The sequence below is a fragment of the Paenibacillus sp. FSL R10-2748 genome, assembly GCF_038005565.1.
In the GTDB taxonomy this organism is placed as follows: Bacteria; Bacillota; Bacilli; order Paenibacillales; family Paenibacillaceae; genus Paenibacillus; species Paenibacillus polymyxa_B.
This window is the reverse complement of the sequence record NZ_JBBOTK010000002.1, coordinates 115344-346029: the sequence shown is the minus strand read 5'-3', so window position 1 is coordinate 346029 and position 230686 is coordinate 115344. Positions and strand designations below refer to the sequence as shown.

At 43.1% G+C, this 230686-nt stretch carries 239 protein-coding genes, 9 pseudogenes and 3 riboswitches (2 of these 251 only partly in view); of the genes and pseudogenes, 209 read left to right on the top strand and 39 right to left on the bottom strand.

The features are described 5' to 3' along the window. Positions 1-150, top strand: partial view of a helix-turn-helix domain-containing protein gene (locus NSS66_RS08095; RefSeq protein ID WP_028540680.1) — the end only. 1269 nt of this gene lie to the left of the window's left edge; the window shows 150 of its 1419 coding nt (coding positions 1270-1419); its start codon lies beyond the left edge, outside the window; its stop codon occupies positions 148-150. A 453-nt stretch (positions 151-603) separates the two neighbouring features. Further along, positions 604-776, top strand: a riboswitch (M-box (ykoK) riboswitch). 311 nt (positions 777-1087) lie between these two features. Next, positions 1088-1642, top strand: a complete 555-nt coding sequence (locus NSS66_RS08090) for a DUF1003 domain-containing protein (RefSeq protein WP_049828342.1) — start codon at positions 1088-1090, stop codon at positions 1640-1642. Between the two features lie 153 nt (positions 1643-1795). Here the strand turns inward: NSS66_RS08090 and NSS66_RS08085 are convergent. Beyond that, a pseudogene (locus NSS66_RS08085) lies at positions 1796-2057 on the bottom strand (hypothetical protein); the annotation flags it as partial. 837 nt (positions 2058-2894) lie between these two features. On the opposite strand from NSS66_RS08085, the pseudogene NSS66_RS08080 reads away from it, so the two are divergent. Further along, positions 2895-3333 (top strand): annotated as a pseudogene (locus tag NSS66_RS08080) (NucA/NucB deoxyribonuclease domain-containing protein). A 234-nt stretch (positions 3334-3567) separates the two neighbouring features. After that, a complete protein-coding gene (locus NSS66_RS08075; RefSeq protein WP_226887760.1) occupies positions 3568-4302 on the top strand; it encodes a fibronectin type III domain-containing protein in 735 nt (244 codons plus the stop codon). A 476-nt stretch (positions 4303-4778) separates the two neighbouring features. Here the strand turns inward: NSS66_RS08075 and NSS66_RS08065 are convergent, their stop codons facing one another. Then, positions 4779-6257 (bottom strand): FAD-binding protein, encoded by a 1479-nt coding sequence (locus NSS66_RS08065; RefSeq protein ID WP_226887761.1) that lies wholly within the window; start codon positions 6255-6257, stop codon positions 4779-4781. Between the two features lie 605 nt (positions 6258-6862). Here NSS66_RS08065 and leuC point away from each other — a divergent pair. The 22 genes from leuC to NSS66_RS07955 all read left to right on the top strand — a co-directional run bounded on the left by leuC (position 6863) and on the right by NSS66_RS07955 (position 36807). Next, the gene (gene leuC / locus NSS66_RS08060) at positions 6863-8287 is read left to right on the top strand and encodes a 3-isopropylmalate dehydratase large subunit (protein WP_013310634.1); all 1425 of its coding nucleotides are present in this window, start codon (positions 6863-6865) and stop codon (positions 8285-8287) included. Between the two features lie 20 nt (positions 8288-8307). Beyond that, on the top strand, positions 8308-8910 hold the full coding sequence (gene leuD, locus NSS66_RS08055; protein WP_013310633.1) for a 3-isopropylmalate dehydratase small subunit: 603 nt from the start codon (positions 8308-8310) through the stop codon (positions 8908-8910). Positions 8911-9142: 232 nt separating this feature from the next. Beyond that, a complete protein-coding gene (locus NSS66_RS08050) occupies positions 9143-10717 on the top strand; it encodes an N-acetylmuramoyl-L-alanine amidase (protein ID WP_075154373.1) in 1575 nt (524 codons plus the stop codon). Positions 10718-11010: 293 nt separating this feature from the next. Further along, the gene (locus NSS66_RS08045) at positions 11011-12510 is read left to right on the top strand and encodes an N-acetylmuramoyl-L-alanine amidase family protein (protein WP_023989083.1); all 1500 of its coding nucleotides are present in this window, start codon (positions 11011-11013) and stop codon (positions 12508-12510) included. A gap of 45 nt (positions 12511-12555) precedes the next feature. Further along, positions 12556-13206: a GerMN domain-containing protein gene (locus NSS66_RS08040; protein WP_023989082.1), complete on the top strand. Its 651-nt coding sequence runs from the start codon at positions 12556-12558 to the stop codon at positions 13204-13206. Positions 13207-13419: 213 nt separating this feature from the next. After that, positions 13420-14094 (top strand): endonuclease III, encoded by a 675-nt coding sequence (gene nth, locus NSS66_RS08035; protein WP_023989081.1) that lies wholly within the window; start codon positions 13420-13422, stop codon positions 14092-14094. Positions 14095-14150: 56 nt separating this feature from the next. Next, positions 14151-14423 (top strand): hypothetical protein, encoded by a 273-nt coding sequence (locus NSS66_RS08030; RefSeq protein WP_013310628.1) that lies wholly within the window; start codon positions 14151-14153, stop codon positions 14421-14423. Positions 14424-14904: 481 nt separating this feature from the next. Continuing rightward, positions 14905-18564: a dynamin family protein gene (locus NSS66_RS08025; RefSeq protein WP_340958734.1), complete on the top strand. Its 3660-nt coding sequence runs from the start codon at positions 14905-14907 to the stop codon at positions 18562-18564. Positions 18565-18827: 263 nt separating this feature from the next. After that, entirely contained in the window at positions 18828-20603 is a 1776-nt protein-coding gene (locus NSS66_RS08020) for an ABC transporter ATP-binding protein (RefSeq protein ID WP_340958733.1), read from the top strand. Next, positions 20600-22438 carry an ABC transporter ATP-binding protein gene (locus NSS66_RS08015; RefSeq protein ID WP_068942685.1) on the top strand — a complete coding sequence of 613 codons (1839 nt, stop codon included), beginning with the start codon at positions 20600-20602 and terminating at the stop codon, positions 22436-22438. The genes NSS66_RS08020 and NSS66_RS08015 overlap by 4 nt, the downstream gene beginning before the upstream one ends. 129 nt (positions 22439-22567) lie before the next feature. Further along, positions 22568-23752 carry a formate-dependent phosphoribosylglycinamide formyltransferase gene (gene purT, locus NSS66_RS08010; RefSeq protein WP_071558575.1) on the top strand — a complete coding sequence of 395 codons (1185 nt, stop codon included), beginning with the start codon at positions 22568-22570 and terminating at the stop codon, positions 23750-23752. Next, the gene (locus tag NSS66_RS08005) at positions 23745-24206 is read left to right on the top strand and encodes a GNAT family N-acetyltransferase (protein ID WP_013310623.1); all 462 of its coding nucleotides are present in this window, start codon (positions 23745-23747) and stop codon (positions 24204-24206) included. Before purT ends, NSS66_RS08005 begins: the two co-directional genes overlap by 8 nt. Positions 24207-24414: 208 nt before the next feature. Continuing rightward, positions 24415-25155 carry a CAP domain-containing protein gene (locus NSS66_RS08000; protein WP_028540689.1) on the top strand — a complete coding sequence of 247 codons (741 nt, stop codon included), beginning with the start codon at positions 24415-24417 and terminating at the stop codon, positions 25153-25155. A gap of 227 nt (positions 25156-25382) precedes the next feature. Further along, positions 25383-26063, top strand: coding sequence for a TIGR00266 family protein (locus tag NSS66_RS07995; protein WP_023989075.1), 681 nt, complete (start codon positions 25383-25385; stop codon positions 26061-26063). Positions 26064-26238: 175 nt separating this feature from the next. Further along, positions 26239-27186 (top strand): GDSL-type esterase/lipase family protein, encoded by a 948-nt coding sequence (locus tag NSS66_RS07990; protein ID WP_338532495.1) that lies wholly within the window; start codon positions 26239-26241, stop codon positions 27184-27186. Beyond that, positions 27186-28262 carry an ABC transporter ATP-binding protein gene (locus NSS66_RS07985; protein WP_028540691.1) on the top strand — a complete coding sequence of 359 codons (1077 nt, stop codon included), beginning with the start codon at positions 27186-27188 and terminating at the stop codon, positions 28260-28262. Before NSS66_RS07990 ends, NSS66_RS07985 begins: the two co-directional genes overlap by 1 nt. After that, positions 28255-29244 (top strand): ABC transporter permease, encoded by a 990-nt coding sequence (locus tag NSS66_RS07980; RefSeq protein WP_076295306.1) that lies wholly within the window; start codon positions 28255-28257, stop codon positions 29242-29244. Before NSS66_RS07985 ends, NSS66_RS07980 begins: the two co-directional genes overlap by 8 nt. Positions 29245-29342: 98 nt before the next feature. Beyond that, on the top strand, positions 29343-31322 hold the full coding sequence (gene parE / locus NSS66_RS07975) for a DNA topoisomerase IV subunit B (protein WP_028540692.1): 1980 nt from the start codon (positions 29343-29345) through the stop codon (positions 31320-31322). Positions 31323-31344: 22 nt separating this feature from the next. After that, positions 31345-33807, top strand: a complete 2463-nt coding sequence (gene gyrA / locus NSS66_RS07970; protein WP_023989071.1) for a DNA gyrase subunit A — start codon at positions 31345-31347, stop codon at positions 33805-33807. A 275-nt stretch (positions 33808-34082) separates the two neighbouring features. Then, positions 34083-34553, top strand: a complete 471-nt coding sequence (locus tag NSS66_RS07965; protein WP_013310615.1) for a MarR family winged helix-turn-helix transcriptional regulator — start codon at positions 34083-34085, stop codon at positions 34551-34553. 282 nt (positions 34554-34835) lie between these two features. Continuing rightward, positions 34836-35321 (top strand): MarR family winged helix-turn-helix transcriptional regulator, encoded by a 486-nt coding sequence (locus NSS66_RS07960; protein WP_023989070.1) that lies wholly within the window; start codon positions 34836-34838, stop codon positions 35319-35321. After that, the gene (locus NSS66_RS07955; RefSeq protein WP_028540693.1) at positions 35305-36807 is read left to right on the top strand and encodes a DHA2 family efflux MFS transporter permease subunit; all 1503 of its coding nucleotides are present in this window, start codon (positions 35305-35307) and stop codon (positions 36805-36807) included. The genes NSS66_RS07960 and NSS66_RS07955 overlap by 17 nt, the downstream gene beginning before the upstream one ends. Positions 36808-36944: 137 nt before the next feature. Here the strand turns inward: NSS66_RS07955 and NSS66_RS07950 are convergent, their stop codons facing one another. Both NSS66_RS07950 and NSS66_RS07945 read right to left on the bottom strand, forming a co-directional pair. After that, positions 36945-37691 (bottom strand): RluA family pseudouridine synthase, encoded by a 747-nt coding sequence (locus NSS66_RS07950; RefSeq protein ID WP_023989069.1) that lies wholly within the window; start codon positions 37689-37691, stop codon positions 36945-36947. A gap of 9 nt (positions 37692-37700) precedes the next feature. Beyond that, the gene (locus tag NSS66_RS07945) at positions 37701-38564 is read right to left on the bottom strand and encodes a class I SAM-dependent methyltransferase (protein WP_028540694.1); all 864 of its coding nucleotides are present in this window, start codon (positions 38562-38564) and stop codon (positions 37701-37703) included. 364 nt (positions 38565-38928) lie between these two features. On the opposite strand from NSS66_RS07945, the pseudogene NSS66_RS07940 reads away from it, so the two are divergent. The 11 genes and pseudogenes from NSS66_RS07940 to NSS66_RS07890 form a co-directional block, all read left to right on the top strand. Further along, positions 38929-39072 (top strand): annotated as a pseudogene (locus NSS66_RS07940) (hypothetical protein); the annotation flags it as partial. Positions 39073-39179: 107 nt separating this feature from the next. Next, complete coding sequence (locus NSS66_RS07935; RefSeq protein ID WP_034095047.1) at positions 39180-39638, top strand: flavodoxin; 459 nt, start codon at positions 39180-39182, stop codon at positions 39636-39638. A gap of 20 nt (positions 39639-39658) precedes the next feature. After that, a pseudogene (locus NSS66_RS07930) lies at positions 39659-40472 on the top strand (hypothetical protein). A 357-nt stretch (positions 40473-40829) separates the two neighbouring features. After that, positions 40830-41483, top strand: a complete 654-nt coding sequence (locus NSS66_RS07925; RefSeq protein WP_023989065.1) for an HlyD family secretion protein — start codon at positions 40830-40832, stop codon at positions 41481-41483. A 15-nt stretch (positions 41484-41498) separates the two neighbouring features. Then, positions 41499-43016: a DHA2 family efflux MFS transporter permease subunit gene (locus NSS66_RS07920; protein WP_023989064.1), complete on the top strand. Its 1518-nt coding sequence runs from the start codon at positions 41499-41501 to the stop codon at positions 43014-43016. A gap of 68 nt (positions 43017-43084) precedes the next feature. Beyond that, the gene (locus NSS66_RS07915; protein WP_023989063.1) at positions 43085-44551 is read left to right on the top strand and encodes an efflux RND transporter periplasmic adaptor subunit; all 1467 of its coding nucleotides are present in this window, start codon (positions 43085-43087) and stop codon (positions 44549-44551) included. A 222-nt stretch (positions 44552-44773) separates the two neighbouring features. Next, positions 44774-45616: an STM4015 family protein gene (locus NSS66_RS07910; protein WP_028540697.1), complete on the top strand. Its 843-nt coding sequence runs from the start codon at positions 44774-44776 to the stop codon at positions 45614-45616. 66 nt (positions 45617-45682) lie between these two features. Beyond that, positions 45683-47023 carry an STM4014 family protein gene (locus NSS66_RS07905; protein ID WP_069079738.1) on the top strand — a complete coding sequence of 447 codons (1341 nt, stop codon included), beginning with the start codon at positions 45683-45685 and terminating at the stop codon, positions 47021-47023. Next, positions 47016-47798 carry an STM4013/SEN3800 family hydrolase gene (locus NSS66_RS07900; RefSeq protein ID WP_069079737.1) on the top strand — a complete coding sequence of 261 codons (783 nt, stop codon included), beginning with the start codon at positions 47016-47018 and terminating at the stop codon, positions 47796-47798. The genes NSS66_RS07905 and NSS66_RS07900 overlap by 8 nt, the downstream gene beginning before the upstream one ends. 69 nt (positions 47799-47867) lie before the next feature. Then, on the top strand, positions 47868-49286 hold the full coding sequence (locus NSS66_RS07895; RefSeq protein WP_340958728.1) for an STM4012 family radical SAM protein: 1419 nt from the start codon (positions 47868-47870) through the stop codon (positions 49284-49286). After that, the gene (locus tag NSS66_RS07890) at positions 49283-50137 is read left to right on the top strand and encodes an STM4011 family radical SAM protein (protein WP_340858442.1); all 855 of its coding nucleotides are present in this window, start codon (positions 49283-49285) and stop codon (positions 50135-50137) included. The genes NSS66_RS07895 and NSS66_RS07890 overlap by 4 nt, the downstream gene beginning before the upstream one ends. A gap of 156 nt (positions 50138-50293) precedes the next feature. Here NSS66_RS07890 and NSS66_RS07885 read toward each other — a convergent pair whose 3' ends face one another. The 6 genes from NSS66_RS07885 to NSS66_RS07860 all read right to left on the bottom strand — a co-directional run bounded on the left by NSS66_RS07885 (position 50294) and on the right by NSS66_RS07860 (position 54382). After that, positions 50294-51115: an N-acyl homoserine lactonase family protein gene (locus tag NSS66_RS07885; protein WP_044647803.1), complete on the bottom strand. Its 822-nt coding sequence runs from the start codon at positions 51113-51115 to the stop codon at positions 50294-50296. A gap of 84 nt (positions 51116-51199) precedes the next feature. Next, on the bottom strand, positions 51200-51829 hold the full coding sequence (locus NSS66_RS07880; RefSeq protein ID WP_340958727.1) for a TetR/AcrR family transcriptional regulator: 630 nt from the start codon (positions 51827-51829) through the stop codon (positions 51200-51202). 275 nt (positions 51830-52104) lie between these two features. Next, complete coding sequence (locus NSS66_RS07875) at positions 52105-52383, bottom strand: YxcD family protein (RefSeq protein ID WP_044647775.1); 279 nt, start codon at positions 52381-52383, stop codon at positions 52105-52107. A gap of 3 nt (positions 52384-52386) precedes the next feature. Continuing rightward, positions 52387-52842, bottom strand: coding sequence for a hypothetical protein (locus NSS66_RS07870; RefSeq protein ID WP_076159232.1), 456 nt, complete (start codon positions 52840-52842; stop codon positions 52387-52389). Between the two features lie 152 nt (positions 52843-52994). Next, positions 52995-53567, bottom strand: coding sequence for a PadR family transcriptional regulator (locus NSS66_RS07865; RefSeq protein ID WP_076159229.1), 573 nt, complete (start codon positions 53565-53567; stop codon positions 52995-52997). A gap of 251 nt (positions 53568-53818) precedes the next feature. Next, a complete protein-coding gene (locus NSS66_RS07860; protein WP_023989055.1) occupies positions 53819-54382 on the bottom strand; it encodes a beta-class carbonic anhydrase in 564 nt (187 codons plus the stop codon). Positions 54383-54555: 173 nt separating this feature from the next. Between NSS66_RS07860 and NSS66_RS07855 the strand changes: the two genes are divergently transcribed. From NSS66_RS07855 to NSS66_RS07835, 5 genes are all read left to right on the top strand, one after another. After that, positions 54556-56073, top strand: coding sequence for a carboxypeptidase M32 (locus NSS66_RS07855; RefSeq protein WP_068942662.1), 1518 nt, complete (start codon positions 54556-54558; stop codon positions 56071-56073). A gap of 146 nt (positions 56074-56219) precedes the next feature. Further along, the gene (locus tag NSS66_RS07850) at positions 56220-57311 is read left to right on the top strand and encodes an ABC transporter substrate-binding protein (RefSeq protein WP_053325624.1); all 1092 of its coding nucleotides are present in this window, start codon (positions 56220-56222) and stop codon (positions 57309-57311) included. Further along, positions 57308-58120 carry an ABC transporter ATP-binding protein gene (locus tag NSS66_RS07845; protein ID WP_023989052.1) on the top strand — a complete coding sequence of 271 codons (813 nt, stop codon included), beginning with the start codon at positions 57308-57310 and terminating at the stop codon, positions 58118-58120. Before NSS66_RS07850 ends, NSS66_RS07845 begins: the two co-directional genes overlap by 4 nt. An 8-nt stretch (positions 58121-58128) precedes the next feature. Further along, the gene (locus NSS66_RS07840; protein WP_023989051.1) at positions 58129-58962 is read left to right on the top strand and encodes an ABC transporter permease; all 834 of its coding nucleotides are present in this window, start codon (positions 58129-58131) and stop codon (positions 58960-58962) included. 117 nt (positions 58963-59079) lie between these two features. Beyond that, positions 59080-60036 (top strand): aromatic acid exporter family protein, encoded by a 957-nt coding sequence (locus NSS66_RS07835; RefSeq protein WP_023989050.1) that lies wholly within the window; start codon positions 59080-59082, stop codon positions 60034-60036. A 21-nt stretch (positions 60037-60057) separates the two neighbouring features. Here NSS66_RS07835 and NSS66_RS07830 read toward each other — a convergent pair whose 3' ends face one another. Next, positions 60058-61374, bottom strand: a complete 1317-nt coding sequence (locus NSS66_RS07830; RefSeq protein ID WP_069080287.1) for an amino acid permease — start codon at positions 61372-61374, stop codon at positions 60058-60060. A gap of 115 nt (positions 61375-61489) precedes the next feature. Here NSS66_RS07830 and NSS66_RS07825 point away from each other — a divergent pair, with 115 nt between their 5' ends. The 16 genes from NSS66_RS07825 (at position 61490) to glnA (ending at position 81772) form a co-directional block, all read left to right on the top strand. Then, positions 61490-62386 (top strand): LysR family transcriptional regulator, encoded by an 897-nt coding sequence (locus tag NSS66_RS07825; protein ID WP_069080296.1) that lies wholly within the window; start codon positions 61490-61492, stop codon positions 62384-62386. Positions 62387-62512: 126 nt separating this feature from the next. Next, entirely contained in the window at positions 62513-63070 is a 558-nt protein-coding gene (locus tag NSS66_RS07820; RefSeq protein ID WP_013310588.1) for an outer spore coat protein CotE, read from the top strand. A gap of 132 nt (positions 63071-63202) precedes the next feature. Next, on the top strand, positions 63203-64438 hold the full coding sequence (locus tag NSS66_RS07815; protein WP_075154364.1) for a putative amidoligase domain-containing protein: 1236 nt from the start codon (positions 63203-63205) through the stop codon (positions 64436-64438). A 110-nt stretch (positions 64439-64548) separates the two neighbouring features. Continuing rightward, positions 64549-67368: a DNA mismatch repair protein MutS gene (gene mutS, locus NSS66_RS07810; RefSeq protein ID WP_340958725.1), complete on the top strand. Its 2820-nt coding sequence runs from the start codon at positions 64549-64551 to the stop codon at positions 67366-67368. Positions 67369-67431: 63 nt separating this feature from the next. Continuing rightward, positions 67432-69606, top strand: coding sequence for a DNA mismatch repair endonuclease MutL (gene mutL / locus NSS66_RS07805; protein ID WP_340958724.1), 2175 nt, complete (start codon positions 67432-67434; stop codon positions 69604-69606). A gap of 12 nt (positions 69607-69618) precedes the next feature. Continuing rightward, entirely contained in the window at positions 69619-70470 is an 852-nt protein-coding gene (locus tag NSS66_RS07800; protein WP_028540709.1) for a class I SAM-dependent methyltransferase, read from the top strand. After that, complete coding sequence (miaA, locus tag NSS66_RS07795; RefSeq protein ID WP_340958723.1) at positions 70454-71434, top strand: tRNA (adenosine(37)-N6)-dimethylallyltransferase MiaA; 981 nt, start codon at positions 70454-70456, stop codon at positions 71432-71434. The genes NSS66_RS07800 and miaA overlap by 17 nt, the downstream gene beginning before the upstream one ends. 20 nt (positions 71435-71454) lie before the next feature. Further along, complete coding sequence (gene hfq, locus NSS66_RS07790) at positions 71455-71700, top strand: RNA chaperone Hfq (RefSeq protein ID WP_023989043.1); 246 nt, start codon at positions 71455-71457, stop codon at positions 71698-71700. A 191-nt stretch (positions 71701-71891) separates the two neighbouring features. Beyond that, the gene (locus NSS66_RS07785; RefSeq protein ID WP_340958722.1) at positions 71892-74552 is read left to right on the top strand and encodes a PBP1A family penicillin-binding protein; all 2661 of its coding nucleotides are present in this window, start codon (positions 71892-71894) and stop codon (positions 74550-74552) included. 163 nt (positions 74553-74715) lie between these two features. Further along, on the top strand, positions 74716-75273 hold the full coding sequence (locus tag NSS66_RS07780; protein ID WP_013310580.1) for a DUF402 domain-containing protein: 558 nt from the start codon (positions 74716-74718) through the stop codon (positions 75271-75273). Further along, on the top strand, positions 75270-75965 hold the full coding sequence (locus NSS66_RS07775; protein ID WP_023989041.1) for a YdcF family protein: 696 nt from the start codon (positions 75270-75272) through the stop codon (positions 75963-75965). Before NSS66_RS07780 ends, NSS66_RS07775 begins: the two co-directional genes overlap by 4 nt. Positions 75966-76080: 115 nt before the next feature. After that, complete coding sequence (locus NSS66_RS07770; RefSeq protein WP_071558585.1) at positions 76081-77064, top strand: AAA family ATPase; 984 nt, start codon at positions 76081-76083, stop codon at positions 77062-77064. A 113-nt stretch (positions 77065-77177) separates the two neighbouring features. Beyond that, on the top strand, positions 77178-78464 hold the full coding sequence (hflX, locus tag NSS66_RS07765) for a GTPase HflX (RefSeq protein WP_279832930.1): 1287 nt from the start codon (positions 77178-77180) through the stop codon (positions 78462-78464). Between the two features lie 111 nt (positions 78465-78575). After that, a complete protein-coding gene (locus NSS66_RS07760) occupies positions 78576-79829 on the top strand; it encodes a methionine gamma-lyase family protein (protein ID WP_279832932.1) in 1254 nt (417 codons plus the stop codon). Positions 79830-79912: 83 nt separating this feature from the next. Then, the gene (locus NSS66_RS07755; protein WP_007430683.1) at positions 79913-80326 is read left to right on the top strand and encodes a MerR family transcriptional regulator; all 414 of its coding nucleotides are present in this window, start codon (positions 79913-79915) and stop codon (positions 80324-80326) included. A 117-nt stretch (positions 80327-80443) separates the two neighbouring features. Further along, entirely contained in the window at positions 80444-81772 is a 1329-nt protein-coding gene (gene glnA, locus NSS66_RS07750; protein WP_013310575.1) for a type I glutamate--ammonia ligase, read from the top strand. Between the two features lie 105 nt (positions 81773-81877). Here glnA and NSS66_RS07745 read toward each other — a convergent pair whose 3' ends face one another. Together NSS66_RS07745 and NSS66_RS07740 are read right to left on the bottom strand one after the other, a co-directional pair. Next, a complete protein-coding gene (locus tag NSS66_RS07745; RefSeq protein WP_340958721.1) occupies positions 81878-83056 on the bottom strand; it encodes a site-specific integrase in 1179 nt (392 codons plus the stop codon). Positions 83057-83192: 136 nt separating this feature from the next. Beyond that, a complete protein-coding gene (locus tag NSS66_RS07740) occupies positions 83193-83981 on the bottom strand; it encodes a helix-turn-helix domain-containing protein (RefSeq protein WP_340958719.1) in 789 nt (262 codons plus the stop codon). A gap of 199 nt (positions 83982-84180) precedes the next feature. On the opposite strand from NSS66_RS07740, the gene NSS66_RS07735 reads away from it, so the two are divergent. The 15 genes from NSS66_RS07735 to NSS66_RS07665 all read left to right on the top strand — a co-directional run bounded on the left by NSS66_RS07735 (position 84181) and on the right by NSS66_RS07665 (position 92993). Next, on the top strand, positions 84181-84405 hold the full coding sequence (locus NSS66_RS07735; RefSeq protein WP_103048823.1) for a helix-turn-helix domain-containing protein: 225 nt from the start codon (positions 84181-84183) through the stop codon (positions 84403-84405). Between the two features lie 17 nt (positions 84406-84422). After that, on the top strand, positions 84423-84740 hold the full coding sequence (locus NSS66_RS07730; RefSeq protein ID WP_103048824.1) for a hypothetical protein: 318 nt from the start codon (positions 84423-84425) through the stop codon (positions 84738-84740). After that, positions 84731-85852 carry a ParB N-terminal domain-containing protein gene (locus NSS66_RS07725; protein WP_340958717.1) on the top strand — a complete coding sequence of 374 codons (1122 nt, stop codon included), beginning with the start codon at positions 84731-84733 and terminating at the stop codon, positions 85850-85852. The genes NSS66_RS07730 and NSS66_RS07725 overlap by 10 nt, the downstream gene beginning before the upstream one ends. Continuing rightward, a complete protein-coding gene (locus NSS66_RS07720) occupies positions 85849-86280 on the top strand; it encodes an ORF6C domain-containing protein (protein ID WP_076264689.1) in 432 nt (143 codons plus the stop codon). The genes NSS66_RS07725 and NSS66_RS07720 overlap by 4 nt, the downstream gene beginning before the upstream one ends. Positions 86281-86385: 105 nt before the next feature. Continuing rightward, the gene (locus NSS66_RS07715; protein ID WP_340958716.1) at positions 86386-86745 is read left to right on the top strand and encodes a hypothetical protein; all 360 of its coding nucleotides are present in this window, start codon (positions 86386-86388) and stop codon (positions 86743-86745) included. A 5-nt stretch (positions 86746-86750) separates the two neighbouring features. After that, the gene (locus NSS66_RS07710; RefSeq protein WP_340958714.1) at positions 86751-87134 is read left to right on the top strand and encodes a hypothetical protein; all 384 of its coding nucleotides are present in this window, start codon (positions 86751-86753) and stop codon (positions 87132-87134) included. 60 nt (positions 87135-87194) lie between these two features. Then, complete coding sequence (locus NSS66_RS07705; protein WP_076295322.1) at positions 87195-87866, top strand: hypothetical protein; 672 nt, start codon at positions 87195-87197, stop codon at positions 87864-87866. A gap of 32 nt (positions 87867-87898) precedes the next feature. Next, the gene (locus NSS66_RS07700; protein WP_256704495.1) at positions 87899-88306 is read left to right on the top strand and encodes a hypothetical protein; all 408 of its coding nucleotides are present in this window, start codon (positions 87899-87901) and stop codon (positions 88304-88306) included. 161 nt (positions 88307-88467) lie between these two features. Next, complete coding sequence (locus NSS66_RS07695; RefSeq protein WP_076295324.1) at positions 88468-88764, top strand: HNH endonuclease; 297 nt, start codon at positions 88468-88470, stop codon at positions 88762-88764. Then, on the top strand, positions 88757-89767 hold the full coding sequence (locus NSS66_RS07690) for a phage replisome organizer N-terminal domain-containing protein (RefSeq protein ID WP_076295325.1): 1011 nt from the start codon (positions 88757-88759) through the stop codon (positions 89765-89767). The genes NSS66_RS07695 and NSS66_RS07690 overlap by 8 nt, the downstream gene beginning before the upstream one ends. Positions 89768-89773: 6 nt before the next feature. After that, positions 89774-90724 (top strand): primosomal protein DnaI, encoded by a 951-nt coding sequence (gene dnaI / locus NSS66_RS07685; protein WP_340958713.1) that lies wholly within the window; start codon positions 89774-89776, stop codon positions 90722-90724. Between the two features lie 131 nt (positions 90725-90855). Beyond that, positions 90856-91986: a DNA polymerase III subunit beta gene (dnaN, locus tag NSS66_RS07680; protein WP_076295327.1), complete on the top strand. Its 1131-nt coding sequence runs from the start codon at positions 90856-90858 to the stop codon at positions 91984-91986. Then, the gene (locus tag NSS66_RS07675; protein ID WP_076295328.1) at positions 91986-92504 is read left to right on the top strand and encodes a DUF1064 domain-containing protein; all 519 of its coding nucleotides are present in this window, start codon (positions 91986-91988) and stop codon (positions 92502-92504) included. The genes dnaN and NSS66_RS07675 overlap by 1 nt, the downstream gene beginning before the upstream one ends. Beyond that, entirely contained in the window at positions 92455-92769 is a 315-nt protein-coding gene (locus NSS66_RS07670) for a hypothetical protein (RefSeq protein ID WP_340958711.1), read from the top strand. Before NSS66_RS07675 ends, NSS66_RS07670 begins: the two co-directional genes overlap by 50 nt. Beyond that, complete coding sequence (locus NSS66_RS07665) at positions 92766-92993, top strand: hypothetical protein (protein ID WP_264453491.1); 228 nt, start codon at positions 92766-92768, stop codon at positions 92991-92993. Before NSS66_RS07670 ends, NSS66_RS07665 begins: the two co-directional genes overlap by 4 nt. Positions 92994-93025: 32 nt before the next feature. Here NSS66_RS07665 and NSS66_RS07660 read toward each other — a convergent pair whose 3' ends face one another. Then, on the bottom strand, positions 93026-93235 hold the full coding sequence (locus NSS66_RS07660) for a helix-turn-helix domain-containing protein (protein WP_061829347.1): 210 nt from the start codon (positions 93233-93235) through the stop codon (positions 93026-93028). A 272-nt stretch (positions 93236-93507) separates the two neighbouring features. On the opposite strand from NSS66_RS07660, the gene NSS66_RS07655 reads away from it, so the two are divergent. From NSS66_RS07655 to NSS66_RS07605, 11 genes are all read left to right on the top strand, one after another. Continuing rightward, the gene (locus tag NSS66_RS07655; protein ID WP_264453493.1) at positions 93508-93696 is read left to right on the top strand and encodes a hypothetical protein; all 189 of its coding nucleotides are present in this window, start codon (positions 93508-93510) and stop codon (positions 93694-93696) included. After that, a complete protein-coding gene (locus NSS66_RS07650) occupies positions 93693-93875 on the top strand; it encodes a hypothetical protein (protein WP_340958708.1) in 183 nt (60 codons plus the stop codon). The genes NSS66_RS07655 and NSS66_RS07650 overlap by 4 nt, the downstream gene beginning before the upstream one ends. 72 nt (positions 93876-93947) lie before the next feature. Next, positions 93948-94619, top strand: coding sequence for an HNH endonuclease (locus NSS66_RS07645; protein ID WP_340958707.1), 672 nt, complete (start codon positions 93948-93950; stop codon positions 94617-94619). A gap of 36 nt (positions 94620-94655) precedes the next feature. Further along, positions 94656-94778, top strand: a complete 123-nt coding sequence (locus tag NSS66_RS07640; protein WP_340958706.1) for a hypothetical protein — start codon at positions 94656-94658, stop codon at positions 94776-94778. A gap of 29 nt (positions 94779-94807) precedes the next feature. Continuing rightward, complete coding sequence (locus NSS66_RS07635; protein ID WP_340958704.1) at positions 94808-95485, top strand: DNA cytosine methyltransferase; 678 nt, start codon at positions 94808-94810, stop codon at positions 95483-95485. A 440-nt stretch (positions 95486-95925) separates the two neighbouring features. After that, entirely contained in the window at positions 95926-96399 is a 474-nt protein-coding gene (locus tag NSS66_RS07630) for a class I SAM-dependent methyltransferase (RefSeq protein WP_340958703.1), read from the top strand. Positions 96400-96439: 40 nt separating this feature from the next. Further along, positions 96440-96817 (top strand): hypothetical protein, encoded by a 378-nt coding sequence (locus NSS66_RS07625; RefSeq protein WP_340958702.1) that lies wholly within the window; start codon positions 96440-96442, stop codon positions 96815-96817. A gap of 54 nt (positions 96818-96871) precedes the next feature. Continuing rightward, positions 96872-97228 (top strand): hypothetical protein, encoded by a 357-nt coding sequence (locus tag NSS66_RS07620; RefSeq protein WP_340958701.1) that lies wholly within the window; start codon positions 96872-96874, stop codon positions 97226-97228. Positions 97229-97230: 2 nt separating this feature from the next. Further along, positions 97231-97392, top strand: a complete 162-nt coding sequence (locus NSS66_RS07615) for a hypothetical protein (protein WP_340958700.1) — start codon at positions 97231-97233, stop codon at positions 97390-97392. Between the two features lie 21 nt (positions 97393-97413). After that, positions 97414-97719, top strand: coding sequence for a hypothetical protein (locus tag NSS66_RS07610; protein ID WP_164964745.1), 306 nt, complete (start codon positions 97414-97416; stop codon positions 97717-97719). After that, entirely contained in the window at positions 97716-98297 is a 582-nt protein-coding gene (locus NSS66_RS07605) for a hypothetical protein (RefSeq protein WP_340958699.1), read from the top strand. Before NSS66_RS07610 ends, NSS66_RS07605 begins: the two co-directional genes overlap by 4 nt. A 172-nt stretch (positions 98298-98469) precedes the next feature. Here the strand turns inward: NSS66_RS07605 and NSS66_RS07600 are convergent, their stop codons facing one another. After that, on the bottom strand, positions 98470-98814 hold the full coding sequence (locus tag NSS66_RS07600; RefSeq protein WP_071558592.1) for a hypothetical protein: 345 nt from the start codon (positions 98812-98814) through the stop codon (positions 98470-98472). A gap of 136 nt (positions 98815-98950) precedes the next feature. On the opposite strand from NSS66_RS07600, the gene NSS66_RS07595 reads away from it, so the two are divergent. From NSS66_RS07595 to NSS66_RS07540, 12 genes are all read left to right on the top strand, one after another. Continuing rightward, positions 98951-99589: a hypothetical protein gene (locus NSS66_RS07595; protein ID WP_340958862.1), complete on the top strand. Its 639-nt coding sequence runs from the start codon at positions 98951-98953 to the stop codon at positions 99587-99589. Positions 99590-99840: 251 nt separating this feature from the next. After that, entirely contained in the window at positions 99841-100311 is a 471-nt protein-coding gene (locus tag NSS66_RS07590) for a hypothetical protein (protein WP_310166012.1), read from the top strand. Positions 100312-100508: 197 nt separating this feature from the next. Beyond that, complete coding sequence (locus tag NSS66_RS07585; protein ID WP_310166010.1) at positions 100509-100772, top strand: hypothetical protein; 264 nt, start codon at positions 100509-100511, stop codon at positions 100770-100772. Positions 100773-101269: 497 nt separating this feature from the next. Continuing rightward, the gene (locus NSS66_RS07580) at positions 101270-102091 is read left to right on the top strand and encodes a DUF2785 domain-containing protein (RefSeq protein WP_310166008.1); all 822 of its coding nucleotides are present in this window, start codon (positions 101270-101272) and stop codon (positions 102089-102091) included. 410 nt (positions 102092-102501) lie between these two features. After that, positions 102502-103074, top strand: a complete 573-nt coding sequence (locus NSS66_RS07575; protein ID WP_340958696.1) for a hypothetical protein — start codon at positions 102502-102504, stop codon at positions 103072-103074. A 344-nt stretch (positions 103075-103418) separates the two neighbouring features. After that, positions 103419-103676: a hypothetical protein gene (locus NSS66_RS07570; protein ID WP_279832261.1), complete on the top strand. Its 258-nt coding sequence runs from the start codon at positions 103419-103421 to the stop codon at positions 103674-103676. A 374-nt stretch (positions 103677-104050) separates the two neighbouring features. Next, entirely contained in the window at positions 104051-104290 is a 240-nt protein-coding gene (locus NSS66_RS07565; RefSeq protein WP_279832263.1) for a hypothetical protein, read from the top strand. 72 nt (positions 104291-104362) lie between these two features. Further along, the gene (locus NSS66_RS07560) at positions 104363-105652 is read left to right on the top strand and encodes a terminase small subunit (protein WP_340958694.1); all 1290 of its coding nucleotides are present in this window, start codon (positions 104363-104365) and stop codon (positions 105650-105652) included. Then, positions 105588-107045, top strand: a complete 1458-nt coding sequence (locus NSS66_RS07555) for a DEAD/DEAH box helicase family protein (RefSeq protein ID WP_340958692.1) — start codon at positions 105588-105590, stop codon at positions 107043-107045. The genes NSS66_RS07560 and NSS66_RS07555 overlap by 65 nt, the downstream gene beginning before the upstream one ends. Positions 107046-107250: 205 nt before the next feature. Continuing rightward, a complete protein-coding gene (locus NSS66_RS07550) occupies positions 107251-108465 on the top strand; it encodes an SIR2 family protein (protein ID WP_340958691.1) in 1215 nt (404 codons plus the stop codon). Positions 108466-108864: 399 nt separating this feature from the next. Then, on the top strand, positions 108865-109539 hold the full coding sequence (locus tag NSS66_RS07545; RefSeq protein ID WP_340958690.1) for an RES family NAD+ phosphorylase: 675 nt from the start codon (positions 108865-108867) through the stop codon (positions 109537-109539). Positions 109540-109801: 262 nt separating this feature from the next. Then, positions 109802-110317, top strand: a complete 516-nt coding sequence (locus tag NSS66_RS07540; RefSeq protein WP_340958689.1) for a hypothetical protein — start codon at positions 109802-109804, stop codon at positions 110315-110317. Between the two features lie 239 nt (positions 110318-110556). On the opposite strand, the gene NSS66_RS07535 is transcribed toward NSS66_RS07540, so the two are convergent. After that, positions 110557-111138: a hypothetical protein gene (locus NSS66_RS07535; RefSeq protein WP_340958688.1), complete on the bottom strand. Its 582-nt coding sequence runs from the start codon at positions 111136-111138 to the stop codon at positions 110557-110559. A gap of 310 nt (positions 111139-111448) precedes the next feature. Between NSS66_RS07535 and NSS66_RS07530 the strand changes: the two genes are divergently transcribed. The 21 genes from NSS66_RS07530 to NSS66_RS07430 all read left to right on the top strand — a co-directional run bounded on the left by NSS66_RS07530 (position 111449) and on the right by NSS66_RS07430 (position 131860). After that, on the top strand, positions 111449-111763 hold the full coding sequence (locus NSS66_RS07530) for a hypothetical protein (RefSeq protein WP_340958686.1): 315 nt from the start codon (positions 111449-111451) through the stop codon (positions 111761-111763). A gap of 221 nt (positions 111764-111984) precedes the next feature. Further along, the gene (locus NSS66_RS07525; RefSeq protein ID WP_340958685.1) at positions 111985-113445 is read left to right on the top strand and encodes a hypothetical protein; all 1461 of its coding nucleotides are present in this window, start codon (positions 111985-111987) and stop codon (positions 113443-113445) included. 6 nt (positions 113446-113451) lie between these two features. After that, entirely contained in the window at positions 113452-114756 is a 1305-nt protein-coding gene (locus tag NSS66_RS07520) for a hypothetical protein (RefSeq protein ID WP_340958684.1), read from the top strand. 2 nt (positions 114757-114758) lie between these two features. Next, on the top strand, positions 114759-115139 hold the full coding sequence (locus NSS66_RS07515; protein ID WP_340958683.1) for a head decoration protein: 381 nt from the start codon (positions 114759-114761) through the stop codon (positions 115137-115139). Positions 115140-115154: 15 nt separating this feature from the next. Next, positions 115155-116168: a major capsid protein gene (locus NSS66_RS07510; protein WP_016822040.1), complete on the top strand. Its 1014-nt coding sequence runs from the start codon at positions 115155-115157 to the stop codon at positions 116166-116168. Positions 116169-116185: 17 nt separating this feature from the next. Then, on the top strand, positions 116186-116575 hold the full coding sequence (locus NSS66_RS07505; RefSeq protein WP_340958681.1) for a hypothetical protein: 390 nt from the start codon (positions 116186-116188) through the stop codon (positions 116573-116575). Then, positions 116565-117002, top strand: a complete 438-nt coding sequence (locus NSS66_RS07500) for a hypothetical protein (protein ID WP_076158386.1) — start codon at positions 116565-116567, stop codon at positions 117000-117002. The genes NSS66_RS07505 and NSS66_RS07500 overlap by 11 nt, the downstream gene beginning before the upstream one ends. Beyond that, entirely contained in the window at positions 117002-117577 is a 576-nt protein-coding gene (locus NSS66_RS07495; protein ID WP_340958680.1) for a hypothetical protein, read from the top strand. The genes NSS66_RS07500 and NSS66_RS07495 overlap by 1 nt, the downstream gene beginning before the upstream one ends. Then, on the top strand, positions 117574-118155 hold the full coding sequence (locus NSS66_RS07490) for a hypothetical protein (protein ID WP_340958679.1): 582 nt from the start codon (positions 117574-117576) through the stop codon (positions 118153-118155). The genes NSS66_RS07495 and NSS66_RS07490 overlap by 4 nt, the downstream gene beginning before the upstream one ends. Further along, positions 118152-118586 carry a hypothetical protein gene (locus tag NSS66_RS07485; RefSeq protein ID WP_340958677.1) on the top strand — a complete coding sequence of 145 codons (435 nt, stop codon included), beginning with the start codon at positions 118152-118154 and terminating at the stop codon, positions 118584-118586. The genes NSS66_RS07490 and NSS66_RS07485 overlap by 4 nt, the downstream gene beginning before the upstream one ends. Before the next feature lie 11 nt (positions 118587-118597). Continuing rightward, complete coding sequence (locus NSS66_RS07480; protein WP_076264654.1) at positions 118598-119044, top strand: hypothetical protein; 447 nt, start codon at positions 118598-118600, stop codon at positions 119042-119044. A gap of 45 nt (positions 119045-119089) precedes the next feature. Further along, positions 119090-119878, top strand: coding sequence for a hypothetical protein (locus NSS66_RS07475; RefSeq protein WP_340958675.1), 789 nt, complete (start codon positions 119090-119092; stop codon positions 119876-119878). Between the two features lie 64 nt (positions 119879-119942). After that, a complete protein-coding gene (locus NSS66_RS07470; RefSeq protein WP_340958672.1) occupies positions 119943-120281 on the top strand; it encodes a hypothetical protein in 339 nt (112 codons plus the stop codon). Positions 120282-120423: 142 nt separating this feature from the next. Next, positions 120424-120567, top strand: coding sequence for a hypothetical protein (locus NSS66_RS07465; protein WP_167518779.1), 144 nt, complete (start codon positions 120424-120426; stop codon positions 120565-120567). An 89-nt stretch (positions 120568-120656) separates the two neighbouring features. Next, positions 120657-126059, top strand: coding sequence for a phage tail tape measure protein (locus tag NSS66_RS07460; RefSeq protein ID WP_340958671.1), 5403 nt, complete (start codon positions 120657-120659; stop codon positions 126057-126059). Next, positions 126060-126614, top strand: a complete 555-nt coding sequence (locus NSS66_RS07455; protein WP_340958670.1) for a phage tail domain-containing protein — start codon at positions 126060-126062, stop codon at positions 126612-126614. It begins immediately after the preceding gene. Positions 126615-126626: 12 nt separating this feature from the next. After that, on the top strand, positions 126627-127037 hold the full coding sequence (locus tag NSS66_RS07450) for a phage tail fiber protein (RefSeq protein ID WP_061829304.1): 411 nt from the start codon (positions 126627-126629) through the stop codon (positions 127035-127037). Positions 127038-127046: 9 nt separating this feature from the next. Next, the gene (locus tag NSS66_RS07445; RefSeq protein ID WP_340958668.1) at positions 127047-128414 is read left to right on the top strand and encodes a right-handed parallel beta-helix repeat-containing protein; all 1368 of its coding nucleotides are present in this window, start codon (positions 127047-127049) and stop codon (positions 128412-128414) included. A gap of 16 nt (positions 128415-128430) precedes the next feature. Then, positions 128431-129069: a phage distal tail protein gene (locus NSS66_RS07440; RefSeq protein WP_340958667.1), complete on the top strand. Its 639-nt coding sequence runs from the start codon at positions 128431-128433 to the stop codon at positions 129067-129069. Between the two features lie 12 nt (positions 129070-129081). After that, complete coding sequence (locus tag NSS66_RS07435; protein ID WP_340958665.1) at positions 129082-131226, top strand: phage tail protein; 2145 nt, start codon at positions 129082-129084, stop codon at positions 131224-131226. A gap of 64 nt (positions 131227-131290) precedes the next feature. After that, the gene (locus NSS66_RS07430; protein ID WP_340958663.1) at positions 131291-131860 is read left to right on the top strand and encodes a 2,' 3'-cyclic nucleotide 2'-phosphodiesterase; all 570 of its coding nucleotides are present in this window, start codon (positions 131291-131293) and stop codon (positions 131858-131860) included. A gap of 224 nt (positions 131861-132084) precedes the next feature. Here NSS66_RS07430 and NSS66_RS07425 read toward each other — a convergent pair whose 3' ends face one another. Next, positions 132085-133083, bottom strand: coding sequence for a hypothetical protein (locus tag NSS66_RS07425; RefSeq protein ID WP_340958662.1), 999 nt, complete (start codon positions 133081-133083; stop codon positions 132085-132087). A 293-nt stretch (positions 133084-133376) separates the two neighbouring features. Here NSS66_RS07425 and NSS66_RS07420 point away from each other — a divergent pair, with 293 nt between their 5' ends. The 9 genes from NSS66_RS07420 to NSS66_RS07380 all read left to right on the top strand — a co-directional run bounded on the left by NSS66_RS07420 (position 133377) and on the right by NSS66_RS07380 (position 139173). Further along, positions 133377-134102: a phage antirepressor KilAC domain-containing protein gene (locus NSS66_RS07420; RefSeq protein ID WP_340958659.1), complete on the top strand. Its 726-nt coding sequence runs from the start codon at positions 133377-133379 to the stop codon at positions 134100-134102. A gap of 40 nt (positions 134103-134142) precedes the next feature. Next, positions 134143-134358 carry a hypothetical protein gene (locus tag NSS66_RS07415; protein ID WP_340958657.1) on the top strand — a complete coding sequence of 72 codons (216 nt, stop codon included), beginning with the start codon at positions 134143-134145 and terminating at the stop codon, positions 134356-134358. 23 nt (positions 134359-134381) lie between these two features. Further along, positions 134382-134837 (top strand): phage holin family protein, encoded by a 456-nt coding sequence (locus NSS66_RS07410; RefSeq protein ID WP_340958656.1) that lies wholly within the window; start codon positions 134382-134384, stop codon positions 134835-134837. Further along, the gene (locus tag NSS66_RS07405; RefSeq protein ID WP_340958655.1) at positions 134815-135810 is read left to right on the top strand and encodes a GH25 family lysozyme; all 996 of its coding nucleotides are present in this window, start codon (positions 134815-134817) and stop codon (positions 135808-135810) included. Before NSS66_RS07410 ends, NSS66_RS07405 begins: the two co-directional genes overlap by 23 nt. A gap of 2 nt (positions 135811-135812) precedes the next feature. Then, positions 135813-136121 (top strand): hypothetical protein, encoded by a 309-nt coding sequence (locus NSS66_RS07400; RefSeq protein ID WP_340958654.1) that lies wholly within the window; start codon positions 135813-135815, stop codon positions 136119-136121. Positions 136122-136243: 122 nt separating this feature from the next. Further along, positions 136244-136492, top strand: coding sequence for a hypothetical protein (locus tag NSS66_RS07395; RefSeq protein WP_340958652.1), 249 nt, complete (start codon positions 136244-136246; stop codon positions 136490-136492). Positions 136493-136509: 17 nt separating this feature from the next. Then, a complete protein-coding gene (locus NSS66_RS07390) occupies positions 136510-137289 on the top strand; it encodes a hypothetical protein (RefSeq protein WP_340958650.1) in 780 nt (259 codons plus the stop codon). A gap of 2 nt (positions 137290-137291) precedes the next feature. After that, on the top strand, positions 137292-137987 hold the full coding sequence (locus NSS66_RS07385) for a hypothetical protein (RefSeq protein WP_250268523.1): 696 nt from the start codon (positions 137292-137294) through the stop codon (positions 137985-137987). 94 nt (positions 137988-138081) lie between these two features. Further along, a complete protein-coding gene (locus tag NSS66_RS07380; RefSeq protein ID WP_340958649.1) occupies positions 138082-139173 on the top strand; it encodes a hypothetical protein in 1092 nt (363 codons plus the stop codon). A gap of 151 nt (positions 139174-139324) precedes the next feature. On the opposite strand, the gene NSS66_RS07375 is transcribed toward NSS66_RS07380, so the two are convergent. Further along, positions 139325-139534 carry a YqaE/Pmp3 family membrane protein gene (locus NSS66_RS07375; protein ID WP_044788354.1) on the bottom strand — a complete coding sequence of 70 codons (210 nt, stop codon included), beginning with the start codon at positions 139532-139534 and terminating at the stop codon, positions 139325-139327. Positions 139535-140118: 584 nt separating this feature from the next. Here NSS66_RS07375 and NSS66_RS07365 point away from each other — a divergent pair. Next, positions 140119-140352 (top strand): hypothetical protein, encoded by a 234-nt coding sequence (locus tag NSS66_RS07365; RefSeq protein WP_340958647.1) that lies wholly within the window; start codon positions 140119-140121, stop codon positions 140350-140352. A gap of 110 nt (positions 140353-140462) precedes the next feature. On the opposite strand, the gene NSS66_RS07360 is transcribed toward NSS66_RS07365, so the two are convergent. Then, positions 140463-140786, bottom strand: a complete 324-nt coding sequence (locus tag NSS66_RS07360) for a hypothetical protein (protein WP_076264635.1) — start codon at positions 140784-140786, stop codon at positions 140463-140465. A 245-nt stretch (positions 140787-141031) separates the two neighbouring features. Here NSS66_RS07360 and NSS66_RS07355 point away from each other — a divergent pair, with 245 nt between their 5' ends. The 4 genes from NSS66_RS07355 to NSS66_RS07340 all read left to right on the top strand — a co-directional run bounded on the left by NSS66_RS07355 (position 141032) and on the right by NSS66_RS07340 (position 143819). After that, positions 141032-141460 (top strand): NucA/NucB deoxyribonuclease domain-containing protein, encoded by a 429-nt coding sequence (locus tag NSS66_RS07355; protein ID WP_076264634.1) that lies wholly within the window; start codon positions 141032-141034, stop codon positions 141458-141460. Positions 141461-141590: 130 nt separating this feature from the next. Further along, entirely contained in the window at positions 141591-142241 is a 651-nt protein-coding gene (locus NSS66_RS07350) for a hypothetical protein (protein ID WP_076264633.1), read from the top strand. Beyond that, on the top strand, positions 142238-142408 hold the full coding sequence (locus NSS66_RS07345) for a hypothetical protein (protein WP_179085444.1): 171 nt from the start codon (positions 142238-142240) through the stop codon (positions 142406-142408). Before NSS66_RS07350 ends, NSS66_RS07345 begins: the two co-directional genes overlap by 4 nt. Positions 142409-142778: 370 nt before the next feature. Continuing rightward, positions 142779-142951: riboswitch (M-box (ykoK) riboswitch) on the top strand. A gap of 313 nt (positions 142952-143264) precedes the next feature. Then, complete coding sequence (locus tag NSS66_RS07340) at positions 143265-143819, top strand: DUF1003 domain-containing protein (protein ID WP_220029856.1); 555 nt, start codon at positions 143265-143267, stop codon at positions 143817-143819. Positions 143820-143971: 152 nt separating this feature from the next. Here NSS66_RS07340 and NSS66_RS07335 read toward each other — a convergent pair whose 3' ends face one another. Further along, a complete protein-coding gene (locus NSS66_RS07335; RefSeq protein ID WP_340958643.1) occupies positions 143972-144820 on the bottom strand; it encodes a discoidin domain-containing protein in 849 nt (282 codons plus the stop codon). Between the two features lie 243 nt (positions 144821-145063). On the opposite strand from NSS66_RS07335, the gene NSS66_RS07330 reads away from it, so the two are divergent. The 7 genes and pseudogenes from NSS66_RS07330 to NSS66_RS26840 all read left to right on the top strand — a co-directional run bounded on the left by NSS66_RS07330 (position 145064) and on the right by NSS66_RS26840 (position 150984). Further along, positions 145064-145492: a NucA/NucB deoxyribonuclease domain-containing protein gene (locus NSS66_RS07330; RefSeq protein ID WP_340958642.1), complete on the top strand. Its 429-nt coding sequence runs from the start codon at positions 145064-145066 to the stop codon at positions 145490-145492. 72 nt (positions 145493-145564) lie between these two features. Next, positions 145565-145709, top strand: a pseudogene (locus NSS66_RS07325) (fibronectin type III domain-containing protein); the annotation flags it as partial. A 361-nt stretch (positions 145710-146070) separates the two neighbouring features. After that, on the top strand, positions 146071-147780 hold the full coding sequence (locus tag NSS66_RS07320) for a DNA/RNA helicase domain-containing protein (RefSeq protein ID WP_340958641.1): 1710 nt from the start codon (positions 146071-146073) through the stop codon (positions 147778-147780). A gap of 165 nt (positions 147781-147945) precedes the next feature. Further along, complete coding sequence (locus NSS66_RS07315) at positions 147946-148677, top strand: hypothetical protein (protein ID WP_272638255.1); 732 nt, start codon at positions 147946-147948, stop codon at positions 148675-148677. A gap of 311 nt (positions 148678-148988) precedes the next feature. Further along, positions 148989-150131: a hypothetical protein gene (locus tag NSS66_RS07310; RefSeq protein ID WP_076264629.1), complete on the top strand. Its 1143-nt coding sequence runs from the start codon at positions 148989-148991 to the stop codon at positions 150129-150131. Positions 150132-150145: 14 nt separating this feature from the next. Beyond that, positions 150146-150535 carry a hypothetical protein gene (locus tag NSS66_RS07305; RefSeq protein ID WP_340958640.1) on the top strand — a complete coding sequence of 130 codons (390 nt, stop codon included), beginning with the start codon at positions 150146-150148 and terminating at the stop codon, positions 150533-150535. A 365-nt stretch (positions 150536-150900) separates the two neighbouring features. Further along, positions 150901-150984 carry a putative holin-like toxin gene (locus NSS66_RS26840; protein WP_223822117.1) on the top strand — a complete coding sequence of 28 codons (84 nt, stop codon included), beginning with the start codon at positions 150901-150903 and terminating at the stop codon, positions 150982-150984. Between the two features lie 1155 nt (positions 150985-152139). Here the strand turns inward: NSS66_RS26840 and NSS66_RS07300 are convergent. Continuing rightward, positions 152140-153030 (bottom strand): hypothetical protein, encoded by an 891-nt coding sequence (locus tag NSS66_RS07300; protein ID WP_233903730.1) that lies wholly within the window; start codon positions 153028-153030, stop codon positions 152140-152142. 161 nt (positions 153031-153191) lie between these two features. Between NSS66_RS07300 and NSS66_RS07295 the strand changes: the two genes are divergently transcribed. From NSS66_RS07295 to NSS66_RS07255, 9 genes and pseudogenes are all read left to right on the top strand, one after another. After that, positions 153192-153527 carry a YolD-like family protein gene (locus NSS66_RS07295; RefSeq protein ID WP_071558633.1) on the top strand — a complete coding sequence of 112 codons (336 nt, stop codon included), beginning with the start codon at positions 153192-153194 and terminating at the stop codon, positions 153525-153527. A gap of 113 nt (positions 153528-153640) precedes the next feature. Beyond that, positions 153641-154708 carry a thermonuclease family protein gene (locus NSS66_RS07290; protein WP_340958639.1) on the top strand — a complete coding sequence of 356 codons (1068 nt, stop codon included), beginning with the start codon at positions 153641-153643 and terminating at the stop codon, positions 154706-154708. Positions 154709-154802: 94 nt separating this feature from the next. Continuing rightward, positions 154803-155064, top strand: a pseudogene (locus tag NSS66_RS07285) (group-specific protein). Positions 155065-155249: 185 nt separating this feature from the next. Further along, the gene (locus tag NSS66_RS07280) at positions 155250-155882 is read left to right on the top strand and encodes a hypothetical protein (RefSeq protein WP_071558636.1); all 633 of its coding nucleotides are present in this window, start codon (positions 155250-155252) and stop codon (positions 155880-155882) included. After that, positions 155860-156414: an accessory gene regulator B family protein gene (locus NSS66_RS07275; RefSeq protein ID WP_071558637.1), complete on the top strand. Its 555-nt coding sequence runs from the start codon at positions 155860-155862 to the stop codon at positions 156412-156414. The genes NSS66_RS07280 and NSS66_RS07275 overlap by 23 nt, the downstream gene beginning before the upstream one ends. Beyond that, complete coding sequence (locus tag NSS66_RS07270) at positions 156392-156538, top strand: cyclic lactone autoinducer peptide (RefSeq protein WP_071558638.1); 147 nt, start codon at positions 156392-156394, stop codon at positions 156536-156538. The genes NSS66_RS07275 and NSS66_RS07270 overlap by 23 nt, the downstream gene beginning before the upstream one ends. Positions 156539-156553: 15 nt before the next feature. Continuing rightward, positions 156554-156949 (top strand): LytTR family transcriptional regulator DNA-binding domain-containing protein, encoded by a 396-nt coding sequence (locus NSS66_RS07265; protein WP_071558639.1) that lies wholly within the window; start codon positions 156554-156556, stop codon positions 156947-156949. Between the two features lie 436 nt (positions 156950-157385). Beyond that, positions 157386-157589, top strand: coding sequence for a hypothetical protein (locus NSS66_RS07260; RefSeq protein ID WP_071558640.1), 204 nt, complete (start codon positions 157386-157388; stop codon positions 157587-157589). 592 nt (positions 157590-158181) lie between these two features. Continuing rightward, positions 158182-158367, top strand: a complete 186-nt coding sequence (locus NSS66_RS07255) for a hypothetical protein (RefSeq protein WP_068942649.1) — start codon at positions 158182-158184, stop codon at positions 158365-158367. Between the two features lie 28 nt (positions 158368-158395). Here the strand turns inward: NSS66_RS07255 and NSS66_RS07250 are convergent, their stop codons facing one another. Both NSS66_RS07250 and NSS66_RS07245 read right to left on the bottom strand, forming a co-directional pair. Beyond that, the gene (locus NSS66_RS07250; protein WP_340958638.1) at positions 158396-158752 is read right to left on the bottom strand and encodes a DUF6199 family natural product biosynthesis protein; all 357 of its coding nucleotides are present in this window, start codon (positions 158750-158752) and stop codon (positions 158396-158398) included. Beyond that, positions 158736-159170 (bottom strand): hypothetical protein, encoded by a 435-nt coding sequence (locus NSS66_RS07245; RefSeq protein ID WP_023989036.1) that lies wholly within the window; start codon positions 159168-159170, stop codon positions 158736-158738. The genes NSS66_RS07250 and NSS66_RS07245 overlap by 17 nt, the downstream gene beginning before the upstream one ends. 472 nt (positions 159171-159642) lie before the next feature. On the opposite strand from NSS66_RS07245, the gene NSS66_RS07240 reads away from it, so the two are divergent. The 4 genes from NSS66_RS07240 (at position 159643) to NSS66_RS07225 (ending at position 161124) form a co-directional block, all read left to right on the top strand. After that, positions 159643-159840 carry a hypothetical protein gene (locus NSS66_RS07240; protein WP_023989035.1) on the top strand — a complete coding sequence of 66 codons (198 nt, stop codon included), beginning with the start codon at positions 159643-159645 and terminating at the stop codon, positions 159838-159840. 123 nt (positions 159841-159963) lie between these two features. Next, a complete protein-coding gene (locus NSS66_RS07235) occupies positions 159964-160239 on the top strand; it encodes a hypothetical protein (RefSeq protein WP_023989034.1) in 276 nt (91 codons plus the stop codon). Between the two features lie 418 nt (positions 160240-160657). Continuing rightward, positions 160658-160828, top strand: a complete 171-nt coding sequence (locus tag NSS66_RS07230; protein ID WP_023989032.1) for a hypothetical protein — start codon at positions 160658-160660, stop codon at positions 160826-160828. 170 nt (positions 160829-160998) lie between these two features. Further along, complete coding sequence (locus tag NSS66_RS07225; RefSeq protein WP_023989030.1) at positions 160999-161124, top strand: hypothetical protein; 126 nt, start codon at positions 160999-161001, stop codon at positions 161122-161124. Between the two features lie 61 nt (positions 161125-161185). Here the strand turns inward: NSS66_RS07225 and NSS66_RS07220 are convergent, their stop codons facing one another. Then, positions 161186-161512 carry a hypothetical protein gene (locus tag NSS66_RS07220; protein ID WP_023989029.1) on the bottom strand — a complete coding sequence of 109 codons (327 nt, stop codon included), beginning with the start codon at positions 161510-161512 and terminating at the stop codon, positions 161186-161188. A gap of 135 nt (positions 161513-161647) precedes the next feature. Here NSS66_RS07220 and NSS66_RS07215 point away from each other — a divergent pair. From NSS66_RS07215 to NSS66_RS26830, 5 genes and pseudogenes are all read left to right on the top strand, one after another. Then, positions 161648-162285, top strand: a pseudogene (locus NSS66_RS07215) (hypothetical protein). 320 nt (positions 162286-162605) lie between these two features. Beyond that, positions 162606-162845 carry a YdcF family protein gene (locus NSS66_RS07210; protein ID WP_049828347.1) on the top strand — a complete coding sequence of 80 codons (240 nt, stop codon included), beginning with the start codon at positions 162606-162608 and terminating at the stop codon, positions 162843-162845. A gap of 56 nt (positions 162846-162901) precedes the next feature. Further along, positions 162902-163357 carry a DinB family protein gene (locus NSS66_RS07205; RefSeq protein ID WP_071558644.1) on the top strand — a complete coding sequence of 152 codons (456 nt, stop codon included), beginning with the start codon at positions 162902-162904 and terminating at the stop codon, positions 163355-163357. A gap of 404 nt (positions 163358-163761) precedes the next feature. Beyond that, positions 163762-163980, top strand: a complete 219-nt coding sequence (locus tag NSS66_RS26835) for a hypothetical protein (protein WP_425325627.1) — start codon at positions 163762-163764, stop codon at positions 163978-163980. Continuing rightward, on the top strand, positions 163934-164158 hold the full coding sequence (locus NSS66_RS26830) for a DNA methyltransferase (protein ID WP_370671133.1): 225 nt from the start codon (positions 163934-163936) through the stop codon (positions 164156-164158). The genes NSS66_RS26835 and NSS66_RS26830 overlap by 47 nt, the downstream gene beginning before the upstream one ends. A gap of 116 nt (positions 164159-164274) precedes the next feature. Here NSS66_RS26830 and NSS66_RS07195 read toward each other — a convergent pair whose 3' ends face one another. Next, positions 164275-164832 (bottom strand): MepB family protein, encoded by a 558-nt coding sequence (locus tag NSS66_RS07195; protein WP_076264861.1) that lies wholly within the window; start codon positions 164830-164832, stop codon positions 164275-164277. A gap of 482 nt (positions 164833-165314) precedes the next feature. Between NSS66_RS07195 and NSS66_RS07190 the strand changes: the two genes are divergently transcribed. Continuing rightward, positions 165315-166085 (top strand): collagen-like protein, encoded by a 771-nt coding sequence (locus NSS66_RS07190; RefSeq protein WP_075154282.1) that lies wholly within the window; start codon positions 165315-165317, stop codon positions 166083-166085. A gap of 587 nt (positions 166086-166672) precedes the next feature. Then, positions 166673-166828: a hypothetical protein gene (locus NSS66_RS07185; RefSeq protein WP_338532483.1), complete on the top strand. Its 156-nt coding sequence runs from the start codon at positions 166673-166675 to the stop codon at positions 166826-166828. A 35-nt stretch (positions 166829-166863) separates the two neighbouring features. Here the strand turns inward: NSS66_RS07185 and NSS66_RS26825 are convergent, their stop codons facing one another. Both NSS66_RS26825 and NSS66_RS07180 read right to left on the bottom strand, forming a co-directional pair. Further along, entirely contained in the window at positions 166864-167106 is a 243-nt protein-coding gene (locus NSS66_RS26825) for an IS3 family transposase (protein ID WP_091002005.1), read from the bottom strand. Between the two features lie 977 nt (positions 167107-168083). After that, positions 168084-168989: pseudogene (locus tag NSS66_RS07180) on the bottom strand (EamA family transporter). A 185-nt stretch (positions 168990-169174) separates the two neighbouring features. On the opposite strand from NSS66_RS07180, the gene NSS66_RS07175 reads away from it, so the two are divergent. Together NSS66_RS07175 and NSS66_RS07170 are read left to right on the top strand one after the other, a co-directional pair. Continuing rightward, positions 169175-169582, top strand: coding sequence for a Kelch repeat-containing protein (locus NSS66_RS07175; RefSeq protein ID WP_338532482.1), 408 nt, complete (start codon positions 169175-169177; stop codon positions 169580-169582). 25 nt (positions 169583-169607) lie between these two features. Then, positions 169608-170411 (top strand): Kelch repeat-containing protein, encoded by an 804-nt coding sequence (locus NSS66_RS07170; RefSeq protein WP_338532481.1) that lies wholly within the window; start codon positions 169608-169610, stop codon positions 170409-170411. A gap of 57 nt (positions 170412-170468) precedes the next feature. On the opposite strand, the gene NSS66_RS07165 is transcribed toward NSS66_RS07170, so the two are convergent. After that, a complete protein-coding gene (locus NSS66_RS07165; RefSeq protein ID WP_023989013.1) occupies positions 170469-170801 on the bottom strand; it encodes a hypothetical protein in 333 nt (110 codons plus the stop codon). An 887-nt stretch (positions 170802-171688) separates the two neighbouring features. Between NSS66_RS07165 and NSS66_RS07160 the strand changes: the two are divergent. The 6 genes and pseudogenes from NSS66_RS07160 to NSS66_RS07130 all read left to right on the top strand — a co-directional run bounded on the left by NSS66_RS07160 (position 171689) and on the right by NSS66_RS07130 (position 175401). Beyond that, positions 171689-171935: pseudogene (locus tag NSS66_RS07160) on the top strand (YolD-like family protein). A gap of 152 nt (positions 171936-172087) precedes the next feature. Then, a complete protein-coding gene (locus NSS66_RS07155) occupies positions 172088-172873 on the top strand; it encodes a hypothetical protein (protein WP_279834087.1) in 786 nt (261 codons plus the stop codon). Positions 172874-172891: 18 nt separating this feature from the next. Then, positions 172892-173239: a hypothetical protein gene (locus tag NSS66_RS07150; RefSeq protein ID WP_279834054.1), complete on the top strand. Its 348-nt coding sequence runs from the start codon at positions 172892-172894 to the stop codon at positions 173237-173239. A 7-nt stretch (positions 173240-173246) separates the two neighbouring features. Then, positions 173247-173633, top strand: coding sequence for a hypothetical protein (locus tag NSS66_RS07145; protein ID WP_340958637.1), 387 nt, complete (start codon positions 173247-173249; stop codon positions 173631-173633). 505 nt (positions 173634-174138) lie between these two features. Then, the gene (locus NSS66_RS07140) at positions 174139-174408 is read left to right on the top strand and encodes a CPCC family cysteine-rich protein (RefSeq protein ID WP_023989009.1); all 270 of its coding nucleotides are present in this window, start codon (positions 174139-174141) and stop codon (positions 174406-174408) included. Positions 174409-175293: 885 nt separating this feature from the next. Then, a complete protein-coding gene (locus NSS66_RS07130; RefSeq protein WP_023989007.1) occupies positions 175294-175401 on the top strand; it encodes a hypothetical protein in 108 nt (35 codons plus the stop codon). Positions 175402-175933: 532 nt separating this feature from the next. Here NSS66_RS07130 and NSS66_RS07125 read toward each other — a convergent pair. The 5 genes from NSS66_RS07125 to lexA form a co-directional block, all read right to left on the bottom strand. Further along, positions 175934-176425 carry a PLAT/LH2 domain-containing protein gene (locus NSS66_RS07125; protein ID WP_013310548.1) on the bottom strand — a complete coding sequence of 164 codons (492 nt, stop codon included), beginning with the start codon at positions 176423-176425 and terminating at the stop codon, positions 175934-175936. 698 nt (positions 176426-177123) lie between these two features. Next, positions 177124-177264: a hypothetical protein gene (locus tag NSS66_RS07120; protein WP_167348633.1), complete on the bottom strand. Its 141-nt coding sequence runs from the start codon at positions 177262-177264 to the stop codon at positions 177124-177126. Positions 177265-177304: 40 nt separating this feature from the next. After that, complete coding sequence (locus NSS66_RS07115; protein WP_013310546.1) at positions 177305-177469, bottom strand: hypothetical protein; 165 nt, start codon at positions 177467-177469, stop codon at positions 177305-177307. 237 nt (positions 177470-177706) lie between these two features. Continuing rightward, entirely contained in the window at positions 177707-178009 is a 303-nt protein-coding gene (locus NSS66_RS07110; protein WP_028541732.1) for a hypothetical protein, read from the bottom strand. A gap of 282 nt (positions 178010-178291) precedes the next feature. Then, complete coding sequence (gene lexA / locus NSS66_RS07105) at positions 178292-178918, bottom strand: transcriptional repressor LexA (RefSeq protein WP_013310545.1); 627 nt, start codon at positions 178916-178918, stop codon at positions 178292-178294. A 188-nt stretch (positions 178919-179106) separates the two neighbouring features. On the opposite strand from lexA, the gene NSS66_RS07100 reads away from it, so the two are divergent. From NSS66_RS07100 to NSS66_RS07085, 4 genes are all read left to right on the top strand, one after another. After that, positions 179107-179475 carry a LysM peptidoglycan-binding domain-containing protein gene (locus NSS66_RS07100; RefSeq protein ID WP_071559624.1) on the top strand — a complete coding sequence of 123 codons (369 nt, stop codon included), beginning with the start codon at positions 179107-179109 and terminating at the stop codon, positions 179473-179475. A 108-nt stretch (positions 179476-179583) separates the two neighbouring features. Continuing rightward, complete coding sequence (locus NSS66_RS07095) at positions 179584-179790, top strand: DUF896 domain-containing protein (protein WP_013310543.1); 207 nt, start codon at positions 179584-179586, stop codon at positions 179788-179790. Between the two features lie 120 nt (positions 179791-179910). Continuing rightward, on the top strand, positions 179911-180420 hold the full coding sequence (locus tag NSS66_RS07090; protein ID WP_023989003.1) for a hypothetical protein: 510 nt from the start codon (positions 179911-179913) through the stop codon (positions 180418-180420). A 154-nt stretch (positions 180421-180574) separates the two neighbouring features. Continuing rightward, a complete protein-coding gene (locus tag NSS66_RS07085; protein WP_023989002.1) occupies positions 180575-181369 on the top strand; it encodes an HAD family hydrolase in 795 nt (264 codons plus the stop codon). A gap of 99 nt (positions 181370-181468) precedes the next feature. Here NSS66_RS07085 and NSS66_RS07080 read toward each other — a convergent pair whose 3' ends face one another. Further along, positions 181469-182011, bottom strand: coding sequence for a 1,2-dihydroxy-3-keto-5-methylthiopentene dioxygenase (locus NSS66_RS07080; protein ID WP_023989001.1), 543 nt, complete (start codon positions 182009-182011; stop codon positions 181469-181471). Between the two features lie 283 nt (positions 182012-182294). Here NSS66_RS07080 and metH point away from each other — a divergent pair, with 283 nt between their 5' ends. The 26 genes from metH to NSS66_RS06950 all read left to right on the top strand — a co-directional run bounded on the left by metH (position 182295) and on the right by NSS66_RS06950 (position 209924). Beyond that, a complete protein-coding gene (gene metH, locus NSS66_RS07075) occupies positions 182295-185735 on the top strand; it encodes a methionine synthase (protein WP_028541730.1) in 3441 nt (1146 codons plus the stop codon). Between the two features lie 79 nt (positions 185736-185814). Next, positions 185815-186744 carry a ribonuclease Z gene (rnz, locus tag NSS66_RS07070; RefSeq protein WP_028541729.1) on the top strand — a complete coding sequence of 310 codons (930 nt, stop codon included), beginning with the start codon at positions 185815-185817 and terminating at the stop codon, positions 186742-186744. Positions 186745-187208: 464 nt separating this feature from the next. Further along, the gene (locus NSS66_RS07065) at positions 187209-188057 is read left to right on the top strand and encodes a TIGR01457 family HAD-type hydrolase (RefSeq protein WP_081326439.1); all 849 of its coding nucleotides are present in this window, start codon (positions 187209-187211) and stop codon (positions 188055-188057) included. A 70-nt stretch (positions 188058-188127) separates the two neighbouring features. Then, positions 188128-188946 carry an Fpg/Nei family DNA glycosylase gene (locus NSS66_RS07060; RefSeq protein ID WP_028541727.1) on the top strand — a complete coding sequence of 273 codons (819 nt, stop codon included), beginning with the start codon at positions 188128-188130 and terminating at the stop codon, positions 188944-188946. After that, on the top strand, positions 188936-189784 hold the full coding sequence (locus NSS66_RS07055) for a deoxyribonuclease IV (RefSeq protein WP_181016555.1): 849 nt from the start codon (positions 188936-188938) through the stop codon (positions 189782-189784). The genes NSS66_RS07060 and NSS66_RS07055 overlap by 11 nt, the downstream gene beginning before the upstream one ends. A gap of 72 nt (positions 189785-189856) precedes the next feature. Further along, on the top strand, positions 189857-190195 hold the full coding sequence (locus tag NSS66_RS07050; protein ID WP_025724126.1) for a cyclic-phosphate processing receiver domain-containing protein: 339 nt from the start codon (positions 189857-189859) through the stop codon (positions 190193-190195). Further along, positions 190192-190506 (top strand): thioredoxin family protein, encoded by a 315-nt coding sequence (locus NSS66_RS07045; RefSeq protein ID WP_023988994.1) that lies wholly within the window; start codon positions 190192-190194, stop codon positions 190504-190506. Before NSS66_RS07050 ends, NSS66_RS07045 begins: the two co-directional genes overlap by 4 nt. Beyond that, positions 190503-191276 (top strand): ABC transporter ATP-binding protein, encoded by a 774-nt coding sequence (locus NSS66_RS07040; protein ID WP_023988993.1) that lies wholly within the window; start codon positions 190503-190505, stop codon positions 191274-191276. Before NSS66_RS07045 ends, NSS66_RS07040 begins: the two co-directional genes overlap by 4 nt. Positions 191277-191298: 22 nt before the next feature. Then, complete coding sequence (locus tag NSS66_RS07035; RefSeq protein WP_053326575.1) at positions 191299-192357, top strand: SAM-dependent methyltransferase; 1059 nt, start codon at positions 191299-191301, stop codon at positions 192355-192357. 181 nt (positions 192358-192538) lie between these two features. Continuing rightward, on the top strand, positions 192539-194032 hold the full coding sequence (locus tag NSS66_RS07030) for a serine/threonine-protein kinase (protein ID WP_081047519.1): 1494 nt from the start codon (positions 192539-192541) through the stop codon (positions 194030-194032). A 39-nt stretch (positions 194033-194071) separates the two neighbouring features. Further along, on the top strand, positions 194072-195058 hold the full coding sequence (locus NSS66_RS07025) for an SAF domain-containing protein (protein ID WP_053325608.1): 987 nt from the start codon (positions 194072-194074) through the stop codon (positions 195056-195058). A 22-nt stretch (positions 195059-195080) separates the two neighbouring features. Continuing rightward, positions 195081-195794, top strand: a complete 714-nt coding sequence (locus NSS66_RS07020; protein WP_028541721.1) for a hypothetical protein — start codon at positions 195081-195083, stop codon at positions 195792-195794. Continuing rightward, positions 195791-196648: a hypothetical protein gene (locus tag NSS66_RS07015; RefSeq protein WP_023988988.1), complete on the top strand. Its 858-nt coding sequence runs from the start codon at positions 195791-195793 to the stop codon at positions 196646-196648. The genes NSS66_RS07020 and NSS66_RS07015 overlap by 4 nt, the downstream gene beginning before the upstream one ends. Beyond that, positions 196649-198484, top strand: a complete 1836-nt coding sequence (locus NSS66_RS07010) for an ATPase, T2SS/T4P/T4SS family (RefSeq protein ID WP_053325607.1) — start codon at positions 196649-196651, stop codon at positions 198482-198484. After that, positions 198474-200558 carry a hypothetical protein gene (locus tag NSS66_RS07005; protein WP_340958636.1) on the top strand — a complete coding sequence of 695 codons (2085 nt, stop codon included), beginning with the start codon at positions 198474-198476 and terminating at the stop codon, positions 200556-200558. Before NSS66_RS07010 ends, NSS66_RS07005 begins: the two co-directional genes overlap by 11 nt. Before the next feature lie 50 nt (positions 200559-200608). Then, positions 200609-201088: a hypothetical protein gene (locus NSS66_RS07000; protein WP_023988985.1), complete on the top strand. Its 480-nt coding sequence runs from the start codon at positions 200609-200611 to the stop codon at positions 201086-201088. 40 nt (positions 201089-201128) lie between these two features. Further along, positions 201129-201524 (top strand): hypothetical protein, encoded by a 396-nt coding sequence (locus NSS66_RS06995; RefSeq protein WP_053325605.1) that lies wholly within the window; start codon positions 201129-201131, stop codon positions 201522-201524. 1 nt (position 201525) lies between these two features. Beyond that, the gene (locus tag NSS66_RS06990; RefSeq protein WP_053325604.1) at positions 201526-202080 is read left to right on the top strand and encodes a hypothetical protein; all 555 of its coding nucleotides are present in this window, start codon (positions 201526-201528) and stop codon (positions 202078-202080) included. After that, entirely contained in the window at positions 202067-203056 is a 990-nt protein-coding gene (locus NSS66_RS06985) for a hypothetical protein (RefSeq protein ID WP_053325603.1), read from the top strand. Before NSS66_RS06990 ends, NSS66_RS06985 begins: the two co-directional genes overlap by 14 nt. Positions 203057-203239: 183 nt before the next feature. Next, complete coding sequence (locus NSS66_RS06980) at positions 203240-204793, top strand: ABC-F family ATP-binding cassette domain-containing protein (RefSeq protein ID WP_340958635.1); 1554 nt, start codon at positions 203240-203242, stop codon at positions 204791-204793. Between the two features lie 93 nt (positions 204794-204886). After that, a riboswitch (TPP riboswitch) is annotated at positions 204887-204995 on the top strand. A gap of 263 nt (positions 204996-205258) precedes the next feature. Next, the gene (locus tag NSS66_RS06975) at positions 205259-205852 is read left to right on the top strand and encodes a thiamine phosphate synthase (RefSeq protein ID WP_053325602.1); all 594 of its coding nucleotides are present in this window, start codon (positions 205259-205261) and stop codon (positions 205850-205852) included. A 64-nt stretch (positions 205853-205916) separates the two neighbouring features. After that, the gene (gene thiO / locus NSS66_RS06970) at positions 205917-207065 is read left to right on the top strand and encodes a glycine oxidase ThiO (protein WP_340958634.1); all 1149 of its coding nucleotides are present in this window, start codon (positions 205917-205919) and stop codon (positions 207063-207065) included. After that, positions 207062-207265, top strand: coding sequence for a sulfur carrier protein ThiS (thiS, locus tag NSS66_RS06965; protein WP_013310519.1), 204 nt, complete (start codon positions 207062-207064; stop codon positions 207263-207265). The genes thiO and thiS overlap by 4 nt, the downstream gene beginning before the upstream one ends. A gap of 2 nt (positions 207266-207267) precedes the next feature. Beyond that, entirely contained in the window at positions 207268-208035 is a 768-nt protein-coding gene (locus NSS66_RS06960) for a thiazole synthase (RefSeq protein WP_023988978.1), read from the top strand. Then, the gene (locus NSS66_RS06955) at positions 208032-209093 is read left to right on the top strand and encodes a ThiF family adenylyltransferase (RefSeq protein ID WP_340958633.1); all 1062 of its coding nucleotides are present in this window, start codon (positions 208032-208034) and stop codon (positions 209091-209093) included. Before NSS66_RS06960 ends, NSS66_RS06955 begins: the two co-directional genes overlap by 4 nt. A gap of 138 nt (positions 209094-209231) precedes the next feature. Then, positions 209232-209924: a response regulator transcription factor gene (locus NSS66_RS06950; protein ID WP_023988976.1), complete on the top strand. Its 693-nt coding sequence runs from the start codon at positions 209232-209234 to the stop codon at positions 209922-209924. A gap of 65 nt (positions 209925-209989) precedes the next feature. Here the strand turns inward: NSS66_RS06950 and NSS66_RS06945 are convergent, their stop codons facing one another. Next, a complete protein-coding gene (locus NSS66_RS06945; RefSeq protein ID WP_071558662.1) occupies positions 209990-210487 on the bottom strand; it encodes a C40 family peptidase in 498 nt (165 codons plus the stop codon). 280 nt (positions 210488-210767) lie between these two features. Then, a complete protein-coding gene (locus NSS66_RS06940) occupies positions 210768-211409 on the bottom strand; it encodes a thiamine diphosphokinase (protein ID WP_069080597.1) in 642 nt (213 codons plus the stop codon). 148 nt (positions 211410-211557) lie between these two features. Here NSS66_RS06940 and NSS66_RS06935 point away from each other — a divergent pair, with 148 nt between their 5' ends. After that, positions 211558-212022, top strand: coding sequence for a low molecular weight protein-tyrosine-phosphatase (locus NSS66_RS06935; protein WP_053326574.1), 465 nt, complete (start codon positions 211558-211560; stop codon positions 212020-212022). 144 nt (positions 212023-212166) lie between these two features. Here the strand turns inward: NSS66_RS06935 and NSS66_RS06930 are convergent, their stop codons facing one another. After that, the gene (locus tag NSS66_RS06930; RefSeq protein ID WP_025724149.1) at positions 212167-212901 is read right to left on the bottom strand and encodes an alpha/beta hydrolase; all 735 of its coding nucleotides are present in this window, start codon (positions 212899-212901) and stop codon (positions 212167-212169) included. A gap of 255 nt (positions 212902-213156) precedes the next feature. Between NSS66_RS06930 and pdhA the strand changes: the two genes are divergently transcribed. The 8 genes from pdhA to NSS66_RS06890 all read left to right on the top strand — a co-directional run bounded on the left by pdhA (position 213157) and on the right by NSS66_RS06890 (position 224580). Then, positions 213157-214224 carry a pyruvate dehydrogenase (acetyl-transferring) E1 component subunit alpha gene (gene pdhA, locus NSS66_RS06925; RefSeq protein WP_013310511.1) on the top strand — a complete coding sequence of 356 codons (1068 nt, stop codon included), beginning with the start codon at positions 213157-213159 and terminating at the stop codon, positions 214222-214224. Between the two features lie 100 nt (positions 214225-214324). Then, positions 214325-215305: an alpha-ketoacid dehydrogenase subunit beta gene (locus NSS66_RS06920; RefSeq protein WP_013310510.1), complete on the top strand. Its 981-nt coding sequence runs from the start codon at positions 214325-214327 to the stop codon at positions 215303-215305. A gap of 34 nt (positions 215306-215339) precedes the next feature. Beyond that, positions 215340-216953 (top strand): 2-oxo acid dehydrogenase subunit E2, encoded by a 1614-nt coding sequence (locus tag NSS66_RS06915; RefSeq protein WP_028541707.1) that lies wholly within the window; start codon positions 215340-215342, stop codon positions 216951-216953. A 3-nt stretch (positions 216954-216956) separates the two neighbouring features. Next, on the top strand, positions 216957-218378 hold the full coding sequence (gene lpdA / locus NSS66_RS06910; protein WP_023988970.1) for a dihydrolipoyl dehydrogenase: 1422 nt from the start codon (positions 216957-216959) through the stop codon (positions 218376-218378). Positions 218379-218632: 254 nt separating this feature from the next. Beyond that, positions 218633-219427, top strand: a complete 795-nt coding sequence (gene thyA, locus NSS66_RS06905) for a thymidylate synthase (RefSeq protein WP_338532474.1) — start codon at positions 218633-218635, stop codon at positions 219425-219427. Between the two features lie 17 nt (positions 219428-219444). After that, complete coding sequence (locus NSS66_RS06900) at positions 219445-219933, top strand: dihydrofolate reductase (protein WP_053325596.1); 489 nt, start codon at positions 219445-219447, stop codon at positions 219931-219933. 238 nt (positions 219934-220171) lie between these two features. Continuing rightward, the gene (locus NSS66_RS06895; RefSeq protein WP_061831490.1) at positions 220172-221659 is read left to right on the top strand and encodes a glutamate synthase subunit beta; all 1488 of its coding nucleotides are present in this window, start codon (positions 220172-220174) and stop codon (positions 221657-221659) included. 563 nt (positions 221660-222222) lie between these two features. Then, entirely contained in the window at positions 222223-224580 is a 2358-nt protein-coding gene (locus NSS66_RS06890) for a type IA DNA topoisomerase (protein WP_338532472.1), read from the top strand. A 68-nt stretch (positions 224581-224648) separates the two neighbouring features. Here NSS66_RS06890 and NSS66_RS06885 read toward each other — a convergent pair whose 3' ends face one another. Further along, complete coding sequence (locus tag NSS66_RS06885; RefSeq protein ID WP_028541704.1) at positions 224649-225413, bottom strand: HAD family hydrolase; 765 nt, start codon at positions 225411-225413, stop codon at positions 224649-224651. 66 nt (positions 225414-225479) lie between these two features. Then, positions 225480-226397, bottom strand: coding sequence for a hypothetical protein (locus NSS66_RS06880; protein WP_023988964.1), 918 nt, complete (start codon positions 226395-226397; stop codon positions 225480-225482). Positions 226398-226834: 437 nt separating this feature from the next. Between NSS66_RS06880 and NSS66_RS06875 the strand changes: the two genes are divergently transcribed. The 4 genes from NSS66_RS06875 to NSS66_RS06860 form a co-directional block, all read left to right on the top strand. Then, entirely contained in the window at positions 226835-227992 is a 1158-nt protein-coding gene (locus tag NSS66_RS06875) for an MFS transporter (RefSeq protein WP_071558664.1), read from the top strand. A gap of 82 nt (positions 227993-228074) precedes the next feature. After that, positions 228075-228800, top strand: a complete 726-nt coding sequence (locus NSS66_RS06870) for a phosphonate ABC transporter ATP-binding protein (protein WP_023988962.1) — start codon at positions 228075-228077, stop codon at positions 228798-228800. Continuing rightward, the gene (locus NSS66_RS06865; protein WP_023988961.1) at positions 228797-230131 is read left to right on the top strand and encodes a hypothetical protein; all 1335 of its coding nucleotides are present in this window, start codon (positions 228797-228799) and stop codon (positions 230129-230131) included. Before NSS66_RS06870 ends, NSS66_RS06865 begins: the two co-directional genes overlap by 4 nt. Before the next feature lies 1 nt (position 230132). Further along, positions 230133-230686, top strand: partial view of a response regulator transcription factor gene (locus NSS66_RS06860; RefSeq protein WP_023988960.1) — the 5' portion only. Its footprint extends 145 nt past the window's final position; 554 of the gene's 699 nt are visible here — the first part of the coding sequence; its start codon is at positions 230133-230135; its stop codon lies off the right edge, out of view.

Here is a 230686-nt window from a genome sequence, read left to right as displayed (position 1 = left end):
AATGAAACTTACTTTATAAACTGTATGGGGTTGTTTGTTCGTTTTCAAGCCCATGCAGTTCCTGAAACTAAAGCTGAGTATTTCAATTTTATTGAAAGGGTGTGGGAAAACAATGTTCAAAAAAATGGTATTTTTAGTCATCGCGGCTAGCTTTTTGTTTATTGTTACTATGCCGGACCAAGCCTTTAACCACCACCATAGTATTCAGCCTAACGTTACCATTGGAGGATTTTAAAGAAAAAGCTCTGCTAACCTGATGGTCGGCAGAGCTTTCTTTAGTGCAGGAATTACCACACACGGCAGAATAACTATCTGAGGTGATCAGCTTGAACCATACATATAAAGTGTTAAAGTCGGATATAGAACTATTTGCTGCTGCATTAAGCCAGGTAAGAGTATATGTAGTAAAACCGTTGGGTGATGATATGATGTAAGTTTTAGACCATCTGTTTGCCGCAACTGCGGCCCCACGACTTATTATTTTTGCGTTATAAGGGGGAGTGCCAGCGTGGCTGTCACCAGGCACAAACACATGTGGAATATAGCAAATATATTTGGGTTTGACAGCACATTTAGACAGCAGTATGCTTGCTAAGGAAATATTGATGTCCTCGTTAGGTGAGGCTCCTATATGAACATAAGCCACTGCCCGGAAACATCGAAAGATGCCAATGGGTATAACAGGAATTGCCGGATTAAGGCTCTTCTTAATGTGGCTAAAGAACTTTGGTTCTTTTACGTCGTATAGTGCTAAAGCTCGACTTGGGGGAATCGGATATTTGTATGCTTTATCCTGCATGCAGAACGACGCCCTTCAGTTAGCTGAGGGGCGTTTTTATTTCAATGTTGTAGTATTGGCAATGATTTGGTTCCAGTGTGATCAGTAAAATATGGAGCCCACAACATGTTAAGGGGAGAGGGGTTGAACCATTCAATGAGTAGTCGAAGTTCGTCTGAACCGGATCCAGAACCAGGGAGTCTATTGGCAGTCGGGTTAAAACTAGATACCATAATTGAGTATGGTTGCTATTCCTCCCCTACGGGTTAGTATTGGGCCCGACTGCCTTAAAACAAGGAGGCAGTTGACATGTCAAAAATGAATTTTTTTCAAAAAAAACAGCAAAATAAAAGTGCTGCTCATATTCAAGGCTTTGATATTGAATTGAATCAGGAAAATACCCGTCGTATTGATCGGCTAGTCGATAGTTACGAGAATAGCATTCTTTCTCATTTAGATGAAGCGTACCAAAGAACGACAAGCTGGCAAGATCGTCTTGCAGATCGGATTGCATCATTCGGCGGTAGCTGGAGATTTATTACTTATTTCGCTATCTTTCTGACCCTCTGGATACTCTTGAACAGCTTGCCGTTTACTCGCTTTCATTTCGATGAACCTCCATTTATCTTGTTGAACTTGTGTTTGTCCTTTATTGCAGCATTTCAGGCTCCGGTCATTATGATGAGTCAGAACCGCCAAGCTGCAAGGGATAAGCATGAATCGATCATTGACTTCGCGATCAACTACAAAGCCGAACAAGAGATTGACGATATGCAGAGCCACCTTCATCGGATCGAAGGCGAACTGATTGAGATTAAAAAACTCTTACTTGTTCTAAAACAACCGAATGAAGAACATAAATGACACTTTAGATTATATAGAGGCCCCGTAGAGAAGTTTTTACCTGAATCGATTCCGATTAACGAATCTTATTTCTTCCGAATCAATTTGAATTTAGAGTAGATGTGAAAAAGGACTCCGCTGGTATGTAACCAGTATGAAGTCCTTTGTTGTTTATTATTTTGTTGAATACTCGCTTACTTCAAATGTGAGTATTTTATTGAATATTACATAGTCCTTACGGTTGCTGAATGGACCTTTGTTGTTATTGTGTTTATCGATAGCAAAGAATGAAGGGCCTCTACCAGCATCTTTAGCGTCATACCAAGCAATGAATGCACTGAGTTCTTTTTTACTTAGATCGAATTCCTTATCAAATCCATTGTCCATTGTCCATTGTTACAGTCAGAATAGCTCGGTCGCCAGTTGGTTGTGCTGGTTCGGTCGGCTCAGTAGGTTCAGACGGATTAGGCTCAGGACTTGGTGTTGGATTTGGCGTCGGTGTTGGTTCAGGTGTCGGTTTAGGATCTGGTGTTGGAGAAGGTTCCGGTGCTGGTACTGTATCTTTACTGTTGAAAAAGTCAAGTTCGCTTATATTTATGTCTTCACCACTAAGTGAATAAAGAGTGACGAATCTAACGCGTTCTACTTTTTTTTCATTTGGAAGCTTCTTCAGTTCTCCATTTCCTACGTTGGTTTCAAATATGCCTATATAACCTGTGTCTCGGTCGTAGAAACTAATTCTTAAATTTTTAGAATCACTTTTAAGCTTGTAAGAATCAATAGTTCTATCTGTACCTAAATCAATCATAACCATCTTATCTTTAGGAAGTAAATAGTTTGTTTCTTCATTGTTATCTGTTATAAGTGTTGTACTTGCTTTGCTTGCATGGGGTCTTCCTATAAAATATATGTCAGGTATCATTGCATCAACACTTTTTCCGTTGGCATAACCTCCCGTATAGGCACTCACTGATGACAATGGGAGGAAAATAGTAATAAGTAAAGTGAAGCATAAAATTAAATTGAGCTTTCTTTTCATGTATAAATCCCCTTTTTGTTTATTTGCTCAGTAATCATACAAAATTGAAAAAGGGAGTCTAAACATTAATGTCTATATATTCAAAAATAAGTTTAAATGTGGTTTTTAATTTCTGGAGTAATGAGCTCTGCCCGAAAACTGGTATGAGTCCTTTTTATTATGTGACAATATACGCGATACTTCGACATGTCTCCCAATATAGTATTGAGAAGATTAAATACTATGGAGGGTCGTATGATAAAAGGAATCGCAAAAGGATTAATCGTATTGTTACTGGCAGCTATCTTTTCCGTACAGGGTGTTTATGCTGAACCGGCAGCAATCAACCAACAAGCAGCAGTTGGGTATACGCTGGAGTTCCCAAGCTCACGTTATCCAGAAACAGGGGATGCAATAGCAGCCGGACATTCTGCGGTGTGTACAATTGATCGGGATGGAGCCGAAGAAAACAGGAAGGAATCGCTCAAGGGCTATCCGACGAAAAAGGGATATGATCGCGATGAATCGCCAATGGCAATGTGTGCAGAAGGTGGCGCAGGTGCTGATATCAGATACATAAAGCCTAGTGATAACCGGGGAGCAGGATCATGGGTAAGTCATCAGTTAGATGAGTATGAAGATCGGGACTAAAGTGAGGTTTATTGTAAAAAAAACAAGGACTCAACCAGTATAGAAGCTGGCATGAGTCCTTTTTAATACCCAATAAAAAATAAATATGCAAATATATTGATTATATTTATAGATTAGCAAGTTTATGTTTAGACACATTCTAAAGAATGTATTACCGTAGTATCTGTTATACAGCACTTCAAAATATACGACCCAATCGGGAGCGCAGATTAAGTTCTCATTCTATGGAACAAAACTGAGACTGATTGGTACAAGATACCTAGATAGACCAACTAATGTGCAAATTACAATAGATAATATTGATGAAGTATTTTCTCAAAATGGAACGCTTTTAAGACAAAATCTATCATATGAAAAAACAGGACTACCAGAAGGAAGACATAATGTAACAATTACTGTACCACAGCTTACCGGGGGTCACTATGATTTGGATGCAATTGATATTGATAAAAATGGTAAATTAGTAGATGTTAATACTGCCGCTAATCTTACAGCAAAAGCTGGAGACGGCAAGGTTACTTTAAAATGGGATCAAATAGAGAATGCAGAAAGCTATACAGTTAAATACGGAACGGAGTCAGGTAAATACACTGAAACTGCTACAGCAACAAAAGATGCCTATGGAAACTTCATCATTCCAAGTCTGACCAATGGAACGAAATACTACTTTGTTGTGAGTGCTAAAGTAAATGGTGTGGATTCAGAATACTCCAATGAAGCTTCAGCAACTCCACTAGGAGGAGGAGGCAGTCAACCTGATCCAGAGCCAACTACTGGAGATCGTGCAATATTGGTGGTCACTATGACAACAGGCTTGGAAAAAGAGTTTGACCTAAGCATGAAAGAGGTTAATGACTTTATCTCGTGGTACGAAAACAAACAGGCTGGTTCTGGATCAGCTTCATACGCAATCAATAAGCACGATAACAATAAAGGCCCATTCAGCAGCCGCAAGGACTACATGCTGTTTGATCGTATCCTTACGTTCGATGTAAGTGAATACTCTAAATAAATCAAAAAGCTCAGCTGACCTTAATTGGTCGGCGGAGCTTTTTTTTGTTAAGAAGCCCTTCCTTTAACCAAGACCTCGCATAGCCTATGGAGTATAGTACCCTAAAGTAAAGGAGGCGTTACGTGTGGGGGAAATGAAAAGAGACTACGAGGGAATCACCGGAAGAGTTTGGACATCGATAGCTGCTGTATTGGCATTGTTCATTTTGCTGGTAATCATCTTAAAATTAATTCATTTATAAAGATTCTTAAGCTCCCACCGGCATTTTTTCGAATTGCTGTTTAGCCCTGTGCTTTTTATCCTTTTGGTCATAATGACTAAAGCGTGTTGAATTTAATTTCTTGAGCATAGCCACATTAGTTCCCGAGGAATCTATAAGGTTCGCCGTTCGGCCCTAGGCTAATCCATGAGGGTCGCCTCTTTTTGGAATGGTTGGGTGGTACTTTCCATTAGCCAAAAAGGCGACTCTTTTTATCCTATTTTTGGATACTCAACAAGCCTGACTTTGCTTCAAGATCTTCTATAATTTCCATTGCAACAAAATATCCAAAAGACAATGTTAAAATATCCTCGTATCGTTTTCCTGATCCTCTTGCTCTACTTAATATGATGTTTTGACTTTCTTGTATTTTTTTTCTAAGGAATGAAAGAGAAACCACAGGTGGATTGGAAGCGATCAAATCCATCATCAGAGTTGACAACTTTTTCTGAAACTCTTCAATCGGAAAGTCATTATTTTCTTTTGAATACAGATGCATCGTTTCAGGTGGATCTTTAAATGAAGTTTGATATTGAGTATTGAAAACACCTTCATTAGCTATTTTGTCCGCAATTAATTTACCAAAAACGATCCCCGATGCGAATGCTTGCCCAGGGATTCTTCCTATACCAAGATCACCATTAAATTGAGCTTCTCCAGTAGCAAAAACACGATTCAAGTTTATAGCCTCAGCATTAGCATTGATTTCGATTCCTCCTGAAGAATAGTGCATCGTTGGTGTAATTTTAATTCTTTTATTTTTAACTACCTTAGGACTAAATCCATATTTTTTGAATTTTTCATTTAAAACATTTTCATCAGCATGGCTCATATCCAAGTACATGTCTTTTTTTTGTTTGATACATTCAAGTTGGAATTTTAAAATCTCATCAATCATTTCGTGGTAATCATCTCGAGCAATTGCATCACAAATATACTTATCTTTTAATAATTGAACTCCATCCTCATCTATTATTTTCCCTTGACTCAAAGATACAACCCCGCCCAATAAAATTTGCCTTCCGTTATATATAGACCAAGGATGACACATTACTGTAGACATTCCCTTTAATCTTGCACCTATTTTTTTAGCTAAGATAAGCGTTTCACCAGTTGAACCCGGCGAATTATCATTGAAACAGAATTGTCCTGCATATCCTCCCGTAGCTAATACCAAATAATTTGTAAATATTCTGATAAATTGATCTGATTGTGTGTCATAAAATATTGCGATAATTCCTTGATCGTACTTTTCCAAATGAATCAAAATTTTATTACACATCGGTTGTTCAATATGTTGTAACAAACAATTGATTAATTTCTTTCCCCCATGTGATTTAATCAAACATTCAGGCATGATACCAAAGGATGTTTTCTCATAAGGAATTCCTAATTCTTTGAAGAAATTTATAATTATGTTGGAATTCCTATATAGCGCTTCAATTACTGATCGATCTGCTCCACATTTATCAATAGTAAGATTAATAATATTGTTAACTTCATTCTCTGATGGAACCCGAGTATTTGCGGCTGAAAGAAAGGAGTTGCTTTGTTTGGGTGCATTCTTTTTTGTTACAATCGTGTACTTAATATTATTTTTCGACAAATAATAAGCAGCAGTAAGCCCTGAGATCCCCGTACCGACAATCAAAATTGGAGTGTAGTTTTCAACGGATATTCCATTTTGTTTCATCATTCCAACTCCCTTTTAGGATGTGAATGTTATCTTCGGCTGAATCTCGTAGTCAGTTTTCTATTTGTTGCAACAAAACGCATCATGATGATATTCATAAAATTCTTGCTCCGTTGTTAATTGCCTGTAATTTATATCAAATTATATAACTATATTTCGTTTTATACTTTATATAGTTATTGAGAGCTAACAAAATCAAATACGAACAGTTTTGCAAAAGTAGAGGAAAAAAAGAACCATTATAGCAATCGCTAAGATGATTCTTATTACGATTTCCAATATCCTTGTTACCAACGAAGAATGGAATCCAAACAAAATATTTTCCTAATTGTACAAGTTTATTCCTTATATTGTCAACATTATCTGAGAATATATAATTGACTCAGCTTTCGCAGTATGAATATTCAAACAAATCCTTAATGTAATAACTGGCAGTACCTTAGAAAAGGCGACAGAGTTCATAGTATCCATCCTTATAGCCTTAACCTATCACTTCTATAGATATCATATCTTAGACCAATCAAACATCCCGTGGTATATTATTGACATTCAAGAGAGAGCCGTTAGCTTCTCTCCACTAGGTTCGAAAAACACAGGGGTGAATAATGATGAGTAAAAAGACCATGTTCGAGAAAATTTGGGATAACCATGTCATCTATCAGGAAGCGGGAAAGCCGAGTATTTTGTACATTGATCTTCACCTCGTACATGAGGTAACATCGCCGCAGGCGTTTGAAGGATTACGTCTTAGCGGTCGTCAGGTGCGTCGTCCAGAGCTTACGTTTGCAACGATGGATCATAACGTGCCGACTAAGGACCGTTACAATATTACGGACCCGATTTCCAAGCAGCAGATTGATACATTAACTCAAAATTGCCGTGATTTCGGTGTTACACTGTATGATCTGGATACGGTGGATCAAGGTGTCGTTCACGTTATGGGGCCTGAACTTGGTCTGACTCATCCGGGCAAAACGATTGTTTGTGGTGATAGCCATACCTCCACACACGGGGCGTTCGGAGCACTCGCTTTTGGTATCGGAACCAGTGAGGTAGAGCACGTAATGGCAACACAATGTCTCCAGCAAGCTAAAGCCAAAACGATGGAAGTTCGCTTTGTAGGCCGCCGCAAACCTGGTGTGACAGCAAAGGACATGATTTTGGGTGTCATTGCCAAATACGGTACAGATTTCGCCACAGGTTATGTTATTGAGTACACAGGTGAATCTATCCGCGAATTGAGCATGGAAGAGCGCATGACTGTGTGTAACATGTCCATTGAAGGCGGAGCCAGAGCAGGAATGATTGCACCGGACGAAACCACCTTCAATTACTTGCGTGGACGTCAACATGTAGCACAAGGAGCTGCTTTCGAGCAAGCGGTTGCTGAGTGGAAAGAGCTTGTCACAGATGAAGGCGCTGAGTTTGATGTCGTGCTGGAGTTTGACGTAGATGCTTTGATTCCGCAAGTAACCTGGGGCACCAGCCCGGGGATGGGTACAGATATTTCCTCAACTGTACCGATTCCGGCAGAACTGCCAACCGAAAACGAACGTAAAGCAGCTGAAAAAGCGCTTGAATATATGGATTTGAAGCCAGGTACTCCGATTACGGATATTGCGATTGATTATGTGTTTATCGGCTCCTGCACCAATGGGCGGATTGAAGATTTGCGTGCAGCCGCTGAGGTTGCCAAAGGTTACAAGGTTTCTGACAAAGTAACGGCCATCGTCGTACCAGGTTCGGGGCGTGTGAAAATTCAGGCTGAAGAAGAAGGGCTGGACGTCATTTTTACAGAAGCAGGATTTGAGTGGCGTGAAGCGGGATGCAGTATGTGTCTTGCGATGAATCCAGACGTACTGCAACCGGGACAGCGTTGTGCATCGACTTCTAATCGTAACTTTGAAGGTCGTCAGGGACGCGGAGGAAGGACTCATCTGGTATCTCCAGCAATGGCAGCCGCTGCGGCGATTCATGGACATTTTGTTGATGTACGGGATTGGAAATTCAAGCAGGAAGAAGTAGTCCGCTAGGATACAGAGGAGGAATTACGATGGAAGCTTTCACAACATTAAAAGGAATTGTAGCACCTGTGGATCGGGTGAACGTGGATACAGATGCTATTATTCCTAAGCAGTTTTTGAAACGAATTGAACGTACGGGCTTTGGACAGTTTCTGTTCTACGAGTGGCGGTTTGATGAAGCGGGCAATATCAATCCTGAATTTGAACCGAACAAGCCTCGTTATGCAGGGGCGTCTGTGCTGATCTCTCGCGCTAACTTTGGCTGTGGCTCCTCACGTGAGCATGCGCCGTGGGCGATTATGGACTATGGGTTTCGTTGCGTAATTGCTCCGTCTTATGCGGATATCTTCTATAATAACTGTTTTAAAAACGGTATATTGCCGATCAAGCTGTCTGAAGAGCAAGTAGAGGAATTGTTTCAGCGCACGGCGCAGCATGATAACTACCAATTAAACATCGACCTGAATGATAAAACGATCACTGACGATTATGGTCTGAAAATTGAATTCGATTTGGATGAACATCGCCGCCAGTTCCTGCTGCAAGGCTTGGACGATATTGGCCTGACACTCCAGCATGAATCTGAAATTCTGGCTTATGAACAAAAACGTGCTGCGAAACAAGGCGCATAGGGTTAATTCCCAGTTCAGTTTCAATACGTAGTCATATAGCTAGCTCATTTGTTAGACAGAAAGCCCGTACTGGCATTACTTTTGCCTGCGGGCTTTTATCATGCTCAAAAAATAAATTGGAAAATAAGGGGTTGACGGTTCGACTCAGCATGGTATTGTAAATGTAAAATGATTGAAGGACTGTGTCTGTGAGAAATACCAAAAAATACATATATAAGTTAGGGGAATGAGAATGAAGAAATATGGTTGGGTGATACTAGCGGCTATCTTGATTTGGTTGTGGCCGTCCTCCCCTCATGCGAATGCGGCTGGAGCAGATTTGTTTTTAGATGGCAAAAGGGTGGAAGCGCCTGCAGATGCCAAGCCTGAAATGGTCAATGGAAAAATCATGGTACCGCTAAGGGTGGTTGGGGAGCAGCTTGGATATCAATTCAAGTGGGAACCACAATCCTATAAAATCTCAATTCAAAAAAATAGTACCGATATGTCCATGTATGTAGGCCGTACATCGGCTGATGTGAATGGAAAAACAGTTAGTCTGGATGCACCTCCTGTGCTTCGGGGAAGCTCGACCATGGTCCCATTGCGTTTTGTTGGGGAGCAAATGGGGCTAAAAGTAGATTGGAATAATAAAAGTAAATCCGTAAATCTCAGTCAAAAGGCTGTAACTCAACAAGCGAGTAAACAGTCTCAATCCCAACCATCGTCGCAAACGTCAACACAGAGTACAACAAGCACCAATAAAACGTCTTCAGCAACAGCGACGACAATAAATCCAGTTGAAGCAGACAAGCATACTGAAGCCGCATCTTCACCAGCCAAGCAGCAAAATACAGAACAGACCACAGCAAATGCGTTGCTTGTACAAAATATTACTTTTGAGGGTGAAACGTTAAAGATTTCTCTGAACAAAGATGTTACCCCTAAAGTATCCAAAATGACGGGGAATGATCGTATTGTTGTAGATTTACCCGGGGCTTCACTGGCGACTGATTTTCTTCAGCCGTTCCCGATTCGCACCGATGGCACGCGGGCGTTGACGAATAGTGACGGCGAGGATGTGCAGGAAATTAGATTTGCTCCCACAGATGGACAAAATGGGGGCGTACGCATTGTCATTGCTTTAAATCAAGCACGTGATTACGATCTTTCAACCAATGGCCTAGGCGATATCACCCTTCAATTGCGTGAGCGTAGTGTGAATCCGGTAGTGGTAACACCAACGAATGTCGAAGGACGGCGAATCGTCGTCATTGATCCCGGACATGGTGGCAAGGACCCTGGGGCAGGTAGTGTGACTGGGCGACATGAAAAGGAATTTACATTGGCGGTAGCGTTAAAGGTCGAGCAGCTTCTACAAAATGATCCTGACATTCAAATCGTATTGACTCGCAATGGAGATACGTATCCCACGCTGGATGAACGACCACAACTGGCTAATAGTCAACAGGCAAGCGTGTTTGTATCCATTCATGGTAATAGTATGCTAGCTTCAGATAAAGGAAAAACCAATGGCTCTGAAACCTATTATGCACGCCAGGACAGTTTGGCACTGGCAAAGGCGATGCATAAATATCTTGTAGCGGCTACCGGATTTAAGGATAATGGCATCAGGGTGGCAAACCATGTGGTGACGAGAAAATCACAAATGCCCGCTGTATTGCTGGAATGTGGCTACCTTAGTAATCTATCAAATGAAGCAGCCATGTTCACAGAAGAAACACAGGAAAAGATCGCCGAAGGTATTGTCGATGGGTTGAAGGAGTATCTTGGAACAGGCACAGGAGCAACTGAATCACTTAACTAAGGATGTTTACAATAAAAGCTACTTTCCACCTTTTAATGAAAATTCATGGGGTGAAAAGTAGCTTTTTTAGTTTTTTTGGCTGTGACTTTTGATGGAAAGCGAATGATCTATATTTTTAGTCAAAATTCGACAAAAATAGTTCTTTGGCACGTATATTTCTGTTATGATGGAATATATTCGCAACTTTTGGTGTGAGATAACGTCTATAAGGTTGTCTGATATTACATAAGCGCGTATATCAGGTCGCCGCACCGGAGCATGTGGCAAAAAAATTATGAATGGAAGGGTGACGAATGAAGAAATTTGGTTTTTTGTTGTTATTATTTGTCTTCATGTGGGCGGTTCCGGGTTATGGACATGCGGCTTCGAGTGGAACACAAATCTATCTCGACGATCAACAGTTAAGTGTCCCTAGTGGTGCTAAGGCACAAGTAATTGGCGGAAGTACAATGGTCCCGCTACGCGTAATTTCTGAAAATTTGGGATATGACGTGACATGGAAGCAGCAGGCGCGAACCATAACGATTGAGAAAGACAGTACCTCGATCCGAATGATAATCGGAAGTAAGACGGCGACTGTCAATGGAAGCGACATTAGTCTGGATGCTTCGCCTCTGCTGCGTTCCAATTATGCCCTTGTACCGCTTCGTTTTATCGGCGAGCAAATGGGACTGGACGTAAAATGGGACAGCAGCTCCAAGTCCGTAAAATTATATACCCGCAGTAGCGGGTCTGGAAACGGGGAATTTACACCTCCCAAGTCCGGAAATAACAGTACAGGTACTGGTAGTGTTACTGCACCAACGAATAATGCGAACTCAGGTGTTACACAGGTGCAGGGAGTTAGTTTCAGCCAAAACCGTTTAACCATCACAACAGCCAGTGCCGTCAAGCCGAAAGCGTTTACGATGGCAGGCCCTGATCGGGTAGTGGTGGATTTGCCAGCGACTGCGTTTGCTGACAATTTCGGAGAGCAGCAAAAGCTGGATAGCAACTTAAATGGTTCGCTGGACATTGAGAATGAAGCGGATGTGTCCGGTATCCGTTATGCTTTATTCCAAAAGGAACCTTCAACGGTGCGCGTTGTTATTGATTTGAAACATGCCATGAATTATACCGCATATAATGATGGTTCGAATCGTGTTATCGTCGATCTGGCTTCCAAAGATTCTGTGAATACCACGCCAGACGCAACGTTACCAGATGGCTCACAGCCGGATGACACGCAGACATCACCAACTAACAGCAATGGTAAAAAGGTCGTTGTTATTGATGCTGGCCATGGAGCAAAAGATTCTGGAGCAGTTGGTGTTTCAAGAAAAAATTATGAAAAGACCTTCAACTTAGCTATGGCTCTGAAAGTAGAAAGCATATTAAAGCAGAACCCCAAGCTTGAGGTTGTGCTGACACGCAGTGATGATACATTCTTGGAGCTTAAACAGCGCGTAAAAGTAGCTGAAAACCTTAATGCTAACGTGTTCGTGTCCATTCATGCTAACAGCAGCGGTAGCTCAGCTTCCAACGGTACAGAGACGTATTACCAGCGTAGTGCAAGCAAAGCGTTCGCTAACGTTATGCATAAGTACTTTGCTCCTGCGACGGGTCTGACAGACCGAGGCATTCGTTATGGCAATTTCCATGTAATTCGGGAAACGACTATGCCAGCCGTACTGCTTGAAGTAGGATATCTGAGTAATGCAAAAGAGGAAGCCACACTGTTTGATGAAGATTTTCAAAACCGGGTAGCTCAAGGGATTGCAGATGGAATCACAGAGTATCTCGACGTAAAATAGATCTTCAACAAATCGCTTGTCAACGTCAAGCAAGGAGGGGGACATATGAACAAGAAAATCGTAATTGCAGGCCTGCTGGCACTGTTTGCCATTGCAGGTGCAGGGTGTGCCTCTAAGCAAACAACGGCTCCTGCGACTCCATCTCAGGAAACACAAACTTCGAATGCACAAAATAGTACACCTGAACAGACGACCCCTGAACCTTCGGCTCAATCTGCTGAAAATAATGGGGCGAGTCAAACACCTGCATCTCCGTCAACAGAGCCTACAAAGACCAAGACGGACACGGAAAATTCAGGAGATCGACAAACACAGCAGATTACGGTGTACTATACGGATACACAAGAGAACGGCTTGAAAGAACAGAAAAAGGAAATTACCTATCCAAGCGAGCTGGAAAAATTGCAAAAAGCGTTTGAAGCTCTGCAAAAGAGTGGGGATTCTGCTCTTATCCCGTTGTGGTCCGAGAAAATTTCCGTGCATAAGATCAAATTAGATAACGGTGCATTGACTTTTGATATTTCCCTGCCGGACGAGGCTCGATTGGGAGCTGGCGGCGAGGAATTGGCTATCGATGCCTTGAAGAAAACGATGTTCCAATTCAAGGAAGTCAAAACGCTGGATTTGCTCGTAGATGGTCAATCTTTAGAGTCCTTAATGGGACATGTAGATTTGGATCATCCCATGAGCCGCTAACCGATCAGACAGTATGAAAATTTCTTGGAGATTTACACACTTTTCACGTGCAATCTGTGACAGATAATGATAATATAGGAGTGTATTTCTCGCCTATGCAGGCAGTCATGCACAAATAGTATTCGTTTCTTTCCGGATGATTATTTAGAGTGACCGTCTTGATGCGGGCTATCCCGTATCAAGACGTTTTTTTTGGTAGGAGGTAGGATTTCCGTGAATGCAGCAACCGCACGTCATATATTGGACACCATCGGTACGATGTTTCCGGATGCCCATTGTGAGTTGAACCATGACAATGCTTTTGAATTAACGATCGCCGTGTTATTGTCTGCTCAATGCTCCGATCAGATGGTCAATAAAGTAACGGCAGACCTGTTTCAAAAATACAAGTCACCTGAGGATTATTTGGCTGTTCCTCTTGAGGAACTGGAGCAGGATATTCGCAGAATCGGCTTGTACCGAAACAAGGCCAAGCATATTCATAACCTCTGTCGTATTTTAATAGACCAGTACGGGGGAGAGATACCTTCGGAGCACGATCAGCTGGTTAAGCTACCCGGTGTTGGCCGTAAGACGGCTAACGTCGTAGTATCTACTGCTTTTAATGTACCAGCTATTGCGGTAGATACGCATGTAGAGCGTATTTCCAAACGGCTCGGTTTTGCAGGGTGGGATGATTCAGTGCTTGAGGTGGAAAAAAAGCTGATGAAGAGGGTACCTAGGGATGAATGGTCTTTGACCCACCACAGGCTTATTTTTTTCGGACGCTACCATTGTAAAGCTCAAAATCCTCAATGTCAGGTATGTCCGTTACTTGATGTGTGCAGGGAAGGCAAGAAACGTATGAAAACGTCTCTTATCAGAAAAGATAAGGAACGTAGAGCTTAAAGACCCACAGAGTAACAGAGGGTTTAACCATTTATGTGTAGAAAAGGATGAAGAGTATGAAGTGCATTTCGGTATATACAGACAATTTTGAAGCATTCTCTGATATTTTTGAGCAAATTGTAACAACAGAATTTGCTGAAAACGAAGAGCGCGAGCTTGAGGGAATCACAGTTAGTCATTCCGGTGATGTACCTGAACATTATCTGGAGCGTATGTCACAAAAGCCAGAAGTGGTCGTAATGAAGGACAAATCCCGTGGAATTACGATTTTACAGCATGGTCAAGTATTTGAAATTTTGCTGCCAGTGCTTGAGACTGCAGCTAATTAAGTTCAATTCGCGGACGACATGCGTTGCATGTTCCGGTGTAGGCGGCTCGGCTGGTTTAACCAGCCCGAAGGCGCATATATACACGAACCTTGCAGACCATCCTGATATGGATAGAGCCTCATTCCAATGAAGTGTGCATACATTTTGACCCTGAATTATGGTGTCGCGTTCCCCATGTTCTAAAAGGTGAATGTACGTGATGAGCAGGCTCACCCGTTGTATACATATCTTGCTTCGTCGGTGCTCTTTGAGGGCTTTGATAAATTGCATTCGGTTGCCTAAATACTTATTTCTAATGATCCGTTTGGACAGTATAAAATGAACTTATTATTATCATGTACGAAAACAGCGTTCCTTAAAGCCAGGTACTGGCGGGGAGCGCTGTTTAGTTTTTTTGATGTGATGATTCTCACAACGGCTTAGGAATGCTACAATATAGCTATTTGGTGCAGACAAGTGATAAGGAGTGGAACCGTAGCTTATGATGCAAACGATTACAGGAGATGCGGGAAAGTGGTTGGATACGATAGAACAGATACAGAGTACATTGCGTAAAGCCGAGGATGAAGCGGGAGCGAAGGCGATAGGTGATCTGCTGGAAAAAGCATATGCGCAGGAGCTGACCATTGCCTTTTGTGGACATTTTTCAGCGGGTAAATCGAGCTTGATTAACAGCCTGTGTGGTAAAACTGTGCTGCCGTCTGGACCGGTGCCTACGAGCGCTAATGTAGTGTCCATCCGTTATGGACGTCCGAGAGCGCTCATTCATCCAGCCAAATCAGCGGAAAATCCAGAGCCGGAAAGCATGGAAGCCTCCCTGTCCGAGCTTGCTGAGTATTGTAAAAATGGTGGAGCCTATGAATCGGTTCAAGTGTGGGAGGATGTTCCGATATTATCTAGCGGAGGAGTGCTGCTGGATACACCAGGCGTAGATTCCACAGACCACGGACATGCGCTGGCGACACATTCTGCTTTACATTGGGCAGATATTGTTTTTTATGTGATGGATTACAATCATGTCCAATCTGAAAATAATTTGTCCTTTGCCAAAAGTTTGTCGGATTGGGGCAAGCCATTATATTTGATCATCAATCAAATCGATAAACACCGGGAGCGAGAGCTTTCATTTACACGTTATCGTAATGAGGTGGAGACCAGCTTTCATGCCTGGCAGGTTCATTATACGGATATCCTCTTTACTTCCTTGAAGGAGCAGAATCATCCATGGAACCAGTGGAAACAGTTGACGTACCTGATTCCGAAATTGCTGGAGCGAAAAACAGAGCTTTTGGCATACAGTTTAGTGTCCTCTATGCATCATTTGGTAGAGCAACACGTGGAGACTGTGCAGGCAGCTGAAGAAGAGGAACTGAACACACTGTTAAAAGAAGCAGGTGGAGAAGAAGCCATTTTGCGCCTGGATATAGAGCAGAAAACCTTGCAGCAAGAAGATGAACACTGGAAGGTGCTTCCGGAGCAGGAGCGTAAACGACTGCGTCAAGAGCTGGATCATTTACTGGAACACGCACATTTGACGCCAGCGGAGCTACGTGAAGCCGCAGGCGAATACTTAGAGAGCCGCAAGCCGGGCTTCAAAACAGGAATATGGTTTGCAGGAGGAAAGACTGAGCGAGAAAAGGAAAGCCGTTTGGAACGGCTGACAGGAATGCTGACTGATCAGGTGGAGGGACAATTGCTTCCCCATGTACGGGAGCTACTGAGGTCTTGGGGTGACAGTCAGGGTTTGTGGTCCGCTGCGATGGAGCAGGAGCTGGATGACATCCGCCCTGTGACGGACCGGCAACTGGTAGAGCAGACGGTGAAGGAAAATGCGTTGTCGCCGGAGTATACGTTGAACTATTGCAAGGATCTACGCGCTGCTGTGACCGCCGATTGTCGCCGTAAGGCGCTAACGCTGGTAGACCAGCTGCTGGCCCAGCTTGCAGTGCGAGCCGAAGCCCGCCGCGCGGCTCTCGCGGATGCACGCACTGTGCTGCTGGCGCAGACGGACGCGGCGAGCCGCTACAGCACCCGCGTGCAGGCCTCGGCTTCGCACGCCAGCCTGCTGCGCAGCTTGCTGCCGCAGGCGTCCGCGCCAGGCGGCTTGCCCCGTGCGGACGCGCCTGCACCGGCGTCCGATACCGGCGATGTCTCGCTAGCTGCGGCGCCAACGGGCGTTGCGCGTCCTGGCATCGCTGGCTCGCGGAACGCATCGGGGCAGCCGCTAGCAGGAACGGCGACAGCACAGCCTGCCGCCGGAGGCCGCCGCACGCGGCTGGATGCAGCAGCGGCCCGATTGAAGGCTGCCGCTGCCCTGGTAAGCCCGTACCCTGCCATGCAAGCGGCGGTACGGGATTTACATGCCCGCGCCGCTGCGCTGGAGGGAGGGCAGTTTACGCTGGCGCTGTTTGGAGCGTTCAGCGCTGGGAAATCCAGCTTCGCCAACGCTTTGCTGGGTGAAGCTGTGTTGCCCGTATCGCCGCATCCAACGACAGCGGCGGTTAACCGCATAATGGCGCCTGCAAGTGCTGAGCGCCATGCCACGGCTGACGTCCATATGAAACCAGTGGACGCGTTGCGGGAAGATCTTAAATACTCATTTCGGTTATTAGGATTGGGGGAACCCGCGGCAGCGGGCTGGCAAGAAGCCGTTCATGCTTTATCTCCGGAAGGCATCCATCCTGCGGGTAGGCCTCATTATAGTTTTTTGAAGGCTGCCGCAGCCGGATGGGAAGAAGCTGAAAGCTTGCTGGGACAACAGCTTCAGGTGGATTTAGAGCAGTATCGGGATTTTGTTGCGTCTGAGCACAAATCATGCTTTGTGGAGCATATTGACTTTTATTATGATTGCGCTCTGACCCGTCAGGGCATCGTGCTAGTGGATACGCCAGGAGCGGATTCTGTGAATGCACGACACACAGGCGTGACTTTCAACTATATGAAGCATGCGGACGCTCTTGTATTTGTCACCTATTATAACCATGCGTTTACGCAAGGTGATCGCCAGTTCCTGAACCAACTAGGTCGAGTTAAAGAGACCTTGGCGCTGGATCAGACGTTTTTTATAGTTAATGCATCAGATCTGGCTTCTTCTGAAGAAGAACTGCATTCTGTTACTCGGCATGTACAGGAACAACTACAGGTGAATGGAATCCGAAAACCACGTATTTATCCGCTTTCCAGTATGCTGGCGTTGGAAGCTGCCGAACAGGGAGAGGCTTCGCTGCGTTCAGCTTCACGTTTTGATGCATTTGAAGATGATTTTTCAGCATTTGCAGCCGAAGAGCTGGCAGGTTTGTCCATTGCTTCTGCTATGCAGGAACTGGGTCGGCTGCGGAACCGCATAGGGCAACATGCAACCGATGCCCGGTATAGCGAGGAAGAACGTGAGATTCGATTAGAGCGATTAACTCGCATCCGTGGAGAATTGGAGCATACGCTCCTAGGCCTGACTGACAGCAACGGTGCATCTGTGTTATCGGGTGAAACCGATGAATTGCTGTATCATGTACGTCAAAGGCTGTCCTATCGGACTGGAGAATTTATGGCAGAGGCTTTTCATCCATCTGTTCTGCGTGAAGGAGTAGGTGATCTTCGTTCGGCTTTTGCATCTTGTGGTCGTGAGCTGATGCGTTTAATCGAACTGGAGCTGTCTCAGGAATTGCTGGCAACCACACTCCGGCTGGAAAAAACGGGCCAAATTTTGGTACACAAGACTATACAACAGTGCGTAGAACACATGAACCACCAGTTGCAAGGACTAGATTGTCCGATTCCTGAATCCAGAAACTGGGCTGTTCCCGAGCTGAATGAAATTTCCCTGCAGGAGTCTATTCATTGGAAGGACTATTGGAATAGCTTTAAAAATCCAAAGCTATTTTTTGAAGGAACTGGGCGAGCGAATCTACAAACCAAACTGGAGCCGATATTACGCCAGCGAATCGGGGAAGCTGTGGATCAGCAACGAGAACGAATGTCTTCTTTTTACGTTACGCTGATGCAGGAGGAACAAATGTGGCAGAAAGCTCAGCTTCGAGAGCAAATGCTGGAGACGACTCGTGGCATGGAGCATGCCCTTATGGGCGGTGAGCAGCCACAGGTTTGGGAAGAGCTTGCTGGCAAGATTGCGGCTTTGGAGTAAAGATAAATAAGTACACCATTTATTTAAGTTCAGGACACCGGGTTGTGGGACAACCCGGTGTTTTATGCATGCTCCAAAAAGAAAGCAATACTGAGTAAATAGCCATATTCAATAATAAGAAAGCGATTTAATTTGTCTAATCACCCACCAATTGATAACCTGCCTGAATACGGCTTGTTATCCTCTTTGCCCCCTTGGAAAGCGAATGGTAAACTTCACTAAGCCATATAACAACGTCGTGCAACTAATGGAGGGACATTGACATGGAAGTGCTCAGGCAACTGCAAGTTTTTTTTCGCGAGAGGAGACACTATCTGTTTCTTTCTATTTTATGCCTTGCGATAGCGACGGCCCTGGGACTGGTGTATCCGAACCTGCTCCAAAGGCTAATTGATAACGCTATCATCCCCGGTGACTTCGGGAAAGTCCCGGCGCTGGCTCTGACTGTGCTGGGAGTAGTCATCATCAAAGGGTTCATGCAATTTTTACATGGTTTTTTTGGTGGACGGCTAGGTAACTACTTGGCGTACCGACTCCGCAATGCTTGTTACGAAAAGCTGCAATTTCTGTCCTTCAGATATTATGACACTGCCAAAACGGGGGATCTCATGTCCCGACTGACTGGTGATTTGGAGGCAATTCGTAACTTTATCGGGTTTGGTTTTGCCCAACTCCTCAATGTGCTACTGATGGTCGTATTCGGCTCTATGATGATGCTGTATATTAACTGGCAGCTCACCCTCATTACGATGATCAGCATGCCATTGCTACTCTTCGTCACATTCAAGTTTGAATCCCGGATTCATCCCACCTTTCAGGAAATGCGGATTGCCCTTAGCGCCTTGACGACAGCGGTCCAAGAAAATATAACAGGTGTGCGAACCGTCAAATCTTTTGCCCGCGAATCTTATGAAGTTGAGAAATTTTCAGTACGTAATGAGCAATACAAAAGTAATCAAATTCAGGCTGCTTCCCTATGGAGTCGGTTTTTCCCCGCAATGGAACTGATAGCTTCTGTCAGTGTGGTCCTGCTGTTGGGCATGGGGGGGTATCTGGTCATTCAGAAGTCAATGACCTTGGGGCAGCTCGTCGCTTTCTTTAGCTTAATTTGGTATATTATCGGCCCCATCTGGAGCATTGGCTTTCATATCAATAACTATACGCAGTCCAAAGCTTCTGGTGAAAGGGTCTTGGAACTGCTAAATCAGTCCATAGATGTAACCGATGAAGCCGGAGCACTTAAACTCGATGCCGATCAGGTGGAAGGACATGTTACGTTTGAACATGTTACCTTTGCTTACGGAAATAAGCTCCCTGCTGTTGTTGACATCAATTTAGACGCACCGCCGGGATCAGTCGTTGGAATTTTAGGAGGTACGGGGTCAGGGAAATCTACCATTATTCAATTACTCATGCGCGCCTATAATGTGAATGCAGGAAGTATCAAGTTGGATGGCAAGGATATACGTCACTTGAAGATTCGCGATTTGCGTGCTCAAATTTCTTCCGTGTTTCAGGAGACGTTTTTGTTTTCGTCCTCTATACGCAACAATATTTCATATGGTTTAAGTCATGTCAGTATGGATGACATTATACGCGTTTCCAAACTGGCTCAGGCACATGAATTCATAACTGAACTACCGCTGGGATATGACACTGTCGTCGGAGAACGTGGATTGGGATTGTCCGGAGGGCAGAAACAACGGATCGCCATCGCGCGCGCACTACTCAAAAATCCGAAAATACTGGTACTGGATGATGCTACCAGTGCGGTCGATATGGAGACAGAGCATGAAATACAGACCGGTTTTCAAGAGGTTATGCGTGGTCGAACAACATTTATAATTGCTCATCGAATCTCTTCACTTCGTCATGCCAATGAGATTGTGGTGCTTGAGGAAGGACGAATCGTCCAGCGTGGAACACATGAACAGCTCATTGCTACTCCAGGTCCATATCAGGATGTGTATCATATTCAATACGCCGATTACATAGCTCAGGCTCCAGACGGTGTATCCGAAGGGCAGGTGAGACCATGAATATACCCGCAGAAAAAGTCAAACCGTTAAAAAAACCAACGAATGAACGCTTTGTCTATCAAGATGATGATGTCATTGACAAACCGTTTAACTGGTCAGAATTCAAACGTTTGCTGGCATACATGAAGCCTTATGCCCGTCAGATTCTGCCGATCCTTCTGGTCATGATGATTCTCGGCACTATTACCAAGCTGACCGTTCCTTATTTGATCAGTCTGGCCATTGATAAGGCAATTGCTCCCGCATGGCCTGCACTGCCCAGCGTAAAGTTACTGCTGCTCATCACGGGTGCTGTGCTCTTGTTATATTTAATTCAATGGGCAGCCAGCACGTACCGCATTAAATTCACCAATATTATCGGTCAACGGGTTATTTACGATTTGCGTGAAGATTTATTCAAGCATATTCAAAAGCTATCCTTTAACTTTTTTGATAAGAGACCAGCAGGTTCTGTATTAGTGCGCGTGACAAATGACATTAACTCGCTACAGGATCTTTTTACGAACGGTGCAGTGAATGTCCTGATTGACTGCGTACAGCTTATCGGAATTATTGTCATTTTGCTGCTTATTAACTGGAAGCTCGGTTTGGCGGTAATTGTGACCGTTCCGATCATGTTTTTGATCTCGACCAAGCTGCGCGTACGCATCCGCCGTGCTTGGCAAGAAGTGCGTATGAAGAACTCACGTATCAACTCTCATTTGAATGAGTCCATTCAGGGGATTCGTGTGACACAAGCGTATACGCAGGAGCAGGAAAACATGGCTTATTTCGACGATATGAACAGCTCTAGCAAAAAATCGTGGGATAAGGCTTCTGCCATGAATCAGGTCTTTGGCCCACTTATTGATATTACCGGAGGATTTGGTACGCTTGTGCTGTTCTGGTTTGGAGCGCATTTAATTCAGACAGATCAGCTTACGGTGGGATTACTGGTTGCGTTTGCTAACTATGTTGGGAACTTTTGGGAACCGATTAATCGACTGGGGCAAATGTATAATCAGTTACTGGTTGCGATGGCTTCGTCAGAACGAATTTTTGAGTTTATGGATGAACAGCCGAATATTGCAAACAAACCGGGAGCAAAAGCCTTGCCGTCCATTCGGGGCGATATCCAATTTGAAAAGGTCATTTTTGAATATGAAAAGGGACGTCAGGCGCTTAAAGGTATTAATCTTTCTGTCGAGGCGGGCCAATCTATAGCGCTTGTGGGTCATACCGGATCAGGTAAAAGTACAATTATTAATCTGCTCAGCCGTTTTTATGACATTACGTCAGGGCGGCTTACGATTGACGGTCATGATGTGCGTGATGTCACGGTGGAGAGCTTGCGAAGCCAGATTAGCATCGTGCTACAGGATACATTTATTTTTTCGGGGACGATACGCGATAATATCCGATTTGGCCGATTGGATGCAACGGATGAAGAAATTGAAGCGGCTGCCAAGGCGGTCAATGCTCACGAGTTCATTGTTCACTTGCCAGCTGGCTATGAAACAGAGGTAGAGGAGCGGGGGGGAATGTTGTCCATGGGCCAGCGACAGCTCTTATCCTTTGCTCGTGCCTTGCTGGCAAATCCGAGAATTCTTATCCTGGATGAAGCAACAGCCAGTATTGATACGGAAACGGAGTTGAAAATTCAGGAGGCTCTTCAGGTTTTACTGGAAGGCAGAACTTCGTTTATGGTCGCTCACCGTTTGTCCACCATCCGGAATGCTGATCATATCGTTGTACTGGATCATGGGGAAATCCAAGAAAGTGGTAATCATGAACAATTGATGAAAAAACATGGAATATATCGGGGGCTGGTGGAAGCACAGTTCAGATTTTTGTAAAAAAAAGATCAAAAAATCGTGTTTTTTGTAAATTTAAATGCCGAGCACTATTGCATTCTTGGAGCTAAACCCTGAAAATAAAGATGAAAAGAGATCAGAGCAATTTCGTCAGAGGGGGAAGAGTTCAAGATGTGGGGTGCTCCTTTTTCTGCCAAAGCTAAGAAGATGCTGCTGCTGGGTAGCGGCGAATTGGGAAAAGAAGTCATTATTGAAGCTCAGCGGCTTGGCGTGGAATGTATTGCTGTTGATCGCTATGAACTGGCTCCAGCAATGCAGGTGGCCCATCGCTCTCACTGTCTGGATATGCAGGATGCTGAGGCGTTGAAGGCACTAATTCGTGAGGAAAAGCCCGACATAATTGTACCTGAAATCGAAGCTATTGCTACGGGTGCTTTGGAAGAATTAGAGCAAGAAGGATTTTACGTAGTACCAACGGCCCGTGCCGCCCGTCTTACGATGGACCGGGAAGGTATCCGCAGGCTGGCTGCCGAGAAATTACAGCTTCCGACTGCTGCCTATCGTTTTGCAGATAATTTTGACCAGTTGCGGTCGGCGGTTCATGAGCTGGGCACGCCATGTGTGGTCAAGCCTTTGATGAGTTCGTCGGGTAAAGGGCAGTCTGTATGCCGGGCACTCGAAGATGCAGAATCCTGCTGGAATACGGCGCTGGAAGGCGCGCGTGCCAAAACAACACGTGTCATTGTTGAAGCTTTTGTCCCGTTTGAGAGCGAAATTACCTTATTGACCGTCAGATCGGTTTCGGGTACGACTTTTTGCCCACCGATTGGCCACATTCAGAAAGATGGGGATTATGTCGAATCCTGGCAGCCTCATGGCATGACGGACAAGCAGCTTTCGGAGGCGGAGAACATTGCCCGTACGATTACGGATGAACTGGGTGGTTACGGATTGTTTGGCGTAGAGCTGTTTTTAACAGCTGATGGCGTCATATTCAGTGAAGTATCCCCTCGTCCGCATGATACAGGAATGGTGACCATGATCACGCAGGATTTGTCGGAATTTGCGCTTCATGTGCGGGCCATTCTCGGATTCCCGGTGCCATCCGTCACGCTGCTTACACCAGGAGCTTCAGCTACTTTGAAGGCAGAAGTGGCTACGCGGGATTTTGTAATAAGCGGTCTGCATGATGCATTATTGCTACCCCGGACACAGGTGCGAGTGTTCGGGAAGCCTGAAACCAAGCCGGGACGCCGGATGGCTGTAGCGCTTAGCGCTGCAGAAGATGTGGAAACAGCACGGAAGACGGCCAAAGAAGCTGCTAATATGCTGAAAGTGGAGGTAAATCATGTCTAACAATGTGATGATTCCAGTACTGACAATTCGTTCCGTAGAGCTTGGCGATTGCGAAGCCGTAACTGGACTACTAAGAGAAGTCGGGTACCCGATGACTTGTGGTGTAATGAAAGAAGTTATGGGAACAACGCGGGAGGACAGTCAAGCGAATATGATGGTTGCAGAAATGGATGGTCGTGTTGTCGGAGTAATCGGCATGCATACGGCTCAAAGCTTGGCTTATCCTGATCCTGCCGTACAAATCACCATGCTGGTCGTGAGCGGGGAGTATCGCGGCGAGGGCATTGGCAAGCGCCTGGTGGCTTGTGGTGAGGAGTGGGGACGTGCGCAAGGATGCTATCATTTATTCATTACCGGAGCGAATAACCGCATCAAACAAGTAGAGGCCCGAGCATTCTACAATCGAATCGGCTTTGAAAAGCAAGGCTACCGTTTCAGCAAAAAGCTTAGATAATCAGCCTATAACAAGACAATCTAATACTTAAAGCCTCACTACTTTTAACTTAGTTCCGCATGGGTCAATTCCGAGCGGGGCTATTTTTTTTCCAACTTTTATACCATTGATCCTTCTATAAAACATGATATACTGCTAGAGTAAAGATTACAAAGTTGTAACCAGACGCGTTCACACCAAGGCATTTATACAACAAGGAGATGACGAAATGAAGAATATGTTGAAAAAAACACTGGTGATGGGAAGTCTAAGCGCCATTTTATCCGCAGGATTCATCGTTCCGGCATCAGCTTCACCAGCTGACGATTTGACTGCCCAACTGCAACAATGGTTTCAAAATAACGGATATACCGTCAATATGTCCAACGGGACGACTACAATAACAAAGACCGTAATTAAGGATGGTTCTGAAAAGGACAAGGCTAAAAACAAAACAGCAAATCCTTCATCCGGTAAACAAGCAACAACCAAACAGGGTAGCCAAAAGGCTTCGCAGTCTAGTAACAAGCAACAGACCCAAAAACAAAGCACAAACTCAGGCGCGGGCCAGTCAGCAGGATCGGATGCACAACTGAGCAAGTCCCAATTTGCAGCTGAGGTTGTAAAGCTTGTAAATAACGAGCGCAGCCAAAAAGGTCTGAAGCCCCTCGCATCGAATGCGAAGCTTACAGAAGTAGCCTTAGTCAAGGCGAAGGATATGAGTACGAACAATTACTTTTCCCATACATCTCCGACCTATGGTTCACCATTTGATATGATGAAAAAATTCGGTGTAACTTATACGTATGCGGGTGAGAATATTGCCATGGGACAACAAACACCACAAGAAGTGATGAAAGCCTGGATGAACAGCCAGGGACACCGTGAGAATATTTTGAAGGCAGAATATACACAAATTGGTGTGGCTTACTACAATGGATATTGGGTACAAGAGTTCACACGTAACTAAGATGATCGTAAATACGTTCATAACGTCATGTCGCTGCTACGAAAAGATAGTGACGTGACGTTAATCTGGAGACCCGCTGACACGTTCAGCGGGTCTTTTGGTGTCTCTTATTCCTCCAGTGGCATAACCATTGCTTTATACCAGAAAAGACATAAGGGACGTATTTATAGTATGATATCAGCAAGTTGAATGGATTGCAGACTACTTATGGAAAGCCAGGTGAACAAATGAGCTACGAAATCGTGCATGAAGGTGCCTTTGCTATGCTCAAGGTGCAGTTGAACCCCGGAGAAATGATTAAAGCGGAAATGGGAGCGATGGTTTCCATGTCTTCCAGTGTAGATATAAAGGGGACGGTAGACGGTGGACTGTTACGTGGTTTAGGCAGAATGCTGAGCGGAGAAAAATTCTTTTTTCAAGAACTGAGGGCAGCCCGGGGATCGGCTGAGGTGTTATTAGCCCCTGCCAGTATAGGTGATGTACAAGCGGTGGAACTGGATGGCACGTATAGACTGTTGGTCCAAAAGGACGGTTTTCTGGCTTGCACGGAAGGTATTGAGGTTAGCACCAAAATGCAAAACCTGATGAAAGGTTTATTCTCTGGTGAAGGTTTTTTTATCGTAGAAATCAGTGGTCGAGGTACGGTATTCCTGTCCTCTTATGGAGCCATTCATCCCATTTACATCGCGCCAGGAGAGGAGCGTATTATTGATAATGCTCATCTGGTGGCATGGCCGGATTATATGGATTATAAAATTGAAAAAGCATCTAAAGGCTGGTTGTCCAGCGTAACGAGTGGAGAAGCGCTTGTATGCCGCTTTCGCGGTGAAGGGACGGTACTGATTCAAAGTCGAAATCCGGGCAGTTTTGGACAATGGATCAAAAGTTTCATCCCTGATAGTAAATAGTTTGGTTCGTCTGATTAGAGTTGTGAGGATAAACTATTCGCACAAGAAAGTATAATATAAGGGTGGCCATTTGCCATCCTTTTTTTGCATGTTCATGGGAAATTATGTGTGACTCTAAGCATTTATTGCGCTTTTATTCAGAACGGTTTATTTGCAAAATGATATGAGAAGCCTTATGTTTATTTCACTAAGCTATCAGGAGGGAACACGAGTGAATTCATCAAAATGGATTTGGCGGTCTGTCGGTTCCGTTTCCATTGCCGCCACATTGCTATTATTGTACGGATTTATTACAGCAGTACAAAGTATCACGGCTCCAGAGCCTATGGTTAGCACTCAACCTGTACATTCCGGTTCATCGCAGACACAAACTGCGCCATCAGCTACTACTCAGACGGGAGAGTTTCGGGTAGCTGCCATTGGAGATTCGCTGGCCAAAGGCACGGGGGATGACTCCGGAAGTGGTTTTGTGCGTCGGTCGGTGAGCTTGTTAAATAATCAGGAAGGCCATAAGGCACAGCTCATAAATAATATGGGGATTAATGGACTGACGACTCAAGGACTATTGACCAAGCTGGATGAGCCTGGTGTTTCTTATGTGTTGAAAAAGGCTAACGTCATTATTGTCTCGATTGGCGGAAATGATTTATTTCAGGGGGCTCAGGCTGCCCAAACTGGCAAAGAGCCACCTACACTCAGTGGTTTGCGTAAAGCTGTGCCTGATGCCGCCAAACGTCTGCAAAAAGTGCTGACAAAGGTAGGGAAAATCAATCCGAATGCTAAAATTATCTATGTCGGATTATATAATCCATTCAGTGATCTGCAGGAAATGAAAATTCCTGGTAATCTTGTGGTCACAGAATGGAATCTGGCTGCCATGGCAATTACCAACCAAAACAGCAATATGACTCTGGTTCCAACTTTCGATTTGTTCCAGCAAAATTTGCCCGTCTATTTATCTTCCGATCATTTTCATCCAAACGGACAGGGCTATCAGGCAATCGCTGAACGTATCGCGCAAGGGTTTGCAGTTGCAACCACGAAGGATGCCGATAAAGTGGAAAATGAACAACAGTCTACAAGTAGCCAACCCGCTGAAGTGAAAAAGGGAGGGAACAAGTAATGAGCATCCAATCTGCTGACAAGACCGGGGCTGGAATAACCCAAAATCCGACATCAAGGGATGCAGTGTCCAGTTTCCATTCCGCCAATCAGGTTGGCAGCGCAGGCAGAGACAGAAGCAATAACGAAACAGTTCTCTCTGTTCAGCGCGTTAAGAAACGTATCAAACGCAAAATGATCATTCATGATGTAACATTCGACGTTCGTGCGGGTGAAATTTTCGGATTTCTCGGTCCTAATGGGGCTGGAAAAACGACGACTATTCGTATGCTGGTCGATTTAATTAAGCCTACGGAAGGGACGATTACTGTCTGTGGACATAATGTAAATCGTGACCCTGAGCAGGCTTTGCGGCATATTGGTTCTATTGTGGAAAATCCAGAGGTGTACAGCTACCTGACAGGGTGGGAGAATTTAGAGCATTTTGCCCGTATGCAGCCTGGTGTAGACGAGCCGCGTATCCGCGAAGTCGTTGAGCTTGTTCGGCTCGATCGCCGTATCCATGATAAAGTAAGTACGTATTCTCTCGGAATGCGCCAGCGTCTTGGTATAGCCCAAGCCTTGCTTGGTAGACCGAAATTGCTCATTTTGGATGAACCGACGAACGGGTTAGACCCCAAGGGGATCAAGGAAATGAGAGCTTTTATCCGTTTGCTAGCGGCAGAAGGCATGGCTGTATTTGTTTCCAGCCATTTGCTCAGCGAAATCCAGCTGCTATGTGATCGGGTGGCAATTATAAGTCGGGGAAAGGTGCTAGCTGTAGGTGGTGTGCGGGAATTGGTTGATACGCACTCGCACATGGCAGTATGGCAACTGGAGCCTCGTGATCAGGGTCTTGCCATATTGCAAAATTCTCCGCATGTGCAAATAATTACGAACGCTGATGAATTAATTGATGACAGCATTGTGGCAGGCAGCGGAGCCGATGCAATTTTTACAGAAATGGATGAAGAGCATATTGCGGAGCTGGTGACACAAATGACGGCTTCCGGTATTTCCGTTAAAGGTGTAACCAAAATCAACCCTACACTGGAGCAGCTATTCCTGAAAATGACGGAAGGTGAGATACTTGAATAACATTTTACCGCTCGTACAAAATGAAACGCTCAAAATTATCAAGAAGAAACGATTTTATGTCATTTTGCTTGTTTTACTTGTGCTTGTGCCGATTTTTACGTACGCTCAGATGAAAGTGGCAGAAAATAATCGCGAAAAATTCGGCAATGATTGGCGGCTCGAACTGCGTCAGGCGATTACCGATAATCAAAACTCGCTGGGAAGTGACCGGGTTCCCGAGGAATGGAAGACCTACCGTCGGGTCTTTGTGCAGCAGATGCAATATTATTTGGAAAATGATGTTAATCCTAATGAGCCGAGTGGTGTCACCTTTACCAGAGAGTTTATGGATAATTCCATAAATCTGTTCGTTCCGCTGTTGATTATGGCCATTGCTTCCGATCTGGTTTCAGGAGAACGGACAACAGGCACGATAAAAATGTTGCTGACCCGCCCCGTCAGGCGGTGGAAAATACTGCTGAGCAAGCTGCTGACATTGTATATGTTTGTCTCGCTCATTATTTTGGCTGTATTTGTGATTAGTTATCTGATATCAGGCTTGTTTTTTGGTTTTCGCGGTTTTAATGTTCCTGTATTTACCGGATTTCAAATTGTTGGATCGACGGTGGATTTGTCTGCTGTACACGCGATTCCACAATGGCATTATCTGATGCTGCAAGCCGGATTGATCTGGTTTGTCAGTCTTGTGGTAGCTTCGTTAGCCTTTATGGTATCTGTCCTGGTACGAAGTACGGCGGCAAGTATCGTGGTCATGATGGCTGCACTTATTTCGGGCACTATTTTGACAAACATGGCTGCATCTTGGCAGAGTGCTAAATATTTATTTATGGTTAACCTCGAATTAACCGATTATTTATCTGGAAGCCCCGCCCCGATTGAGGGAATGACCTTACCCTTTTCTTTAGCTGTACTGGGCATTTGGGGGGCTGCGGCATTGATTGTTTCATTCGCCGTCTTTACGAAACGGGATATATTGAATTAAAATGGACAAGGTAAAAGAAAACATCTGTTTGCATTTTTGGTGAAAATCATCAAGAATAAGGCAAAACACGGTTACGATTAGACAAAGGGGGAGCATGAATGGTCGACAAAATCGACTTGTCTGCGGGAGTGTCCGGCACACAAAGCGGAGCTTCGGAATATGGCGCGGACGACATTCAAGTGCTCGAAGGGCTTGTGGCAGTTCGCAAACGGCCGGGCATGTACATCGGGAGCACCAGTTCTTCGGGGCTGCATCATTTGGTATGGGAAATTGTAGACAACGCGGTGGATGAACATCTCGCCAAGTTTTGCTCTCGCATTGATATTACAATGCATAAGGACGGTTCCGTTACAGTATCAGACAACGGGCGCGGTATTCCTACGGGAATGCACAAAACGGGAATTCCTACGCCTCAGGTTGTATTCACCATTTTGCACGCCGGAGGTAAGTTTGGCGGTTCGGGATATAAAAAATCCGGGGGTCTGCACGGTGTAGGTGCGTCTGTAACGAACGCTCTTTCGGAATGGCTTGAAGTAGAAATTTACCGGGACGGCAAGATTCACCGTCAGCGGTTTGAATATTGGCAGGACAAGAAGGGCGTGGAGCATGTCGGGGAACCGACCACAGGCCTTGAAGTGCTGGGCAATACTAACAAGACGGGCTCGAAAATTACATTTAAACCGGATATTCGTGTTTTTCAGGCAGGCATTCATTTTAACTACGATACGTTGGCTGAGCGCCTTCAGGAAATTGCTTTTCTAAATTCGGGCCTTCGTATTCAACTTAAAGACGAACGCAGCGGAAAGTCAGATGAGTATTTTTATGAGGGTGGCGCAAGTCAGTTTGTTGCTTTTCTGAATGAGGGCAAGGATGTGCTGCATGACGTTATTCACTTTAATGCCGAGAAAGAAGACATTGAAGTAGAGATTGCCATCCAGTACAATGCTGGTTATACAGAGACGATTGCTTCGTTCGTTAACTCCATTCCGACACGTGGAGGAGGTACGCATGAAACGGGATTCAAAACCGCTTACACTCGTGTCATGAACGACTATGCCCGGAAAACGGTGATGTTGAAAGAAAAGGATAAAAACTTGGAGGGCAACGATCTACGTGAGGGCATGATGGCTGTAATCAGTGTCAAGATGGCTGAGGTTGAATTTGTCGGCCAGACAAAGGATCAGCTGGGAAGCGCTTCGGCACGGAGTACAGTGGATGCCATCGTATCTGAGCAGATGCAGCGTTTTTTGGAAGAAAATCCGCAGATAGCACAAACTTTGATCAAGAAGGCAGTTCAAGCATCCAGAGCACGTGAAGCTGCACGTAAAGCTCGGGATGAAATGCGTTCCGGTAAAAAGCGCAGTGAAAGTTCCAATTTGAATGGTAAACTATCGCCTGCGCAGTCCAAGGATTTTACACGTAATGAGTTGTTTATTGTGGAAGGCGATTCGGCTGGAGGATCAGCCAAGCAGGGACGGGATTCCAAAATTCAGGCCATATTGCCGCTAAAGGGCAAGCCGATGAATCCGGAAAAATCCAAACTGGCGGATATTATGAAGAATGATGAGTACCGTGCTATTACAGCAGCTATTGGTGCGGGAGTAGGAACAGAGTTTTCGCTGGAAGACAGCAATTATTCCAAAATCATCATTATGACCGATGCAGATACAGATGGTGCGCACATTCAAGTGCTGTTGTTGACGTTCTTTTATCGGTACATGAAAGAGCTTATTGATGCAGGACGCATATTTATTGCTCAACCGCCATTGTATAAAATAACTCGAAAGTCGGGTAAGCTCGAAACGGTGCGTTATGCTTGGACTGACGAGCAGCTTGATAATTATTTAAAAGAATTTGGACGAAATTTTGAGCTTCAGCGCTATAAAGGACTTGGGGAAATGAACCCTGATCAGTTATGGGAAACAACGATGAATCCCGATTCACGCACCTTGCTACGCGTTCAGATAGAGGATGCAGCCAAGGCTGAACGCAGGGTGTCCACTTTGATGGGTGATAAGGTGGATCCGCGCAAGCGCTGGATCGTGGAAAACGTAGATTTTACGGAATACGTAGAGTAGTGCTATCAAAAGAGGTGTATACATGAGCTTATCGGAGCAGTTTTTGCCAGCTTTTCTGGAGGAAGTGGTCGGTGACCGCTTTGGCCGATATTCCAAATATATTATTCAGGATCGGGCGATACCCGACGTACGGGACGGATTAAAACCCGTACAACGTCGTATTCTTTATGCAATGTACGATTCGGGCAATACGCCGGATAAAGCATATCGTAAATCGGCCAAAACCGTTGGGGACGTTATGGGTAATTACCACCCCCACGGTGACTCGTCGATATACGACGGCATGGTACGGATGGCGCAGCCTTGGAAAATGAGTCACGTGCTGGTGGACGGTCACGGTAACTGGGGCTCCCAGGATGATGATCCGGCGGCAGCTATGCGTTATACGGAGGCTCGCTTGTCTCCGATCGCAATGGAAATGCTGCGCGATATTGAAAAGCGTACGGTTTTGTTCAAGGACAATTTTGATAACTCGGCCAAAGAGCCCGTTGTGTTGCCGTCTCGTTATCCAAATTTGTTGGTGAACGGTTCCAGTGGGATCTCGGCGGGATTTGCGACAGAGATCCCTACACATAGTTTACGCGAAGTTATTGATGCCAGCATTGCGGTGATGGAAAAGCCAGAGATTGAGCTGGAAGAGATTATGACCTTTATCAAAGGTCCTGATTTCCCGACTGGCGGACTCATTATGGGTGGCGAAGGCATCAAGGACGCTTACCGCACGGGAAAAGGACGTATTTATATTCGTTCCAAAACGGAAATTCAGTCCTTGCGCGGAGGTAAGCAGCAGCTAGTCATTACCGAAATCCCATACCAGATCGTCAAATCAAGGCTCGTAACCGCCATGGAGAATATCCGTCTGGAGAAAAAGGTGGAAGGGATTGCCGAGGTTCGTGACGAAAGCGGACGAAATGGTTTGCGCATTGTTGTGGAGCTGAAGAAGGAAGCCGATGCGGAAGGGATTTTAGCTTATTTGCTGAAAAAAACCGACCTACAGGTGGCATATAACTTCAACATGGTAGCTATTGTGAACAAAGCGCCACATCAGCTTGGGCTAAAGTCCATTTTGGAAGCGTATATCGCCCATCAACGCGAAGTTGTCACTCACCGTATCCAGTATGAACTGGAAAAGGCAGAGGATCGTGCCCATGTGCTGGAAGGTTTGGTCAAGGCGCTGAACATTCTGGATGAGGTCATCGCAGCCATTAAAGCTTCCAAAAATCGCCAGGACGCGCAAAATAATTTGCAATGGATGTTTGGTTTTAGCGAACGTCAGGCAGATTCTATTTTGACTTTGCAGTTGTATCGTCTCACCAATCTGGAAATCACCACGCTTGAAAAAGAACTGGGGGACATCCAGAAAAAAATCGCGCAATATCGTTCTATTCTGGAAAGTGATCGCAAGCTGATCAGCCTGATTCGCAAGGAACTGTTGGAAATTCGCGAAAAGTACGGCATTGACCGTCGTTCAGATATCCAGGGCGAGGTAGAAGAGATTAAGGTGAACCTGGAAGTCATGGTGGGAGCAGAGGATGTGCTGCTGACACTCTCGAAAGATGGCTATGTGAAACGCACAAGTATGTTGTCATTCACTCGTTCAGGCGGGGAACGTTCAAGTTCTGGTGTTAAAGAAGGGGATTACGTTACCCAATTGCTTGATGTGAATACGCTGGACATATTGCTCGTCTTCACCCAGCGTGGACAATACTTTTTATTGCCTGTACATCAGGTGCCAGAGTATAAGTGGAAAGAGCCGGGCACACCAATTGTCAACGTTATTCCGTTATCGAAGGAAGATCGTATCGTAAGTGTTATTCCGCTTAAAAACATCGAGGAAATAGGAAAAAGCCTGGTATTTGTAACAAAGAAGGGCCAAGTAAAGCGTACAGAATTAAAAGAATATGCTACAAAACGTTCCAGTGCCGTAGCCGCCTGCAAAGTAGCAGGGGACGATGAGGTGTTATCGGTAACGTTAAGCGAGGGTACCCAGGATATTATGCTGATTACCCGCGCGGGTATGAGTATACGCTTCAAGGAGCAAGAGGTTAATGCGATGGGGCGCGTCTCGGCTGGTGTCAAAGGTATACAGCTAGCCGAAGGCGATGAAATTATCGCGGCGTTGTGGGTAGAAGAGGATGAAGGAGAAGTGTTGGTGCTGACCGAGTCCGGTTATGGTAAGCGTACGCTTCTGCTGGATTATCCTACACAGGGAAGAGGCGGCAAAGGTATCACCACCTTTGAGTTCAAGGAAGGCAAACGAGTACGTTCGAATGGAACTCGAATCGTGGCTGCCTTCTATTGCCGTGAAGCTGTTCAATTATTTGCAATCACAGCAGAAGGACAAACGATGTCCTTCCTTTCGGAAAAGGCCCCTTTGACCGACCGAAAGGATACAGGCAAGCTGCTAGCTCCAGTGGAGAAGAAGGACGAAATTGTGAATGTGCTGCTGCGTAGTGAGCCGCAAGCTTCTCAGTCCATAGAATAATAGGAAAGTCAAGCGCTTTTTAGCTCGAAAAAGAGAGGTCCTCTCGTGCCATTCCGGCACGAATGAGGACCTTTTTGCCGTCATGCTGTCGAACCCTGACCAGCCTTCAAAACCGAAGTGAGACTTCCTTCCCCTTTTCATTTCGTGCTCCAAAAACGGCAGGAAACCGGGGCTGAATGGCGAAAATTTAATGTGATGAAATACAATCCGGACGGTGGCCCATACGGTAACTTTGATGCTTTTACTGACCCTGTTATTTAAAGGAGTGAGGCAAAATGCAAACGACCGAATTTGCGAAAATCTGGTCCAGAATGGCTAAGGATTATAAGGTTCATATGGAACAGCAGCTGGCTCCATCACTAACGGAAGCTCAACTTACGGTGCTGGAGGTTTTGAACGAATACGGCCGTATGAAACCGTCTCAACTAATCCCATATCTCGCCACCACACCAGCCGCGGTTACGATGCTGCTGGATCGGATGGAGCGGAATCGACTGGTCACCCGTTTCAGAGACGTAAAGGACCGTAGAATTGTATGGATTGTTATCTCGGATCAAGGGAGAGAAGAAGTAGAGCGTGGATTGCGAATCCGGGATGATTTTCTGGGTTCTGCACTAAACCGAATTTCTCAGCACAATCAAAATTTGCTGGTTTATTTGTTGGGGAAAATTACAACGAAGGCGAAAACTTCAGTAATGACAAGTGAGGCTGAGGGAGTAAAGGAACCAATAGAGCGAGCAGAATAACTAGAATGGCGGCTACATGAAAAGTAGCTGTACGCAGCAGATTATCATTTTAAGGTAAGTAGGAGTGCGCGGATGTAAATACCTATCGTGGTATTCATACCGCGCTTTTTTGTGTTGAAGTATAGGTGATATTTGGGTGAATGTTGACATTTACATAAGAGATGATAAAATAATAGTTATGAATAAATAACATTTCGTATGCAAATAGTTTCTAGTATATGTATATGTATATGTATATGTATATGGATTGTCAATTGGATATTAGAAAGAAGGATGGTTCCAGTGAGTGATAGAGAGGAAGACAGACTTGAGGTGTACCGGATTATTCAATCGGTAAGGGAGGTTAACAAAACGATATTTTATTCCTTCTGGAATGAGGAGCAGCATTTGGATCTGACGGCCATTCAGCATATGGCTTTGGCAATTCTGAATAAACGCCCCAACATCGGATTATCCGAGCTGGCAGACATAGCGCATGTGGGAAGCAGCTCTATGAGTGGGGTAGTTGACCGCTTGACCAAGGCGGGATATATTGCTCGCGGACGGCATGAGCATGACCGTAGATCCTTAGTGCTGACGCTTACGCCAGAAGGAAAAGATATCATGCAAAAAGTAGACGCCATGTGGATGGAGCGCGTCTTGCCCATTCTGGACATCCCGAAGGAGCAGCTAGAGATGGTCCTGGATATCCATAAACAAATGATCATGAAATTAACACCGAAGGGAATGAATCAACTTGAGCAGTCCTCAAATGACACTACCAGGTAATGTACGCAGAGCACCCATTGTGGCCGCTCTGTTGATTGGCGCGATTGTAGCGATATTAAATCAGACGTTGATCAGTGTGGCTTTACCGAAAATGATGAGTGATTTGAATATAGATGCCAATATAGCTCAGTGGCTTAGTACGGGCTTTATGCTCGTGAATGGGGTATTGATCCCGGTGACCGCGTTCTTGATTGCCCGTTTCTCCACTCGTAAATTGTTTATTAGCGCGATGACTATTTTTTCAATAGGCACGCTGTTATGTGCTGTAGCTCCAAGCTTCAGCATATTGCTGATCGGTCGGCTTATTCAGGCCGCGGGAGCAGGTATCATGATGCCCTTAATGATGGTGGTTATCTTGAACATCTACCCAATAGAGCGTCGTGGCCGGGCGATGGGAACCTTGGGGATTGCGATGGGTTTTGCTCCAGCCATTGGGCCAACCTTATCCGGTTATATAGTACAGCATTATGACTGGCGGGTTTTGTTCTGGATCATCCTGCCGATTTCAGTGATTTCGATTGTGATCGGATTTATTTTTCTGAAAAATGTAACGGAGCAGTCCAAGCCAAAGCTGGACATTCCCGGCATCATTTTGTCTACGCTCGGTTTCGGTGGAATATTATACGGCTTTAGTGATGCAGGAACATCGGGTTGGGGAAGTATTCCGGTCCTGTCTACGCTTATCGTTGGGACTATTGCGCTTATTTTGTTTATTGTTCGCCAACTGAAGGCAGATGAGCCTATGCTGGAGTTCCGTATCTTTAAATACGATGTGTACAGCTTGACGACAATCATTAACGTGATTGTGACGATGGCTTTGTACGCCGGTATGATATTGCTTCCGATTTATTTGCAAAATATTCGGGGGTTTACACCGCTCCAGTCCGGTATGCTAATGTTACCGGGAGCGATTCTGATGGGGCTCATGTCTCCTGTAACGGGGGCTATTTTTGACCGAATCGGAGCACGCTGGTTGTCTGTAATTGGCTTGCTGATCATGGCTATAACGACTTGGGAATTTACACGGTTGACCGAAACAACCACCTATATGACACTGTTAATTAATTATACGGTGCGGATGTTCGGGATGTCGTTGCTGATGATGCCGATCCAAACAGCCGGGTTGAATCAGCTTCCGCAACGATTGAATGCACATGGTACGGCGATGAGTAACACGCTGCGTATGATTTCTGGCTCGATTGGGACGGCAATTCTGGTGACAGTGATGTCAACACAGAGCAGCAACCGTTTGACATCGATTGTTACATCTGAGGGACTGACCGTGACAGATAAAGCGGGGATGCTGGCTGCAGGCAACCAAGCTACAATTTATGGGATTAACTCGGCTTTTATCATTGCAACAGTGTTGAGTGTGGCCGCTCTGATTTTAGCGTTTTTCATCAAAAATACGAATGCACAAAACGCCCATCCCCGTCAACAGCTGGTAAACAGCAAGAAGGGGCAGTCCGTGGCTTCCTCGTCATAAAAGGATGGGATGACGCATTAATTTAATTTTCTGCAAAAAAAAGAACCTGCAATGCATGTTTGTTTACATGCGTTGCAGGTTCTTTGTGCAAATGGGGTTGAAGATGTTGATATCCAGATAGGGCAGGGTTTTCCGGTTCAAATTTCAGACGTAATCATGTTCTCATAAAGCGACCGGGGCCATTCATTCCATGGAAATTGGACTGGAGGTAACGAGTGAAATCTCATATCGTCCTTGCTAACCGGATGCGGTGCTCCAGCGAGTAAGGACCAGAGCGCGAGCTGTTGACCGGGCCGGCTCAGATTACCGCCATATTTTTGGTCACCGTAGAGGGGACAGCCGATCGCCTGCATTTGCACACGAATTTGGTGTGAGCGTCCGGTGTGCAACTTAATCTGCACGAGACTGAGTCCATCTGCTTGTCCGATCATGCGGTACTCCAAAATGGCTTCCTTCGCACCAGCCGTGCCAGGCCGAACCGCTTGAACCGTGTTGGTACGGCTATCCTTTAGCAGATAATGGGTTAGACGGCCCTGTGGGGCCGTAGGAACGCCATTCAGAACTGCTGTATACAGTTTGTGAAAATGACGACTTCGAACCGACTCAGACAGGCGAGAAGCAGCTTTGGACGTCTTAGCAAAAATCATGGCTCCACCTACAGGCCGATCCAGTCTGTGAACTAAACCCAAAAAAACGTTACCAGGCTTATTGTGTCTAATTTTTAGATCTTCCTTGAGTAAAGACAACAGATCAGGATCACCACTGGCATCCTCTTGCGTTGGAACATTGACAGGCTTTACAACCGCCAAAACATGATTGTCCTCATAGAGGACAGGAATATTCGGCTGTGCATGCTCATGCCGGGTAAGTTCATTTTGAGTCATAAGAGGAATTTAAGCCTCCCAGCGTCCGAGAATACCACAAGGCAAATTCAATCCCGAGCGTGTGATCGGCAATCCAATTTCACCAGCGCTAATTTGGCCGCCGTACTTTTGTTGCATGGTCATGCTCAGCATGTTGCGCAATACAGTAGGCGAAATACCTGTAGTATAAGAGTTAATCAGCATGAACAGCGGTTGATCTGAAATAATGCTCATGCAGGATTCGAGAAACGGGTATAAGCTTTCTTCAAGCTTCCAAGTTTCTCCGTTTGGTCCGCGTCCGTAAGAAGGAGGGTCCATAATAATGGCATCATAACGGTTGCCCCGACGTTGTTCTCGTTGCACGAACTTGAATACGTCGTCCGTAATGAAGCGTACCGGACGGTCAGCCAGACCGGACAATTGAACGTTTTCCTTTGCCCACTGCACCATGCCTTTGGCGGCATCCACGTGAACTACACTAGCTCCAGCATACGCAGCAGCAGTCGTGGCTCCTCCCGTGTATGCAAACAGGTTCAGTACGGAAATTGGTCTGCCTGCGCCTTTGATTTTATCCATCATCCAGCTCCAGTTCGCTGCTTGCTCTGGAAAAAGACCGGTATGCTTGAAGCTGGTCGGTTTAATGTGGAATTTAAGCGGTCCATAGCTAATTGTCCAGCGCTCGGGGATAGGTTTTTTCATATCCCAGTTGCCACCACCGGAGGAACTACGGTGGTAATGTCCATGAACATTACGCCATTCGGCTGTTTCCTGGGCCAAAGGCCATATGATTTGCGGATCGGGACGACGCAGGACAATATCACCCCAACGTTCCAGTTTTTCACCACCGCCTGTATCCATTACTTCATAGTCTTTCCATTCTTGTGCTACATACATGTACAATCCATCCTTCAGCAGTCAATTCAGGATTCAGGCAGCAAGCTGCACAGAAATCCCCATATGGAGTCTATTGTACAACAAACCTCAGCAACAATCGAATGATTACATAAATAAGTAAGTAGTCAAATGGTCCAAAATATTTTTTCTAGGATGTACTTGTAATTATAGCGCTTCCATATTAAAATGAAATCAATCCCACTTGTACGTACAACCATCCGTTTTTTATCATAATAATGAAAAACGGATTGTATTGTACGTACATAATATTTTTTTATCAACACAGCTGAAGTTCTACTTCATTAAACACAAACTGCCTAAACTGCCTGTAGCCAGCGTTTTGTGGTAGACGAAGCCTTCGTTCGAAGCTTCTGCCGAAGCGTGGATTCATGTTGGCGGAGCGCATTATAAGGTAATGACCTATGTTGTAACTAATAATTTGTTTATCCATAGAGTTTATCTGCCAACAGCCGCATGTAATGCGGCTGTTTTGCGTATATTTCCATAAGATTAAACCTAGTTTTTGAAATTAACATTTGACAATGAGAATCATTATCAAATATTATTTGAGTAACAGGGAGTGAAAGCATCCCATATTTCAAATAAAGGTGAGGGATGAACTTGGGTAAAATCATGATTGCTTATGCCAGTTTGACAGGTAATACAGAGGAAATCGCGGAATTGATCGCCGAGGGCGTCCGTCAGGCAGGGCACGAGGCGGAGTTGAAGGCTTCGTATGATTGCAGCGCGCAAGAACTGCTCGCATATGACGGGTTCCTACTGGGTGTATATACATGGGGAGATGGTGAGCTTCCTGATGAATTTTTGGATTTTTACGAGGAACTAGACGAGCTTGATTTGTCTGGTAAAAAGACCGCAGTATTTGGCAGTGGAGATACATCTTATACGCAATTCTGTGGCGCAGTGGACTTGGTAGAGGAAAAAGTCAAAGAACGCGGCGCATCGGTCATTCAGGAGAGTCTGAAGATTGAATTTAATCCATTGGATGATGATAAGGAGAATTGCCGAGCTTACGGAAGACAATTTGCACAGGCGGGTATTGGGGTGTCCTGAGAAGAGAGTGAGGGATAGGTATGCGCAATAGCGATGGCTTAAGCGCCTTTCCTCTTCTGCACGACTATCAGCTTGAGGAGATGTGGAGAACTCCACAGCCAATTCGTCAATCACAGAGGAAAAGAGGGCGTGAGGGTTGGAATTGGCGGCAACGGGTTCAATATGCAATAGGGCATGCGCTGAACGAATACTTTGGAATGGAAGTAGAGGTGCGGCGGGAAGTCCCTGTCCAGTATGTGCTGGAGAAATGGTGGCCCAAGCAGTCAGACAGCTTTGAATCTTTGTTCCATTATTGGGATGTCAAAAATAAAGTGTCAGGTGAGTTGTCAAAAATTTGTGGCTTAAATAATGACTTGCTGGTACCTGTAATGCTGTATGAACAATTTTGTACGTCTGTGCCTGAGTTAGAGGTCAATATTTCGCTTATTGTTCAGGCTGCTTGGCAACTATCAGCAGAAGCAGATTCCCTGCTCATTCAAAAGTACATCGTTGACTATAACCCTAACGTTATTAGTACGTTCCAACATATGACAAATGTATTTTGTTATTATGCATTTGGAGCTCTTCCTCAGCTTATTGAGGTATATTGTCTGCTAGAAGGCAAGAAGGTCCGTTTCATTCCGGGACCTGCTTCTTTACAGCAATCTCTGGATTACGTGCGGCTATTACGGGATTCCAAAGAGGATGTACATGGGACGACAGAACGCTGCCGTTGCGGGGGGTTGCATGGAAAAGCAAGCTTCTCAAGGGAATAGAATGAATAGGAACACGAAGGAAGGGCAGGGGGCGAAAAACTGCAAACAACGGTCAGCTGTACCTACACCTTTCTCATAACGTTACTGTGTAACCCTTTAATTGTAAACTATCCCTTTTCGTGAAAGAGCCTTGGAAACAAGGCTCTTTTTTATGAAAAAAAATTATGAAAAAACTGAAAATTTATGTTGCCTGAATAGATAAATATATCTATAATATTTCAATGTACAATAGTTATATGAAAATATTTAAATATAAAAAGACGGTTTGTGGATCATGGATCAGATTGTCCTATGTACATAAAGTTAGTCCTGTCTTTTGCATGGAATGTTGCCATGTGTTTATTTACGTTCTCTATTTGGTTTAATGGCCTAATATTTCAATTTTAAAATATTAGCGTTGAATAATAAAATTTTTTGGACAACAGGGGTGGAAGAAGTGAGTAAGAAAACTGTATTGCCAATCCTCATTGTACTGCTCATTCTGAGCGGTGGAGCTATTGGCTACTATTATTGGTATCAAGCAACACACTTTGTTAAAAGTGACGATGCGCGCATTCAAGCCGATCAATATAAGGTAATGCCGCAAATCTCCGGAGAAATTAGCCACATTGATGTGGAAGAAGGAGATGTTGTTCAGCGTAATGAACCGATTGCCGAGCAGGATGTATCGGGGCTGGATGCGAGTATGATCAGCAAGTCCGTACTGCGCGCGCCGATCAACGGAACCGTTATTAAGATTTATTCGAAAGAGCATGAAATCGGATCGCCGGGTAGTGCTGTTGCAACTATGGTGGATATGAACAGCTTGTACGTATCCACGAACATTGAAGAAACCGATATTAACCGTATTAAACCAGGACAGCTTGTTGATATTACGCTTGATGCAGCAGGTGACCAGGTGATTCAGGGTAAAGTTCGTAAAGTGGGCGAAGCCTCCAACGCCGTGTTCTCACTCGTTCCTGCAGTGAACACAAGTGGTAACTTTAACAAGGTGACTCAGCGTGTGCCTGTAGAGATTGCTGTGAACAAGCCGAAGGATATGAAGCTTATCCCTGGAACGAACGTGGAAGTAAAAATTCATACACCTTAAAAAGGAGGGGTCCATGTGGCTGCCAATGATATTGCTGCTGCTCCTTCGACAGATTCTTCCAAAGAACGCTGGCTTGCCTTTTTCGCTATCGTTTTAGGCGCCTTTGTCGCCATTCTGAACAACAGTCTGATCAATGTCGCCATTCCTAGATTGACGACGGATTTAGGATCTACGACGACACGTATTCAGTGGGTTATTACAGGTTACACGCTTGCATCTGGTGTAATTGTACCGATTACCGGATATATGGAGCAGCGCCTCGGATACAAAAAGTTTTTGATTCTTGCGCTCAGCGTATTTTCGCTGGGAACGGGAATATGTATTTTTGCATGGAGTGATTCTTCCCTGATCGCAGCACGGGTGCTGGCTGGTCTGGGCGGTGGTGTTATTATGCCGCTGAGTATGACGATTATTTACAAAATTATGCCGCGTGAACAAATCGGTATGTCCCTTGGTATATGGGGGATCGCCGCAATGGCAGCGCCGGCTGTAGGGCCTACGCTCAGCGGATATTTAATTGAGTGGTTTAACTGGCGGTTCTTGTTTATTGTCAGTGTGCCAGTTGCTTTATTTGCAATTTTAATGGTTATTCTTCTAATCAAAGAACCGCCTAAAGTAGAGCCGAAGCCGTTTGATCTACCGGGCTTTTTGCTGGCCGCAACTTGTGCCGGAACACTTTTGTACGCACTGACAAACGGACAGCGTGATGGCTGGACTTCTTTTGGAATTGTATCCTTGCTGTTTGTTGCTTTCTGGGCACTTGTTTTTCTGATCTATGTAGAAAGCGGGAAGGATAATGCGGTAATTGAAATCTCATTATTCAAGAATTCAAAATATACGATTAGTGTTATTGCTTCCAGTCTGGTCATGATGGGGATGTACGGAGGAACGTTCCTAACACCGTTGTTTTTGCAAAATATCCAGCGTGTGTCACCGATTGATACCGGTATTATCCTCATTCCACAGGCCATTGCCATGGCGGCTATGATGCCTATTGCCGGGAAGCTGTTCGATAAGTTCGGCATTGTGCCTTTGGGACTTGTGGGCCTGACGCTAACCAGCTTTATGACCTATCATCTTCACCAGCTTACGCCAGATACTTCGCATGCCTGGTTGGAAACCGTAATGGCATTACGGGGTCTGGGAATTGGTATTTGCATGATGCCATTGTCCACGGTCGGCATGAATGCCGTTCATCCGAGCAAGGTAGCCAATGCGTCTACAGCGTCCAATCTGGTACGTACTGTGGCTGCATCTATGGCGATTGCGGTGCTAACCGCCATTATGCAAAGCCGTTCGGCTGCTCATGCCCAGCAAATTTCGGAGTCCATTACACCAGACTCGGCTCATACGCTACAAGCGACATTGGGCAGCTCATGGATGTCATCCATAAGTAGTTTAATCACACTGGATGCTACATCAAGAGGAATTGGGGATACGTTCCTCATTTCATCCATACCGCTGTTTTGCACGATTCCACTAATCTTTTTGTTTATTCAGAGGAAGAAAGCAAAGACACAGCCGGAAGCATAACCAAAGAACTATAAAATACGACTGGATGGCTTACATTATTTCCACGGACAGAAAGAAAGGGAATTATCATGAAAATATTGAGAGTAGAAAGTACATTAGCGGCTTTAGTGCTCGGCGGCGCAGTGCTGGCAGGCTGCTCCAGTAATAGCGGGGCGGCTCAGGATATGGTCGTTCCGGTTAAAATCAGCCAAGCACAGCAGGGAATTATCGGACAGGGAAATATTTATACAGGAACCGTAACACCTTCGGAGACGGTGAACATCGTGCCTAAAGTGGGCGGCAAAGTGGTTGAACTGCCTGTGGATATTGGCACCGAGGTTAAAAAGGGTCAAGTACTGTTCAAGCTTGATGATAAGGACATGCGGAATAATGTTGCGAAAGCCCGCGCCGCAGCAGCTGCGGCAGCAGCCGGAGTAAGCACCGCTCAAGCATCCCACGAATCTACGATGGTTCAAGCAAACTCGGGCTTAGTGCAGTCCAAGAGCGGCGTGATTCAATCCCAAAGCGCAATCAATCAGGCACAGGGGGCTATTAATCAAGCCACTACAGCCGTAGAACAAGCAACACATGGTGTCTCCTCGGCAGCCAATACGGTGAAACAAACGCAGCAAGCTTTGGCAGATGCACAGAAAAATGTAACACGCACACAAAGTCTATTTGATGCAGGTGCGAGTACCCAAGCACAATTAGAACAAGCCAAAACAGCAGTTGTGAATGCGGAAGCGGCTTACAATAATGCACAAAATGCTCAGGCTAATGCGCAAGATCAGTTGGTAGCTGCGCAGAAGGCCCTAACTACAGCTCGCAACAGCTATGATTCAGCAAAAAATAGCTATAGTAATGCCAATAGCGGTTACAGTAATGCGCAAAATCAGCTCAAAGTATCTCAAAATACTGCGGTTATCGAGTCCAGCCAACAATCTTTTAAGCAGGCTCAGCTGAATGTGAACATTGCTCAGGATGCATTGGATGACACCGTTGTTACATCACCGATCAATGGTATTGTGGGTACGAAAAATGCAGAAGTGGGCGAAATGGTATCCGCTCAGTCTCCTGCACTGGTCATCGCTAATCTGAGTACAGTCAATACTTTGATCTATGTTCCAGCGGAACAGATCAACAATGTAAAAGCAGGTGACAAGGTACAGGTTCGTGTTGCAGCTTCCAACATTGTAACAACAGGTACAGTTAAAAATGTAAGCCCGTTGGATGCAAGTGGAAAAGGCTATCCTGTAAAAATCTCAGTAGCGAATCCAGACACGAAACTGAAATCCGGTATGTTGGCTGATATCAGCTTTGTCGCTGCCAATGCACAAGAAGGCATTGTGGTTCCTACTGCGGCAGTTCAAAAGGATCAAGGTAAAGAATATGTATATGTTGTAAACGGAGACCATGCGAAACGCAAGGAAGTGAAGACTGTTCAGACGGCAGGTTCCCAAACACTCGTTACCAGTGGTTTGAGCAATGAGGAGAATGTGATCGTGAATAATCTGGCATTGCTGTCCGATAACTCACCGATTACAATTAGCCAATAATTTGGCTCTAAACTCACGTACTATATAATAGTAGAAGTTTATTGTGAATATGCAAGACAGCCTGCTTAGCGGGCTGTCTTGTTTTTATTTCATTGAGCACATTTTACATAGGATTGATGTCGAAGCGGGACTATTTTTGACGAACATTGGTAGAATAGGATAGACTAAATTGGAAATAGATAGTTTACGAGATCTCAGACAAGCGATCGGAGGAATTGTAAGATGGAAGTGAAATTGGTAGTGGATTATGAAGCTTATGAGAATGGCCAAACGATGGCTAAATCTATTGAGGAACTGGCAGCCAAGCCGGAGAGCGCGCAAATTACTGATCTCATCATTGGAGATTGGGGCGGCGCCTATGAAAGTTCACCAGAGGATTTTATCCCAGTGTTAGTGAAGCTCAAAGATCAATTCCCTAAGATACGCAAACTGTTTATTGGTGATATGGAATATGATGAGTGTGAGGTTTCATGGATTAACCAGACGAATCTGTCCCCGTTGTTAGAAGCGTTTCCAGCATTGGAGTCCTTTCATATCAAAGGAAGCCAGGACCTGAGCTTGGAGCCGCTTCGTCATAGCCATCTTCAGGAATTGGTTATTATCTGTGGTGGCCTGCCTGTGAGGGTTCTTCAGCAAATATGTAATGCGGAACTGCCTGAACTACGCAAGCTGGAACTGTATTTGGGTGTCGAGGACTATGGTTTTGACGGTAACCTCAATGATATTTTGCCGTTCTTGGACAGCAATCCTTTTCCCAAACTTACATACTTGGGACTCAAAGATAGTGAAATACAGGATGAAATTGCAATTGCAGCAGCTAATGCCCCTGTGATTGGACAGCTGGAAGTGCTGGATCTCTCACAAGGTACGTTGTCTGATAAAGGTGCAGAAGCGCTGCTGGCTAGTGAAAGTATAAAAGGGCTGAAGCATCTGGATTTGAGCTATCATTATATGTCTAGTGAAATGATGCAACGTTGGAAAAGCTCGGGTCTATCTGTGAACGTGGAAGATCAACAAGAAGCGGATGAGGAAGATGATTGGCGCTATCCATCACTGACTGAGTAATTTGTTAAATGGATTTCTAAAACGGACTGTTTTCAAAATTAAAATGATCTAAAGTGAGGCGGCTCTATGGTTAGGATGTCAGACTGTAATGTCAGCGAGCCGTTTATCTTGTTCGGTAATCCGGGGAATCGTCGAACTACCGGGCTGCAGGAGGCGCGAAGCAGATTAAAGCTTCCGCCCGCTCTGGAGGTTTCCTATAAGAATGTGCTGGAAGCTATTCGGCAGAAACAAGGTCTGAGCGAGCTGATGTTGCGAATAGCTGCACGAGCTACGCAGGATAGCGTGAATGGCAGTTCTTTTGTGCAAGAGAGCATTGATCAGTTACTGGCGGGGCAGATGGACAGTGGTCCGCTGCTTCGTCTGGATGCACCGGGCGAAAACTTTGAGGTAGAGCGTGAGTTGATTGCTCTGGGCGCCTCGGATGTTGAGGGAGACGATTCTCTGTTGCCATGGCCCGAATGGACACAAGGCACAGGTATAGCGGCGGCAGAAGCGCGACGTCTGCAGGAGCAGGACGGTCGTATTTGGCACCCGGCACAATGGTTCCGGGGCTATTGCCGTCTGCTGGCCTGGCTGCGGGATGAAGTGCCTCTGCTCTGGCCCTCGTCATACTGGATGAATGATCCGGCGGAAGTGGCCGTAATGTTCGACAAACGGCGTTGTAGCGCCGATTTAGGCAAGGCAGACATAAGGGTCCCGCCAGTACTTGCATCTTCAGGTGGTGCATTTCGTGATGTTGATGATCTGCACACGGCAATGAAGGAGAGCGGGTTTCACCGCGTATTTGTGAAAATATTTTGTGGGTCCGGTGCTTCTGGTGTCATGGCCTATCAGGTACATCCCCATACACACGCGGAACTGGCGGTGACCACGATTGGAACGGAAATCATACGCGGACAGCGCGTGTATTATAATGCCGGACGATTGCGTCGTTATACGAATAAGCAGGACATTCATGCTATCCTTAACTGGCTATGCCTGGAAGGGGTACATGTGGAGCGCTGGATTCCCAAAGCGACCCTGAACGGGCGTGTTTATGATGTGCGTCAACTCGTGTGCGGATCAGAAGCTTGCCATGCGGTTTTGCGTTTGAGCCATAGTCCCATTACGAATTTGCATTTGCGTAATGAGCGGCTCTCGCTGAAGGAAGCCGGATTACCACAGAGTACGGTGGAATCGGTCCAGCTTACTGCGAAAGCTGCTATGAGTGTTTTTCCAGCCTCTATGGTTGCTGGACTGGATGTGCTGGTTCCGGCTCATGGGGGTCGTCCCTATGTGTTGGATGTTAATCCGTTCGGTGATTTGCTGTACCGGGTTGAACATCAGGGTTGGAATCCGTATGAATGGGAAATGCAGCACCTCGCTAATAGGAGCGTGGTTAGGGAAAGGAAAGACAGATATGACTGATATGAACCAAATTGTCGGCTCTCATGATATTGTCATGATTACGCTGGATACCCTGCGTTATGATGTAGCAAAGCTGGAGGAAGAGAATTGTCCGAATTTGTGCGGCTCCGGCTCGTGGGAAAAACGCCATACACCGGGTAGCTTTACCTATGCTGCACATCATGCTTTTTTTGGCGGATTTTTGCCGACTCCGGCGAATACGGATAAGACTTCACATATCCGACTGTTTCACACAAAGGATACGGGACTGCGTACGCATCCACATACCTGGCTGTTCGATGCCCCGGATATTGTGTCCGGGCTAGAGGGTGAAGGTTATCGGACCATCTGTATCGGCGGCGTTATTTTTTTCACGAAGAAAAATAAGCTTGCGAAGGTGCTGCCTGGATATTTTCAAGAAAGCTACTGGCGTATGAACTTTGGCGTTACCAACCCTCGTTCGACGGAGAATCAGGTGAATCATGCTCTGAAACTGTTGGGGAATACAGACCCGTCGCAGCGCTTGTTTTTGTTTCTGAATGTATCAGCGATTCATGGGCCTAATCATTATTTTGTGAAGGGCTCTGCTAAAGATTCAGTGGAGTCTCAACGGGCAGCCTTACGGTATGTGGATGGTGAACTTGGACGTTTGTTTGATGCCTTACGAAATCGGGGTAAAACGTTTTGTATGGCTTTTTCCGATCATGGTACAGCTTATGGGGAAGACGGCTATGAAGGACATCGTCTGGCGCATGAGGTAGTCTGGAATGTGCCTTACCGCGAATTTATATTATAGAGCAAATAGAAATATAGATTGCACTGGTAAAATATCAAGAAATCAATCCAGCGCGAGGGAGGAGCAGAAATGAAAGCCGTGAATCTGAATCACTCGCATCCAACGGGTGCGGCAGCCCAGGAGATATATACAAACTTAACACCGTCTAGGTTTCAGTGGCCTGAAACTCCTGTTGAATGGGCACGCACGATCCGTGAAGCTCCCTATCGCTCCTATCTGTACTCTTACCCACATAAAACGGCCTATCGTCCGTTTGATACACCGCTCTCGTTGCAGGAGTTGTGGGAGAAGGAGGAGTTAGAAAGCTATTTTTTGTATATGCATATTCCATTTTGCGCGGCTCGCTGTGGATTTTGTAATCTCTTCACTTTGCCGGACAAGCGTCTGGATGTACATAAGGAGTATGTGGATGCGCTAGAAAGACAAGCCAAGCAATGGGCACCAATTATGGGCCGTCGGCCTTTTTCGCGTTTTGCGATCGGCGGCGGTACACCGACCTTACTGGAGGCTCCTTTGGTGGAGCGTTTGTTTGACATTGCGGAAAATATAATGGGACTGGACCCTAAACGAGCTTCTATTTCGGTGGAAACCTCTCCTGATACTGTGACTGAGGATAGGTTGGAGGTGCTCAAGCGCCGCGGGACAGATCGTGTCAGCATGGGAATTCAGAGCTTTGTGGAATCAGAAAGTGCCGCCATATACCGACCTCAGAAGCCAAAACTTGTTAGAGAAGCACTTGAGCGGCTGGTGGAATACAACTTTCCTTTGCTGAACGTGGATCTGATCTATGGCCTGCCTGGTCAAACGGTGGGAACCTGGCTGTATTCTTTAGAGGAAGCACTGTCTTACTCGCCAGGAGAGATTTTTCTTTACCCGTTATATATTCGAGAAAATACGATTTTAAAGCCAGGCTACACCGGGCTGGATCATGATATTCGCCTTACTTTGTATGAAGTGGCGCGTGAACGGCTCAAACAGGCAGGATATGTACAATATTCCATGCGCCGTTTTGCTAAAAATGATGGTATATCCAGCAAAGAGCTTTTGCCCTACAGTTGTCAGGAGGAAGGTATGGCCGGTCTGGGGTGTGGTGCACGCTCCTATACACGCAATGTCCACTATGCTAGCCGTTATGGTGTTAGTGCAGCAGCTACGCGTAGTATTATCGCAGATTATGTTGCTGCGGAACGTCATGATCTGGCTGACTACGGCTTTATTTTAAATGTGGATGAGAGTAAACGACGCTTTATCTTAAAGGCGCTTCTTCATCGGGAAGGTTTGGAGCTATCGGCCTATGCAGAGCGCTTCGGTGTATCCCTGTCGGACGATTTTACAGGAATGTCGTTGCTGCTGGAATCTGGTATGGCTGTCGTCGAGGAGGGTACGCTGCGACTTACAGAAGAAGGAATGGCCTATTCCGATGCGATTGGGGACTGGATGATCTCCACGTCAGTGCGTGAGCGCATGGAAGGATATGTAGGCGCATGAGAGCGACCTTATATTATCGTGGTTCGTTGACCTCTTGCAACTATGCTTGTCCTTACTGCCCGTTCAGTAAAAACGTTGATAGTCGGGAAACGTTGAACAAGGATCGGGCCCAGTTGGAACGTTTTGCTGATTGGGTACGGGAACAGGGCGCTTTGGGGCATCGTCTCTCTATTTTTTTTAATCCGTATGGAGAAGCCTTAATTCATTCCTGGTATCGCAAGACCATGATTGAGTTTTCCCACATGGCGCATGTGGAAAAAGTGGCGGTACAGACGAATCTATCGACTAAGCTGGATTGGACGCAAGAACTGAACCCGGAGACTGCTGCGCTGTGGGCTACATATCACCCTGGAGAGACGAAAGAGCAAGTTTTTATATCGCAGGCTATAAAGCTATATGAACTTGGTATTTCCTATAGTGTCGGTACCGTCGGGTTAAGACAGGCATTTCCGGCTATTCGTTCCTTACGATCGCAACTTCCAAAGGATGTTTATTTGTGGATCAACGCCTACAAGGATCGCCCCCATTATTATACGGATGCCGAGATGGACGAATTGGCTGTAATCGACCCCTATTTCCAATGGAATTTGCAGGATTACAGCAGTCAGGGGCGAGCATGTCGTGCCGGAGAGGATGTATTTTATGTTCAAGGCGATGGACGTGTAAAGCATTGCTATCAGGATCGACGTGTAATTGGGCATCTGTACAGGGATGGCTTGGAAGGTCTGAGCGGCAAGCGCCCGTGTCGGATGAAAGAGTGCGGCTGCTATATCGGCTATATCCATATGGAGGAGCAGCCGTTTCGGGAAATGTACGGTCGCGGCTTGCTCGAAAGGGTGCCGCAAAGGTAGATGAATTCAAACTTCTAATGGTAGCTAAAATACTGTAGTGTGGTATACCGATTTGACTAATGCAAATGAGCCCATCACCGATTGCTTGGAAGTTGATTTATTTCCAATTGGCATCGGGATGGGCTTTTGCTTAACGCCCCCCAAAGATATGACTCATCATAACACAATCGTATGCGGCTTAATGTCTGGGTCATGATTAGCGATCACTTCTATACAGTTAGGTTCATTACTCATATGTTTGACCCACTTCAACGATTCAATGGCCTGTTGTTTATTAACAAGTACACCCTGAAGAATCATTTCCTCCCAAGACTTTTTTGCATATCCTGTATCGCTAGTTAAGAGAACAAATTTCCCGTTATTTTTTACAATAGTAGCTGACAAACCATGGGAATGACCAGGAGTGTGCACAAAAATTAAAGATTCATCACCAAATAAGTCAAATGACTGATGTTGTGGACCATATTCTGATGGTTTAAAAGAGAAGGTCCTGATCGGGACTCCTTCCCACATATGTTGTAAGTAGCGATGTTTGCTTTTGGGCGCGGCTTCCCATTCAATGTCACTAGTCAAAATATTCTTAGCTTTGCTTACCAGTTTAATACCGCTCGCATGATCAATATCGAGATGGCTTAAAATGACATAATCTAAATTCTTTATTTTCACACCCAAATTCTGAAGTTGTTCATCAATTGCCTGACCTTCTGGAAGAATAGCTTTATTAATTTGGTAATGAATTCTACCCATGTATTTGCGCTGATCTTTACGTACATCGGTGTGCCAACCGGTATCAATTAATACGAGGCCCTTAGGATGTTCGATTAAATAAGCGGAAACAGGCAGCTTATTCTGATATTTTTTTGACCTGAAAATCCCTGTAAAAGCAATAGGGTTGAGTGTGTTTTGGTTAAATGGCAGAGCCATGTCGGTTTGAACTTGGCCGCAGTGCAGTACATGAATTTTAATCGTTTCAGACATTATAATAACCTCAGCTTTCGTCAGCAATTTAAATTTCATTAACCGGTTGTTGAATTTAATTTCCTATTAAACCCCTTGACACGATTATGATGTCAAGGGGTTCCATAAATTGAGCATATGATCAATAATTTGTTCCCTGGTAATATCTCTGGAAAGGTCGCTTAATAATTCAATATTGATCAATTTGCTTACAATATCCTGTATACTCATAGACATGAACTGTCTAGCTGCGATTTCAAAGTTCATTTTACGTACTTCGCCTTTTTCATATCTTCTCTGCAAAAAACCTGCGAACCATTGGAGCCGCTCATGAAGTAAATTTGAAAGGTGAATGGTTTCAGAAAGCTCCATCACATCACTTTCTCTGAACAAAATACGCATGAGTTCTATGTCCCCCGTAAACAATTCATTTCCCAATTCATATATCTTTTTCAATGCTTCCTTTAATGGAAGGGATTCTAAATCTGAATTAGATGAATTAAGTTTTCCTAGTTGTTCTTCGAATCCTTCTTGAATAAGAACAGTCAGCAATTCTCTTTTCCCACCAGGAAAATAATGATACAAAATGCCATCTGCCATATTTAATGCTCTATGAATGCTTCTTACTGTAGTTTTATGATAGCCTTCCCTAAAAAACAGTATTTTAGCTTGTTGCAGAATTTTTCGACGTGTTTCTGCAGCTTGGATCTGTCGAGAGTTTTTTGGAGTATGCACTACATACATCATCTTCTTTCATATTCATTAACCGTCCGTTGAATGAAATATATAATAATTAAATTAAAGTGTCAACCGCATTAAGTGCCTGATCAATAAATAAGGATGTGGCTGGGCCTTTACTGGAGCTACGTACTTCACACTATATTTCCACATTTCGAAGAAGCTATAACAAAAAACGGTGTCAAAAAAAGAACCGACCCTTGCATCAAGCAAAGGTCGGTTCTGATGTTGTATAGCGTGCTTAGCACGACTAATCTATGCGAAATGCAGAGTTAGTTCTGGACAATGGCTGTAATTTCTTCGTCCAGATCCAGTCTGACCTGCTCGCGATAGGCACGGATATTGTACTCGGAATGCAGGTATCTCAGAATTGCTTCAATCATATTGGCTTCCACCAGATATTGACTGCGGCCCTGTACATGGACTTCTGCTGAATAACCTGTATCCTCTTCCCAGCTTAATTCTACTGTCACATCAGTGGGCTGGACACCTTTGCGTTCAGCCATATGCAAGCAAATAGCGTTGACAATCTCATCCATACTCAAAATCATAGCTTAGTAACGTCCTCCGCGGGAATCATCTGGTCTGCGACGATTTTTAATAGCACGGTAGATACCTACTCCGGCCATGATCAGGACATAAATGGCGAGAACGTTAACGGCAAGGCCAAGCAAGCTGCCTAATGCGCCCATGTTACCGAACAATCCACCGAAGAGCATACCTGCCAAACCGCCCAGCATCATACCTTTCAGGAATCCGCCGCCACCGCCAAGGAATCCACCAGTTCTGCTTGTATTACCGGCAGTTGCCCCTGACTTGGTTCCGCTATCTGACTTATTGATGCCATTGCTGTCATTCGCCTTGCTTGGTGTAGATTGGTATGATTTAGGCCCGGATTTAAACCCGCCGCCTCGCCTTGCATCAGCTGTAGATGGTGCGATCATAGCAATGAGTAGGGTAAAAGCCATCATCAGCATCATCATATTTTTCAAAGTGAATGTTTTTTTCATGTAAATATATCCCCCTTAGTAAATTTTTTTATAGGTCAAACAACCGCTTACCAGTAATACGAATGGCATGGAAAAGGGTTTCAAAGAATTTTAATTTTTAAAAATTAAATAATAACGTCCCATAAATCCTATGCATGGATTAGCAAAAGCATTCAGCTTTGCGGCTTAAGTGCAAACGGATTAGTGTCCACACTGACATCACCGGCAAGCAGCATGCGCAAAACCATCTGGCACCATTCCAGACCTGCTTTAGCATTCAAAAGCCCTTTTTGTACTAAAATATAGTCACCAAAGTTTTTACTGCCAAAATGTAAATTCTCTGCGGGAATGTTGTTCAGAATATCCTCTAGATGCTGGATTTTCTGAATAAAATGACGTTTGCGTTCCTCCAGCATACGATTGGCACTACTTTTGTCTGTCAACCAAAGACAGAACAGTCGAAGACTTAATTCATCCCGTGTAACCGGAGCAGCTAACGCTTCCTGGGACCATTGCTGAAGCATATGGATTCCCTTGTCGGTAATGGTATACATTTTCTTATCAGGCTTGTCGGACTGCTGAATCCAACGGGAGGCTAGTAGTTCCTTGCCCTCCATACGGGCCAGTAGCGGATAGATCTGACTGTGCTTGGCCTGCCAAAAAGGCTGGATACGCAACATCAGATCATAGCCGGAGGATTCCTCTCTTGCGAGAAGCCCCAACAGACCATACGATAGTAAATTCATAGATCTTATCTCCTTCATCCATCATAGTAACGGTTGTAACAGCACTGCGGCAGGTATTCTGCAGCTTCATGAAAAGTGTACACTGAAACTGTATGGTTTGACAACTTTCAGACAGGTCGTTCACAGGTTAGCCAAAATTGGCTCCTGTCATTTTCCACGTATATGCGCTTTTTTTTCATAAAAAAGGGTAGTTTAAGCTCGTATGTACGAGCTTAAACTACCTGGTAACTTTCTGCCGAAGCGTATCCTATTTACTGTTCATTCCCGTCAACGACAAGCGTTAACGCTCCTGTATCTGGATGAATAACCATGCCGTGAACGGGGGCATTAGGGGGGAGAAGCGGGTGATTTTTAATAAGCTTCACGGTAGTTTTTACCCCTTCTTCAATGTTGTCAAAACCTTTCAACCATTTATTTAGCTTAATTCCTGAATTTTCTAATGTATTCAGCACTTCCTGAGAAATTCCGCGATCGAGCATTTCATTGACCATGTGGTCTGCATTTAATGCAGCCATGCCGCATTCATAATGGCCCACGACCACTACTTCGTCTGCTCCCAGCTCATACAGGGCGACTAGTACACTGCGCATTACGCTTCCAAAGGGCTGTGAAATAATCGCACCCGCATTTTTGATGATTTTCACATCACCATTACGCAGGTTCATGGCTTTAGGGAGTAACTCTGTTAGCCGTGTATCCATACAGGTGATAATGACCATTTTTTTATTGGGGAACTTGCCCGTTCTATAGGCCTCGTATTCTTTGTTTTCTACGAAAACACGATTGTACTCTAAAATGTCTTTGATGTGATCCACGATTGTTCCCTCCAGATTCTTATAAAGTTTGATATGTACAGCCCAACGTTTATTTCAGGTCTTAGGAGCTGGTCGTACATGTTGTGTGTTGATTATACTTTTTAATATAAGTATCATCAAGTATAGGTATTGTAAAGTTTTAACCATTTTAAGTTAAAGAGGTGACCTCAAATATGGCGCAACAGACGTTGGATCAATTGACGGCTTTAAAGGAGCTTGCACACAAAATTAGTAGTTATGGCGAAGCAGTAGGTCTGCTGCACTGGGATTTACGGACTGGTGCCCCGCGAAAGGGCGTTGACATTCGGTCGGAGACGTTAGGTATGCTGTCCACTGAAATGTTCAAGCTGATGATCTCGGATGAAATGGGACAATTGCTGCAATTTTTTGCCCCAGAAGACAAGCTGAAGCAACTGGAGGATAATGACCGCAGATTGGTGGAGGAATGCCGTAAAAATTATGAACTGAATCGTTCGGTTCCGGCAGACCGATATCGGGAGTATAGCATTCTTGCAGCACAGGCAGAGAGCAAGTGGGAGGACGCAAAGGAACATAGCGATTTTGCCGGATTTGAACCGTACTTGTCTAAAATCGTCGACATGAAGCGTGAGTTTATCGGCTACTGGGGTGTTAAGGATACAGAGTATGACACGCTTTTGGATCAATATGAGCCGGGGATGACGGTTGAAAAGCTGGATGCTGTGTTTGATCGTCTCAAAAAGCGCCTTGTGCCCCTATTGTCTAAAATTCAGGCTTCATCGAACCAGCCGGATAAGAGCTTTTTAGATGGTGTGTTTGATGTGAAGCAGCAGGAGAAGTTCAGCCTGTTCATTTTAGGACAGATGGGGTATGACTTTGACGCAGGTCGTTTGGATGAGAGTGTACATCCTTTCGCAACAGGATTAAATCCAGGTGATGTGCGTATAACAACTCATTATCTGCAAGATGATGTAACCAGCGCTATTTTCAGTTCGTTGCATGAAGGAGGCCATGCGCTGTACGAACAAAATATTGCTCCAGAGCTGGCAGGATCACTACTGTCTGGAGGAACCTCTATGGGGATTCATGAATCCCAGTCGCGCTTGTGGGAAAATAAAATCGGACGCAGTCGTGCTTTTTGGGATCGGTATTACGATGATTTGCAACAGCATTTTCCTGATCGTTTGGCGAAGGTTACGGCAGAGCAATTCTACCGGGCAGTCAACCGTGTGGAAAATTCACTGATTCGTATTGAAGCGGATGAGCTAACATATAATTTACATATCATTATCCGTTATGAAATTGAAAAAATGCTGTTTAATGAAAAGCTGGATGTGAAGCGTCTCCCCGAGGTGTGGAATGCGAAATATAAGGACTACCTGGGGCTTCTACCACCGAATGACGGACTGGGCGTACTTCAAGACGTTCACTGGTCCGGTGGTGATTTTGGTTATTTTGCTTCCTACTCGCTTGGCAATATGTATGCAGCGCAAATTTTGGCGACATTACGCAAAGAGTTGCCCAATCTGGATGAATTAATTGCTGCTGGGGAACTTGAGCCGATCAAGCAATGGCTGACCGAACGTATTTACCGTTACGGCAAGAGTCGGACGCCATCCGAATTGATTGTAGCCATTACAGGTGAGGAGCTGAACCCGGATTATCTCGCCGACTATCTGGAAGAGAAATATACCTCCATATACAAGCTGTAATTTAGAAACTATAAAATAATCATATATGCATCTACCCCGCGTTCCTAGGCGAACGCGGTTTTTTTTTGTGCGATTAACCATTATAACGACAGTCGCATAACAATATATGAAGTCAACCGATGTAAAAAGGTGGGGAGGGAACAAGGATGAAAAACGGCGCTCGTTTCAAAGCTGTGGTGGCTGCGGCACTACTCGGATTACTGTTGCTCAGTGGGTGCACCCCTAAAGGAGGGGAGCAGACGATTGAGATCAGACTGGGCGAGGTAGCCCGTACGGTCTTTTATGCGCCGCAGTATGTAGCCTTGAGCCAGGGGATGTTTGCTCAGGAGGGACTGGATGTCCAACTCGCAACGATTCCCGGGGGTGACAAGGCGATGACGGCGTTATTGTCCAATCAGGCAGATATCGCGCTGATCGGCGCGGAAACATCTATTTATGTGTATCAGCAAGGAGCAGAGGACCCTATCATTAATTTTGCCCAACTGACACAGAAGGATGGTACCTTTTTATTTGCCCGTCAAACGCAGGATAGCTTTGAATGGGAAAAGCTGAAAGGACAAAACTTTTTGGGGCAACGCAAGGGCGGAATGCCGCAAATGTCACTTGAATTTACGCTTCGCAAACACGGCATTGATCCTCATAAGGATCTGAAGCTGATTCAAAATATTGATTTTGCTAATGTTGCCTCTGCTTTCGGCTCCGGTACAGGGGATTATGTGCAGCTGTTTGAGCCACAGGCATCTATTTTTGAAAAGGAAGGCCGTGGACGGGTAGTTGCCTCTATCGGTGTGGAGAGCGGCGAGTTGCCGTATACGGTATATATGGCTAAGCAAAGCTACCTGAACACAAATAGCGAGGCTGCACAGAAATTTACAAATGCTGTATATCGGGCACAACAGTGGATTGCTACGCATTCACCTGAACAGATTGCTGAAGCAATCACGCCCTATTTTAAAGATACAGATTTAGCTGTTTTGACGAGTAGTATCAAACGATATAAGGAACAGAGTACCTATGCTTTGAACCCGATGATTGAGGAAAAGGAATGGAAGAACTTACAGGATGTCATGACCTCGGCAGGGGAGCTTAAAAGTCCGGTTGTACTAGATAAGCTAGTGAACCCAAGCTTTGCACAACAAGCGATTTCATCAAACTCTACCGGGAATACTGAACCGCCTGTGAAAAAGAACACAACTGAATCTACGGATGCAGGTGTCGATGCTGGAGGTTCGTCATGATGGAGGAACGGAGTGGTCTCACTTCGGACGCGACCATCCCGATGGTGAGAATGGAGAAAGTGACGCATGTCTATGTAACGGATCGTGAAGCTTCGCTGGCGGTTGAGAATATTGATTTTTCTGTAGAGACAGGGGAGTTTGTCAGTTTGGTTGGTCCAAGCGGCTGCGGCAAAACGACGATCCTGTCCATGATCGCGGGGCTACTGCGTCCAGCGGCAGGCCAAGTCATGCTGCAAGGTCAGCCGGTAAGTGGTCCGAGTCCAGAGGTCGGTTACATGCTGCAGCAGGATTATCTGTTCCCGTGGCGGACGATAATGGATAACGCATTGTTGGGTTTGGAGCTAGGCAATAGAGTGGATGAAGCTGCGCGTGAGCGGACACGGCTGTTGCTGGAAGGCATGGGTCTAGGAGGGAAGGAGCATCTGCATCCGTCCCAGCTGTCTGGGGGAATGCGTCAGCGCGTGGCGCTGGTACGGACGCTGGCGACCAATCCGGGGCTGCTGCTGCTGGATGAGCCTTTCTCCGCGCTGGATTATCAAACCAAGCTACAGCTGGAAGATCTGATTGCGGAAACCTTGCGCGAGCGGAGAAAGACGGCTATTTTAGTCACACATGATTTGGCCGAGGCCATTGCGGTCAGTGACCGGATTATAGTGATGGGTCGAAATCCTGGTCATGTCCGACGTACCTTCGAGATTCCGGATTGCATCCGAAAAGCTCAGCCTTTTTATGCACGCGAGCAGCCGGGTTTTAATGAGCTTTTTCATGAAATATGGGGTGAACTGGAGGCTTCGGGAGCAAAGGAGTGAGTTAACGTATGAAGGACGAAGCGGATCAGCTTGAGCAACGTTGGATTCAAGGACTACATCAGGCGTATTTACGCAGCAGGCGTTCGCAGCGATGGTTAGTGACAGGTGTACAGACAGCTATTTTACTGCTTTTGTTTGTGCTATGGGAAATTGCAGGCCGTTTGAAGTGGATTGATGTACTGTTGTTCAGCTATCCGAGCAAAATTTTCACCCAGATCGGTAAGGATGCGGTCAGTGGTGAATTATGGGGACATGTAGGTGTCACCGTGGGAGAAACGATGGCGGGGTTTTTACTCGGTACACTGTTAGGTACGTTGCTGGCTGTACTTATTTGGTGGTCACCGTTTTTGTCGAGGGTGCTTGATCCCTATATGGTCGTGTTCAACAGTATGCCTAAGGTGGCGCTAGGTCCAATTTTTATCGTCATGTTTGGGGCGGGATTTACTGCTATCCTAATGACAACCCTCTCCATTACGGTCATTATTACGACACTAGTCGTATACAACAGCTTTCAGGAAGTTGATTCGAATCTGATCAAAGTGGTTCGTACGTTTGGCGGATCACGCCGGGATACGTTTAAAAAGGTGATTTTACCTGCATCCTTTCCTGCAATCGTCTCTACGCTGAAAGTGAATGTCGGTATGGCATGGGTTGGCGTGATAGTTGGTGAATTTCTGGTGGCCAAAAACGGCTTAGGCTATTTGATTATCTATGGTTTTCAGGTGTTCAATTTCACGCTGGTTATGTCCAGTTTGTTGATCATTGCTGTCGTAGCTACACTGATGTATCAGGCGGTCGTGTATGTGGAGCATCGTCTGCTTTCCGGTCGTCCTCATCGGTAATAATAAAATTTCTGAACATTTGTGTAAAACGTGAAAATAAAGTACCATGAAAATGAAATACTTAATATTTATGAAAATGTGGAAACAGATTTCATCTAGAGAGGACAGAATTTTTTCATGGGCTTTCGTACGATTAAAACGGCTATTGCCGCATTAATGGCCGTACTTATTGCGGAGGGTTTTGGCATTCATGGAGCCACCTCAGCAGGGCTTTTAGCGATTTTGGGGGTGGATGTCACACGCAAGAGAAGTCTCCGTACCATTTCGGCGAGATTTTTTGCATCCGTCGTGGGGCTTCTTTTTGCTTGTGTTTTGTTTGTGGTATTCGGATTTCATGATTGGGTACTAGCATTATATATTTTAACGGCGTTTCCAGTCATTGTACGGGTGGGCTTTAAAGAAGGGATCGTCACCGGCTCGGTCGTGGTTTTTCGCGTATTCAGCGGCGGCGTGATTGATATGGAAGTACTGCTGACCCAGCTAGCTCTGCTAGTGATTGGGCTGGGTTCCGCGATGATTGTCAACTTAGCCTATATGCCGGGTTCTGATAATACAATGCAACAAATTCGGCAGGAGGTGGATCGGACTTTTTCTGTTATATTCAGAAATATGGCCAATACGCTGCGTAGTCCAGCATACATATGGGATGGCAAGGAAGTTATTGAAGCGAACAGCGTGATAGCCAAAGGGGTCACTGAGGCGGGGCGTTCCTTGGAAAATCAGATGCTTCGTCCCCAAGAGGGCTGGAATGTGTATTTTTATATGCGAAAAGAGCAGCTGGATTCGATCCAAAACATGATGCAGTTGATCGCACAAATGTATCAGCATATGCCGCAGGCCAAGCTGCTGGCCGAGCTGTTCGACCAGCTTAGCAATGACGTTTTGGCTGGACATTATACGGGACAGACTGAGAAGCTGCTGGAGCAGGTTCGTGAAGAATTTAAAGCTATGGAGCTTCCCGCAACCCGGGAGGAATTTGAGATTCGTTCGGCATTATTGCAGCTTACACATGAGCTTCATCAGTATTTGAAAATTGCGAAAAAGGACAAGGCCCCTACTCCAGTGAAAAATTAGAGTAAAGGCCTTAAGCGGCTACTATCCATGACGGACAGTAGCCTTTTCTTGTTCAGTGATGGTAGAAGTCGGATGACTCAAAGTCCGTTTGTGCCGAATTCGGTCTGTGATCCATAAAACAGCGGTGATCAGGCAAGGGTACAGCATAGCCCACCCAACAAAGGGGAAAACGATCGCCGTAGAGATGAACGATATCCAACTAATGGAAACGCCCCAGCGACTACCACGCAGAAGCTTAATTCCTGCTGCACAACCGCCTAGATAGGTCAGAATAAAGGTGGCGTTCGGGAACTGGATCAGGTTAGTGAGTGAAACAGTACCACTACCGTACAACACCATAATGATCACGAAGCAGACGCTAAGAAAAGCAATGCCACCGATAGGGGTATGGAATCGTTGGGATAACATGCCCATCCAGCGAAAGGCCTGTCCTTGCCGGGATAAAGCATAAGCGACACGTGAAGCGGCACCAACATAAGCAATAATAGTAGCGGTACAAATAAAGATACCCGTCAAGCCTGCAATTATCGCGCCCCATGGCCCGATAGCCCGACTAATCACCCATACGAGCGAAGCATCCGAATCCCCTGCAAGGTAACTTTGTGTGCCCACAGTAGCCAGCGCAGTTAAGAAATAAAGCAAACCAACAATGACGGCTGCAATGGTCACGCCTTTAACGGCTGCTCTCTGGGGATTGGTGAATTCCTCTGACATATGGGACACAGCCTCCCAACCGATGAAGCACCAGAACAGAATCGCGGCCGCTTGACCGACAGGGAACCAGCCATGTGGAACAAACGGGGTGAAATGGACTGTTTCCATCTGAGGAAGTGCTGCGGCAATGGCGAATATGAGGACGGCAACGATAGCTATGACGACAGCGATCTGAATACGTCCCGCGACCTTCATGCCGATCCAGTTGATGATCAGGCCCACCGCCAACATAGCAGCGGCTAACATCATGCGGCTTTCATCTCCCCAGCCCATGGCTGCGGTCATATAGCCGGCTCCAGTGAGTGCGGCAACAGGTGCCCCAATCGGAACCGACATGAGAAAAAACCATCCGATATAAGCACCGGCACGTGGCGAAAAGGCCAACGTGACAAAATGCGATACCCCTCCCGCATTCGGAAATTTGGCGGATAGAAGACCCATGGAAAGTGCCATTGGCAGGATGAGCAGGGTCATAAAACCCCATGCCAGCAGCGATGCCGGCCCCGCCATTTGGGCGGCAAGACCAGGCACAATCAATATCCCCGAACCCAGTACAGCTCCGATATAGAGAGCAATGGCCTGTGGAAGACCAATGGTGGATTGAAGTTTACTTTCATTTGTCATGCAGAAAAGCCTTCTTTCTCTTGTTATTTTCTCCAGCTTATCAGATAATCAATCTATCGGAAAAACGGAATATAACGATTGCTTGCATCGGAAAAACCGATTGAAGGAGCGGATTATGGAATCGCGGCATTTGTTTACCTTTTTAAATGTAGTTGAGGCAGGCAGTTTTACGCGAGCAGCGCGTATACTGGATTATGCACAGTCGAGTATCACTGCTCAAATTCAAACGCTGGAGGCAGAGTTGGGTACGCCGCTTTTTGATCGCATTGGCAAGAAAATCATGCTGACGGATGCTGGACGACGTTTGCTGCCCTATGCGCAGGAAATTTCCAAGATGCATGCTATGGCCAAGGATGCGCTTCGTTCAGAAACGGAATTGGCAGGCACGCTGAAAATAGGAGCACCAGAGTCTCTGGCCGCTTTTCGTCTGCCGAGTCTGATCCGTGAGTACAGAGAACGGTATCCGAAGGTTAAAATTGTCCTTAAACCCGGCGAATGCTGGGAATTACGCGATTTGATCCGCTCCGGTGAGCTGGATTTGGCTTTTTTGCTTCAGCCTGAGACGGAGGATAGAGAACTGAATGTCACCACGCTTATTCATGAGCCGATGGCCTTGGTTGCTCCACTTAAGCATTCGCTGGTTACCTATACCCGGGTAGAGCCTGCTGACTTGAAAGACGAAACCATTTTGCATACGGAGGCAGGATGTACGTACCGTATCCTTTTTGAGCAGTATTTGAATAAACACGGTATTTTTTCAGACCCTAGCCTGGAATTTTGGAGTATTGAAGCCATCAAGCAGTGTGTCATGGCTGGATTGGGTATCGCGCTGCTTCCGCTGGTAACGGTACAAAACGAGCTGCGAGAAGGTAAAATGGCGCGTTTAGCCTGGGATGACAGTGAACAGCAGGTGGCTACTCAGGTCGCCTATCACACGAAAAAGTGGAAATCCCCGGCTCTTAGTGAATTTTTACAGATCGTTGAGCAGCATGTAACACATTGGCGTGCATGAGTTCAAGCCATCGCGGCATATGCTTATACAAATAATATTTTTTCCTTTTCGCCTATTCACTCAACATTCGCCCACAACCTGCATACATATGTATGGAATGATTGATTGTATGGAGGAGGTTCAAGAATGGCATTAAGTCATAAAAATCGTAGAGAGATTATTACCAAAGCGATCTGTGGTAAAGGTCGCAGATTCTCTACCGTAACCCATACCGTAACTCCGCCGAATAATCCGACGAGCATTTTAGGGGCATGGATTATTAACCACCAGTATGAAGCTGTGGCGGCGGGGGACGGCATTGAGGTCGTCGGGACGTATGATATCAATATTTGGTACTCGTACGATAAAAACTCGCAGACCGATGTGGCCAAGGAAACGGTGTCGTACGTGGAAAATGTGCCGCTCTCGTATCTTGATCCGAAGCACCGGGCGTCTACAGTGGAAGTATCCGCCGAAGCTACACAGGAGCCGAGTTGCGTCGAGGCCAGTGTGTCTTCTGGAGGTGGCAGCGTAATGATCCGGGTCGAGCGGGAATTTGCGGTGGAGCTGGTGGCGGAAACGAAGATTGTTGTAGAAGTATTCCCGAATGGTAGCAGCGATGATTTTGACAAAGACTTTGATTTTGGAGCGGAAGAGGGGGACTATGAGGAGCTCGACCCCGACCTCATTGACGACGAGCTCTGACAGAAGTAACCAAAAAGAGGGCCGCTTTACTCTTTGCGCCGGCTGATTCTGCGCAGGGGGCAAAGGCCCTCCTTTTTTGTTATTGTGGGTTGAAATTGGGTTGAAATCCGTACGTAGTCCGTAGGGGGGAATATGATGCAGCAGCCGGGACAGGCGCTCATACGCTTCAGACAGATGCCAAATGATGAAAAAAAGCGTAGACTGGAGCGTTCAGGCATAGCGGTGCAGTGGATGGATAGCAGTATAGCAGATTTTGCGATAGGCTACGCGGTGCAAATCCATCTACTGCGAGTGTTGGAAATTCGTAGACGTGCCATCGAAGGCCCTTCCAAAGTCCGCGCATACGATCTGTCTGAACTGGATCAACATTCACCGCTCTATGTCCGGATGGAGCGGCTGGCTGTACGAGCGTTGTACACCCTGGGTTTGGACAGTGGTGAGGTGGTACTGACGCCGCTGGGGGAGCGCAGCTGTCAGGTGCGCGAAATCTCGGCACAGCCATGGCTGAACGATGGACGTTTGGCCACATTATATGAAATTGCTGCGCGCGAAGGGGATGTTGAGAGTGAGAATCTTTCAGCGCAACGAGGAAGAGATCGACTGCTCATCGGAATGGACCCTGAATTTGTGCTGGTTCGTATGCCCGAGGGACGGGTCGTTCCGGCCTCAAGATATTTGGGTCGTCTCGGCATAGCCGGCTGCGATGCTGTTACTCGTCGAGGACGAACACTGTATCCAGTCGCTGAGCTTCGCCCTGCGCCGAGTGGAGATCCGGCCCATCTGCTGAAGCACCTGCGTCAAGCTTTTGCAACAGCAGCCCGGCGCATTGCCGACCACACACTCATCTGGCAGGCAGGGGGGATGCCGCAACCGGGTTTTCCGCTGGGCGGACATCTGCATTTCAGCGGGGTTTCGCTAAACGGTGCCTTGCTTCGGGCACTAGATAACTATTTGGCACTGCCTTTGGCGCTACTGGAAGACAAGCGTGCGACTCGGCGCAGACCGCATTATGGCAATTTAGGTGATTTTCGCCGTCAGTCGTATGGAGGCTTTGAATATCGTACACTGCCCAGTTTTCTTATCTCGCCACAGCTGGCGAAAGGTGTGATTGGAATGGCGTTTCTCATTGCCTCTCAATATCCGCGTTTGCAACGTAGGCCGCTGGGTGAGGAGGAGGCTCACAGAGCCTTTTATGAAGGAAATCAACTTGTCCTTAAAGAGTATATGGAACCTCTTATTTTGGACATGGTTTCACTGGAAATATACTCGCAATATGAAGCTTATGTAGCGCCATTGCTGGACAGCCTCCGCAAGGGGAAACAGTGGGATGAATCACGGGATTTGCGCCCGTATTGGAAGCTTACGTAAAATGAAGTGTCGACACCAGGAATGGTTTCATGTTATCGACTGTCATTTTTGATATAATGAGAGATAATTATAAGTTTAAACGGAACAAAGTGTGGGGGTTAGTAAACGGTATGTCCAAATATACACCGATGATAGAGCAATATTTATCCATAAAAGAGCAGGCCAAAGATGCATTTTTGTTTTTCCGCCTGGGAGATTTTTACGAGATGTTTTTCGATGATGCAATTCTTGCATCCAAGGAGCTGGAAATTACACTTACGGGTCGTGAGGGTGGCGCCACGGAAAAAATTCCGATGTGCGGCGTGCCTTATCATTCAGCGGAAAATTACATACAGCGCCTCATTGAGAAGGGTTATAAAGTGGCCATCTGTGAGCAAATGGAGGAAGCCTCAGCTACGAAGGGGATGGTGCGGCGGGATATTGTCCGCGTTGTGACCCCGGGTACGGTAATGGAAGGCAAGGTGCTGGGTGACAAATCCAACAACTATATGGTATGTGTCACAGAGACGGACGGGATGCTGGCACTTGCGGCGTGCGACTTGTCAACAGGTGAATTGTATGTGACCTCTGTGCCTGATTCGAAAGAATGGCTACTAGATGAAATTAACATTTATGAGCCTTCCGAAATGTTGGGGGATGGTCATCTGCTCGATTTTGTGACATCCCGTATGTCCCCCGTTGGACGGCGCGTTGTGTATACGGCTTGGGACAAATCCAAGGATGATCTGGTTCGGGATCAATTTGGCGAAGCCACATGGGCAAGGCTTACGGAGGAACGTAGACGGTGCGTATCGCGCCTGATTTCCTATTTGAATGAAACGCAAAAAAGATCGTTAGGCCAATTGACCCAAATCTCGGTATATGAGCCAAACCATTTTATGATTCTGGATCCATTTACCCGCAGGAATCTGGAACTGGTGGAGACGGTACGTGAACGCTCAAAGAAAGGCTCGCTGCTGTGGCTGTTGGATCGCACAGAGACTTCCATGGGAGCGCGTCTGTTGCGTCGTTGGATTGACAAGCCGCTGTTGAGCAGCAATCTTATTGAGGAGCGCTTGGAGGCGGTGGACAAGCTATACCACCAATTTATTTTCCGAGAGGATGTACGTGCTCAGCTTAAAGAGATTTACGATCTGGAGCGTCTAGTTGGGCGGATCGCCTTTGGTAGTGCTAATGCACGTGATCTGATCGCTCTCAAGCTGTCGCTGGCCCGAATTCCGTCTTTACGCGAATTGTGCGTTGAATCTCCTTCGAAGACGCTGAGACGAATTGCACAAACGCTGGATAGCTGTACAGACCTGTGTGCGTTGATTGAGGAAGCGGTGGCGGATGAACCGCCGATTTCCGTAAGGGATGGAGGTCTTATTAAGGAAGGCTACCATCAGCGTCTGGACGAACTGCGCGAGGCGAGTGTGAACGGTAAGCGTTGGATCGCTGAGCTAGAGGCCAAGGAACGTGCAGCAACCGGCATTCGGTCACTTAAGATTGGATACAACAAAGTATTTGGTTATTATATCGAGGTGACCAAATCCAATTTGGCTTCATTACCAGAAGGTCGATATGAACGCAAACAGACGTTGGCGAATGCGGAACGGTATATTACACCGGAGTTGAAGGAAAAGGAATCTCTAATTCTGGAAGCCGAGGATAAAATGGTTGATCTGGAGTACACGCTTTTCTCCGAGCTTCGCAGTAAACTGAACGCTGAAATTCCACGTTTGCAAAAGCTGGCAGAACAAGTGGCTGAAATTGACGTGTATCAGTCGCTGGCTTCGGTTAGCTCGGAACGGGGATTCGTGAAACCTGAGCTGACTACAGGATATGATTTCGTAGTGGAGCAGGGTCGCCATCCCGTGGTGGAAGCTGTAATGAAAGATGGCGGTTTTATCGCAAACAGCACGGTGTTGGAGGAAGCCGATGCGCATATTCTACTTATCACTGGGCCGAACATGGCTGGGAAAAGTACGTATATGCGTCAGGTTGCACTTATTGCAATTATGGCTCAAATTGGCTGCTTTGTCCCTGCTGCACGTGCCAAGGTGCCAATGCTGGATCGCATTTTCACACGGATCGGCGCGGCGGATGATCTCATCGGCGGGCAGAGTACGTTTATGGTCGAAATGGCAGATATCCAAGTAATGACGGACAAGGCAACTCCGCGAAGCTTGATCATTATTGATGAACTGGGACGAGGTACGTCCACCAGTGAAGGAATGGCAATTGCACAGGCAGTCATCGAATTTGTCCATGACACGATCGGCTGTAAGGCGCTGGTATCCACGCATTTCCATGAGCTGGCGCATTTGGAGCAAGGCCTGTCTTCGCTGCGAAATTACTCTATGGCCGTGCAGGAAAGCGGCGACAAGGTGAATTTCTTGCGCAAGCTCATACCGGGAGCGGCTAGCAGTAGCTATGGTATTTATTGTGCTCGGCTTGCAGGCTTGCCCAATAACATTATTGAGCGAGCGAATGGACTGCTGAATGGTTTTGAACAGGCAGCGGCTCAAGTAACGGCAGGTACTGAGACAGTAGTAGGAGGGAAGGAAGGGACTGATCTTCGTACAGTTTCAGGGGCAGAAAATATTTCTTCTTTGACCGAATATAATTCAGGCCAGACATTGCGAGAAAGCGGAGAAACTGCATCATCAGCTCAGTCTTTATCACAGCAGGCCACCCTGATAAAAAAAGATAATCTGCAGACGGTGGAAACTTCCAGCACGTTGGAGCAAGGAGCAACCGAAGTGGTACAGCTGTCCATTTTCGGAGAGCAGGAGCTTGCCTCCTCCAAGTCACACGCAGAGACAGTAGAGGCTAATCCGATTGTGCGCCAAATTTTGCGCAAAGTGAAAAATGCTGATGTCATGAATATGACTCCTTTACAGGCAATGCAGCTATTAAATGATCTTAAAAACAAGGCTAATGGCCTGTAGTTAAAATAAGTGACATTATTCTTATTTTTCATCACACTTTGAAGTCAGGAGGAGGTTAAAAGGATGTCTAAAATTCGGGTACTGGATGAACATATTGCGAACCAGATTGCTGCCGGTGAGGTCGTAGAACGTCCAGCCTCCGTCGTGAAGGAGCTGGTGGAAAATGCGATTGATGCAGGCGGCACGCGGGTGGACGTATGGGTAGAAGAGGGCGGCCTGCAAAGTATCCGGGTGACGGATAATGGAAGTGGCATTGAGCCAGAAGATGTGGAAACGGCATTCTATCGGCACGCGACAAGCAAAATTGGACATGGTCGCGACCTGTTTCAGATCACAAGTCTCGGCTTCCGAGGAGAGGCGTTGCCAAGTATTGCGGCTGTATCGAAAGTAGAGTTGCTTACAGCAGCCGGAGATGACGGACGTGCCCGTAAATTAGTGATTGAGGGCGGTAAGCTGTTGCTTCACGAGGATGCTGCTAGTAGACAAGGGACGGATTTTACCGTACGGGAGCTGTTTTATAATACACCTGCACGGCTGAAATATATGAAAACAATCCAGACCGAGCTGGGACACATTTCGGATGTATTGTATCGAATGGCGCTTTCGCATCCAGAAGTAGCCTTCACATTGCGGCATAATGGCAATACATTGCTGCAAACGCTGGGTAATGGTGATTTGCTGCAGGTGATTGCCGCTATTTACGGAACTTCTGCTGCGAAATCCATGCTGCTGCTGGAAGGAGAGAGCCTCGATTACCGAATTAGCGGCTATGTCAGCCGTCCAGAGTGGACGAGATCAAATCGAAATGCGATCTCGACGGTAGTGAATGGACGTTTTGTGCGAAGCTACGGGCTTAATCAGGCGTTGCTCAAGGCGTATCATACCTTGTTGCCGATCAATCGTTTTCCGCTGGCTGTGATCCAACTGGAAATGCATCCTTCTTTGGTGGATGTTAACGTTCATCCCGCCAAGCTGGAGGTAAGGTTCAGCAAAGAAACTGAACTGTTTCAGCTGGTTGAAGATTCGGTAAAAGCTGTTTTAGGGCAGCAAGTGCTGATTCCGAAGGCAGTCAAGCGCGAGATCGGTGGCAAGGACAGTGGCTCGTTTGTGCAGGAGCAGTTTCACTTCTCGAAGGGAAATAGTGCGGAAGGGGATGCTTCTTCCGGCAAAGACCGGGGGGGAGCACTGCCACTTTCCGTGACTTCGCCGGAGAGCCAGGTACCACGCCAATCCAATTACTTGAACAGAAACGAAGAGAATAACAGAGGTAGCCAGGAGCGTGAGCAACGTCCGAGCAGGGATAGCCTCTCAGCCATTGGACGGGCAAACAACCTTTCAGGTAAAAGTATTAGTGATGATGAACTGGATGCAGATTTTGTAGAAGAAAACAGCGGGAGTGAAGTTAGAGGGGACGTGCCGCTCCCTGATGGAGTGACTGTACAGTCGTCCGAAGGAGATAATGCCGCAATAGGCACATCTTCCTTATACAGTGGAGGGATACAGGAAACGGCTGCTTCTGCTGCTTACCCATCTTCTATGCCACCGATTGTGGGACACGCTACGGATTCCCGTCATTTCGCAGATCAGAAGCCGCGCCAGCAACGTCTAGATGCCGAGCAATTGGCAACGGTGTCGGGAGAAGCTCCAGAGTTGCCCACTTTTCCTGAACTGAATTTAATCGGTCAGCACCATGGAACATATCTGATTGCGCAGAACGACCAGGGCTTGTATTTAATAGATCAACATGCCGCACATGAACGGGTGAATTATGAATTTTATTATGAAAAATTCGGCAATCCTGCGTCAGTATCGCAGGAACTGCTACTGCCAATTACACTGGATTTTACGCCTTCCGAGACGGAAAAGTTGAAAACAAGGCTGCACTGGTTTGAACAGGCGGGGGTGTATTTGGAGCATTTTGGCGGTCAAACCTTCCGTGTCAGCTCTTACCCGTACTGGCTTCCCCAAGGGGAAGAAGCGGATGTCATTGAGGAAATGGCCGGATGGGTGCTGGAGGAAAGAGCCATTGATCTTGCTAAGCTGCGGGAAGCGGCCTCGATCATGTGCTCCTGCCGGGCTTCGATTAAGGCAAACCAGAAGCTGACTGACCAACAGGCTATTGTGCTGCTAGAGCGTTTGGCAGCGTGCAAACAACCATATACTTGCCCTCATGGGCGACCTATTGTGGTTTCCTTTTCCACATATGATTTAGAGAAGCTGTTTAAAAGAGTAATGTAAGGGAGTATATATATGTTGCAGGATCGGGAAAACCGTGAAGAAGAAGAGCGGTCGAGGCTACGGGAGAAGCAAGTCGAATTACTGGTCACGACAGGGGATTCCCCCTCGGCAGAGGTTATGGAGCGAGCGAAGCTGCTTGCAGCCGAGTTAGGGGTGCTGTATGCTCCTCGTCGTGGCATATCGGTAGCTAAGCTAATTGCGGCTCACAGAGTCCGTCAAGCGTTGGTTCTGGTGCAGGGCGGAGTGAGGCTGATTAGTCCAGAACAATCACCGATGGTTTTTCACCCGAGTATGGGCTTCATTCGCGCCAAACGAGTATTAAAGGGTGAACCTGACCCGATGTTGACGGCTGCCCGGATCGTCCCGGGTGATATTGTGCTGGATTGCACCGCAGGACTTGGTACGGATTCTCTTCTATTTTCAATTGGAACGGGAAGCTCTGGACAAGTCACGGCTGTGGAGAGTTCTTTCCCCGTCTATGCTTTAATCAAGGATGGAATGAGGCATTACCGTTCCGGCAACGCTGAAGTAGATCAGGCCTTTTCCAACATTGACGTTCGTTTTGGTCATCATTTGGACTATTTGCGTAGTTTGCCGGATCGCAGTATAGATATTATTTACTTTGACCCTATGTTCCGTGATCCGTTGCTCGATTCCAGCGCAATCGGTCCATTGAGAGGGCTGGCTAACCCAGACGCGTTGAGTGAGGAAAGTATTATTCATGCGAAACGGATTGCACGAAAAACAATTGTATTAAAAGAAAAACGGGGTAGCGGGGAATTTGCCCGCCTCGGCTTCCGTGTGGAGCAGCGGGGCACAACGAAAACAGTGTACGGAGTGATTGATATTGACAGTGGCACCTAAGCCTAAACTACTTGTTCTTGTTGGCCCGACTGCGGTTGGCAAGACGAAACTAAGCATCGAGATGGCTCGACAATTTGACGCAGAAATTATTTCCGGGGATTCCATGCAGGTATACCGTCGTATGGACGTTGGAACCGCCAAAATTTCCGAACAGGAAATGGAAGGAATCAAGCACCATTTAATTGATATTCATGAGCCAGAATACCCATATTCAGTAGCCCAATTTCAGGAAGACTGTCGTCGTCTCATACCTGATATTCAATCTAGAGGAAAGCTACCGTTTATCGTAGGCGGAACAGGTTTATATGTAGAATCAGTCTGCTATGAATACCAGTTTTCCGAGGTAGGGGCTGACGAAGCTTTTCGTCAGGAACAGCTTGACTATGCCGAACAGTTTGGAGCTGAGGCGCTTCATGCGCGACTACAGGGGGTTGATCCCGAAAGTGCACTTCGTTTGCATCCTAATGATCGTCGTCGTGTCGTTCGGGCACTCGAAATTTACCATGTTAGCGGAACGACACTAAGCTCTCAACTTGCCAGTCAAAAAAAGGAATCTCCCTACCAACTCTGCATTGTAGGTTTGACAATGGATAGGCAAATGCTATATAAACGTATTGAAGACCGAATTGACGGGATGCTCGATCAAGGGCTTGTTGCTGAGGTAACCTCCTTAATGGAACGGGGAGTGCGAAGCGATGCCATCTCCATGCAAGGTCTAGGCTATAAAGAGATATCCTCCTACCTGCGGGGAGAAGTGTCTTTGGAAGAGGCGGTGACTTGGCTAAAACGGGATACGCGTCATTTTGCGAAGCGACAGCTCTCGTGGTTTCGCCATATGAAGGATATCCAGTGGGTAGATGTCACTGATTTCGGAAATTTTTCTGCTCATGCAGCCCGAATACACGAAATTATAGCAGGAAAGTTCCGGACAGACCTTGAATATACTTCAAAACAATCCAAATGATTATTGGGGGTACGGCTAAAATGAACAAGTCCATTAATATCCAAGATACGTTTCTGAATCAATTGCGCAAGGATTCTATACCTGTAACGGTATACCTCATCAATGGATTTCAGGTGCGAGGGACGATTAAAGCATTTGACAATTTTACGATTGTTATCGACTCGGATGGAAAGCAACAGCTGATTTACAAGCATGCCATCTCCACCTTTACACCGCAACGCAATGTATCGCTTGTACAGCAACAGGATAACGCTAGCGATAACTGATTACGGCTTGACGGTCGCCCGGGTTCATGAAACTTTTCAGGCGCCCGTCTCGTCTAACTGTATAGGAATGTGACCGGGAGCAACCTGATCAGGGTTGTTCTTTTCATTCCGTTTACTTTCATGCTGCCGACAGCAAGCTTTAAGGCTTATGTTAGGTATCATATGATTATTCGCGAAAGGGAGTCAGGGGAATGCCAAACGATTCATTGTCCAGATCCGGCAATCGCAATAGAAACACATCTAAAGAGAAGCCGAAGGGCAAGAAAAAGAAAATAACAGGTAAGCGAGTGGGGTGGACGCTATTTATTACAGCGGCGTTAGCCATATTTTGCGCACTTGGTGGATACTTATTTGTCATGGTTAATGGCGAAAAAATTTACAAAGCCAACAAGGACAAAATTACAGTGAACGAGACATCGAAGGTTTATGACCGCAACGGTGTGCTCATGGGTGAGTTGTCTGTGCAAAAAAGCGATCCTGTCAAAAGTGAAGAAATTCCACCGCTGCTCAAAAAAGCATTTATCGCAACCGAGGATAAGCGTTTTATGGAGCATCAAGGGGTTGATATTTGGTCTATCGGCCGGGCAGCCGTTAAGGATATCGTGGCCCGTTCGGCAGTGGAGGGTGGCAGTACGCTGACTCAGCAGCTGGCCAAAAACTTGTTTTTGACACGTGACAAAACCTTTTTCCGTAAAGCGACAGAGGTATCCATCGCAATGGCGCTGGAGCGGAATTTGACTAAAGATGAAATTATTACACTCTACCTGAACCGGATTTGGTTTGGACGCTCGTATTCTGGAATTAAGGCAGCGTCGGAAGGCTATTTTGGGCAAACGGATTTGAATAAATTAAAATTGTGGCAGGTCGCTACACTGGCAGCTATTCCAAAAGGGCCATCCAAGTATAATCCGATTAGTAACCCAGAAAACTCAAAGGCCCGGCGTGCTGTGGTTCTCCAGCTGATGTTTGAGCAGGGAATGATTGGAAAGCAGGAGATGGAAGAGGCCAAGGCTGTAAATTACGATTACAAACAGCCGGAAAAAGTTCAAAAGTATCAAAATTTTATGGAATACGTCATGGATGAGGCAGAGGATGCGTTGCCAGGAGTTAGCGGTAATGATCTGATTATTGGTGGTTATAAAATTCATACCACAATGGATGCCCAGGCTCAAAATGCGCTGGATCAGGCGATGGCAGATGATGACATGTTCGAAAAAAGTCCGGACGATCAGCCTGTTCAAGCCTCGATGGTCATTATTAACAACCAGACAGGTGGAATTGCCGCGATGGCACCCGGACGGGATTACAAAAAGGGAACCTTCAATCGTGCGACACAGAGCCGCAGACAGCCAGGATCGGCCTTTAAGCCGATTGTAGCCTATGCGCCAGCTCTTGAATCCGGTAAGTTTACGATGGATACCCCTTTGAGTAACGAACGCCAGAGTTTTAACGGATACAGTCCGAAAAACTTGCATGGTTACTCGTCGACCATCAGCATGCTCGACGCCATTACGAAGTCTGAAAATATTCCGCCTGTATGGTTGCTGAACCAAATCGGTGTGGAAAAAGGGGTTCAATTTGCCGAGAGCGTAGGCATTCCGATGGACAAAAATGATCACTCACTTGCTATCGCATTGGGTGGATTAAGCAAAGGAACGAATACCCTTGAAATGGCGCAGGCGTACAGCGCTTTTGCCAATAAAGGACAATTCCAAAAAGCTTATTCTATTAAGCAAATTAACAATAGTGATGATCAAGTTGTTTATACTCATGAAGAGGAAACTAAATCTGTAATGAGTGAAAAAACGGCTTATGAAATGACACAAATGATGCAAAATGTAGTCAATAGCGGTACAGGTCGCAAAGCACGTATTGACTGGCCTGTAGCTGGTAAAACGGGTACGACCCAAAGTGGGATTAGCGGTAACAGTGGTAACCGGGACATCTGGTTTGTCGGTTATACACCGGAATATACCGGAGCAGTATGGATGGGTTATGACAAGCCGGACAGCAAGCATATGCTGAGAAACTACAGTGGGCAGTCGGCAGCCTTTTTCGGAAGGGTCATGGGTGAAGCTCTCAAGGGACACCCGGTTACGCAATTCAGCGAGCCGAAGGGATATGAACCACCAGTTGAGCAGAAGCCAGAAGAGCCGGTTCAGGCTACCGCTCCGAGCGGACTGAGCGGGTCTTATAGTCAGGACACCCAAATTGTATCGTTATCCTGGACTGCGGCTACGGGGGATAATGTACAATACCGCGTGTATCGCAAGGGGACTTCCGATACAGGCTTTACGGCAATCATGGAGGCCATGAAGGGCACGAGTGGTGAAGACACGTCTCCTATAGCTGGAAACACGTATGAATATTATGTAGTAGCTTATGGGGCGGATGGTAAAGAATCCGAGGCTTCTAATACGATCCGTGTGGAAATTCCGGCTGAGACTACTCCGGTTGATCCACAGCCAGGGACTGATCCAAACGAGAATGGAACCTTACCGGATAATGGCGGGGCTACAGACGGACAAAACGGTACAGATCAGGGAAATACAACTCCTGGCGGTATCAATAACAATAATGGCTCAGGTCAGGTTCCGGCATCTCCTGGGGATACTAATGGGAATGGTGCTGGCGGCACAGGTAACAATAGTGGCAATTCCGGCAATGGAAACGATACTAATCAGGGAAATGGTCAGACTACTACACCGGATTCAGGTATTTCTGATGAAGATACTATGGTAAATCCAGAAAACACGGATGCATCTACGACTGAAGTCACAACGGATGGGACTCAAGAAGGCAATTCCAACGGTCATTCGAACTCCAATCGTGGACGTCACAATCGGAATTAGCAAGTATTGCTTTATGCAAGTTGAATTTGTTTCAAATCAAAGGTATTCTCAGTCCGTGAACTGGTCTGAGAATACCTTTTTTGCTGTTTTAAAGGGGTTCTTTTTGAGTGTACAGTTTAAATATGGTAAGCTGGTTTTACCAATGTTGGAGAGGAACATCATTATGAAGCGCAAATTCGGAGACCGGGCCAACTGGCGCAGAATCACCAATCGCAAGTTTGCTTGCCGGTATGTAGAAAGTGACGCGTTTACAGGATATGTGACCCTGTATACAATTTTGAGTCTCAAGGAGCCGTTATGGAAAAGTTACGGTGGTCATACGTTTTGCATAGCCGATAAAGGATATTCCTGGCTGCAATATTACCCAAAAGGTGAGCACTATGTGGTGACTGCTATGTTTGACAATCGGGAGCAGATCGTTGAATGGTACATTGACACCTGCCGTAATCAGGGTGTGACCGATCAAGGAGTCCCATGGTTTGACGATTTGTATTTGGATGTTGTGGTGCTTAAAAACGGTGAAATCTTTCTAGTGGATGAGGATGAATTGGAGGAGGCGTTACAACGGGGGCATATCTCAACGCAAGAGGCAGAATTGGCTAACCGTACAGCGGCTGATGTGTTACATCAGATAGACGCCCACGTGTTCCCCTATTTTAAAATGTCACTGAAACACCGGGCAGAATGGTTTCACAACGGTGATTTCAAGAGAGAACGGTGAAAGTTTTGCAGTGGATTAAAGACACTGGGCCCAAACGTCCTGAGTTGAAAAGCAGGCAGAGTCGCCTTAAGAAAATATCTATGGTATCCAAGCGTCTTGTACTTTGTTTGATGATTTTCATTTTGGTCGGATTGGTATGGGCAGGTATCCGAGTGTGGAACATGAATACGGCTGCCTCTACCACTCCGCTCCAGCAAGTGCAAATTGGTATCGTACTAGGTGCTTCTATGTGGGGAGCTGAGCCCAGCCCTGGATTGAAGGAAAGGCTGGAAGAAGCCTTGCACTTATACCGCAACGGGACGGTACAGCGTCTAATTGTAAGTGGGGGACTGGATAAACCAGATTTTCCGTATACGGAGGCTGAGGGCATGCAACGCTATTTGGTAGATAAAGGGGTCCCTGTACAGCATATTGTGTTGGAAAACCATGCGACCAGTACTTACGAAAATCTGCTCTATAGCCAGCGCATTATGAAGGAATATGGATGGACCTCCACCGTGATCATTACACATAGCTATCATGGCCCTCGGGCGATGGAGATTGCTCAATTCTTGAATTTTGATCATCCTCAGATGGCTCTGACGGAATCCAAAGTGCTCAATATGCCAATTCATCAATCAAGAGAAGTATTGGCATACGCTAAATGGACGCTGCAACGGTGGTGGATCAGCGCTCAAACTTGGGTTGCCTGAATTTAAGAAAAGGCTTTGTGCACGTTCCCGTTGCTTTTATGCTAATAAGGACATGCCAGACCGAATACATTAATAGGGTAAGCTGTGCCTGAAGAAATGTTGAGGTGATGGATGCATGAACGGACGGGGAATCGCCGCGGGCAAGCGGTCGGAGGAGAGACCTTCCAGACAAATTAATGTCGTGCTGCGTAGCCCGGAGCCGATAGCTTCGGTGACTGTGGACGAGACGGAAGCAGTGGCTTCAACCAAGTCACAGGCGCTACCGCAGTATCTCAGTCTTTATCAGGAAATTCAGAAAGAACTCGATCATCTCGTCGGCTTGGATAACATCAAAGACCTGGTATTTGAGGTATATGCCTTTTTGCAAATCGCCCATATGCGCACGGATGCGGGATTGTTGAGCAATGCACACGTATATCACATGATTTTCAAAGGAAATCCAGGTACGGGGAAAACGACAGTAGCCCGCATTATCGCTAAAATGCTGCAAAAAATGGGGGTACTGAGCAAAGGTCATCTGATTGAGGTGGAGAGGGCTGATCTGGTCGGTGAGTATATTGGGCACACTGCACAGAAAACGCGAGATCTGGTAAAGAAATCTCTTGGCGGCGTGTTGTTCATTGATGAGGCTTACAGTTTGGCACGCGGAGGGGAAAAGGATTTTGGAAAAGAAGCGATTGATACCTTGGTAAAGTCCATGGAAGATCAAAAAAATCAATTTATTTTGATTCTCGCTGGATACTCGGGGGAAATGGACTTTTTTTTACGAACGAATCCTGGTCTTCCTTCTCGCTTTCCAATCCAGTTGGATTTTCCTGATTATACTGTAGATCAGCTTATCCAAATTTCCGAGCTGATGGCCAAGGAGCGGGATTATATTCTCATGCCTCAGTCCATAATTAAAATGAAGGAGCATTTGCTAAACGAGCGTAATGACAGTCTTCATGCATTTAGTAATGCACGCTATGTTCGTAACGTGATTGAAAAAGCGATTCGGCACCAAGCTGTCAGGTTGCTCAATCAGTACCGGAGCGGGCAACCCGGCAAGCAGGAATTGATGACGCTGCGTCCAGAGGATTTGAAAATGGACAAAAGATAGGCGATAATAGGAATCTGAATCACATCGAATGGTATGACATCGAACGGGGGCCGGCCTGAACATCAGGTCGGTCTCTGTTCGAGAGTTGACATGAAAATAAAGGAGCAAACAATATGGCGAACTCCACTCATGATACACAAACTGAAATGCAGGACAAGGCGGTACTGGTCAGTCTGATTACGGATGAAGTCAAACGATCTGGCATCAATATGGAATACTCGTTGGATGAGCTGGTGAAATTGGCTGAGACAGCGGGAGTTGAAGTACTGAGCGTCCTGACACAGAATAAGGAAGCCAAGGATTCAAAATGGTTTATTGGCAAAGGAAAAGTAGAGGAATTGCGTGCAGTTGCTGAAGAATTGGGAGCGAATACAGCTATTTTTGATCAGGAGCTCTCGGGGGCCCAAGTACGGAATCTGGAAGAAAGTCTGGATCTCAAAATTATTGACCGAACACAGTTGATTCTGGACATTTTTGCTCAACGTGCAAAAACACGGGAAGGTATTATTCAGGTTGAACTGGCGCAGTTGTCATATTTACTCCCCCGTTTGTCTGGACATGGCAAAAATCTCTCGCGTCTCGGTGGCGGAATCGGAACACGTGGTCCTGGTGAAAGTAAGCTGGAGACAGACCGTCGTCATATTCGTGACCGAATCAGTGATCTGAAACGCCAACTGGAGGAAGTGACTCGTCACCGGTATTTGCACAGGGAGCGCAGACAAAAGAGTGGTATTGTTCAGGTCGCACTTGTTGGCTATACCAATGCGGGCAAATCGACGCTGTTGAAGCAACTGACAGCAGCCGATGTATATATTGAGAACCAACTGTTTGCGACGCTGGATCCTACCTCCAGAACAATGGAGCTACCGAGTGGAAAAGAAATTATTCTTACGGATACGGTCGGTTTTATCCAAAATCTTCCTCATGATTTGGTTGCTTCCTTCCGGGCTACTTTGGAGGAGGCGAATGAGGCTCATCTCATTTTGCATGTCGTGGACGCTTCCTCGGATATGCGAGACGAACAGATGAAAGTTGTAGAGACGATCTTGCAGCAGCTAGGGGCTGCGGACAAGCCTCAGATCGTATTATTTAACAAAAAAGATGCCTGTACCCCTGAGCAACTGGAAATGCTTCCTTCTGGGGAGGGCTATTTGAAAATTAGTGCTTTTGATGAAGGGGATTTGCTGCGCATTCGTGAACTGATTCAAGAGCATCTGAGTGGGGATACGCTGAGATTTCGCATTCCCGCGGAACGTGGAGATTTAACCTCGGTGCTTTATCGAATCGGAGATGTACTGCTGACAGAGTATGATGGCAATGATGTCATTTATGAGGTTGAGATTCAAAGAGGCGAGTACGAAAAGTACGGTCATGCACTCAGCGACTTCACAGAAGGTTAACATCTAATGATGTTTTTGGGTCAATAAAATGATAATGCTCATCGTTCAAAGTGAACAATAATATAACATGAATAGCCTAAGGCTGCGTAAGAGAGAGGGTCAAGAAGGTAAATGGTAGTTTTTAGTCCAGAAATTCAGCAAATTCAGAAAACGGCAGAACATAAAATACAAGAACGTATACAGCACATAGATCATATTGTAGATTCAAATCAGTGGAAGGTAATTCAGGCATTTCAGCGGAAGCAAGTGAGCGATTTTCACTTTGCGGGTTCTACGGGATATGCTTACAATGACCGGGGACGTGAGGTGCTGGAAGAAGTCTATGCGGATGTGTTCGGTGCGGAGGCAGCGTTGGTGCGTCCGCATTTTGCCTCGGGTACTCATACAATTGCCACTGCTTTATTTGGTGTGCTGCGTCCAGGGGATGAACTGTTGTACATTACTGGGAGACCTTATGATACCCTCCACAAAGTGATTGGTAAGCCCGGCGATGGAACAGGATCTTTGCAGGATTTTGGTGTTACTTATGGAGAAACCGCACTGACAGAGGAAGGTAAAGTGGACTGGGAAGCGGTGGAGGCTGCGATCCATGCCAATACCAAAGTGATCGGTATTCAGCGTTCACGCGGTTATGATTGGAGAGCTTCGTTTAGTGTAGCAGATATTGAAGAAATGACAGCACGTGTGAAGGAAATAAAACCTGACGTCATTGTCTTTGTTGACAATTGCTACGGTGAATTTACCGAGAAGCTGGAACCTACTCAGGTAGGTGTCGATTTGATGGCAGGTTCGTTGATTAAAAATCCCGGTGGTGGCATTGCAGAAACGGGTGGATATATCTCCGGCAAACAAAAGTATGTAGAGCTAGCATCCTACCGATTAACTGCACCTGGAATCGGTGGAGAAGTAGGTGCCATGCTAGGTACTACACGAGGCATATTTCAGGGACTATTCCTTGCTCCAACACTGGTTGGGCAAGCGGTTAAAGGGAGCGTATTCGCAGCTGCGGTCTTTGAGGAGATGGGATTTGAGACCAAACCTGCCTGGCATGAAGAGCGTACAGATTTGATTCAGGCTATTTCTTTTAGTGGACCAGAGCATCTAATTGCTTTTGTACAGGGCATTCAGCGTGCGGCTGCCGTGGATAGCCATGTGGTGCCGGAGCCGTGGGATATGCCGGGTTATGAGCATCCAGTTATCATGGCTGCAGGTACGTTCATACAAGGGGGAAGTTTGGAACTATCCGCAGATGCTCCGATTCGTGAGCCTTATATTGGTTACATGCAAGGGGGCTTAACCTACTCTCATGTTAAATTTGGAGTGCTTATGGCTCTGCAAACGATGAAAGAACGTAAATTATTGTGAGTTTTTCTAACATGTCATTGACACTTTGCATCAGCTAAATGTACAATAAGGTGAATAATAGATCACTGGAAGGTTGATGACAAATGGGCGACGAAATTCGCAGAAATATGGCCTTATTTCCAATAGGTATTGTCATGAAGCTAACGGACTTGTCAGCACGTCAGATTCGTTATTATGAACAGCATAACTTGATAGTTCCTGCCCGTACATCGGGAAACCAACGTCTTTTTTCTTTTAATGACGTAGAGCGTCTGCTTGAAATTAAGGCGTTGATCGAGAAGGGTGTTAACATTGCGGGAATTAAACAAGTCATGAATCCGGTTACCAAGGAATCGGAGGAAGCTACGGTTATTACTGCAGATACGGAAGTCAAACGCCGTGAAATGTCCGATACTCAGCTTCACCGCTTGCTGAAACAACAACTTGTTGCAGGCAAAAGACCAGGACAGGTATCCCTGATCCAAGGCGAATTATCACGGTTCTTCAATAAGAGATAATGCTTTGACTTACCTCTTGGCATAAGGTCGCTTTACTTTAAAACCCGGTCTCATCATTTAAGTAATTTATACAACAACCGATTCGTATATAGTCGTTACAGAAAGGGAGAGGTTAGAGTGAGTTATAGCAGAGAAGATATCCTTCGGATTGCGAAAGAAGAAAATGTTCGTTTTATTCGTTTGCAATTTACAGATTTGCTGGGCACTATTAAGAACGTTGAAATTCCGGTTAGTCAACTGGAAAAAGCATTGGATAATAAAATGATGTTTGACGGTTCTTCCATAGAAGGTTATGTGCGTATTGAAGAATCTGATATGTATTTATATCCGGATTTGGACACTTGGGTTGTATTCCCTTGGGTAACCTCGGATCGTGTAGCCCGTTTGATCTGCGATATTTACAAGCCGGACGGAGTTCCGTTTGCAGGCGACCCGCGGGGTATCTTGAAACGTGTACTTAAGGAAGCAGAAGAGTTGGGATATACTTCGATGAATGTCGGACCAGAGCCTGAATTCTTCTTGTTCAAAACGGATGAAAAAGGCGAGCCAACTACAGAACTGAATGACCAAGGCGGGTATTTTGACCTGGCTCCGATGGATCTAGGTGAAAACTGCCGTCGTGAAATTGTACTTAAGCTTGAAGAGATGGGCTTCGAAATTGAAGCATCTCATCATGAAGTTGCACCTGGTCAGCATGAGATTGACTTTAAATATGCAGATGCAATTAAAGCTGCCGACCAGATTCAAACGTTCAAGCTCGTTGTTAAGACGATTGCTCGTCAGCATGGTTTGCATGCTACCTTTATGCCAAAACCTTTGTTTGGTGTAAATGGCTCCGGTATGCACTGCAATCAATCCTTGTTTAAGGATAATGAAAATGTATTTTATGATGAAACGGATGAACTCGGATTAAGCCAGACGGCCCGCCACTATATGGCTGGTATTCTTAAACATGCACGTGCAATGGCAGCGATCACGAATCCAACGGTAAATTCCTACAAACGTCTCGTACCAGGTTATGAAGCGCCTTGTTATGTGGCTTGGTCTGCAAGCAATCGCAGTCCAATGATTCGGATTCCCGCATCTCGTGGTCTGAGCACTCGCGTCGAAGTTCGTAACCCTGACCCGGCGGCGAATCCTTATTTGGCCTTGGCAGTGATGCTGAGAGCCGGTTTGGATGGTATCAAACGTCAGTTGGCTCTGCCAGCTCCGATTGATCGTAACATTTACGTGATGTCTGAGGAAGAGCGGATTGAAGAAGGCATTCCAAGTCTGCCTGCAGACTTGAAAGAAGCTTTGTCTGAACTTATTCGGAGCGAAGTTATCTCTGACGCACTGGGCGACCATGCTCTGGCCTACTTCTATGAGCTTAAGGAAATTGAATGGGATATGTATCGCACACAGGTTCATCAGTGGGAACGTGATCAATATCTGACGCTGTATTAAAAGACATAAAGCCTTGGCATTGCTGGTTTTTCTAGCATGTCAGGGTTTTTCTTTTTAGTTCAAGGGTAAGTGGCTTTTCTACTTTGACCGCGATTTTGACCGCGACTAATTGATTTGGGGATAGTTCATATAAGCTGCATAATTATCTATGCTACGTACCTCAATAAATTCAGTAATATGAGCATAAATGTCGGCAGTGACTTCTATAGATGCATGACCTAATCTTTCTTGGACCTCTTTCATACTAGCTCCCGATTCCAGCATCAGAACAGCGTGAGTATGTCTTAGTCCATGGATTGTGATGCTCTTATCTATGCCTGCGTTTTTGCATATCCTTTTAAAAGCCCGTTGCAAAGTTGATTTCGCAAATGGTAGTCCGTCGCCCCGATTAAAAACTAATCCAAAATCATTCCTGTCTACTTGATCAAGTTGCAATTCGTCTTCTTTTTGTTTTACTATGTGGCTTTTCAGCTCTCTTGATAAATTTTCCGTTATAAGGATTTTTCTGTTTGAAGCGTTTGTTTTTGGTGGAGAAAAAATATTTTCATATTTCATTTCATCATATACTAATGTTTTGTTTACTATAATCCTTTTTTCATCAATGTTTACATCATCTCTTTGCAAAGCGAGAGCTTCCCCCTTCCTTAGACCAGTTTCAATCAGAGTTTTGAAAAAAATGTAGTATTTCCAATTGTCTACAAAGGCAGCATTTAAAAAATCAAACACTTCTTTTTTCGTAAGGTATTTCAAAGTATCAGGTGATTTAAGTTTATTGATATTTGGATCAGGTATAGTAATTTTGGAACAAGGATTTTTTTTAATTACTTCTAATTCCACAGCTTTATACATAGCACTCAACATGGTTGTATGAATAATCTCAACAGTTCTTTTACTACGTTTTGAAATCATTTCATTAATGAAATTTTGATATTGAGCATTGGTTAATTTAGTGACTTTTTCGAATCCTAAGTTTGGAACTAGATGGTTTTTTATATTATTTTTATGTTGTTTATAAGTGTTATTTCTTACAGTCTTTCTCTTATATATTTCTACCCAGTCTTCAAGAAATGTACTAATTAAAATGTTTTTACTCTCATTTATCAATGTTCCATCTTGTAAATGAACCTCTAATTCATCAGCGGCCAACTTAGCTTCGGATTTAGAAGCAAATCCTCTTCGTGTTGTATTTGTCCTCTTCCCTGTTTTGGGATCGACTCCGGTATCAATTTTAAACATCCAGAGTGTTCCTTTTGTCTTTGTTTTGTATTTTTTAAACGATGCCATACTAAAACTCTCCTCTTAATAGATTGAGAAAATAACCATATATCCTCCTTTCTAGAATGTATGTTCGGTTTTATTTGTATAGGAAATAGCTTTTCAGCTATAAACCTAAAAAGTAGAAGTGATTTTTTGTTTAACGTTAGAAATCATTTTTGAGGTCTTTTTTCTCTTGGTCAATTAATGCTTCAGCATATCCTAAGATTCGTTGTTTCAACTCATTTGTTATTAACTTTCCGTTAAACTTTATTTCAGGTTGATTAAGGAATTTTTCTAAATCTTTAGTATCGTTTAATGAAATTTTCTTGGCAGCATCTTCAATTGAGTTTGAAGATTTCGATAAATTATGTCGTTTAGATATCTTTGTTAACTCATTTAAAATCGATTCTTTTTGTTCGAAATTTAATTTTTCTAAAATAACATCTTTCAGAATAGCGAAGTTGCACACTAAATTAAAAGTATCTTGAGTGAGTTCTATAAGAGTGTCAGGATCGTTTTCATATTCAACTAAACCTTTCTTATATAATTCGTAAAAAGCTCTAGTTTCATCATTAATCTCAATCGAACTAAAAATTGTATACAATTCTTTATGAAGGAATGATAAAAAATTACCGTTTTCATCTACAAGTAAACGTGCTACCTGTTTAATTTTTTCGTTAAGGTAAAGATTCGAATCATGATCATCAATCTTGATTAATACATCATCATCATTCACGTCGATGTGTCCAGCAATTATCATTAATTCATTAAAGGATATATCTAAAGCTGAAGAAATTTTCTTTAACGTATCAGGTTTTGGTACATTTCGTTTACCCGTCTCAATTCTTGACAATTGGGCGATACTTATCCCCGATATTTTTGAAACATCCGTTAATGTTAGCCCCTTGCTATCACGTACATGCTTAATCCAAATGCCAAGTTCGTTTGACACTACAACTCCACCTTTTTTCTTATTGGTAACATAATAACATCATTTTACCTAGAGGTAAATATTTAGTTAGGGTTATTAAGGAAACAGATGAAATTAAGCGTATTAGCTAATTTTATACTGGAAAACGGCGATAAATAAATTTTACCAAAAGGAAAATAAGTAGTATTATTTGCCTGTAGGGAAAGAGAGGGGCTTTTCAATGACCAATACTTTAGGTGTGTATTTAAAAAACCGCAGAAAAAAGAAAGGTCTAAACCTAATTGAGTTGTCAGAATTATCTGGAATTAGTATTGCTCAAATTTCAAGAATTGAAACTGGAAAGAGAGGAACGCCTAAACCAGATACAATAAAAAAATTTTCATACGCTTTGGACTTAAGTTATGAAGATTTAATGATAAGAGCTGGACATTTAGAAAAACAATAATGAGAAGGAATGATTAAATGGAAACGACAATGAATGTTCATATTCCTGAGATCGATAAGTATGTACAGGAACTTGTTAAGAAGGCTTATGAGTTAGGAGTGGAAGAAGGAAGAAAAAAATACAGCTTCCCCACATTGCTCACCAAAAATAACCTTAAAGAAATTCTACAAGTTGAGCTTTCGGCAGTGAATAAAATCGTAGATATTCCAACATTTCCGAAGTTCAAGCAAATAAGAGCAAGATATCCAAGAGATCATGTTTTCACTTGGATCAACGATAATTCTTCCACTCTTAAAGATAACTCATTAAAGAAAGGAGAAAAAACTTGCAAATAGATATAAACATGATCAAAGTCAGTAATCGAATCCGTAAGGATTTTGGCGGGATAGAAGAACTGGCTCGAGATATTAAACAGAATGGACTCATTAACCCTATTGTAGTAACACCGGATTATCAGTTGATTGCTGGAGAGCGGCGGTTGAGAGCGCACCAGTTCCTTGGACGCTCAGAAGTGACGGTAAGAGTTATGGAAATCAAGGATTTTGAGCATCAACTTCAGCTTGAGATTTCCGAGAATGAACATCGTAAGGAGTTCACTTTTTCCGAGCGAGTAGAATGGGCGCGGCGACTTGAAGAGGTCGAACGCTTGAAGGCCAAAGAGCGCATGGCTGAAGGTACGGAAAATTTTCCTGACCAACCTACCGGACAAGTTCGGGATATTGTAGCGGATCAGGCAGGCTTTGGCTCTGGCAGGCAGTACGACAAAGCGAAGTTTATTGCGGAAAATGCTACTCCTGAAATCATTCAGCAGCTTGATGAAGGCTTGATTAGCACTCACAAGGCATTTGTAGAAACCAAAGCTAGGCTCGAAGCTGCTGTGCGTGAGGCAGAGGAAAGAGCAGAGCAGGCAGAGCGGGACAAGCTTGAGTTACAAAGACAGTACAAAGATGCCATTCCTGCGGATCAACTTGAGGATGCCGTATCTGCGGCTGTAGAGCGTCACGAGGAAGAAACAGGCATTTTCATTCGTCAAAAGGAAAAAGAGGCAGAAGCGCAGCTCAAGCAACGCGATGAATATTGGAAAAACAAACTCAATGACGATTTGGAAAAAGAACGTTTAAAAGTTGAACAATTGAAGAGTGGCTACCAAAGAGCTAAAGAAGAACTTGAGACTATCAAACTCCAGCAGCCAGACGACTTCAACGAACAGGAGGCTGCTGCTCAAATGAAGAAGCTTCGCTTTGAAGCGGACAGTAATACGATCCAAGTGAGTATCCATGTGAAACAGTTTCTGCAAAAGGTTGGAATTACTTCATTCATGTTGGGTGCAATAGGCAGTGCAAGTAGCTCTGAAAAGAAACGGTTGTCTGAAAGTTTGGACATGTTGGAAGCCTTTATCGAACAGATTCGTCCAGCTGTAAACAGCAGAAAGGTGGTAGAAAAATGACGCTAATTAATCCTAATCAACAGCCAGATTTCTTGTCTGTAGTTGAAAAGCAAATGCAACTAACTGAGGCTCAAGGCATGGCGATTCGTGGTCTTGTGGACGGTATTAAGCAAATGCATTTGGATGTTACTGAAAAAGTGGAAGAAGTTCAGATGATGGTTCAAGAGGTTCGGGATAGCGTGACGCTTACAGATGCTGAATGCTATCAGTTACAGGATGCAGTAAGAATCAGGTCCATTACTCTCACAAAAGATCGTTACAAGGAGACAGATGGAAAATTTAACGAAACGGTCGGGAAATATCGCCGCATGATTTGGAGTAAGCTGAAAGTTTTGTTCTCAGTTGCAAAGTACAGTCACATCCGGCGCATAGATTTTGATGATTCCATTTACTTCGTTAAAGAGTTTCGTCCAGAAGACTATATCTAAGAGGTGAAGGATTATGACTCTACCGGAATTGGCTCGTATCTGGTTCGAAAATGAATTACAGCATGCCATTATCGTTCGTAACATCCGGCGTAAGGACAAGTCAAAATGAGCAGCAAGATTTACTCTATTCCAATCGTGGATGATGAAGGATTCAAATTTACATTAGATCAACCAGCAGACTCACTTATAGCCGCAGTATTACTCATGTATCGCTGGTTAAATTGTCAACATTCAGTAGATATTGAGATGCTAGAGCTGACAGAGCAGGATAAGAAAAAGATCTCTCTTCAAAAGGAAAAAGAACTTACTGAACAAAAGCTTCAGGCCATTTATAAAACTCAATATGCTATTACAGATAGTCCATGGCCTAATCATGTTTGTATCCAGAGGATGAAGCCTTTGAAGGAACAAGAAAGGCGATTAAAAACTAGAATATCCGAACTTGAAGCGGAGATATGGAGCTGAGAGAGTTGGACGAGCATAAACAATCTAGGGTGCTTAGAGCACAATTAAGGGAGCTATACGAGGACAGTATTGATGCTGTCAAATTCGGATTATCGACTGACGAAATTCATGCTCAAATAGGCTTGCTTACTGCCGAATTAAGTGAACTTGAGCAATTTAAAAACGAAGAATATGAAGGACTAGAATCTCCTAAGCCGTCAGGATACAAGATATCCGGTAAAGGAATAGGCTGCTGCAATCATTGTGGGAAAGAGGTATTCGATGGTCAGAAACACCCTGCTCCAAACGAAGAAGGACTTTTCTGTAATTACTATTGCCGTAAGTTATACCGCAAAAGAAAAGACAGAGAAGCCCTGACAAACGATCGTGCTACCAACACGATCATTTAAGAAACATTTCAACGGCAGTATATCATGGATTCTAAAAAATGAAAATAGGAGTGTAATAATATGGATTTGAATAATATGGTAAATCAGGCGCTAACGAATATTCATAGTGAGGGGTTAGTTGAAAAAATCGTCAGAAATAAGCTTGAAAAAACAATTGAATCTATTATTGATGATATTTTTAGTTCCTATGGAGACTTTGGGAAGCAATTAAAAGAACATGTAAAACAACATTTTTCTATCAATCTTGGCGTGTTGGATTTACCGTCTTACAACACATTAATCGCGCAAGTAATTAAAGAAAAACTGGATGAGATTACTCATATACAGGGTGTAGAAAAATTGAAGGAACAGATGGATAGAATGCTTGCTGATGTTAAGCCAGAGTATAAACTATCAGAGCTTATCAACAGCTGGAAAAAAAGTGAAAACGAAGATGATGAATATGATGACAGTGATGAGTTCTCCCTTCATATTGACAAGGATTATAGTACGTGGATTCACCTTGATCCAGAACCGGATAAGGGTAAGTATCAATGCAAATATGGAATGCTTATTCGCGATGATGGTACATTATTTTGCCTGAAAATAGATGATCGCGAAATTAAATCAAAAGATATGATGTACGGCTTACATGGAATTGCAGAGGATTTATTCAAGATTTATGCTCATGGTTCTAAGTTAGTCATTGATGAGGATGAAATAAACCTCTATTACGAAAACAGCGAATACTAATTGAAATTGAACAGACAAATAAGTAAGAAAGAGTGGTTGCATTGTCTCTAAAAAAACAATATACGCTCGGAGAGCTTTATAGTCTTGCGGATCAATGCAGCCATGATTACCCTGCTACACTGGCACGTAAGATTGAATTACTGACCGAAGTCCAGATTCTTTTGGGGCGCAAGGCAGCTGAGGCCGTAAGGGATTATAAGAAGAAATATGCTGAGAGGAAGCGTGTTTATGCTGAAGCGTATATTGCAGCAAAGAACCTAAGGGAGCAACGTGCGGAATTGGCGGTAATTGAACTTCGCCTTCAAGAGGCTGATGCAGAAGCTGATAAAGTCCGCTGGAGTAATGCTGTGGAAAGTAATGACCAGGTAATAAACTCTTTGAAATATAGCTTGAAGGTTCTTCTAGCTGAATTCGGTAGTTCAGCCAGCGGAACGAGATAGTATACAGAAGTTTCCGGGGTGAGTGAATTGGACAAAAAAAGTATTTGCTTATGGTGTGAGCATACCTCTGAAGAAATGAGTCACATAAGATTCGTGAACTTTGAGGGTACAGGATATGGCATTTGCCAGATGTGCTACTGGAGGTTAGAAGACGATGGATTATGGAACCTAACCCTCGTAGAAGGCCAGTGAACATAATAAAAAAGATACCTGTTTATTCTAAAGCGTTGATTCCTAAGGAAATGAGGGAACTGGTATTAGAAAGAGATTGCTACAAATGCCAATATTGCGGAAGAGAAAAGGGACTAACAATCGACCATGTGATTCCTGAATCAAAGGGCGGACCGACTGAGCCTCATAACTTGGTAGTTGCTTGTAAATCGTGCAATTCCAAGAAGGGTGTTAAAGATGCTGAAAATATGAGAGTTGCTATTCAGAGGGTTGATACAGATGGCTGAAATTAAATGGATTAAGCTCAGTACTGGTATGTTCGACGACGAAAAAATTAAAATTATCGAAGATATGCCCGAAGCTGACACGATCATTGTTATATGGCTCAAGCTAATGACTATGACAGGAAGATCAAATATGGGCGGTTACATCATGCTGACCGAAACTATTCCATATACAGAGGACATGTTGATTTCAGTGATCAAAAGGCCGCTGCCGGTTATAAAAATGGCTCTATCCATCTTCGAAAGATTCGGGATGCTGGAAGTTTCTGAGCAAGGAGCTTTCTTTCTGCCTAACTGGGAGAAACATCAGAATGTAGATGGAATGGATAAGGTCAGGGAACAAACTAAAAAGAGGGTTCAAAATTACCGGAACAAGCAAAAGCAGCTTGATTCAGGTGGAAATGATCCTCATGTTACAGGAAACGTTACTGGTAACGTTACAGTAACGGTCGGTAACGAAACAGATAAAGAATTAGATTTAGAACTAGAAAAAGAAAGTTGTTGTTTAACGCCCGAGACTGAAATCAAATCCGAAGATGAGGGGATACCGTTCACCCGACAGGATGCCGTTCCTGTCAATCCTGAAACAGATGCCGACTCTGGACAGAATGAAGTATCATCTTCGGATATTGATTATCGCAACACCCTTGCCAACAAGTACCTACAGCGCAGGGGGAAAGGATTAGACATTACAGCAGCCGACGAAACGAGCATTGATGAATTGCTGACTGCTGGTGTACCGCTTCAAACCGCTTTGGACGGAATTGATCAATCCTTTGACAAATTTAAACCTAAGCATAAGCGCGATGGGATACGGAGTCTGAGTTATTGTGCGACTATTATTTTCTCCTTACACGCCTTACGTGAAGATGTTGGTAAGGGGGAGAGGGCCGAAAGTCCTTTGCCTTATAAACCTGAGTCACAAATAGATGTGCCGCCAAGCGAATACACCGAGTCGGACATTCAAAGCATGCTTGCAAAACTAAGGGCTAAACAGGGAGGTTGATGCCGTATGGAGAGTTTCGGCAAAGAGCTAAAGGCATTAATACCCGCAGGTTTTGCCAAGAGACAGGCTGCGGTGCTGGAACGTCTAACAAACCATCCTGAGGTTCAGAGATTAAAAAGCGAATTTCCTGACCGAACTGAGGATCTGACCGAACCCAAACGATATAGAGATTTGTCACAGCATATATCCTATTGCGATAAATGCAGCGAGTGTCCAGGGTTGCTTGCTTGCCGGAACGAACAGAAGGGGCATGCAAGCGTTGCGGAGCCTAACCCGACCAAAGCTGACGAACTGGTCTTCCGACTTCGGAAATGCCCATTGTTGGTCGCTCACGAAAGAGAACAAGGAATAGGTCAAAGGATCAAGAGTCATTACATCCCGGCTCACATCCTGAATGCCACCTTCGAAGACATTGAACCTGACCCGCAGCGGATATCTGCAATTGCGGCGGCAATAAGCTTCTGTGATGAATTTGTTCCAGGAGAAACGACAACAGGACTATACTTTTACGGTCAAATGGGCGTAGGCAAAAGCCGGATCGTTGGAGCCATTGCCCAAGAGTTGGCTAAGCGTGACGTAAGCGTACTGATGGTCTATGTTCCTGATTTCCTACTGGAGGTCAAGGATGCGATTGGTTCAAAGACAGAAGCTGTTGAAAGTAAGCTTGATGCTTTGAGGACAGTTCCTGTGTTGATATTGGATGATATTGGGGCCGAGTCATTAACGACTTGGACAAGGGATGAAGTCCTGGGACCGATACTTCAGCGACGTATGGAACGCCTAACGACGATCTACACATCGAATTTAACTATGAGTGAGCTGAAACAGCATTTGGCGAATCCAAAAGACAGCAAGCCTAGTGAGCAGAATGAGAAGAAAGCGGCGCGAATTATCGAACGGATTGAACCATTTGTAAAAATACTGCCAGTAGGCGGACGGAATAGACGTAGGGGGTAAGCATATGTGCAGAACATGCGGCGGCTGTAAGGTAGCATATCAGTTTCTCGGCTCCATGATGATATCAGGTCCATGCCCGGAGTGTAACCCTAATGCTAGAAAGGACATTTCGAAGGAGGGGGTCAAACCTTATGAATATAGTAGTGGACAGTTCTCTATTAGCTGAGGCTTTAGAAGATACCAGTAAAGCTATTTCAGCCAAAAGTATCATGCCGATACTTGGTTGCTTTTTGATTGAAGCGAATCAAGAGGGGTTAACTGTGACAGGAACTGATGATAGAGCAACAATACAATCATATATTTTCGAGGAGCATGTTCAAATCGAACGGAGTGGAAAGGTAGTTCTGCCTGAATTGTTTTTGAAAATGCTCAAGAAATTAAGTGGTGACGTTCGGATTGAGTCTAAAGATGGTATGAATGTGATTATCACGTCCCGGAATAAAGAAATTGAAATGGCAGGATTGGACCCTGAGGAATTCCCTTCACCACCTACTATAAATGACGATGAATATATTGAAATTACAGGGAAAGACCTAAGGGGACTATTCAAAAAGGCTATCTTTGCAGCGGACATTGATGGTAAAGGCATGCCTATACTAACTGGAGCAAATGTCTACCTCAAGGATGGAAAAATAGGAATGGAAGCAACCAATAGGCATCGCCTTTCAAAAGCAGAAAAAGATATTGAATCAGGCGATTTTGGTAGTGCCGTGATCGAGGCGAGAGGACTAGTTGAACTACAGAAGATCATTACAGATAAGGACGATGTCCAATTTGGCTTTTCAAAGGGGAAGGATGATCGGGTAGTCTATGCCTTTGCTCGCACAGAGAGATTCGCTTTTTACTCTCGTGTTCTAGAGGGTGAGTATCCAGACATACACCAGATGGTTATTTTACCTGATAGTGGTACGAGGATTGAGATAAATAAACAAGAATTCTTGGAATCAGTTGAACTTATTTACACTCTGGCAAAAGAAGAAAAAAATAATATGGTCAAGCTTGATATAACTGAAAAAGAAATAAATATTCGTGGAAAAGGAAAGCAAACGGGCAAGGCAAGCGAAAGTATTGTGCCCACTAAGTTTACGGGACAGGAGTTATCTATATCTTTAAATTCTAAGTATGCTATAGATGCTTTAAAAGCTTTGGATGGGGAAAAAGTTACCTTGGTTTTTGCAGGCAAAACGAAGTCTATTTTCATTCTTAGCAATGAAGATAATCAAAGCATTCATATTGTACAACCTTATAGGACGGTAGATTAATGAGTAAATACAATGCTAAAAAAGTGATTGTTACAGCCGATGGAACCCTATTCGAGGAATGGTTGGTAAAGAAATATAACCTTGATGTAACTGGTATTCGCTTCGATAGCAAAATGGAAGGTGAGTATTATCAGGAATTGCTCATGCAGAAGCAGCTTGGGGAAATAAAGGATTTTGTTTGTCAGCCCAAATACGTCTTACAGGAAAGCCCGAAGGTGACCTACATTGCAGATTTCCTTGTTACTGATCTTGACGGAAGCCAACGAGTAATTGACATAAAGGGAGTTGAAACGGCTACCTTCAGAGTGAAGTTGAAGCTTTTCCTACTAAAATACCCGACTTTACCAATTGAAATACTGGTAAAGCGGCGTGGCGAATTTATCCCTACACAGCAGGCCAAGAAAGAACGGGCAGATCGAAAGCGAGCAATCAATAAATTAGTAAAACGAGCCGAAGGAGAGATTAAAAATGTCAGAACTGGCCGGAATAAAAGTCAGATTCACCGTAATCAAAAATGAGGATGCTGAGAATTACCTTGATGATCGGGATAAAAGTGAGTTGTCCCGCATTCTTTGGAAAATCCAAGAGTTGCGACATCTGAATGGAAAGCCAGCTTTAAATACCTATCTGGTAGTTAACACCGACGAAACATATGCGGCTGATATAGTCCGCATCATGCAGGCTAATAACCATTGGGGACCAGTGGTTGACCCTAATCAGGCGGAGTTGAAGTATGACGGAGATATGCTTATTCTACCGGAGACGGAGGAGGCGATTAAATGAAGCACTCTCAAAATGAAATTGAACGTCCAGAAGTAACACAACGGATCATAGAATTGCTGGACAAGCAAAACGAGAAAGGTCTAAAGAAGTATGGAATCACCATAGACCAGGTATCAGATATGTCCTATGACTGGAGGCTTATGGCGCTGGAGGAGGCAACTGATTTGATTCAGTACCTCCAGAAAGAGGTTATGCGACTCGAAAGACTTCTTAATCCGATCTAGGCTAAAACAAAAGGAGCATAGAGGGTTCTTAATTAATCCTCTTGCTCCTCAGTAATAAACAAATCTTCAATGGTAACATCTAGCGCTTTAGCGATAGCAAATAAATGCCAGGCTTCATGGCGACTATTTTTATCAAATCTACTAATTGAACCTTGTGGAATTCCAGTCATTTCAGACAATTCCATTTGAATGATACCTTTCTTTTTTAACAAAGGCGTCAAATTCGGTTTCACTTTAAGCAATGCAATTCACCTCTCAGTCGAATTATACGATACCGAATATTTATTAGCAACATGCATTGACTCTATATTCGATATCGTATATTATTAGGTCAAGAACTACAATTCGATATACGATATGGAATAACGTATTCAAGTCTACAGCATTGCGGAGATTCTCAGGTGAGATTGATACAAGCCAAATGATCAACTCAGGAAACTTTTCCTACGCTCTACATTGTATCCGAACGAGCAACATTGTACTGGAACCAAAAAAACATATAGGAGGGGTGGATATGACGGAGCAAGAAGCGGATGAATTCACCACAGCATTATCCGAGCGTTATGTGGAGATACAAAAATATAATTCTCATAACAACGAATTATTGAACACTTGGAATGATGCCATTGATACCTTACCACCTGACATAAAGCATAATTTTGTAGAAAAATATAATCGACTTACAAGGGAGAGTAGTTCGTGAAAAAGCTCGACTTGAACACGCTTGATGAAGAGCCTATCGAAGTACAACAAGCTGTGGCCTTTTACGCATCACTAACGATTAATGAAATTCGTATGACAACGAAAGAAAGATATCGACATTATTCAGTTTTAGAGGAAGCCGGATTATTGGAGCCTTTAAAATCCGTAGTGGAACCATAGCGGTTTAGGCTCAAAATATAAGCATAAGCACAGGAAATACAAAATTAAATTGTTGGAAAGGTGGCGAGGGGAATGTCCCATCAAACATTTTGGAAGCCAGAGAAAAAGCTAAAGCAAAAGAAGGCTTACAGCAGCCTTGGGCAACGGAAAAAGGATAAAAAGCCTGTTCCTGAATGGAAGAAAGACATTCTCTCTCACCACCAGTCACGGCCTAATACCAAGGAACGCGGAGAATTCCCGAAGGATGTAATTGCGGAACTGATTGCTGATTCAAACGGAATCTGCGAATGCTGTAAAGTTACCGAAGCCACAACTACTCATCACGTTTACCCACGCGGCAGGAAAGGACGTGGCGTGAAGACGAATGGGCTACGACTCTGCTGGCCTTGCCATGATCGGATACAAATAAATGAAGAACTCCTTCAATTTTGGATATCGGCATTCCGTGATAAATACGGCGATTGCTTTTGGTTCGATGAACAGGATTGGGAAGAGCACAACCGTAAACTGGCGGCGCGGCAACGCATGGAAGTCGAGAAAAAGGAACGCTTGGAGAGCATAAAGCCAGTCGTGGAACTGATTACTTCAGCGGCAGGGCGAACTTTGAAAGCTAAAGAAGTGCGTTTGCTGGAGTCTATGGATGATAAAGAAATGCTCGTTTTTACAAACATGATTTCTGATGCTTTGAGTAATTTCAACGAACCAGCTCCTTCTTATGGTTACGGAGAGAGATTCGAGGATTAACATACAGCGCCCCCAAGGGCAGAGAGGACACAACACATGTATACAGAAACGAATGATCGGAAGTTGCTACGGGAGATTGGATATGAAGAAACGCTGTTAGAGACGATGACGGATGAAGATTGTGAAGCAGAAGTGCAGGAGCTTCCTTACAACGTATAGCCCCATAGGGGATAAGAAGGAGGGGAAACATGAAGCCGAAATTATTAGATTTGTTTTGTAAAGCAGGAGGTTGTTCTGCGGGGTATGCCAAAGCAGGTTTTGAGGTTATCGGCGTGGACATTAATCCGCAGCCCAATTATCCTTATCGATTTATCCAAGCTGATGCATTAGAAGTTTTGAAAGACAAACAGTTTCTAAGTCAGTTCGCAGTTATACACGCGAGTCCACCATGTCAGGCACATAGTACAGCTAGAAGACTCTCAGTAGCCAGAAATGGCGGCAAGTATGGTGACCATTTGGACTTAATACCTCAAACACGAGAGTTGTTAATTGCTTCTGGAAAGCCATACATCATTGAAAATGTTGCAGGTGCGCCTTTAATTAATCCTATTAAATTGTTTGGTTCACAGTTCAAAAATTTATATACACAGCGTGAAAGATGGTTTGAGAGCAACATGCCACTTATTGAACCAGATACAGCACGTATAAAAATGAAAACACCGTCAGCAGGTAATGGAGTTGGTGAAGATGGGAGCATATCCATATGTGGTAGTGGTGGCGTAAGGGGACTCAATGCAAAACAAATTGTTTTGTATTGGGGGTTTGCAATGGGCGGCATTGACTGGATGGTTCGAGACGAGTTGGCTGAGGCAATTCCACCAGTTTACACGGAGTTTCTAGGAAAACAAATTAAAGAACACATTTAAACATATAGGAGGCTTAGCCCTCCATAAGGGGGAGAGACATATTAACCTTGAAGAGCATTTGAAAGCTGAAATTAAAAAATACAGACTCTGGGCCTTTCTTGAATCGCACGGAAGTCGAGAAGGACGCTACAGTTCCGGCTACCTTCAAGCTTTAGAAGACGTGCTAGCCAAACTTAAAGAATGTGAGCAATTAACACTATTTTAAGGGAGATTGATATGACTAATAAATCGGATTTTGAGTTTGTGCTTTATTACAAAGGTAAACGCGTTAAAATAATGTTTTTTAAAAGCAGCTTGTTGAGAGCCTTGAAAGAAGCTCGTAGTCTTCTCGATCCTAAAAAATGTGATTGCATTGAAATATACAGGGACGACCTATTTCAACGTACATGGATTAAAGAATACAGCTTGTAAGCCTACTACCTATAAAGGAGAGATATTACATGCAACGGATACTGGACGCATGCTGCGGCAGTCGGATGTTTTGGTTTGATAAAGATAATCCCGATGTCGTATATGCAGATAATCGAGAATTGAGCGACACGCTATGCGATGGACGGACACTTAATGTCGCGCCGGATGTGATCGCAGACTTTCGCAGCATGCCTTTTGCGGATGAATCATTTTATATGGTTGTGTTTGATCCGCCACATCTTTTACAGGCTGGCACCGAATCCTGGTTGGCCAAGAAGTATGGGAGATTGAACCGGGACACATGGCGAGAAGATTTGAAGCGCGGGTTCGCAGAATGTATGCGAGTTCTCAAGCCGAATGGAACACTCATTTTCAAGTGGAATGAAGATCAAGTAAGTCTGTCCGAGCTTAAAAAGCTGTTCCCGCAGCCACCGTTGTTCGGGAATAAACGCAGTAAAACGCATTGGATAGTTTTTATGAAAGAGCAGAGGGTTGAGGCATAACAGCCTCTTACCCTATACCCCTATATAAGGAGCGATAAGCATGAGAGATATTAAATTCCGTGGTAAACGAGTAGATAACGGTGAATGGGTTCATGGTTATCTGATAGGCGAGGACGTAATTGTCGGTGAGATAGTGGAATGGGATAGTGAATATTTCTGCACAGAGTTTTGGCAAAAGGTAGATCCTGAAACAGTAGGTCAGTTCATAGATCTTCCGAATTACGGTGTATGGGAAGGCGATATTTACGAGTTTACAAGACCATGGTCAAATGGTGCGCTGGAACGTGGAGTTGTGAAATGTACAGCCCATGCAGAATGGGCTGTAAATGCATGGATGTTGACTGGTATATATGAGCATGGAAAACCTATCGGAAACATACACGATAACCCGGAGCTGCTACAGCCCCAAGGGGAGTAACCGCCAATACAATACGCTCCTGCACTCTGACGGAGCGTTGGAAGGATGATAGATATGTCGGTAAATATGACAGACCAGAAACTTAACATGCAGCTTGAAATACTCTTGGGGGCTAAAGAGGACCGACACCGTGAAGGCAACGTCATAAAGGGCACTTACTCTACCAGCCCGAAAGATTACTGCAATGATCCTGCTGCCTCTCTGGAGGTACAGGTAGCCGCGATAAGAGTGAATGCCAAAAAGTATTTTAATCACTTAGAAAGACGAATACATCCAAGATTGGCGGAATTGCCTGAAAGCGAAATTTGGTCTGCATTCGAAGTCGCAGAAATTGTGAGAGCCAGCCCGCGCCAGAGGGCAGAGGCTGCTTATATGACATTATCCAGTTACCCACTAAGGGAGGATATATAGATATGGCAAAAGGAACCTTTATGTATGAGTTGAAGCTAAACAAAAATGACAATGTTCCAGCGGTCATACAGCTTCCGGGACAAATGATTGAGTTTGAAATAACTGAGAAGGACCTAAACAGAATGCTTCATCTTTATTTCATGAAAAGGATGGAACAGAAATAACACCTATAAGGGAGAGATACCATGATAAACGAAACCAGAAATGTAATGTTTGACGTTGATCCAAAGCATCTCAGTGAGTCCATGCAGGAGAACCCCCGTGACGACCGTCTGTGGGTGGTAGCTCCATTCTCAGGACAAGCCCAAATATACGCACCATCTAAGCGAGGGAAACACAAAGGGTACCATCGTATCAAATGTGAGATTTGGATTCCTGAGGATGCGATTAAAGGTAATGACACACTGGGAGAGTTTGGAGCCTTTGCAGTATTAAGTGTGCCTAAAGTGAGGGTGCAGGAGCATTTGAAGGCCGGGGAGGAACAACAATGACAGATAAACCACGTAACTGGCAAGAGGATATGAACGGATGTGCTGGCCTGCCACCAACGCCTTGGACATGGGTAGAAACGGATGAAGCTGAGTGGATAGAAGATTCTAAACAGGAAATAGTCATTGGTAGTGAGTTTGAGTATATTTTTGATGATTTACTTGGTCCAAATGTCAGAAAGGAAGCATTCATGCGTTTCATGATTAATGCACCTGAAGCCCTTCCTTACTGGCTCCAACAATATGACATAGAGTTGAGAGGACGTATACGCTGGTCAGAGGTTGCTAAAGGATTGGGAGATGACTTGAAGCAGGCTGAAACCCTTATACAACAAAAGGATGCAGAGATAGCCGAGTTGAAGCTGTCTAAGCGATTTGAATTAATACGCGAAATTCGAGCAAAAGCAGAGAGAGACCTTTATGCTCTCGCGGAAGAATGCATTCGGCTTGAGAAAGATTTGGCAGCGGCCCGTAAAACCATAGATGACTTGAAAAAGGCTCAGGTTCACGATGAACCAGACCTAACGCATGTGCAGCCTGAACAAGAGTCTCTCCTGCAAGATAAAGGAGACAAGCCATGACCTACGCTTATACCACTATATTAGCTGCTGTACTGTTGTTTATAGGTGTAGTAAGTATAGATAGGTATGTGATTATAGAAAGGATAGATCCAAGCGAGGTGAACTTAAAAGTTAAATATAAAAACAAAAAAAAGTAAGCACCTATGACAAAAGTGCTTACTTTAGGTGGATTTTATTTTTTCGGAATAATACTGTAAAGGTAGCCACGAAATAGTGGGTATACTTTATTTCCAGAGGTTTTCCATTCATATAAGTAAATAGTTCCCATATAACTCCCTTGTATGTAAAACATGCTTTGAGGAATGTAATCTTTCATTGCCTCTGAAAACTCTGACTTTTTAAACGAAGAACCTTTGATGCCAGTTACCCATTTTTTGTCCTCTTGTGTCGGAGTGTATGATCTCTCAGAAGAAATATTTGCTGAAGTTTGGGCTTGTTCTGCAAAACCTAAAGATGGTACAGACAATGCCCCAAGAAGAACTGTGCCAGCAGCCAAAGCAATAATAGATTTTTTCAAAAGTAAAGCCTCCTTAGTTTGTTTATCTTCGTGTGCAAACTATGGTGTAAGGTTATTATAGTGTTTTGATTTACATTTATCCACCAAAAATAACGATTTCACCAAATTATCACATTATATAAAGGAATGATAAATGATGAATGATAATCAAATGTGTATAGTAAATAGTCTTGAAGATGAGTCTTCTGATACACAGAGAATAGTCCAAGTAAACTTCTTTGATGACGTAGATGCAGTAGATATAAGAAAAACAAAGTGGCTGCTAAACAAATACACTGATTTAATAGATGTAATCAAAAACTATGAACATTCACTGGAGCAGATTAAAAACGGAATGTCAGCTTATGACTTGCTCTCAGCCGAAGGCTCTGTAGCAAAAAGGGTAACAGGTCAAGAACTGACAGCAGACGTAACAGCAAATGCTGTTTTGCTCAAGGATCAGCGTCACATAAATTACAGGTTTTATCTCCTCATTACAAACAATATCTATTTTGCAATCTCTAATATTAGAGATGCGCATGAAAGGCTTGCTGCAAAGCTTTTGTTCCTAGATGGGATGAAGTATCTAAAAGCTCAACAGTATATGAGTAGAGAGTATAAAAAAGGGATTCATGGTATATCGGCCACAACATTCGCTGACAAAAGACGCAAGGTCATAGAAAATTTAGCAAAAAGTCTTAAAGTCAACCGAACATTGGATTTTGTGATCATCGACTATGGTCGGGGCCGTAACAAGGAAGGTGAAATTGGACTCAGGATGCCAGAAGTAAATTAGACCGCAAGGGCTTTAGCCTTTGCGGTCTTTATTGTAGGTGTCAGAAGAAAATAAAGTTATAGACTGAAAAATAAGTAATAGTCTTGAGGATGCTTCATTAAGCTAACGGGCAGTTTAGTTCAACAAGTAATCTTAATTCCGAAAAAAAACATATTAAACAGTATTTTACTAATCTCATGAATTTGATTTGTAACAAATTTACTTCTTCTATCGTTGAATAATTAGGATCGAATAAAGATAGGAGGGTTTATTTGAAGAATACAGTATTGTTATTCATTATGGCACTAACTCTTATATGTATAGTTGGTTGCACGGGTGTTCAGCCAAAAAATAAGGACCTTGAGGGAGAGGAACCACCAAAGGTTCAAATTCAGATTGATAAACGAATGTACAAAACAAAACTCGGCACATATTGCTGGACAACATCATGTGTAGATTCAGCTGGTCCAGTTGAACTTTTAAAAGGAAAAGAACCGATTCCAGTAAAGCCTGGTGATGTTGTGAAATTCCTTATGAATTATGAGCCCCAACCGAATAAATTTCATGTCAAGCAATTCTATGAAGGAAGGCTTACAGAAGTTTTATTGAAAGAAAATAGTTTTCAAGTTCCTACAGAAAAAGGGACATATTTTTATTCATACGGGGTATGGTGGATGGATGAAGATGTAGAGAACCAATCTCGTGGCGATGCGTTTTATCATTTTTCCTTAAAGGTTACCTAGAGATTAAGATACTAAAGCAACACGATGGTATCATAAGAATAGGCGCCTGTTGAACTAACGGACAGGATATATGTTAAAATAAGGGTGAATAAAATCAGAGGTGATTTAATGTTCAATCCGAAGATCTTCTTCTATTAGTTGTGTCTAAGGTCATGGCTTCAAATGCCAAAATCTAACCCGGCACAACGGGGATGAAGATGTTTACACGGGAAGAGATTCAATCCTGGGAAGATGAGAAACAGCGTAGTCTGGAGATCAATAATAAGCCCAAAGATCCAAGAAAAGAGAAGCTTAAGGATTTCCGTAAAGGAATCAAGAGTGTTCATTACAACAAAGAATGTAAAATAGCAAGAAAAGATGATTATCGTCTGTATAGAACAAAAATGAAACGACTGATGCGTAGTGAAGAATACGAGCTCCTACACAGTTACAAACGAACGAGTGGTTGGATTACTTGGTAAATGAGGGCCCTTGAATGAACTCATCCTATTGTTGAGTGACTAGCAGTAGGGCAGTTCATGAGGGGCTGCTTTTTTTCATTGAAGTAACGGGTAGGATAGTTGAATATACAAAAGGATAATTATGGATAATTAAAAAGGGAAAGGCATATATGTGGGAATCTATTTATTCAAGTAATTAAATTAGGAGAACAGAGTGAGTGAAAAATTATTAAGGGCAGGAACTACTAGTTTCTCGCTATTAGAGCGGCAAATCCTTTATTACAGTGACTAAAAGTAATATCCAGGCTTTCGATTTATGAAATCGATCCAATTAGCTGGTGATTTTAAGGAGGAATTCATAGTGTGTAGTGTGAAATCGCCCGGAGGCTCGTTATTTCCTTACTATTACAAGGTGCTCAAAGTATGATGTTCAGTTAATACATGAACTAGCTTGGATTGTTACTAAAATAGAGATGAATAAGAAATTAATAGCAAGCAATATAGTAGGAGTGTGTAAAATGAATCTAAAAGAAAAGTTGATATTGATAAAAGCAAATGGCTACCAAGCACCTTCCGATACATTCCAATTGATACAAGAGATGATGAATAACATCGGTTCTTTAGATGCCCAATTACGTGATGAGCTAATTTATACAACCTTATCCAATTGGATTCCTGGTAATGCTCTAACTGTAAACGAACTGGAACAACTCTTACCCGTTGTTTTGGATAAAAACCATTTGCTTTTCAGGCTTGATGAAATAAATACAGACTCTGTCTTCACTAGATCTTTCTCTATGCTAGTTATACCACTTCTCCTTATGAGGCATAGGGCATCACCGTTTCTCTCAAGAGAGCATATTCATCAGATCAAAGAGAAAGTATTTTATAATATACATAAGGAGCGAGATTACCGTGGGTATGATGAAGAAAAAGGATGGGCTCATGCCATAGCTCATGCAGCAGATGCTTTGGACGATTTGGCCCAATGTCCCGAACTGGACAAAAAAGACCTCTTAACCATCCTCGATTTGGTTTATGAAAAGATGACCGTTACAGATCGAGTTTACTCAGATGGGGAAGATGAAAGAATGGTGAAATCCGTAATTAGTGTTTTAAATAGAAAAATACTTAGTCAGACCTATGTAGAGAAATGGATCCAAAGTTTTGGTGACGTGGAGAAAAATCCAGAATTTCTTCATGCCTTTAAGCAAAAAAATAATATAAAGAACTTCTTGAAAAGTTTATACTTTCGAGTTAAATTTCACAAAGTAGATGCCGAACTTTGTCCAACTATCGAGCATACATTATATAAAGTGGAACAAGTATACTATTCCTAGTTAAGAATAAAGTGAGGGGAACGCCCCCTCACTTGTTCGTCTCACTTCAAGTGCAGTAAAAACAATAGCCCACAGAGGACACTTCATCTCCTTATTTTTCACAGTTGATTTGATTGGTGGTTCAGATAAATCTCCTTTGTTCAAGACGTGAAGTTATTCTGTCATCGAAGAACTCATTTTTTATATGCGGCAATTATTAGACGATTGGGACGCATTATTTTAAATTTATACGGAACAGTTTGCTGTCAGCAGCTGCTCCGTTTTACATTAAGCTAACGGGCAGGATAGTTCAATTTGATTGTCTAATTTAGGTAACGAGTATTATCGATACTGTACGTGCTCGGAAACATTTAATAAAAATGCAAGATTGTACGATATTAATTTGAATTACTCTAGGAGACAGAGAATATATGCAAAAATCTGCAAAACGTTTGATAGCCAAAATCGCCGGCATCTTTGTATTGCCACCGTTGCTCATCATAGGGTTAATAGTTTGGGCAGGAAACATTCTTGATCCTTTACCGCCAACCATAAAACACGGTGAAATTCCTTTTGAATTAAAATATGAAATGAACGGAAAAAAATATGACGTAAGTGATACCGTTGTTTGCGATTTTTCTAATATTTCTACGGACGCCGGGGGATTCGGTAAGATTAGACGGTGGAATGAACATTTAAAAAGTGGAACGCGTAGGATCACTATATTGAGTGACAATAATATACGTTCAATCATCAAACCCGATAGAATTGATTCGGAAATTGAGATATATTACAATTACGGATCTGCAACATATTTTATGGGTGATCCAGACGGCTCGGTATCTGAAAAACCACAAATAGAATATATCGAAACTTATAGTGAACGCCCAAATGTGATCGTTACTGATGCTACACCACTCACTACCGAACAATTACAAACAAACTTTGGGATTAAATTAATAAACTACAGTGACAGTCCTCCGATCAAAAATACATTTAAATAATTTATGGGATACTATCGCACCATTGCTGGGGAGAGATTTCATGACATGAATTGAAAATATTGTTGTACTAACGAGGAACGTTAGTTCAATGGAACAGCGACAGTCTAGGACTTTATTTTCTCGTCCTTGGTTGTCGCTGTTTTCAATTTCTAGGCTCAGTCTAAAGTTTGTTTGGAATCTAACGGTATGACAATTCGAAAGGTCGTATGGAATAAAGACACTCAGTCTAATACTTTGGTTTTTGTTGACAGTAGAACTATGTAAATCCGTAGTAGGTACGGAGTAGAAAGGATTTACACTTTATTCAGGAACAAATTAAAACTATTTTAAGAGGAACACGAATTATGTCTACACAACCACGTTTCGCATTTCTCAGCTCTGACGGTATTTTACACTTACACGATGAAGAACATGCAGCTCAACACGGAAAGCATGTACAGACATCCTTGACGGATGATGAGAGTGGATATCCAGTCATTGAGGGTGAGGGTGTTGTCTACTACCCGCGAGAAGACAAATCTTATATCAAGGGAAATAAGGGTGACGGTAAACTCATTCCTACGCCGCCAGTGCTCAAACAGCCTGCAGCAGAACTTATGTAGGTCAATAGATTATCCGAAAGAAGGCGGCGGCCAATTTAAGGGTAGCGACCGTCTATAGTGGGAACCACGCCGCAAGTATACTGGAGCGGTCACAGCAAGCGCATGACGGAGGGTTAGGGCGCATTCAAAACTAAATCGGAGACAGGACTCAGAGGGTAATATAAACCCGGAGCAAGAAGGATGTCCATTGAAGGCCTATTCCAGGCATGGCGGATTAGCGGTAACCGCATGTTATAAATTACCGATCACTACAATAGGAGCAGCGTAAAGTCGCTGCTCTTTTTAATTTTGGATGAAAGGCTGTATTGATATATAAAATTCTGCATCCTTAATGTCGATACAATCGTATGGAACAATATAGGAGATGAATTTGAGTGAAGCAGAAGATAAAGGATGGAATAATGTTGTATTTAGTAGTACCGATATTTTTAACATGGTTTATATGGTTTCCCCTTGGCATGAATTATTTGTATTGGACAGATATGAAAAATGAATTTCACATTCAAGAAGGCTACTGGGAATTCTTTGGACGAAATTGGTATAAAAAATCTTTTCACATTAAAGTGGACTATCTAAGAGAATATGAAGAAAGACAAGAGAAAGCTGCTAAATAGTGGCTTTTTTATTCGTTCAGGAAACTTTTCCTTAGCTTCAGATACATTATCAAAAGGGGTGAATAATAAAATATGGGACGAAAGAGAGACCCGAAACGGGACGAAGCATTTAATCTATACAAAGCCAGTTCCAGCAAAATACGTCTCACAGATATAGCCTCTCAACTTAGTGTATCTGAAGGTACGGTAAGAGGATGGAAGGCAAAAGATAAGTGGGAGGACATACTTGCTGACGTTACGGAACATACAGAACGTTCTAATAAAAATAGAACGGATCAAAATAACAAAACTTCGAATGAAGATGAAGATCCAACAGCATATCCTGATGAGCTTTTTCTAAAAGCTGTTCAAATTGTAGCCGAGGCCAAACAAGCCTCGGTTTCTTTATTGCAACGCAGAATGAGGATAGGTTATAGCAGAGCGGCCCGAATGATTGATGAAATGGAGCGGCGCAAACTTGTCGGTACATATAAGGGTGATAAGCCAAGAGAGGTATATGCTACCCTGCTAACAGTTGACGCGCTCTCTAAAGAGCTAAAAGACGCTGCTCCAGAAGTACGGAACGTTCCGAAAAAAATACCGGAACGTTCTAATAATATGGAGCGTTCCAAAACAAAAAAGAACGTTCCATTAATTGAAGAGAAGCCAGAGCCAGAAATTCCAGATGAAGAAGGGTTAACGCCGAAACAGCGGATCTTCATAATGGAATACCTCAGAGATTTCAACGCGACAAGGGCCGCAATGGCTGCTGGATATAGTAAGAAAACAGCATATTCAATTGGATGGGAATTATTGAGGAAACCTGAAATTAAGGCTGCGATACAGAATTACAACGAATCCCTGATGGATGGGGTTGGTTTAAATGCTCAGCGCGTTCTAATGGAGTACATGAAAATTGCTTTTGCAGACATAACGGACTACGTGGAATTCGGTCAAAAGGAAGAGGATGTTCTCGGCTTAGAAGGAGATCCCGTGTTTGATCCTGACACTGGAGAAACGAAGAAGTACAGATTCAATTATGTCTCTTTTAAGAACAGTGATGAAATTGATGGAACTCTGGTTTCAGAAGTCAAGCAGGGTAAGGACGGAGTGAGTGTAAAGCTACACGACAAAACCAAGGCATTGGACGTACTGACTAAATATATGGATTTGTTGCCAGATAAGCATAAACGAATGGTTGAAGACGAGAAACTTAAGATGCAACGTGAGAAACTTGAGCTTGAGAGGGCAAAGGTCACGGGAGAAGGCAATACAGAAGACGATCTAATTGACGATTGGGTAGAGGCGGTGGTAGGTAATGAAGACGAAGGACTCACCGGAGACGAAACGGAGGCTTCAAGCATTCAAGAAACGGATTCCTGAGTATCGCAAAAATCCCACATTGTTCTGCCAAGAGATGCTTAAGTTCTATCCTGATGATTGGCAGGCAAGCACTCTAATGGATTTAGCTAATAATCCGCGCGTTTCAGTACGTTCAGGTCAGGGTGTCGGGAAAACAGGATTAGAAGCGGCAACAGCATTATGGTTTTTGTCCTGTTTCCCTTATCCAAAGGTGATTTGTACAGCTCCTACAAGGCAGCAGCTACATGACGTGTTGTGGGCTGAGATTAATAAATGGCAATCTAAAAGTCCGGTATTGAAACGGATTCTAAAATGGACAAAGACCAAAATCTACATGAAGAACTACGAGGAACGCTGGTTCGCTACAGCTCGGACAGCAACCAAGCCTGAGAACATGCAAGGCTTTCACGAAGACTACATGTTGTTTATCGTTGATGAAGCATCAGGCGTTGCCGATCCAATCATGGAGGCCATCTTAGGTACGTTGTCTGGCGAGTTCAATAAAATATTGATGTGCGGTAACCCGACCAAAACGTCGGGCGTTTTTTATGATTCACACAATAAAGACAGAGCAGACTACAAAACACGCAAGGTATCCTGCTTGGACAGTCCAAGAACCAGCAAGGATAATATCGCCATGCTCAAGCGTAAGTATGGTGAAGGCAGCGATGTATGGAGGGTCCGGGTTGAAGGTGAATTTCCCCGTGGAGAATCGGATACATTTATTTCGTTGGAAGTGGCTGAATTTGCAGCTAAAGAAGTGAAACTGGAACCCTCTGGAGATATGCTAACCATAGGCGTTGACGTTGCACGATTTGGTGATGATGAAACCTCAATGTTTGCTGGTATAGGGCCAAGAGTTGTAGGGGAACACCATCATTTCAAGAAAGACACAATGGTTACTGCTGGTTGGGTGATTAACCTAGCTAAAGAGTTGCATGTTACTCATCCATATTTGAACCGAATCAGAATAAGAGTCGATGATAGCGGCGTAGGCGGAGGAGTAACGGATCGATTAAATGAAATCGTAACTGAAGAAGGATTACCATATGAAATCATTCCAATCAACAACGGTTCTTCATCTTTAGATGAGCACTATGGAAACCTAGTTACTGAAATGTGGGCATCCATTAAAGAACAATTAGAACAGAATATGAGCAATTTCATAAATGGAGATGCGAGCGTTCTGCAATTGCCTGATGACGATGTTCTTATAACCCAACTTACAGCACGTAAATGGAACATGACCAGTAAAGGCAAAATGCTGCTTGAAAGTAAGAAGGATATGAAAAAGCGTGGGCTCAAGTCACCAGACAGAGCTGACGCTTTTGTTTTGACATTTGGGGAGTATTTAATGGTACCAGATACACATATTATGACTCCTTTAATAGGCAGTGTGGCAGTGAAAAGATAAACCGAATGCATGATAGCATTTCTCGACAGTTGAAAGGAGAAAGTATAAAGGCTTGCGGCTTGCTTGGGTTAAAATAACAAGTGGGAAATATAATTCTATTCAAATAAAATTTATTTACTTAGCATTTCCAAATACTTCTTTCTGTCATACAATAAGTTGAAATCAGTATTTTCTAAGTTTATGAATAAAATATAGGAGGTAGATTATGAGAGTAACCGCTTTACTCGGCGCAGGGGCGAGTGTTGACATTGGTGGGCCACTTTCAGTTGATCTGACTCGTAGCGTTAGGTCAAAATTACAGGAGATATATGATTTAAAGACAGGTCATGTAACTAAAGTGCCTTTTCTTAATGATATTGCTGCGGAATTGGATAATTATTTCTCACCCACTATAAGTCACTTTGAAGATATTTTTTATACACTCGAAAGTCTTTCTTCATATGCAAGAGGTTGGCAATCGAAAACTGTAAAGAAATTCAAACCCCATATGGGTAGCTTTGTAGACGCAAAGAAACAGTATTTTTTTGATGAGTTTCTCTTATATATTGCAAAAAAGGATTTGCTTACAGTAGTGGGGGATTCCATTGATGAGTACGACTCTCTTTTCGATCCTGTATTAAAACATTCCTGGTACAGTTCATTTTGGTCAGATGCTGTTAGCCAATGTCAATGGGATATTGCTACACTAAATTATGATCATTGCATAGAAAGTAGTATAAACCAATATGAAGATGGTTATGAGGATATAGGACAAATATGTAAAAGATTTAATCCAAGAAAATTATTAGACAATAATACTGATTCTAAAATTCTACATCTACACGGTAGTATCCTATATGGGCATTATTCGACTTCTGACAATAGGTATATGTTTGAAGATCAACATGAAGATTTATATCTCTATCCCAGTTATAAGGATGCTAAAGACACCTGGTTCAATCGTTCCTTTTCAGTAGCCCAATCTCATGACGAAACATACGTAGGACCAATTGTCACTGGACTGCGAAAGACAGATAAACTTCTTCCGTACCCTTATAATACTTACTATCATCAATTTCAGAAGTCATTAATAGAAAATGATCGGCTCTTGATAATAGGGTATTCCTTTGGGGATTATCATCTTAACAGCTTATTAGAACGTGTAGTACGTTATCATGGCCAAAACAGAAAAATTGTTATTATATCTTATTTTCCTGATCCTAAAAGTTGGATTCCTGATCCATATGTAATGAATTGGCCAGGGAATGAAATGTTAAATTTTATTGCAAAAGCCTTTAAAGATCCCACCCCATTTTATAATACTCTTCAATTTCAAGAAATGTTTGAATCGGAAGATAAACGTACCCGAATTTATTTGGGGGGCGTAAATCATACCTTTAATAAATATGGTAGAGAGATTATTGACTTTTTGACTAAATAATTAAGTATTAATTTAGAGAATATTTAAAAATGATTTGACCTTTATAGTAGTTAAGTACAAACGCTTGCACAGCCTTTTTGCATTCTGCTTCCGGGCATAGGGTTCAAGCGTTGCTGTTGGTATCTTTTTTAAATAAGCATTTGTGTTACTTTGGTTCTGTAAATACATAGGCAGAAACCAGTCACTCATTCGAGTGGCTTTTTTTATTGCGTTGAAAGGTTAAAAAGGTTTTGAAGAAGAAAGGAATTTTGCTACACATGAAGGACACCAAACAGCCCATATATGCAAAGGTTGTGTATGGGGTATCACGGTTTTGTTTGCACCCACGTCCTTGTATAAAAGAGGATAATTCTTCATGAATGTCGAAATATGTTGTCTTAAAAAGGGGGAGGTTTAATAATGGGATTTTATGTAGCTCAGCCAGAAGATACAAATAATGCAATCCAGGAGTATATTAATCAATTTAATGACAGTCGTTTTTTTCTTGACAAAAAATCAAGACTTTTAGATACCTTTGTCAACTCTCTTAAAACTATTCCAATTACAACTGGAGAAACATTTTACAGAGGAAGACTTTTAGATGAAGGTAAAAGTAATTATGAAAGTAAAGACTTGCAGGCTCCTCCAGAAAACTTGGTTGGTGTTGGTAGATTAAATCCACGTAGAATAAGATATCTTTATGTAACTGAACACGATTATACAGCTGCTGCTGAGCTCAGACCTTGGATATCTGCTGTTGTTGGGATAGCTACTGCTATTCCAAAGTATGACTTCGAAGTGCTTGATTTTGTTCCGACACAAGAAGAAAGAGAACGCAAGAACAGCTATAAAAGGCAATTAAGTGAAATGTTTTCTCGCCCTGTGAGGCCGAATATTGCAGATGTAGAGTATCTTGCAACCCAAAGCATTGCAGAATATGTCAAACAGAGGGGGATCGGTGGAATCAGATACCAAAGTGCTGTTGATCCTAAGGGTGTGAACTATTGTTTATTCGACCCCGAATGTATGGAGATAACATTCAGTCACTACCTACAGATTAATAATGTGGAATATGGTATTACTAAGGCACCCTAACAGGTGCTTTTTCTTATTGTCCTCATACGGACAATATGTGAGCTATTCGGAGCCTTCTTCCTTTTGCTCAGACCAATTACGAATTGCCGGAAGGCGTGCAGATCAAAGCGGAGAGAGGGCATACACACGCTCTGACAGCCTGTTAGCCTGCTACCCGAATATCAAAAACCAACTCAACACAAAAGAGCGCTAATTTCTTCCTTGACCACGGACTGGCATTGTCTGATACTGGAAGGGACGTATCTAAATGGGGTGATTCTTAATGAAAGTTTCAACTATATTTGCTGAAAGTTTGGAGCCTGCCACAAGAAGGATAAAATCTAGTGCCGCAGCGGTGCTTGCAAGTCTTTTTGCTAACAATGCGGGGCGTAGTACATTTGCTGTAACTGGTACTGTCGATGAACTTTCTAAGACCTTGAATAAGGAATTAAGGGACTGTTTTACCCGCGTCCATCAACTTCGGATAGGAATTAGTGAATTGAGGGCCATAAAAAATGAATTGATAGTTTTTGTCGATAGAATTTTTGTCGACTGGAAGAATGAACTAATAAAGCACCAGGCTTATGGTATTGGAGGGGAAGCAACCATCCAGCAACATGATGAATTCATTGAGAAAAGAGTATTGGAAGCTAAAAATGTTATCAACTTGGAGTTTCTGATAGCCAGGGAAAAAATAAGAGCTCGACGAAGACAGTTGTCCTGGGATATAGGAAAAATTGCTATTACAGCAGTTGTTGGTGGATTTATCGGCGCCTATATAAAAATGTTAATTCCTTAAGCGCCTTCGGGTGCTTTTTTCTTTTGGAAAGGAGATTTCAATTGGAAATCAGAATCATCTCGATAGAGCAAATCAACACAGCAGTATACAACCAAAGGGGATATTTATAGGCTGATTAAGAAAAGCTGAATCAGCCTATAAATATCAGCCCCTATGTTCGCTGATAAGGGGATTCCAAGAAGGCATATTAAAATAAAGACTACAAAAGATATACAGACCTTATTGGAGTTCTAGAAAGATCATTTTTGACTTTCCTTTTCGATTTCCTTAATAATATCTAGGTGCTTTTGTTGTAATGCCCTTTTTAAACTTAAGAAAAATAAGTGGTTACAAACAATAAATAATAAAAATATAGAAAAAGAAAATATTAATATATATAAATCCAATCCCTTACTAAAATTATCGATTGTATTTGAAACTTTATCAGCCCATTTCCAATAATCTTTTTTTAGTATAGGATCGTTATTCAGGTAACTTAAAAAAGCAGTTGAGAAGGTAAACATAATTGTTATAGACGTAAGTGCAACTGTTAAAAATAACTTCACAAATAAGTCTGATAGTTGACTTATGAAATCATTACTGAGATTAATTGATTTAATATGTAATTTAGCAAGGGTTAGAACGGACTTAGGAAGCTGTTGATAAGATCTGTATAACTTATCAACTCCTTTGTAACACCAGAACAGATCGTGGTCTTTAATAATAATTCGACGGAATGGTTTGCGCAACCCTTTTTTGAATTGGTAATACCCTAGAAAATCTAACAGTGCAATTGGAATTGCAACTAAGATTAACAACCACAGTATTTTATGAAAGTCCATTTAAGACACCTCGTTCTTTAAAAGTTAGTTTTTATATCGGTATATTAATTTTATAGTTGATTACTAATTAGGGATTGGTGACATATGGTATGGCCAGAAGGCATAGTCCAAACGAAATAAGGCAAAATAGACTTAGTGGGAGAACAACATAACTCAAAAATGAGATTACAGCATCCATTAAGTAATAAACATGTTATTCCTAGTACTAGAGGTATTAAAATTTATAGTTAATCAGTAAAGGGAATTAGTATTGTGTGCTGAATATACATATTATATAACACCTATATAAAAGCATTGTTGGAGGGGTACCATGAAATTTATTAAGAACAAAAGCGTTATTGTTTCACTATGTTTAACAGAGATAGATGAAGGAAGAATTTACTTTGACATGAAAACTTTTAAGGAACTAGGATTGCCTAAGGAGGGTAATATTAAATTTGAAGGCGAAAGTGATAAATTTATCAGGTATGACAATTTCGGAAATGGCTGCCGAACAAATCGATTGGACTTTATCAAAAGTAACGTTGAAAAACTTTATAATAACAATAAATTAGAGATCCAAAAAATCAGTGAGAATCCCATTTTGTTGAAACTTCAGTTATTAAATAGCGGTAATGATGAATAAAAATAATGATATTAACTAGACATAGAAAAAAATAGAACGAACTTAGAAGGCCAGGAAACTTTTCCTGCCTTCTTTTTTGTTGTGAGATTGAAAGGAGATATTTTTTTAAAAAACATTTGCGGTGGGAGACCTGCCTTTTCGGTCGAAAATCGGTAGTAATTTCGCATAAATCAGATGTTATCCTGTATTCATAGAAGTTTGCAGAGAAAGGCGGTGAAAACTTGAAATGGTATCATAAAGCGATATATTCATTTGCGAATGCTGTTCTTCCAGCATCGGTAAAACGACAGATGCTGGGTGTGGGTAGAGCGACAGTACCTAATAACGCTAACCCGTGGGGCATATTTAACTGGCTACCCAAGAAACATCAGCAGGCTCATAATATTGACCTTACCAAATTGCAGAGCTACACGGCAGAGGAATTGCTTGAGCTATTGATATCTGTTCATCCAGACGTATCCTATGCCTTGTACACATACTTACGTATGGGAGATACCGAATTAACGTTTAGTGCAAAGAAGCCAAACGGAAATGCAGATAAGAGTGGACAACGGGTGCTGGACGATCTTAAGACCATGCTTAATACACCGTTACCTTCGCCGGGATATCAGCATGGACGGTCATTGAATAAACTGGACACGATTCAGCGGATGATGATGATGGTTCGTGGTGCTTGTGCCGGGGAAGTAGTACTGAATGAGCGATGTAACGATGTAATTGATATCGTTCCAGTTGACCCGGCTCTAATATGGTTTCGCAGGGAACCAGGCACTAATCGGCTTACGCCGTGGCAATATGTTAAGAATCCACAAAGGAATTCGAACGAAGAGTGGTTTGGTAATTACAAAAAGATTGACACGCCAACTTTTATTTATGAAGAGTTTGATCCTATGGTTGACGATCCTTATGGACGAACGCCCATGCTTCCAGTGCTGCAAGTAGTATTCTTTCATCTTCAAGTGCTGGCTGATCTAAAAGCAGTCGTGCATAACCAAGGGTATCCACGGCTTGATATCTCCATGCTGGAAGAAATCATGCTGAAGAATATGCCGAACAACTTGAAAAGTAATCCCGATGGTCAACAGAAATGGCTCAAAGAGCGAATGGAAGAGATGATAAACCATTTCAACTCACTCAATCCAGACGATGCCCTTGTCCACTGGGATAGCGTAAAAGTCGAATATCTCAAAGGCGGTAATTCAGGGCCGATGATTGATATTAAAAAGCTCATCGATATTATTGATACCCAAATGGCGACTTCACTCAAGACGCTGCTCACCATCCTTTCCAGGCATCAAGGATCAACCGAAACATACAGTTCAATTGACACTCAAATATATATCAAAAATGTAGAGTCCGCGCGGAGCGTAACCAAACGTTTCTGGCAGCGGGCTTTTTCGTTGTCCGCAAGAGTAAAGGGGATTCAAACAAAAGTTGAAGCTGACTATCTCCCTATTGATCTACGCTCAGAAAATGAGATTGAACGTGACCGACGTTCAAAGATCGACAACTACATCACAGCGGAGAAGAATTTCTACATCACACCGTTGGAAGCTGCTGAAGAAATACGTTGGACACTTGGTATTAATGCCAAAATTCCAGCCGAATTGCTCCCCTTGCTTCTGAAAAAGCTAGAATTTGATTCAAATGAAGAACAGACTCCACCAGAAGGAGGTGAATAAAACATTATGGCAAAACCTACACCGGAACAACTGGTAAAGATCAATCAAAAAGCATTGGTCCCATTGACCGATGAACAAACTCATGTGTTTCAAGCAAGAATCATTGGAACCAAGCGTATTGATAAGTACAAAATGAAGATTACCCCAAACTTCCTACGCAAAATGGCAGATCAAGTTAAAGAGGGAGTCGCCTTGCTGGTTGACCATCCGTGGCAGAAGTGGGAAGCCTTATCTTTCCCGTATGGCAGAACTTTTGACAGCCGGATTATCGAAGAGGGAGGGGAACTGGAACTCTATGGTGATCATTACATGGCAAAAGGGCTAGAGGCTGATGGAATCTCAACAGATCAACTAGCTACTGGTATTGATTCAGGAACTATATTTGACACCTCGGCGGGATTTGTAACAACAAAGCATGTGTGTGGTATCTGCGGTGGTGATTATTACGGACCTTCAGCATGCTCTCACGTACGTGGGCAAATGTATGATGACAAAGAGTGTCTTGTTCTAGCTGATGATGGATACATCATGGAAAATTCCATTGTATTTGATGGAGGATATGAAGGCGCTGGAATAACACGTGAATCTCTTTCGATGAAACAACATAGTGAAGCTGAGCAGCAGCGACAAACTGAATATGAACCACTACCTTTAGATGCGAAGTCGCTTGATGGCGATGAACGCGTCTTTTATTTTTTCAGCAACAAAGGCGGCATGTCCGCTTTTGTATCTAAACAGCATCAAACAAAAGAACAGGCCAACACACTGGCCCAAGGAGATGACACTATGAATGAAGAACAAAAAGCTGCTTTGGCAGCAGCACAAACCCAAGCAACTGCTCTGGCAGCGGCTAATGGTGTGCTTGGACAAGTACGGGTTGCATTGGGCATTGAGAGTGATGCAGAAATTCCAGCGAAGCTTACTGCACTGAGTGCTCAAGCTGCTGACGGAGCGATGTACAAGGTAAAGGTCACTGAACAAGCATGTGGAGCTGGCGTCCGTGCTCTTGGTGAAGCCTTTAATGTAGAAGCTATGAAAACTGCATTAGCTAATTCGCCGATATCTGAAATTGAAAAGATCGGCGCAATGTATGAAGCGCAGGCACAAGCTGCTTTGGGTGGTGGTGGTCGCCATACACAAGGTGAAGATGTAAACCTTCCTGAGGGAGCGCTGAATGGAACACCACCAACTAACTCACAAAATGATGGTGGCGAGAAAACGCCAGAACAACTTAAAGCATTGGCTCGTGAAGAAGCTCGGGCGGCACTTAAGAATACAGGCAGAGGTAATCTGCTGAAGGAGGATAAATAATTATGATGCAATCTCAGTATAATGGTGCTCCTGGTCCCGGTCAGCTTATTACTCAAGAGTTTACGGAGGTTCTAGCATCTACTGATCTTCAAGCTAAACTACCAGGAGGGATTTTGCTGAAACAAGGGCAAGGAATGCTGAAAAAAGGTACGGTTATCGGCAAGATAACAGCAGCAGGAGCGGATAAGGATAAAGCGGTAGCTTATAGTTCCTCAGCAACCAACGGCTCCGAAGTAGCTTTGTGCATCCTTGATAATGATCATGACACAACACTTTCTGATATTGGCGCATCTGCGTGGATTGCAGGTATTTTTGATTCATCCAAATTGACTGGCTTAGATACAGCAGCTAAAACAGCGCTGAAGCTTTGCTACTTTGTATAAGGGGGATAAACACACATGGCAAACGTACTTGATCCATATTTCCTTACAGAAGTCGTTCAGAACATCCGAACGGATATTAACAGCTTTCGAGGGGCACAACTGCTAACCAATGGAGTTGACTTCAAACCGGAACTTGGACTCACTATTGAATATGACATCACCTATGACGACACAGGTATGACGCCACCTACTGGATTGAATGATCCTTCACCTATTCATACTCCACCTGTGGTGAAACACATGAACTTCACGAACCAAGAATGGAGAGAAAAGGTTGTTATCGACCGTGAAAAGATTGCTACTTTGAGAAAGCCAGGCAACAGTCTTGAGCAAAAGTGGGGCGAAGAATACATGATTGAGAAAATGGTTGGTCTGAACCTTCGCCTCGAGACACGGTTTGAGTGGATGAGATGGCAGTCATTAACGGGAAAACTTATTGTACCAGCCACATCCACCAAACCAGCCAGAACGATTGACTATGGTGTTCCAGCTAATAACAAGCCAACAGCATCCGTATTGTGGAGTAATACCGAAACAGCAGATCCATTGGCTGATTTGGATGGCTGGTCACTTCGATTCCGAGGAAGTGGGGCTCGTCCTGTTAAAATTATTGTTAATAAGAAAGTCGATATCTATTTGAAGCAGAATGCTAAAATCCGCGAATTGATCAAGTACACTTTTGGTAAAGATGTTGTCACTGACGGTTCGCTTGCTGAAATTGTCAGCCAAAATTTGAATGGTCTTAAGTATGAAGTTTACGATGGTGGTTACATTGATGACTCTGGCGTATTCTACCCGTTCATTCCAGATAATGCAGTAATCATAATCGGCCAAGGTATGACAGGCTCAATTATGGATCTTGTAACCGGCCCGAATAACTATGAAGACATTTTCACTGGTCATACAGGAAAGTTTGCACTGACTAAGTTGATCCAAGGAGACCCCGATCAATGGCAAGCCATCAATGGTGCAACAGTGCTACCGCGTCTGAAATACGTTAACTGGCATATCTTCGCAACAGTGGCGTAAGGGAGGAGATCGAATTTATGACAACTGTAAGAGTATTGGTTGATGCTGTTGGGCAATACAATTCGGGGGACATCGTAACAGATGCCCCTGATGGTCTTGTAGATATCGCAAAGAAAGAAATCCGTAATGCGGCAAGTGGACAATTGCTTGCGGAGATTGTAGATGGTAATGGGGCTCTTGATGGTTCTCCTTCAGAACGGGAGTTGCAACTTCAGGCCGAATTAGAACAGTCCAAAGCGCGAGAAGCAGAATTACTTGAGCAAATTGATATTCTTCAGTCCGATGGTGAGTTGAAAGAATTGAAAGCCTCAGCTAAGGAATTGAAAATACCCGGATACACCAAAATGAGTATTGAAGAATTGAAACAGGCTATTAGTGCTGCAGGCGGTGCAGCAGATGGCAACTAATAAGATACTCACTACAGAAACATATCACGAGGAGATTAGAGGGCGTCTAGGCGTTGGTGAGGATGTAATATCCGATGCTGACATAGACGCTCTTTCTGTTTTGCCCATTGGAGAATCGAGGATTGTAAAAGCCGTTCCTGATTATGCTGAGTTAACTGGTGATGATCAAACTTATGTGTATGCAGCAGCCGTTTGTATGGTTGCTGCCATACTGGCCCCTTCCATGACAGCGAGAATCAAGAAGTCTAAAAAGGACTTTGACTTCTCTTTTGAAAATCAGGTTGTTGATTGGAAAAAGTACGCTGTTCAGCTTGTTGATGAAGCCTATGAGTTTATCGAGTCCATATCAACAGTGCAGCAGGGGACAAATGTTCCGGTATTCGGTGTAGCGGGGCCAACACGGACGAAAGAAGGGCGGCGTTACTGATGTTTAAAGATTTTGCCCATCGGCATTCACCATGTACCGTAAACGGCGAACCGGACATTGTCATTCTGTCCCGAGATACCAAGGCGACAACGATCATTGGCAAAGAATATATGTACAATGGTCTGTTTTCATCGAAATCACCTGTAAAGCAGGGAGATATAGTCCAGAATGACGATCATTTTTTAGTTCAGACATTGCGTCCAACAACGGAGAAAGATAAATATTGCTCTCTGATTAAAACGAACGCCATGGTCGAGGTGCAAAGATACCAGCAAGCTTACGATGTAAACGATAATCCGGTGGGCGATGCGGAATTCACGTCGGTCGCTGCTGATGTTGTTTGCTTTACACAGTATGTTACAGCACAATTGCGACAACAGGAGCCGGGCTTGCTGCCGAGTACCGTGTTTACCTTGCAGTTACAGACGACAGTCGATGTAAGAGACCCTCAAGACTCAAGTCTATCCGCGCCTGACCGGATTGTAATGGGCGGGAAGACATACCAGGTAGATGTGGTAGATAGGATAAAGTATCCTAATCTGCTGCATGTCCAGCTTTCAGAGGACCGCCGATGATTACAGGGTATGATTCAGCGAAAGCGGCGAAGGATCTGGAGAATAAGCTCGCTGTTGAAATTACCGGGCTAACGAAACTGGTCATGCTGACAGCCAAAAGCGGCATACGGTACTGTCCGGCAGTTCGGGACCATTTGGAAATGCACATGTTTGTACTTGCTAATCAAATGATTTCAGGAGATATAATCGCGGACTATTGGCAGGCATGGCTTGAACAGTTTGGCAAAGGGTCCAAGATGGCAGACAGCAGTCAAAACCCCGGATTGGTGACCTATATGAACAGTGAAGCATGGAACCGACTGAGGTCCAAAGGTGATCGTGTTATTGTAGGTCGTTCCCGTGGAAAGTACCGGGCAATTGACGGAACAATGAAGGAATCAGGCGGGGGCTATGCTGGGGTGGACTTGGAAGAGCTCGCGGAGCGTGGTGAAATTGATCCTTCATTCAGGGCCACACCGCCAACCTACTTTTTGCGTATTGCAATCCAATCCAACCGGAAACGTATTTTGGAAGGCATTAGCCGTGTAATAACTGAGTTTCCGTATCACAGATACTTCAAGGAGGAGGTAAAGGAGTGAGCCTACAACTTATTGATGCTGTTCAGAATGCTTTAAAAGCAGATTCGGAACTTATGAGCATGCTGAAGCTTACTCCTTCATCACTCTCTGCTGAGGTAGTAAAGCGATTTACGAAAGGCATGGAGCCTGAGATAACGGTTTCTAAGGACACAGTTCCACATATCTGCCAATATGTCATGCCGGGACGATACGCCACTAATCCACTGGTGTTCGAGGGTAAATTCTGTATTGATTTCTACGGTAAAACAGCCTATGAAGCGAAGCTGTTGTTTGAACGTTCATTCAAGATTCTGCATGACAGACGACTGACTGCTCAGAGCTTTGCTTCATATCTGTGTGTTCTAACCTATGACGCAGACTTTGCTACTGGTATACAAGGGGCCAAGGGGTACAAAGCAATTTTCGATGTTGATTACTTGAGAATGAATTGAGGTGAACTAAATTGACAGAAGAAGCAGTATGGAAAGCAACGGGAAGATCCGGTGATCACAATGGCGTTAACCATGTTGAATATGAGTTGCTTGATTCAGCGCAAAAGCGAGTTTCCTTGGCTAAAACAAATGTGTCCAGCATTGAAAAAGATGGGGTTAAAATTGAACCGGATGACCAAGAAACTCTATGGTTTAGCGAATCAAATGCAACCAAAAAGTACAAATTTAATGTAGTTACTCTTGCTGGTTTAACTTATGAAGCCGAATTGAATTGGACTCAACCTAATCCTCCTAAACCAGAACCTACCGAGTGGGATACGCTGATTGCTGAAAAAATCACGCTTGCTAAGGGATTAGGTATTATGGGTGTCTGGTATCCAAAACAGGGTTACAAGCTAACCAAAGAATACAGTCGCATTGGAGAAATTGATAAGCGTTTATGGGAACTGGTCAAATAAGCTGACCAGTTTTTTTATGTTCACACATAAGGAGGATGAAACTATATGCAACCTTTAGTATTTGATGGTGTGGGGTCAGCGCAGGTTTATGAAGAAGGCGGAAGGCTCAAGTTTCTAGACGACAAAATCACTAAAGTAACTTTACAATTACAGTTTGATTGGGACAAAGTAATGGGCGGCGATAGTGGGTACGCATTCCACTACACTGCTAAGGATTTAGGGGATAAAGCCTCTATGGAGGTTCCTCGCTACTCTGATATTTTGGCTGAACTGTCTCAAGGGGCTGAATCGGAAAAAGGAACAGTTCAATTTGATGAAGTAGAACAAGGGTTTTTAGATGCAACTGATGGCTACAAGTTAAAGGCTCCAACGAAGTATAACGGAACCTTTGTAAATAAGAGTGACCGGGTTTATTTAAAAGATACTGACACAGGTGAACTAGCTGAGTTGACTCGTGTTGCATCTGCCCCAACAGCAGAGCAGTACGTAATTACTGCTGATGGGAAAATCACATCTGATGTTGTAAACGAAGGGAAATTAATCACCGTTACGTTCAAATGGTCAAAGGAGAATGCTACAAGAAGTAGCTTAAGCGGTAAACGCCGTCCGAAACCATTTAAACTGGTACATCGCTTTTCATTAACCGATGATCGGAACGGCAAAGAAGTCCCTTGCCAGCTCACTATTTGGAAGGCTCTCGGCGGTGGGACTTTGGACGTGTCCCAAGAGCGCAAAAAGCCAACCACCAATACATTGGCACTAGAGATTATGGAGCCGGATATCACGCCAGAGAATCCTAATCGATATGCAGTAGAAATCATTTTCGGTATCTAATCAATTACTAACTTAACCCCCTATCGCTCAGGTAGGGGGTTACATACATTGAGGAGGAAATTTAATGAGTACAGACAAACAGTTGGATAAAACACTTAATATCGGGACGGAAATCCCTCTTGGTGAGGGAATAGTAAAACACGTTAAAATCGGAACTATTGCTCTGATCCGTCAGGTGCGGCAACTTATGAGTGGAAATGAGTATAAGTTCTCTTTTTCAATTGGACGTGAAAAATGGGATGCCACAGAAGATCGAGCCGAGGTCGATTGGCCTAAAGTTGAGGCATTGCATAAGGAAGCCTTTAATCTTGTGTTGGTAGAAGGACTGACGGAGGAAGAATACGAGAATGTAAACGAAGAGGGCATTAAGGAGTTGGACGGCCTCTTAGAACGATTTCTATAAGGAGTCGTTTCCACCTGATGAAGATTATGAGCCTGACGACGAAGGCGACCAAGAGGTTACTGAGGATGATCGGGAAACGGACTGGATAGAACTTTGGGCTTTATGCGTGAGTAATGGTATTTCTGATTCAGAGTGGCCTAATATGACCATTCCAAAGATTAGAGCGCTCATGAAAGCCAAGAACAGAAACCGGGAATTTGAAATCATTCTTCACGGTGGCAATGTGGAAAACAAAAAGCCGAAGAAGGTCAAGACGTTATCTGATCTTGGTTTCTTCGCCAAGTAAATTAAGAGGCATCCGCAATCATGCAGGATGCCTCTTTTTCTGTATTTAGGTCAGGAAACTTTTCCTGAACCATTTGTGAGGTGAGTTAAGTGGCAGACTTAAATAAGGACGTAGTAGGCGCACGAATAAACCTGGATACCAGCAAGATATTACCTGCATTCAAGGTTATCGACAATGGAGCAAGAGCCAATGCTGAATCGTTTAAACTTCTAAATGCTGAATTAGGAATCAGCGAGAAAAATTTCAAATCCTTAGCCAGTAGTGCGGATAAGTTTGCTTTGAGTGCAGAAGACAGACGGAAGAAGATTCTCGCTGAATCCGAAGCTCTTGTAAAGCAGCGTACTGCACAGGCAGAATTAAATAATGCTCGGAAGAATCAACTGGACCAGGCGAATAAGATAACCGACGATAAACTCAGAGCACAGCAGGCCATTGTAAAAAAGCGTGAGGATGCAATTGAGCAGCAGGAACGAGAGCATCTAAAACGGATGGAGGCCCTTCAAAATAAGGCGACATCAACCGGACAGAAAGCCGCTAAAGTTTCAGGGGTAGGAACGGATGATAAGACGCGTGAACGTGTCCTCATGCAAGAACAGGCTATCCGTATGAAGTTGCAACAAATGGCGGATAAGGAAGCACAACAAGCAAGGAAGAACGCTCAGGATTATGAGAAGTTCTGGATAAACGCTCTGCGTGCTAGAGAACAGAAAGAAGCACAGGTTCGCGAAAAGGTGCTTCAAGAAGAACAGAAGATCCGTCGTTCACTGAGCCAAACCGAAGCACAGATGAAACAGACCTTCACTACAACGCCTAATTGGATGAGCCGAGTAGGAGACATGGCTACGCATGCGCTTGTATTCAACACAATGTATGCAGCCATGCACAAAGTGCAGGAAGCACTTAAAGAAGGATTGGTTGGGATAGAATCCAACATGGCGGGTTATATCCAAACAAACGAACATTACTTTTTAGAATATAACGAAGGCACTAAAGAAATGGTTATGAATACTGAAAAGCTTCATGACCAAACAACCAAATTTATTCGAACGGCTCATGATCTTGGCTCGGAAATCATGGATGTTACCGAATCAGCACGTCTTTGGGGCCGGATGTATAAGGATGCAGGCGTTGTTCAGGAGATGGTACGTAAGTCAACAATGCTCAGTACGGTTGACCTTGTATCCTTGGAAGATGCGACAAAATCAATGGAGTCTACATTTGCTCAGTATGGCGTGCAAATCAAGGACAGTAATGACGCTATGGTGCTGGGTGGGCGCGTTCTGGATTCTTGGTCCAAGGTTGCCCATGATACGATGGCACCAGCTAAAGACTTGGGAGCAGCCTTCGAGCGTACAGGTAAGATTGCTGCTGAAACAGGCGTAAGCTTCGACTTCATGAACGGTCTTATTTCAGCCGGTGTACGTAACACAGCGCTCTCTGGTGAAAATCTCGGTAACATGTGGAAGACAGTCTTGGGTACGATTCGTACCGACAAGGCTGTGGGAGAAATTGAACGCTTGGGCGTTGCAACCAAGGAAGTTGTTAATGGATCAGAGCAATGGAGAAAAGCAGAAGATATCTTGTTGGATCTTTCTACTAAAGTAATCGACAAAAACTATGACCTTACAAAGTCATATGCAGATATCTCTCGCGGCGTGTATCAGTATGCCAAATTGGCAGCTTCCCTTAATGCCGGGGATATTTTACTTGGTACAGCAGCCTCTATAGGCTCAACCGGATCGACAATGGAATACCTGAAGGTTCAAATGGATACTATTCAGCGTAAAGCAGCACAAACCAAGGCATCTTTGCTTGAGATATTTAACAATGCAGGCGACGACGGGCTAAGAAGAATGATCAAGAATGTCTTGGACGCGATTGACCAACTGCTTATTGGCCTTACCAAAGTACCGTCTGGTGTGTTTGAGGGTACGGCAGCTATTGGAGGTTTACTTCTAGCTTATAAAGCCCTCAGCGGGCCAATTATGAATGTAGTAGCTGCTGTGAAAGTACTTACAACAGCTAAGGTTGCAGAAACGGTGGCTGTTGCTGCCAACACTACAGCCAATGAAGTGAATATTGTTTCTTCTCAAGGAGCAACATTGTCTACCGTCCAACGTAGCGCAGCAACTCAGGCATCCACTGCTGCAACAACAGAGGCAACAATTGCAACTACAGCTATGACTAGGGCGCAAGCGTTATCCACTGTAACGATGGCTGCTGCTACAGCAGGTTTGACTTTGCTGGCTGGGGCAATTGCTCTTGTCATTTGGGAAAGTGGAAAAGAAGAAAAAGCAGCGCGTGAAAGAGCGCAAAACTTGAAAGATGAAGATTCGGCAGCTCAACAAATGATAAGTCAGTATCAGCGACAAATTGACTTGCTTCCCAAACTTGTTAATGCTCATAAATCGCTTTCTGATTCGCTTAAAATTAGCGGTACCTCAATCGAGAGGCAAACTCAAATAAAAAAACAACTGGAAGAGGTCACAAAAGCATTAATTATAACAGTAGGCAAGGATGGAGCTAAACAGCTTGAATCCGCTAACTTTAGTGAAAAGGCCGTACAAATACAAGTTGACGCTTTGAACACACTGATTACAAAGCAAAATGAAGCGCGAAAGAACATGCTTACCGATCAACAAAATGAGATTAACAATCAGTTGAAAAAGAACACCGAAGAATTGGAGCAAACAAAAGAGAAACTCCTTAAAGTTAAAGACAGCCTAGCTTCACAAATGGGAGAGTTCTTTAAAAACGTTTTTACTGGAAAGAGTTTGGACGAAGCTTCTAACTCCGTTCAGCTGCTCCAGGACGAAGTAAATGGTTTAGAGAAGGAGAACCATAAACTTGCTGCCTCTGCCGCTGAAGTCGCAGTGCAGCTAGGCCAAGTTGCAGTTGATGCGGTTGATCAATTTGCAGGGAAGTCGGGTACAGCAGCTGAAAGTGCCAAAGCTCAGGCGGAAGCATTAGCAGATTTAAGAGAGCAAATTCAAGGCAATGGCACTGCTGTATCTGAGATGAATAATCTCTTGAGCGACCTTTCAAAAGGACAGTCTCTCAACGCCGCTGCTGCCACGGACCTAATATTAAAATATCCTCAACTTGCAGCAGAGATATATAAGACGAGCGATGGATGGAAGTTTGAAAAAGATGCTGTGGAAGTTCTCCGAAAAGCAAAAATTCAGAAAGCAATCGACGATTTGAAATCCGAGAAGGCTTCAGCGTTTAACACAAAAGTATCCACCGATGAACGATTAAAAGCTTATAGCATTGAAGCAGAGGCTATTAGAAATTTAGCTCAATTAAAAGCTGCTCTTAATGGTGTGATGGCTCAGAGTTCGTTGGAGGTTGCGAAAAGACAAACTGAACTTAATAGCATGACTGGCATTAGATCAGTTTTAAACGCTCCTTTCAAGAATCAACTTGATGTTGATAAGAAAAAACTGGATAACAAAAAAAAGCTTGATGAAATATACACTGAATATGAAAATCAAGCAAAATCCTTTGACACTCGGATTAACGCTTTATCGAAGCTCTACAAAGATCCTAAATTTGGAGTTAGTGATTCATCAAGCAAAGATAAAAAAGGGGGAAAAGGAAAGAGTGATGCAGAAAAATCGGCTGAAAAAGCAGCCAAGGAAGCTGCTGAGGCTCGTAAGGATTCTTACAGCGATGATATGGACAACTTCAAGTACATCGCTGAACGAAATGAATGGTCTATAGATCAACAGATAGCTGGATATAAACGCTTGGGGCAGCGGCATAAGCAATTCCTCACGGAAGACAAGGATGCCTTAAAGCAGTGGGGACGAGACATTCAGAAATTGAATGATTCTCGCTACGAAGAAGATGTCGCCAACCTAGAAAAGAAAAACGAACGCATGCGGCAGGCCAACAAGCAAGAAATCGAAATGACCAGATCATCTCTTGATTTCTATACCAAAGAACAAAATAAAGCCTACCTGCTGCCAGCAAACCGGAGAGATATCCAAAAGCAAATTTACGATCTTACTGTCAAGTACAATGAGCTTCGATATCAAAATTCAGAAAAATGGATTGATAAAGAGACTTCCAAAATGGAAATGGCAGGACAAGGCCAAATTGCTATTTTAAAAATGGAATACGATGCTTATATCCGCATGAGTAAGGCTAAAGATCGTACCGCCGAACAGAGTTTTGAATTACAACAGAAAATCTATGAGAAGCGCAAGGCATTGGAAGATGAATTCCTATCCGATTTTCAGAAACGTATTAATTACCAAAAAAGCATGGAAGCCATTTCTGTTTCTGATCAGCTCAATGCATGGACAAAAATGCAGGCTCTTTATAAAGAGGGATCAGAGCAACGCATGGAAATTGATGTACAGGTCCATGACTTGAAGAAGCAACTTTTGGAGGATCAGAAGAAGGCCGCTACTGAAACTGCCAAGAAGGAAAAGGAAACGCTTGAAAAGACTCGTGATGAGGAAGTCAAACGGATTGAAGCGGAGCGGGATGCTTTTGTCGAAGCTCAGGATGCTAAAATCAAGGCCATAGACGACTTGCTTGCCAAGATGCAAACCGCGAATGAAGACGAGGACTATGATCGTGCTATGGCGGAGAAACAAGCACGTCTTGCCTTGCTCCAATCCGCCGTTGGTCCCGAGGGTATCGCTGAGCGCAAACAAACCGAGAAAGACATTGAGGATATGCAACGGGAACATAACCGGACGCTGGCAAAGCGTGGCTTGGAGGACCAAAAGAAACAGCTTCAAGATGAGAAGACTGAGCGAGAAAAGGATTACAATGACCAGATTGAAGCAGCAAAACAGCACTATGATGAACTCACCAGTAAGTTCGATGAGTATTCAGATGGCGTTGAATCCAAATCCGAAGATCTGAAAAATACGCAGATTTCAAAGGAATCTGAGAAGAACGCAGAAATCTTGCGCCAGTTGGATCAATTCATCTTAGACTATCAGATGAAAATGGCTGAAATCAATGCTACTTCAATATCTGCTTCCTTGGATACTGGATCTTCATTTTCACAAAAGGATAGCGACCTGGAGCGATACAATTCCAATATTGATAAATGGTACTCGGCAGGCACCGCCGAGAAAGCCAAGCTGCATGAGGAGAATGCTGCTCTACGGAATAAATATGGCATCAAGAAGGACACAGGCAAGCTTCAAAAATTCCATTCTGGTGGGATCGTCCAAGGGGACCGGGGCGCAGAGGTTCCAGTAATCGCAAGAGCCGGTGAAATGTATCTGAACGATCAACAGCAAAGTAACCTGTTTAACCTCATAAGTTTCAAAATGCCAAGGCTTGATTTCTCTATGCCGAGTTTCTCTATGGCTTCGGGGGATGGGACAAATCCGCAGTATAACAACAATTACTACACAGTAACTTCAGGAGATACTTATATTGAAGACGAATCCGCAGCAAAGGTATTTTGGACCGAAAGGGACAACCTGGTGCGAAGACTGCAAGCGAGGGGAGGTAAATCCTAAATGATTGAGGCTACTGCTGACGGTAAGTCGTTCAGTTCCATTGGGTTAGGGCTTAAAAAGCATAACATACCCGTTTTGCCACCGACAAAGGATAACAGTCTTGAGATTGCTGAACGGGATGGAGAACTAGATTTTGGTAGTACCTATGGAGCACGGATAATTCCCCTTGAATGTGTGATTATGGCTGATGATACAACCCTTGATTACCATAGGAGAGTCGCCCAAGTGGCGGCTCTTTTTAATGCCAAAAAAGGGGATATTGTATTCACGTTTTCAGACTTACCAGGAAGGCGATATATCGGGCGCTATGCCGGAACCTTAGATATCGAAAAAATACTTTGGGATGGAGAGTTAACCATACCAATCAAAATGGGTGAACATCCGTTTCCCGAGAGTGAGGAGAACATTAAAGAGGTGACCATCACACAGTCGCCGCAAACCGTTTCAGTTACGTCAATTGGAGACGAACGGGTAAGTCCTGTTATCGTTCTGACCAACATTGGTGAAAACGACATACGAAATTTTCGAATTGCAAATGAATATCTAATTGAGTAGGGGGTCTTTACATTGGCGGACATACTTTTAAGTAAAAGTAATTGGTGGAAAACGGCCTGTATTAATGCAGCCTTAAGGGGAACAAACTTTACAGCCCCTCAGACCGTATATATCGCCCTATACACAAGCAATCCAACGGATGCAGATACAGGACAGGAAGTGATGGGAGGCGGATATGTACGGCGTGCTGTAACGTTTGATGCACCGGTCATTGCGGACCGTAGGGCAGTTGCAGCCAGTTCGGCAGATGTATCTTTCCCGATTGCAACGGCTGATTGGGGCTTGGTTACCCATATTGGTATTCGCACCGCAGCAACAGGGGGCAATCTAATGTATCACGGAGCCGTGAAAACGCCGCGTACAGTCCAAACTAATGACACACTTCGTTTTATGTCTGGTCAGATTTCGATTGACGAGGGGTAGGGAATAATTATGGAAAAAATGTACGCTCCAGTAGCAAATTCACCACGGACTGAACTGGCTGAAATCATTAACGCGACTCAGACCGAAATCAAGGTAACCAACGCTGCTGTATTGCTTCAAGGTGAGGGTATAGCGGTTGTAGGCAATGGGGATGTAGCGGAAACGATCACATATACTAGCATAGAAGATAACACGCTTAAAGGCTGTATGCGCGGGTTTGAAGGTGTAGCGCGTGCTTGGGCATCCGGGACTGTGGTGGCACGTAATTTTACCGCGTCCGACTTGCGAGCAATACAAAAAAACATTGGAGCCATTGACGATAAATTACAAGGCATGGAGCTAACGGATGCCTTTATATATTACGTGGATGCTGTTAACGGTTCAGACTCTAATGATGGTCTGACTAAGGCCAAGGCATTCAAGACCATTGCCAAAGCAGTAAGCGTCATGAAGCCTATAAGCCTGTCCCGGTTCTCCATTGTGCTGTTACCAGGAACGTATGATGAAGATGTTGAGATGAAGCACAAGCTGCGTGCTCAGACGCTGGAACTAAAGGGAGAAACAGAAGATGCTAGCTTATACAAGGTTAAATCTGTCACATTAGACAATTTTACAAACCGTGCAGGCATCTACAACATGACAATCACAACAACTGAAAAGGTTGGTATATCTCTGGTCTATTGTAATCGAACTTTGATCGAAAACGTCGTTATTGAAGGTGCTTCCGCAAGCCAGCACGGTATTAGTAGCTATGATGCTAATGCACGGATCGTAAACTGTAAAATATCGAATCGCAATATCGGCATTGCAGCAGATGCCCGTTCTTGGTTCTATATCGAAAATTGCACAGGGTCCGGGAATGTTACAGGTATACAGTCGCAGTTGGGTTCTATTATCGTCGTGGCTGGAACTGTTCCAAAAGGTACAACGGATGAAAAGTCGCCATTATCAGGTCAAATATTCGGAAATACGCCTTTTGTGTACCTTCGAAGCGGGGGGTACACCTTGCCAGCTAATTCCGCGCCTGCTGACGTACCCGTCACTACAGTGATGGAAGACAGCTATAATATGCGCGTTGGAAACACGGTGCTTATTAGTAAAAGCGGCTGGTATCACATCAATTGCCTAGCCACGATAGAGAGCCTTCCAAATAATAAAATCGCTGATATAACAGTGTACAAAAATGGTAGCAACTTAACTACCCGCCAAGGAGCTGGTCTGGGTACGGGATTGGTCACATTTTTAACGATGGATGATCAACAATATCTAGCAGCAGGAGACGTAATATCATTTAAAGTCTTTCAAAGTGATACGGAAGGCCACAATGTTTATAACACTCAAATGAGGCTTACATGTATCGGGCAAAGAAGGACTTAATTTAGGAGGGAGGTCTATGTTTAATACAGGTGGATTTAATGGCCTTGCTCTTAATTCGGGCAGCTCAACGGATGGGAATGTAATAGATTTGTCCGCTCATTTATCCGGTCAGGCACAAATGTATTCCTGGCGTAAAGAGATTAGCGGGGCCGAAACTGACAATGCATTTAACCTAATGTCATTCAATGTCACGGACACAGAAACGGTCACAGAATATATATTGGACTTTAATTTAGATATGACCGCAGGCGTGGAACTTTCAGGCGAAGGCCGTGCGCAATCTGATTTTGTCCGTGAGTACACCTTGGAAGCTATGCCGATGTCTGGCGACGGACGCATAACTGATGCACAGTATACTCGTGAAATTATTCTACAAGCTTTACCTATGTCGGGAGAGGGACGATTGCAGCCTGCCGAGGCCAGCCGATTCCATACAGATTATATTGAGTTTACGGACGTATTCCGTCCTGGTGAAGTCATTACTATAGATGCAGGAAAATTCAAAATTATGAGAAATGGTCAGAACGTCTCGCATCTTTACAATGGTGATTTCTTCGATTTGAATCTCGGCAATAATAACCTGACCTGGACGGACCCAGAGACAGGGCGGACGGTTTTGTTCCGCATTACACACCGAGATAAATTCTTATATTAAGTGAGGTGGATTATGCCTACTCCAACTATGCAAGTGTTTGATAAAAATATGCGGCGCGTTGGGACACTGGTAGATTCTTACGACATTCAACGGCGGCGACGCATAAATAGCGATTATGAGCTAACCTTCATGGTTCCGATGACCAGTGAAGACTATAGAGAAAAGATAGCAATCAAAGGCCACGTTCGAGACGAGCGTGGCCAGTTTTATGTCATTCAGTCTCGTAGCCGATCACGCGAGGGGAAAAAGCTGACTGCAAATATCTACTGCAACCACATCATGTTCAAACTTAATGATTACAAGTTTCCATATGCTTCATACATTGCAGAAGCCTATGGTATCCATATCAACCAGCTTACAGACTTGATTACAGCTGCTACAGGTGGACGATTCAAGTTTGTTATCCATGACACATTTGATTTACATGATGTAAAAGACTTCGGACGTGGTACTTGTCTTGAAGCACTAAATAAGATCATTCAAATGTATGAGTGCGAGGTCGAACCAGACAACTTTACTATTAACCTGAGAAAAAAGATCGGGACTGACAACGGATTACAATATCGGCTTAAAAAGAATATCGTTTCTAGTTCCTTTAAAGATAAAGGCGAGTCCTTGGTGACCAGGATGTTCGCTCAGATGAAGGACGGGCGGACTTTTATCGGAATGGATGCATCTAAGTTGACCGATGAGGAACGGAGTTTGCTATCCAGTGTGCCGGGAACGATCGTAAACGGGAAGCTGGCTGTTAACTATTTAATTTCATCTTATGCTCAATATTGGGCCAGCGAGTCGGTTCCTTTTTACGATGGGGAAATCATTGAACAGGATATTGAAGAACCAGAAGAGTTGCTTAAGGCTACTCGAAAGGCTCTCAGGGAGCAAGAGAACGTAACACTAGAAGTTACCGTATCAACGGCTGACTTATTTAAAATTGACAATACAGAACCAGAACCGCATTTAGGTGACACGGTAATGTGTATTGACCCAGCAATGGATATGAACAAACTCAAAGCTCGGATCACAGAGCTTACAGAGTATCCATATAGCCGTGACAAACACAGCGAGCCTACCATATCCAATGTCAATTTACGTGATTATGCGGATATCATTTCTGACCTGGAGCGGAACAAAAATATTATCAATAACTTGTTTAGTAATGGAAAGATCCGAACGGAAGTATTTGAATCCTTTGCAAAGCAGGCCGTGATCGATATTGATAATTCCAAAACAGAAATCAAGTACGATCAACGGGGTATCGTCTTGCAGGATCAAACCAACGCATTGAACCAGGTCATTATGACTTCAAATGGTGTTGTCCTGACAACAGATGGAGGGAAAACGGCGAGGACAGCGATCACAGCACGCGGCGTTGTTGCTGAACAGATCGTCGGGCAGCTCGGTAATTTTGTATCCTTAGTAATTGGTAGCGGGAATAATGTCACCAAAATCAATACCAACGGAATTAGTGCAGGAAATGACGATTATACTATTGCACCGTTCAGGGTAGATATGCAGGGTGATGTAGTCGCTAGATCAATTAAGCTCACAGGCCAAATTGACAATTCAGAAATGAATGCTTCAGACATACGAGCCAGTACAGTTAATGCAAGCACAATACGTGGTAGTAAACTGATCGGTAATGAAATAGAAGGCGGTATTATTACAGGAGCTTTGTTTCGTACAGCCAGGGAAGGCAGACGCATAGAGATAAACTCCAATGGCTTGACTGCTTATAACTCAAGGGGTGGGGAGTCTATTTCTTTGGGGCAGTATAATGATGGTGGCGGGCTGCTGTTTATGGATAATGGAAGTCCAAGAGGAAGTATTTTCGGAGACTCGAACGGATTTCATGTAGGCAATATGGGCGGGGTATATATTAAGTCTACTGATGATATGGTCTATTTCAATGGAGAGATTAATTTCACTGATGCGATAGTAAACGGACTAGGGATAGATAAAATCACGCTTCTAAAACAAACTATCAGTAATTTGCAAAATGATATTTCAGAGATCCGTGGTGACTTATTTAACGGATTGATCACTAATGCTTCGTTTGATCCGAGTTCTAGAAATCTGAAACTATTTAGTCGGGGTAAAACTGTGGCTACAGTTAACATTCCTGCTGGCGGAAGTTCCAATAGTTCGACAACATAATGTTTACTGAACCTCCTACCGATGGTAATATTAGGACATATATACTATGTAGGAGGTACGGATAATGAAAAAATGGTCTTATTTACTCAGCGGTGTGTTAATTGGTGCGGTTGTCGCTACGGCTGGAAGTGCATTTGCGGATCAACTAAAATCTTTAGTCGGGCAAACAGTAGCAGGAGAGTACGCAGTGAAGGTTAACGGAAACTCTCTGTCGGAAAATGCGATAGTAGTTGACGGAAAAGCACATGTACCTTTGAGAGCTGTGTCTGACTCTCTAGGAGTGAACTTAAAAGTGGATGGTAAAACAATTCAGATTACTAATGGATCTGCCGATACAAAATCTGTAAATACAGCTTCAACAGGAAAATATGAAGGGTGGCCCAAAGAAAAGCTGAATGGGCGAAAGGCGGAACTTGAGAAATATTTATCCGATACCGAAAAAGATCGTGACAAGGCTATTTCTGACCTTCAGAAGATATCGAACATGAATACCGCAGTGTCTGATGATATTTTGGCGATTAGAAGTGAAACCAAGAAGAATACAGAAATCGGCATACAAGAAGCTGAAACAAATATAGCTAAATATAAGACTGAACTAGAAGAAATAAATAAGGCTATAGCTTCCCTTAAATAAAATCCGTAGTTATCCAGCAACAAACAAATTATATACTGCTGCATACACAAAAGCCCTCTTAAACAGAGGGCTTTTACTCTTATATAAGGGAATTAGTAGTAGACTATATTCAATAATAGGTACTACAGTTTCCCAATAGTTAAACAAAGATATCTGAATCTGGTATGGTTATGGTCGATATCAATTTATCATTAGTTGAACCGTATGTGATTGTACCGTTTTTGTTAAAGTATTTCACATCTGACTTGATACTCGAGGCTCTCCCCTACAAGTACAGTGGAAGTGGGGATGCAACTTCTGACTCTCTCAGGGATTGAGCTGGAATATGTAGGATCTGTGTGATGTGGGTGAGTATACCCGAGGCTATGCATCATTTCATGTAATACTGTTCCAGTTAGGCGATATAGAGTAGCTGTTGTAAGGAAATTAGAATCGAACCTCATACCGTTTCCGTGGAGCTTTGCTTGAGCCTCAATACCTGGAATTACACCTTCATAATGGTAAAATATTTGTTCAAAATAAATATTTTTCAATTTTAGTTTATCCCCTTCTGTTAAAATATTACAAGAATCAATTGTTTTACAAATCACATTATGTGCTTTCCTAACAATTTCTTCTTGCCCAGAATTAGATAAAAAGTATTGGAAATTAGTTAAATGATTGAGTCTCCATTCAGGAATGGGTTTCCTCTCGAAGTATCCCTCTTTAAACAGAAAAAGTCTGTGATAATCCGGTTGTGAATAGCTATCCAAAAATCCTCCCACAAATCCTTTTTCTAAAGCAAATTTGTCAACCCCATTTAAAGCACCTAGTAAATCACCCCAACCATTAATGTTTACAGGAATACCGTATAATCCAGTTATACCTTTACTAACAGTTTGTATTTCTATTGCTTCAGTATGCAAGAGAGTTACACCTGCACTGGACCCTTTGAATTCATGAACTGGAAAACCAGTTACATATTTCACGTTGTCATATATGAAATCTGCTCTTTCAAAATGCTTATGTAGAGAAAACATGGCAAAATCATGTTGATGAAGAAGATCGGTAAGGCTAACTGTTTTTCCTGCTGACTCCTTTACAAAAATAATATCAAAAATATGATCTGGATTATAATTTAGAACTGGAAAAGCGCCGATCATATCGGATTCGTTTCCATCAATAAATCTAAACGCACGTCTAAAAGTAGTGTCTAAATCACCTTCACGCCAAACTCTAGTCATACTGTTCTGTCTCCTTTTTTTGAAACAACCTTTTGTTGTAAATTTACCCTATTTCGGATATTTTATGCATCTATTTTCAAGTTGGGCGAAGGGAGGAATTCACGCTTTTTATTATAATCGTCCTAGAACCATTTCTCACAATCCTTATTGAACGAACCTACTCGTTAGATTAATAACGTACGGGTTTTTAAAATCCGTAGCGTTATAGCAGCAGAACCAATTTAAGATATAAGTATGAAAGCCTCTGATAACTCAGGGGCTTATTTTGCGTACAAAGAAAGGTGAGATCAGTAATGGATATACTTACAATTCACGGAGTACGAGGTTTTATTGATGGAGATGGTACAGCTCAACTGAATTTAGAAGATACGGTGCGCGGCCTTGGATTTACTAAGTACGAAACCAAGAACGGGAAGGAATACAACAGCATCCGGTGGGAACGCGTCTTTGAATACCTGGATGAGTTCGGCTTCGACCACAAGTGGGCGAAAGAATCTTATATACCCGAAAATGTCTTCTATCGACTAGCGATGAAGGCAAGGAACGAAGCCGCTGAAGCATTTCAGGCCAAGGTAGCTGATGAAATACTGCCGTCGATCAGGAAGCATGGAATATATGCTACGGATAATGTGATTGACAATATCCTCAATAATCCTGACTTTGGAATTGAACTGCTGACTAAGCTCAAGGAAGAACGTGCTGCCAGAGTACAGGCGGAAAGAACAAATGCAATCCTAATGCATGTTAACAAAACCTATACTGCCACAGAGATTGCCAAAGAACTCGGATTTAAGTCAGCAATTGCTCTTAATCATGATTTAGGCAATCGAAAGATTCAATTCAGGCAGAATGACACATGGTTGTTGTATAGCAGATATGCGGATTGCGGCTATGTTGAAATCAAACAAGAAGTTCTTGATAACGGAAAAGTGATCTATCACCGTAGATTTACACAGTTAGGTCGTGAATGGCTTGTGAAAATTTATAACAAGGAGCAATTAAAGGCATCTGCAAACTAAAGGTGTCTTTTTTTTGTGTCTGAGGGAGGTGATGAAACCCGTGGCAAAAATAAAATCTACATTGGATATACAACTAGATCTAACCAGACCTGTTGAGGATTTGACTGAGGTCATTTCTGCTGTAATTGCTTCACAACCACATAAACGTAAAGAAATACTTGAGGGATTGGATATAGCAGTAGGAAATGCATTAGCAGAGATACAGGCGCAAGAAGATCAGAAAACAGACAATGATAGCTCAGGAAAAGTTTCCTGAACGGAGAGACGGGGGAAAGAAGGTTGGATAAGTGGGAGGTTTTTAAGTTCAGCACCGCTTTAGGAAGCAGCGCTATAACGTATTTTTACGGTGGGTGGTCGGGAGTATTGGGGGTGTTGCTTGCTCTGGTCATTATTGATTATGTGACCGGATTATTTGCGGCCGGCGCAGAAGGTAAGAAGGGAACCGGACCAGGTTTAAAAAGCAAGATTGGTCTCATCGGCATCGCTCGAAAGGTATTTATTTTTGCAATGGTAGCAGTATCCCATCTAATTGATGGTGTCTTAGGCGATTCGCATCTTTTCCGGGATGCAGTCGCCTATTTTTATATGGCAAATGAGCTGCTTTCGATTCTTGAGAATGGAGGCAGGCTTGGAGCGCCGATCCCACCAGTGATCCGGCAAGCGGTTGAGGTTCTGAAAAGTAAAAGCGGAAGTCAGGAAGGGGATAGGGAAGATGCAAGCAAGGAAAAAAGGTAATGCCCAAGGGATCGACGTATCCCGTTATCAAGGAAAGATTGATTGGAAGGCAGTGAAGGAAGACGGTTTATCGTTTGCCTTCATCAAGGCCAGTCAAGGGAAGTCATACCGGGACAAGACATTCATAGGTAATGCGCAGGCTGCGCGAGCTGTAGGAGTCCTGGTTGGAGCTTACCACTATGTAGATGACTCAGCCATAACGCCAGAGGATGCCCGAAAGGAAGCTGCAAACTTTGTGAGCGCCATTAATTCAGCCGGAGGCATCGCGTCTTTCGATCTGCCACCAGTAATGGATTATGAGTCCAACAAGTCCGGCTTAAGCAAAGCAGCGGTCACAGCCGTAGCCAAGGCGTTTTTGCAGGAGATCGAGCGACTTACGGGTGTTCGTCCTATCGTATACACATATCCTTCATTTATCGGTAATTTCTCCGGGCTGTCCGATTATCCGTTGTGGATTGCCCGGTACAGCGCCACACAGGTTCCGTCTGGCGCATCTGGTTGGTCACGCTGGGATTTCTGGCAGTATAGCGATGGCTCGGCTGGTGGCGCATTGCCGTCCGGCACACGTAAGGTGGCTGGCATAGCGGGTCCAGTCGATTTGAATGAATTTGACGGTACGGCAGATGAGCTTCGGACACGGTTTAGGAAGAAGACATCCGTACCCAAAGAAGAGCCTGCCACTGTTGTGGATGGATCATTCCAGATCAACGGAGAGAATGTGGGTAAAGCTCTGCTGTTTGATGGAAAGACTCACGTTCCGTTGCGCGTGCTGGCGAATGCTCTCGGTATCCCTTTACGCTGGGATAATGCCAAAAAGGTCGCATATTTGAACAATCGCAAATTGCAATCCGTGCAGCTTGTGGAGGGTGTCGCTTATGTACAACTTCGGCCAATCGCAGAATCTTATGGAGCTGAGGTTTCTTGGGACGCGAAAAATAAAATTGCTGGTCTGAAAACGAAAGGGGATAAGTAATCATGCAAACACAAACCATTATTGAAACTGTACAACCATATGTAAGTACCATTGTCACAGCCGCTGCGGGTGTGCTTACAGCATTTGTTTTAGGAGGTCTGAACAAACTCAAAACTAAGGTTAACGTGTGGCTAGAAGCGCGTACAACGGCAGCGCAACGTGAAGTGATCCATAAAATTGCTGGAGAGGGCTTTGCTTTTGCTCAAACAGCATTTAAAGAAGCCGGGGGTGAGCGTAAGCTTCAGGAAGCATTACAGTATACTACATTACATTACGTTTGGCAGAACAGGGCATTACTGTATCGGCAGTAGAGATTCGATCCACGATAGAGAAAGCATATTTGGAGTATAACTCCAAAACGAAGGCAATCGTTAAAGAATCACAACCAAACGAAGAAGCTACTCAAGTGGCTGCTAAGGAGGCTGTAGCTTCGTTGGCAGCTCAAGTCACGGCAATCCTTTCACAAGCTACTGGAACAGATAGCACGGCAAGTACGGCACCTAGAACTCCGCAAGAATACAGTTCCATCACCACAGGCCAATGTATCAGGAGTAGCAGTAGAATGAATGAGAAATGCGAAATGCCCTGCTGGTGTATGCTAGCAGGTTTATTTTTGTTTGAGCAATCATTCATTGTTTTTTCAGATTATTACCAATATAATGAAAACAACAAGAATTACTAAGAAAGGAGCTTTTTTGTATGAAGAAATGGTACTATAGTCGCAAATTCCTGTTTTCTTTTGCCGCGCTCCTGACTTCAGTGATTGCCGTTTCTGTATATAACAATCTGAATCATATTTTATCCAATTTTTTGGACTTCCTCAAATATGGTTTTGGTATCCTAGGTATTTTAACAACATTATATAATTACTATCATAAGTTTCATTTATTCATATCTAGACTCAAAATAATTTTTCTGAATAGCAATGCTACTTGGAATGTGAGTTCAGTTTTTGATGGAAACTTTGATGAATCAATACTTATTAAAATTAAGAAAAAAATCGAGGATATTGATGGAAAAGCAGAGTTTGTAATGGTTGATAATAATACAATTCGGGCCTTTTCTAAAGGACTAAATGTATTCTTTGATTATGCAACTATTTATGATGCGGATGAAGATGAGCATAGAGGGCATTTAGTTTTAAGAATTAGAGATTACAATGCATCTTACAGCTTGGCAATGGAAACATTGGATGAAAAAATAATTCCATTAATGACATTGATTACACAAGAAACGAAACCCGAAGATTCAAAATATATTTTTAAGATTGATTTCGGCAAGAGTAACCCGTTCATGGGACTGGCTGTAAAAAACATTGACAAGGCTTCTATTGTTGACTTTTCTTTTATGTACAATGAAAGTAAAGGGATCAGCAAGCGGAACGTTAAGGTTGGCAAAAAAGGGATTGAATGCACAACCACCACTCTTTCTGATTTTCAAACTGCTTCGGGAAATTTCTTGTCATTAGTGGGGGATTAAAGATGCGAGCTTATCACTTTTTAGATGTTGAAAAGCTTGATTTGTTTGGTGAATCTAATGAGGTGATGACTCCGCAGCAATTGTCTATGGATAGTCACCAAGACTCAGAACCTTCATCAAAAATCAAGTTAATAACTACACAGTACTATAGGGGGTTCCAAAAACTTATAATCATTCATGAAGATGTGAAGAGAAAAAGTGGGAGAGCCTACGGTGAAGATGCTTTTTTTGATAGATTTATTGAGAATAAGAGTATCAATGGATATTATAATCCTGAATTAAAAATTTTAATTCTCGAGGGTAATAAAAGCGCAGTCAACGGATCTATAAGACGCTTTAAAAGACATTTTCCAGAAAGTTTTTCTGTCAATAGATCGTTAGTTGATTTTGCTTATGTTGTTAAACATTCAACCAATGTCTGGGGGAGTTGGTTTGGAGGATTGAATACAGGCACTTTGAAAAGCGCCGCCCTTTTCGGCGATCACGTTAATTTAAGTGAAGATTATGATCGTATGAAGGCAGCAGGTAAGCTTTCATCACTAAATTGCGCTTTGAGTTTTGAAAAAGTGAGTTACGATTTTACAATAACAGCTAATAAAACCGTTGTTTTAATGCAGAATAGAACACCAGAGGAAGATATAGACTTGTTACTTGCACTTAAACCTATCCTTTATAAAGAAGAAGTACTCACATCTTAGTTCAATACATAAGTTACACATGCGAAAGCACCGGTGATACCCTGCTGGAATGCTGGTGGGGTATTTTTTACTTTAGTACCGTTAGGGGATGGTCATGATTAATTTTAATATTATTCAAGATTTTAGAGATCAGGTAAATGCTAACTCCCATTATACTTGGTATGCTTATCGGAATAAGAACGGAAAAAATTATTGGAACATCATTTGCGCTTGTATGGATTGGATTGATGTAGGTCTAGAATGTATGGATGGGTTTTCCTTCGATAGAAAAAAATTAGGAGCAAGAGGATTAGAAGTTTTTACGTACATATCAGCTATTGATATTGTATGGGAATCCATCCAACAATTACATAGAGCAATAATTAATGAGAACGAAGTGCCCTTTAGTGGTGAAAAAGAGGTTTTTATTAATGACGTACTTCATAAGGATGACAACGCCTATTTTAAGCATATTCGTGCTGTATTTGGTGCTCATCCCGTTAATCTAAGTAAAGATAAAAATAATGATAAATGGTTTGCAAGCTGGCCAACTACTGGAATACATGAGAAATATGATGTAGCTCTATATCTCTATAATGTAGACCCAAGTAAAGATGACATTATAATCGGTTTTAAATTTGCTGAATTAAATGAATTTTTTACAAAAAGATATAACCACTTGTCATATTTGGCGAAAAAATTAGAGGAACAATACCAAGACTATAAATCAAGTTTAATTTTAAACAAGATAAGGCCGACCACAAACATTGAAGATCAACTGGATATCCTGGAAGGGGAATTAAACAAGAGATTAAGTAACGATTACTTTGAACATTTAGTGGACCAGATTAAAAGAATTTACAAAGCAACCGTTACTAATGAAAATAACCGAGAAACTATTGAAGGTTACAGAGGAAAAGTAAAAAGAGTGGTAGAAGAGCTTACAATTAAGATACAGAACGTAGATTATACTGATCTTGAAATGGACCATATTGTTTATTCTAATCATCCACAAGAGATACACTATGAACTCTCCAAATTATTTGAATGTTTATATGGACACCGTAAAGATGAGGCTTATGATTATTATATTGAGCGGGTATCTAAATTTTTAAATCCTTATGTTCAAATTGACAAAACAATGAGCGCAGATGAAATATTTTTGCTACTTCATGTTGGTTTATACAACTACTGGGACAGTGTTTAAAAAACTAAAAGGGCCACTTTATATAAGTCAGATACGCGGCATATCGTCATTATGTATGAATAGACAGGAACAAGAAGGTCACTATTCCTACTGGAAACGAAGAAAGATATATTAGAGAATATTAAAACCCCGGATTTCTCGGGGGGGTCTGTTACCTAGGGAATTGTCTGGCTTGCTTTACTGCTCTAATAAGTTCCTCGTTTCGAGGATCAGCATTATAATTGTTCACTACTACCACCGCATGAATTACTGCAGGAAACCAGCCAATACAGCACAAAATGACATTTAAAAATGCCTGCCAAGGCTTTCCGCATAGAATGATAGCTAGTGGGGGAATAAAAATAGAAAAGAAGTACTTCATAATAACACTCCTAATATAATTAAGATAATAATCAATAATTTTATAAAAATAGTATATATGACCTTGTAGATATTTTCTATTAATATTTACAAAATAGTCCAATTGGATTATACTTAGCCTAACACTTACGGAAGCACCGTTGTGCAATCCGAAAGCATCGGTGACACCCTACTGGCTAAGCTGGTGGGGTGTTTTTTTGCGAATTGCCGTTTAGCCCTGTCAATTTCTTTAAGGATACATACTCTATACCGTATCTTAAAAAAAGGAGGAGTTCATGTGAGTGAATGTGGACATGAGCATAAGGCAAAACATTTTTGTCCTTTCACATCGACGGGTGCAATTTTGGTGCTCTTTATCCTGTTGGTCATAATTACTAAAGCGTGTTGGATTTAATTTTGTGAAAAGAATTGTTGGATAATACTACTTCACTTGACTTGACTCATTTTTTTAAGAATGGTAGAAAGTAGAGCCCAACAAGCGTATTGGGCAATAGCCTATACGCTTGTTGGGTTTTATCGACAGGGGAATATTTTATTGAAGGATTTCTCATATCATTCATCGAATGAATTACTGAGGTGAACAGCATGAACTATACATATAAAGTGTTAAAGTCGGATATAGAACTATTTGCAGCTGCATTAAGCCAAGTAAGAGTATATGTAATCCAGCCGTTGGGAGAGGATTTGATAGATATTGTGAACTACGGTGGAGTAGTGGAGAAGATTACACCAGAATCTATCAAGATTAACGGATCTTATTTCTTTCGTAATCAGTTTGAATTTAGAGTAGACGTGAAAAAGGACTCCTCTGGTATGTAACCAGTATGGAGTCCTTTGTTGTTTATTTACTTAAAAACACGCTTATTTGAACGTGTACATCGTATTGTAGTTATACGGTCATTATGGCTAGAATGGTTATGCCTTTCGAATTAATCAGGTTTGGTAATATAACCTTGATAGTACGCCACGTATACATTATTTACCAGTGCAGTGTCATACAATGTTAACGATCCACCCCAACCAGTTCCAGGTTCTGTATAACCATAAGTAGTAGGGATTTTATCTCCTTTCTGATATTGTCGTGTAATACCGGTTACATATTTCTGGGGAAGACCTTGTGGTGTAACTATAGACGATGTTTGACTATTCGTGGATATTTGATTATCAATGGGTGTTGAAGCAAACGCGGCTGACGAACTTCCTAACAAAGCTAATGACAAAAGGGAAGTGGCGACGATCTTATTCAACTTCATTCAAAAACATCCTCTCGAATAAAATTTGATTACTTATTCAATATATAGTATATATTGTTATTTTTAATGCGAAATAGATCACATTGAATTGACAATTACTATTTGCTTAGTGCGAATTAGGTAGACGTAAAGGACTCTGCAGGGTAATTGGCGAGTCTTTTTTTTGTTTTACGACATGCTTTGCGATACTTCGACATGACCCTCCATTTAGTATAGAGAAGATTTAAATACTATGGAGGTGTCGTATGATAAAAGGAATCGCAAGAGGATTAATCGTATTCTTACTGGCAGCTATCTTTTCCGTACAAGGTGTTTATGCTGAACCGACAGCAATCAACCAACAAGCAGCAGCTGGGTATACGCTGGAGTTCCCAAGCTCACGCTATCCAGAAACGGGGGCACATATCAAAGATGCAATAGCAGCCGGACATTCTGCGGTGTGTACAATTGATCGGGATGGAGCCGAAGAAAACAGGAAGAAATCGCTCAAGGGCTATCCAACGAAAAAGGGATATGATCGCGATGAATGGCCAATGGCAATGTGTTCCGAAGGTGGAGAGGGTGCAGACATTAAGTACATAAGTCCAAAGGACAACCGTGGCGCAGATGCCTGGGTAGGTCATAAGCTGGATGAATATGCAGACGGCACAAAAGTAAAATTTATTGTTAATTAAATACTTTTTTATGAAATGAGGTTGATTTTTTTAATTAATTTAATGTTCGACAAAATTCCCGTTACTTCTTCCTAATAAAGCTATAGAATTTACAATTGTTTCAAATAATTGTATAGGAGGAAACGTATTTATGAAAATTATCAAGAAAGTGTTCGTCCCTTTACTAGCAGCAGTATTATTCTGCGCGACTGTTTTACCTTCGGTGAGTAATGCTGAACAAGCTGCTAAACCAGAGGTAAACCCAGTTCAAACAGAAGTTATTCAGACTGATCGTGGAGAGGCGACTGTAACAACAAACTTTAATGATGACCATCATAGAATAACGACTGTTGTTGAGAATGGAAAAACAACTAAAATTGAGTATTTCACAAAAGATCAAACTTTGTTGATTGACGGTGTAAAGCAGGAGAACTTTAATGTTAAAGAGAGCCGTTCTGATTTTTCGTTAAATGCTGTCCCTTCAGGTGGAACCTTTGTAGGCAAGTTTGATTACTCCTATGATTGGGTGAACGTAGGAATAGCAGTAGCAGCAGCAGCAATGTCTACGATTACTAAGGTACCTGTATCAACCATTCTTGCAGTTATAGGTGCTGGAGCAAGTTTGAATACCGTATCTTATTACACTATTTATCAATATTCGTATCCTAGAAAATGTGAAGCTATTCCTTACGCTAATCATACGGTGTTCTATCAAGATGCTTCACGAAGCAAAGTAATTGGTACGGCTGACTCTGGGAAGTTCTTTAGTTCGCAACCATACCCTATCGGATGTACTCCATGAACAAATTTTTAAAACGTTATTTAGGCATTCTGCTAGGATATGCAATAGGTATAGGGATATTTTATGCAATGGGATATAAGTTAAATGCTATGGTGTTTTATATCATTTTGACTGGAATCGTAATTGGAGAAATAATCAATTTTGCATTGTCAAAACGAGAAAAATAACACAATGCCTGCTGACCAGCTACGGTCAGCAGGCATTGATTTTATTAGAGGAATTACAGCATCAATTACCGAATAACTACTCTGAGGTGATCAGCATGAACCATACATATAAAGTGTTAAAGTCAGATATAGAACTATTTGCAGCTGCATTAAGCCAGGAAAGAGTATATGTAGTAAAACCGTTGAGTGATGATATGGTGTAAGTTGTAGACCACCTGTTTGCCGCACCTGCGGCACAACGACTTTTTATTTTTGCATTATATGGGGGAGTGCCAGCGTCGCTGTCACCAGGCGAAATACATGTAAAATATAGTAAATATATTTGGGTTGACAGCACATTTGGACAGCAGTATGCTTGCTAAGGAAATATTGATGTCCTCGTTAGGTGAGGCTCCTATACGAACATAAGCCACTGCCCGGAAACATCGAAAGATGCCAATGGGTATAACAGGAATTGCCGGATTAAGGCTCTTCTTAATGTGGCTAAAGAACTTTGGTTCTTTTACGTCGTATAGTGCTAAAGCTCGACTTGGGGGAATCGGATATTTGCATGCTTTATCTTGCATGCAGAACGACGCCCTTCAGTTGAGCTGAGGGGCTTTTTTATTTCAATGTGTTAGGTATTGGCAGTGATATGGTTCCAGTGTGATCAGTAAAATATGGAGCCCACAACATGATAATGGGAGAGGGGTTGAACCATTCTATGAGTAGTCGAAGTTCGTCTGAACCGGATCCAGAACCGGTGAGTCTATTGGCAGTCGGGTTAAAACTAGATACCGTAATTGAGTATGGTTGCTACTCCTCTCCTACGGGGTAGTATTGGGCCCGACTGCCTTAAAACAAGGAGGCAGTTGACATGTCAAAAATGAATTTTTTTCAAAAAAAGCAGCAAAATAAAAATGCTGCTCATATTCAAGGCTTTGATATTGAATTGAATCAGGAAAATACTCGTCGTATTGATCGGCTAGTCGATAGTTACGAAAATAGCATTCTTTCTCATTTAGATGAAGCGTACCAAAGAACGACAAGCTGGTCAGATCGTCTTGCGGATCGGATTGCATCATTCGGCGGTAGCTGGAGATTTATTACTTATTTTGCTATCTTTCTGACCATCTGGATACTCTTGAACAGCTTGCCGTTTACTCGCTTTCATTTCGATGAACCTCCATTTATCTTGTTGAACTTGTGTTTGTCCTTTATCGCAGCATTCCAGGCTCCGGTCATTATGATGAGTCAGAACCGCCAAACTGCAAGGGATAAGCATGAATCGATCATTGACTTTGCGATCAACTACAAAGCCGAACAAGAGATTGACGATATGCAGAGCCACCTTCATCGGATCGAAGGCGAACTGATTGAGATTAAAAAACTCTTACTTGTTCTAAAACAACCGAATGAAGAACACAAATGACTCTTTGGATTATATAGAGGCCCCGTAGAAAAGTTTTCACCTGAATCGATTCAGATTAACAGATATTATTTCTTCCGTAAGCAGTTTGAATTTAGAGTAGATGTAAAGAAGGACTCCACTGGCACGTAGCCGGATAGAGTCCTTCTTGTTGTTTATTTAGTTGAATACTCGCTCACTTCAAACGTGAGTATTTTATTGAATATTACGTAGTCCTTGCGATTACTAAATGGACCTTTGTTGTTATTGTGCTTATCAATGGCATACGATGCTGTACCTGAGCCTGCTTGTTTTGCTTCATACCAAGAAATGAAAGAGTTTATTTCTTTCATGCTCAAATCGAATTCTTTCTCCAAACCGGTATCCATAGTGACAACTAAGATTGCCCGGTCACCGGTTGGCTGTTCTGGATCTGGAGTTGGTGTAGGATCTGGAGTTGGCGTAGGATCTGGTGTTGGTGTTACAGGCAATGCATTGTACATTTCGAAGGCTCCAAGTGTGAGTACTACATAACCGTTATTACTAGTGATATTCAAACGGTATTTTTTATATTTCGTTTCATTGCTAAATGAGAATTCTTTTTTCTCATCTTGGCTCCAGCTAGTAATATTTTTTTGTGTATCGAGAACAACCCATGAAACACCATCCCATCCTTCAAAAGTCCAATCTTTTGGGGATTCTCTTTTATATTCCATATTGGATACACGTGGGGTCAACACATATTTGTTGACAACTACAGGATTCTCAAATTCATAAGCAATCCAGCCAGTCTTAGAATCTGTAATTGTCGACCAACCGGTATCATTAGGTTTTCTATCAAACGCACTGTATGGCTGATGATCATTACTCCAAGCAGAACTTGCACTTGCAATACCGGAAGGACTTGTATTGGATGTCATTATAGGTATTAGGTTTGTTTCCTCACTTGAACTAGCGAAAGATGAACCTGCAAACCATATTGTTAAAAAAATAATGGATAATAGAGATGTGATTATTTTCCTCATGTATAAATCCCCTTTTTGTTTTATTTGCTCACCAAGCATACAAAACTCAAAAAGGGTTGTCTAAACATTAATGTCTATATATTCAAAAATAAGTTTAATAATGTATTTAAATTTTCGAAGAGCATAAGGCTCAACTTATATGTATCTGGTAGCACCTTTATTTTATTATGTGACAACATATGCGATACTTCGACATGACTCTCCATTTAGTATAGAGAAGATTTAAAACTATGGAGGTGTCATATGATAAAAGGAATCGCAAGAGGATTAATCGTATTCTTATTGGCAGCTATCTTTTCCGTACAAGGTGTTTATGCTGAACCTGTTTCGAGAAGTGTACAAGCAGCAACTGGGTATACGTTGGAGTTCCCAAGTTCACGCTATCCTGAAACTGGAGCACACATTAGGGACGCAATAGCGGCCGGACATTCTGCGGTATGCACGATTGATCGGGACGGAGCCGAAGAAAATAGAAAGGAGTCACTCAAGGGCTATCCAACTAAAAAAGGATATGACCGGGATGAATGGCCAATGGCAATGTGTGCAGAAGGTGGCGCAGGTGCTGATATCAGATACATAAGTCCTAGTGATAACCGGGGAGCAGGATCATGGGTAAGTCATCAGCTAGATAATTATGCTGATGGAACAAAGGTAAGATTTATAGTGAAATAAGGATGAGAGACTCTAATAGTTAGCAGCCAATAGAGTCTTTTTTATACCTAATAAAAAATAAATATGCAAAACAATGACTTTATCTCTTGGTACGAAAGCAAACAGGCTGGTTCTGGATCTGCATCCTATGCAATCAACAAGCACGATAACAACAAAGGACCATTTAGCAGCCGTAGATCGTATCCTAACGTTTGAGGTAAGTGAATACTCTAAATAAAGCAATCCCCGCCGGCCAATTAATCGTTAAATAGTGAAAAGCCCAGCTAATCCATTAAGGTTAGCTGGGCTTTTGCTAGACAATAAGTATGGCAACATTGCTCCGTAATAAATACCCGCTAAGCTAACGAGATAGATAAATTTTTTGGGTTGTGAAATTGTTTCCAATTTCGATCATCTCTGAATTGAACTACTTTTGACATTAAATTTTTTATCTTATCTTCGTAGGGTGACATAGCTCTTTCTCCGCTCTCTGTTTTATTTTGCTGAACTCTATTGACATCAACCGTAATAATCACAAATAATTAATTTAGATTTACTAACATTGTAATATAAATAGATACAGAAATGAGTAGATGTCTTTGAAATACGGAATAATGAATCTGCCTCTATACGTAAATGGTAGCAGCACAAACCAAAATTGTATTCATGATCTCTGTCAAAGTGAACAAGATATATTAGATAAAGGCTTTGTCACTTATATCTACTATAATCTAAAGAAAAAAACAGTATACATAGGCGAAACAAAGCATTTTTGGGTACGTCACGACCAGCACATTCATGAAAGTCATTTCAATGATGGCGAATTTACCAATTGCTTAATTGTTTACAATGCAAGCTTCTTTACCGAGTCCCATATCAAAGATTTGGAGTTCATGATAATTAACCATATGCTTGCGGAAACAGACGAAACAAAGTTCAAGATATATAACCGAAATAATGGACAACCTCAACCGCAATACAACGAGCATCACAAAGTGGAGCAAGAAGTATTTGTGAAGCTGTGGGGAAACGAATTATATAATCAAGGATTAGTACATACAAACGATCTAGAAAGAATTAGGCAGAAGATTATTTTCAAATACTCCCCTTTCACTCAACTGAGCAAACAACAATCTGATATTGAGGAAAGAGTAATTCAAGATCCTCGTAATAAGTATCTAATTGAGGGTGGAGCTGGAACTGGAAAAACAGTTCTCATGATGTCGCTTATGTATAGGTTGATCAACAAAAATCCAGATATGAAGATAGGTTTGATCACTACAAGCAACCTACTCGACAAGTTTAATCGAATTTTAAAGCAACTGAATTTGAAAAATAAACTTACCTTTGTTCGAGCTGGCAAGGCTATTGAGGAAGCACGCAAGAGTAATAGTCACTACGATATCATCTTAGTTGACGAAGCACATCGTTTGCAAAGATACTACCCCAAAGGACACCCAGAATCTAAAAAACATTTCGACAAGAGTCAGCCTGAGATTAACGAAATCCACATGCTTCAAGAAATCACAGATGGACTCGTTTTCTTCTATGACCAGTTCCAGAGTATACGTCCACAAGATGTTCTTAGGGCTAACTTCATCAAGCTCACCCAAGGATATGTAAAAGAATCTCTAAGTCAACAATATCGAATCAAGGGTGACGCTTCCTTTAGTGGCAACGATTTTCTCAATGGCATCCTGTATGCTTTAGACATTGTAGATGAAATTGAATTTAATCCTAATGTCTTCGCATATCGCAACAAGGACTCTTATTTTGGAATCGTTGATTCCATTCAAGACCTATTTAAATACATTGGAGAAATTGAACTCCGTCATGCCAATACTACAAATCGTGTTATTGCTGGTTATACTAGAGAGTGGATTTCAAACCCAAAATCATCGCAAAATAAAGGAATAGACAAGTTTAATCTGCCTTATGATTGGGTTGAGAATGAAAGCAAGTGGCGATGGAATAGCCAGTATGAAAAATGGGTTGAGATTGAAAGTAGTAAGAATGAAATAGGCTCTATCCATGCCATTCAAGGCGCGGATATTGACCATGTCGGAATTATTATCGGCAAAGATATCGCTGTTGGTGAAAACGGGAAACTTAGAGCTATAAAAGGGAACTATAAAGATACTGGTGGTACTCCACTACTGAACGAATACAATGAACAAGAACTTACTAGTTTCATACTGAATATATATTACGTGCTCCTCACTAGAGGAATTAGTGGATGTAGGGTTTACTTTGAAGACTCTAAAGTAAGAGAATATTTTGAAGAGAAATTATCGTCTAAAGTCATTTAATTGTTGATATACAGCCGACCTTTAAGGTCGGCTGTTTGGACTACATCTGTAGTTGGGTTTAGCAATGGTGTGTAATCCTGATGCATGGAGGGTTCTTGATACGGACTACCATACCGACGGATATGTGAATGGCTGGAATTTAAAAGCGGAGTAAAGGGGGCGAAGATGATGAAAAAGAAAACATTAATTAGTATCCTTGCAGTTCCATTAGTAGTGGTAGCTGCTTCAGGTTTTTTCTATCTAAACACAGATAGAGTTGTCAGTGCACAGAGTGAAACGATCGCAGCTGCTGACAAAGCTACCAATAGTCAGGTGGAGTATATCAAAATATCTGTTTCTTCAAGCACTTATTCCGATAGTTCTTATCAAATAAGAATTCGTGATCGGAAAAACCTAAGTGAAGTTACTGAAGATTACGTGGGAGGAGTCCTACAAAATAAAATTATAGTTTCTGAAGAGGGAAGACGAATCACTTCTATAGGGAGGGATCATGTAACGGGAAAACTTGTAGGGAACACCTGGACATTGCCCGTTAACCTGGCTAATGAAAATAAGAAAATTTTAAATATTTCTCTAATGGAAGAACAGAAAAAAGAAATGAAAGAGCAAAATTGGGTGAAATCTTTACGACCACAATCTAATGATGCATCACTTCAAGAGGTTGTAGCAGAAACCAGTCTTAAAAAAGAGGTTGTAACCATTGATGCTAAAGGGCTCCCGGTAAAGAGAGAGGTCTTTGTGAAAGATAAAGAGGGGAATTGGACAGAAGACTCCGTTAGGGTCGAGGAATATAAATATTTAGACTCCATGCCAATGAACTTGCAAAGAATGAATGATGAAGTGGAGATCAAAGAAATTACTGCTCCGATTAAAGAAGATAAATTATTAAAAGGGTAATCCGAACAGTATAAGAACAAAAAGTGAACAACAATAGTAAGAGGAAAAAGTAGTACATCAAAAAGCTCTGCTAACCTTAATTGGTCGGCAGAGCTTTTATCGTTTCTAACAGGTCTGTGTTAGCTAGCATATATTTCGTTTTAGCTTCTTCATATAATTTGCCGAGGTTACGAAACTCTATTGTCGCCCTTTACCATGTTGAAAATATGTTTACTATTTAATATTCTTCGTATATATTAATATTTGGAAATTATTTTTTTCACAAATATTTCCTATAAAACTAGATTGAATTAACAGAGGAGATTATTTCAATGAGCATTTCATTAAGAATAGAACGCAAATCCGGTGGTGAACCAATCGAGTTTGTAAAAGGTGAAATCATTGGCTTTACTTATAAGAATAATAGTTCCATAAACCTTTCAGCTAAGTCTCCAAACTTGAATCATTCACTACATATTCGAAGCAAAATTCCGCTTCATTCGCTTCCTTCAGTTGTAGACAATGCGGATAATTCCAACATGCTGTATACATGGGCAAACACAGAATATAAACCTGATACTGAGGATTACTATCGCAAATGTAATATCCAAATCGTTAGAAATGAAAACACAATTCGAGATATTACGTTTACACACGCTTACGTAGATGAGTATCAAGAACAGATTGATACCAGCAAAGAGATCCTTGAGTTTGAACTTGTTTTAAAACAAAAAGAAGATCAATTGGGAAAAATTCAATACAGTCCTCAGTTAGAACCTATGGAAACAAGAGAAAAGGATCAGTCTGATGTCTCGCAAAAAGTACTGGAAGGCGCATATAGTAAGAATATGTTAGTGTATGCAGGAAATAATACTTTTCCGTTTGAAAATCCGATGGTAGAACTAGAAAAGACTTGGGTGCGAGGCGTAGAGAAGGTAAAGAATTCAACAGATACTGTAATACATTATCCTGATCGTAAAGCATTTGCATTAGTAGCTGTTCCTATAGCTCGAAAGAAGTACGGGGACATCACAGCCAATTTACTTCAACATTCACTTGACTACAAACCAGGAAATTTACACTTTAACGAGTGGTCATATGAGGCGCAGCAAGTTAAAAAATCTAAAGAGCACATCGCAATAGTTAATGATGAAGTCAAAAAAGCTAATGCTAAAAAAGTTAAAAGTTTTTCTTATAATGGATCTGAGCAATTAGAAAGTGATAGAGATTTATATAATGCTTTTCACAAAATGAAGTACAAAATAGATGGAACATATGTAAACGGGCAATGGAAAATTACTACAACGTATTCTGATGTCTATAATTTTGAGTATAATTTTAAACAAATGTTTACTGGGAACAACAAACTTGGTTGGGCTGCAGCAAACCTAACAAATTTAATGGAATCATGGGGAACACTAAATGAGTATACGTCTTATGTAACAGTAACTGATACAAGAAAAGCTTGGAAGTGAGGTGTGAATTGCAGATGAAGCGTAGATATATCTTTATTTTGATCTTGATCTCTCTACTAGTTATAACTACTACTCTAATTTTTCTGGTGAATTCCGGGGATAATACGAAGTATAAATACCCATCAGGCAAAGATACCGTAGAATATTTTGGTGACGGGACTTTTCAAATTTTGAGAGGGGGGCCGCAAGACCCTTTAATACTTTATAATCATCTTGCTGATCCACTAGAAAAAGCTGTTGATAATATTGTGTCATATAAGATAAAAAAAAATATCGTCTATGTGGTTGGGGAAAATGGCTTCATTAAATTAGATTCAAGTACCAACACCTACGAGCAAAAGAAACGGATTAACGACTTTACTTCCAAAGATAGAGAGATATTTAATAAATTAATGGAAAAATAGAAGCTATCATGAGCAAATGTGGTAGCAAGGGAGCTTTAAGTTGTTCACAAAGGTTAAGTTAACATACTCTTTAGGTTGAGTATCTCTTTTAATTACAAGTAATGAGGACTCTCATACTGGCAAACGGAACAATAAATAGATACATAATAAGGAGAGGTCTTATAGATGTAGGAAAATATATCTGTCCTTACAGTGGTTACAAAATCTTAGACGATGAAGCGTCTGGAATACTAGTTGAAAATTGAATTCTATTAATTAGACAAGTCTCGGGACCTACCTAGGGCATGTTTGTGGTATAATCTGGATTGTGCGACAAAACAGCTATAAAGGGTGGTCGGCTAATCTCCCGGAAGGGAGGTGACGCCATGGAAGTTAAAGACACGCTGATGTTGATGATTCAATTCGCAACGTTGGTGATTCTGATACTTTCTTTCCATAAACGGAAATAGACCGCCCTGGCGAGGATACGGTCTATTTCTGGATCAAACCTCAATTGCTGACCGCTCTTATAGCGGTAAGTCGTACAGGGGAGCGGTGGTAGCCGTTCCCCTTTTCTATTCTTATGTTATCATATTCATTTTATACAGGCAATGGAATTGCCTTTGTTGACTATATGAAATGTAGAGCATGAGGGATGATCCTTTGTGCTCTTTTTTTGCCTTGAATTACGAACGCTTGTTTGCATATAATATTTGCAGAGAGGTGATCATCATGGATAACCTGCGATCGCCGATAGATAAGTCTGATGAGAAATTGAAGGAACAAAAAAACCTGAGATGTCAGGACTTTTTTTGCTCTGTGAGCTGCCCGAATTCGACATTTTATTTCCGCGTAGTGGCGGGAGTTTTCAGTTTTCACCCGTGAGAAGTGCGTTCAGCAGGTCTGAACGATTAGAAAACCACGACTGAAAGTCGTATATTGAGGGGACTACCCCAGCCAGTATTCCCACGTACAATTACTATACCGTCGTCATGCGGAACGACGTTATGGATCGTCATGGTAGCAGCTCCTTGAAACGGCTTAACTTGACCGCCAAAAATACCAATTTCCGTGATCGAGACAAGTACCCTACTTGAGGAATTAACAAACCCAGCCAGGTTCAAGCGACTTTGGAACAAATTCGGACCTACATTGTTGAGACTAAAAATGAATGCGGTACCTGCTTTAGTTCTTAGGCGACGCGTAGGTTTCAGAATTTTTGTAGAAGAATTTACTTTTCCCATTCGAATCAACTTCCCTTCTTTTTTGATAATATAGAATATGCTAGTTTTTATAGAATCGAAACAGATAAACGGATTGGAAAAAATGACTATCTTTATCACTAGGCAATAAAAAAAGTCCCGCGATGTCAGGGCTATGGTCTAAAACTTGATTGAAGTGACGAACGAAAAACGACGGAGAGCTGCTCAAGCTGATTGCCACGCTACAAATGAAGATCAAGGAACTCCGTGAGAACGAATAGAATTACTGAGAGCTGCACGATTGGAGAAGATCCGCTGCCCGTAAATTTGACGCTTTTATGGATCAGCAGATTGTTACGCCCCCAGGTGCGGCGAATAGATACTATACGGAATATTAAAACCCCGGATTGCTCCGGGGCTGTTTTATTCGAGACCAAATTGTGCTTTTGCTTGTAGTTTGTTGCCTTGGAATGTGAAAACGGCATTTGCACCAGGTCCGACTTCACCTTTATACGAATACATTACAGTATAAAATTCGTCTCCTTTTTCACCAACCTCTGAAAGAGCCTCACCGGGACCACCGATAATTTTCGCAACTTCCTCATAAGTCATTCCATTTTTAATCTTGTTATATTTAGCTTTGGTAATGGTTCCGAGGTTTGGCGATTCTGCTACTGTCCGACCCTCTATTTTTCCGTTATATAGTTTCCAATTGGCTTCTCCCTTAACACCACGGGAACCAAGTTCACCCTTAAAGGTAACTATATCCCCCGGATTAAGACCATTCAATTCTGAACGATCTAAAACTTTTACAACAATAACATCCCCGAGTTTTTTCTTTTCAGCGCTAATATCTGACCACAGTTCACCGTTGTAATCTGCTGGTTTACCATAGACATAGAGGCTGCTAGATCCAGATTCAATAACAACACCTGACCATGAAACAACTTGATTTCTTACACTGTCGAATGTTTCCCCTTGCTTGGATACTGGCAATGCAAAGAGTGCAGATGAAAACTTATCAAAAGGAAGCGATGTGTCAATCAATGGTTTTTTAGCGTCAGTCTGTTCCTTTTGTACTGATTCAGTAGTAACTTCTTTCTCTTTAACAGGCGTAGTAGCTACAGATTTTGAATTAGTTTCGGTTGGTTTCTGAGTGTCAGCGACTGATATTCCAATAATAAATACTAAGAGAGCAGCTAAACCAAAGAGAAACATTTTCTTAGCCTTGCCGTTCTTTCTTATTAAAGCTATAGCCCACAAAACAAAAAACACAAAAAAAGCCAGCAAAGCAATCACAGCAATTGCAGTCATTACATAACCCCTATCTATTGGTAATATTATAGTGAAATTAGTATATATGACCTAGGAATAATTTTCTAGCACAAAAGTCTTAGAAGTAGAAAACAAAAGCCCTTGTAAGGAACAAACGTTCGGGATATAATTTGAACATATTACATCAGGAGGCTACATACATGGGAAAGAAACTTGAGGGTAATGGTTTATGGGAAAGCAGTCGGATAATCATCCCTGAACATAAGGAAGCATACCTAAAGCTTATGAAAGATCGCCAACGGCGTGGTAAGCCTGAACTTGATGATCAAGAAGTGCAGCTAATTGAGCAGGTGCTCATAGTCTCTTACAACACACGTCAACCTATATCGATAGTGGTTTTTAGTCCGTTCGATGACGAAGAACTCACAGGTGTAATCACGTCTATAAATACTGCTCGCAGGGAAGTAAAACTGTTTCGTGGCGAGGATGATTTTAGTTGGATCAAGTTGGAGGATATCATTTCAGCAAGTATCTAGCAGATAAATCTAGAGAATAGCAAAATATTCGTGCGATTATTGTAATAAAAGTGTATATATTGGAAAATGTAAATGGTATATTTATCCTAGAACTAAGTGCCTAGGAGGATATCATGAGAAGTAATGGAAAGGGAAAGATCATAGTAATTATCTTTGCAGTAATTATAGCTGTTGCGATTATTAAGTATTTAGGATTGCTTATTATCGCAGGAGGGCTTGGCTACTGGGGTTATAAAAAATATCAGAATGCTAAGAGAGCAAATCAAAAAAGTAAACTAGCTATAGTTTTATTTTCACTTGCCGGAATTTTCTTTCTAGCGTTCATCGGCAATCTGTCTAATGTTAAGCAGCAGGAATTAGCGAATAAAGTACCAGCTGTTCCAGCTAAAGTAGAACAAACTTCTGCGGTGCCTACTACAACTAAATCTGAGCAAACTTCAAACATTGTTTCTACCTCAGCATCTAACGAAAAGGCGGATTCTGAACAACCAAAACGTATTCCTATAACTTTAATAGCGGGAACGGATGGAGATACATTTAAAGCATCAGTTCAAGGGAAAGAGGAAAAGATTCGACTACTCCTAGTAGATACGCCAGAAAGCGTAAAACAGGGTACACCAGTCCAACCGTTCGCAAAAGAAGCTTCGGCTTTTACGCTGAAGCAATTAAAGCAGGGTAATCTTTCCCTAGAGCTTGATGTTTCAGAACGAGATAAGTATGGTCGTCTACTTGGTTATGTATGGGTTGGAGACAAGATGTTGAATGAAATGTTAATCGAGAAAGGTTATGCTCGGGTGGCCTACATAAATCCTCCAAACGTTAAATATGTCGATCAATTCAAGGAGATTCAAGCTACTGCTCAAAAGAGTGGAACAGGCATCTGGAGTATTGAAAACTATGCGCAGGAAGATGGATTCAATCAGAAGACAGCTCAAAAGGCAACTGCAAAGACTGAATCTAAAAGTAATGATTCAAGTGTAAAAGAATCTAAGCCTAAAGTAGTTACTCCTAAAAAGGAAGTCGTCCAAACTTATTCTGAACCAAGAGAATCATCAAGCAATGTATACTATAAAAACTGTTCTGCGGTTCGTGCTGCTGGTGCCGATCCAATTTATGAAGGTGAACCAGGTTATAGTAGGAAACTGGATCGTGATGGTGATGGAGTAGCTTGTGAAAGATAATCTTTTGTTAAAAACTATTCCTCGGTGCATATCCGAGGAATTTTTATGATTTCATTAATTAATACTACACTCTACAAAAAGAGGGATGAGAATTTTGATTGAGATTAGTATAGATGAAAAGGAAGCGAAAAAACTTATATTGAAAAAAAGTTTCGGAGTTGGTGGAAGTAGTTGATGCTGAATATATATTTTGGGATACAAAAGAATTGAAGAAGAGAACTTGTATGAGTTGGAATGCAATCCTCGATACCTTTTTTTACGATCCGAGATTTATCAAACGGAAAATAGGGAGGAAATGGTATTTTCCGGCTCGTGAAACGAGAGCCTTCTTAGAACAATGGCTTTTAGAACAATAGATATTTTAAGAGGCTTGTCTATAAGGTTATTTTTGCTTGAATTTTATATAACTTCACGTAAAAAAATTACCTTACATATGCACAATTTATACCAAATTATACTGCTAATTGGATTGCCACTCATTGGTAGCAAATGTAGTATTAAAAGTGTGCTTGTTACCAATTATGCGAAGGGGTTATGTGATATGTGGGAGCCTATAAGGTTCTTGCTTTTTTCAACTGTAGAAACTTTTGCAGCGTTCGTTTTAATGTTAACTATTTTCAGAGTTAGGGCATTAGACTATGTATGGCCTGCATTGTTTATTGGATTAATAATGAATTTGCAGAGCTTTATTTTGAGGGAAGAGACATCGTTATCTTTCTTTGCTCCAACCATAAACATTATATTGTTTACATTATTGATAACCACTGTTGTTAGAATGCCAATTATTTGGGCAGCTATAATATCCATTACAGGCACATTTCTATATACGTTATTCCAAGCGGTAATTATATTGATGCTCTTTGGTACATTAACAACTGAAATGCAGACTTCAGCAGAAGGATCATTGGCGCAAGCAGTAACTAGCGCATGGGTGTTAGCTGTTTCGTGGTTTCTGTATAAATTTAATATAGGCTTTACAGCAGATTATGAAAATCTCCGTTTTAGGTGGGAACATGTACTTGTTGTTATCTTAATAATCGGGGTACTAGCTGCTTGTACATTTATGTTTTACTTTAACAATTTCTTTCTGAGTATTTTATTCATAACCCTAGCATCTGTAATGTTTTTGTATTATGCATTAAAAACGGAGCGTGATTACCATAAAAAGTCTTGACTCCATCGCTCTAGATATAGCAACACACATCAAAACTGTTGTCCCCGATCATCCAGCACCCGTAAATGTTTTAAAACATGGGATAGCCGTTACGATCAACACAGTTTCAATTGTTTTGCTAACTATTGGTATTTCAGTTTTTACGGATAAGATACAAGAAGCTGTGCTGGCAATGATATCTTTTTCGATGCTACGTCAAACTGTAGGAGGCATACATTTAAAGAGCAATATAGCGTGTATTATTGTATCTACAGTTCTACTTACCGCTTTATCTTTTGCAAGTTTTAATTACAATTGGATCGTCATTACTTCGATAATAAGTATTGTACTTGTCTTGGTTTACGCACCATCACGGCTAGAGGGGAAGACACGCATATCAAAGCGACACTACCCATTGCTAAAATTTTCGGGAGTTGCAATTATTGCACTTAATTTGTGGTTGGCTTTACCGGTAGTAGGCGCTAGCTTTTTTGTTCAGAGTTTAACACTAATAGGAGGAGGTGTGAGAAATGAAGAAAAACAAACTGAGTAAAGTAAAGGCTGGTATGTATTACAATATTGCTGCAATGCTAACAACACTTGCTGTTGCGTCAGTTAGCACAGCAAGTCTTTCTTGGATTCATAGCCCCGAGCCACCGAAAGAATTGTTGAAATAAGCGAGGAATGACAAAATGCTAAGTTTAACAGTATCGGCAGACCCTGGAGGTATTGATCAAGGCGAAAATGTACAAGTGGATAAGGTTCTTTTTATATCTAAAGGGCGTAAGAGAGACCAGATTTTAGTTCACACATTTGAAAAGACTTACTACATGATTGGAACCCTTAGACATTGGGAAAACTTTTTGAACAGTAACGGATTCCGTTTTTTGAATGTGGACAGAAGTAACACTCTTAATGTAGAAAAAGTAAAAATCGTTAATGGTATTTTCAAAGATGCTTACTTTGAGTGTGATATAACAAAAACCTCAAAAAGGTGCCCTATTGCGTATCATCGGTTTGACGAGGTTATAAAAGAGATGGGTTTCATTAATTCAGACATAATATTCACGGGAGTTGCTACTAGATAGCAACTCTTTTTTTGTTGAAAATATTGTATTTAAATGTCGAAAAATGATACACATCCAGCGCCTGAATTTATGTTGCCAAAGAACCTAATAATGGGATTTAATATATGTTAGTGGATATAATTCTTAAAAAAGGAATAAAGTAGAGGAATGGTGAATGTTATTGCTCCGAAAAAACTATAATATGGGAAAAGTGATTACTAATTACTACCCATTCGTATAGATCTTTCATCCTACAACCGAAGAATTGAGCAGCGTGTACATATCTTTTAGATTTTATTACCGTCATTTCTTAGAAGTGAGAAATAATGCGCTGTCGTCAGTAGATCTTCGCACATATTCCGTTGGGATCCAACTTTTCTGTTTTAGAAGGAAGTAAATAAGATTTTAGCTTGTCAGTAAACAACGATTTAATTATACGATTTAGGAGAGGTCTATTATGGTAATTTTATTAAATGAAGAAAACCAGATGAAAATCAAAGGAAATGATACTTTTACTTATTCTGTTGAAAACGGAGGTATTAAGGAAGTACAAGTACAGTCAATAGTGAATGAAGTTTGGAGATATGGCGGGAAAGAAATATCACACGAACAACTCATAAAAATACTAAATCACATAAAAGTTCTTGCATCACAAGGATAAAAAATAGCTTTAGCATATGACCACTAAAGCTATTTTCTTGACCGCATTTTGACCGCGCTTTTTAAAGATTTAAGTGTATTTGAAAGTATATTGATAATCTGAACATAATATATTTTGCAGTATATTCAAGAGAGAAAATATGTTGAAACCCAAAGGAATACTGAGTGCTTTTGTATCGCACCCAAGTGCATCAATGGGAACGTGATCAATATCTGACTCTTTACTAAAATGGGAATCCCTTGGCGCTCTAAGCGTTGAGGGATTTTTTTGTATGTGGGTAATCCATCCGTCATTTGAGACTAATTAGTTCTCCCCACAATCTCCCCATAAAAAAATATTATTGAAGTAGACTCCCGGTAAAAGACTCATATTTCTCCATGCTATTCATCTCTATTTTTTTGGAGATGTGTGCATAAACGTCGGCTGTGAAAAAATTTCAAACTAACGTTGAATGCAAATATGTGTTGGATGCCTTGAAAGTCTTAGAAAATGAAGTCATTACACTCGGGTATACTGGCTCTTCTAAGCTACTCACACTCCAAAGTGACGAGTCGAGTTTCTACATTGTTCTTCCTTATAGGTGGCTGGTTAGATGAGTAAATACTATGCGAGAAAAATGATTTTTACTACTTACTACAGCGGCAGTCGGTCTTTGAAGATTAAGGAAGTTCGTTTGCTGGAAGCTATGGATGAGAGACAGATTTCTGTTTTTGAAAACGTGAGCAGTGACATTTTGGGAGTCGCCGCCAAACAGCAAGTGCCTTATGGATGTGGGTAATTTGAGGATTGAAAACAGATAGTAGAACTTACAGGAATATAACCAAAAGTCCACATGTTAAAAAGAAGAACCCAAAGAGAATCGATACAGAGCCTCTAAATTTCATGTCATCAATGTAAGCATCACTTGGTTCTGAGTCACCTTTGATCTTCCAGGCTTCGTTTGCACGCCATCCCCAAGTGGGATTTCGTTTACTTAAAATACCAAGCGAGAAAAAAATAATCGCAATAAAAATAAGCATGAATCCCATTGGATCAGCCCCTTTAAGTAAACTATACCAAAAAAGAACGACAGATGGAAAGTATAGTCCCTCAAGAACGGATAGAAGAAAAATAAGAGGGCTTTGCCCTCCATCTGAAGGTGTAATTTTAATCTGAATAGGCAACCGCGTTAAAACTTTCTATTCCTATTCGGGTGGCATCCGCTGTGCAAAATAGATATAAGGTATACACCAATTCATTTGATGGTGGTAGAGGGACATTGTAATCGGAAGCATTAATGGTGACGACCTGCACAGCGTTGGGATTTGCCTCGGAGACACTAACAGAGTAAAGGGCGTAAGCAACAGGAGAGTCGAGAGTGCCTCTAACAATAGAAATAGCAATAACGGAGTCAAATGGTGGAGTAGTGGGAAATGAAAGCTCAGCAATCCCTGATAATTGTACACGCATATTTTCCCCAGCGCCCGTCACGTCTAAGCCAAGCTCTGCGATGGCTACAGGAGTATTGGCTGGCAAGGGAATTGAGATTGTATTACCATAGCTTGCATTTTGAGATGTTCGAGCATCTAACAATCTAGTCATTATCTCATCTCCTTTTTGATAGTTTATGCAGAAGATATTCAGTGTTGAGGGCTTGGTAGATATGCCTCTAAGCTAATGCGGTGTATTGCGTCATTAATGGCCCCGAAGAGTAGAGAGGAAGGATACAAGATGGAACTTAGCGAGAAACAGCTGGAGAATGTGAGCACGCTTGGGGCTTAACTTACAACAAGAAGCCGACAAAAAACAATTTTTACTGTGACACGGTCGATCGGTTTGGAATGATCTTGTTGCTAAAGGGTTAGCTACAAAACGAGGCGGACGGGATGAGAAAAGTGCATATTTTCGCCTGACATATGAAGATGCGAAGACCGTTTATACAAAGCCAATGCCATGAAAGTATTTTGGAGCATTGCATTAAAAAGTTTTGAACCCATAGGGGACAAGAAGGAGGGGAACTTTCCATAAAGGAGAGAGACACAATGCATCCCCTATACCAAAGGAGAGATAACCCGTGAGTAAATACAAAGTGTATGAAACAGTAGCGGTGAGACAGTTGGTTTATCTAGAAGAATACGAAGGGAATAGAATGCGTGAGATCGGAGCGCAGATTCGGTCTGAAAAGCCCAATATGATCATAACCCCACAAGAAATAGAAGAATTAGGGGGATTAGAACTGATTGACATAGATATTAGACAAATATACCTATAATGAGCGATAAGCACAGTGAGGTAATACACCTCAAACGCTACATAGAGCGGTTTTACGTGGATGAGGTAGGGAGTAACCACCAATACAATACGCTCACCCAGGAACGTTGGAAGGATGATAGATATGAATGTGTGGCCGATATCGGCTATTAAACAAGATGGTAAGTCCAGATGTGCCAACTGCGGAAAGCCGATAAGCGAAGCTAGAGAAAAACTTACAGGCAGGTTATACGATGGGGAGTTTGCTTGCTGTCGGGAATGTGATGATGAACATGAAGAATTAGGCAGCAGCCCCATTGAACATGGGATAAGATATCGTGATTTGAATATTAAGCCTATACAGGGTGTCGGTCACACGGCACCAAAGGGAGAATATATAGATGAAAATCGTAGTGAATAATGAGCAGGAAGCGGACTGCGTCGCTTCTTCCAAGACGGACACGAATATTCGATCATGGACTTGATCAAATCAGAAAAGGAAAAACAAGAAGACACAGAAGACTTGCAAGGAGAAGATTTTCGCATTTTGGCAGAAGGATTTTTTTGGTCAGAACTGCATATAGAGATTGATCGAAAAGAAGAAGAACTGAAATTTCGAAGACGACGATTGGGTGACAGGAGAATGCATACACTGTGGTACTCATACGACGGGAAACAATCGCGATGAAGATTAACCTATAGTGAGTGAAAAGCGATGGATTCTCCTGAATCGCGGGCTACTTGGCGATACGAGGATTGTTACAATCGTCTATGTCCGTGCTGCTCAGAACGTCTTATAGGAGACGATGAAGACGACGAATGCTGGGGGAGGAACAACAATGACAGATAAACCAGACTGGGAAAAGCGAATGGTTTACTGGATACTGGAAGCCGAAAAAGAAAAAAGTTGGGCAGATAATATAGAAAAACGGTTGTATTTTTCGAACACCGAAAATGAAATTATTGAAAGGAAACATAAAGGTACTCGTCGATACTCAAAAGGAATCTGAATCCCTAATACAACAAAGGATGCAGAGATAGCCAGACTAAACGGGTCACTCATGAAAGCCTTCCAGCTGTGGACTGATTATTTTAATGCACCGAACGCAGAGGGCAAAGTGTGTATTAATATCGAGTTATCTAAAGTGTTTGCGAATGCGGCGGTCAAGGAGGATGCCACATGATACGCGCATATACCACTATATTAGCTGCTGTACTGTTGTTTATAGGTGTAGTACAAGTAGATAGGTATATGTTGATTGAGACTGTGCCGGCAAGCGAGGTGAGGATTAAATATGGCAAATAATAACGATGAAAAAAATAAGCACCTATGAAAAAAAGTGCTTACTTTAAAGTTAGTTTTATTATTAAGGGAATATTTTGTAAATGTAGCCTTGATATAATGGGCATACTTTGTTGTTGCCTTTTTGTTGCCATTTATATAAATTAATATTTCCTCCAAATCCTCCTGTCATGTAAAATTTTTGAGTTGGAACTGTCGATTTCATATCCTCTTTAACTGTTGCACCTCTGATGCCACTTACCCATTTTTTGTTCCCTTGAGGCGGATCATATGGTGACTGAGAAGAAATATTTGCTGAAGTTGGGGCTTGTTCTGCAAAACCTAAAGACGGTACAGACAATGCCCCAAGAAGAACTGTGCCAGCAGCCAAAGCAATAATAGATTTTCTCAAAAGTAAAGCCTCCTTAGTTTGTTTTCTTCGTATGCAAACTATGGTGTAAGGTAATTATAGTGTTTTGATTTACATATATATACCAAAAATAACGATTTCACCAAATTATCACATTATATAAAGGAATGATAAACGATGAATGACGATCAAATGTGTATAGTTAATAGTCTTGAAGATGAGTCTTCTGATACACAAAAGATAATCCAGGTAAACTTTTTTCGGACATTGAGCAGGAAGATATTCGAAAAACAAAGTGGCTTCTTAGTAAGTATGTTGATATGATCGAGGTGATCAAAAACTATGAGTTTGCTCTCCAGTAGATTGAAAACGGAATGTCTGCGTATGAGTTACTTTCCGCCGAGGGGGCAATTGCAAAACGAGAGTCAGGTCAGGAGTTAACGGCAGGTGTAACAGCAAACGCTGTAATCCTAAAGGACAAACGGCATATGAATTACAAATTCTATCAATTCATCACAAACAATGTCCGCTTCGCCGTAAACAACATGAGGGATCCACACGAGGGACTTGCTGCTAAGCTGCTGTTCATAGACGGTAAAAAATACCTCAAGGCCCAGCAGTATATGGAGAAGGGATACAGAAAAGATGTGCCTAGTATCTCAGCCACGACATTTGCAGTTAAACGACGACGAGCGATTGTAAATATAGCAAACAGTCTTAAAATTAATCGGACTTTGGATTTTGTGGTTATTGACTATGGTCGGGGCCGCAACAAGGAGGGTGAAATCGGACTTAGGGTGCCAGAAGTAAATTAGACCGTAAGGGCTTAAGCCTTTGCGGTCTTTATTGAGGTGTCAGAAGAAAATAAAGTTCTAGACAGAAAAATAAAGTAATAGTCTGACGATGCTTCATTAAGCTAACGGGCAGGAAAATTTAACCAAATAGCGAATGGATAGTCTTTGAATACTTCGAAAATACCGGATTCCAGGGTGTTAATACTGAGGAGTTCTACATATGTCATTCCCCTTTGATTGTATTAGTGATTTTATGTTTTTCGAAACGGAGTTGGAACAGTCAGACATTATATTAATTCCCAGGAGCAAGTCATCCTCAATTAATGGAAAGAGTTGCAACATTGTACCATAGCGGTATCGCTCAATTTATTCTACCTTCTGGTGGTACGATCCCTCATGTAGAAACAGCCGAATGGGAGTTTCTAAAAAATGTCGGGGTAGCGTTAGGAGTACCTTCAGAATCATTACTTAAAGAAGATAAAGCAACTAATACCTTTGAAAATGTACGTTTCTCCTTGGAAGTGTTACAGCAACAAGGAATTCATCCAAAAAAGGTTGTTTTAGTTCATTCAAATGATTAAACTAACGAATAACAGTAGGTTCAAGTAATCGATGAAACGAAGAGGGGGGAACCGAAATGAAGACGATCAAGTGCATGATGGACCACCTGTACTGGGCGGACGGGCGCATCTTGGACGTGCTTGAGGAGAGTGAGACGAAGAACAAGGACCTTCTGAAGCTGGTTCGGCACGTCGCGGTCGCGGAACGAGTCTGGCTGTCCCGATTGCAGGGCAAGGGCAGCACGCAATATTCGTTGTGGGAGGAAGTGGAAGACCTGAAGGCGATCCGGACGATGTTCGAAGAAAACGCCGAGCAATATCGCGTCTATATCGAAGGGCTCGAGGAATCCGAGTTGGACGAGATGATCGACTATGCGAACCAGAGCGGGGTTCCGTTCCGAACGTCCGTACGGGACATCCTGTCGCAGGTCCTCTTACATGGGCAATATCACCGGGGGCAGATCAACCGGGCACTTCGGATCGAATCGGCAGAGCCTGCCCAAGTCGATTACATCACGTTCGCGAGGCTCTAACAGGGCCTAATAATCACCATTACTCGGAATGGGATTGGTATTGAACTAACGGGACACGTTAGTTTAATGGAACAGCGACAGTCTAGGACCTTTATTTTTTCATCCTTGGTTGTCGCTGTTCTAATTTCTAAGGTCAGTCTAAAACTTATTTTATGGAGTTTTCTTCGAACAATAAAGTTGTGTACTAGCGAGTCAACTACAATTATTTTCCCCTGTGCGATATACAATAAAGTTGTGTACCAAAATCCAATATTTGCGATTTATATTTTTTTTAATATTCTAAAAATATGTACGTTAAACCCTTATAAATATGTTCTCCTGTCTTTAACTTTTCAAATATTTCTTTACCATAATACCGCTCTCTATTTAAACCAAAGCAGCCGTCCTGATTTTAGCAAAGCCTGATGACACTTGTTCATCAGGCTTTTGTTTCTACTAAGAAACATACTTTTGTTATTGTAGAAAGAAAATTTGAGGATGCTATGAATGCTGCTTCCTTTGGTTGGGCACAGTATCGTTTTAAACATGAGCAGATCTTTTACGCTCATCTGAAAAGCAAGGCTCCAGCCCGATACGGTGATCGGAACACAGACTACGGTATGGAAGGCTGGTCTTCCTGTTGAGGAACCGCTGCCTAGGACAGTATGGGAAGTTTCACGGGGCAATGTAAATAAGTATGTTCACCCCACTCAGATGCCCCTTGATCTACTAGCTATTCCCATTATGAATAGTAGCCAGCTTAGTGGCGTAGTTGTCAATTTCTTTGGCGGCAGCGGCTCTACCCTTATGGCCTGTGATTAGCTTGACCGCTGTTGCAGGACCATGGAACTGGACCCGGTATTTTGTGATGTGATTAAAATGCGATATCAGCTGGCAACCGGCATGGAGCCGGTACGTCTTTCTAATGTTGCAACACATTATTCTAAATCGTAAAGTACGTTTGCACGAGAAATGTCTATTGGTTCGTTTACAGGTATGTTAAGAAAATACTTTAACTGCCATGTCTGAGTTTTTTGAGCCTGGAGGCTTGTAGGCGTGTCCCATGGTGGATAAATACGTATTGCTCTTTTACCACCTTCACCTTTGTTAGATAATATTTTATGTTTAATCAGAATGGATTTTGGGAATACAAATTGCCCCAAGCTACTGTCTTTACGTGCACTAATAACCAAAAAGTCGATTGGATCTGATACGTCATAGGGTTGTATTGGTCCATCCCCAATTCTCTTATATATAGTCACAAATTGCCCGATCTTTTTTGGAGTTGTCTTTGCAATACGGAATCGTATAGAGTGGGCATTTAAATTAAAGAAGTAGGCCCCATAGTCAGAGTTTTGTTTTTCTGGAATTGGTCCAGTACATTTAAAATTGCATGGATTATAAACTGAAACTTTAGCGGCAAGCAGGTCGGTATGAATCTTATCAGATGCTGTCCAAGAATTTTGGTCACCAGAAGATATTTCTTTGTTAACCATTGTTATTTATTCTCCCCCATATATAAAACCGTTGTTTAACGTAGCATTCACTATATTAATGTAACCGCAGATGGTTCACAAGTTTGTGTATATTCTGCCTAGTATAAATAAAAAGGGAGACGCGTGAACGTCTCCCCAATGACAATGGGACAGACAACGAATAGCAAGAGACACTACTACAGCGCGAAATAGAGTTCGTAGAGGGTATCCTTGATCAATGGTATAGTACCGAAAGATTGTTAAGGCTGGTATAGCTCAGTGGGTCAAAGACCTACAGGCTAGAAATATAAAAATGCAGATAGTGCAGAATCTGGATCGGTTGATTGAACTGGATATAAGCTTCAGAAGGATGAGCTGTAATAATGCTAACACGATAGAGTCAGACCTATGCCTATTTTCCCAAGATGAAGTCAACAGCCCAATCTTTTTGGTTAATTGCACAATAAGCTACTTTGACTAGACTTTGGAGGTGATCATTAAATATGTTTCGACATTATTATTGGCAAAAGAAAATGCATCGGAGAAAATTTAGAAGATGTGTAGTTAAAAAAGTCAAAGTTTTACCGAAAGTTATTGTTAAAGGGATCCGAGGACCTCAAGGACCTCAAGGACCTCAAGGACCTCAAGGACCACAGGGACTGCCGGGTCCACAGGGAGTTCCAGGCGCTCAAGGCCAGCAAGGGCTACAAGGTTTTCAAGGAATTCCTGGACCAACAGGACCAGCAGGAGCAGTAGGTCCAGCAGGACCAGTGGGACCGGCAGGAGCGATAGGACCAGCAGGACCAGCGGGAACGGTAGGGGCGGTAGGACCAGCAGGAGCAACGGGGGCAACAGGGCCTGCAGGCGCCGGGATATCAGACTTCTTAAGTGTTTTCCGAGCAGATCCTGGTACGGGAACTGACACAGTTCCGGGTAACTCACCAATTACCTTTACTGGAGTTTTGGCTAATGTTGGTGGTGCATTTACTTTCACTCCTCCATCTCCAACGATAACAATCAACGAAACGGGGAGCTATCTAATAGATTTTACAATTCATAACCAAGGCAATGCTGACTTTAACCTTACCGTAAATGGATTCCCTGTTACCCCAGTTCCTTTCACGGGTAACGGTGGCGGACCAACTTCGGCAGAAGTCATTATTACTGTAGGGGTCGTTCCTACAACTATTCAATTAGTAAATGCAAATGCAACCCCAGCCCAACTTCATAACTTTACCAATACTACTCTTACTATATTAAAGTTGACTATTTAAGCCATTCTTAATGATATATAGAACATTATATGTAGCCGCTTTAGAAAAGACTGTACGATTTCATATCGTCAGTTTGTCTAATTACACTCATAGTAAGCAGACGTATTTATGGGGGGGATTGTGTAGCATGGCAAGAGAACGTAGTGGTAGTAATAAGATCCATTAAACATTACCACTACTCCAAAGCCTATCTTTAAAGTTAAAATGGAAAATCCGTAGTAACATGGTAAAAAGCAATGATATTATTCAGACATAGAAATATGAATGCTAAGAAGGTCAGGAAACTTTTCCTACCTTCTTTTTTGTTGTGACAAAATAGGAACTATTGCTTTGATCCGTCAGGTACGACAACTCATGAGCGGCAATCAATATAAATTTTCTTTTTCGATTGGTTGCGAAAAATGGGAAGCTACAGAAGAACGGGCCGAGGTCGATTGGCCTAAAGTTTAGGCATTGCATAAGGAAGCCTTTAATCTTGTGTTGGTAGAAGGACTGACGGAGGATGAATACGAAAATGTAGATGAAGAGGGCATTAAGGAGTTGGACGGCCTCTTAGAACGATTTCTATAAGGAGTCGTTTCCACCTGATGAAGATTATGAACCTGACGACGAAGAAGGCCAAGAACAGAAACCGGGAATTCGAAATCATTCTCCACGGTGGTAAGGTGGAAAATAAAAAGCCGAAGAAGGTCAAGTCGCTATCTGATCTTGGTTTCTTCGCAAATTCCGCAATCATGAAGTGACCCCTTTCAAGCAGGCAGCTATCAAAAAGCAATAATTAAGCAGCCTGAGTACTGTATTCATAAGGAGTCAGGTTGTTTAGTTTCTCATGAAAGCGTTCATGGTTGTAGAAATGGATATACTTCTGGATGGCATGCTCCACCTGTTGAGCTGAGGCGAGAGGGATATTGAAATCCTTGGTCGCTATGCAGTAACACCTCGCGCGTCCTGTCGTTTCCTTGCCTTTTTCACCGTATCTAACACCAGGCTCAAATCTTTCTGCGGCTGATCTGGTAGGCAACCATTACGTTGTTAAGAAGATCCTGAATCGTGGAAAGGTAGAGTCTCTGTCCATTGAACATGAGGTAAGTGATGTCCGTTACCCACTTTTGATTCGGCTGGTCAGCCTTAAACTCCCGGTTCAGATGATTGCCAGAAACAACGTAGGCTACTTTCTTACCATAGTAGCACGATGCTATGTCCCTTACTAAGCAATTCTTGGATCACCGCAAACTTTTTACTCTTGGGTACAGCATCCATTCCTCCTTTCACATTTGCAAGAGCTTTTTTAGCATTTCATTTTCCGCTTCGAGGCGTTTCAGCTTGACCTCCGGATATTCGGGTCGTGTTCGAGGTCTGCCGATGCCTGGCCCTTTTGCTTTGCCTCGTTTTTCCTCTAGACCATTAACTTACTTATCTTCTCTTAGAAAAGGAAACCGGGATCGGCAAGAATACATGGATCTGGCGTATACCTGAAGCGATCCATGATTTAAACAAGCGAATCCCAAGGACTATCGAATTAACAGAAAATGATGATGTATACTTTTTGAACAAATCTTTGAAGTTTACAAAAATGACAAGAACAGAATATTTAACGAGCTTCACTTCATCGAAGCAACTTTCATTTAGCATTATAATGAGGCTAAGAGTCTAAAAGAGGGGCTTAACCAGCCTAAAGATAATTTGATTATGCTTGATAATAAAAACAGAAAACATACGAGTTTGGAAAATTTGGGGAGCTATATTTGAAACTGAGGAATCTAATCCTGCGAAAAAAAATTTAACCTTTCAAACATGAAAAACAGGTTTAGCCATATATTCAAAAAGGACCGATAGGTCCTTTTTTGTTTGAACAGAGCGGGTGAATCTTCTAAGACTATGATTTTGAAATCTGGGATGAGCGTTATAAGCCCCCGCATTTTACACAGCGTTGTAAATGCTTCAAATCTTATTCTGAAATCATTGTCCATCTAACCCATTAAAATTATAGATATCTTGTTATGCTGTGTTCTTCTTCACTAAAGTCTGTGGTTTTGATCCTCTGTGTCTTATGTTGCTAAATGCGATGCCGCATAAAATGATGATAACACCGATCCATTGAGACCAGCCTACAAATTCTCCTAATACAAGAGAAGACATAATAACGGCCATGGGTAATTCAGATGCAGTCATAATTGTACCCATTCCTGAACCAATATGTGGCATACCTATGGAGTACAAAAGCGGAGGCAGCACAACTCCGAACACCCCGAGGACTAATCCAAAAGGACTCAATCCTGCCAGCACATCGAGGTTAAATAAGAAGGTTGGCGGAAATACCACAAAAACAGTAATAACAGCTCCGGTTGAAAGAAGGGCGCTTTTCAGTGTGGGCGAAGTTTCTTTCGCAACAGCACCACTGAGGAAAACAAATAAAGCGAATGTTGAAGCAGCCAATAGCCCCCAAATCGTTCCTTGCCACGAGAGTGAGAGATCACCTTGAGAAAAAATGTTTGCCGCCAAAACCGAGCCGATGAGCAGTATTCCAATCGAGATAAGTTTACCCCTGGTTGGTTTTTTCTTCTGGAGAACCCATTCGTATAGTGTCCCAATCCAAACAAACTGAAATAAAAGGACGATAGCTAGGGAAGCATTTATGGTCTGTAGCGATTGATAATAAAACATACCTGTCAGTCCAAATGGAATTCAGGATAGAAGGAGTTTTGTAACCTGCTTGTACGTAAGGTTTTTCTTTTTTACAAAAATTACAAACATCCAGCTCAAAACTGCACCAAAGAAATACTGCACACCAGTTACCTCTGGTGTTGAAAAACCAGCGCTATATGCCAGTTTAACAAATGTGGAAAGTATGCCGTAACAACAACCTCCCAAGAAAACAATAACTGCATAATGCCACAACTTCATGAACAATCCTCCTTTTTTGAATACAAAAAAGCCACACAAATGCGTAAAGGCATTCGTGTGGCGAAAATAGAGATGACTCTCTAGAAAAATCCACATCCATCGGGTTTTAGTATTTCGTTCATTTCGGTATCAGTATAATTAAAGCATTATGGAGCATTTTAATTGTAGTGATAGTGTTCTTGAATATGTCAGCTTTAGAGGTAAAAGCAGAAGCTGTAAGCGATGAATGGTCGATTAAAACGACTATAGAAAATCCTAAGGCGGTAAGTGCTGTTTCTGAATTGAATGGCAAGATATATATTTTCGGTGGTTCTTCAGGATCAAACCCATATAAGGATGTTCAAATTTATGAGCCGAAAAATAATATATGGGCCTCAGGAAGTAGCATGCCTACGGCTCGTTCTACAGCAACTTCCGTTGTTTATGGAAATGATATTTATGTTATTGGTGGCTATACAGGTAATGCCTTTAGCTGGACAGGAGGCTCCTCAGTAAATAATGTTGAAGTTTACAATACCCAGACAGATACATGGAGTGTTAGGAAAGCTATGCCGCAGGCTGGCTTTAGGTTCGTTGACAAGTGTTTTGTATAAGGGAAAGATTTATGTGTTTGGTGGGATGACAACAAATACGCGTTCAGTTGCTACTGTCCAAGTATATGATCCGGCTTCCGACAGCTGTTCAACGAAGAAACCTATGCCGAATACACTTCATGGTTCCTCTGCAGTTGTACATAAGGACAAAATCTATCTTGTAGCAGGTAGACATATTGATAATAATTCAAATGTCTCACTAAACACATTTCTTGAATGTGATCCCGATAACGATAACTGGTCAACTAAACCCAATCTTTTGACAGCACGTGGAGGGGCCCAAGCTGTCATTTATTCCAATAAAATATTTGCTATTGCTGGAAAAACTGAAGCAGGTGGACGTAGTTATGAACTTAATACAGTAGAATCCTTTGATTTTGAACAGAATAACTGGTCTCCTGAGGCTAGCTTAAAGCAAGCCAGAAGTGGGGCAGGGGCTATAACATTAGGTGGACAAATTTACGTTATTAGAGGAAGTCAGAGTACATTGGCAAATTCTCCGGTTAATACTATAGAGATATTCGGGAAGATTGACGGTTCCACACCTGAGCCGGCACCAACTCCCGAACCAACTGATCCATCTCTACCAACTGGGGACCGTGCAATTCTGGTGGTTACTATGACAACTGGTTTGGAAAAGGAGTTTGACCTAAGCATGAAAGAGGTCAATGACTTTATCTCATGGTATGAGGGCAAGCAGGCTGGTTCTGGATCGGCTTCATACGCCATTAATAAACACGATAATAATAAAGGTCCATTCAGCAGCCGAAAGGATTACATGCTATATGATCGTATCCTAACATTTGAAGTAAGTGAATATTCTAAATAAATTTAAAAGCTCTGCTAACCTTAATTGGTCGGTAGAGCTTTTAACTGTTCACGCCTCTTATAATGTATCAAGGTATTCTTTCTGGGATTTGATATAATCTTCCACACCATCATGATAGGTAAATCTACCGCCATTTTTATCAATAATCCAGTTGATCTTCTCGTCATTTAACAAGACTCCATACATGCAGTGATGAAGCAGTTCAATTTGTTTTTCATCCCTAATTCGGATCAAGTGTTTTTCTTGTTCGTCAATGAGGTACCATTTCGTTTCTGTTTCATCTACATCTAGATCTACATCCGCATCCACATACAGAATTGATACCGACAAGGGGAATGGCCAGTCAAACCAATGTTCTCGCTTGTCTTCTCTATAACCTTCAAATGCCATGGTTATTTCCTCCTACTTGGATAATTTCCTGATTAGTTAAATGTAACTAACGTGCTGCGATTGTACGCTTTATTGAACACTGTTTTTTGGGAACTCGCAGCTATCCTCAGCCTTTGGCATCTTGGCACTAATGGGGTGAATGACCTGCCGTTTGAGGTTGGCACGAACTGCGATGCGTCTGTTTAGGCTGGGTTAATGGGGGGGAGGTCCGAACTTTATTGTAAATCCCTCATTTGCTCAATTTGTAAAGGCAATGCTGGTTCAAGGGAGAATTTTCGGCAGTAGCCCCTTTTGACAATGGACGAGTAGGCTTTTAGGAATACACACATTAAATTTACTGCTGTTCTTGTCTTATCCTATTGGCTCAGGAATATCGCCCCCATATTCTTTCCATGGCTTTACGTGCGCCATCGTAAACTTCTGCAAAAGTTTAGTGTAACTTTGGCAACCGTCTATTCCGCTATTGTTGTTGCATAATAGTTGTGTCCGCTTTCGTCGTTCATTGTTCTGATCTGTATAGTATACGGAAACGCCGGGTAACAAAGAAGTTGAAGGCTTTGTTACCTGATATCGAACGCTACTCCAATACTCTACAATAATTCTGCTGAGCGAAGACGGGTGCCCAACATGATGGAACTGGAGATAAAGACAGGTAGCAGTGTAGTGGACATAAAGGCGCGCGGTTGCTGGCTTTGGGAAGAAGGGGACAACAAGAGCGATATGCGCTCTATATTGTAATCATAGAGGGCTGGGATGGTGACCAAAAGATCATTACATTTTCCTCGTCTGGAAATAGGCATTATACGGTATTAAACCTCCAATGATTGGGAGTTTATTTTTTGTACTCAGAATATAATTTGTGCATAACACATCAGGAGGCTACATACATGTCAAAAAGACTCGAAGGTAATGGATTATGGGAAAGCAGCTGCATCTTCATACTGGAACATAAGGAAGCGTATCTAAAGCTCATGAAAGACCGTCAACGGCGCGGCAAGCCAGAGTTGGATGATCAGGAAGTGCAGCTAATCGAGCAAGCGCTAATAGATTCCTACAACTCACGTACGGCTGTCACGCGGTGAGGATGATTTTAGCTGGATTAAGTTGGAGGATATTATTTCTGCAAGTACATAAAAGGCCCTAGGTAACCGGGTCTTTTTTACGTCCTTTACCAAGTTAAAATATGTTTACTATTTATTTTTTTTCGTATATATTAATATTTGGAAATTATTTTTCATAAATTTTTCCTGCAAAAATAGATTAAATTAATAGAGGAGATTATCTCAATGAGCATTTCATTAAGAATAGAACGCAAATCCGGTGGTGAACCAATCGAGTTTATAAAAGGTGAGATCACTGGCTTTACTTATAAGAATAATAGTTCCATAAACCTTTCAGCTAAGTCTACAAACTTGGCTCATTCGCTACATATTCGAAGCAAAATTCCGCTTCATTCGCTTCCTTCAGTTATATACAATGCGGATAATTCCAACATGCTGTACACATGGGCAAACGCAGAATATAAACCTGATAGTGAGGACGACTATCGAAAATGTAACATCCAAGTCGTGAGAAATGAAAACGCGATCCGTGATATTACGTTTACACACGCTTATGTAGATAAGTATCAAGAACAGATTGATACCAGCAAAGAGATACATGAGTTTGAACTTGTTTTAAAACAAAAAGAAGATCAATTGGGAAAAATTCAATACAGTCCTCAGTTAGAACCTAAGGAAACAAGAGAAAAGGATCAGTCTGATGTCTCGCAAAAAGTACTGGAAGGCGCATATAGTAAGAATATGTTAGTGTATGCAGGAAATAATACTTTTCCGTTTGAAAATCCTCTGGTAGAACTAGAAAAGGCTTGGGTGCGAGGCGTAGAGCAGGTAAAAGATTCGACAGATACTGTAATACATTATCCTGATCGTAAAGCATTTACATTAGTAGCTGTTCCTATAGCTCGAAAGAAGTACGGAGATATCACAGCAAATTTACTTCAGCATTCACTTGATTACAAACCAGGACATTTACACTTTAACGAGTGGTCATATGAGGCGCAGCAAATTTAAAAATCTAAAGAACATAATATGTATCTAATTGATAAAGCAGTACAAAAAGCTAACGACAAAAAAGTTAAAAGTTTTTCAAGTTATGAGTCTATTGCAATTGAAAGCGACAGAGATTTGTATAACGCTTTTCACAAAATGAAGTACAAAATAGATGGAACATATGTAAACGGACAATGGAAAATTACTACAATATATTATGATGTATATAATTTTGAATATAATTTTAAACAAATGTTTACTGGGTACAACAAGCTCGGTTGGGCTGCGGCCAACCTAACAAATTTAATGGAATCATGGGGAACACTCAATGAGTATACATCTTATGTTACAGTAACTGATAAAAAAAAACTTGGAAGTGAGGTGTGAAGTGCAGATGAAGCGCAGATACATCTACATCTTGATCTCTCTACTAGTTATAGCTACTACTATAATTTTTATGGCAAATTCTGGAGACGACACGATCAGGAAGTACCCATATGGCAAAGATACGTTAGAGTTTTTTGGAGATGGGACTTTTCAGATTTACAGAGGAGGAGGAGCGGGTGAGCCTCCAATACTATACACTCATCAAATTGAAGCTCCAAATTCAGTGATTGATAACGTTCTGTCTTATAAAATAGAAAAAAATATCGTATATGTGGTTGGTGAGAATGGCTTCATTAAATTGGATTCAAGTACCAACACGTACGAGCAAAAGAAACGGATTTCCGACTTTACTTCCAAAGATAGAGAAATATTCAATAAATTAATAGAAAAATAGAAGTTATCATAGCAAATGTGTTAGAAAGGGAGCTTTAATTTGTTCACTAAGGTTAAGTTAATATGCGCTTTAGTTGAGTAATTGTTATGTAAGTATTCTAAATTTATAAAAAATGGTTAACCACCAGTGGTGATTTTATGATTATTAAAATTGAAGGTTACTTTTTTCAAAATTTGATTACTGGTCACCAATGCACACAAGAAGAACTATATCAAAAGTATATACAAGCAAAAATGATAACTCTTAATATTAGAGATTTACCTGATATATTTTGTCGACTTCATAATTTTAATCGATTGCGTTTTGAAGATGACACAGAGGTTGGTTATGTGATTGATACAGATACAGACAGGATATACAGACCGATATATTGATGTTTAAAGTTTAAAGCGATTTATCCGAAAGATATCTTCCTATCTCCTTTAATTACAAGTAATGAAGGACTCACTTAACTGGCTAACGGAACAAAAAAATAGATACATAGATAAGGAGAGGTCTTATAGCGGTGGGAAAATATACTTGTCCTTGCTGTGGTTACAAAACCTTAAACGATGAACCGCCTGGAACCTATGATATTTGTGAAATTTGTTTTTGGGAAGATGATGGTATTCAGTTTGCAGATCCTGATTATGATGGCGGGGCAAACATAGTATCTTTAAGACAGGGCCAGCAAAATTATAAAGTATTTGGCGCTTGCGAAGAAAAATGCATAGAGTTTGTGAGAAAAGCCTCAGATAAAGATATACGCGATACGAACTGGGAACCCTATAACTAACTGGAACGTTAGTTCTACTTTCCATCTAATGTTAAGAGGAATTTTCTTGAAGTTTTTGAAGGAGCAAATATAGATATGTGGGGTGGCACTGGAACGCGCCGAAGGGTTTAATCGATTAGCCAGGCAAAGAGTGGTACAAGGGCTTCTTCGGGGATTCCACCACAAAAACGGCCTTTTTTATCGTTGGGGATAAGATCAAAGTAACAAGCCAAGGTACTTGGAACTGGACAGAACGTTTAATATCGTAAGGCGAGTAGCTTGACCTTACATAAATTCTTTTGAAATATCACCAAACCGTTGCATAATCCGAAAGAATGGGTGATACCCTACTGGCATGCGCTGACGGGATGTTTATTGTTTTGGAATATAGTAGAATTCATTAATTGAGTCTTGAGGAGTGAAAAATATATACTCGAAGCCATAACTCAATGCAATTAAATTGAATTAAGGCAGATATAAAGAAGGACTCTATCAGCTAAATGCTGTAGGAGTCCTTCTTGTTGTTCTTTAGTTGTGGCAATAGTAAAAGTTCTTCATCAGTGGCACCTTGCTGGATACGCTGGTAAAGTGTTTTTATTTTCCTAGAAGTCCATCCCATAAACAAGACCTCGCATAGCCTGTGGAGTAAACAAAGGAGGCGTTACGTGTGAGAGGAATAGAAAGAGGTTACGAAGAGACGGCCGGGAAGATTTGGACATCGATAGCTGCTGTCTTGGCACTCTTCATTTTGTTGGTAATCATCTTGAAATTAATTCTTTTATAAAGATTATTAGGCTCTACCGGTTTATCTGGGTGTGAGCCTTTGTTTTGTTTACCTGCATGCCCTATCACTGAACGTATTTATACATATATTAAGGTGAACGACAAATAAAGGAGGTTTAAGACATGGGTGCATATGAAGGTGCAGGTGGCGGCGGTGTATGGACTTCTACAGCGGCAATTTTAGTGCTCTTTATTCTCTTAGTTATCATCACTAAATCACTTTGGGTTTAATTCGTGAAAAGAACTGTTGGATAATACCACTTCACTCATGGATGGCAAATAGTTGAACTCAATGAGCGCATAAGCTATTTGGCAATAGCTACAGTATTCGCTTCTCTTTTGGCGAATACTTGGTGGATTTCCTGCCATAATAGATTTGCGCTTATTGTATTTTGTAAGATGGGGAAAGTTTCATTGAATGGGTATAATCCTTCCTAATACCTAAATTTAATCTCAGATAGGGCCTTATTAGTTTGCAACAATAACTGGTATGAGTCTTTTATTTGCGATAATACGCACGATACTTTGCACATCTTTCAGTATAGTATTAAGAAGATTCAATATACTTTTCCAGCGGTCATTTCTTAGCTTTTGTTTATATGGCAAATTTACATAACATTTTTCTCATTAGTGAGTTTATTATTAAAATTGATTCTTGAGATAGGGTTACAATTACGGCGATACAATTTTAGTAGGATTATTCATCCAAAACAAAAAGACTCTATCCAAATATCGACAGAGTCTTTTGTATGAATATTTGTTTTTAGGATGGAAAAAGTGTTTCGGAATCTGCGGAGCCGCCGTCACCAAGCCAACGGTCAGGACCTGCAAATGAGAAAGTTTTCCCGTTTCCAGATATTTTGACATTAGCGATTTTCCAACCTGGTTTATACCCAGATCCATCAGTTCTAATAGTAATTTTTCTGATGTCACCTAGGTTACTAGTGCTGATTCTTGTTGTATCGGAATCTCCTTGTTCAAAGCTACCATTGAGTGTAGCGGTAGCATAATCTCCATTAGAACCATACAGAGTTATAGAGATGTTCGAGTCTGTTCCAGCATCTTTGAGATTGGCCGTATTTACAGTAACGACATATTCAACATTAGCAAAAGGCGTAACAGACTCTATACTTCTATTTGAGTCTTGTAATGAACTATAAGTGTCACTTGTGACCTGATCTGCAAAAGAAGGTGCAGCAAAAGCTACAGATGAGATAAGCATTGCTACTGATGCTAGTAAAGATACTTTTTTCATTAAATTGTTACCACCTTTCTAGTATTTGTATTTAATGTTATACATGTGTAATGTATTTGTACATAGTTCATTGGTTGTGAAGAGAAATTTTTTTCTTGTCTTTGTTTGTTGTATTTTATCTTTATGTGTCGGATATTAGCTTTCTAATAATCATGTAAGGAGATGATTATTTAGAGAAGGATTTTTAGCGCTTATCCAGAATGAATTGTCGAGGTGACCAACATGAATCATACATATGAAGAGTTGATCGAATATCGAATTGTTTTCAGCTGCATTAAGTCAGATAAGAGCATCTGTAGTCCATCCGTTGAGTAGGATATGATGGAGCTTGTGGAATACGGTGGTGGGCAAGTGGGGCCTTATAAAGTTTTAAAATAAAAAATTGAGCAAACAATGCAGCAACGTACAAACCATGGACGGATATACAGCCGGAATACTTAAGTGAAAAAAGCTGAAGCAAGTTTGAGGGCTATAGGTGTGGTCAGTTGTACACAAAGTATTTGAGTCAAGAATGCTGCTGCTTTTGACTGGGTACCATTTCGCTTCTGTTTTAACCAGTGGAAGCATAGTTGAATATGTATGGTATTTAAAAGGAAGGCAACTGAATTTAGCAGTTCTATGGGATTTAGGAGTTGGGTGTATCGTTTAACACAAAAAAAGCAGGAAGAATCCTTCCCGCTTTTGCTTGAAAACAATTATTAACGTCTGCGTTGTCTATCATTTACGCTAAACAGATTAACAGCCAGTGCGTTACCTCTTGCACGCGCAATGGCTCTTTGAGTGGAACGGATGTTTAATCTTCTTCTTCTTAAATCACGTTTGCAATGTCTTCTGCTCATAATATCACCTCCCTTCAAGAAATGAAGGTACGGTTAAATCTTAGTGGCGTTTATGCTTACGCTTGGAAATTTTGATATTCAAGGCATTGGTTGCTAGTGCATTTCCGCTTCCTGTTTTAGCAGCTGCGGCTTGAAAGACTTTAACGACCAGATATCTGTTTTTCCCGATGCGATGCTTATACGTTTTAACTCTATTTCTGATCATCTGCATATCTCCTTTGCTTAGTTCTGCTATATACATATGTCAATTGTGATAGTAATGTATCAGCATAAATCTATTAAAAGCAAAAAGAAGCTAGTACCTATATTCCTAATGGATAATAAAAAAAACTCATGCGAACCTGTCTTCGCCTTTTCAACTTTACGTTGCAGGAGAATGTTACAGGCAGGTCGGCATGAGTCTAATAGTGTAGATAAAGATAATAGGCAGTTAGTATGAAAATTATTTACTATTAAGAGTGTTAAGTTTTTTCTCGTAGTACGCCTCTTGAGCAAGAATATGATTCAGTTGTTCAGAGAGCTGTTTATATTCTTGGCTGTCTTCTGGATAATTATTTCTTTCGAAAATTACAGCTTCGAGTTGCTTTTCTAAATACCTGAAATGGATAAGTATTTGTATATACTTAATACGGTCATAGGTTGTTATGTGGGAGTTCTCTTTTGCATACAAATGATCCATTGTTGGAACTACACAGCTTATGGCGATAAATATCACAACAAACGCTGAAATTATAATTTTTTTCATTTAATTCCTCCTACAGAGCTATAAGTAATTAATATACCATATTTATCTAAAACAAAGAAAGATCTATTAGTTTTGCCCATGACAGTATAGCTGCTCAAGGTCAGTGGGGGATTATTTGAGATGAGGAGGCTGATTTTTAGTAGAAAAAATAGGGATAGGTTGCTGAAATGAAAAAATAGTTGTGAGATACATAATAAACATAATAGCAATACAAAACCGGCTTGCACTAGGCAGCCGGTTTTGTATTAGTGGATAGAATAACGGGGAAGAAAGAACGAGAAATCAGTGGAAGTCCCGGAAGAGTCCTACAACCTTGCCCAAAATGCTGACGTGTGTCAGGCGAAGCGGTTCAAAGGCTGGATTTTCAGGTTGAAGCCGAATATGATCCTTTTCTTTGTAGAAGGTTTTAACTGTAGCTTCGTCTTCATCTGTCATAGCTACAACAATATCACCATTATCAGCGGTCTGCTGCTGACGTACGATTACATAGTCTCCGTTAGCAATACCAGCTTCAATCATGCTTTCGCCTACAACAGATAACATGAATATTTTATCCTCACCAACAAAGTGTTGGGGAAGAGGAAAGTAATCTTCAATATTTTCTGTCGCCGTAATAGGAAGGCCAGCAGTTACTTTGCCGACGACGGGGACACGACTAATGGAGTAATTAATCAAGTTGCTATTATCCGATTCGTCTTGACCGAGTAACTCAATAGCCCGTGGTTTTGTAGGATCGCGGCGAATGAGTCCTTTTTTCTCTAAACGATCCAAATGACCATGAACCGTAGAACTGGAGGCTAATCCGACAGCCTCGCCTATTTCGCGTACAGAAGGGGGGTATCCCTTTAGACGCACTTCATTGCGGATAAATTCAAGAATGGCCTGCTGGCGGCTCGAAATCTTAGACATACCGTATCAACCCCATTTAGTAACGTTTGGGAAAATTATAGCATAGAACCTCCGTTCGTACAAACATAAGTTCTAAATAATCCCTGAAAATAATTGCGAACTTTTGTTCTCTTTTCTATTGAACAAAACAAATGTTCGTGTTATATTGTGAAAACATAAGAACAAACGTTTGGAGGACACGGCCAATGATGAAATATAGCACTTATCAAAGTATTTTTCCGATGAATTTAGAAAATTTACAGGAGACTCGAAAAGAGGGTAGGGCACGTTTTATGCAGATTATTACCAATACTCTTTTACTTAAGCTTCTTATTATAGTGATTGTTGCTTGGATTGCAGGGGCAGGTGTACTTACAGTTTTCGCGGCACCTTCAGCTTCCAAGGAAGAAGTGACTAAACTGACCGTACAACCTGGGGATACGTTGTGGGAGATTGCCGCAAATCATAAACCGGAACGAATGGATACACGGGTATATATAGAAGGAATTGTGCGGATTAACGGTTTGGAGGATCGGGGAGTGCAAGTAGGTCAGGTACTCAAGCTTCCTAACTTCTGATCTATAGACTATTAGAGCTTGTCAGGGAGCGTAATACGGGAGCCTTGACAAGCTCTTTTCTACATGTCAAAGTGTATTATATCTTTGCTTTTATGGAGGGGACACAATTTGGATATAGACAGCTTGGTACAGCGCATTAATGAATTAGCGCGCAAAGCAAAATCCGAGGGTTTGACGGAAGAGGAAGCCACAGAGCGCGCCAATCTTCGGGAAATTTATTTAGGTAACATTCGCCGTAATTTTCGGCAGCAGCTTGAGACGATTGAATTTGTGGACGATGATACATCGAAAGGAAATGACGGGCTGAAGCATTAATGTTGTTAAAGTGCCCAAGCCTGCAATTTGCCTTTTGTTTTAGGTACCTTTTATGGTATCTATATAGATCAGCTTTGAGGCAATTGTTTTAATGTAATATATCTGGGAAGGAATTGAGAGATGGCCCGATCATTTGAAAGAAAAGTACGCAAAAACACAGCGCATTTAAATAAATCGCGCAAAAAGCAAGGCATTCAAACCATTAGCGGCGCAGGTTCTACAATGGATATTTTCCGTGGCCGTAACATTACTGTGCCAATTATGCTGGCTGGTCTTTCTGTATTGTACATGCTTATGAGTTACTTTTTGACTAAGACCGGTATGCGAGGGATGGATTGGCTTGTATTCGGCCTGTACTTGATGCTGGCTGTTATCTTTTTCATCCGTCGTCCTTATTTGAAAGTGGGAAAGGATACTCTCTATATGCTGAAAGGTGGTAGAGAACGTCCAATGACGGCAGGGGACATGAAAGCCATCAAGATTGAAAAGGGTTACGTAACCGTTGAAAGAAAAGGTAAGGGTGGTAATTTTATTTTCACAAAATCATTAGGTCGCTATGACACGGATGCCATTGCAGAGCGACTTGAGAAGTTTGCGCTATCCAATCAGATACAGGTAGACAAGAAATAACTGATTTGCCTGTAGCTCTGTAACAAAGGCCGTATGATGTTATTTCATATAACATGCTGCGGCCGCTTGCTTAATATGGGCACACATAACGATTCAAATGCTTAATCAAGCAAATAGGCGTACATATACTGTGGAAAGAGAGTGGATAATTCAGATGACGATTCAGGCGGTAATGTTTGATCTTGATGATACCCTTTTGTGGGATGAACGTAGTGTAGAAGAGGCATTTGATGCAGCGTGTCAAACAGGCTCCCGTGAAGCAGGCGTTGATCCAAAAACTCTGGAGGAAGCCGTACGTAAGGAAGCACGCGCTTTGTATGAATCCTATGAAACCTTTAGTTTTACTCAAATGATCGGCATTAATCCGTTTGAAGGATTGTGGGCGAATTTTACAGCAGGTGAGCAACCTGAATTCCGCCAATTGGAACAGTTGGCCCCTGTTTATCGAAAGGAATCATGGCGCAGAGGACTCCAGCAACTAGGGATAGATAATGAGAAGTTGGCGGAAAAGCTGGCTACCCAATTTGCTTCGGAAAGACGCGCGCGTCCACATGTATATGAAGAAACGTTCGAGATTCTAGAACAATTGAAGGGACATTACAAGCTGTTATTGCTGACAAATGGCTCCCCTGATCTACAACAGGAGAAACTGGATGGAGTTCCTCAATTAGCTCCTTTCTTTGATCATGTTGTAATTTCAGGTTCATTTGGTCGAGGCAAGCCTGATCCGTCTATATTCCAGCATGCTTTGGGGCTTCTTGGTATTGAGCCTGAACATGCTTTAATGGTAGGAGATAAACTGACGACTGATATTCAAGGAGCGTTGGCAGCAGGTGTACACTCGGTCTGGGTGAACCGAAACACTAAAACCAATACCACAGAGATCAAGCCGAAGTTCCAAATCAAGCATCTGTCTGAATTGGACGGAATTATTCAATCGTTAAAGTAAGAAATCAATAGTCTTTAGAAACGAGTATTAAGAAAACTCCCTTCGCTATTGTTACAGAGCAGAGGGAGTTTTTTTATTCACACAAGGATAAATTCGTAATTATGCTTTAATGAAGGTTGGATCTTCATACGGTTCGGCAATCCAGCCATTTTCTTCGATGAACAAGCGGATTGCGACGATCTTTTGATTCTCCATTAAAGTGAAGAAGTGAGGTATATTTTCAGGTACGGAGATAACGTCCCCCGGTGAAAGCTCTACGTTAAAATAGCCGATCTCTTCTGGGCCTTTAATGATGAAGATGCCTTTACCAGCGACAATGGCACGGATTTCATCCTCGGTGTGGGTGTGAATTTGCTCAAACTTGGCCAGCAGCTCGTTCAAATTCGGCGTTGCTTCAGATAAAGTGATAACGTCCCATATTTTATATCCGCGACGTGCGGCTAAATCCTTGATTTCGGGTTCAAATGTTTTGAGAACAGCGGCCTTTTGATCATCTGTTAAGGTAAAGTTTTCTTGCAGCTCCCCAGACAATTTGGAAGCATCCCAATGTTCATACAATATCTCGTGACTCTCCAGAAATTCACGTACTTGTTCTTCACCGCTAATTCGTTCATTCGTATTACGTATTAAGATTTCGGCCATATATATATATTCCCTCTTTTCCACTTGGATTAATGTTGTATAAAGAATACCATGTCTTGAAACGTTGTACAATACAGGATTTCAACATTTTATAATGCAAATGACCATAGCTAAAGGATGCAGGGTTAAGTACGCTCTATAATGCTACAAACTATAAAAATGGATAAGAGAAGTCATTTTTACAAAGAACAACCTGTATAAAACGTATGTTTTTACTTCAATCTATCTAAATGATACGGTTTCTGCTAAACTAGGATTTAACGTTTTGCGGGGGTGAAGAAATTTGGATAAAGTTAGCTTGCAGGATGCATTACAACGAAGAATACTCCTTCTTGATGGGGCCATGGGCACCATGATTCAACAGGAAGACCTTTCCCCCGATGATTTTGGTGGGGAAGAGCTGGAGGGCTGTAATGAAATGCTGGTCTTAACGAGACCGGATGTCATTCAAGGGATTCATGAAGCATACTTGAAGGCCGGAGCAGATCTAATTGAAACGAATACATTTGGAGCAACATCCGTCGTTTTGGCGGATTACGATATACCAGAACGTGCCCGTGAAATTAATCTGGTGGCGGCCAAACTGGCGCGTAACGCGGTGGATAAATACAGCACTGCGGACAAGCCTCGTTTTGTAGTAGGAGCTATGGGCCCAACCACGAAAACCTTGTCTGTCACAGGTGGGGTTACATTTGCTGAACTGATTGAAAGCTATCAAGAGCAGGCCTTGGCGCTTATTGAAGGCGGGGTCGATGTACTGCTATTGGAGACCTCACAGGATACGCTTAACGTCAAAGCTGGAAGCATCGGAATTCGGCAAGCTTTTGAGCAGACAGGTATCGAGCTTCCGCTAATGATTTCAGGCACGATTGAGCCTATGGGAACGACATTGGCCGGACAAAATATCGAATCCTTTTGCATATCACTGGAACACTTGCACCCAATTTCGATTGGATTGAATTGTGCTACAGGTCCAGAGTTTATGCGTGATCATATTCGCTCTCTGTCTGAAATGTCCTCTGCAGCTATTAGCTGTTATCCAAATGCGGGCTTGCCCGATGAAAATGGCCAATACCATGAATCGCCTGATTCATTAGCACGTAAAATGGCTGCTTTCGCTGAAAAAGGCTGGTTGAATATTGCTGGGGGTTGTTGTGGTACCACGCCTGAGCATATTCGAGTTATGAGTGAAAGTATGGCGCAGTTTGAACCGCGTCCGCTGGTAGGTCATCATCCTCCTGCCGTATCGGGCATTGAGCCTGTATATATTGAACAGGACAATCGTCCGTATATGGTTGGTGAGCGAACGAATGTTCTGGGCTCCCGCAAATTCAAGCGTTTGATCGTGGAAGGCAAATATGAAGAGGCATCTGAAATTGCCCGTGCTCAGGTAAAAAGCGGAGCGCATGTCATTGATATTTGTGTGCAGGACCCGGATCGCGATGAAATGACGGATATGGAAGCATTTTTGAAACTGGTTGTAAACAAGGTAAAGGTACCTTTAGTGATTGATACCACGGATATTAAAGTCATTGATACAGCACTTCAATATTCGCAAGGCAAGGCAATAATTAACTCCATTAATTTGGAGGATGGTGAAGAGAAATTTGAGAAAATGGCTCCTCTTATTCATAAGTACGGCGCCGCTGTTGTTGTTGGAACAATTGATGAACGCGGACAGGCTATTTCACGTGAGGATAAGCTTGAGGTAGCTAAACGTTCTTATGATCTGTTGGTGAACCGTTACGGTTTGGCAGCGGAGGATCTAATTTTTGATACGCTCGTATTCCCAGTAGGAACAGGTGATGAGCAATATATCGGTTCAGCTAAGGAAACCATTGAGGGCATTCGCATTATTAAAGAAGCGCTTCCCGGGGTGCATACCATCCTGGGCATCAGTAACGTATCTTTTGGTTTGCCGGAAGCGGGTCGTGAAGTGCTCAATTCCGTCTATTTATATGAATGCACCAAAGCAGGTCTGGACTATGCGATTGTAAACACTGAGAAGCTTGAACGTTATGCATCCATTCCAGAGCATGAGCGGAAACTTGCGGAAGACTTGATCTATAAAACAAATGACGATACTTTATCCGCTTTTGTAGCAGCTTTCCGTAACAAGAAAGTGGAGAAAAAAGAAAAGATATCAAACCTTTCGCTCGAAGAACGACTGGCTTCCTATGTAGTCGAGGGAAGTAAGGAGGGACTCATTCCGGATCTGGAGCAAGCGCTCGTGAAATATTCTTCGCTGGAGATTATTAACGGCCCGCTGATGAAGGGGATGGAGGAAGTAGGACGACTGTTTAACAATAACGAACTGATTGTTGCGGAGGTGCTGCAAAGCGCTGAAGTGATGAAGGCGTCCGTAGCCTATTTAGAGCCGTTCATGGAGAAGAATGAATCCTCAGTAAAAGGTAAGATTTTGTTGGCTACAGTCAAAGGTGATGTGCATGACATTGGTAAGAATCTGGTGGAGATTATTCTATCCAACAATGGTTACCATATCGTGAATCTGGGTATAAAAGTACCACCAGAACGCATTATTGAGGCTTACCGTGAAGAAAAGGCCGATATGATTGGCTTATCCGGACTGCTTGTTAAATCGGCACAACAAATGGTGCTGACCGCACAGGATTTGAAAAATGCGAATATTGATATTCCAATAATGGTTGGTGGAGCTGCTTTAACACGTAAGTTCACTAAAAATCGTATCCGTCCTGAGTATGATGGTTTGGTTGCCTATGCAAAGGATGCTATGGATGGGCTGGATATAGCCAACAAGCTTATGAATCCTGAGTCCCGCAAAAAAATGGCTGAGGACATGGAGGCTGAGCGGGAGGCTGAAGCGGCAATAGTCGTGGAAGCCAAGCCGCTCCCTAAGCTCACTCGAGCTGTGCGCTCTAACATTGCTCAGGATCTGCCCGTCTATATTCCACCAGATACGGATCGTCATGTACTGCGTAATTATCCACTGAATTATATTTTGCCTTACGTGAATATGCAGATGCTAATGGGGCATCATCTTGGTTTAAAAGGCAATGTTGAGCAGCTGCTGGCTTCGGAAGATCCGAAAGCGATTCAGTTGAAGGAAACCGTGGACAGCATCATGTTTGAAGCTGTGACGGACGGAATCATCCAGGCACATGCTATGTATCGTTTCTTTCCAGCGCAGTCTCAAGGAAATCAAATTCTGATCTATGATCCGTCGGATGTGAGCAAGGTACTGCACACATTTACATTCCCGCGCCAGCAGGTAGAGCCTTATCTATGTCTGGCTGATTTCTTGAAATCAGTGGAATCCGGGGTTATGGACTATGTAGGTTTCATGGTCGTTACAGCTGGTCATGGGATTCAGCAGATATCTACCCGGTGGAAAGATAAAGGGGATTATCTGCGCTCGCATGCACTTCAAGCGGTAGCACTCGAAGTAGCAGAAGGGTTAGCGGAACGGCTTCACCATATTATCAGGGATAGCTGGGGGTTCCCAGACCCTGCCGATATGACAATGAAACAGCGACACGGTGCCAGATATCAAGGCATACGGGTATCCTTTGGCTATCCGGCATGTCCAGATCTGGAGGATCAGGGGCCGTTGTTCCAATTGTTAAAACCTGAGGATATTGGCGTTGAGCTGACGGAAGGGTTTATGATGGAACCGGAGGCTTCTGTATCAGCCATGGTGTTCAGCCACCCTCAGGCGCAGTATTTTAACGTCGAAAAGGTTTAACACCTTTATCAGATAGGATAGCAAATACCCTCCGAGCTTCGGAGGTTTTTTGCTGGTCAGCAGGAAGAAGGTTAATGTTATGGAATTTTATTTTCTCGGTACAAATGCAGGGGTGCCTACGATTCAGCGAAATGTAACGTCCATCGCTCTTCGTTTGCTGGAAGAACGAAGAAGCATGTGGCTGTTCGACTGTGGCGAAGGCACTCAACAAGAGGTATTGCGTTCGCCGCTCAAACTAAGCAGACTTGAAAAAATATTTATCACCCATTTGCATGGGGATCATCTTTTCGGTCTGCCGGGACTGCTGTCGAGCAGGGCGTATCAGGGGGGAACGACACCACTGACGGTATATGGACCGCCTGGAATCCAGCAATATATCGAGCTATCTTTAGGGATCAGCCAATCGCGTATCAATTACCAACTACATATTGTGGAGCATACGGGCGGGGTTCTGTTTGATGACGGTCAATTCCGGGTGGAGTCAGCTTTACTGGATCATCGGATCGACAGCTATGGCTACCGAGTTGTAGAGATGGATAAGCCCGGTAAGCTTAACCAAGAGCTGTTGGAGCGATATGGTATTAAGCCCGGCCCGGTGTACGGTAAGTTAAAGCGTGGGGAAAGCGTGGAGGTAGAAGGTGGAGTTATTTTGCATCCTCAGGATGTACTGGGTTCGCCGAAAAAAGGGCGTATCATCACGATTTTAGGGGATACGAGACCTTGTCCGAATACGGTAGTGCTGGCTCAAGATGCAACTGTCGTCGTTCATGAAGCCACTTTTCTGCATGAACTGTCAGATACAGCATACGAGTATCATCATAGTACGGCGCTTCAAGCAGCGGAAGCTGCAAAAGCCGCAGGTGCGGGTCAGCTAATCATGACGCATTTTAGTTCTAGGTATAAAGATCAGGAGCAGCTTCAGCCATTGCTGGAGGAAGCGCGAAGCATATTTCCCAATTCATTGCTTGCGGAGCAGCATGTGTTGTTATCGGTACCTGATATCGGTTAATAAACGATTGGAGAAGATATGTGCATGGGTGCCGGGGCAAGCCCCGGTGCCTTTGTTTTTCACCCAAATTATTTTCCGGGAAAGCGCAGGATGCGACAAGAGATGAGAACCCGTACACGGTGGTAGGGGATGAATTTGTTCTACCACATATAGAGGCGTGTCATATTCGAGTTTCTATATATCGAATTTAAAGGATTCTATTTCTTGAGTATGACCAGGAAATACAGGAGATTTCCTTTGAGGAAATAGCTCCTTCGATGGATTTCGACGAAGAAGTGAACTTATGTCATGTGAAAGCGACGGCTTTTAGCGAGGAATGGCGCCATTTTGGAGGGTTTACCAGCAATTCATGGACTTCATAAGCATTTTTGACTTAAGATAGATGAGATGAATGGAGACGGCCGATTATTTAATGACCTGAATAATTAAGGTGGTTAAATAAGAAGGAGAACATCGTTCATGGGATGAATTATAATTTTCAATGCTATGATGTGAATGGATTTGAAGTGGGGGAGGGGATTGCGATAAAATCGTTACTAATTGATCTGGATGGAACACTTTATCATGGAAATCGGATGATCAAGGGTGCGGATCTGTTCATATCCCGATTGCGTACAGACCAGATACCTTATGCTTATGTTACAAACAATGCTTCACGTACACCCGAATTGGTGGCTGAGCATTTGGTTGGTATGGGAATTGAAGCGGCCAGCCATGAAGTATATACTTCGGCGTTAGCAGCTGCACAATATGTTGCACAGCAAAGTCCTGGAGCTCGTGTCTATTGTATTGGTGAAACAGGATTACGCGATGCACTCACAGGAGCCGGTTTGCAGCTTGTTGAGAACCATCCTGATTATGTGGTGCAGGGGATAGATCGTCAATTTACATATGATGCGCTGGCCGCTGCCATGCGTTGGATTCGGGAAGGAGCAACTTTTATTTTGACAAACCCGGATCTCCAATTGCCTTCACATGATGGGCTAACGCCAGGTGCAGGTACGATTGGAGCTGCAATTGAAGCTGCTTCACAGGTAAAGCCTATTGTCATCGGTAAGCCTTCAAGCGTATTGATGAACTATGCGCTGAACCGCTTAAACATTAGGGCGGATGAAGCTCTGGTTGTGGGCGATAATATGCTTACAGATATTGCGGCAGGTGCAGCAGCAGGTTGTAAAACAGCTCTGATCCTGTCGGGCGTGACGACCCGCGCTAATATGGATGAACATGTGCGTACCGTTGGAGTGAAACCTGACCTGATGTTTGAAAATCTCGCTGAACTGCAGGACTGGATGAAAGAAGAGCTGAAATAATAGAAAGTATATGTCTTACAAAACTTGCGAGAATTAAAAGCTATGTAGCTACGAAAGGAAAGATGTTGATATGCCGGAACTTCCTGAAATGGAAAACTACAGAATCTTATTATCAAAACAAATTTTGGACATTCCGATTACTGGAGTGACGGTTAGCCGTGAAAAGTCCATTAATACTGAAGTGGAAACGTTTGAGAAGCAATTGCTGGGAACGACCGTTGTATATTTAGAGCGTCGAGGCAAGCATTTGATTTTTCATTTAAACACGGGCGGGCGGCTCGTACTTCATCTGATGTTGGGAGGACTGTTATATCTGGGAACGGAGGAGCAGCGTCCAGATCGTACAGTTCAGATCGAATTAGATTTTAGTGGATTAAAGCTTTATTTTATCGGACTGCGCTTAGGTTATCTGCACTTGCTAACGGCTAAAGAAACAGAAGAAGCTTTGTCAGACCTGGGACCTGATCCGTTAGACCGCCGCATGACTTTGGAAAAGTTTACAGCACGTCTGAAGGGACGCCGGGGGATTTTGAAAACAACGCTGGTGAATCAGCAGATTTTTTCGGGTATTGGCAATTGTTATTCGGACGAAATTGCTTATATCGCCGGATTTACACCGGGTTCCAAAGTACAAAACATTGTGCAGTCGCCAGAAAAAGTGGAAAAGCTATATCATGCCACTCAATCCGTACTACGTGAAGCTACTGCGGAAGGCGGGTACATGGAAATGCCTCTAATGGAGGGGGACACGCTAACAGGTGGATTTGATCATCAGTGTCGAGTATATGACCGCGAAGGAGAAGAATCTCCAAGTGGCGGAAAAATTGTAAGGGTTGAACTGGCGGGTAAAAAAGCATTTTATTGCCCGGTACAGCAGCATGATGCCTAAATTGCTCATCGGCTCCCATGTGAGTACGCGTGGTGGCTTTTCCAAAGCCGCTATGCGTGCGCGAGAGCAGGGGGGACGTTCATTTCAATATTTCCCGAAAAATCCTCGTAGTCTTAGACTGAAGGAATGGAGTGCTACTGATGCTGCTGCTTGCAACGCTTACTGTTTAGAGCACCAGCTTCAATCCATTGCTCATTCACCATATCCTGTTAATCCGGCTCATGGGTCCGAGCGTGGTCAGGAACTTTATGAGCTGACGATTGCTTCATTACGCAATGATCTGGATATTGCTGAAGCCTGTGGGTCAAAAGGGATCGTCGTTCATTTTGGGCATCTGCATTCGTCAGACCCACTAGAGGGCTATCGTAACATTATTAACTGTTTTAATGATGTGCTGGAAGGCTGGCAAGGAAAAGCTAAAATATTGATTGAAAATCAGGCGGGGGATCACGGGCCCATGGGAACCACGCTTGAGGAAATGGTGCAAATCCGTCAGTTGTGCCAGAATCCTGACAGTATCGGCTTTTGCTTTGACACTTGTCATGCGTATGCAGCGGGATTATGGAACGGTGGAATGGACGAGGCTTTGATCGAAAAAGGGAATCGTCTCGGCTATTGGTCAGCTCTGTGCGGAGTTCATTTGAACGATTCTAAATACCCGTATGGCTCTAAAAAAGACAGACACGCCCGCGTGGGCCAAGGCTACATTGGTACTGAGGGCATGCGTTGGATGACAGATCAGGAGGCTGTAAGAGGTATTCCTATCGTTTTGGAGAGTGAGACGGGATCTGATGGGACACATCAGGAGGATATTCAAATGATTTTAAGCTGGGAGTAAATCGGTCTGATTGGTAATAACTATCTTTGAGGCTTGTGAGCTTGCATTTATGGGAAAAAGGAGGAGAAGTTGATGTATTTGTTTATGGACGATTATCGGCCTTGTCCTCCGGGCTTTAAGCTGGCAAGAGATGCGGATGAGTGTCTGCTGCTACTTCATGAATACCCTATTTCAATACTATCGCTAGATTATGATTTGGGTCCAGGTCAGCCTACGGGAAAGGATGTGGCTGCTGCTATCGCAGGGAAACGGTTATATCCACGTGAAATTTACTTGCATTCCTCCAGTCCAGAGGGGCGGCGAGCCATGTACGAGCTACTCTATGCGAATAAGCCAGAGGGAGTCACCGTGCATAACGGGCCCATACCAGAGGAACGTATGCGAGAGATCAGAAAAGGGTCTGAACGATGAAAGAGATCGGACAAAAAGAGGTGCGCCGTGCCATATGGGAGGGATGCAAGCTGGCTTTGTTTGTGTACACTCCCATGTGTGGAACATGCGCGGCTGCCCGTAAAATGCTGGAGGTAGCAGAGTATTTGCTCCCTGAAGAAGCAGTGGTGCAGAGCAACATTAACTATATTCCTGAACTGGTACAGGAGTACCGGATATCCAGTGTTCCAGCGCTTCTTATATATAATGGTGAAAACAAAAATCCTGAAATCATCTACAAAATGGAATCTGTAGAACACTTGCTGAGCAAAATAAGGAGCGTGATGGAATGATATCCATGAAGAGCATTACGTTGCAGCGGGAAGAAAGACGGATTTTGGACGATGTAAGCCTGGACATACGAGAAGGTGAACATTGGGCTATTCTGGGTCGCAATGGTTCTGGTAAAACAACATTGCTGGAAATGATGACAGGGTATATGTTTCCAAGTCGTGGTACGGTTGAAGTCCTTGGGCAAATGTATGGTCAATGTGATGTGCGGGAAGTTCGCAAACAAATCGGATATATCAGCCAGACTTTGTTGGAAAAGCTGGCGCTAAAAGATCCCGTTTGGGAAGTGGTCGCTACAGGTGCGTATGCTTTTTTGCGCTTTTATCAGGAAATTCCGACAGAGGCAAAAGAAAAGGCCATATCTTTGCTGGAGGGTATGAATTTAGGCGACTTGATTCATCACCCGCTGGGGACGTTATCTCAAGGCGAACGTAAAAAGGTGATGCTGGCCCGCTCACTGATGGCAGAACCTCGTCTGCTAATTATGGACGAGCCTTGTGCCGGGTTGGATCTATTTGAGCGGGAAAAAATGCTGGTCGAGATTGATCGGCTCCGCAAGCGGGAGTTATCAGTGGTCTATGTGACTCATCACATTGAGGAGATTGTCCCCCTCTTTACGCATGTTGCATTGATTCGTGATGGTAAGGTCGCAGCAGCTGGCCCGAAAAAGGAAGTTTTAACGAAAGAATTGATTATGCACACATATGAAGTTCCGGTTGAGCTGGATTGGGATGGAGAACGCCCCTGGATTCGGGTGTGCACTGGAGGGTAATGTTATTTTGGAGGAACTATATATCAGTACAGATGAACAAAGTGAATCTACTTTGTCATCATCAAGATTTGTTTGTACAGCCAATCACGGTTTTGCACCCTATGCTCAAGAGGAGCTTAGAAGAATATTTGGCTCTGTTAAAAGCACGATGCTTTTACCTGGTGAAATTTTTCTGGCTACACTACCTGCGGAAGAAATTGAGGCAGTGAGGACAATTACAGGTCAGCCGCCGATGTTTTTACGTCACTTATTTCCTGTTCATTTTCAGGAAGAAGGAACGGACCTGGTTCAGGTACAGGAGCGTCTGGTTGCATTCATCCGTAACCGCAAGGAACTGATGGATCAACGTGTTTCTTTACAAGTGCGCAAAGGATCTAATAGCAGTTGGATTGAAAGCGCAGGTGCGCTCAAGCAGGCTTTGAGTGAACAATTAAGTGATCTACCTATGGAGCAGACAGTACAAGGCGCCGATCTTATTGTGTCCGTTTTTGCAGATACAGATACGTGGTATGCAGGTGTATCGCGTCCTGAGGACAATCTATCGGATTGGAGCGGAGGAGCGGTTCGTTTTCGAAAAGAAGATGGACAAATTTCTCGTGCCAAATTCAAGCTATTGGAAGCAGAAGCAACGTTCGGCATAGATTTTGCCGCTTTCCATCAGGGACTGGATATTGGGGCAGCACCGGGTGGATGGACTTCCTTCTTACTGGAACGGGGACTGAAAGTTACAGCGGTTGATCCGGCAAAGATGGAGCCATCACTGATGAAGTACGCCAATCTGACTTTTTTGCGTAAAAATGCAAGTGAAGTCAAATTTAAAGAGAATTCGTTCGATCTGCTGGTTTGTGATATGAGCTGGAGTCCTAAGCAAATGGCAAGGCTCGTTACTGATTTACTATATAGTTTGCGAAGTGGTGGTACTGCTATCGTTACGGTCAAGCTAATGCATAAAAAGCCTTTGGCGCTCATTCATGATGTAATTGCTTCATTTGAAGAGTCCGGCATGCAGATTCAACGAGCTAAGCAGCTATTCCATAACCGAGATGAGATCACCCTGTACATGATCAAGTATGGAAAATAATACTTTACAATGGATACAGGTATGCTATATAATAAATCCAAATTGTTCCTTAAAAAATAATAATCACGTTTAAATCAAGGGAAAGCATCCCGCGAAAACGGTTTTCATGACGACATGGAAATTTGATTTTGCGGCAGCTTTCCCTTTTTTGCGTTGTCTGCTTGAGAAAGGTGGTAGGAGAATAATGAAGCAACCATCACAGTTGGAATTCGGATCAATTATCGGTGAGCGTTACCGTATTGTTCGCACATTGGGTTCGGGAGGAATGAGCCGCGTGTTCATGGCAGAGGATTTAAAACTGCCAGGCAAGCAATGGGCGGTGAAGGAGTCGGTTGCCGGGCCACAAGTGATGAAGCTTGTACGCACGGAGGCAGAGATGCTGATTTCGCTAAGCCATCCACGTTTACCGAGAATTGTTGATTTTTTTGAGCATCCTCCATCTGGTGCGGTATATCTGGTCATGGATTACATCGAAGGAATTACGCTGGAAGCATACATGAAGGACTACCAAGGCTATATTCCACAGGAGCAAATCGTCCCATTCGCTTTGCAGGTACTGGATGTGTTGGACTATTTGCATACCCGTCAACCGCCAGTCATTTACCGGGATCTGAAACCAACGAATATTATGCTGACACCGGAAATGGAATTTATACTGATTGATTTTGGAATAGCGAGGAGCTATAAGGCTGAGGTGGATCAAGATACGGTAAAGCTGGGCACAGTGGGCTTCGCTGCTCCGGAGCAATATGGAGCTGGTCAGACGGATGCTCGTTCAGACTTATACAGTTTGGGAGCGCTGCTATTGTATCTTTGTACAGGAGGCAAATATAGCGAGTGGACTGCGGGAGTAGAAGGGTATATTCGCGGAGAATTGCCCCGCCATTTGATCCCAGTGATTCGAAAACTGCTGCGTCAGCATCCTGAGGAACGATTTCAATCTGCCGGGGAGGTCATTGGAGAACTGCGGCACAGTGCTGATTTTCAGCCTGCTCAACAAGGAATATCCGTTAATGATGCCTCATTGGATTATGCAGGTACAAGGGTAGTGGCTGTACTGGGTGTATCTGCCGGCTCCGGTGCTACGCATACAGCAATTGCGGTGAGCCACTATCTGGCTCGAAGGTCCCGCTCCGTAGCTTTGGTTGAGCTGCACAGCACAGCCAAAGCATTTGCCCGACTTCAAGAAGTCGTAGAAGGCACATCTGTTGGACAATCGAGTTCAAGTCGGCGTTTTGAAGTCGATGGAGTACATTACTGGCGACAAACATCTCGTGCGGATGTCATTTCTTTGTTGGGTGGTTCCTATAGATTTATCGTACTGGACCTGGGGAGTGGGCAGGACAATGAACGACTGGAAGAATTCTTGAGAGCCGATTATCCGCTCGTCGTTGGCTCAGGGGCCGAATGGAGAGTTCAGGATATAGCAGGGTTAGCCCGATCTCTTCAGCGCCATCCACAGCACAAATGGAATTACTGCTTGCCATTGGCAACCTCGGAGGCGGCCCGCAGGCTTCGTAAGGAGCTGGATCACGATAAAGTATTTGCTCTACCGTTCCACTCAGACCCCTTCGAACCGGATGATGAGATGGATCAGGTGTTGGACGAACTGTTTCGCGGAGTCATTCCAGATACCCGGAGAAGACGCTTCGTATTCCTTAAGCGACGGCGCTAGATAGAAGGTATATATCAAAAGAGGCAGGGGAGAAGTTGTGTGTCTAAGCTAAGAAAAAGCAGTAAACAAAAACTATACGCCGGTTGCATTGGCGCTGGGATTGTTGGCATTATCTTTGCCGGCTACCTTATGGTTAATATCCATCAAATGAATGAGGTCAGGAAACAGGCTGAGGTAGAGGCAGAACTGAAATGGAAAGTGTATGAACAGGAGCAACGAACCGCGAAAAAAGGCTGGGTGGTTGTCCGTGACATTTCTCCAGGTGAACAGATTGCATCTAATGATTTGAAGGGAATTAAAGTTCCCGGTTCTCAGGCCCCATCAAATTTGCTGGCAGATAAAAGTGAAGTTTCCGGAACCACAGCCAAGATTGAGCTTAAAAAAGGATCTGTGCTTACATCGGCTATGATTACTGCTGATGAACCCACACCTAAAGATTTACGCAACCGTGAGCTAAAGGTGGTGGTACTGCCCAACAGCCTGAAGTCGGGGGACGAAGTGGATATCCGCATTCAATTTCCAACAGGTCAGGATTACATTCTATTATCCAAAAAGAAGATTTCCCGACTGGAAGGTCCAATTGTCTGGGTCACTTTGAATGAGCAGGAAATTTTATCGCTTTCGAGCGCGATTGTTGATGCCTATCTGCATAAAGCATCCATTTATGCTCTGACATATGTCGATCCCCAATTTCAGCCCAAAGCAATCCCGACCTATCCGCCTAATGCGCATGTGTTAGCGTTAATGAATAGTGATCCGAATTTGATACACATTGCTGAACAAAAGCTGTCCAAGCAGCTGCGGGATTCCCTTGAAAATGCAATTAATTCATCAAACAGTGTGATTTCAACACCTGTGGAAAGGAGTCTGAGTGAGGAAATTGCAGCTCAGCATGCGGGTGCTACTATAGAAAACCCAGCAAGCGGAATTGATGATACAAGAAATGAATATGAGAACGAGCAGGATCATCAAGAACAAACAAAGATTCTGACGCAGGACGGAAGCTCTGATCCGTATGCCAAATAAATGAGAGAAAAGGAACGGAAGTATGAAAACATGGATATTTGCCGGGCTTTGTGACAAAAGCGATACCTTGTTATACATCAGCAGCATATTAGCAGCTTCCGGCCAACAGGTACTGCTTGTAGATGCTACGTTGCGGGGACGGTATCGGTATAGCATAGGGATGCTTGACAAACCACTTCCCATTACGCAGTTTAGTGGTTTTGATGTAGCAATTGGATTTACAGCATGGGAAGACCTGCATATAGGTATGACGGCTGATCAGAAGGCAGAGCAGGCTTATGACATTGTTATTTTGGATGTAGAGTTACCTGATTTTTGCCCAATTTCTGTTTGGAAAAGGGCAGAACTGCGAGTTTGGGTCAGTGATTATAGCCGCATGCTAATGCATAACGGACAGAATTGGCTTGAGCATTTATTCAGTCAACCTGAATTTCCTAAAGATCTTGTATTTCACAAGCTTTTTTTACAGGCTGTGGATTGTGGTGTGGAGGAGCCGTACTTGTGGGAATACATGAACCATTTCCCAGCTTCTTGGCAGCAAGAGCCATATGTACTGCCATGGGATGAGGGGCTGCTTGCTCTGAAACTGGAAAATGAGCATAAAAAACAGCTACTACTAAAACCGCTATCCAGAATGTATAAGAAACAATTATGCCGTTGTATTGGGGAATGGATGAGTTGGGAATTAAAAGTGAGTCGTCGTGCGCTAAAGCGTGCGGAAAGGAGTAGAGCATGAGTACCATTTTGTTTTGGAGCCCCATTAAGGGGGCTAGTGGAAGTAGCTCTTTGGCGGCAGCAATAGCAATTACCATAGGCAATCTATATCGAGGAAGACTATTATTGACTCATTTGGGTCGTAAATATACCGGTATTGAATCAGGATTACCTATACAAGAGTATGGTATGGACGATCCAACCCTACAGCTTCAGGAAGGGGGCTGGGATGCTGCCGCCCGTTTAGTTCTGCGAGGGACACTGTCTAAAGAAAATATTCGTAATTATACGACGCCTGTACTCGAACATACTTTGGATGTACTTGAGGGAACCTCCAGCTTTGGAGCTGCACCGCCGTTACTATCTCCAGGGCTTGTACGGGCAGTAATAGATACAGCGAATCAATATTATGATTTAACGCTGATTGATGCAGGAAGTGGAGCAGGGTGGGGGGCTGTACAGCATGAAGCATGTGCACGAGCCAAACTGGCCGTTCTTTCACTCACTCAGAATATGCGAGAGTTAGACGCTTATTTTGAATCTGTGTCTCCGTTATCTACCTATTCATCGTTACCCTTATTGATTGTACTTGGGAAATATGATGTGCATTCTCAAGTGAATGAAACGAATATTCGCAGGAGATATGGCTACAAAGGTGCTTTGTATACAGTCCCTTATAGCACCGGATTTATGGACGCATGGAACCGCAGGGATGTGATCGGCCATGTGCAGCGTGAGGTGCGAAGTGGAAAAGAGCAGCACCGCAAGCTTTTTATGCCCGTGAGATGGGCGCAGAGTATACGGCATATCAGCAAAGCTATTCTGGAGGCGGCAGAGTCCGATCTTCGGCTCAAGGCTTTGGAGAGGGGCGCTTAAATGCTGTCCGCTCAAATGATCAACGGATTGATTCTTACCTGTATAGTACTGATGTGCATCGTACTGATTATTGTTAAATACCGAGGGAATCTTCACTCGCGACATTCAACCCTTCGGGTAGAAAAAAAGAACGAAGATGCCACATTCGAAACATTAATAGAGTATATCAAAAATGCACTTCATGAACTAAGTCATAGCCAGATGGCGGATGCCGGATTGCATGAAGAGGAATATAGACGGCGTATCCATCAAAGGGCGGAACTACGCAGGGCGTTAAAGGACTGTGCCAATGGCAGCATGGGTGATAAACGTTTTGTTAAAAATCTGATGGCTGAGCTTCTGATTAACGGTTACGGCTTAAACGAGAAAATTGTCGATATTGTTATGCCATTCTCCCGACCTGAGTTGTTTAGCATACAGGATCAATTCGAAATTATATTTTACCAATACCAGCAGAAGTTTGGCGCTGATGCACTATCACGTTTACTGGATACTTATGACTTGGCCGAAATGAGGTATTCACAGCAAGGTGAAGAAGATGGAAGTTATCTCGTTACCGCAGAGGATATTCGTTATATCTATGACTGTGAGTACCGCCCTCTTTCCTTTTTGGAGAAAGTGGATATTATTGTCCAGCGGATTTATCAGCATTACAAAGGCTTTTCCGTCATTGATGATATTCGTGACCAGCGGATCGACGGTGTAAGTGGGGGCGTCAGTGGTATGCCGGAAGGTGGGATTCCTGCATCATCAGACTGGCCTTCGGATGGGTATGTATTTGAACAAACATCTGCGCCTACTGCCAATGGTTATGAGAGCGTATGGATCTTTTATAAAGGTAAAACTATCCATCTTTCGTTCCTTTCCTTCGGATCTGAGCGTGAACTTAAAAGGGTGTGCCAAAATATTTATAAATACAATTACCCGGGACAGCTTTCCGAAGCGAATGGTTATAAGGTCAACGAAATGAAGGATGGGTCACGGGTAGTGGTGGTGCGCCCTCCTTTCTCAGAATCGTGGGCTTTCTTTATCCGTAAATTCGATATTCAAAGCGCATCGCTGGAACAGTTAATTAAGGGACAGAATGCTGATTTTCCAATCCAGCTACTTTCTTATTTAATGAAAGGCAGCCGGATTACTGCTATTACAGGCGCGCAGGGTTCAGGTAAGACAACGTTGTTAATGGCGATGGTCAAGCATATTTATGCTTCGTATACGCTTCGTGTTCAAGAAATGGCCTTTGAACTGCATCTACGCAGCATTTACAGTCGCCGTAACATTCTTACCTTTCGAGAAACGGACCATATTTCAGGACAACAAGGGCTTGACTTGCAGAAAAAAACAGATGGAACCGTTAATATCCTAGGCGAAGTAGCAAGTGATGAAGTAGCTGCTTGGATGATTCAAATGTCGCAGGTTGCCAGTCTGTTCACCATTTTTACTCATCATGCCAAAACATTTCGTGATCTCGTGTTTTCACTTCGTAATTCATTGCTCAAAACAGGAGTATTTCAGCATGAAGGCATCGCTGAGGAACAGGTAGTTCATGTCATTAACTTTGATGTGCATCTCAAACGTGATGCGGAAGGGCGACGCTACATCGAACGGATCACAGAATGTGTGCCGCGTGACCCGGATCATACGGATGCAGGCTCCAATGTTTCAACGAGCTATAGTTATCGCCACATTATGGAATATCGGAACGGAAGCTATATACCGATGGAGCCCCTTACTGCCAAAAGTGCAAAAGAAATGTGTGAGCAGATGAATGTAAAGGATGCCAGAGATTTCCGCAGTTTTTTGACCCGCTATTGGGAGGAAGACTATGAGTCTTAAAGAAATTTTATTATGGATTTTACTAATATCAGGTGGTGGCTTTGCGCTTCTATATATAGTTTTGTGGGGGTTGCGTAAGCGAAGTAGTCATGCAGTTCGCAGAGGACGAATTCATTCTGTTCAGGAAGGTCGCAAAGGAAAAGCGGTACTTCAACGTGAGCTGCAAGCCTTACTGCATAAGTTGTACACGCTGTGTATGAAGGTGCCTTTTTTATCTGGATACATCACAAGTGTACGTAAGCGACTAGCTGGTCAGCATGCCTACGATGAGTACAAGCTTCGCCTACAGACCATGAAGATGACGCTGTTCATCTGGGGGGCTTTTACTTGCAGTGGCGTTGTGCTGGTCATGATGAAGCCAGGAATAGAGTTTGCTATATTGGCTGTTTTATGCGGAGTGGTAATCAACAGTCTTATTTTGGATATGGCCATTAGCCGGATGGAAAAAAGGCTACTTGCACAGATGATCGAATTATTCGCCAATGTACGTCATTATTACCATCAGCACGGTATGGTGGAGGAAGCCATATCCGAAGCGGTCGATTTAGCGGAGGCAGAGGCTGGGAGACACGCACGACTCATCCATGAGGCGCTAACAGATGTTGATCCGCACGAAGCATTGGAAAGATACTATGAGTCGGCTCCTAATCGATTTTTAAAAGCTTTTGCCGGTATCTCATATATGGTAATGGAGTTTGGTGACCGGGTTGATGAGGGGGGCTCCATTTATTTGAAGGGGCTCGGCAGTCTCGCACGCGAAATCCAGTTGGAGTTGCTGCGAAGAAATAAACTGGACTATCTGTTAAAAAGTCTAAACGTGATCGCACTGGCACCTGTTTTCTTTACGACCCCAATCGAGACATGGGCGAGATCCAGCTTTCCATCCATGGATGAGTTTTATCAGGGAAAATTGGGTTATATAACGAAATTGTCCGTTTATATTGTGATAATCGTATCTTATTTCCTGTTACAGAAACTGCAACAGACCGATGAGACAGGATATCGTGCGGGCAGAGGCCGGAGGGTTTGGGAGCAGAAGCTATACCGTTTTCCCATCATTCGTAATGTGGTGGATTCTTTAATTCCGCGTCAGCATATGTCTTCTTATTTCCAAATAACCCGTCTATTAAAGGAAAGTGGTGCGGAGGTTAAGCTGGAGTGGCTCTACATACGCAGAATGGCTCTTTTTATCGTAGGATTGGTGCTCAGCATCAGTACGATATTTTTTTTACATGAAGCTGAGAAAACGCATATCCTTCACGCCCCAGTACAATCAGGTCAAATGTTTGGACGTTTAAGTCCGGTGGAGCAAAAAGAAGCTTCGAAGCAGAGTGAGATTGATCGCAAAATCATGCATTCGCTGAACATGAGGGCGAACAGCACATACGAACAAACGTACGTTGTTTTAGAGCATAATGCTAATGGAACTGCTACTCCTGAACAGCTATCCACAAATACTCGGCGTATCCTCCAAAAGCTGAAAGATTGGAATGATGAATACATCAAGTGGTGGGAAGTACTGATTAGTTTGATTGTTGGGTATGTAGCCTATCAAATGCCTATGCTTTTATTATATTTGCAACGAAAAATGCGTCGGTTGGATATGAGGCATGAGGTGTATCAATTTCAAACGGTTATTTCCATTTTACGGGTTATGGAACGAATGTCTGTCGAGGAGATATTGGAGTGGCTGAACAGATTTTCAGTTATATTCAAAAGACCTCTGCAAAAATGTTTGCTTCATTATGAACACGGGCCAGAGGCAGCTCTCGACTTGCTAAAAGAAGAGGCACCTTTGCCGGAATTTCAACGTCTAGTGGACAAGCTCCATTTGTCTTTGGGTAAAATTACGATTCGAGAGGCCTTCGATGATTTGGAATCCTATATGTCCTACTATTTCGAACAAAGAAAACAGGAGTATGAAAAAATAATAGACAGCAAGGCTATCTGGGGAAGGATGATTGGTTTTGCCCCGATGTATGGTCTTATCTTTTTATATTTGGTGATTCCGTTGATCGGTATGAGCTTTGTTCAAATGGATAACTATTATGAGCAAATACAAAAAATTCAGTAAGAAAGTTCTATTATGACTAATACAAAATAACAGCTAAGGAGAGAAGAATAATGAATAACGCATCAACAGCTTTAAAGGTAGCCGCTGGGATATTTTTGACCATCGCTCTAATTACGATTGTAGTTATACTGTTTATTTCAGCCCAGGAGGCGACTAAAACGGCACAAAACAATTTTGCTGATATCCAGACCGAATTGTCTCAGGCCTCTTTTACGGTATATGACGGCACAACGATTAGCGGTTCCCAGGTGACCAATGCGCTGCGGAAGTTTCAGGGGAAGGACCAATTCGGCATTCAGATTAAAACCGGCAAAAATATGGCAGGCCAGTGGTACGGTAATGCTCTGAACATTAGCCCAGACAGTGAACAGTATGGCGCCGTGAATGGCGGCAGTGATAAGACTGGGAAAATCACGAATACGCTTAATGAGAAAGAGAATGAATACGTAAATCCAAGTGGCAAATTCAAGGCTGAAATCGTCAAGGACAAATCGAACGTTGTCCGTGGATTGTTGTTTACCCAGTCCTAAGCACTACAGTAAAGATAATAATCATAGGGGGGATGAGAGTATGTCTGATCACGCTTCAAGCATGCTGCGGCTTGGTGTGTCAGTTATTCTGTTCATAACCGCATGTGTAACGGCAGCAGACTTGTCCAGCCAGCTGGATGGTGCACTGGAATTAAGATCACAGCAGGAGGAGCATTCTGAAGGGCGAATAGCCCGTACTGCTGGGGTGGGGTTGCCGGAACGGATAAAAGGAACTCAGGTAATGCAGGCAATTCGCATGAACTTACAGGAGGGGATTTCGATTCATGTCGACGGAACAGAGTACGATGCGTATTCTGAACCGTTTGAGCCTGATGTATCGACCTTGGATGCTTCTTCTTTATATTCCATATACCCACAGCGTAATGGGAATGGGGACATAACATCTGTACGTTTTGAGAAATTGGAGGAGGAATGAAGTGGTTCAAACAATATCCAAGCTGTTGGGGGCACTGCTCGCTGTATTGCTTTTGTACATCGTACCCGCAGCTCAAGCTGCTGAACGGCAGGATGATATATCCGGGTTAAATACATATCATTCAACTGTACGTTTTGTTGATATGGTAAGAACCAAAGGTTACATTACACCGACGATGTATAACGATTTTATGCGTGATCTGGAATTGACAGGCAATATCTACGAAGTTGACTTGGAGCATATGCACAAAAAGTATGTACCGGACTATGCAGATGCCGCGAAGCCAGACAGTTTTCTGGGCAATTATGAAACTGTATATGATGGGTACTATAATCCGCAAATCTTACCTGTACTGTTTCCTGACAATCAGCAGCCAAAATCAGATCAGCTACGTCGGTATACCTTGATGGCCGGGGATTATTTTACGGTCCGGCTACATAATACGAATCGGACTCCTGCGGACTTGTACAAATCATGGCTTCTCGGTGGGGCAGATAGCGGAAAGCCGGCAGTTACAGCTTCTTACGGGGGCATGGTTCTGAATGAAGATTACTGATTTTGCAGTCATATTTATACTTTTGTTTTTGCCCTTTGGTGTAGTTAGTGACTTACGGGTCCAGAATCAGCGTGAAGTGCAGCAGCTAGAAATGAAATATACGTCGGCTCTCCGTACCGCAGTTCAGGATGCAGGGGTTATGCTCTCACAGAATGAACGTCAAGAACGCGAGGCCGGATACGGATCGGATAAGTTTTTTCGTGTAGATAAAGAAGCAGCGCTGCACACGTTCCTGCACACCCTTTTTCTTAATGTAGGCATTGATGGGGATATAGTAGCACAACGTGCATTATTGGATTACATACCAGCCATTGTAATTCTAGATTATGACGGTTATTATGCGTTCACTTCAGAAGCCTATACCGACGAGCATGGACAAGCTGCCATAGGTCCCAAATGGAGCGAAAAAAAGCCATATGCCTATGTTGATTCAGTAGGCAACAGTGTGGGGTTCACCTTGGATAATTATGTGCACGCATATGATGCGCGGAATCACAGGTGGGTGGAGGGCTTTCAAAAGGAACTTCAGGACCAGACCCCTATATCTTTACTGAATAATTCAGAAACTTTTGAGCAAATACGTCGTTCCACCATCGTTCGCAGCGTCCAAGAGGACCTGGCGCGAATTATTAATGTCCATAACGAAAAAGCTGCACGTAACGGCATAACTTATACGTTCACGCTACCGCTCATTCCGCAAGAGGAGTGGTACAACACAGTAGATGATGTGGGTCTGATCGCGTTTATCCAAGGCATTCCGGTCGGAGACAGGTATTACAATAACTATGGATTTGGTGGTGGGAGAGTCGTTAGAAAGCAAGACATTATAGGCGGCATAGAACCAGATACTGGGATGAAATATTTTTATAGAGATTCATGTCCAGCTCCCTTTAAAGCGAGTGAACGTTTTGCGGATGAAAAATCTGCAGCAGCTGCGGGATACTTTGAGTACAAATGTTATAATGGCTTAAAATAATCACCTTCATGGGTGGTTTTTCTTTTTTTAGGCAGATCCATATCAAAAACCTTAAAAATCGCTGTTTTCCATATTCCGATATGGTTGCAGAATGTGCTACAATAAAGCTTTGAAAGAAACGAAATGCATATGAAATAAGAACAGTCGGCAGCGCCGATGACAATAAGGAGCCAAAAACAGCTTATGAGTTTATTGACTGTAGAAAATGTATCTCACAACTTTGGGGACCGCGCATTATTTAAAAATGTTTCCTTTCGATTGCTTGCGGGGGAACGTGTAGGTTTGGTAGGAGCTAACGGTGTCGGTAAATCGACACTCATGAACATTCTGACTGGAAAATTGCTTAAGGATGAGGGTAAAGTGGAATGGACTCCACGTATACGTTACGGCTATCTGGATCAGCATACCAAGCTGACACCGGGCAAAACGGTACGTGATGTTTTGAAAGACGCTTTTCTTCCTTTGTTGGAATTGGAAAAGGAAATGATGCAGATTACTGACAAAATGGGGGATGCTTCTCCTGAAGAGTTGGAAGTGCTGCTGGAACAGATGGGTGAAATTCAGGAGCAACTGGATATGGGGGATTTTTACCTCATTGATGTGAAGGTTGAAGAAATGGCGAATGGACTAGGTCTGTCGGCCATAGGACTGGACCGGGATGTATCTGCACTTAGCGGTGGGCAACGGACAAAGGTGCTTCTTGCTAAGTTGCTGTTGGAAAAGCCAAATGTCCTGCTGCTGGATGAGCCTACCAACTATTTGGATGTAGAGCATATTGAATGGCTTACGCGCTATTTGAAGGATTATCCCTATGCTTTTATTCTTATTTCACATGATACTGAGTTTATGAACCAGGTCGTTAATGTTATTTACCATCTTGAATTTGCCAAGATGACCCGTTATTCAGCTAACTATGAAAAGTTTCTTGAAATGGCGGATCTGAACAAAGCTCAGCATATTGATGCTTATGAGAAGCAACAGGACTTTATTAAGAAACAGGAAGATTTTATTCAGCGTAATAAAGCGCGTGCCTCTACATCAGGCCGAGCAAAGAGCCGTGAAAAGCAACTTGATCGGATCGAACGTATAGATAAGCCTGAAGAAGCTGCGAAGCCAACCTTTCAATTCAAAGAAGCACGTGCAAGCGGAAAGACGGTATTTGAGGGTATTGATTTTGAGATTGGTTATACGCATGCCCTTTTGCCTAAAATGTCCATGACGATTGAACGTGGCGAAAAGATTGCTATTGTTGGCTACAACGGTGTCGGTAAATCGACATTGCTCAAAACCATATTGGGAAAAATACCGCCAATCAGTGGAAAAACCTATCAAGGTGATTTTTTGCAGCCCGCTTATTTTGAGCAGGAAGTAAAGGCGGAGAAAATAACACCGATTGACGATGTGTGGAATGAATTCCCACATTTGAACCAGCATGAGGTACGAGCGCATTTGGCGCGTTGCGGTTTAAAGAATGAGCATATCACGCGTCCGCTATCTGCGCTCAGTGGTGGAGAACAGGCTAAAGTCCGTCTTTGCAAACTGTTAATGCGTGAAAGCAACTGGGTACTGTTCGATGAGCCTACCAACCACTTGGATGTTAAAGCTAAGGATGAGCTGAAACGTGCCTTGAAGGAATACAAAGGGACCGTATTGCTTGTATCTCACGAACCGGACTTTTACGAGGATTGGGTAACCAAAACGTGGAATGTGGAAGAGTGGTCAAGTAAAGTTAACTAACATCAACTAAATCCAATTCTGCATATTTCACACGAAGTGGGGTTTGCAGAATTAGGAAAATATGCTAAGCTATCTTTAGCTTATACAATAAAATAGTCACACTAGGGGAGCCGCCCATGCGGCTGAGACGGAATAAATGGATTTCGGACCCTTTGCACCTGATCTGGGTTATGCCAGCGTAGGGAAGTGAGCGCCGTACAAACAAGGCAACACCATCTTATTTTTGTTTGTGCGTGGGACGATACACGTATACGGATATCATTGTCCGTTCGATTATTGGACGTTCGTTAAACCACTTCCTTGGGGAAGTGGTTTTTTTGCGTTTCGTCACTTTAAGTTGTTCGAGCTTCCGTAGACGATTCACATACAATCCCCTTTCATTACTGCTGGTAGACGTGACTGGCTAAGCTTAGATCTTTTAGTCCAATGTGAGGTGAAGACAAAATCGAATTACACGCAATTTCGATGGAAAAGGGCACTTTTGCACAAGCCGCCCAAGTGGCTGCTGTGATTTGTCCGTATGTTCATTATGTACACGCGCGTTTAAAACAGAATGGTGCCTCTGCATTGCTTTCTTTGACTCGCAGCATGGTGGAGCAGGGAGTTTCTTTGCAACAAATTGTAGTAAATGATCGTGTGGATGTAGCTTTACTTACTTTGGTTGGAGCCGTCCAGCTACCAGCTAATGGATTACCTGTAGCGGATGTGAAAAGCCTACTTCCAAAGGGTACACGCTGTGGAGTATCTGTGCATTCCTTGGAGGAGGCGCAGACTGCCGAGCGGGCAGGAGCGGACTATGTACTTTATGGTCACGTATATGAGACCCATTGTAAGCCCGGTATTGTACCGCGGGGTTTAGCTCAGCTTGAACATATTTGCAGGCTGTCGAACATTCCGGTGATCGCGCTGGGCGGCATACAACCGCACCATATCCCGGAGCTTTATAGGGCCGGAGCAAGCGGAATTGCGGTGATGTCTGGTATATGGAAGGCTGAGTCGCCCGTTGCAGCTGCGATGGAATATAGGCGAATGGCAGATCTTGTAGTTCACAGCCTGTAGCGAGAAAACGAGAGTAGAGGCAAGCTGAAAGCAGAATGGTTTATGGAGAGGAGACACGAAACAAATGCCAAAGATACACACAGAGGCAAGAGCGATAGGACACGCTGAATGCTTGGTCATAGGTGGAGGTGTCATCGGCAGTTCCATTGCTTATCATGTGGCCAAGGAGGGAAGAAGTACGATCTTGCTGGAACGATTGATCCCGGGTGAGGGAGCCTCAGGAGCAGCGGTTGGAATGCTGGCAGCGGAAAGTGAAGAGTTCACCGACTCTGAGCTGGCACGATTTGCTCGCATAAGTCGAGACGCATTCCCTGAGCTTGTCTGTGATCTGGAGCGTTTGTCGGGTATTTCGGTGGAATTCCGTACAGAAGGATTTGTGACCCCTTTCCATACGGAAACTGAAGGCCAAAAACGCTGGAAAGCTGCTAAAACGCGAGAGGATGATTGCCCTATCTGGTGGGATGCGAGGGAATTGGCCCGACGAATTCCAGGTTTGGATGAACAAGCGATCGGGGCAATATATCGTTCAAAGGAGACACAAGTGGCTCCTGTCCAGCTTTGTCGTGCTTATGCAGGTGCTGCTGCGGTGCTGGGGGCAACGGTATGGTCTGGTACACAGGCAGAGCAACTGGTCATACAGGATGGTCGAGTTTGCGGTGTCCGAACAGATAGTGGCTTTTTTTCCTGCGATCAGGTCATTATTGCTGGAGGCTTGGATAGCATGAAATTGCTAGCGCAGGTTGGATTTGAATATCCACTTTATCCGGTCAAGGGCGAAGCGGTAGCGGTCTCCTTGAAGGATCACCCGTTAGAATACACCATTTATGCTGATGATATTTACCTCGTGCCTAAACAGAATAACGAGCTTTGGATTGGGGCAACGAGCCTTCCGCATCAATATGACGAAGAGGTGACCGTAGGAGGCTTGGAGGGGTTGCTGGCACGTGCCTCTGCTTGGCTGCCGCGCGTCCGTGAAGCTTCTTTTATACGCACTTGGGCGGGCTTACGTCCGCAGGCCGCATCAGGTCATCCTTTTATAGGCACTGTCCCTGGGGTCGAGGGCGTATATGCTGCCGTCGGGCATTATCGCAACGGTGTCCTGCTGAGTGATGCTACCGGGCGTGCGATGGCAGCTATGCTTAATGGGGCTGGTGCGGCTGAACTTGGGATAAGTAGATTTTCTTCTGAGCTCCTCAAGGAGGAAAGCTTATGAAGCTGACGATTAACGGCCAGAGCCTGACCTTTTCTAATCGAATCACTCATGTGGATCAATTGCTACATGAGCTTGATGTAAAGGTGAAAACCGTAGTGGTAGAGCTGAATCGGCGTATATTGACCCGTGAAGATCATGATGAAGCGGTACTGAAGGATGGAGATTGCCTAGAGATTGTACATTTTGTGGGAGGCGGTTGATCATGTTAACCATTGGAAAAGCATCTTTTACCTCAAGGTTGTTGTTGGGAACAGGAAAATTCTCTGATCTGGATATCCAGTCCCAAGCCGTAGAGGCTGCTGAGACGGAAATATTGACGTTTGCTGTACGGAGATTGAACTTGGAGGAACGGGATAAGCAGCATTTTCTCGATATGCTGGATTTGAGCCGATATACACTTCTTCCCAACACAGCAGGGGCTACAACAGCAGAGGAGGCCATTCGTATTGCCCAATTGGCAAAAGCCTCCGGCTTGTGCGATATGATTAAGGTGGAAGTCATTGGGGATAGCAAGACACTGCTGCCTGACCCTTTTGAAACGTTGAAGGCTAGTGAAAAGCTGTTAGAAGAAGGCTTTATCGTGCTGCCCTACATATCGGACGATGTGATTCTAGCCAAGAGGCTACAAGAGCTTGGAGTACACGCCGTTATGCCTGGAGCTTCACCGATTGGTACAGGACATGGTTTGCTCAATCCGTTTTCATTAGAGCTAATTATTGAACAGGCGGAGGTTCCGGTTATTGTCGATGCGGGTATTCGCTCACCCGGTGACGCGGCAATGGCGATGCAGTTGGGGGCAGATGCTGTTTTGTTGAACACAGCCGTATCAGGAGCGAAGAACCCAGTAAAAATGGCTGAGGCCATGAAACTGGCTGTTCGTGCTGGAAGATATGGTTTTGAGGCGGGGATGATTCCTGTAAAACGTTACGCTTCAGCGAGCAGTCCGACAGAAGGCATGATTCAGGCATGAAGGTATCTGACAAATCCGGTGCAGGAGGAACACATCCAAGTGACCGTTATTCCAGACAAGAAAGATTCAAACCCTTTGGACCGACAGGACAACGTCGGCTTGCTTCCTCTCACGTATTAATCATAGGTGTTGGAGCGCTAGGCACAGGTATTGCGGAAACACTTGTTCGCGGGGGCGTAGGTACAGTGAGCCTCGTAGACCGGGACTATGTGGAATGGAGCAATTTGCAGCGCCAACAGCTTTTTCAGGAAAGTGATGCTGCGCAAAGATGTCCCAAAGCAATAGCTGCTCAGCGAAGATTAAAGGATATTAATTCGGAAGCGGTTATACATGCACATGTACTGGATGTTAGGGTGGAAGAGCTGGAAGAGTTGATCCAGGGGGTAGATCTCATAATGGATGCAACCGATAATTTCGATACCCGACTTCTTATGAATGACATGGCACTAAAGCATCGGATTCCTTGGATTTATGGGGGATGTGTGGGCAGCTATGGTGTAACCTACACCATTTTACCGGGTCAAACGCCTTGTCTTCACTGTCTGCTGGGAACTGTGCCGTTTGGCGGTGAAACCTGTGATAGCGCCGGGATTATTCCGCAGGCCGTACAGATGGTCACGGCTAACCAAACTACGGAAGCTTTCAAACTTCTGGGTGGATATCCAGAAGATTTGAGAGGAAAGCTGCTTTCGTTTGATTTGTGGAAAAATGAGTATGTAGCGATAGCAGTAGATAGCGTTAAAAAGGAGAATTGTCCTTCTTGCGGCAACCAACCGACGTATCCCTACTTGTCGGCCTCTCATCGGCAGAAAACAGATGTTTTGTGCGGCAGGGATACCGTTCAAATTAGACCAGCAAACCCGACACATCTGAATCTTGCGGAAATAGCAGATAGATTTGCTTCTTTGGGAGAAGGAGAAGTAGAGCAGAATCCGTTTTTGGTTTCCTTTAGTACAAGCGAGCATCGCTTGGTTGTTTTTGCAGATGGCAGAGCGTTGATCCATGGGACAAAGGACGTGGCAAAAGCAAGAAGTCTGTATCATCGCTATTTGGGTTAAACCATAAAAGCAGAAAGCCATTCTTTGGAGAATGATTTTCTGCTTTTTTGTTACAATAATATTAATATGCTTTAATGGCTTATAACAAACTTGTTCGTATCCAATGTAATGCTATGTCCAAACCAGGTGGGTGAAAAGATGAGCCCGTTAATTTTACTTGTGGATGTAAATGAAGCGTCTCCCGTAATTGTTCTTCCATTGGAGCAGGCAGGTTATCAGGTGGTACATGTTAGCAATACATCGGATGCAAGCTCTTATGCAGCCCACAATCCGGTGAATTTGCTACTCCTGAACATAGGAGATGAACAGGCGGATACACAAGGCTTGATTCGCATTTTGCAGCAAAACCATCCTCATGTCCCGCTATTTGCAATGACTTCATCAGATGAGGAGGACCATATTGTTTCCTGCTTTGAACAAGGGGCACATGATGTGATCGTTCTTCCCTTTTATCCTAGAGTTTTTCAGGCAAGAGTGGCTAATTTATTGCGGATTTTTGGTATTGAACGTGATGTGAAAAGGGCGATCGAAGCGGGTGATTTACATATAGACAATGCAAGCAGAATGGTGAGCAGAGGGGGACAAAAGCTGGAACTAACTCCGAAAGAATTTGATCTTTTGCTTCATCTGGCGATACATCTTAACCAAGTTTGTAGCAGGCAGCAAATTCTGAAGGATGTTTGGAAACATGATTATATCGTTGATACGAACGTAGTAGACGTCTATATCAGACATTTGAGGGTTAAAGTAGATAAAGGGTATAAGTTTAAAATGATCCGTACGGAACGAGGTATTGGTTATTCACTCAGAACACCAACCGTATCAGAATAGCATAAGGTATATAAAAAAGCCGGAACTTTTCGTCCCGGCTCGCATATTTCAAAATGAGTTTCATACTACAGCACGCGGCGTGCTTTAATGTATGTTCTTTTCCAGTTGCCGGAGTTCAAATCGGAGATGGTCACGCCAGGTCCGCCGTAAGTGTGTAAAATTTTCCCCCCGCCCATATAGACTGCTACGTGGGTAATGTTGCGTCCTGTGGCACGGCTACCGCTTGAAAAGAACACTAAGTCACCTTTTTTCAAATTGGACTTGGATACGGCATGTCCGACTTTAGACTGTTGAACAGAAGTACGTGGCAAATCCACTCCGTATTTCTTGAATATGTGCTTCATGAAAGAAGAACAGTCAAAATTACGTGTAGTGCTCGTGGAAGCTCCAAACTTATAGGGAGTTCCCATATATTTTTCACCGTAGTTAATTACTTTTTGGCCTACTGAAGTAGTAGTGGCAGCTTGTGCCGTATTTGTTCCCTCAATTGCAAAAGTACCAAAGCCGATAGTGGCTGCGACCCCTGCTATAATTACCTTTTTTATGATTTTATGCATATTCATGTTGTAAGTACCTCCAGAAATTGATTTGTGCAATATTTTGCTGAGTTGCTAACTAACTGACAGCGTTGAGTATAACAGTTTTGAAGCCGCCTAATAGTTGGAAAAGAACTCTCAAATGCTTGAGGGACAAGACTTACACAGCGTTTATTAAAAAACGATTAAAAATTACAATTTGTAAAAAATATATCGATTCATAGATCTCTATAAACGGAAAAACCCTTGTTAATCAAGGGTTTTGAGTGAAAGAACAATCTGAACAATGGTTACAACAATGTCATAATTAATCCTTGCTTTGAATAACGAGTAGTAGACCGCTTTTGATGGAAATCGTACCTTTTGAAGCCGTTAGCTTATTACTGACAGCACGCGATTGTCCCATTTTGAGGGTGGCATTATGTAGCGGATACATAAATCCTTCCAGTTGTATACCTGTTACTTCGGCAGTCATAGGAAGCAGCGATGTATATGTATAGCCCATAGGCTGGATCTCAAGCGTTGATCCGGTGAGCTCAATATAATTATGTGCGTCCATAATAGCGCAGCTAATATGATGCTGCATTGCGCGAACCAATATTTGAACATTAGCTAATGTGTGATCCATCCGGGTGCCAGTCACACCAAGCAACAATACATGATCTACGTGCTCGTCCATAGCGATTTCCAAAGCAAGCTCAGTATCTGTTAAGTCTTTAAGTACTGGATCACACGCAATCATACGTTGGCTTGCTAATTCTACCTTTTCTTTTTCCTCTGGTGTGATCGAATCAAAATCTCCTACAGAGACATGTGGTGTAATACCGTGTTCGATCAGGAAAAGAGCACCTTTATCTGCACCTATAATAAAATCATCGGGTTGTATTTGATGTAAATCTTCTTCATTAAGTCGACCGCCTGAAAATACAATCGCTCGTTTTTTTGTCATAATCAACATCCTTTCTTTCTGATACGATCCTATATATACCATCGTTTTTAAGTATACCGCGTTAAATATGGCTTGCACAATTTTGGAGGACACGGATACAATGAAACAGAAAAAAGGAAGTGTAACGTGTAATAGGAAGGAGAACGAAATGATTAACGTTTTGTTTGTATGTTTGGGCAATATTTGCCGCTCTCCGATGGGGGAGGCGATACTGAGACATAAAGCGCAGGAACGGGGATTGGGTGCAGAAATCGGGGTAGACTCGGCCGGGACAGGCGACTGGCACATCGGAAATCCCCCGCATGAGGGAACACTAAAGCAACTTAAGCTGCATGGAATCAGCGAACAAGGCATACAGGCGAGGCAAATAACGGGCCGCGATTTTGACGCGTTTGATTATATTGTGTGCATGGATGACTCCAATGAACAAAACATGCGTAAGATTGCAGGTGGGGCGGAGGCTGATATTCTAAAATTTATGGATTTGCTCCCTCAAGAAAAATTAAGAGAAGTACCCGACCCGTATTTTACAGGGAATTTTGAAGAGACCTATCGATTAATGGACGCAGGGTGCGACGCCTTGCTGGACAAGATCATAGAAGAAAAGCTATAATGTGAACGAAAGATGACGGCAATAATTGCCGTTTTTCGTTATACACTTTTGAAAGCGTAACCAAATTATGAAAAAGAGGAAGGAGCTTTATGACCTATTAGGTCAATGCTCTCATTCCCCTTAGTTACCTGGAAGAATATTTACTCAGGCGCGATCCAAAAAATACATTAGCGCGTCAGGCAACTCGTTTTGCCAAAAGCCCCACAAATGTTTGCCATCCTTTTCACGGTAAGAAACTTCAGCGTTCCGTTCGCGCAGCAAATCTGCGCATTGACGGTTAAGCTCTACAAAGTTGTAAATGCCAGTATCACTCTCAAATGCATCTTCCTGAAGGCCAACCGTCATCCACACCCGCAAATGAGACAGATCTTTCTCACGGGCGATGATTTCCTGCGAAGCTTCATAGTAAGCACCTGAGAGGCTGATAATGCGGTTGAACAGCTGAGGATACATCAAAGCCAAATGCAGAGACACACTGCCTCCCAGTGAATCCCCCGCCAAAATGCGGGACGCTGCATCTTTTCTTATAGGATACTTTTGCTCTACATAGGGAATAATCTCTTCTGCAAAACAGGCGGTATACGCCTCAAAACGATTGCCAAAGGGAGCATACTCCTGAGTTCTGATTTTGGTGTTCACTTCTACTCCTACAATAATGAAGGGTTCGACGCCCTCATCTAGAATGAGGCGGTTGGCGTGAGTTGCAATGCGGCCAAAATTGAAAAATTCTTCTCCGTCCTGACAGTATACGACCGGGTAGCTCAATATTTCATTATAGCCGGGCGGCAAATAAATCCGGAGAGTTCTGGTCTCGCCAAGAAAGCGGCTGTCTACTTCGTCTTTAAGGATAGTTCGTTTTAAATACCGAGAATCCGTCATTTTTCGTCACCTTTCTTGGGTATTATTTTGCATTCGGGATCACAATAAGTTAAGATTACCCTGATTGCAATAGATGTTTAAAATTTCAATCATGTACTAAGCTGTTATAGTAAAAAACATACCCTGTTACACACACAAAAATGTGGCAAACTCAAAAAAAATAACTAAATCTTTGACGCGAGCGATATAACAGGTGTATAATAATCCTATAACAGCGGAACTTGATATTCAAATTTTTTTGTTGAGGTGAAGAAAATGAGCAAGGTTCCTTATGAAGTTTACACAGAGGAAGTTGAGGCGCTGTCCGTACTTTCTCCGGATGGTGAAATTATCAATAAAGATATGTTGCCTAAACTTACAGATGATCAATTGAAAGAAATTATGTATCGAATGGTATTTACACGTACTTGGGATGACCGTGCCGTTAACTTAGGCCGTCAAGGCCGTCTCGGTTTCTACGCTCCGGTATCCGGACAAGAAGCAACCATGATTGGTAGCGAATATGCGCTCCAAAAAGAAGACTTTATTGCTCCAGGCTATCGCGATATTCCGCAAATCGTTTGGCATGGCCTGCCATTATACCAAGCTTTCTTGTATTCCCGTGGTCATCAACACGGCGGCCAAGTGCCGGACGGTGTTAATGTACTGATGCCGCAAATCATCATTGGCGCGCAAATTTTGCATGCTATGGGTATTGCTATGGGTTACAAACTGAAAAAGCAAAAACAAGTCGCCATTACATATACAGGTGACGGCGGTTCTTCCGAAGGTGATTTCTACGAAGGCCTGAACTATGCTGGTGTATACAAGTTGCCAGTTATTTTCTTTGTGCAAAACAATGGTTACGCGATCACGACTCCATTCTCAAAACAAACGGCTGCTCTTTCGATCGCTCATAAAGCAGTAGCTGCTGGTATTAAAGGCGTGAAAATTGACGGCATGGACGTGCTTGCAGTTATTAAAGCCGTTCAAGAAGCTGCAGAACGTGGACGTAATGGTGAAGGTGCTACATTGATTGAAGCTGTAACGTACCGTTTCCGTCCGCATTCCCTTTCTGATGATGCAACAAAATATCGTTCCAAAGAAGAAGAAGGCGAATGGAATGCGAAAGATCCGATTGCCCGCTTTGCGAAATACCTTGAGAAAAAAGGTCTTTGGACTGAAGAAGATACAGCTCGCGTAAAAGAAGAAGCTAAGGCAAAAGTGAACGAAGAGATCAAAAAAGCCGAGAAAACAGAGAAAATGACAATTCCTGGCCTGATTGATAGCATGTTCGAAACAACGCCTAAGCACTTGGAAGAACAAAAAGCTGATTTTAAATAATTGAACTTAAAAGAGACCGGGCGGTAACCCGATCCGGTCTGCTTTTCGATTGACCTGAACTGAAATTGATCTGTCAATGTTTAAGGAGGAAATGAAGCAAATGGCACAAATGAACATGAAAGAAGCGATTCGTGACGCACTGCGCGTAGAGTTGAAACGCGACCCTAACGTCCTGCTTTTCGGTGAAGACGTAGGTCATGTAGGTGGCGTATTCCGCGCTACGGAAGGTCTGCAAAAAGAATTTGGCGAAGAACGTGTATTCGATACTCCGCTAGCGGAATCCGCAATCGGGGGTCTTGCTGTGGGTCTGGGTATTCAAGGCTTCCGCCCTGTAGCTGAAATCCAGTTCGTAGGCTTTATCTTTGAAGCACTCGATCAAATGGCAATTCAAGCATCCCGTATGCGTTACCGTTCCGGTGGACGTTACAATTCTCCAATCGTATTCCGTACACCTTTTGGTGGTGGTGTTAAGGCAGCCGAGCTGCATACAGATTCCTTGGAAGGTCTTCTGGCTCAAACACCTGGTATCAAGGTTGTTGTTCCTTCCAACCCTTACGATGCAAAAGGCCTTATGATCGCGTCTATACGCGACAATGATCCAGTATTTTTCATGGAGCATTTGAACCTGTATCATGCATTCCGCGCTGAAGTTCCTGAGAATGATTACACAGTTGAACTGGGCAAAGCTAATGTAGTTCGTGAAGGTTCCGATGTGACGATCATTACTTACGGTATGATGGTACACACTTCGATTAAAGCTGCTGATGAGCTGGAAAAAACAAAAGGTATCAAAGTAGAAATCATTGATTTGCGTACCATTAGCCCGATTGACATTGATACCGTTGTTGCTTCTATTCAAAAAACCAATCGTGCCATCGTTGTTCAAGAAGCGCAAAAGAGTTCCGGTGTAGCTGCTGAAGTTATTGCACAAATTAACGAAAAAGCAATCCTGCATCTGGAAGCACCCGTTCTGCGTGTAGCAGGTCCAGATACCGTTTATCCTTTTGCTCAAATTGAAGATACTTGGTTGCCAACGCCAACACGTATCATTGATGCGGTTAATAAAGTATTGGAATTTTAATTAAAGCACACCGTAAATTTGGGAGGTTTTAAACGTGGCTAAATTTGAATATAAATTCCCGGAGCTAGGTGAAGGTCTTCACGAAGGCGAAATCATCAAGATTCACATCAAGCCCGGCGACAAAGTAACAGATGAAGATATCATCATGGAAGTACAAAACGATAAGGCTGTAGTTGAAGTTCCTTGTCCGGTTAATGGTACAGTACAAGAAGTATTTGCCAAAGACGGCGACATCTTTAACGTAGGTCAAGTCGTAGCTGTAATTGATGCAGAAGGTGAACTTCCTGAACAAGAAGATGCACCAGAAGCACCAGCTGCTAGCCCTGAACCAAGTGCTGCTGCACAAGGCGGAGCTGCAGGTACAGCTAGATTTGAATATAAATTCCCAGAGCTGGGTGAAGGTCTTCACGAAGGCGAAATCATCAAGATTCACATCAAGCCCGGCGACAAAGTAACAGATGAAGATATCATCATGGAAGTACAGAACGATAAGGCAGTAGTTGAAGTTCCGTGTCCAGTCAATGGTACGGTTCAAGAAGTATTTGCCAAAGACGGCGACATCTTTAATGTAGGTCAAGTTGTGGCTGTAATCGCTGCAGAGGGCGAACTTCCTGAACAAGAAGATGCACCAGCTGCTGTGAAACAAGAAGAGGATGCTGCAAAAGGCGGAGCTAACACAAAACCAGCTGCAACACCTGCTGCTTCTAACAAAGACGTATTGGCTACACCTAGCGTCCGCAAATTTGCTCGTGAGCAAGGTGTAAACATCGCTCAAGTGAGTGGCTCCGGCAAAAATGGTAAAATCACCAAAGAAGATGTAGAAGCTTTCAAAAATGGTGGAGGTCAAGCGGCTGCACCAGTAGCGAAAGAAGCTGCAAAAGCACAAGAGCCTGCTAAGAAAGAAGCGAAAGCTGCAGCACCATCCGCACCAGCAGCAGATCCACGTGCTGAGGAAGAGCGCGTACCATTTAAAGGTATCCGCAAAGCTATTTCCAATGCTATGGTTAAATCGGCTTATACGGCTCCGCACGTTACGATTATGGATGAAGTAGATGTAACTGAACTGGTTGCTTTCCGTACTCGTATCAAACCAATTGCTGAGAAGAAAGGCACAAAAGTAACTTACCTGCCATTCATCGTAAAAGCTTTGGTTGCTGCTTCCCGTCAATTCCCGGCTCTGAATGCCACGATCGACGAAGAAGCAAACGAAATTGTCTACAAAAAATACTACAACATCGGTATCGCTACAGATACAGACAACGGCTTGATCGTTCCTGTTATCAAAGATGCTGATCGTAAGAGTATCTGGATGATTGCTGATTCCATTCGTGATCTAGCTGTGCGCGGTCGTGATGGAAAATTGGCTGCGAATGAGATGAGAGGGAGCACAATCTCCATCACTAACATCGGTTCCGCAGGCGGTATGTTCTTTACTCCAATCATTAACTTCCCTGAAGTTGCGATTTTGGGTACTGGCCGCATCAGTGAAAAAGCAGTCGTGAAAAACGGTGAAATTGTAGCTGCTCCAGTAATGGCTCTTTCCTTGAGCTTTGACCACCGTATTATTGACGGTGCAACTGCTCAAAACTTCATGAACTATATCAAACAGCTGCTCGCTAACCCTGAGTTGCTTGTTATGGAGGTGTAATCAATGGTAGTAGGAGACGCTTCTCTGGATATTGACACATTGGTTATCGGTGCGGGTCCTGGCGGCTATGTAGCTGCCATCCGTGCCGCACAATTGGGACAAAGCGTATTGATCGTTGACAAATCTGAGCTGGGCGGTGTCTGTCTGAACCGTGGATGTATTCCATCCAAAGCTTTGATCTCTGCAGCTCATCAATACGAAGCAGCTAAACATGGCGAGTCTTTCGGTATTACGGCTGAGAACGTAAAAGTAGACTTTGCTAAAACACAAGAATTCAAAAACGGTGTTGTTAAGAAAATGACAGGCGGCGTAAGTGGCTTGCTCAAAGGCAACAAAGTTGAAGTTTTCAATGGTGAGTGCATGTTCATCAACGAAAACGAAGCGCGTGTATTCAACGAACATGAATCACCACGTTACCGTTTTAAAAATGCAATTATCGCAACAGGTTCCCGTCCAATCGAACTAAAGCCATTCCCATTTGGCGGACGCATTCTGTCTTCGACAGAAGCATTGAACCTGCCTGAAATTCCGAAAAGCCTGATCGTAATCGGTGGTGGATACATTGGTGCAGAGCTTGGACAAATGTACTCCAAATTCGGTTCCAAAGTAACGATCATTGAAGGTATGGATACAGTGCTTCCTGGTTTCGACAAAGATATGACTTCAATCGTTGCGAAAAGCATGAAGAAAACTGGCATCGAAATCTTCACTGGCGCTAAAGCGGAAAGTGCAGAGCAAACAGATAAAGACGTAACAGTGAAATTCTCCGTTAACGGCGAAAGCAAAGAAGTAACTGCTGATTATCTGCTTGTAACTGTTGGACGTCGTCCAAACACTGACGGTGAACTGGGTCTGGATCTGATTGGCCTCGAACTGGATGAGCGCGGAATGGTGAAAGTTGACCACCAAGGACGTACTAGCATTCCTCACATCTTTGCAATCGGCGATATCGTAGCTGGTCTTGCTCTGGCGCACAAAGCTTCTTACGAAGGTAAAGTAGCTGCTGAAGCAATCGCAGGCGAGCCGTCTGTAGTAGATTACAAGTGTATGCCGGCTGTCGTTTTCACAGATCCAGAATGCTCCAGTGTAGGCTACACAGAGACACAAGCCAAAGAAAAAGGCTACAATGTCAAAGTTGGCAAGTTCTCTTATGGAGCAAACGGTCGTGCGGTTTCCCTGAACGCTGCTGAAGGTTTTGTGAAAATCGTAGCTGACGCTGACACAGGTCTGGTACTGGGTACGCAAATCGTAGGTCTGGAAGCTTCCAACCTTATTGCTGAGCTGGGTCTGGCGATTGAAATGGGTGCTACACTCGAAGATATCTCCTTGACTATTCATGCTCACCCTACATTGGGCGAAATCGTTATGGAAGCAGCGGAAGTCGTGCTGGGTCATCCGATCCACGCATTGGCACCACGTCGCTAATACCATTTTTCATTATCTCGTTTTTGGTTTTCATACATGACAAAGAGAGGCAAGGAGCGCTATATCTGCGCTCTTTGTCTCTTTTTTTTCAAGCTTTAGGATTTTCAGGACTACCATGAAAATTCACACAGTACATGGTCAACGAAGCACCGTACATGATAAACTAAATATAGATATTGGTGCAGAAAAAGAATTTTAAAGATTAGAATCTGGCGATGCCAGGTTTTTATTCATGCTCAAAGGAGAGGAATAACGTGCGTAACTATTTGGAACTGCTAGAGGATATTTTAGAGAATGGAGTAAAAAAAGAGGATCGTACAGGAACGGGTACACTATCTGTTTTCGGAAGACAACTTCGTTTTGATCTGGCCAAGGGCTTCCCCTTGGTGACCACCAAAAGAGTACATTTGAAATCCGTTATTCATGAGCTGTTATGGTTTTTGCGGGGAGATACCAACATTTCTTATCTCAAAGAGAACGGAGTTACCATTTGGGATGAATGGGCCGATGAGCAGGGCAATCTGGGGCCTGTATATGGATCGCAATGGCGCTCGTGGGAAACAACAGATGGACAACATATTGACCAAATTTCGAATGTCATTGAGGCTGTTAAAAATAATCCGGATTCACGTCGACACATCGTCAGTGCTTGGAATGTGGCTGAAATCGAATCGATGAAGTTGCCGCCATGTCATTTTGTATTTCAGTTCTATGTAGCTGGAGGGAAACTTTCCTGTATGCTAACGATGCGTTCTGTGGATACCTTTTTAGGGTTACCGTTCAATATCGCAAGTTATGCATTGCTAACGCATATGGTTGCACAGCAGTGCGGTTTGGAGCCCGGCGAATTTATTTGGTCAGGCGGCGATGTGCATATTTATTCAAATCATATGCAGCAAGTGCATACGCAGTTGGAACGTGATCCTTATCCGTTGCCTCAGTTGAAAATTCTGCGCAAGCCGGATTCGATTTTTGATTATACCTACGACGATTTTGCTTTTGAAAATTACGAGTATCATCCAGGGATTAAGGCGCCTGTCGCCATCTGATTAGAGGAGGTGGAAAAATGGGCATTTCAATGATATGGGCTATGGCACAAAATGGTGTGATTGGCCGGGATAACAAACTTCCCTGGCGCCTCCCTAGAGACATGGCTTTTTTCAAAGAGCAGACGATTAATAAAACGGTACTCATGGGACGCAAGACGTGGGAATCCTTTGGAGGAAAAAGCCTGCCAAACCGACGTAACGTCGTCTTGACTCGAGATCAGCGCTATCAGGCAGAAGGTGCAGAAGTAATTCATTCACTGGAAGAAGGGCTCCAATTAGCAAAGCAGGAGGAGTTAATGGTCATTGGAGGAGCGGAGATTTATTCACTGTTTTGGCCACATGCTGATCGGCTGATTGTGACTCGAATTGAGGAGACTTTTGAAGGCGATACAACCTTCCCTGAGCTGGGTTGGAACGGCTGGAATATAGTCAGTGAGACCCCGGGTATCAAGGATGACAAAAATCCCTATGAGTATCGTTTTGTTATTTACGAGAGAACGGAATAAGAATAGACTGTATCCGACCCCACTCATTTGAAAAATTAATAAACCATATAAAAAATCCTTTTGGCTGTTGATGCAGAAAGTTGCATAAGTTTTCATCACTTTTACGCTGTATTGTGATACAATAAATCAAATTCAACGAGAACAGACCCTTTCATAATACAAACAGACAAATTCGAATTTGACTTAAATTCTGAATGGATGATCGGGGTTCATAAGCGAAGAGATGGGGGAACGTAACATGTCTACACCAACTGGATTTATGGAATACACACGGCAGCTTCCTACAGACCGGGACCCGGCAGAGCGTATAAAGGATTGGGAAGAATTCCATAAGCATATGTCCGAAGAAGAGCTGCGTACCCAAGGGGCGCGTTGTATGGACTGCGGAACTCCTTATTGTCATACGGGGATGGATATCATGGGAGCAACTTTAGGCTGCCCGGTTCATAATCTCATTCCGGAATGGAACAATCTCGTATATCGTGGTTTGTGGAAGGAAGCGCTAGAGCGGCTGCACAAAACGAATAACTTCCCGGAATTCACAGGTCGTGTCTGTCCTGCGCCATGTGAAGGTTCGTGTACAGTCGGCCTGATCGGACAGTCTGTTACAATTAAAACCATTGAGGAAGCTATTATCGAAAAAGGCTTTGAGGAAGGTTGGGTCGTTCCTAATCCGCCAGAAAAGCGTACAGGCAAACGTGTGGCTGTTGTTGGTTCGGGTCCGGCAGGTTTGGCTGCAGCTGCTCAACTTAACAAAGCAGGGCACAGCGTGACTGTGTATGAGCGTGCGGACCGTGTGGGTGGATTATTGATGTATGGAATACCGTCTATGAAATTAGATAAGAAGGTTGTTCAGCGGCGTGTGGATTTGCTGGAGGCTGAAGGTATTCAATTCATCACAAATACGGAGATCGGCAAAGATATCCCTACCGATCAGTTGATTGCTGAATATGATGCGGTTGTCCTATGTGGTGGTTCTACGAAGCCGAGAGAATTCAACATTGAAGGTAGCGATTTGAAGGGTGTTCATTATGCGATGGACTATCTGAATGGTACCATCAAAAGTTACTTGGATTCCAACCTGGAAGATGGCAACTATTTGTCCTCCCAAGGTAAGGACGTTATTGTAATCGGTGGTGGTGATACGGGTTCAGACTGTGTAGCTACTTCTTTGCGTCATGGTTGTCGGAGTGTCACTCAATTTGGCACTCACACCAAAGCGCCTATGGAGCGTGACCCGATTGCCAATCCTTGGCCACAATTTCCAAACGTGTATTCTCTCGATTATGCACAGGAAGAAGCGAAGGCGCTGTTCGGAGAAGATCCGCGTGAGTTCTCCATCATGACGACCAAATTTGTAGGTGATGAGAACGGTAATTTGAAAGAGCTGCACACCATTCAAATTCAACGGATTGTTGATGAAACGGGGCGCAAAATCTATCAACCGATTCCAGGTACGGAGCGCGTATTCCCTGCACAAATTGCTCTTATTGCCATTGGATTTGATGGTCCTGAGCAAACGATTGTAGAGCAAATTGGTTTGGAGACGGATCGTCGCTCCAACGTTAAAGCACGTTATGGAAAATATGTTACCAATGTAGATAAGGTTTTTGCTGCAGGTGATATGCGTCGCGGACAAAGTCTTGTCGTGTGGGCTATTAATGAAGGTCGCGAAGCTGCACGAGAGGTTGATAAATACCTCATGGGCGCTACCGTTTTGGTGTAATTATAAATTTTATGTTACGGATCAGTCAAAGCTCCATCTTCGGATGGGGCTTTATTGTATTTCAAGCTGAGTGTCTCAGAAGTGAAATATGAATAAATGTTTATTGGTCTACAATATTTTTCTCAATTAATTTTCTATGGTGGTATGTAAAGTATTGTGAAATGTATGTTATATAATATGACTTTTATTCAGTTGTGTAATCATATATCTCTTATATAAAATGATCATAACATAAAAAAGGGTGTTTAGTGTAGCTTTTTTATAGAAAAAAGAATTATTTCACAAGAAATTTAGATAAAATCCGATATTTGTGTCATGTAAATTAACATATACATAACTTTCATTGACTGTATAAAATCATGACCTGAGAGAACCATGGTATCTATGGTATAATACACGTATATTGTTGAAACGTTAGACTAAATGAATTTACAAAGGAGCTTTCGTCGCGAGAAGGCTCCTTTTGCATGAGGCCGGGATACCTGTGTTTTCATTAACGTTCCATGTATATGTATGATTCATGGAGGAGAAACAGAAGGCCGTCAGGAAGGAATGGAGTATGAATGAAGACGTTGATTATTGCTGAGAAACCAGATATGGGACGGACGATTGCCGCTGTTATGGAGCCGCGGGCTAAAAATAACCGTACTTATTTGGAAGGTGAGAAATACATTGTAACCTGGGCGATCGGACATTTGTTGGGTTTGGCTGAGCCGGATGCATACGATGAGAAGTACAAACGATGGAATATTAAGGATCTTCCTATTATCCCTGAGCAGTTCAAAATTGTACCGAATCCGAAAACAAAAGATCAGCTGAAAATGATTGGTGAACTGGCTAAACGCTGCAATGCCATCGTAAATGCTTGTGATGCTGGACGGGAAGGGCAATATATTTTTGCGTTGATTCAGCAGCAATTGAAGTTGCATCAGCCAGTTAAGCGGCTGTGGATTTCAGATTTGACAGCGGAAAGTATTGCGACAGGCTTTGAACGATTGCGAGATGCTTCGGAGTTTGAATTTCTGACTCAAGCTGCGAGGGCACGAAGTGAAGCGGACTGGCTGATCGGAATGAATGCTTCCAGAGCGTTCACAACACGACATAATACACTGCTGTCAGTAGGACGGGTGCAAACTCCCGTGCTGGCACTGATTCATGACCGGGAAAAGGAAATTGAGGCATTTCAGTCTCAAACCTTCTATGATGTGTGGGCTGAATTTAAGCAAGAACAGATCAAGTACAAAGGTGCGTGGCAGGGGGATCGGTTGACGAAGCCAGAGGAAGCTGAGGCGATCGCTGCGGCCGTTCGCGGAAAAACAGGTGAAATCACCAAATATGATACCAAGCAGACAAAAGAGTATCCTTTTAAATTGTACGATTTAACGCTGCTTCAACGCGAGGCGAATGCCAAGTACGGTTATTCGGCCAAAAAAACACTGGATGTGGCACAAGCGCTTTATGAGCGACACAAGGTCATTTCCTATCCGCGTACCAATTCTAACTATGTGACAGAGCAAAATATAGACGGCATGCACAAGGCACTACGGATGCTGGGGACAGGTCCTTATGCTGATCTGGTACAACAAGCCAACCCCAATTTGGTTCATAAACAAAATAAATCGGTCTGCAATCCATCTCGTGTTGAGGATCACCATGCTATTCTGCCGACGTTAAAAAGGCCAGGAACGTTAAGCAAGGAGGAGCAAAATGTATATGACCTGGTTATTCGCAGGTTTTTGTCACATTTTTTCCCACCTGCTGAATACAAAATGCATACCGTAATGACACAGGTGGACAAGCATCTGTTTAAAACAAATATCAAAGAGCTTCTTTCCTTGGGATGGAAAGTGGTTTTGAGTAAGGCTGATCAGGATAAAGGTAAAAAGAGCAAATCACCGAAAAAAGAGGATGAAGAGGAAACGGACGAGTGGACGGATAAGAAGTTTGAGATTGATGCGGGGCGTCCCGTGGATTGTGTTCGGGCCGAGATGAAAGAAAAGGCGACTCAGCCCCCTAAAAGCTACACGGAGGGTACATTGCTTAAGGCGATGGAAAGCGCGGGCAAACAGATGGAGAATGAGGAATTGCGTGAGGTCATGAAGGACGCCGGTTTAGGCACACCTGCGACGCGGGCCGCCACAATTGAACGATTGAAAAAGGTTGGCTATATTGAAATGAAGGGCAAAAAGATTCTTATTACGGAAAAGGGAAAGATGGCTATTGACCTGATCCGTCATGCTGGGGTTGATCTATTAGCCTCGCCGGAGATGACTGGTCAATGGGAACGTCGTCTACACCAAATTTCCAAAGGAGAGGCGGCTCAAGAGAAGTTTATGGATAACGTTAAAAGATTTACGTTGTCCATCATTGACAAGGTGAGGCAGCAGCCACCGGCTCCGGCAAATGCCTTTGGCGAGGAAGCAAGGGGGAAACGTGCAGCTGGAAAAGAAGGCGCACGTAATGTACGCGCGAGTGGAGGCACCGCCGCCAAAGGGGGAGGGCGTGCTACATCAGGACGCGGTGGCAGCGCTGGAAGCGCAACGCTGGAGCAGGCAGCAGCACCAGCAAGTCGTGCTGCGGGAACAGCGGGTTCCGCTGCACGCAGCTCCTCCGATGGAGCCTCAGGCTTTTCGGTGAGTCAAAGGCAAGCTTTGGGTAGCTGCCCACGCTCTAATTGCGGCGGAAGCATTATAGAAGGCCGCAAAGGGTATGGGTGCAGCCACTACAAGCAGGGCTGTGGCTTTGTCGTCTGGAAGGAATATGCTGGAAAGCAGATTACCGGAACGATGCTCAAATCTCTGTTGACGAAGGGACAGACGCAATTGTTGTCTTTTAAGCGTAAAGATGGATCGACCGTCAAAGCGCGAATTGTTCTGAATGAACCAGGTACAGGACAACTTAGCGTTCGAGAGGAATCCTGAGACAGGGTTTAGACCACTATTTTGGCTGAATCAAAGGTTGAATAACATTAAAAACAAAAAAAGGGACCCTATCCGAGGGTCCTTTTTTGTTGATGCAATTGTATGCTTTCGTGGATAACCCGTGGTACTTCCGTTAGCTTCTGTATCGTATACATCACGGAGTTCACGTTTTTTTGCAATTCAACCATATTGTAAATCCATTCCTTTGGCTGCTTGAGATATACAGCATGAATACCTGCGGCAAGGGCTGGAGATACATCAGTGCGCAGAGAATTCCCGATCATCCAGGTGATGCTTCGGTCCAAGCGATTCATCTGGATGATTTCTTCCAGTGCTTCGACATTTTTATGCTGGCGAATGTAGATGCGCTCATTAAAGTAGGTAGCCAGTTTCATTTGTTCAATCTTTCTTTCTTGAATGATCTGCTCACCCCCAGTATAAAGATGGAGGGAATGCCCTGCTTTTTGGAGGGAGTTCAACGTTTCGACCATGCCTGGATACGGTTCGATTTCCTGTTCGTACACACTTCGGCCAAGAGAGCGAAGCTCCTGCTCTTCCCGAAAATCGAGACGGCGTCCGAATTGTTCCGAGAAAAATTGATACGTATCTATCAGAGATTGTGGAAAATGCTCGCTGGCAAAGCCCACTTGATGAACTCCAGCCACATCAATTTCGATTTGTTTTTCACGAATCGTATTTTTCGTTAGATTATGAGTTGCAAACCATTCCTGAAGCAAATCGAAAAAGTGGTTGAGGATAAGGTCAAAATACTTGTTGCAGTGGACTAAGGTGTCATCAAGATCAAATAAAATGTGCTGCTTCGGATACGACATGATGCATACTCCTTCCAAGCCAAAGCTTTAACGCTGCTTTGGTTATAACTAAAAGTACAATTCAAATTACAATCCAATATAGGATTCCAAAAATACCTGTAAATCAGCCGCGCCATCGGGACGGATGCTGAATTTTTCCTTATGATAACGTCCGATGTGAATACGGAGCAGACCAGCCACTCGTAAAATCATCATATCAGACATGAGTGTATCTTCCAAACGGCTCAAATCATGGCGCATATCTTCGAGAGACTTAGGACCTTGAGCTACATAACGCAGAATTCGCAGCCGCTGCGGATCATTGACCGCACGAGTGAGCCGTAGCAGAAGCGTAGGCGGTTCTTCCTCGCTCTCCTCGGGAATATCTACTGGATACTGGATCAGCAGTGTGCGGGTATAAAAACAGTATGAATTAATCGGGCGATTATGGACAACCGGAAATAGGACTACTGTATCCAGGTCTTCCATGTGTGGCACGACTAGTCCAGCTGTCGCATACTCAACCAGTGCTTCCGGTTCCATTTTACTCAGTAGCATGCGCTTTTCCGCAGCGTCTTCTTCTGCCAACACACGTAGTTCGCCTTCCAAGGCCCGAAAATAATCACGATCCCACAATTTGAGGAGTGGTGCGTATACCTTACGAATGCGTAAAGATTCTTCAAAGGTTAAAAAAGGGATATGCGGAACGAGCAGCTCAAACATATCTTTATCCGGACCGTGGTCCAAATAAGAGATATAATCAGATATTTCATCCGATTCCGGTCGAAGTAACGCCCAGGCATAGAGTGCGTCATAATCGCTAAAAGGGCAATCCTGAGCTGTAGCAAGCTCAGTACGAACTTCATGTTGTAGTCGTGCATCCACCTTGTCGATCCATTCATGGCCCAAGTCCATATCTTGGACCCACTTTTTAGTCACATAGGCCATGAAGCTGCCGAGCAATTCATAAATTGGAGAAGTGTCTATTTTAATTTGATAACTCATGGAACCCAATGCCTCCTATTCTGTCTTCTAGCCCAGAGCGGTGAACGTAATTAAGCCCGTCCATAAGCAAAACATGAGCATTTTAATAATTGCTCACTTATTTATTATGGCTTGTTCTGCCAGGGATTGTCCACTATAATATGAAATAGTGCGTTGTGACGTGAATGGGTTCGGATTGAACATACGAGGCTCCTTAACCAAAGGAGTCGGATACATACCAGACAAGCTCTTTCCGTAAAATCGTCATCTCAGATGGCGATTTTTTTCTTCTATTCTCTAATACACTAATTACACCTGAATTTGTATGTGTTTGTCGGTTTTGCAGGACGGTATGGAATACATAGTGATAAGAATTATTATTGATTATGGAATCAAATGCAAATCATTTCTTAACATTAATTTTAATTATTTTATTTGTTCGATCAGGAGGAGCTAGGATGTCGTCGTCGTTACGGGTTCATTATTTTATTTTAATTGCTGTTATTATTGTTGCTGGATTATGCCAAGGTTTATTATTACCTATTCTGTCTATCTCGTTGGAACAAATGGGAGTTTCATCTTCACTAAACGGAATGAATGCGGCTGCCCTGTATATTGGCTCATTCGCAATGACGTTGGTGGCAGAACGGACATTGGGCTTGTTGGGGTTCAAAAAGCTGATGGCCGGAGGGCTTGTGCTAGTGCTCATTACGCTGCTGCTGTTCCCGCTAATCCCTGATATTCGGGTATGGTTCGTACTGCGTCTGCTAGTAGGTATTGGTGACAGTGCACTGCACTACTCTGCGCAGCTATGGATATTGCTGGTGACTCCAGCAGAGAAGCGAGGCCGCAACATTTCCTTTTATGGTATGTCATACGGTCTGGGTTTTGCATTAGGACCATTGGGATTATGGCTACTCGATTATGGAATGCTGGTTCCATTCGCTGCGTTGGCCTTATTGTGCTTGCTTGTCTTGCTGTTGGTGTTAATTAAGCTGCCGGACTCCAGACCGGAGAAGTTGGAGTCCGAGGCACGTCCCACTCAAAGATTTCGTCGCAGTTACAGCTGGGCATGGTACGCTCTTTTGCCAGCATTTCTATACGGCTATATGGAAGCGAGCCTGAACAGTAACTTTCCAGTCTATGGCCTACGTATTGGCTTTCATACCGATGAAATCGCCGTCTTGCTACCGTTCGTCAGTTTGGGAGGGTTAGTGCTGCAGCTACCGCTAGGGATATTGAGTGACCGTTGGGGACGTAAAAAGGTGCTAATGAGCGTAGGTATAGCAGGGGGAATGACCTTTATGTTGCTACCATGGAGCGGTAATCATTTTATGTTCACTTTGATATTGCTGACCCTAGCAGGTGGTTTAGTAGGCTCCTTTTTCTCCCTCGGTTTGGCCTATGCCGCTGATCTGCTGCCCAAATCATTTTTAGCAGCCGCTAATGTACTGGCATCCTTTCACTTTAATCTGGGAAGTGTGATCGGACCTAATATTAGCGGAGGATTGCTGGACTATGGAACTCAAGGCAGCATGTTTCTTGTCCTTGGAGGTAGTTACGTTGTTTTCGGATTGTTAGGTCTGTTTTCCAGAAAAAGAGTACCGGCGGTTTAAAACTGCGGTTTGCATGGTATTTGTTTCACATTTACTATAAAATATAAACAGTATTGATGGCGCGCAAAGGGGAATCACTTAGATGATTAAAATTCGGAAGCTGACCAAGCAAGTGGGGCCTGAACGGACCCAGCTACTTCGAGGAATTGATGCTGAAATTCATCAGGGCGAATTCATTGCCATAGTAGGGCCAAGTGGAAGCGGCAAAACGACGTTGCTTCGCTGTCTTGCTTTACTAGAGCCATGGGATGAAGGCAGTTTAATTGTAGGTGGCAATGATGTGCTGAAATCCGGGTGGACGGGCAAGATGAAAATAAAGCGGGAATGGGCATACCTGGAGCAAAACCCGCATCTAAATATGAATCGAACCGCTCTTAAAAATGTGCTCATTGGCAGATCCGGTCAAACTCCAATGTGGAGAATGGTGACCGGTATGGTGCGTTCCGACGATTACATGGGAGCGATGGACGTACTGGAAGATCTGGGTCTGCTGGATAAGGCGCATGATAAATGCGACAAGCTCAGCGGTGGCGAGCGGCAGCGGGTAGCGACTGCGCGTGCTCTCGTGCACGGAGCCAAAGTTATTTTAGCTGATGAGCCTGTAAATGGACTTGATCCAGCTTCGGCAGCGCATGTATTGGAGACCTTTCGCAAGCTGTGTTCTGACGAGCGGGTGACGATCATTACTGTATTGCCGCTGGAAATGGCTGAACGCTTTGCTTCCCGTATATGGGGGTTGAATGATGGTGAATTGGTGTTTGATATTCAGGGAAGACGATTGACACAAGCAGAAAAGAACAAATTGTGAAGGGGACGGCAAGAGAAGTGAAAATAATGCTGTTGAGAATGGTAGCTGGCTGCTGTTCCTTGCTGCTCCTTGCTGGATTTTTAAGCGGCTGTAATGTTATTAGCGATCCCATTTCGCTGATGGAGACACCGACGATGTCTGACGAGAAACAGCAGTTGAATGGTGCAGTGAATACGCAACTAGGGGCGGTACAGCCTTTAAGACCGAATGACCCAGATGACCCGACGCCAATTCGGACGGGTGATCTGAACAATGATGGCACAGACGAAGCAGTGCTCTTTTATGAAACGCCAGATGAGAGCGTAAAAATACATGGTGCCTTGTTTGAAGATCAGGGCGGAACGTGGGTAAAGAAGCTAACGTTTGATGGGGAAGGCACTGTGCTAGAGTCATTTAAGCTCGTGGATTTAACGAATGATGGAACACTCGATATTGTAGCGGGTTTTTCCAGTGGAGATAGTGGCGATGGCGGGGATCAGAAGGGACTCATCGTGTATTCCTATACCGGAGGAACTCTGGAGAAAATATATGCTACAGGCTATACGGACTTCGTCGTAGATGATTTTAACCATAACAAGATGGACTTGAACGGGGATAATTTGAATGATTTGACGATTATCACGCTGCGACGTAATGAATTCTTTACAGTTAAAACATTTCAATTCAGTGGGGGAACCTTTAAGGAAATCGGATCGTTGGATTTGGACAGTCAGGTCTTAGGTGTCTATAATGTCGTTGCTGGCAAGGTAGCCGAGGGTAGGCAGGGGATTGTTATAGATACCAAAATTGCCCAGACCACTACCGTCTCCAATGTCATTGTGATGGATCACGGCAAGCTCAGGAAGCTTAATCTTATGGATGTCACCTTCAAGGATGCGACCATCGCCAGTGGTGATGTGGATGGTGACGGTATTCTGGAATTTGGTAATTTGGAGAAGCCAAAAGGTTGGAGTAACAAGCCGCTGGATGAGGTTCCATATTTTGTGTCGTTCTATCAGTGGGACGGGGCGAAAGGGACGATTTTTAAGCAGCAGCAGTATCGTGATTCTAATGAACAGGTCTACTTCAGATTACCGAAAGAGCTGCATGGCAAGGTGACGATTGATCCGAAAGTTTCGAAGAAGGACAGCTATTTGCGCTTCATTTTGGATGATACAGACAAAACGATTGCGGAAATTAAATTTTTCTCGTTGTCACAATGGGAGCGAAACAACGAAGGGTATAGCCAACTGTGGCGAACGAATGCGCAGGTCATTGGCATTAAGCGATCCAGTGAGCTGGAACCGCGTAAAACTATAAAAAACAAGATGGGGGAAAGGCAGGTAGAGTAGAGTGAGTAAAGTTTTAATCATGGAAGACGAGGAATCCATTCGCAGTTTTATTGTCATTAACTTGAAACGTAACGGTTTTGAGGTGCTGGAGGCGTCGGAAGGGCATGAGGCTCTGAATATTTTGAACACGGTGCGGGATATTGATATTGCACTGCTTGACGTAATGGTACCCGGTATGGATGGTTTTGAAGTCTGTCGGAGAATCCGGGAAACGAATGAGCGCATCGGCATTATTTTTCTCACAGCGAAGGTACAGGAGCAGGATAAGGTGTATGCCTTGTCTGTAGGGGCCGATGACCATGTGAGTAAACCTTTTAGCCCGACGGAGCTGATTGCACGGATTCAATCGTTATTGCGTCGGGTGAATGTACATCGTGAAACAGCAGCCAAAGTGTCCTTCCAGTCTGGACCGTTTACGCTAGATTTGATTGCTAAGCAATTTAAGAAGAGCGGGCAGCTGATCGAGTTGACACCGACTGAGTTTTCCCTGATTCAATTTTTTCTCGAAAAAGAAAACACGCCGCTCAGCCGAGATGTTCTACTTGATCACGTATG

Excerpts from the sequence above, each read along its gene's own strand:
- NSS66_RS08090 (WP_049828342.1), top strand. The coding sequence starts at position 1,088 with ATGTCAAAAATGAATTTTTTTCAAAAAAAACAGCAAAATAAAAGTGCT.
- NSS66_RS08065 (WP_226887761.1), bottom strand. The coding sequence starts at position 6,257 with ATGATGAAACAAAATGGAATATCCGTTGAAAACTACACTCCAATTTTG.
- leuC (WP_013310634.1), top strand. The coding sequence starts at position 6,863 with ATGAGTAAAAAGACCATGTTCGAGAAAATTTGGGATAACCATGTCATC.
- leuD (WP_013310633.1), top strand. The coding sequence starts at position 8,308 with ATGGAAGCTTTCACAACATTAAAAGGAATTGTAGCACCTGTGGATCGG.
- NSS66_RS08050 (WP_075154373.1), top strand. The coding sequence starts at position 9,143 with ATGAAGAAATATGGTTGGGTGATACTAGCGGCTATCTTGATTTGGTTG.
- NSS66_RS08045 (WP_023989083.1), top strand. The coding sequence starts at position 11,011 with ATGAAGAAATTTGGTTTTTTGTTGTTATTATTTGTCTTCATGTGGGCG.
- NSS66_RS08040 (WP_023989082.1), top strand. The coding sequence starts at position 12,556 with ATGAACAAGAAAATCGTAATTGCAGGCCTGCTGGCACTGTTTGCCATT.
- NSS66_RS08030 (WP_013310628.1), top strand. The coding sequence starts at position 14,151 with ATGAAGTGCATTTCGGTATATACAGACAATTTTGAAGCATTCTCTGAT.
- NSS66_RS08025 (WP_340958734.1), top strand. The coding sequence starts at position 14,905 with ATGATGCAAACGATTACAGGAGATGCGGGAAAGTGGTTGGATACGATA.
- NSS66_RS08020 (WP_340958733.1), top strand. The coding sequence starts at position 18,828 with ATGGAAGTGCTCAGGCAACTGCAAGTTTTTTTTCGCGAGAGGAGACAC.
- NSS66_RS08015 (WP_068942685.1), top strand. The coding sequence starts at position 20,600 with ATGAATATACCCGCAGAAAAAGTCAAACCGTTAAAAAAACCAACGAAT.
- purT (WP_071558575.1), top strand. The coding sequence starts at position 22,568 with ATGTGGGGTGCTCCTTTTTCTGCCAAAGCTAAGAAGATGCTGCTGCTG.
- NSS66_RS08005 (WP_013310623.1), top strand. The coding sequence starts at position 23,745 with ATGTCTAACAATGTGATGATTCCAGTACTGACAATTCGTTCCGTAGAG.
- NSS66_RS08000 (WP_028540689.1), top strand. The coding sequence starts at position 24,415 with ATGAAGAATATGTTGAAAAAAACACTGGTGATGGGAAGTCTAAGCGCC.
- NSS66_RS07995 (WP_023989075.1), top strand. The coding sequence starts at position 25,383 with ATGAGCTACGAAATCGTGCATGAAGGTGCCTTTGCTATGCTCAAGGTG.
- NSS66_RS07990 (WP_338532495.1), top strand. The coding sequence starts at position 26,239 with ATGTTTATTTCACTAAGCTATCAGGAGGGAACACGAGTGAATTCATCA.
- NSS66_RS07985 (WP_028540691.1), top strand. The coding sequence starts at position 27,186 with ATGAGCATCCAATCTGCTGACAAGACCGGGGCTGGAATAACCCAAAAT.
- parE (WP_028540692.1), top strand. The coding sequence starts at position 29,343 with ATGGTCGACAAAATCGACTTGTCTGCGGGAGTGTCCGGCACACAAAGC.
- gyrA (WP_023989071.1), top strand. The coding sequence starts at position 31,345 with ATGAGCTTATCGGAGCAGTTTTTGCCAGCTTTTCTGGAGGAAGTGGTC.
- NSS66_RS07965 (WP_013310615.1), top strand. The coding sequence starts at position 34,083 with ATGCAAACGACCGAATTTGCGAAAATCTGGTCCAGAATGGCTAAGGAT.
- NSS66_RS07955 (WP_028540693.1), top strand. The coding sequence starts at position 35,305 with ATGACACTACCAGGTAATGTACGCAGAGCACCCATTGTGGCCGCTCTG.
- NSS66_RS07950 (WP_023989069.1), bottom strand. The coding sequence starts at position 37,691 with ATGACTCAAAATGAACTTACCCGGCATGAGCATGCACAGCCGAATATT.
- NSS66_RS07945 (WP_028540694.1), bottom strand. The coding sequence starts at position 38,564 with ATGTATGTAGCACAAGAATGGAAAGACTATGAAGTAATGGATACAGGC.
- NSS66_RS07935 (WP_034095047.1), top strand. The coding sequence starts at position 39,180 with ATGAACTTGGGTAAAATCATGATTGCTTATGCCAGTTTGACAGGTAAT.
- NSS66_RS07915 (WP_023989063.1), top strand. The coding sequence starts at position 43,085 with ATGAAAATATTGAGAGTAGAAAGTACATTAGCGGCTTTAGTGCTCGGC.
- NSS66_RS07910 (WP_028540697.1), top strand. The coding sequence starts at position 44,774 with ATGGAAGTGAAATTGGTAGTGGATTATGAAGCTTATGAGAATGGCCAA.
- NSS66_RS07905 (WP_069079738.1), top strand. The coding sequence starts at position 45,683 with ATGGTTAGGATGTCAGACTGTAATGTCAGCGAGCCGTTTATCTTGTTC.
- NSS66_RS07900 (WP_069079737.1), top strand. The coding sequence starts at position 47,016 with ATGACTGATATGAACCAAATTGTCGGCTCTCATGATATTGTCATGATT.
- NSS66_RS07895 (WP_340958728.1), top strand. The coding sequence starts at position 47,868 with ATGAAAGCCGTGAATCTGAATCACTCGCATCCAACGGGTGCGGCAGCC.
- NSS66_RS07890 (WP_340858442.1), top strand. The coding sequence starts at position 49,283 with ATGAGAGCGACCTTATATTATCGTGGTTCGTTGACCTCTTGCAACTAT.
- NSS66_RS07885 (WP_044647803.1), bottom strand. The coding sequence starts at position 51,115 with ATGTCTGAAACGATTAAAATTCATGTACTGCACTGCGGCCAAGTTCAA.
- NSS66_RS07875 (WP_044647775.1), bottom strand. The coding sequence starts at position 52,383 with ATGATTTTGAGTATGGATGAGATTGTCAACGCTATTTGCTTGCATATG.
- NSS66_RS07870 (WP_076159232.1), bottom strand. The coding sequence starts at position 52,842 with ATGAAAAAAACATTCACTTTGAAAAATATGATGATGCTGATGATGGCT.
- NSS66_RS07865 (WP_076159229.1), bottom strand. The coding sequence starts at position 53,567 with ATGAATTTACTATCGTATGGTCTGTTGGGGCTTCTCGCAAGAGAGGAA.
- NSS66_RS07855 (WP_068942662.1), top strand. The coding sequence starts at position 54,556 with ATGGCGCAACAGACGTTGGATCAATTGACGGCTTTAAAGGAGCTTGCA.
- NSS66_RS07850 (WP_053325624.1), top strand. The coding sequence starts at position 56,220 with ATGAAAAACGGCGCTCGTTTCAAAGCTGTGGTGGCTGCGGCACTACTC.
- NSS66_RS07845 (WP_023989052.1), top strand. The coding sequence starts at position 57,308 with ATGATGGAGGAACGGAGTGGTCTCACTTCGGACGCGACCATCCCGATG.
- NSS66_RS07840 (WP_023989051.1), top strand. The coding sequence starts at position 58,129 with ATGAAGGACGAAGCGGATCAGCTTGAGCAACGTTGGATTCAAGGACTA.
- NSS66_RS07835 (WP_023989050.1), top strand. The coding sequence starts at position 59,080 with ATGGGCTTTCGTACGATTAAAACGGCTATTGCCGCATTAATGGCCGTA.
- NSS66_RS07830 (WP_069080287.1), bottom strand. The coding sequence starts at position 61,374 with ATGACAAATGAAAGTAAACTTCAATCCACCATTGGTCTTCCACAGGCC.
- NSS66_RS07825 (WP_069080296.1), top strand. The coding sequence starts at position 61,490 with ATGGAATCGCGGCATTTGTTTACCTTTTTAAATGTAGTTGAGGCAGGC.
- NSS66_RS07820 (WP_013310588.1), top strand. The coding sequence starts at position 62,513 with ATGGCATTAAGTCATAAAAATCGTAGAGAGATTATTACCAAAGCGATC.
- NSS66_RS07815 (WP_075154364.1), top strand. The coding sequence starts at position 63,203 with ATGATGCAGCAGCCGGGACAGGCGCTCATACGCTTCAGACAGATGCCA.
- mutS (WP_340958725.1), top strand. The coding sequence starts at position 64,549 with ATGTCCAAATATACACCGATGATAGAGCAATATTTATCCATAAAAGAG.
- mutL (WP_340958724.1), top strand. The coding sequence starts at position 67,432 with ATGTCTAAAATTCGGGTACTGGATGAACATATTGCGAACCAGATTGCT.
- NSS66_RS07800 (WP_028540709.1), top strand. The coding sequence starts at position 69,619 with ATGTTGCAGGATCGGGAAAACCGTGAAGAAGAAGAGCGGTCGAGGCTA.
- hfq (WP_023989043.1), top strand. The coding sequence starts at position 71,455 with ATGAACAAGTCCATTAATATCCAAGATACGTTTCTGAATCAATTGCGC.
- NSS66_RS07785 (WP_340958722.1), top strand. The coding sequence starts at position 71,892 with ATGCCAAACGATTCATTGTCCAGATCCGGCAATCGCAATAGAAACACA.
- NSS66_RS07780 (WP_013310580.1), top strand. The coding sequence starts at position 74,716 with ATGAAGCGCAAATTCGGAGACCGGGCCAACTGGCGCAGAATCACCAAT.
- NSS66_RS07770 (WP_071558585.1), top strand. The coding sequence starts at position 76,081 with ATGAACGGACGGGGAATCGCCGCGGGCAAGCGGTCGGAGGAGAGACCT.
- hflX (WP_279832930.1), top strand. The coding sequence starts at position 77,178 with ATGGCGAACTCCACTCATGATACACAAACTGAAATGCAGGACAAGGCG.
- NSS66_RS07760 (WP_279832932.1), top strand. The coding sequence starts at position 78,576 with ATGGTAGTTTTTAGTCCAGAAATTCAGCAAATTCAGAAAACGGCAGAA.
- NSS66_RS07755 (WP_007430683.1), top strand. The coding sequence starts at position 79,913 with ATGGGCGACGAAATTCGCAGAAATATGGCCTTATTTCCAATAGGTATT.
- NSS66_RS07745 (WP_340958721.1), bottom strand. The coding sequence starts at position 83,056 with ATGGCATCGTTTAAAAAATACAAAACAAAGACAAAAGGAACACTCTGG.
- NSS66_RS07735 (WP_103048823.1), top strand. The coding sequence starts at position 84,181 with ATGACCAATACTTTAGGTGTGTATTTAAAAAACCGCAGAAAAAAGAAA.
- NSS66_RS07730 (WP_103048824.1), top strand. The coding sequence starts at position 84,423 with ATGGAAACGACAATGAATGTTCATATTCCTGAGATCGATAAGTATGTA.
- NSS66_RS07720 (WP_076264689.1), top strand. The coding sequence starts at position 85,849 with ATGACGCTAATTAATCCTAATCAACAGCCAGATTTCTTGTCTGTAGTT.
- NSS66_RS07715 (WP_340958716.1), top strand. The coding sequence starts at position 86,386 with ATGAGCAGCAAGATTTACTCTATTCCAATCGTGGATGATGAAGGATTC.
- NSS66_RS07705 (WP_076295322.1), top strand. The coding sequence starts at position 87,195 with ATGGATTTGAATAATATGGTAAATCAGGCGCTAACGAATATTCATAGT.
- NSS66_RS07695 (WP_076295324.1), top strand. The coding sequence starts at position 88,468 with ATGGAACCTAACCCTCGTAGAAGGCCAGTGAACATAATAAAAAAGATA.
- NSS66_RS07690 (WP_076295325.1), top strand. The coding sequence starts at position 88,757 with ATGGCTGAAATTAAATGGATTAAGCTCAGTACTGGTATGTTCGACGAC.
- dnaI (WP_340958713.1), top strand. The coding sequence starts at position 89,774 with ATGGAGAGTTTCGGCAAAGAGCTAAAGGCATTAATACCCGCAGGTTTT.
- dnaN (WP_076295327.1), top strand. The coding sequence starts at position 90,856 with ATGAATATAGTAGTGGACAGTTCTCTATTAGCTGAGGCTTTAGAAGAT.
- NSS66_RS07675 (WP_076295328.1), top strand. The coding sequence starts at position 91,986 with ATGAGTAAATACAATGCTAAAAAAGTGATTGTTACAGCCGATGGAACC.
- NSS66_RS07670 (WP_340958711.1), top strand. The coding sequence starts at position 92,455 with ATGTCAGAACTGGCCGGAATAAAAGTCAGATTCACCGTAATCAAAAAT.
- NSS66_RS07665 (WP_264453491.1), top strand. The coding sequence starts at position 92,766 with ATGAAGCACTCTCAAAATGAAATTGAACGTCCAGAAGTAACACAACGG.
- NSS66_RS07655 (WP_264453493.1), top strand. The coding sequence starts at position 93,508 with ATGACGGAGCAAGAAGCGGATGAATTCACCACAGCATTATCCGAGCGT.
- NSS66_RS07645 (WP_340958707.1), top strand. The coding sequence starts at position 93,948 with ATGTCCCATCAAACATTTTGGAAGCCAGAGAAAAAGCTAAAGCAAAAG.
- NSS66_RS07640 (WP_340958706.1), top strand. The coding sequence starts at position 94,656 with ATGTATACAGAAACGAATGATCGGAAGTTGCTACGGGAGATTGGATAT.
- NSS66_RS07635 (WP_340958704.1), top strand. The coding sequence starts at position 94,808 with ATGAAGCCGAAATTATTAGATTTGTTTTGTAAAGCAGGAGGTTGTTCT.
- NSS66_RS07630 (WP_340958703.1), top strand. The coding sequence starts at position 95,926 with ATGCAACGGATACTGGACGCATGCTGCGGCAGTCGGATGTTTTGGTTT.
- NSS66_RS07625 (WP_340958702.1), top strand. The coding sequence starts at position 96,440 with ATGAGAGATATTAAATTCCGTGGTAAACGAGTAGATAACGGTGAATGG.
- NSS66_RS07620 (WP_340958701.1), top strand. The coding sequence starts at position 96,872 with ATGTCGGTAAATATGACAGACCAGAAACTTAACATGCAGCTTGAAATA.
- NSS66_RS07615 (WP_340958700.1), top strand. The coding sequence starts at position 97,231 with ATGGCAAAAGGAACCTTTATGTATGAGTTGAAGCTAAACAAAAATGAC.
- NSS66_RS07610 (WP_164964745.1), top strand. The coding sequence starts at position 97,414 with ATGATAAACGAAACCAGAAATGTAATGTTTGACGTTGATCCAAAGCAT.
- NSS66_RS07605 (WP_340958699.1), top strand. The coding sequence starts at position 97,716 with ATGACAGATAAACCACGTAACTGGCAAGAGGATATGAACGGATGTGCT.
- NSS66_RS07595 (WP_340958862.1), top strand. The coding sequence starts at position 98,951 with ATGAATGATAATCAAATGTGTATAGTAAATAGTCTTGAAGATGAGTCT.
- NSS66_RS07585 (WP_310166010.1), top strand. The coding sequence starts at position 100,509 with ATGTTTACACGGGAAGAGATTCAATCCTGGGAAGATGAGAAACAGCGT.
- NSS66_RS07580 (WP_310166008.1), top strand. The coding sequence starts at position 101,270 with ATGAATCTAAAAGAAAAGTTGATATTGATAAAAGCAAATGGCTACCAA.
- NSS66_RS07575 (WP_340958696.1), top strand. The coding sequence starts at position 102,502 with ATGCAAAAATCTGCAAAACGTTTGATAGCCAAAATCGCCGGCATCTTT.
- NSS66_RS07570 (WP_279832261.1), top strand. The coding sequence starts at position 103,419 with ATGTCTACACAACCACGTTTCGCATTTCTCAGCTCTGACGGTATTTTA.
- NSS66_RS07560 (WP_340958694.1), top strand. The coding sequence starts at position 104,363 with ATGGGACGAAAGAGAGACCCGAAACGGGACGAAGCATTTAATCTATAC.
- NSS66_RS07555 (WP_340958692.1), top strand. The coding sequence starts at position 105,588 with ATGAAGACGAAGGACTCACCGGAGACGAAACGGAGGCTTCAAGCATTC.
- NSS66_RS07550 (WP_340958691.1), top strand. The coding sequence starts at position 107,251 with ATGAGAGTAACCGCTTTACTCGGCGCAGGGGCGAGTGTTGACATTGGT.
- NSS66_RS07545 (WP_340958690.1), top strand. The coding sequence starts at position 108,865 with ATGGGATTTTATGTAGCTCAGCCAGAAGATACAAATAATGCAATCCAG.
- NSS66_RS07540 (WP_340958689.1), top strand. The coding sequence starts at position 109,802 with ATGAAAGTTTCAACTATATTTGCTGAAAGTTTGGAGCCTGCCACAAGA.
- NSS66_RS07535 (WP_340958688.1), bottom strand. The coding sequence starts at position 111,138 with ATGGACTTTCATAAAATACTGTGGTTGTTAATCTTAGTTGCAATTCCA.
- NSS66_RS07530 (WP_340958686.1), top strand. The coding sequence starts at position 111,449 with ATGAAATTTATTAAGAACAAAAGCGTTATTGTTTCACTATGTTTAACA.
- NSS66_RS07520 (WP_340958684.1), top strand. The coding sequence starts at position 113,452 with ATGGCAAAACCTACACCGGAACAACTGGTAAAGATCAATCAAAAAGCA.
- NSS66_RS07515 (WP_340958683.1), top strand. The coding sequence starts at position 114,759 with ATGATGCAATCTCAGTATAATGGTGCTCCTGGTCCCGGTCAGCTTATT.
- NSS66_RS07510 (WP_016822040.1), top strand. The coding sequence starts at position 115,155 with ATGGCAAACGTACTTGATCCATATTTCCTTACAGAAGTCGTTCAGAAC.
- NSS66_RS07505 (WP_340958681.1), top strand. The coding sequence starts at position 116,186 with ATGACAACTGTAAGAGTATTGGTTGATGCTGTTGGGCAATACAATTCG.
- NSS66_RS07500 (WP_076158386.1), top strand. The coding sequence starts at position 116,565 with ATGGCAACTAATAAGATACTCACTACAGAAACATATCACGAGGAGATT.
- NSS66_RS07495 (WP_340958680.1), top strand. The coding sequence starts at position 117,002 with ATGTTTAAAGATTTTGCCCATCGGCATTCACCATGTACCGTAAACGGC.
- NSS66_RS07490 (WP_340958679.1), top strand. The coding sequence starts at position 117,574 with ATGATTACAGGGTATGATTCAGCGAAAGCGGCGAAGGATCTGGAGAAT.
- NSS66_RS07475 (WP_340958675.1), top strand. The coding sequence starts at position 119,090 with ATGCAACCTTTAGTATTTGATGGTGTGGGGTCAGCGCAGGTTTATGAA.
- NSS66_RS07470 (WP_340958672.1), top strand. The coding sequence starts at position 119,943 with ATGAGTACAGACAAACAGTTGGATAAAACACTTAATATCGGGACGGAA.
- NSS66_RS07465 (WP_167518779.1), top strand. The coding sequence starts at position 120,424 with ATGACCATTCCAAAGATTAGAGCGCTCATGAAAGCCAAGAACAGAAAC.
- NSS66_RS07455 (WP_340958670.1), top strand. The coding sequence starts at position 126,060 with ATGATTGAGGCTACTGCTGACGGTAAGTCGTTCAGTTCCATTGGGTTA.
- NSS66_RS07445 (WP_340958668.1), top strand. The coding sequence starts at position 127,047 with ATGGAAAAAATGTACGCTCCAGTAGCAAATTCACCACGGACTGAACTG.
- NSS66_RS07440 (WP_340958667.1), top strand. The coding sequence starts at position 128,431 with ATGTTTAATACAGGTGGATTTAATGGCCTTGCTCTTAATTCGGGCAGC.
- NSS66_RS07435 (WP_340958665.1), top strand. The coding sequence starts at position 129,082 with ATGCCTACTCCAACTATGCAAGTGTTTGATAAAAATATGCGGCGCGTT.
- NSS66_RS07430 (WP_340958663.1), top strand. The coding sequence starts at position 131,291 with ATGAAAAAATGGTCTTATTTACTCAGCGGTGTGTTAATTGGTGCGGTT.
- NSS66_RS07425 (WP_340958662.1), bottom strand. The coding sequence starts at position 133,083 with ATGACTAGAGTTTGGCGTGAAGGTGATTTAGACACTACTTTTAGACGT.
- NSS66_RS07420 (WP_340958659.1), top strand. The coding sequence starts at position 133,377 with ATGGATATACTTACAATTCACGGAGTACGAGGTTTTATTGATGGAGAT.
- NSS66_RS07405 (WP_340958655.1), top strand. The coding sequence starts at position 134,815 with ATGCAAGCAAGGAAAAAAGGTAATGCCCAAGGGATCGACGTATCCCGT.
- NSS66_RS07400 (WP_340958654.1), top strand. The coding sequence starts at position 135,813 with ATGCAAACACAAACCATTATTGAAACTGTACAACCATATGTAAGTACC.
- NSS66_RS07390 (WP_340958650.1), top strand. The coding sequence starts at position 136,510 with ATGAAGAAATGGTACTATAGTCGCAAATTCCTGTTTTCTTTTGCCGCG.
- NSS66_RS07385 (WP_250268523.1), top strand. The coding sequence starts at position 137,292 with ATGCGAGCTTATCACTTTTTAGATGTTGAAAAGCTTGATTTGTTTGGT.
- NSS66_RS07380 (WP_340958649.1), top strand. The coding sequence starts at position 138,082 with ATGATTAATTTTAATATTATTCAAGATTTTAGAGATCAGGTAAATGCT.
- NSS66_RS07375 (WP_044788354.1), bottom strand. The coding sequence starts at position 139,534 with ATGAAGTACTTCTTTTCTATTTTTATTCCCCCACTAGCTATCATTCTA.
- NSS66_RS07365 (WP_340958647.1), top strand. The coding sequence starts at position 140,119 with ATGAACTATACATATAAAGTGTTAAAGTCGGATATAGAACTATTTGCA.
- NSS66_RS07360 (WP_076264635.1), bottom strand. The coding sequence starts at position 140,786 with ATGAAGTTGAATAAGATCGTCGCCACTTCCCTTTTGTCATTAGCTTTG.
- NSS66_RS07355 (WP_076264634.1), top strand. The coding sequence starts at position 141,032 with ATGATAAAAGGAATCGCAAGAGGATTAATCGTATTCTTACTGGCAGCT.
- NSS66_RS07350 (WP_076264633.1), top strand. The coding sequence starts at position 141,591 with ATGAAAATTATCAAGAAAGTGTTCGTCCCTTTACTAGCAGCAGTATTA.
- NSS66_RS07345 (WP_179085444.1), top strand. The coding sequence starts at position 142,238 with ATGAACAAATTTTTAAAACGTTATTTAGGCATTCTGCTAGGATATGCA.
- NSS66_RS07340 (WP_220029856.1), top strand. The coding sequence starts at position 143,265 with ATGTCAAAAATGAATTTTTTTCAAAAAAAGCAGCAAAATAAAAATGCT.
- NSS66_RS07335 (WP_340958643.1), bottom strand. The coding sequence starts at position 144,820 with ATGAGGAAAATAATCACATCTCTATTATCCATTATTTTTTTAACAATA.
- NSS66_RS07330 (WP_340958642.1), top strand. The coding sequence starts at position 145,064 with ATGATAAAAGGAATCGCAAGAGGATTAATCGTATTCTTATTGGCAGCT.
- NSS66_RS07315 (WP_272638255.1), top strand. The coding sequence starts at position 147,946 with ATGATGAAAAAGAAAACATTAATTAGTATCCTTGCAGTTCCATTAGTA.
- NSS66_RS07310 (WP_076264629.1), top strand. The coding sequence starts at position 148,989 with ATGAGCATTTCATTAAGAATAGAACGCAAATCCGGTGGTGAACCAATC.
- NSS66_RS07305 (WP_340958640.1), top strand. The coding sequence starts at position 150,146 with ATGAAGCGTAGATATATCTTTATTTTGATCTTGATCTCTCTACTAGTT.
- NSS66_RS26840 (WP_223822117.1), top strand. The coding sequence starts at position 150,901 with ATGGAAGTTAAAGACACGCTGATGTTGATGATTCAATTCGCAACGTTG.
- NSS66_RS07300 (WP_233903730.1), bottom strand. The coding sequence starts at position 153,030 with ATGACTGCAATTGCTGTGATTGCTTTGCTGGCTTTTTTTGTGTTTTTT.
- NSS66_RS07295 (WP_071558633.1), top strand. The coding sequence starts at position 153,192 with ATGGGAAAGAAACTTGAGGGTAATGGTTTATGGGAAAGCAGTCGGATA.
- NSS66_RS07290 (WP_340958639.1), top strand. The coding sequence starts at position 153,641 with ATGAGAAGTAATGGAAAGGGAAAGATCATAGTAATTATCTTTGCAGTA.
- NSS66_RS07280 (WP_071558636.1), top strand. The coding sequence starts at position 155,250 with ATGTGGGAGCCTATAAGGTTCTTGCTTTTTTCAACTGTAGAAACTTTT.
- NSS66_RS07270 (WP_071558638.1), top strand. The coding sequence starts at position 156,392 with ATGAAGAAAAACAAACTGAGTAAAGTAAAGGCTGGTATGTATTACAAT.
- NSS66_RS07265 (WP_071558639.1), top strand. The coding sequence starts at position 156,554 with ATGCTAAGTTTAACAGTATCGGCAGACCCTGGAGGTATTGATCAAGGC.
- NSS66_RS07260 (WP_071558640.1), top strand. The coding sequence starts at position 157,386 with ATGGTAATTTTATTAAATGAAGAAAACCAGATGAAAATCAAAGGAAAT.
- NSS66_RS07255 (WP_068942649.1), top strand. The coding sequence starts at position 158,182 with ATGAGTAAATACTATGCGAGAAAAATGATTTTTACTACTTACTACAGC.
- NSS66_RS07245 (WP_023989036.1), bottom strand. The coding sequence starts at position 159,170 with ATGACTAGATTGTTAGATGCTCGAACATCTCAAAATGCAAGCTATGGT.
- NSS66_RS07235 (WP_023989034.1), top strand. The coding sequence starts at position 159,964 with ATGAATGTGTGGCCGATATCGGCTATTAAACAAGATGGTAAGTCCAGA.
- NSS66_RS07230 (WP_023989032.1), top strand. The coding sequence starts at position 160,658 with ATGACAGATAAACCAGACTGGGAAAAGCGAATGGTTTACTGGATACTG.
- NSS66_RS07225 (WP_023989030.1), top strand. The coding sequence starts at position 160,999 with ATGATACGCGCATATACCACTATATTAGCTGCTGTACTGTTGTTTATA.
- NSS66_RS07205 (WP_071558644.1), top strand. The coding sequence starts at position 162,902 with ATGAAGACGATCAAGTGCATGATGGACCACCTGTACTGGGCGGACGGG.
- NSS66_RS26835 (WP_425325627.1), top strand. The coding sequence starts at position 163,762 with ATGACACTTGTTCATCAGGCTTTTGTTTCTACTAAGAAACATACTTTT.
- NSS66_RS07195 (WP_076264861.1), bottom strand. The coding sequence starts at position 164,832 with ATGGTTAACAAAGAAATATCTTCTGGTGACCAAAATTCTTGGACAGCA.
- NSS66_RS07190 (WP_075154282.1), top strand. The coding sequence starts at position 165,315 with ATGTTTCGACATTATTATTGGCAAAAGAAAATGCATCGGAGAAAATTT.
- NSS66_RS07185 (WP_338532483.1), top strand. The coding sequence starts at position 166,673 with ATGAAGATTATGAACCTGACGACGAAGAAGGCCAAGAACAGAAACCGG.
- NSS66_RS07175 (WP_338532482.1), top strand. The coding sequence starts at position 169,175 with ATGTCAGCTTTAGAGGTAAAAGCAGAAGCTGTAAGCGATGAATGGTCG.
- NSS66_RS07170 (WP_338532481.1), top strand. The coding sequence starts at position 169,608 with ATGACAACAAATACGCGTTCAGTTGCTACTGTCCAAGTATATGATCCG.
- NSS66_RS07165 (WP_023989013.1), bottom strand. The coding sequence starts at position 170,801 with ATGGCATTTGAAGGTTATAGAGAAGACAAGCGAGAACATTGGTTTGAC.
- NSS66_RS07155 (WP_279834087.1), top strand. The coding sequence starts at position 172,088 with ATGAGCATTTCATTAAGAATAGAACGCAAATCCGGTGGTGAACCAATC.
- NSS66_RS07150 (WP_279834054.1), top strand. The coding sequence starts at position 172,892 with ATGTATCTAATTGATAAAGCAGTACAAAAAGCTAACGACAAAAAAGTT.
- NSS66_RS07145 (WP_340958637.1), top strand. The coding sequence starts at position 173,247 with ATGAAGCGCAGATACATCTACATCTTGATCTCTCTACTAGTTATAGCT.
- NSS66_RS07130 (WP_023989007.1), top strand. The coding sequence starts at position 175,294 with ATGGGTGCATATGAAGGTGCAGGTGGCGGCGGTGTATGGACTTCTACA.
- NSS66_RS07125 (WP_013310548.1), bottom strand. The coding sequence starts at position 176,425 with ATGAAAAAAGTATCTTTACTAGCATCAGTAGCAATGCTTATCTCATCT.
- NSS66_RS07120 (WP_167348633.1), bottom strand. The coding sequence starts at position 177,264 with ATGAGCAGAAGACATTGCAAACGTGATTTAAGAAGAAGAAGATTAAAC.
- NSS66_RS07115 (WP_013310546.1), bottom strand. The coding sequence starts at position 177,469 with ATGATCAGAAATAGAGTTAAAACGTATAAGCATCGCATCGGGAAAAAC.
- NSS66_RS07110 (WP_028541732.1), bottom strand. The coding sequence starts at position 178,009 with ATGAAAAAAATTATAATTTCAGCGTTTGTTGTGATATTTATCGCCATA.
- lexA (WP_013310545.1), bottom strand. The coding sequence starts at position 178,918 with ATGTCTAAGATTTCGAGCCGCCAGCAGGCCATTCTTGAATTTATCCGC.
- NSS66_RS07100 (WP_071559624.1), top strand. The coding sequence starts at position 179,107 with ATGAAATATAGCACTTATCAAAGTATTTTTCCGATGAATTTAGAAAAT.
- NSS66_RS07090 (WP_023989003.1), top strand. The coding sequence starts at position 179,911 with ATGGCCCGATCATTTGAAAGAAAAGTACGCAAAAACACAGCGCATTTA.
- NSS66_RS07085 (WP_023989002.1), top strand. The coding sequence starts at position 180,575 with ATGACGATTCAGGCGGTAATGTTTGATCTTGATGATACCCTTTTGTGG.
- NSS66_RS07080 (WP_023989001.1), bottom strand. The coding sequence starts at position 182,011 with ATGGCCGAAATCTTAATACGTAATACGAATGAACGAATTAGCGGTGAA.
- rnz (WP_028541729.1), top strand. The coding sequence starts at position 185,815 with ATGGAATTTTATTTTCTCGGTACAAATGCAGGGGTGCCTACGATTCAG.
- NSS66_RS07065 (WP_081326439.1), top strand. The coding sequence starts at position 187,209 with ATGAATTATAATTTTCAATGCTATGATGTGAATGGATTTGAAGTGGGG.
- NSS66_RS07060 (WP_028541727.1), top strand. The coding sequence starts at position 188,128 with ATGCCGGAACTTCCTGAAATGGAAAACTACAGAATCTTATTATCAAAA.
- NSS66_RS07055 (WP_181016555.1), top strand. The coding sequence starts at position 188,936 with ATGATGCCTAAATTGCTCATCGGCTCCCATGTGAGTACGCGTGGTGGC.
- NSS66_RS07050 (WP_025724126.1), top strand. The coding sequence starts at position 189,857 with ATGTATTTGTTTATGGACGATTATCGGCCTTGTCCTCCGGGCTTTAAG.
- NSS66_RS07045 (WP_023988994.1), top strand. The coding sequence starts at position 190,192 with ATGAAAGAGATCGGACAAAAAGAGGTGCGCCGTGCCATATGGGAGGGA.
- NSS66_RS07040 (WP_023988993.1), top strand. The coding sequence starts at position 190,503 with ATGATATCCATGAAGAGCATTACGTTGCAGCGGGAAGAAAGACGGATT.
- NSS66_RS07020 (WP_028541721.1), top strand. The coding sequence starts at position 195,081 with ATGAAAACATGGATATTTGCCGGGCTTTGTGACAAAAGCGATACCTTG.
- NSS66_RS07015 (WP_023988988.1), top strand. The coding sequence starts at position 195,791 with ATGAGTACCATTTTGTTTTGGAGCCCCATTAAGGGGGCTAGTGGAAGT.
- NSS66_RS07010 (WP_053325607.1), top strand. The coding sequence starts at position 196,649 with ATGCTGTCCGCTCAAATGATCAACGGATTGATTCTTACCTGTATAGTA.
- NSS66_RS07005 (WP_340958636.1), top strand. The coding sequence starts at position 198,474 with ATGAGTCTTAAAGAAATTTTATTATGGATTTTACTAATATCAGGTGGT.
- NSS66_RS07000 (WP_023988985.1), top strand. The coding sequence starts at position 200,609 with ATGAATAACGCATCAACAGCTTTAAAGGTAGCCGCTGGGATATTTTTG.
- NSS66_RS06995 (WP_053325605.1), top strand. The coding sequence starts at position 201,129 with ATGTCTGATCACGCTTCAAGCATGCTGCGGCTTGGTGTGTCAGTTATT.
- NSS66_RS06985 (WP_053325603.1), top strand. The coding sequence starts at position 202,067 with ATGAAGATTACTGATTTTGCAGTCATATTTATACTTTTGTTTTTGCCC.
- NSS66_RS06980 (WP_340958635.1), top strand. The coding sequence starts at position 203,240 with ATGAGTTTATTGACTGTAGAAAATGTATCTCACAACTTTGGGGACCGC.
- NSS66_RS06975 (WP_053325602.1), top strand. The coding sequence starts at position 205,259 with ATGGAAAAGGGCACTTTTGCACAAGCCGCCCAAGTGGCTGCTGTGATT.
- thiO (WP_340958634.1), top strand. The coding sequence starts at position 205,917 with ATGCCAAAGATACACACAGAGGCAAGAGCGATAGGACACGCTGAATGC.
- thiS (WP_013310519.1), top strand. The coding sequence starts at position 207,062 with ATGAAGCTGACGATTAACGGCCAGAGCCTGACCTTTTCTAATCGAATC.
- NSS66_RS06960 (WP_023988978.1), top strand. The coding sequence starts at position 207,268 with ATGTTAACCATTGGAAAAGCATCTTTTACCTCAAGGTTGTTGTTGGGA.
- NSS66_RS06955 (WP_340958633.1), top strand. The coding sequence starts at position 208,032 with ATGAAGGTATCTGACAAATCCGGTGCAGGAGGAACACATCCAAGTGAC.
- NSS66_RS06950 (WP_023988976.1), top strand. The coding sequence starts at position 209,232 with ATGAGCCCGTTAATTTTACTTGTGGATGTAAATGAAGCGTCTCCCGTA.
- NSS66_RS06945 (WP_071558662.1), bottom strand. The coding sequence starts at position 210,487 with ATGAATATGCATAAAATCATAAAAAAGGTAATTATAGCAGGGGTCGCA.
- NSS66_RS06940 (WP_069080597.1), bottom strand. The coding sequence starts at position 211,409 with ATGACAAAAAAACGAGCGATTGTATTTTCAGGCGGTCGACTTAATGAA.
- NSS66_RS06935 (WP_053326574.1), top strand. The coding sequence starts at position 211,558 with ATGATTAACGTTTTGTTTGTATGTTTGGGCAATATTTGCCGCTCTCCG.
- NSS66_RS06930 (WP_025724149.1), bottom strand. The coding sequence starts at position 212,901 with ATGACGGATTCTCGGTATTTAAAACGAACTATCCTTAAAGACGAAGTA.
- pdhA (WP_013310511.1), top strand. The coding sequence starts at position 213,157 with ATGAGCAAGGTTCCTTATGAAGTTTACACAGAGGAAGTTGAGGCGCTG.
- NSS66_RS06920 (WP_013310510.1), top strand. The coding sequence starts at position 214,325 with ATGGCACAAATGAACATGAAAGAAGCGATTCGTGACGCACTGCGCGTA.
- lpdA (WP_023988970.1), top strand. The coding sequence starts at position 216,957 with ATGGTAGTAGGAGACGCTTCTCTGGATATTGACACATTGGTTATCGGT.
- NSS66_RS06900 (WP_053325596.1), top strand. The coding sequence starts at position 219,445 with ATGGGCATTTCAATGATATGGGCTATGGCACAAAATGGTGTGATTGGC.
- NSS66_RS06895 (WP_061831490.1), top strand. The coding sequence starts at position 220,172 with ATGTCTACACCAACTGGATTTATGGAATACACACGGCAGCTTCCTACA.
- NSS66_RS06890 (WP_338532472.1), top strand. The coding sequence starts at position 222,223 with ATGAAGACGTTGATTATTGCTGAGAAACCAGATATGGGACGGACGATT.
- NSS66_RS06885 (WP_028541704.1), bottom strand. The coding sequence starts at position 225,413 with ATGTCGTATCCGAAGCAGCACATTTTATTTGATCTTGATGACACCTTA.
- NSS66_RS06880 (WP_023988964.1), bottom strand. The coding sequence starts at position 226,397 with ATGAGTTATCAAATTAAAATAGACACTTCTCCAATTTATGAATTGCTC.
- NSS66_RS06875 (WP_071558664.1), top strand. The coding sequence starts at position 226,835 with ATGTCGTCGTCGTTACGGGTTCATTATTTTATTTTAATTGCTGTTATT.
- NSS66_RS06870 (WP_023988962.1), top strand. The coding sequence starts at position 228,075 with ATGATTAAAATTCGGAAGCTGACCAAGCAAGTGGGGCCTGAACGGACC.